General features: G+C 58.5%; 114 protein-coding genes, 2 rRNA genes and 1 riboswitch (2 of these 117 running past the window's edge). Of the genes, 46 read left to right on the top strand and 70 right to left on the bottom strand.

Annotation, left to right across the window (positions count from 1 at the left end):
• Positions 1 to 46, bottom strand: the beginning of a protein-coding gene (locus GTQ55_RS15255; protein WP_161859501.1) for a TonB-dependent receptor. It extends 3251 nt beyond the left edge of the window; 46 of the gene's 3297 nt are visible here — the first part of the coding sequence; its start codon is at positions 44 to 46; its stop codon lies beyond the left edge, outside the window.
• A 435-nt stretch (positions 47 to 481) separates the two neighbouring features.
• Here GTQ55_RS15255 and GTQ55_RS15260 point away from each other — a divergent pair, with 435 nt between their 5' ends.
• Complete coding sequence (locus GTQ55_RS15260) at positions 482 to 3106, top strand: endo-1,4-beta-xylanase (RefSeq protein WP_161859502.1); 2625 nt, start codon at positions 482 to 484, stop codon at positions 3104 to 3106.
• A 207-nt stretch (positions 3107 to 3313) separates the two neighbouring features.
• On the opposite strand, the gene GTQ55_RS15265 is transcribed toward GTQ55_RS15260, so the two are convergent.
• Positions 3314 to 6004 carry a glycoside hydrolase family 3 C-terminal domain-containing protein gene (locus GTQ55_RS15265; RefSeq protein WP_161859503.1) on the bottom strand — a complete coding sequence of 897 codons (2691 nt, stop codon included), beginning with the start codon at positions 6002 to 6004 and terminating at the stop codon, positions 3314 to 3316.
• Between the two features lie 188 nt (positions 6005 to 6192).
• Between GTQ55_RS15265 and GTQ55_RS15270 the strand changes: the two genes are divergently transcribed.
• From GTQ55_RS15270 to malT, 5 genes are all read left to right on the top strand, one after another.
• A complete protein-coding gene (locus GTQ55_RS15270; protein WP_161859504.1) occupies positions 6193 to 8223 on the top strand; it encodes a sialate O-acetylesterase in 2031 nt (676 codons plus the stop codon).
• Positions 8224 to 8243: 20 nt separating this feature from the next.
• The gene (locus GTQ55_RS15275) at positions 8244 to 9221 is read left to right on the top strand and encodes an aldo/keto reductase (RefSeq protein WP_161859505.1); all 978 of its coding nucleotides are present in this window, start codon (positions 8244 to 8246) and stop codon (positions 9219 to 9221) included.
• A gap of 53 nt (positions 9222 to 9274) precedes the next feature.
• Positions 9275 to 11074, top strand: coding sequence for a glycoside hydrolase family 9 protein (locus tag GTQ55_RS15280; RefSeq protein ID WP_161859506.1), 1800 nt, complete (start codon positions 9275 to 9277; stop codon positions 11072 to 11074).
• A 97-nt stretch (positions 11075 to 11171) separates the two neighbouring features.
• A complete protein-coding gene (locus GTQ55_RS15285) occupies positions 11172 to 12890 on the top strand; it encodes a glycoside hydrolase family 43 protein (RefSeq protein ID WP_161859507.1) in 1719 nt (572 codons plus the stop codon).
• A gap of 183 nt (positions 12891 to 13073) precedes the next feature.
• Positions 13074 to 15800 (top strand): HTH-type transcriptional regulator MalT, encoded by a 2727-nt coding sequence (malT, locus tag GTQ55_RS15290; RefSeq protein WP_161859508.1) that lies wholly within the window; start codon positions 13074 to 13076, stop codon positions 15798 to 15800.
• A gap of 35 nt (positions 15801 to 15835) precedes the next feature.
• On the opposite strand, the gene GTQ55_RS15295 is transcribed toward malT, so the two are convergent.
• The 3 genes from GTQ55_RS15295 to GTQ55_RS18010 form a co-directional block, all read right to left on the bottom strand.
• Entirely contained in the window at positions 15836 to 16504 is a 669-nt protein-coding gene (locus GTQ55_RS15295) for a hypothetical protein (RefSeq protein WP_237567709.1), read from the bottom strand.
• Positions 16505 to 17009: 505 nt separating this feature from the next.
• A complete protein-coding gene (locus tag GTQ55_RS15300; protein WP_183946669.1) occupies positions 17010 to 17678 on the bottom strand; it encodes a hypothetical protein in 669 nt (222 codons plus the stop codon).
• 258 nt (positions 17679 to 17936) lie between these two features.
• A complete protein-coding gene (locus GTQ55_RS18010; protein ID WP_237567710.1) occupies positions 17937 to 18194 on the bottom strand; it encodes a hypothetical protein in 258 nt (85 codons plus the stop codon).
• A gap of 108 nt (positions 18195 to 18302) precedes the next feature.
• On the opposite strand from GTQ55_RS18010, the gene GTQ55_RS18015 reads away from it, so the two are divergent.
• Positions 18303 to 18425: a LuxR C-terminal-related transcriptional regulator gene (locus GTQ55_RS18015; RefSeq protein ID WP_237567711.1), complete on the top strand. Its 123-nt coding sequence runs from the start codon at positions 18303 to 18305 to the stop codon at positions 18423 to 18425.
• Between the two features lie 16 nt (positions 18426 to 18441).
• Here the strand turns inward: GTQ55_RS18015 and GTQ55_RS15310 are convergent, their stop codons facing one another.
• The 3 genes from GTQ55_RS15310 to GTQ55_RS15320 form a co-directional block, all read right to left on the bottom strand.
• A complete protein-coding gene (locus GTQ55_RS15310; protein ID WP_161859511.1) occupies positions 18442 to 19344 on the bottom strand; it encodes a hypothetical protein in 903 nt (300 codons plus the stop codon).
• 65 nt (positions 19345 to 19409) lie between these two features.
• Positions 19410 to 20315, bottom strand: a complete 906-nt coding sequence (locus tag GTQ55_RS15315; RefSeq protein WP_161859512.1) for a hypothetical protein — start codon at positions 20313 to 20315, stop codon at positions 19410 to 19412.
• 9 nt (positions 20316 to 20324) lie between these two features.
• Complete coding sequence (locus GTQ55_RS15320) at positions 20325 to 21506, bottom strand: hypothetical protein (protein WP_161859513.1); 1182 nt, start codon at positions 21504 to 21506, stop codon at positions 20325 to 20327.
• A 300-nt stretch (positions 21507 to 21806) separates the two neighbouring features.
• On the opposite strand from GTQ55_RS15320, the gene GTQ55_RS15325 reads away from it, so the two are divergent.
• Together GTQ55_RS15325 and GTQ55_RS15330 are read left to right on the top strand one after the other, a co-directional pair.
• Positions 21807 to 23459 (top strand): alpha-amylase family glycosyl hydrolase, encoded by a 1653-nt coding sequence (locus GTQ55_RS15325; RefSeq protein ID WP_161859514.1) that lies wholly within the window; start codon positions 21807 to 21809, stop codon positions 23457 to 23459.
• A gap of 575 nt (positions 23460 to 24034) precedes the next feature.
• Positions 24035 to 24640, top strand: coding sequence for a L,D-transpeptidase family protein (locus GTQ55_RS15330; RefSeq protein WP_237567712.1), 606 nt, complete (start codon positions 24035 to 24037; stop codon positions 24638 to 24640).
• Positions 24641 to 24777: 137 nt separating this feature from the next.
• Here the strand turns inward: GTQ55_RS15330 and GTQ55_RS15335 are convergent, their stop codons facing one another.
• The gene (locus GTQ55_RS15335; RefSeq protein ID WP_161859515.1) at positions 24778 to 26169 is read right to left on the bottom strand and encodes an alanine/glycine:cation symporter family protein; all 1392 of its coding nucleotides are present in this window, start codon (positions 26167 to 26169) and stop codon (positions 24778 to 24780) included.
• A 392-nt stretch (positions 26170 to 26561) separates the two neighbouring features.
• Here GTQ55_RS15335 and GTQ55_RS15340 point away from each other — a divergent pair, with 392 nt between their 5' ends.
• Entirely contained in the window at positions 26562 to 27326 is a 765-nt protein-coding gene (locus tag GTQ55_RS15340; RefSeq protein WP_161859516.1) for an SDR family NAD(P)-dependent oxidoreductase, read from the top strand.
• Positions 27327 to 27462: 136 nt separating this feature from the next.
• Here the strand turns inward: GTQ55_RS15340 and GTQ55_RS15345 are convergent, their stop codons facing one another.
• A complete protein-coding gene (locus GTQ55_RS15345) occupies positions 27463 to 28926 on the bottom strand; it encodes a sugar porter family MFS transporter (protein ID WP_161859517.1) in 1464 nt (487 codons plus the stop codon).
• A 290-nt stretch (positions 28927 to 29216) separates the two neighbouring features.
• Here GTQ55_RS15345 and GTQ55_RS15350 point away from each other — a divergent pair, with 290 nt between their 5' ends.
• Positions 29217 to 30263: an NADP-dependent oxidoreductase gene (locus GTQ55_RS15350; RefSeq protein ID WP_272927885.1), complete on the top strand. Its 1047-nt coding sequence runs from the start codon at positions 29217 to 29219 to the stop codon at positions 30261 to 30263.
• Between the two features lie 134 nt (positions 30264 to 30397).
• Here GTQ55_RS15350 and GTQ55_RS15355 read toward each other — a convergent pair whose 3' ends face one another.
• The 6 genes from GTQ55_RS15355 to GTQ55_RS15380 form a co-directional block, all read right to left on the bottom strand.
• A complete protein-coding gene (locus GTQ55_RS15355) occupies positions 30398 to 30928 on the bottom strand; it encodes a hypothetical protein (protein ID WP_161859518.1) in 531 nt (176 codons plus the stop codon).
• Entirely contained in the window at positions 30928 to 31989 is a 1062-nt protein-coding gene (locus GTQ55_RS15360; protein WP_161859519.1) for a hypothetical protein, read from the bottom strand. The genes GTQ55_RS15355 and GTQ55_RS15360 overlap by 1 nt, the downstream gene beginning before the upstream one ends.
• A 378-nt stretch (positions 31990 to 32367) precedes the next feature.
• Positions 32368 to 32646 carry a hypothetical protein gene (locus tag GTQ55_RS15365; protein ID WP_161859520.1) on the bottom strand — a complete coding sequence of 93 codons (279 nt, stop codon included), beginning with the start codon at positions 32644 to 32646 and terminating at the stop codon, positions 32368 to 32370.
• A gap of 370 nt (positions 32647 to 33016) precedes the next feature.
• Positions 33017 to 33820: a hypothetical protein gene (locus tag GTQ55_RS15370; RefSeq protein WP_161859521.1), complete on the bottom strand. Its 804-nt coding sequence runs from the start codon at positions 33818 to 33820 to the stop codon at positions 33017 to 33019.
• Positions 33821 to 35041: 1221 nt separating this feature from the next.
• Positions 35042 to 35590, bottom strand: coding sequence for a hypothetical protein (locus GTQ55_RS15375; protein ID WP_161859522.1), 549 nt, complete (start codon positions 35588 to 35590; stop codon positions 35042 to 35044).
• A gap of 183 nt (positions 35591 to 35773) precedes the next feature.
• Positions 35774 to 36082 (bottom strand): hypothetical protein, encoded by a 309-nt coding sequence (locus tag GTQ55_RS15380; protein ID WP_161859523.1) that lies wholly within the window; start codon positions 36080 to 36082, stop codon positions 35774 to 35776.
• Between the two features lie 499 nt (positions 36083 to 36581).
• Between GTQ55_RS15380 and GTQ55_RS15385 the strand changes: the two genes are divergently transcribed.
• The 3 genes from GTQ55_RS15385 to GTQ55_RS15395 all read left to right on the top strand — a co-directional run bounded on the left by GTQ55_RS15385 (position 36582) and on the right by GTQ55_RS15395 (position 40854).
• A complete protein-coding gene (locus tag GTQ55_RS15385; protein ID WP_202620635.1) occupies positions 36582 to 36872 on the top strand; it encodes a helix-turn-helix transcriptional regulator in 291 nt (96 codons plus the stop codon).
• Positions 36872 to 39256 carry a virulence-associated E family protein gene (locus GTQ55_RS15390; protein ID WP_161859524.1) on the top strand — a complete coding sequence of 795 codons (2385 nt, stop codon included), beginning with the start codon at positions 36872 to 36874 and terminating at the stop codon, positions 39254 to 39256. The genes GTQ55_RS15385 and GTQ55_RS15390 overlap by 1 nt, the downstream gene beginning before the upstream one ends.
• 680 nt (positions 39257 to 39936) lie before the next feature.
• Positions 39937 to 40854 (top strand): hypothetical protein, encoded by a 918-nt coding sequence (locus GTQ55_RS15395; RefSeq protein WP_161859525.1) that lies wholly within the window; start codon positions 39937 to 39939, stop codon positions 40852 to 40854.
• Here the strand turns inward: GTQ55_RS15395 and GTQ55_RS15400 are convergent.
• The 3 genes from GTQ55_RS15400 to GTQ55_RS15410 all read right to left on the bottom strand — a co-directional run bounded on the left by GTQ55_RS15400 (position 40820) and on the right by GTQ55_RS15410 (position 45161).
• On the bottom strand, positions 40820 to 41893 hold the full coding sequence (locus tag GTQ55_RS15400) for a DNA methyltransferase (protein ID WP_161859526.1): 1074 nt from the start codon (positions 41891 to 41893) through the stop codon (positions 40820 to 40822). The genes GTQ55_RS15395 and GTQ55_RS15400 overlap by 35 nt on opposite strands.
• Before the next feature lie 180 nt (positions 41894 to 42073).
• The gene (locus GTQ55_RS15405; protein ID WP_161859527.1) at positions 42074 to 43321 is read right to left on the bottom strand and encodes a tyrosine-type recombinase/integrase; all 1248 of its coding nucleotides are present in this window, start codon (positions 43319 to 43321) and stop codon (positions 42074 to 42076) included.
• 358 nt (positions 43322 to 43679) lie between these two features.
• On the bottom strand, positions 43680 to 45161 hold the full coding sequence (locus GTQ55_RS15410) for an MFS transporter (protein ID WP_161859528.1): 1482 nt from the start codon (positions 45159 to 45161) through the stop codon (positions 43680 to 43682).
• 340 nt (positions 45162 to 45501) lie between these two features.
• Between GTQ55_RS15410 and GTQ55_RS15415 the strand changes: the two genes are divergently transcribed.
• The 6 genes from GTQ55_RS15415 (at position 45502) to GTQ55_RS15440 (ending at position 50035) form a co-directional block, all read left to right on the top strand.
• A complete protein-coding gene (locus GTQ55_RS15415) occupies positions 45502 to 45855 on the top strand; it encodes a helix-turn-helix transcriptional regulator (protein WP_161859529.1) in 354 nt (117 codons plus the stop codon).
• The gene (locus GTQ55_RS15420) at positions 45849 to 47165 is read left to right on the top strand and encodes a type II toxin-antitoxin system HipA family toxin (protein WP_161859530.1); all 1317 of its coding nucleotides are present in this window, start codon (positions 45849 to 45851) and stop codon (positions 47163 to 47165) included. Before GTQ55_RS15415 ends, GTQ55_RS15420 begins: the two co-directional genes overlap by 7 nt.
• Positions 47166 to 47350: 185 nt before the next feature.
• On the top strand, positions 47351 to 47830 hold the full coding sequence (locus GTQ55_RS15425; RefSeq protein WP_161859531.1) for a hypothetical protein: 480 nt from the start codon (positions 47351 to 47353) through the stop codon (positions 47828 to 47830).
• Positions 47831 to 47857: 27 nt separating this feature from the next.
• Positions 47858 to 48595: a CPBP family intramembrane glutamic endopeptidase gene (locus GTQ55_RS15430; RefSeq protein ID WP_161859532.1), complete on the top strand. Its 738-nt coding sequence runs from the start codon at positions 47858 to 47860 to the stop codon at positions 48593 to 48595.
• A 265-nt stretch (positions 48596 to 48860) separates the two neighbouring features.
• Positions 48861 to 49394, top strand: a complete 534-nt coding sequence (locus GTQ55_RS15435; protein ID WP_237567713.1) for a hypothetical protein — start codon at positions 48861 to 48863, stop codon at positions 49392 to 49394.
• A gap of 176 nt (positions 49395 to 49570) precedes the next feature.
• Positions 49571 to 50035, top strand: a complete 465-nt coding sequence (locus tag GTQ55_RS15440) for an FAD-binding oxidoreductase (RefSeq protein ID WP_161859534.1) — start codon at positions 49571 to 49573, stop codon at positions 50033 to 50035.
• A gap of 69 nt (positions 50036 to 50104) precedes the next feature.
• Here GTQ55_RS15440 and GTQ55_RS15445 read toward each other — a convergent pair whose 3' ends face one another.
• Positions 50105 to 50788 (bottom strand): spermidine synthase, encoded by a 684-nt coding sequence (locus GTQ55_RS15445; RefSeq protein ID WP_161859535.1) that lies wholly within the window; start codon positions 50786 to 50788, stop codon positions 50105 to 50107.
• A 172-nt stretch (positions 50789 to 50960) separates the two neighbouring features.
• Between GTQ55_RS15445 and GTQ55_RS15450 the strand changes: the two genes are divergently transcribed.
• The 3 genes from GTQ55_RS15450 (at position 50961) to GTQ55_RS15460 (ending at position 51993) form a co-directional block, all read left to right on the top strand.
• Positions 50961 to 51134: a DUF2986 domain-containing protein gene (locus GTQ55_RS15450; protein WP_161859536.1), complete on the top strand. Its 174-nt coding sequence runs from the start codon at positions 50961 to 50963 to the stop codon at positions 51132 to 51134.
• Positions 51131 to 51511 (top strand): VOC family protein, encoded by a 381-nt coding sequence (locus tag GTQ55_RS15455; RefSeq protein ID WP_161859537.1) that lies wholly within the window; start codon positions 51131 to 51133, stop codon positions 51509 to 51511. The genes GTQ55_RS15450 and GTQ55_RS15455 overlap by 4 nt, the downstream gene beginning before the upstream one ends.
• 101 nt (positions 51512 to 51612) lie before the next feature.
• Positions 51613 to 51993 carry a VOC family protein gene (locus GTQ55_RS15460; protein ID WP_161859538.1) on the top strand — a complete coding sequence of 127 codons (381 nt, stop codon included), beginning with the start codon at positions 51613 to 51615 and terminating at the stop codon, positions 51991 to 51993.
• Positions 51994 to 52099: 106 nt separating this feature from the next.
• Here GTQ55_RS15460 and GTQ55_RS15465 read toward each other — a convergent pair whose 3' ends face one another.
• Positions 52100 to 54637 carry an alpha-amylase family glycosyl hydrolase gene (locus GTQ55_RS15465; protein WP_161859539.1) on the bottom strand — a complete coding sequence of 846 codons (2538 nt, stop codon included), beginning with the start codon at positions 54635 to 54637 and terminating at the stop codon, positions 52100 to 52102.
• A 240-nt stretch (positions 54638 to 54877) separates the two neighbouring features.
• Here GTQ55_RS15465 and GTQ55_RS15470 point away from each other — a divergent pair, with 240 nt between their 5' ends.
• The 3 genes from GTQ55_RS15470 to GTQ55_RS15480 all read left to right on the top strand — a co-directional run bounded on the left by GTQ55_RS15470 (position 54878) and on the right by GTQ55_RS15480 (position 61289).
• A complete protein-coding gene (locus GTQ55_RS15470) occupies positions 54878 to 56803 on the top strand; it encodes a glycoside hydrolase family 13 protein (RefSeq protein ID WP_237567714.1) in 1926 nt (641 codons plus the stop codon).
• Between the two features lie 12 nt (positions 56804 to 56815).
• Positions 56816 to 59275, top strand: a complete 2460-nt coding sequence (locus GTQ55_RS15475; protein WP_237567715.1) for a glycoside hydrolase family 31 protein — start codon at positions 56816 to 56818, stop codon at positions 59273 to 59275.
• Between the two features lie 115 nt (positions 59276 to 59390).
• Entirely contained in the window at positions 59391 to 61289 is a 1899-nt protein-coding gene (locus tag GTQ55_RS15480) for an alpha-amylase family glycosyl hydrolase (protein WP_237567716.1), read from the top strand.
• A gap of 40 nt (positions 61290 to 61329) precedes the next feature.
• Here the strand turns inward: GTQ55_RS15480 and GTQ55_RS15485 are convergent, their stop codons facing one another.
• The 10 genes from GTQ55_RS15485 to GTQ55_RS15530 are packed head-to-tail and all read right to left on the bottom strand — an operon-like array spanning position 61330 to position 69688.
• Positions 61330 to 62061, bottom strand: coding sequence for a hypothetical protein (locus GTQ55_RS15485; RefSeq protein WP_202620636.1), 732 nt, complete (start codon positions 62059 to 62061; stop codon positions 61330 to 61332).
• The gene (locus GTQ55_RS15490) at positions 62039 to 62845 is read right to left on the bottom strand and encodes an FTR1 family protein (RefSeq protein WP_161859541.1); all 807 of its coding nucleotides are present in this window, start codon (positions 62843 to 62845) and stop codon (positions 62039 to 62041) included. Before GTQ55_RS15490 ends, GTQ55_RS15485 begins: the two co-directional genes overlap by 23 nt.
• Positions 62846 to 62872: 27 nt before the next feature.
• On the bottom strand, positions 62873 to 63214 hold the full coding sequence (locus tag GTQ55_RS15495) for a cupredoxin domain-containing protein (RefSeq protein ID WP_161859542.1): 342 nt from the start codon (positions 63212 to 63214) through the stop codon (positions 62873 to 62875).
• Positions 63207 to 64607: an ATP-binding protein gene (locus tag GTQ55_RS15500; RefSeq protein WP_161859543.1), complete on the bottom strand. Its 1401-nt coding sequence runs from the start codon at positions 64605 to 64607 to the stop codon at positions 63207 to 63209. The genes GTQ55_RS15495 and GTQ55_RS15500 overlap by 8 nt, the downstream gene beginning before the upstream one ends.
• The gene (locus GTQ55_RS15505; RefSeq protein ID WP_161859544.1) at positions 64607 to 65266 is read right to left on the bottom strand and encodes a response regulator; all 660 of its coding nucleotides are present in this window, start codon (positions 65264 to 65266) and stop codon (positions 64607 to 64609) included. The genes GTQ55_RS15500 and GTQ55_RS15505 overlap by 1 nt, the downstream gene beginning before the upstream one ends.
• Before the next feature lie 14 nt (positions 65267 to 65280).
• A complete protein-coding gene (locus tag GTQ55_RS15510) occupies positions 65281 to 65964 on the bottom strand; it encodes a tetratricopeptide repeat protein (protein WP_237567717.1) in 684 nt (227 codons plus the stop codon).
• Positions 65961 to 66794: an SDR family oxidoreductase gene (locus GTQ55_RS15515; protein ID WP_161859545.1), complete on the bottom strand. Its 834-nt coding sequence runs from the start codon at positions 66792 to 66794 to the stop codon at positions 65961 to 65963. The genes GTQ55_RS15510 and GTQ55_RS15515 overlap by 4 nt, the downstream gene beginning before the upstream one ends.
• Complete coding sequence (locus GTQ55_RS15520) at positions 66794 to 67465, bottom strand: iron-containing redox enzyme family protein (RefSeq protein ID WP_161859546.1); 672 nt, start codon at positions 67463 to 67465, stop codon at positions 66794 to 66796. The genes GTQ55_RS15515 and GTQ55_RS15520 overlap by 1 nt, the downstream gene beginning before the upstream one ends.
• Complete coding sequence (locus GTQ55_RS15525) at positions 67452 to 68984, bottom strand: AMP-binding protein (protein WP_161859547.1); 1533 nt, start codon at positions 68982 to 68984, stop codon at positions 67452 to 67454. The genes GTQ55_RS15520 and GTQ55_RS15525 overlap by 14 nt, the downstream gene beginning before the upstream one ends.
• Complete coding sequence (locus GTQ55_RS15530) at positions 68975 to 69688, bottom strand: thermostable hemolysin (protein ID WP_237567718.1); 714 nt, start codon at positions 69686 to 69688, stop codon at positions 68975 to 68977. The genes GTQ55_RS15525 and GTQ55_RS15530 overlap by 10 nt, the downstream gene beginning before the upstream one ends.
• A 247-nt stretch (positions 69689 to 69935) precedes the next feature.
• Between GTQ55_RS15530 and GTQ55_RS15535 the strand changes: the two genes are divergently transcribed.
• Positions 69936 to 70772, top strand: coding sequence for a DUF3014 domain-containing protein (locus GTQ55_RS15535; protein ID WP_161859549.1), 837 nt, complete (start codon positions 69936 to 69938; stop codon positions 70770 to 70772).
• A gap of 60 nt (positions 70773 to 70832) precedes the next feature.
• Here the strand turns inward: GTQ55_RS15535 and GTQ55_RS15540 are convergent, their stop codons facing one another.
• The 4 genes from GTQ55_RS15540 to GTQ55_RS15555 form a co-directional block, all read right to left on the bottom strand.
• Positions 70833 to 71555 carry a hypothetical protein gene (locus GTQ55_RS15540; RefSeq protein ID WP_161859550.1) on the bottom strand — a complete coding sequence of 241 codons (723 nt, stop codon included), beginning with the start codon at positions 71553 to 71555 and terminating at the stop codon, positions 70833 to 70835.
• A 164-nt stretch (positions 71556 to 71719) separates the two neighbouring features.
• Positions 71720 to 73153, bottom strand: coding sequence for a DUF1552 domain-containing protein (locus GTQ55_RS15545; RefSeq protein WP_161859551.1), 1434 nt, complete (start codon positions 73151 to 73153; stop codon positions 71720 to 71722).
• Positions 73154 to 73165: 12 nt separating this feature from the next.
• Positions 73166 to 78814: a PQQ-dependent sugar dehydrogenase gene (locus tag GTQ55_RS15550; protein ID WP_161859552.1), complete on the bottom strand. Its 5649-nt coding sequence runs from the start codon at positions 78812 to 78814 to the stop codon at positions 73166 to 73168.
• Between the two features lie 328 nt (positions 78815 to 79142).
• A complete protein-coding gene (locus GTQ55_RS15555) occupies positions 79143 to 80903 on the bottom strand; it encodes an alpha-amylase family glycosyl hydrolase (RefSeq protein ID WP_161859553.1) in 1761 nt (586 codons plus the stop codon).
• 258 nt (positions 80904 to 81161) lie between these two features.
• On the opposite strand from GTQ55_RS15555, the gene GTQ55_RS15560 reads away from it, so the two are divergent.
• Together GTQ55_RS15560 and GTQ55_RS15565 are read left to right on the top strand one after the other, a co-directional pair.
• Positions 81162 to 82007 (top strand): universal stress protein, encoded by an 846-nt coding sequence (locus GTQ55_RS15560; RefSeq protein ID WP_161859554.1) that lies wholly within the window; start codon positions 81162 to 81164, stop codon positions 82005 to 82007.
• A 126-nt stretch (positions 82008 to 82133) separates the two neighbouring features.
• Positions 82134 to 82997 (top strand): alpha/beta hydrolase, encoded by an 864-nt coding sequence (locus GTQ55_RS15565; protein WP_161859555.1) that lies wholly within the window; start codon positions 82134 to 82136, stop codon positions 82995 to 82997.
• A 41-nt stretch (positions 82998 to 83038) separates the two neighbouring features.
• Here the strand turns inward: GTQ55_RS15565 and GTQ55_RS15570 are convergent, their stop codons facing one another.
• From GTQ55_RS15570 to glk, 3 genes are all read right to left on the bottom strand, one after another.
• Complete coding sequence (locus GTQ55_RS15570) at positions 83039 to 84535, bottom strand: tryptophan halogenase family protein (protein ID WP_161859556.1); 1497 nt, start codon at positions 84533 to 84535, stop codon at positions 83039 to 83041.
• 133 nt (positions 84536 to 84668) lie between these two features.
• Entirely contained in the window at positions 84669 to 87449 is a 2781-nt protein-coding gene (locus tag GTQ55_RS15575; protein ID WP_161860213.1) for a TonB-dependent receptor, read from the bottom strand.
• A 240-nt stretch (positions 87450 to 87689) separates the two neighbouring features.
• Positions 87690 to 88652 (bottom strand): glucokinase, encoded by a 963-nt coding sequence (glk, locus tag GTQ55_RS15580; protein ID WP_161859557.1) that lies wholly within the window; start codon positions 88650 to 88652, stop codon positions 87690 to 87692.
• A gap of 664 nt (positions 88653 to 89316) precedes the next feature.
• Between glk and GTQ55_RS15585 the strand changes: the two genes are divergently transcribed.
• The gene (locus tag GTQ55_RS15585; protein ID WP_161859558.1) at positions 89317 to 90471 is read left to right on the top strand and encodes a helix-turn-helix domain-containing protein; all 1155 of its coding nucleotides are present in this window, start codon (positions 89317 to 89319) and stop codon (positions 90469 to 90471) included.
• 40 nt (positions 90472 to 90511) lie between these two features.
• Here the strand turns inward: GTQ55_RS15585 and GTQ55_RS15590 are convergent, their stop codons facing one another.
• Positions 90512 to 91216 (bottom strand): lipase secretion chaperone, encoded by a 705-nt coding sequence (locus tag GTQ55_RS15590; protein ID WP_161859559.1) that lies wholly within the window; start codon positions 91214 to 91216, stop codon positions 90512 to 90514.
• A 535-nt stretch (positions 91217 to 91751) separates the two neighbouring features.
• Between GTQ55_RS15590 and GTQ55_RS15595 the strand changes: the two genes are divergently transcribed.
• Positions 91752 to 92648: a dienelactone hydrolase family protein gene (locus GTQ55_RS15595; RefSeq protein ID WP_161859560.1), complete on the top strand. Its 897-nt coding sequence runs from the start codon at positions 91752 to 91754 to the stop codon at positions 92646 to 92648.
• Between the two features lie 99 nt (positions 92649 to 92747).
• Here GTQ55_RS15595 and GTQ55_RS15600 read toward each other — a convergent pair whose 3' ends face one another.
• The 14 genes from GTQ55_RS15600 to GTQ55_RS15665 all read right to left on the bottom strand — a co-directional run bounded on the left by GTQ55_RS15600 (position 92748) and on the right by GTQ55_RS15665 (position 118938).
• Positions 92748 to 96941, bottom strand: a complete 4194-nt coding sequence (locus tag GTQ55_RS15600; RefSeq protein ID WP_161859561.1) for a glycosyl hydrolase — start codon at positions 96939 to 96941, stop codon at positions 92748 to 92750.
• A gap of 110 nt (positions 96942 to 97051) precedes the next feature.
• Complete coding sequence (locus GTQ55_RS15605) at positions 97052 to 99112, bottom strand: glycoside hydrolase family 16 protein (protein ID WP_237567719.1); 2061 nt, start codon at positions 99110 to 99112, stop codon at positions 97052 to 97054.
• Entirely contained in the window at positions 99072 to 99254 is a 183-nt protein-coding gene (locus GTQ55_RS15610) for a hypothetical protein (RefSeq protein ID WP_161859562.1), read from the bottom strand. The genes GTQ55_RS15605 and GTQ55_RS15610 overlap by 41 nt, the downstream gene beginning before the upstream one ends.
• 185 nt (positions 99255 to 99439) lie before the next feature.
• Positions 99440 to 101983, bottom strand: coding sequence for a glycoside hydrolase family 3 protein (locus tag GTQ55_RS15615; protein WP_161859563.1), 2544 nt, complete (start codon positions 101981 to 101983; stop codon positions 99440 to 99442).
• Between the two features lie 238 nt (positions 101984 to 102221).
• On the bottom strand, positions 102222 to 103763 hold the full coding sequence (locus GTQ55_RS15620) for a glycoside hydrolase family 16 protein (protein ID WP_161859564.1): 1542 nt from the start codon (positions 103761 to 103763) through the stop codon (positions 102222 to 102224).
• Positions 103764 to 103959: 196 nt separating this feature from the next.
• Positions 103960 to 106758: a di-heme oxidoredictase family protein gene (locus tag GTQ55_RS15625; protein WP_237567720.1), complete on the bottom strand. Its 2799-nt coding sequence runs from the start codon at positions 106756 to 106758 to the stop codon at positions 103960 to 103962.
• A 168-nt stretch (positions 106759 to 106926) separates the two neighbouring features.
• Complete coding sequence (locus GTQ55_RS15630) at positions 106927 to 108426, bottom strand: tryptophan halogenase family protein (RefSeq protein ID WP_311736366.1); 1500 nt, start codon at positions 108424 to 108426, stop codon at positions 106927 to 106929.
• 29 nt (positions 108427 to 108455) lie between these two features.
• On the bottom strand, positions 108456 to 109490 hold the full coding sequence (locus GTQ55_RS15635) for a cupin-like domain-containing protein (protein WP_161859565.1): 1035 nt from the start codon (positions 109488 to 109490) through the stop codon (positions 108456 to 108458).
• Between the two features lie 25 nt (positions 109491 to 109515).
• Complete coding sequence (locus GTQ55_RS15640; RefSeq protein ID WP_161859566.1) at positions 109516 to 110247, bottom strand: SapC family protein; 732 nt, start codon at positions 110245 to 110247, stop codon at positions 109516 to 109518.
• A 115-nt stretch (positions 110248 to 110362) separates the two neighbouring features.
• Positions 110363 to 113356 carry a TonB-dependent receptor gene (locus GTQ55_RS15645; RefSeq protein ID WP_161859567.1) on the bottom strand — a complete coding sequence of 998 codons (2994 nt, stop codon included), beginning with the start codon at positions 113354 to 113356 and terminating at the stop codon, positions 110363 to 110365.
• A 355-nt stretch (positions 113357 to 113711) separates the two neighbouring features.
• Complete coding sequence (locus GTQ55_RS15650) at positions 113712 to 114476, bottom strand: sugar phosphate isomerase/epimerase family protein (RefSeq protein ID WP_161859568.1); 765 nt, start codon at positions 114474 to 114476, stop codon at positions 113712 to 113714.
• A 132-nt stretch (positions 114477 to 114608) separates the two neighbouring features.
• On the bottom strand, positions 114609 to 115538 hold the full coding sequence (locus GTQ55_RS15655; RefSeq protein ID WP_237567721.1) for a sugar ABC transporter permease: 930 nt from the start codon (positions 115536 to 115538) through the stop codon (positions 114609 to 114611).
• Positions 115539 to 115597: 59 nt separating this feature from the next.
• Positions 115598 to 117844, bottom strand: a complete 2247-nt coding sequence (locus GTQ55_RS15660; RefSeq protein ID WP_161859569.1) for an extracellular solute-binding protein — start codon at positions 117842 to 117844, stop codon at positions 115598 to 115600.
• Positions 117838 to 118938, bottom strand: coding sequence for an ABC transporter ATP-binding protein (locus tag GTQ55_RS15665; protein ID WP_161859570.1), 1101 nt, complete (start codon positions 118936 to 118938; stop codon positions 117838 to 117840). The genes GTQ55_RS15660 and GTQ55_RS15665 overlap by 7 nt, the downstream gene beginning before the upstream one ends.
• Positions 118939 to 119323: 385 nt before the next feature.
• On the opposite strand from GTQ55_RS15665, the gene GTQ55_RS15670 reads away from it, so the two are divergent.
• The 8 genes from GTQ55_RS15670 (at position 119324) to GTQ55_RS15705 (ending at position 141307) form a co-directional block, all read left to right on the top strand.
• Entirely contained in the window at positions 119324 to 120907 is a 1584-nt protein-coding gene (locus GTQ55_RS15670) for a TolC family protein (protein ID WP_161859571.1), read from the top strand.
• Between the two features lie 90 nt (positions 120908 to 120997).
• Positions 120998 to 121852, top strand: coding sequence for an efflux RND transporter periplasmic adaptor subunit (locus GTQ55_RS15675; protein ID WP_161859572.1), 855 nt, complete (start codon positions 120998 to 121000; stop codon positions 121850 to 121852).
• Between the two features lies 1 nt (position 121853).
• Positions 121854 to 123170, top strand: a complete 1317-nt coding sequence (locus GTQ55_RS15680) for an efflux RND transporter periplasmic adaptor subunit (protein ID WP_161859573.1) — start codon at positions 121854 to 121856, stop codon at positions 123168 to 123170.
• Positions 123171 to 123197: 27 nt separating this feature from the next.
• The gene (locus tag GTQ55_RS15685; protein ID WP_161859574.1) at positions 123198 to 125456 is read left to right on the top strand and encodes a biotin/lipoyl-binding protein; all 2259 of its coding nucleotides are present in this window, start codon (positions 123198 to 123200) and stop codon (positions 125454 to 125456) included.
• A 78-nt stretch (positions 125457 to 125534) separates the two neighbouring features.
• Positions 125535 to 136040, top strand: a complete 10506-nt coding sequence (locus GTQ55_RS15690; RefSeq protein ID WP_161859575.1) for an isopeptide-forming domain-containing fimbrial protein — start codon at positions 125535 to 125537, stop codon at positions 136038 to 136040.
• A gap of 100 nt (positions 136041 to 136140) precedes the next feature.
• Positions 136141 to 137136, top strand: a complete 996-nt coding sequence (locus GTQ55_RS15695; RefSeq protein WP_237567934.1) for an AraC family transcriptional regulator — start codon at positions 136141 to 136143, stop codon at positions 137134 to 137136.
• A 130-nt stretch (positions 137137 to 137266) separates the two neighbouring features.
• A complete protein-coding gene (locus GTQ55_RS15700; protein WP_161859577.1) occupies positions 137267 to 138712 on the top strand; it encodes a coniferyl aldehyde dehydrogenase in 1446 nt (481 codons plus the stop codon).
• A gap of 339 nt (positions 138713 to 139051) precedes the next feature.
• Positions 139052 to 141307 (top strand): TonB-dependent receptor, encoded by a 2256-nt coding sequence (locus GTQ55_RS15705; RefSeq protein ID WP_161859578.1) that lies wholly within the window; start codon positions 139052 to 139054, stop codon positions 141305 to 141307.
• Between the two features lie 121 nt (positions 141308 to 141428).
• Here GTQ55_RS15705 and GTQ55_RS15710 read toward each other — a convergent pair whose 3' ends face one another.
• From GTQ55_RS15710 to GTQ55_RS15735, 6 genes are all read right to left on the bottom strand, one after another.
• Entirely contained in the window at positions 141429 to 142193 is a 765-nt protein-coding gene (locus tag GTQ55_RS15710; RefSeq protein ID WP_161859579.1) for a hypothetical protein, read from the bottom strand.
• Positions 142187 to 142810, bottom strand: a complete 624-nt coding sequence (gene cobO, locus GTQ55_RS15715; protein WP_161859580.1) for a cob(I)yrinic acid a,c-diamide adenosyltransferase — start codon at positions 142808 to 142810, stop codon at positions 142187 to 142189. The genes GTQ55_RS15710 and cobO overlap by 7 nt, the downstream gene beginning before the upstream one ends.
• Positions 142811 to 142981: 171 nt before the next feature.
• The gene (locus tag GTQ55_RS15720) at positions 142982 to 144838 is read right to left on the bottom strand and encodes a TonB-dependent receptor plug domain-containing protein (protein WP_161859581.1); all 1857 of its coding nucleotides are present in this window, start codon (positions 144836 to 144838) and stop codon (positions 142982 to 142984) included.
• A 131-nt stretch (positions 144839 to 144969) separates the two neighbouring features.
• Positions 144970 to 145166, bottom strand: a riboswitch (cobalamin riboswitch).
• A gap of 62 nt (positions 145167 to 145228) precedes the next feature.
• Complete coding sequence (locus tag GTQ55_RS15725) at positions 145229 to 146011, bottom strand: ABC transporter ATP-binding protein (protein ID WP_161859582.1); 783 nt, start codon at positions 146009 to 146011, stop codon at positions 145229 to 145231.
• Positions 146008 to 147012, bottom strand: a complete 1005-nt coding sequence (locus tag GTQ55_RS15730) for a FecCD family ABC transporter permease (RefSeq protein WP_237567722.1) — start codon at positions 147010 to 147012, stop codon at positions 146008 to 146010. Before GTQ55_RS15730 ends, GTQ55_RS15725 begins: the two co-directional genes overlap by 4 nt.
• A complete protein-coding gene (locus tag GTQ55_RS15735) occupies positions 146996 to 147838 on the bottom strand; it encodes an ABC transporter substrate-binding protein (protein ID WP_161859583.1) in 843 nt (280 codons plus the stop codon). The genes GTQ55_RS15730 and GTQ55_RS15735 overlap by 17 nt, the downstream gene beginning before the upstream one ends.
• A gap of 138 nt (positions 147839 to 147976) precedes the next feature.
• Between GTQ55_RS15735 and GTQ55_RS15740 the strand changes: the two genes are divergently transcribed.
• The gene (locus GTQ55_RS15740; RefSeq protein ID WP_161859584.1) at positions 147977 to 148357 is read left to right on the top strand and encodes a DUF6249 domain-containing protein; all 381 of its coding nucleotides are present in this window, start codon (positions 147977 to 147979) and stop codon (positions 148355 to 148357) included.
• 53 nt (positions 148358 to 148410) lie between these two features.
• On the opposite strand, the gene radA is transcribed toward GTQ55_RS15740, so the two are convergent.
• Positions 148411 to 149805, bottom strand: a complete 1395-nt coding sequence (gene radA, locus GTQ55_RS15745; RefSeq protein ID WP_161859585.1) for a DNA repair protein RadA — start codon at positions 149803 to 149805, stop codon at positions 148411 to 148413.
• A 158-nt stretch (positions 149806 to 149963) separates the two neighbouring features.
• Here radA and GTQ55_RS15750 point away from each other — a divergent pair, with 158 nt between their 5' ends.
• On the top strand, positions 149964 to 150683 hold the full coding sequence (locus GTQ55_RS15750) for a 4'-phosphopantetheinyl transferase family protein (RefSeq protein WP_161859586.1): 720 nt from the start codon (positions 149964 to 149966) through the stop codon (positions 150681 to 150683).
• A gap of 50 nt (positions 150684 to 150733) precedes the next feature.
• Here GTQ55_RS15750 and GTQ55_RS15755 read toward each other — a convergent pair whose 3' ends face one another.
• The 3 genes from GTQ55_RS15755 to GTQ55_RS15765 form a co-directional block, all read right to left on the bottom strand.
• Positions 150734 to 151102, bottom strand: coding sequence for a cupredoxin domain-containing protein (locus GTQ55_RS15755; RefSeq protein ID WP_161859587.1), 369 nt, complete (start codon positions 151100 to 151102; stop codon positions 150734 to 150736).
• The gene (locus GTQ55_RS15760; RefSeq protein WP_161859588.1) at positions 151102 to 153369 is read right to left on the bottom strand and encodes a heavy metal translocating P-type ATPase; all 2268 of its coding nucleotides are present in this window, start codon (positions 153367 to 153369) and stop codon (positions 151102 to 151104) included. The genes GTQ55_RS15755 and GTQ55_RS15760 overlap by 1 nt, the downstream gene beginning before the upstream one ends.
• A gap of 63 nt (positions 153370 to 153432) precedes the next feature.
• Complete coding sequence (locus GTQ55_RS15765; protein ID WP_161859589.1) at positions 153433 to 154632, bottom strand: permease; 1200 nt, start codon at positions 154630 to 154632, stop codon at positions 153433 to 153435.
• A 178-nt stretch (positions 154633 to 154810) separates the two neighbouring features.
• Here GTQ55_RS15765 and GTQ55_RS18060 point away from each other — a divergent pair, with 178 nt between their 5' ends.
• From GTQ55_RS18060 to GTQ55_RS15785, 4 genes are all read left to right on the top strand, one after another.
• Positions 154811 to 154933 carry a hypothetical protein gene (locus tag GTQ55_RS18060; protein WP_272927886.1) on the top strand — a complete coding sequence of 41 codons (123 nt, stop codon included), beginning with the start codon at positions 154811 to 154813 and terminating at the stop codon, positions 154931 to 154933.
• A gap of 187 nt (positions 154934 to 155120) precedes the next feature.
• Entirely contained in the window at positions 155121 to 156464 is a 1344-nt protein-coding gene (locus GTQ55_RS15775; RefSeq protein ID WP_161859591.1) for a DnaT-like ssDNA-binding domain-containing protein, read from the top strand.
• Positions 156376 to 157029 (top strand): replication protein P, encoded by a 654-nt coding sequence (locus GTQ55_RS15780; RefSeq protein ID WP_237567723.1) that lies wholly within the window; start codon positions 156376 to 156378, stop codon positions 157027 to 157029. The genes GTQ55_RS15775 and GTQ55_RS15780 overlap by 89 nt, the downstream gene beginning before the upstream one ends.
• Positions 157030 to 157136: 107 nt before the next feature.
• Positions 157137 to 157853 carry an outer membrane protein gene (locus tag GTQ55_RS15785; protein WP_161859592.1) on the top strand — a complete coding sequence of 239 codons (717 nt, stop codon included), beginning with the start codon at positions 157137 to 157139 and terminating at the stop codon, positions 157851 to 157853.
• Positions 157854 to 158088: 235 nt separating this feature from the next.
• On the opposite strand, the gene GTQ55_RS15790 is transcribed toward GTQ55_RS15785, so the two are convergent.
• The 5 genes from GTQ55_RS15790 to GTQ55_RS15810 all read right to left on the bottom strand — a co-directional run bounded on the left by GTQ55_RS15790 (position 158089) and on the right by GTQ55_RS15810 (position 169334).
• Complete coding sequence (locus GTQ55_RS15790) at positions 158089 to 160518, bottom strand: prealbumin-like fold domain-containing protein (RefSeq protein ID WP_237567724.1); 2430 nt, start codon at positions 160516 to 160518, stop codon at positions 158089 to 158091.
• A gap of 17 nt (positions 160519 to 160535) precedes the next feature.
• Positions 160536 to 166574, bottom strand: a complete 6039-nt coding sequence (locus tag GTQ55_RS15795) for an OmpA family protein (protein ID WP_237567725.1) — start codon at positions 166572 to 166574, stop codon at positions 160536 to 160538.
• 160 nt (positions 166575 to 166734) lie between these two features.
• Entirely contained in the window at positions 166735 to 167787 is a 1053-nt protein-coding gene (locus tag GTQ55_RS15800; RefSeq protein ID WP_237567935.1) for a hypothetical protein, read from the bottom strand.
• Positions 167788 to 167847: 60 nt separating this feature from the next.
• Entirely contained in the window at positions 167848 to 168327 is a 480-nt protein-coding gene (locus tag GTQ55_RS15805) for a DUF11 domain-containing protein (protein WP_161859596.1), read from the bottom strand.
• 17 nt (positions 168328 to 168344) lie between these two features.
• Positions 168345 to 169334 (bottom strand): hypothetical protein, encoded by a 990-nt coding sequence (locus GTQ55_RS15810; protein WP_161859597.1) that lies wholly within the window; start codon positions 169332 to 169334, stop codon positions 168345 to 168347.
• 172 nt (positions 169335 to 169506) lie between these two features.
• Between GTQ55_RS15810 and GTQ55_RS15815 the strand changes: the two genes are divergently transcribed.
• Positions 169507 to 169944: a hypothetical protein gene (locus GTQ55_RS15815; RefSeq protein WP_237567726.1), complete on the top strand. Its 438-nt coding sequence runs from the start codon at positions 169507 to 169509 to the stop codon at positions 169942 to 169944.
• On the opposite strand, the gene rrf is transcribed toward GTQ55_RS15815, so the two are convergent.
• Both rrf and GTQ55_RS15825 read right to left on the bottom strand, forming a co-directional pair.
• A 5S ribosomal RNA gene (rrf, locus tag GTQ55_RS15820) occupies positions 169939 to 170054 on the bottom strand. The genes GTQ55_RS15815 and rrf overlap by 6 nt on opposite strands.
• Positions 170055 to 170280: 226 nt before the next feature.
• A 23S ribosomal RNA gene (locus tag GTQ55_RS15825) occupies positions 170281 to 172377 on the bottom strand; it runs 786 nt beyond the window's last position.

Genomic DNA, 172377 nt, shown 5'->3' on the forward strand with positions numbered 1-172377 from the left:
GGTTTTTCTGGAACTGTTTTTTATTGATCTTTTTGGTACTAAACATGGGCGTGCCCCCATCTCGCTGTGTGCCGCCGCACGGGAGTTCATCACGCTCCGGAGCGGCTGCGGCGGCTTGTTATTGTGAGTGTGAATTCTGCTTTGTTACCGCTAACAATTTCTAGAATTATTCACTCACGCCCCCACTGTCAAGGACTTTCACCCCCCCAGTCTAGGCGCTATGGCCGCCCAGTGGAGGACTTTGGCGCCACTTGTTGTAAACGTTTACATCGAATGGTAGCGTTATCGGAAGTTGGGCCGCAGAGCTCAGCGTATGAGATGTGCGCCAATAAAAATAGCGATGACTCCAGCGATGGCACGCCCGAATTCTGTGGGGCCTCCCTGCGTCAGTAGCCTGGGGCGGCGCCCCAACGCCGCCCTGACAAACCGTATTTACAACAAAAAAGCCCGGAAAACCGGGTCAACGGGAAGGGTATCGACCATGAAAAACACTCTGTTTCCAATTGCCGTACTGGCTGTGGCCATAGCCTCCGCCGGCTGTACCAATAAAGAAATCGAACAGCCCGATCAGGCGCAGGTGACCGATAACAATCTCGCCCCGACCGCCGATGCTGGCCCGGACCGCACGGTAAGCGAAGGCGCCAGCGTGACCCTCTCCGGCTCCGGCTCAGACATGGACGGCAGCATTGCCAGTTACAACTGGAGCCAGGTTTCCGGCCCTTCCGTAACGCTGACCGCCGGTGACGCTGGCACCACCACCTTTACCGCGCCGGCAGTGGAGTCCTCTTCCCAGCTGGTTTTTGAGCTGCGCGTCAACGACGACGGCGGTGCCGCCAGCCCCGCAGACGCGGTGACGGTCACGGTGCTCCCGACCTACGACAAGTTCTTTGGTACCGCCATCGAGCACCCGGACGACTACAACCAGCTCACCACCTATTTCAACCAGATCACCCCCGGCAATGCGGCCAAGTGGGGCAGCGTGGAATCCGAACGGGATATGCCGGTGTGGACGGACCTCGATACCGCCCATACCTTTGCCGAGAGCAACAATCTTCACTTCAAATTCCACACCCTGTTCTGGGGCCAGCAGCAACCGGGCTGGATTGAGGGCCTGACTGCTGAAGAACAGCGCGCAGAGATCGATGAGTGGCTGACCGATGTGGCCGCGCGCTACCCGAACCTGGATATGATCGATGTGGTCAACGAGCCACTGCATGCGCCCCCCGCCTATAAAGAGGCCCTGGGTGGCGACGGTGATACCGGTTGGGACTGGCTGATTACCGCTTTTGAGCTGGCCCGCGAGCACTTCCCCGAGTCCAAGCTCATTCTCAACGACTACAACATTCTCAACCTGGAAGATGCCACGGAAGATTACCTGGCACTGGTGGATCTGCTGAACAGCCGCGACCTGATTGATGGAGTGGGTGTACAGGCACACTTCCTCGAGCAGTCTCTCGGGGTGGATGTGGCAGCCAACCTGGATACCCTGGCCAGTGCCGGGTTGCCCATCTATGTTTCCGAGCTGGACATCAACTTCGCCGACGACGCGCGCCACGCCAACAAGTTGCGCGAGCTATTTACCGTATTCTGGGAACACCCGGCGGTGGCCGGGGTCACCCACTGGGGTTACCGCCAGGGTTATATGTGGCGCAGCGAAGCCTGGCTGCTGGCCAGCGACGGCACCGAGCGTGCCGGCCTGCAGTGGCTGAACTGCTACCTGGCAGAAAACCAGGACTGCGATGTACTGGTTCCGGAATACGTCCCTGGCGGCTGGAGCGGCAGCGATGAGTTGCTCACCCTGGAAGCGGAACTCTACGACGAGGGACGCGGGGTACAGGCTGCCGGCAATATCGTCGCGCAGACGGATCTAGGCGACTGGATTCGCTTCCAGTCGGTGGAATTCAACGAGGCCTGGGACAGCTTCAGCGTCAACTACGCCAAAGGCGCCGGCGAAGCCGGCAGTATTTCGATTCGCCTGGGCAGCCTCGATGCCGCCGATGCCCTGAACGTGCAGCTGCCGGCCACCAACGGCTGGAGTGACTTCCAGACCATCACCGCAGACTGGTCGCCAGTCTCCGGGACACAGGATGTCTACGTGCGTTTCAATGACGTGGCGGGCGTGGGCAATATCGACTGGCTGCGCTTTGGGGTTGCCGGTGCCGAGCCGGTCAACAACCTGGTGAGCAATGGCGACTTCGAGCAGGGCGCCGATGGCTGGGGTGCTGGCTGGGCCGGCGGTGCTTTGAGCACTTCCACTGACTACGCCAAGTCCGGCAATCGCAGTCTGCTGGCTTCCGGGTTTGGCAGCGGCGCCTATGCGACCTATGACCTGACTACGTTACTGGAACCCGGCACCAATTATCCGGTCAGTGCCTGGGCGCTGCATACCGGTGCCGGGGCCGCACAGATCACCCTGGTCACCAAGCTGGCCTGTGAGGGTCAGAGCGATCAGTACATCTGGCTGAATAACCAGGGCGAAGCACCCGCACAAACCTGGGTGCAGCTGAGCGGTCTTCTGGAAATTGCCGCAGACTGCCAGATCAATGAAGCCCTGCTCTACTTCGAGAACACTCCTGGCGGTACCGATGTCTACATCGATGCAGTGGAGGTGATTGCACCGGGCGGCGAGGAGCCGGCGAGCAATAACCTGATTACCGACGGTGGTTTTGAGGGTACGGCGCTGTCGTCCAGCTGGAGTGCCTGGTGGACTGGCGGCACTTCTCTGGCCATCAGCGACGAACAGGCGCAGGCGGGCAGTCAAAGCCTGAAAATTTCCGACCGCGTGGAAAACTCGATGCCCTCTTACGATCTGACATCGAAAGTGGAAGCGGGTGCGACGTACGATGTGAGCCTCTTTGTACAACATTCCGGCCCCGAAGCAGCACCGATATCACTTACCCAAAAGCTGGTCTGTGAAGGCGCGGACGATGCTTATGTGGGCGTGGCTTCTGCTGAGAGTATGGCGGCCAACACATGGACGGAAATGACCGGAACGCTGGAAGTCCCGGGTGATTGCACCGTGAATGAATTGCGGTTGTACTTTGAGGGCATCCCGGCTGCGGTGGAAACGCTATATATTGATGAGTTTTCGGTTACTCCGCAGTGATTTGGTGAATAACTTCGTAGCTTAGCCCGGTGGCGGCAGATCGCCGGTTCGTGGACGGCGGTCTCTGACCGCCGTCCAACAAAAACATTCACTCCCAAGACCCACAAGACCCACAAGACCCACAAGACCCACAAGACCCACAAGACCCACAAGCGCAACAGTGGGTATTGTGAGTCTTATGGGTATTGGGACAATCGATAACACTTTCTACTGAATGGCCACGGTCGCTTCCGCAATCTGCGGTGCTGCCAGGTATTCCCCCTGCCCTGACCCGACCGTGAGGTGTAACCGGCCGCGGTAAGGCTGGAAGACACCGTCGTTGTCTACGTAGGCAATATCGTCGCTCTCGATCACAAACGAGAGTTCGGCCGAATCACCGGGGGCCAGTTGCGTGTGCCTGAAAGCTTTCAGTTCACGGATCGGGACCTCGACCGGCGCATCCGGCATGCTCAGGTAAACCTGACTGATTTCGCCACCGGCTCGCTCACCACGGTTGGTCACGGTTACATCAACCGCAAGATCCTGCCCTGACGCAATGGCTTCGGGAACCTTCAGGTCACTGTAGGCAAATTCTGTGTAACTGAGGCCGTGGCCAAATGGATAGAGCACATCGCCGGTAAAGTAGCGATAGGTGCGATTGGCAAACGAATAGCCCTTGAAGTCCGGCAGGTCCTCGACACTGCGATAGAAGGTCACCGGCAGACGAGCGGACGGGTTCGCATCCCCCCATAGCACGCGTGCCAGCGCCGTACCGGTGGCTTCGCCGGGATAGAACGCCTGCACAATCGCGTTGAGGTTTTTATCCTCCCAGTTCAGGGCCATGGCACTGCCGCTGAAGTTCACCATGACGATCGGCTTGCCCAGTGTTTTCAGCTTGCGCAGCAGCGCTTGCTGTACCGCGGGCAGCTGGATATCGGTGCGGTCTCCGCGATCAAACCCTGCCAGCTCTACCGACATTTCCTCGCCCTCGAGCTCCGCGGAGATACCGCCGGTAAAGATAATGACCTCCGCCCCACGTGCCACCTCCAGCGCCTCGGCCACATAGTCCCGGGAGGTATTCACCCACTTCAGCTGCACTTCCGGTTCCAGCGGGCTACCCGATACGGTGCGCAGGAACACATCCGAAAGAGTCAGGGTATATTCCTCTCCGGCCAAAAGTGAGATCGGGCCCTCGACAGGCTGACCATTGATCGACAGCGCTGCACCGGTTTTAAACAGGTAGCTTCCAGACTCCTGTGGTACCAGTATACCGCTCCACACCACCCCGAAGTCCCCGTTTACCGTGTCATCCACCGGAGAGCGGCGCCAGTGGAAATCCACCTCAGTATCGATACGGGTAACCGCCGGCGCCTCTGCCAGTGTGGTTGCCGGTATATAGCGGAAATCTCGTGCTTTCTCTCCGCGGGCAAGGTCCACGGGGAAGTATTCCGCGCTCAGGCCCGCCTGCAGCGCCCCATTCGGGTCGCGGTGAAACAGATTCTCCGCGCTTACGACTTCATAGTGCCCGTACTGATCGGCGATCAGCGGAGAACCCGGGGCATACACCACCTGTTCGGCGCCCGCCCGCGCCCGGATTCCCGCCAGCGGCGTCACCGCTTGTATCGGTGTGCCGTGATAATTTCCTACCAGTACGGAAAAATTGGTGGCATTGGGGCCGATAACCGCAACCCTGGTGCCCTCTGCCAGGGGGAGCACGCCGTCGTTTTTCAGCAGCACCATGGATTTTTCGGCGACTTTTTCCGCCAGTGCCAGATGCGCCTCTGAGCCTACGACCGACATGGGAATCTTTGTGTAGGGCACGGAATCTGCGGGGTCGAACATGCCCAGCTTGAAACGCGTGGTAAACAGACGTTTGAGCGCGGTGTCGATATCACTTTCATCGATCATTTCACGCTGCAGAGCGAACCCCAGGTTGGCAAAGGTACTGAGGCGGCCCGTGCCACAGTTCACGTCGGTGCCGGCCTTCAGTGCCCAGGCCGCGGCCGCTGCCGGCGCCTTGACCACGTTGTGCGCATCGGGCTCGTAAAAATCGGCAATCGCACCGCAGTCGGATACCACATGCCCGTTAAAGCCCCACTGCTCCCGCAGGGTTTCTTTCAGCAGCATGTCGCTGCCACAGGCAGGTTCGCCATTGACCCGGTTGTAAGCGCACATGACCGCTTCCACGTCCGCCTCCACCACCGCGGTCTTGAACGCCGGGAAATAGGTCTCGGCCAGATCTTTGCGGCTCGCCGTATAGTCATCGGAGTGGCGGGATTTTTCCGGGCCGCTGTGCACCGCAAAATGCTTCGCCATCGCCGCGGTTTTCAGATAGCGGGGGTCGTCCCCCTGAAGCCCATTGATAAAGGACACTGCCATCTGGCCCGTCAGATAAGGGTCTTCACCGTAGGTCTCCTGTCCCCGCCCCCAGCGCGGGTCGCGAAAGATATTGATGTTGGGTGACCAGAATGTCAGCCCGGTATAACGAAACGCCATGCCGTTATCGGCAAAGTAGTGGTGTTTGGCCCGCGCCTCGTCGGAAATTGCGACCGCCACCTCGCCCAGCAATTGATCGTCAAAGGTTGCCGCCAATCCAATCGCCTGGGGAAAGACCGTGGCCTTGCCGGCACGGGCCACGCCGTGCAGGGCCTCGTTCCACCAGTCATATTTCGGCACCCCCAACCGCTCGATCGCCGGCGCATCGTTGTACAGCTGGCCAATTTTTTCCGACAGGGTCATCCGCTCCACCAGATCATCCACCCGCTGCGGTATGGGAAGCGCGGTATCGAGATAGGGCGGGCTGCCGCCAGCATCGTGCAGTGTGGCAACAGTGTCGGTGTGGTCCGCAGTATCTAAAGGCCCCCTGCTACAAGCAGCGAGCAGCAGAACACACAGCGGAAAGGACAGGGCTTTATTCATTGTTATCTTCCTTAGGCTTTCGCGACCAACGAGTGTAACCAGCGCCTCAACATATTGTAAACGTTTACATTAATTGGTAGCGTTACCCGGGAGTGCAGAACCTCCACAGACCGCGTCCGGTCATCGGCGACCGCTGACAGCCGCGCCAGAATAAAAACCACCTGCACCACAGCGATGAGGAAGCCAACATGCAAGCTCGCCTTTCCACCCGTGTGTGCCTGACGTTCGGGCTGATCACCACTCTGTCACTTACCACTCCGGCAACCGCGGAAGTCACCCTGCCCAGGCTCGTCAGCGACGGCATGGTGCTGCAGCGGGAGGCACCGGTAAAAATCTGGGGCTGGGCGGATGCCGGGGAGCGGGTACAGGTGGAGTTCCTCGGTGAACAATACCGCACCGAGGCCAGCGACGGCGGCGACTGGTCCATCACCCTGAAGCCCGCACCCGCCGGCGGCCCTCACACCCTGCGCGTGCGCGGTGACAACGAAATACAGCTGAATGACATCCTGCTGGGGGACGTGTGGCTGGCCTCCGGGCAGTCCAATATGGAGTACCCGATCAACCGCATTGCCCACGCCTTTGCCGATGAGATTGCGGCGGTGGACAACCCGCGTATCCGCCAGTTCCAGGTGCCGCAGACCTACGACTTCAATGCGCCGCAGCTGGATCTATCCGATGGGCAGTGGCTGCCGGCCACACCGCAGAATATCCAGAACTTTTCCGCGGTGGCCTATTTCTTTGCCGACAAAACCCAGCAGCGCGAACAGGTTCCCATCGGCGTGATCAACAGCAGCCTGGGCGGCTCGCCCGCGGAGGCCTGGGTAAGCGAGGAAACCCTGCAGCAGTTTCCCGCACACCTGGCAGAAAAGAAAAAGTTTGAAGACTCGCAGCGGATCGAATCTATCCGCCGCGAAGATCGCGCGCGCAGCGACCGCTGGTACGCCACAGCGGCACAAAAAGATCGTGGCCAACGCCCAGGGAAAACACCCTGGTATGCCCCCGAGCTGGAAACAAAAGACTGGGAGACTTTTTCCGTTCCCGGTTACTGGGCGGACCAGGCCGGGATCGAAGAGAAAGGAGTTTTCTGGCTGCGCAAAACCATCACGCTGCCGCAAGTCCAGGCCGGCAAGGCGGCGCTACTGGAGCTGGGGCGCATCGTGGATGCCGATGAAACCTGGATCAACGGCCACAAGGTCGGCAACACCACCTACCTCTACCCCCGCCGGCGCTACCAGGTACCGGCAGGGGTGCTGCAGGCGGGAGAGAATGTCATCGCCATTCGCGTGACCAACAACGGCGGTGCCCGCGGCGGCTTTGTTGAAGACAAGCCCTACCAGCTGACGGTGGGCGGCGAGTCACTTGACCTGAAAGGCCCATGGCAATTCAGGCAGTCCGCACAATTACCTCAGCTGGAAAGCCAGACCTTTGTGCGCTGGAAGCCGGGCGGCCTGTACAACGCCATGCTGCACCCGCTGCAGAACTACCGTATCAAGGGCGCACTCTGGTATCAGGGCGAGTCCAACGTGGGGCGTGCACAGGAATACCGCAAACTATTCCCGGCACTGATCCGCGACTGGCGCGCAGGCTGGGCGCAGAACGCCGGGCAGCAAGAATTGCCCTTCCTGTTTGTGCAGCTGGCAAATTTCCTCGAACCGAAAACCTCCCCCGGCGACAGCGCCTGGGCAGAACTGCGCGCGGCCCAGGCCAGCGCACTTTCACTGGATGACACGGCAATGGCGGTCATCATCGACGCCGGTGAATGGAACGATATTCATCCGCTCGACAAGAAAACCGTGGGCGAGCGCCTGGCACTGGCGGCAGCAAGCCGTGTCTACGGCCACAAGGACATCACGGGCTCCGGGCCTCAACTGCAATCGGCGCAAGTGAATGAGGAAAAAATCGTACTGAGCTTTTCACATACCGATGGTGGTCTGACAGCAAAACCCTGTGCGTCGAATTGCAGCAACCGCGGCCCGGCTTCAGAACTGTTTGAATTTGCCGTCGCCGGCAGCGACGGCAAATTTCACTGGGCCAACGCCCGGATCAATGGACGCAGGGTGGAGGTGTGGAGCGACCAGGTACCCGTGCCTGAGGTTGTGCGCTATGCCTGGGCCGACAACCCGACCGGGGCCAACCTGTACAACGGAGCCGGGCTACCAGCCGCGCCGTTCCAGATTACCGCTCAGGCACGCCCGCCTGAAACGTCCCACAATCACTAGTCGTTCACAGGAGTGTGTTTATGCACATGCGCCAACTTGGAAAAACCGGGTATCAAGTCAGTGAAATCGGCCTCGGCTGCTGGCAACTGGGAGGCGATTTCGGGCCGCTCGCGGAAGGTACCGCCAATGCCATCCTCGATGCCGCGAGCCAGCAAGGGGTCAATTTCTGGGATACCGCCGATGTCTACGGCGGCGGCCTGAGCGAACAGCGCATTGGCGACTTCCAAAACAGACCGAAAGACCTGCTGGTAGCAACCAAAGTGGGACGCGGTGAAGGGTTGTATCCGGATGGCTACCGTTTTGCTGCGGTGCGCGACAGCCTGCAGGCGTCCGCAAAGCGCCTGGGGGTAGAAACAATCGATCTCGCACAGCTGCACTGTGTGCCCCATGAAGTACTGAAGCACGGCGAGATTTTCAGCTGGCTGGACGACCTCAAGCAGGAAGGGCTGATTCGCCACTACGGTGCCAGCGTGGAAACACTTGATGAGGCATTTACCTGTTTGCAGGCACCGGGCCTCGCCACCCTGCAGGTTATCTTTAACGTCTTTCGCCAGGATGCCGCCGCAGACCTGTTGGGTGCGGCACAGGAGCGAGAGGTTGGCATTATTGTGCGCCTGCCGCTGGCGTCCGGCCTGCTCTCGGGCAAGTTCCATCGCCACACCGTTTTCGCCGAGAGCGATCATCGGAACTATAACCGCGACGGTGCGGCTTTCTCCGTGGGTGAGACTTTTGGCGGAATCCCTTTTGAAAAAGGTGTGACCCTGGCACAGGGGCTCCAGAAAATCCTGCCTGAAAATGGCGATATGGCAGCCCTGTGTCTGCGCTGGATTCTCGATCATCCGGCGGTTTCCACCATTATTGCCGGTGCGTCCAGTCCACAGCAGATCAGGAGCAACGTATCGGCCTCCCGAATTTCACCCCTCCCGGAATCTCTCCACCGTGAACTGGCACGCTACTACCACAGGCAAGTGCGTCCGCATATTCGCGGCTCCATCTGACAAACCGCAACTCAGAGTACACCCAACAAAATAATGATTCGCTGGAGAACACCATGGCCAACCGGTCTTCACTCAAAAAGATTGCGCGGGGCTGCGCACTGGCCGTCGCTGCCACCAGCGTATTCTGCTCACATGTGGGCGCCGTCGAGCAGACGCCGGTAGAGTTTCGCCTCAACCAGCTCGGCTTTACCCCGGCTACAGAAAAGCTCGCGGTGGTGATCGCGGATCGGAACATCGCCACCAATGAATTCTTGGTACGCAGTGTCGATTCAGGCGAGCCGGTGCTGCGCGGAAAATTACAAGCGGCGAAAGCTAAAACCTGGTCGGGACAGCACAGCTGGCTGGCAAATTTTTCCGAACTGAATGAATCCGGCAGCTATCTGCTGGAGCTTCCATCGTCGGGGCGCTCTGAACCCTTCCGCATCGAAAAGGACCTTTACCAGCAGCTCGGCGCCGCCAGTCTCAAGGCTTTCTATTTTCAACGTGCCTCCATGCCGCTGGACGAAACCTACGCTGGCCCTTGGGCACGGGCAGCGGGACATCCAGACAACAAGGTACTGATCCACCCATCCGCCGCCGGGCCACAACGCCCGTCTGGCACAGTAGTTTCCGCCCCCAGGGGCTGGTATGACGCCGGCGACTACAACAAATATGTAGTCAATAGTGGCATTACCATGGGCACGCTGATGAGTGCCTATGAGCGGTTCCCGGAATATTTTTCCGCACAGCGGCTGGACATTCCCGAGTCGGAAAATGCACTCCCGGATATTCTCGACGAGGTGCACTACAACCTTGCGTGGATGGCCGCCATGCAGGATCCTGCAGACGGCGGTGTCTATCACAAACTGACCACTGCGGGATTTGAAGGCATGGTCGCCGCACACAAGGCGACACAGCAGCGCTATATGGTGCAGAAGACTACTGCCGCTGCGCTGGACTTTGCCGCCGTCATGGCACAGGCCGCACGGGTATACGCACCCTACTCGGAACAGGAAAGCGAAAACCACCTCGAGGCCGCACTGGCCGCGTGGCAGTGGGCAGAGAAAAACCCTGCGGTGACCTACCGCCAGGACGAGCTCAATGAGAAGTTCGATCCGGATGTGACCACTGGCGCCTACGGTGACGAAGAGCTGGACGACGAGCGCCTGTGGGCGGCGGCGGAACTCTATCTGGCCACCGGTGACGACGATTTCTGGTCGGTGATTACTGCGGCACAGCGGGATTACAGCCTGCCCAACTGGGCCGACGTGCGCTGGCTGGGCTACTACAGCCTGCTCGCCCATAAAGAAAAATTACCTTCCGACAGCGGCCCCTGGCGCAGCACCATCGAAAAGAATCTCACCGTCGCCGCGCGCCAGTTGCGCAATGCCGGCGAGCAAAGTCCCTACCGCGCGCCCATGGTGAGCGATCCCGCCCTGTTTGTGTGGGGCAGTAATGCGGTGGCGGCCAACCAGGGCATCCTGTTTCTGGAGGCCTTCCGAGTTACCGGCGACAGCGCATTCCTGCGCAGTGCCGAGGCCACGCGGGATTACCTGCTGGGGCGCAACGCCACCGGTTATTCCTATGTCACCGGCTTCGGCCGCAAAACACCCCAGCACCCCCACCACCGCCTGGCCGCAGCAAATCCGGATATGCCGCCGCTGCCCGGTTTTCTGGTGGGCGGACCAAACCCCTCACAGCAGGACGGCTGCGCGTATACCAGCAAGGTGGCCGACGAGTCCTACACCGATGAGGTGTGCAGCTACGCCAGCAATGAAATTGCCATCAACTGGAACGCACCGCTGGCTTATCTGGCCAATGGGCTGAACGCCATCGAAAGCCAGCACAGCGATGGGTGCACACATCATGAATAAGCTGCTCAAGCTCTGGCGTTATTGAGCCCCATAAAAACTACTTTGCATGAGCCTGCCCACAGGCAGGCTCCCACCCCGAAACTACGGTCGCGAAATCATGAAAAAAACAAAAGCAGGTTTATTCGCTGCACTGGTGATGTCTTTTACTGCGAGCGCGAATTCCGAAAACGCTTATTCCGAGAACCCTGCCACCTTCGACTGGTTCGAATACCGCGGCAATGACGCCATCTTCGAACAGCCGCTGGCAAAGGACGAATACCGCAATCCCATCCTCGCCGGCTACTACCCGGACCCGAGCATCGTGCAGGTGGAAGACGACTACTACCTGGTCAACTCGAGCTTCGCCCACTACCCCGGCATTCCGATATTCCACAGCCGCGATCTGGTGAACTGGACCCAGCTCGGCCATGTCATCGACCGGCCCGACCAGGTGGACTTTGCCGGCCTGGGTATTTCCCGCGGAATTTTCGCCCCGGCCATCACCTATAACGAAGGCACCTTTTACCTGGTGACCACGTGCGTGGATTGCGGTGGCAACTTTGTCGTTACTGCGGAAAACCCCGCTGGCCCCTGGTCGGACCCGGTGTGGCTGCCGGAGGTCGGCGGCATTGATCCGTCGCTGTTTTTTGACGACGACGGCAAGGCCTACATCATCAATAACGACGCCCCTATCGGCGAGCCGCTGTACGATGGTCACCGCGCCCTCTGGGTACAGGAGTTCGACGCGGAAAAGCTGGCAACGGTTGGCCCACGCAAGCTGGTCGTCAACGGTGGCGTGAACCTGGCGGACAAGCCCGTGTGGATCGAAGGACCGCACCTGTTTCGCAAAGACGGTCAGCTGTACCTGATCGCCGCCGAGGGCGGCACCAGCGTGAATCACTCGCAGGTTGTACTCAAAGGTGAATCCCCATTTGGCCCGTTCACACCCTGGGATAAAAACCCCATTCTCACTCAGCGTCATCTCGACCCGGATCGCCAGAACCCGGTCACCTCCGTAGGGCACGCCGATTTCGTGCAGGATGCGGACAACAACTGGTGGGCGGTGTTTCTCGGCATCCGTCCCTACGAGGGCGATTTCTACAACACCGGCCGCGAGACCTTTCTGATGCCGGTGAACTGGGAGGACGGCTGGCCGGTGATCACCCGCGGCGACCAGCTGATCCCCACTATCGCAAAGCGTCCGGCGCTGCCGCCGCAAGCACCGGGGCCGCTGCCGCTGACCGGCAACTTTACCCAGCGCGACGAGTTTGACTCGCCAAAGTTGCCCATGCACTGGCTGCAATTGCGCAACCCGTCGCCGAAGTCCTGGCTCAGCCTGGAGCGCGCGCCCGGCAGCCTGCAGCTCACCCCCACCGCGACGTCTCTGGGCGACATCGGAAATCCTGCCTTTGTCGGCCGCCGCCAGCAGCACCTGTACGCCAGCGCCACGACACAGATGCAGTTTCAGCCACAACGGAAAAATGACCGTGCGGGCATGGCAGTATTCCAGAACCGGGAGCACTTTTATTTCTTCGGGGTCACCGGCAATGCCGACGGCAGTGCGGACCTGATCGTCAGCCGGCGGGATGGTGAGGGACAACACCAGGGCAAAACCATCGCCCGCAGGGCCCTGGCTACCAGCACCGGCAAACCCGCAGACATCGAACTCCGGGTCACGGCCCGCGACGCGGAGTACGACTTCCACTACCGCGTAGACAGCGGCGAGCCGTGGCAGCCGCTATTGCTGGCAGCAGATGGCAGGGTAGTAAGCACTCGCAACGCCGGAGGCTTTGTCGGCGCGCTGATCGGGCTGCACGCCTATCGCGCCGAGCCCTGAGCAGCGACACCCGGACAAGAGTGACCGGGCAGGCACGACCGAGCCGCTCCTCCCCCCGGGGGGAGGACGCTCACCGAGTAGGGGGGTGGCACACTAAAGTTGTACAATTGCGCCTCCCGGGGTTCCAGTGTGGTGTAAAGAGTGTGGGAACCCCGGACCAAGCCATGCTGATCGGTCATTGCCATGCTCCTAGCCTCCAAGTACAGCCTACCCGACTGCCCGGAACACACATTACAGCGGCCCCGGCTGCTGTCGTTGCTGGAGCAGAGCCAAAGTGACCAGCTGCTGCTGGTTACCGCCCCCGCCGGGTACGGCAAGACCACACTGGTCACTTCCTGGGCCACAGAGCAGGATAATCCGGTGGCCTGGGTCTCCCTCGACAGCGGTGACAACGAGCCCGGCCAGTTCTGCCGCTACCTGGTCGAAAGTGTGCACCGCGCTACCGGCAACGGTGTGCCGGAAACCAGCAGCATCGTCTCCGCGCAACCGAATTCCGACCCATCACTGGTCATCAGCCAGATGCTGGCAGAACTGCGCCAGCTCCCCAGTGAGCTGCGCATCGTCCTCGACGACTACCATCAGATCGACAACCCCGTGGTGCATGATGCAACCCGCTTCCTGCTACGCCACGCCCCGGCCGGTATCGGCGTGGTCATCACCAGCCGAAGCCAGCCGCCTCTCGGGCTCGGCGCCTTGCGCCTGCAGGGCCGCCTGCTGGAACTGACCGCAGAAGACCTGGCCCTGACCCAGGAAGAAACCGAGCAACTGCTTGCCCGGCGACTGCCATTCACCCTCGGCAGCGACCGGGTGGCACAGCTTCACCAGCTGTCCGAAGGCTGGCCTCCTGCAGTGCAGATGTTCGCCCTATCCGTGCGTAACCAGGAAGAAGTGGACCGGTACCTGGGAGAGCTGGAACAGGGCCACGGGCATATTCTCGATTACCTGGCGGAGGAAGTGCTGGAGCGGCTCGACCCGGAACTGCGCCAGCTACTTGCCCGCACGTCCATACTCACCCGGGTCAACGGCCTTCTGGCGGAGCGCCTCAGCGGCCAGAGTGGTGGCCAGCAACAACTGGAAACCGCGGCCAGCCGCGGACTGTTCCTGCAGGCACAGGATTCCAGCCGCCAGTGGTTTCGCTTCCACCCGGTATTCGCGCGCTTCCTGCAGCGCCAGCTCTCCGATGGTGACGAGCTCAACCGCCTGCACCAGACTGCCAGCGACACCTGGCAGGAGCTCAAGCAACCGCTGGAAGCGCTGCGCCATGCGCTCCTTGCAGAAGACCGCGAACGGGTTCACCAACTGCTCGCCGAGCAGGGCGAGCGATTCCTGCGCGAGGGACAGTTCCGGGTACTGAACGACAGCCTGAGCTGGCTCGGCGAAGAGCAGATCAAGCGCTACGCCCCGTTCGCCCTGCTGGCCGCGCGCCTCGCCCGGGATAACTTTGACTACGAGCAATGCAGCAAGCTGCTGGCCTCCTCGGAAAGCTGGCTACAGCGACAGGATCCCCAGCAATGGCAGGCCTATGAAGGCGCCTTTGCGGCGATGCGTGCGCAGGTTTCTGTCTCCCGCGGGCAGACCCTGAAGGCCAAGGAGTACGCGCAGGAAGCACTGGAGCTACTGCCACCTGACCAGGACAACGAGCGCATCGCAGCGCAACTGGTGATCGGCGAAACCAGCTTCTGCCTCGGCGAGCTGGATCAGGCCATGCATCATATGGAAGCGGTGGAGAAGGCCACGCTTGCACGGCAGGACATTCCCAACGCGGCCTGGGCCCTGTGCCAGCAGACGGAAATTGCCTTTGCCAATGGCCTGCTGAAAAAAGCCGCCGCGCTGCAGGCCCGCGCCCAACAGCTGGTCGAGGAACACCACCTGGTGGGCCTGCCAATCTCTGAATTTATTTATCGCCTGAAAGGGCAGCTGCAATGGGAAGCCTGTGACCTGGATGGCGCCGCGGAATCTGCGCGCCGCGGTATGCAGATCAATCGCAAGGTTGGTGAGCGCTGGCTGCTGCCGGAATACACACTGTTATTGAAAGTCGCACTGGCGCGCGGCGACAAGGACGAGACCCTGGAATGGTTGGAGCGGGTGGAACACCTGCTGGCCGGCGAAAAATACCACCGCGACTGGGTCGCCAACGCCGATGCCGCGCGCATGCGCGTGTGGCAGGCGCTGGAGAATACCGAGGCCATCGCCAGCTGGCAGGAACAGGCGGAGCCCGTCGCCGACCGCCCTGCCAATCACTTTGAGCAGTGCTATGGCCGCAACCATGTGCGCGCACTGATTTCGCTGCATCGCTGGTCTGACGCCAACCGCGTACTCGGACGCCTGCAGCAGGTGGCGGAAGAGTGCGGTTTGATCACCGACCAGCTGCGCAATTGCGTACTCGCCGCGCACCTGGCGTGGCTGCGGGAACGCCGGCAGCCGGCGCTGCAAAATATGCGTGCGGCGCTCACCATTCTGAAAGACAGTGACCTCATCGCCAGCGCCTTGCAGATCGGCAAACCGCTGATCGTGATTCTCAAGGCGGCACTGGAGGAAACCGGTGCGGACGCCCTTGATGAAGCCCTGCAGGAAAAAGCCCATCAATTGATCAAGCTCGCCCAGCAGCAGCCGGAACTCGGCGGCGGTATCCGTATCGAGCTGGATGAAACCATCGTGCGCGAAATCCTCGCCAGCGACGCCGTCCCCGACTTCCTGCGCCACTCGCCCCTGACCCCAAGGGAGTGGCAGGTCCTCAATGCCATCCACTCTGGCCTCTCCAACGAGCGCATCGCGAGACACTTCAAGGTAGCCCCCAGCACCATCAAGACGCATATCCGAAGTCTGTACCAGAAGCTGGATGTGAAAGACCGCCAGCAGGCCATTGCGCTGGCGGAGCAGCTATTGCGCTCGGTGCAGGACAAGCCCTGAAGTAAAGCCCCTGGCCCGCAAATAAAAAGCCGGTTTTAACAACCGGCTTTCAGGGTCTTTTGCATTTCCGGAGCGTCGCATGGCTCCGGTGGATAGATATTGGTGGGCCACTTCAGCGGGGCGAATTCTTTGCACAACTGCATGTTGCCGACTTCGGCCTTTATCTTATCGACTTTAGTCTGAGCTTCGGGACCAAGTTCCAGCGTGATGCTGTTGAAGACATTATCCTGAAGCTCTTGCAATGGACCGGTATCGAAGGCCACTTTGCCTTTCTCATCGCAGCTGTAATACTCCTGAACAAAGCAGACTTCTACGAAGTGTTTTTCGGTAATCGGGAACACAAACAGCTGATCAGGTAGGGCAAGATCACTAACATCTTCACCTTGCCTATAAATCTTGAAACTGGCACTGGGAACAGGAAGGTGGGTGTGGCTATGCCAGTCAACGGGGCCGTGGTACCGGGGGATATGGGCCATATCATCTTCCCAGTTTTTATGACCGTAGCGATCATTCAGATAATGCACCAATACTGTTTCAAACGCCTTGGGATTAAGAAAAGAAATATTTCCAAAAGAAAACTCATCAAAACGCCCCGCCACTGACACACTCAGGTTTAGCTCGCCTTTGCAGCCCGTCATCCACGGCCCATAAAAGGCCCACATTCTGCCCAGCAGCCCGATGCTTCCCCAGCAGTCATTTGCCATCGTCCGAAGCGGGTAATGAGCCAATTCGTTATCAGCCAGAACGTCTTGCCAAGAAGGTACACTTTCCTCTCTAGTTGCTGAGTGCCGAGGACTATGACGAGGCACTTTTAGCTGAAGACAGCTACCACCTAACTTTACATGCTCACTAGGTGCCAACTTAAAGCTAGGCCCCTCGGGAATGCAATATTCATCTCGAGATCTCAATTCAATTGGAGGATACTTCAAAAAATTTCGCATATCCCATCCTTTAAAATTTAAAGCGGCGACGCAAATCCTGCGCCACGCTCTGGCCAACTGAGTAGACCACACCGGAGCCCCCCTTTAAACCAATTGCCTGCATGATGCCCTCTGTTATGCGGGTCCTTTCTGTTTCAAATACGTATACCCGCTACAGAAAGCAGCCTGCATCAGAAACTGGATGCAAATGATCGCCAGCAGGCGATTGCGCTGGCGGAGCAGCTGCTGCGATCAGTGCAGGACAGACCCTGATAAAGAAAAGCCGATTTTAGCAACCGGCTTTCAGGGATTTCTGCATTACAGGAGCTTCGGTTGGCTCCGGCGGATAGATATTGGTGGGCCATTTCAAGGGAGCAAACTCTTCGCAGAGCTGCATGTTGCCGACTTCGGCTTTTACCTTGTCGACCTTGGCTTGAGTTTCCGGGCCGAGCTCCAGCGTAATGCTGTTGAAAATATTGTCTTGTAGTTCCTGGAGCGGGCCGGTGTCGAAAGCGACGTTTCCTTTTGCGTCGCGGCTGAAGTACTCCTGTACAAAGCAGACTTCAACGAAGTACTGATCGGTGACGGGAAAAACAAACAAATGATCAGGTAACGCAAGATCGCTGAAGTCTTCCCCCTGATTGTAAATCTTGAAACTGGCACTGGGCACAGGGAAATGATTATGACGCAGCCAGTCTACTGGACCGTGATGCCGTGGAATATGTGAATCCTCATTTTCCCAATTTTCGTGACCATACAGATCATTTAGATATTGAACCAATACCACCTCAAAAGCTTTTGGGTTTAAAAATGAAAGGCCAGAGAATTGATATGATTCTTTTCTGCCAATGATACTAATACTCAGACTCAAAACACCTTTACAGCCGCTCATCCATGGCCCGTAAAATGACCACATACGCCCAAAAAGGCTGATGTTCCCCCAGCAATTATTAGACATAACTCCCTCTGAATAACGTCCGAGACTCTTGCACAACAATACATCTTGCCACGCGGGAGTATTCACCCTCCCAATCTTCGAGTACCTTGAGCTATGATCAGGAGCCCGCAACGATATTCGATTGCCACCCGCAAGAAGAGAAAACTTCGAGGCCATACGAAAACTTGGACCACGAGGCCTACAATATTCATTATTTTTACGCCATTCGAGCGATGGATATTTTATGTAATTTCTCACACAGACACCTACAAACCCAATTTACGCCGTAAATTTTTTTGACGATCTGCCCCAGAGAAAATGCGACTCCGGCGCCCCAATTGCTGCAGCTATTCCTCCTAGTATAACGCCAGCCAGGCCTCCAAATAACGCGCCAACAGCTCCTACCGGACTCGATACAGCCACAATACTCTTGAGCCATTTCCTTGTATGAAACTCGACCAGCAACAGCCGGAACTGGACGGCGGCATCCGCCTCGAGCTGGACTAAATCATCGTACGCGAGATCGTCGCCAGCCACGTCGTTCCCGCCTTCCTACGTGACTCCCCGCTCACCCCGCGGGAGTGGTAGGTACTCAACGCCATCCACTCCGGCCTTTCCAACGAACGCATCGCCCGGCATTTCAAAGTGGCTCCAAGCACCATCAAGCTCCATATCCGCAGCCTGCACCAGAAACTGGACGTGAAAAACCGCCAGCACGCGATTGCGCTGGCGGAGCGGCTGCTGCGATCGGCCCAGGACAAACCCTGATAAAGAAAAGTCGGCTTTAGCAACCGGCTTTCAGGGATTTCTGCATTGCCGAAGCTTCGGTTGGCTCCGGCGGATAGATATTGGTGGGCCATTTCAGTGGGGCGAATTCTTTGCACATCTGCATGTTGCCAACTTCGGCTTTTACTTGGTTTACGCGCGCCTGAGTTTCGCGACCCAGCTCCAAACGAAAACTGTTGAAAATGGCGCCCTGAAGTTCCGTCATTGAAGAGACATCGAATGTTGGTCGATGATCAGAATCAAAGCTGTAAATTTCTTTTTCAAAACATACTTCTATAAAGTGTTTATCAGTAACCGGGAATACAAACAGATATTCCGGGCAAATCAATCGCTCACGACTGGCTCCTCGACCAATTTTAAAACTCGCACTGGGCACCGGGAGGTGAGTATGACTCTGCCAATCTACGGGGCCGCAAAATCGTGGGATATGGGCAAGGTCATTCTCCCAGTTGTGATGTCCATATCGTTCGTTCAGATAGCGCATCAGGACCATTTCGAAGGCCTTGGGATTAAAAAATGACAGGTTTTCGAAACTGTGTTCCTCAAATCGACCAATTACACCGACACTGAAATTCAGCTCCCCTTTACACCCACTCATCCATGGACCGAAAAAGGCCCACAGACGCTTTACCAGACAGTTTGCCCCCCAATGAGAGTTCGCCAAGACTCCGTTGCCATACCGACTCAGACGCGGTTCGATCAGCACATCCTGTCCCGGCACGGTGCGCACTTGCTCCACAGATCGACGCAGCGGCTTGTGTCTCGGCGCCTGAAAATGCAAGCGACTTCCAGCAAGAGCCAAGGTGGTTTTAGGTGAACCGGAAAAAGATGGCCCATTGGGGATGCAATACTCTTCCCGCCGGCGCCACTCGAGCGGCGGATATTTGAATAAATTACGCATAGCGCCCCTCACCGTTTGAAGTTATAGCCAAAGCTTTCCTCAGCCAGGCAATAAAAAAGTCGGTTTTAACAACCGGCTTTCAGGGACTTCTGCATTTCCGAAGCGCTGGATGGCTCCGGTGGATAGATATTGGTGGGCCATTTCAGGGGAGCGAAGGTTTTGCACAGCTGCATATCGCCGACTTCGGCTTTTACTTTATCGACGCGAGACTGGGTTTCGGGGCCAAGTGATAACGTGATGCTGCTGAAAATATTTTCCTGCAGCTCTTGGAGTGGAGCGGTGTCGAAGGCGACATCGCCTTTTTCGTCGCGGCTGTAGTATTCCTGTACAAAGCAGACCTCAACGAAGTGCTGATCGGTCACGGGAAAAACGAACAAATGATCGGGTAACGCAAGATCGCTGGAGTCTTCCCCCTGATTGTAAATCTTGAAACTGGCACTGGGCACAGGGAAATGATTATGACGCAGCCAGTCTACTGGACCGTGATGCCGTGGAATATGTGAATCCTCATTTTCCCAATTTTCGTGACCATACAGGTCATTTAAATACTGAACCAATACCATCTCAAAAGCTTTCGGGTTAAAAAAGGAAATATTGGAGAAAGCACAGTTTTCAGCACGACCAATCAATGTGGCATTCATTCTGAGCTCCCCCTTACACCCACTCATCCATGGCCCGTAGAAAGCCCAGCTCCGGGCCAGCAAGGAAATTTTCCCCCAATCTCGGTTTGCCATGACACCCTCAGCAAACCGACCAAGCTGCGGATCGTCCAGCACATCTCGGCCAGAAATTACTCGAACCTGCTCTACTGTAGAGCGCCGCGGACTATGACGCGGAGCTTTTATTTGCAGAGTACTCCCGCCAAGCTGTACTTGAGTTCTAGGAGCCCAGTTGAAACTCGGGCCCTGCGGAGAACAATTGGCATGGTTTTTACACCATTCCAATGGCGGGTACTTAATGAAATTACGCATGGAACCCCCTCATAATTTGTACCGTCGACGCAAATCCTGAGCCACACTTTGACCTAGCGCATATATCGCTCCAGCTCCTCCGATTGCAGTAGCAATACCACCTAACATGGCAGCTGTTGGGCTAGTCAGAACTGCAGCCGTTACGCCAACAGGTGTGGAGATGCCCACAACACCTTTGAACCAAGCGAGTGCGTGATGCCCTCGGTTGTAAGGATCATCTTCATTGTTTAAGCGATCACCAGCTACGGAAAACTGACTCAATATACCCCGTGGGCTAAAGCCGGTATTCGCGAAACTCTCATTCAGACTCAGATTCAGTTTATGAGCCAACTTCAGTGCGTCGCCAGGAGAAGTGCGCGGCCTATGTAGATAAGCCGTGTGCCCCTCCAGCGTTACCCCCTTATCGACCAGAATTTGCATGGCCTGGGTCAACACTGCCGACCCGCCAAAGTCTGTCACCCAAGCTACATTTTTCACCTCGCGCGCACTCTCCATACTTGCAGCCAGATGTAAGGCTGATGCGCGGCTATGGTCAATCATCAATGCGCTGTAGCTTCTGAGACCGCCTATAGGTTTAAAACCAGGCGTAAAATGCAGATCAGCACCCCCCTCCAGGATACCCGCCGTATTCTTGCCGAAAAATTCTAATGCCCCCGGGATGCTGTAAGAGGCTGCATCTGTTGCGGATTCATATCCCGAGTCCGCAATGGTTACTAAGCGCCCCTTTTGTTTGTGTACTTTGCCATCTTGAACATATTTAGTCTCCCACCGGTCCCGTCGCTTCCTGACGCGATACAGTCCGAGCTTGCTTCGCTCTTTTGCCGATCCTTTTGCTTCGAAATAGTTATCATCCATCACCAGCTCAGTAATACAAAACTGATCATTCATCCATCGCAGCACGGTAGCCTTTAGCCCCGGCAGAAACACATAGTATTTCTCACTACCGGAACCACGCTGGCGCTCACCGGGTCGCACATACACATTGCTTTTCCCCAGCACGCCGGTGGTCAGCGCGTTCAGTTCCTTTACCGCGATACGCGCCCAGTGGTGGTTGCGGTTGGCAGCCTGCTGCAGCCGGTCGTACACCGGTTGCAGCTCTGGCGTGCAGCGGATTGGTTTGCCCGCGCGTTGGCCGGCGATCAGTGGGAAGTCCTGGGGGGATGCCTGGGAGGCAGGTTGCGGGGTACTCATGCGATTCCTTGCGCTTTTCAGATCCATCTGTGAAAGTGTCAGGAATCTTAAAGAGGGCTAAAATCCCCTTCAAGGATTATTGCGTGCACGCCAGTACCACCCCTGCCGGCCGATCAGGGCCACCTGCCCTACTCATCGCTCCTCCCGCGGGCGCGCAGATACTCCCCTGAATGAACGGTCACACCCCTGGTTTAAGCCGCTTTCACTCCCCCCTCCCCCCCTTTCAGGGAGGAGGTAAGCGACCTGCCACATCGCCATACTGACCCTAACCTAATAAGTATCCACAAATGGACTCAAGGCATGAGCGGTAATCCGAACAGCACTCACAACGGGGAATGGTGGCGCAACAGCGTTATTTACCAGATCTATCCCCGCAGCTTTTGTGACGCCAACGGCGACGGCATCGGCGACCTTCAGGGTATCTGCCAGAAGCTCGATTACGTGAAATCCATTGGTGTGGACGCCATCTGGATCTCACCTTTCTTCAAGTCCCCGATGGTCGACTTCGGCTACGATGTGTCCGATTACCGCGACGTTGACCCTATTTTCGGCTCTCTTGAAGACTTCGATCGTGTGATCGAAGGCGCGCACGAGCGCGGTATCAAGGTCATCATCGACCAGATCCTGAGCCATACCTCCGATCTGCACCCCTGGTTCGAGGAGAGCCGCCAGAGCCGCGACAACCCCAAAGCCGACTGGTATGTATGGGCGGACGCAAAGGAAGACGGCAGTGCGCCGAACAACTGGATGTCCAACTTCGGTGGCAGCGCTTGGCGCTGGTGCACCCGTCGCCGCCAGTACTATCTGACCAATTTCCTGCGCGAGCAGCCGGACCTGAACCTGCACAACCCGGAAGTTCAGGAGCAGCTGCTGGCCGACCTGCGATTCTGGCTCGACCGCGGCGTCGACGGCTTCCGCCTGGATGCCATCAACCACGCATTCCACAACCGCTCCCTGCAGGACAACCCGGCGCGCCCGGTGAAGCTGGACGCGAATGGCCTGCCCCCGGTCAACAGCTACGAATACCAGTGGCACATCCACGACAAGTCGCAGCCGGAAAACCTGGTGTTCCTGCAGCGGGTGCGTGAATTGATGAACGAATACCCCGGTTCCACCACCGTGGGCGAAGTCGGCGATGACAACACCCACAAGATCATGGCCGAGTACACCACCGAGAATCGCCTGCACATGGCGTATTCGTTCGACCTGCTGTCGGAAGACTGCAGTGCGCAGTTCCTGCGTGACACCCTGGAGAAAAACCGCCGTGTGACCGAAGAGGGCTGGCCCTGCTGGTCTATCTCCAACCACGATGTACCGCGCTCGTTCAGCCGCTGGAACAAAGGTTTCGACGCTGATACTGCGATGGCTCGCGCACCGCTGTTCCTGCTGATGCAGTTGATGCTGCGCGGTAGTGTGTGCCTGTACCAGGGTGAGGAACTCGGGTTGCCGGAAGCGGAAGTCGCGTTTGAAGACCTGCAGGATCCATACGGCATCAACCTGTGGCCGGAATTCAAGGGTCGCGACGGCTGCCGTACGCCCATGCCCTGGTTCAATGGTGGCGAGATCAATGCGGGCTTCTCCAAGGTCAAACCCTGGCTGCCGGTGGCGGAAGAGCACTACCACCTGGCCGTGTCCCTGCAGGAAGACGACCAGCACTCGATGCTGAACCGTTTCCGCGCGCTGCTGAAATGGCATGCGGACCTGTCACCGGCACTGGCCACAGCCGACCAGAACATCATTGATACCGCGAATGACCTGCTGATTTTCGAACGCAGCAGTGAGACTGAGCGCTATTTCGTGGTGCTGAACCTGGGGCACGAGGCCGCCAGCTACACCCTGCCAGAAGCATTTGTGGGCGCTGAAGATATTACGCCGGCGGAATTTGCCGGCAGCGTCACCGGCGAAACCGTGGACTTACCGTTGGCTGGCGCACGCGTCTTTCTTCGGAAATAACGCCTCAGCGAACTGCGGAAATAACCCTTCAGCGAAAGGATGAAAAAATTCGACGACTATTGAGCTGGCCCGGAAAAAATTGGGCATAAATTGGCGCGCGGTTTCCCAACTGTACAGAACCCGCGGCCAGTTGAGCGCTCAAAGGATTACCTCTCAATAAGATCGTCAACATGTGTTGCTCTCTCGTCAAAGCACGCTTTCCAGTACTTCTGGATTGTTTCAAGCCGGCTACCCAGCCGGCTTTTTTTTGCCTGCCACCCGCGCGCTTGCCCACACGTTAAAGAAATAACCGCCACCGTCCTCATTCCATTTAAATGTAATAAGCGCCAAACCCCCGACCCTACCATGCCTCTCACTTACCCGGATGCCGTCTGCGGCTGAAGGGCAAGACTCATCCCGCGGCCAAATCGGGAAACACCGACGCGCCGCTTTGGGGAAATTCAAAGGTCAGGTTTGTGCACTCCGGTGCAGGGGCTCGCTCGTCCCATTATTCGCACCGGTCACTCTCGCGGCTAACGCTGCGGCCACCGTGTACGCCGACCTGCAGTTCGCTCGCAAGAGCAGATGAGGTATGCATGCAACGCTCTTCCACTCTCCTGAAAAACGCTTTCAAGAAAATGCTCGTTGGTGGCAGCCTGGTTCTGGCCGCATCCGCCATGTTTGCGCCAGTGGCTCAGGCCGGTGATTATCCCTACCCCTATCAGCAGCACAGATCCATGACGGATGGCAGCGCCTGGTGGCGCCGGGATGTGATCGGAGGATCGCCACATATCATCATCGACATCAGTGAGCAGCGTGCCTATTTCTACAAGGGCGGCCAGCTCGCCGGTGTCTCCCCGGTGGCGACGGGCATCGCAGGTTATCGCACACCGACCGGCAGCTTCCGGGTCTCGGAGAAAAATATCGATCACCGCTCCAACCTGTTTGGACACTATGTGGATCGCGCCGGTTATGTGCGCAAGTCGAGCGTCGATGTGCGTAAAGATAGACGCCCGCCGGGCACCGTGTTCCGCGGCGCATCCATGGATTTCTTTATGCGGATCAATGGAGCAGTCGGCATGCACGCGGGCAAAGTGACGGGCCGTCCGGAATCCCATGGCTGTATCCGCCTGCCATGGCATATGGCGAAGATTTTCTATGAGAACGCCCCCATGGGCACCAAGGTGACCGTTCGCCAATAACACAGCAACAACAAAAAAGGGCAGCCGAGGCTGCCCTTTTTATCGTTTACCCCAGACTCCCCAGCACACTGCACATGGTCCAGAAATCCCAACCTTCGGGCAGGTGTTCAATGTCTTCGCCGGCAATCATGCCCGGCTCAGACGCCAGGTGTTTTGGTGAAATAATCGTGGGCGGCCTGATTCACCCGGCCCGACAGCCGCAGTGTGGAAACCATAGTCGGAATCGCCATTACCGCGTACATGCCAATAATCAGATTGTTGACGATGTTCAACGATGCCACTGCACCGAACACAATCAGCAGCAGGTAAATTACCGTGTACACGACCTGATAGCGGTTGCCGAACAGGAATACGAAACATTTCATGCCGTAGTACCAGAATGTGACGATGGTACTGAACGCCAGCGGCACCACCATGATCAGCAGCAACACCGGCCCCCAGCCACCGAACACGCTACTGAAAGCATCGGCGGTAAGGGATACACCTTCCACGCCTTCCCCATGCTGCCAGGCGCCAGTCAACAGAATGACCAGCGCGGTGCAGGTACAGATAATCAGGGTATCGACGATCGGTCCCACCATCGCCACAACGCCCTCGCGCACCGGCTCGGTGGTTTTGGCGGCACCGTGAGCCAGGGACTCGGTACCGATCCCCGCTTCGTTGGAGAAAGCCCCGCGACTGATACCGGTGGCGATCACGGTGCCCAGTGCACCGCCAGCCACCGCCTTGCCGGTAAACGCATCGGAAAAAATGAGGCCAAACGCAGCCGGAATTTCCTGCCAGAAATAGCCGATCACACCCAGGGTGAGAATCAGATAGAACACCACCATCGCCGGCACAATACGCACCGCAAAGCGGCCGATACGCTGGATGCGCCCCGCAATCACCGCCAGCGCCGCCAGTGCCAGTGCGATACCAAGGCCAAATTCAAACTGCAGTGCATCGTCTGCGGATACCCAGCCCATCGGCTCTGCAAAAGAAACGCGCAGCAATTGGACCGTCTGGTTGGACTGGAAAGACGGCAGCAGGCCACACAAGCCAGCGATCGCAAACAGGTAGGCCAGCGGCTGCCAGCGTTTCCCCAGCCCTTCACGGATGACATACATGGGCCCGCCCTGGATTTCTCCCTTGCTGTCACGGCCGCGGTACATCACCGCCAGGGTGGCGGTATAGAACTTGGTGGCAACGCCCACCAGCGCAGTCACCCACATCCAGAAAATGGCACCGGGCCCACCGGTACTGATGGCAATAGCAACGCCGGCAATATTGCCCAGCCCGAGGGTACCGGATAGCGCAGTCGAGAGCGCCTGTCGGTGCGGCACCTGGCCAGGGTCACTGGGGTCGTCGTACTTGCCCCGCAACAGGTCGATACTATGTCCGAGGTGGCGATAAGGTCTGCCGCGGGAACTGAACAACAGGAACAGGCCGCCGCCAACCAGCAATACCAGCAGTGGCGTGCCCCAGGCATAGGAGACAAAGGTGGAGAGGGCGGAATCCAGAGACCCGAGAAACGATTCGAGAAATGACATGGAAATACGACTTTTCGACTGAACTAACCAGCCATAGTCGCGCAACCGATCACAAATCTCAAACCTGTGGGTCCACCGTGTTTTGCGTGCGTTACGCCGTCGTTGCGTCCACTGTGGTGTCTATCCACGGTCAGCCTCTCAATATTGCTGTTTGATAAACACGGCAAACATTGTAAACGATTACATCCGGTGATACTTTCAAATTCACACTTCGGGCAACGCCTTGGCGGACGAACAAATCGTGCCGAGCACGAGCGACGCGCAGTTTCGACCGCCTCGCAGCATGCATTGGGAGTTTCTTCAGCAGACGCTTGCCGGAATACCCTCCTCGAAAGCTGATATTAGCTGAAGAAGATAAACACTTAAGTAGTTAGCCAACCGGATTTTTCAACATGAATACTGCAAATTACCCCGACCTGCGCGACAGCGCGGTCTTTATCACCGGCGGTGGTTCGGGCATTGGTGCAGCGTTTGTACGGGCATTCTGTCGCGCCGGCGCGCGTGTCGCCTTCGTATCGCTGGACGCGTCCAAGGCGCTGTCTCTGTGTGCGGATGTCGAAGCCGAAACGGGTGTGGCGCCGCTATTCCAGCGCTGTGACATCAATGATGTGGAACATCTGCAACAGTGTATCGCCGACGCCGCGGAGAAGATCGGAGATATCAGGGTCCTGATCAATAACGCCGCTCGCGACACGCGGCATACCTTGCAGGGCATGGATGTGACCGGCTGGGATGAATCCCTGAATACCAATCTGCGACCGCACTTCTTTACCGCACAGAAGGTATCCCCCGGAATGCGCGCGCTCGGGGGCGGCAGCATTATCAATGTAGGTTCCAATTCCGCGATGCTCGGGCATGCCGGCTATCCCGCCTACGTCACCGCCAAGGCGGGTATCGTCGGGCTGACAAAGGCGCTCGCACGGGAGCTGGGCGCGGATAATATTCGCGTAAATGCGCTGGTGCCCGGGTGGGTAATGACCGAGCGGCAAAAGCAGTTGTGGGTTACGGAGGAGGCGCTACAGGAGTGCCTCGAGCAACAGTGCCTGAAGGACACCATTGCCGAGCAGGATATTGCCGACGCGGCACTGTTCCTTGCCTCCGGCGCGGCGCGCATGATTACGGCACAAGCACTGGTGGTGGACGGAGGACGCGCCTAACGCGTCGCATCGTTTGTCGCACCTAGGCCGATATTGTGCGGATACAGGTTGTGCGCGGGCTGTGCCGCGCCAGAAACCGATGGGAAAACGGTCGGAAAAGCAGCCAGTAAGACGCTCGCCGTTAAACTCCTGACAATCAGCCCTGCATCTGCTCCAGCTCGCGCCCCTTGGTCTCGCGTACAAACTTGCTGACAAAGAAGATCGAAATGAAAGCGCACAGCGCATAGATGCCGTAACTGCCGGAGAGCTGGATGCTGACCAGCAGGATCGGGAACGACAGGGTGATACCAAAGTTGGCGAGCCACTGGGCCAGGCCAGAGACCGCAAGGCCGGAACCGCGGATCTGGTTGGGGAACATTTCTCCCAGCATTACCCACATGACCGGGCCCCAGGAAGCATTGAAGAACACCACATAACCGTTGGCCGCCAGCAGTGCAACGGTACCGATGGTGTTCGACAAACTCAGGGAGCCGGTCTCATCGAGGGTGGCCTGGGAAAAGGAAACGGCCATGATCGCCAGGGTCACCGCCATACCGATGGAACCGAACCACAACAGCGGCTTGCGGCCGATCTTGTCTACCAAAATCAGCGCGGTAATCACCGCGGCAATACTTACTGCACCGGACACCACATTGATCAGCAGTGCATCGCTCTCGGTAAAGCCGACGGATTGCCACAGCACCGCGCCGTAGTAGAACACCACGTTGATCCCCACCAGCTGCTGGAATACCGCCAGGCCGATGCCGACCCATACGATGCTGCGCAGCTTGCCGGTCTTGGCATCTTTCAGGTCCGATAGGCTGGGGCGATGGTCATCGGCCAGCGAGCCGCGGATATCGCGCTCCTTTTCAGCTGCGGCGCGCGCGCCGAACAGACGGGTCAGCACCGAGCGCGCGCTATCGCCGCGTCCGCTGGCGACCAGGAAGCGCGGGCTTTCGGGAATAAAGTACAGGCCGATCAGAAAGATGGCGGCGGGGATCAGCTCGATCCAGAACATCCAGCGCCAGGCCTCAAACCCCATCCAGAATTCGGTGGTGGAGGCGCCGGCAAATTTGGCGATCGCGTAGTTACTGAGGAAGGCGGCGGTGAGACCACAGATGATCGCTACCTGCTGCACCGTGGCCAGCCTGCCCCGGTAGGCGGCGGGCGCCACCTCGCTGATATAGGCGGGCGTCATCACACTGGCGGCGCCGACGGCAAGGCCGCCGAGAATGCGGTAGAACACAAACTCCAGCGAGCCGGTGGCAACACCGGAGCCCCAGGCAGACACGATAAACATGATCGCGGAGGCCACCAGCAGCGCCTTGCGCCCGTATTTGTCGGCGAGGGTACCGGCGAAGAAAGCGCCGATGGCGCAACCCAGCAGCATGGAGGCCACATTAAAGCCGGTACCGGCGGAATCAGAATTGAACGCGGTCTGCAGGCCTTCCACAGTGCCGTTGATCACACCGCTGTCGAACCCGAACAGGAAGCCGCCGATGGTGGCCACACCGCTGATGGCAATGACCAGGCCGTGATTTGTTTCTGCGTGAAGGGATTCGGAGCCCGCGACTCCGGGCGCAGCATCGACCGCTGCACCGCTGCTGACGGTGGTATTCATCTTATTCTCTCACTCACTGCGGGCCGCTTGGCGGCTCCGATTTATTATCGCCAAACCCTGTTTTACCCCAGCGGGCGCCGGTCTGGACAGCACCTTTATACAATTAATCGGACAAATATGTAAACGATTACAGGGGGCTGGGCGGAAATGGCGCAGGGGCCAACCCGGATGTGTTTAGCGCTTCTCCCCCTGACATCCTTCTGAGCAAACCATTACCTCCGACTACCTTTCAATAGGAACGAAATACTGCACAATCCCTGAAGCACCGGACACACCATGGAGAAAGCCCGATGAGTTTGAACCAGTCCACCAAACACAACCGCCGCCTGGTACTCGCATCCCGCCCCACGGGCGCACCGAGCAACGACAACTTCCGCCTCGAGCAGACCGACATCCCCAAGCCCGCCGACGGTCAGGTGCTCCTGCGCACCGTGTTTCTCTCCCTCGACCCGTATATGCGCGGGCGCATGAGCGATGCCCCGTCCTATGCGGAGCCGGTGGCGATCGACGACGTCATGGTGGGCGGCACCGTGAACCGCGTGGTGGAATCGAAACTGGAGGGGTTCAGCGCGGGCGACTGGGTGCTCTCCTACACCTGTGGCTGGCAGGACTATGCCCTGTCCGACGGCACCATGCTGATCAACCTCGGCACGGGCCCCACCCATCCCTCGCTGGCATTGGGCCTGCTCGGCATGCCGGGCTTTACCGCCTATATGGGCCTGCTGGATATCGGCGCCCCCAAGGAGGGGGAAACCCTGGTGGTGGCCGCCGCCACCGGCCCGGTGGGCGCCACCGTGGGCCAGATCGGCAAACTGAAAGGCTGTCGTGTAGTGGGCGTTGCCGGCGGCCCGGAGAAATGCGATTTTGCGGTGAAAGAGCTGGGCTTTGATACGTGTATCGATCACTACGCCGACGATTTTGACCAGCAACTGGCCGCCGCCTGCGGGGACGGGATCGACGTGTACTTCGAGAACGTTGGCGGCAAGGTATTCGACGGCGTGCTGCCCCTGCTGAACACCAAGGCGCGCATCCCGGTGTGCGGCCTGGTCGCCCGCTACAACGCCACCGAACTACCCGAGGGCCCCGACCGCCTCAGCCTGCTGATGGGCACAATCCTCACCAAGCGCCTCAAGGTGCAGGGGTTCATCATTTTTGACGATTACGGGTACCGTTACGACGAGTTCTACCAGCAGATGTCCCGCTGGTACGCGGACGGAAAAATCAAATACCGCGAGCAGGTCGTCGATGGCCTGGAGCAGGCACCGGAGGCGTTCGCCGGGATGCTGGAGGGCAAGAACTTCGGCAAGCTGGTGGTGCGGGTGGGAGAGGACGACTGAGCCGCACCTAACAAAAACTAAGGTCACAATACCGGCTTGAGGCCGCAGACTCACCGCGCATTCTGCCAGCCGCCAGAATCCACTTGGCGTTGGCAGAAAGCGAGAGGGCGGCGCTCAGCTTTGGTCGCGGGCACTCAGGCCTCGGTGGTAGACGCACACACCTCGAGCAATTGTTCATGCAATGGCAGCAGCGCCTGCTCCAGTGCTCGCTTCAGTGCAGCCTGAAACTCGCTATCGGTGCCCGACCAGTTTAGCCCCACATAGCGACCGCGAAAGAGTACGGGTTGAGCACCCTCTTCATTGGTCACACTCACAACCACCACGGCGGACTTTGAAGTAGCCAGCGGATGTATGTAGGCGCGCTTCACCGTGATCTGCAGCCCGCCCGCTTCGCCACCGAAAACGACTGGTGGCCCACTCCCCTCGAGAATGGACTGAACCATCCCCTGTATCGCCTGATCTTCAAGCTCGTTGAGAGGGCGGGACTTCACGCTTTCGTCATCCACTTTGATTGCTGCGGGGCAACTGGAGATCAGCGGCGACGTCTCGGTCGAACTCGAGGCCGCCTGGCCACCGCCATTCAGCGAGAGTTGTGTATGGGAGTGCTGGCTGGTGCAGGCCGACATACTCAGCATGGCGGCCAGCAGCGCAAATCCCCTACGCATCAGAATACATTGCCCCACAGGGTGTAAACCGGTGCGTAGCGGTATTTGGAAAGCAAGGTGCCATCTGGCTGACGGGTAATGACCATACCCTGCTCATCCTTCTCGAGCAGCTGGGGCTCCTGCAAACCTTTGTTCTTTTCACCCTCAGGCTGAACAGGCAGCGGGTACTGACCACTCAGGTCTTTGAAAATCAGCTTGGCCAGAATCTGGGGAGCCGCGGTCAGCTCATCGCGCAGGAGTTTGGCGTCGTTGGCGAGCCACACACCACCGGCCGGATCATGTCCGGGGACTGGCAGAGTCTCGGTTTTAAGCTTGGCCAACTCTTTGTTCAGTTTTTTCTGATTGCGGGAGATCTGCGATTTGCTCAGTTCGCCTTCTACAGGATATTCCTGTTTCAGACGCGCAGCCTGCTCTTCCTGCTCTTCAGGCGTCAACCGGCGAATAGAGCCGTTGTGGGGATAGGACTGTACTTTGGCAGAGTTTTTATAGACCGGCTTGGCTTTGTTTTTGCTGCGACCATCGAATGCCGTTTCTTTATCATACAGCGCATAGTCCGCGGTAAATTCGATCACTTGCGCTCCCGGCTTGAGGCTGTAGTTTGTCGTTACCAGCAGCAGCAAATCTTCCTGAACGGCCGGCAGATAGTTCGCCACCTTTGTGCCCTCGGGGAGCTGCTCGCTGACCAGTCGAGTATCGGCTACCCAGTCGATCTGCTGCAGGTTTCCGCGAAACGCCTCTTCCACCATATTGCGTACGTTGAGATCCAGGGTTGCATTGCGGTAGGGCTCCACAGCGGATTCCGCATCTTTTGCCCGGGAGTTGTTTACCGAAGCATCCACGGCGGCGCCAACCAGCGCCCCCACCAGCCCGAATTGCGCTCCCGCAGAACCTCCGGCATTGGAAGGCACAAATTCTTTAACGATCTCTTCCTGCTGAACCTGGGAAACAAACTTGAGCGATTGCTTGCCCTGCACAGGGGTAGGGTCGAAGTTTTCATACGGCGTGGTGGAACAAGCGGAAACAAGGACAATACCCGAGGCCGCTAACAGCTTTTTAATCATGGAATCCCCATTTTTATTGGCGTTTTTTTATTTAGCCGGGAATTCTAACAACAGAATTGTCTATCTGGTCATATATAAATAGTCATATAAGTCACACGCTACCGGAGGCGGCCGCGTTATAGAGACAAAAAAGCCCTGCTATATCTCGCCGCATTGCGGAGCGCAACACCCGCTAGGCCCCGAGAGGCCAAGGGTTACGGGCTCTTAGTGTCCTCGCCCAAGGGAGGGTCACTAGGTTGGCGAACCGTTTAGCGAACCGTCTGGGCGCAGGAAGCGCCACCACCTTCTCGGGCGAGCGCATTGTGGCACAAAAAAGCCCAGCGGGCAGGCTGGGCTTAGCGCGAAATAAGGGGTTGGCGGGAGACTCCCGCCCTTGGCTTACAGAGCCGCCAGTGGGACGTTCCCGCCCCGGTCAACGGTCGGCAGCCCCAGGCTGTTACCGGGCTGGCCTACCACCCCGTTGCCCTGTAGGGCGAACTGTACTCCGGGCGCAATCTCCGTCACAGCGAAGTTATCAAAGGTGGTAGCCGAACCGCCCACCAGGGCGCGAGCAGCGGCCGGGGCGCTGGCGGCATCTGCGGCCTCCACAACGAGGGCGTTCAGGCCATCAGAGCGGCGCTTGTTGGGTTGGTCGGCGAATACGAGAAAGTGTGCCATGGGTTCCTCCTGCTGGGATTAGTGCACTAGGGTCGTGTTGGTAAGAAAGGCCGTTCGCCCACCGAGGAGGACGTAGGCCGACAAGCCGAGCTGTTCTGTTTGGTGTGCGGCAGCGATGCCAGAGGGTGGCATATGCGCACCCTCGGCAACGTCCACCCACCTATTGGGGTTGCCGCGAAGTACCCAGCCGAAAAACGGTGCTATTCGGCGCAGGTCAACTCCGCATACCTTTGCAAAGCGAGAAACGGTGGACACGTCGGGCTTAGGAATGCCCCTCGCAGAGCAGTAGGCGGCAACCGCCAAAATGGCAGTCAGTTCGCTATCCGGGAGCAGTCGCATTAGCTCCTGGAGTAGCTGTTCGTTTGTAAGCTCATTCACCTGCGTCATCACCACCTCCTTGCTCAGCCAGAGCAGAGTGCTGCGGTTTTCGAGGCGCTGTTACAGGCCCTTTATTGGCGAGCCCACGGGAAATTTTGCTTAGCGGGTCATGCTGGTTCTGCCCACGAACGAGGGCTTGGCCAATGGCCAGTGCTTCGTCCAGCTCGCGGGTCAGGCGAGAAAATTCTCGGTAGTTGTCGAAGATTGGAAAGCCCCCTTCCTCAACCGAAACATCTGGCCCCATCTCCTGCATTAGGTCGGAGGGGTTAATGGCTCGGTCGCTGGGCTTCTTGCCTTCCTCGTGGGCGAGAATGGCGGTTAGCAATACACCGTTCTGTTCGGTAAGAGCGTGTCCGGCGAGGTTACGAATGGCTTGGGAGCCGAGGCCCTTCAGGCTTTCGGCGTAAGTGGTGCGAGCCTTGGCGGTTTCCGCACTGCCCAGAGTAGCAATATCCAGCGCAGCACGGGCATTACCCAGCGCCCCGCCATGCTCCTCTAGCATTGCCTTGGTCTTCGCCAGTTCTTTTAGGTTCAGCCCAGCAGTCTCGCGGGCTGGGTGGTAAATCTTGTCAATCTGCTCTCGGATTAGTGCGGCGCGGGCTTCACGCTTTGCCGCCGAAGAGAGCTTCTTAATGTGCGGGTGTTGGGCATCAACTTGGACAGGCGCATTCTTTACAGTATCTGCGACCTTCGCGGAGAGCGCGGACACTACACCGTGTCGGCTCTTTACGTCTTTGGCCAGCTCGCGCACTTGGCCGAGTGTTAGCTGCCGTTGCAGCGGAATGGTCTTGGGCATGTTGTCGTCCTCTCTGGTGAGGTGCGCCAGCACTGTTGCCGACGCTACGAAACCATCATGCCTCCTGCTGTTCGGAATTCGTCTCAGCGATCCATTCTTTTCCTGGGAGCAGGCGATACCGCACAGAACCCTTGCGCCCCACTCGGTAGGAAAAAATTGGCTGCCTGAGAGAGCGGCGCAGACGATTAACTACCGAGCCAATTTTCTGTTCAGTCTGGCCCGGTATACAGCCAGCTAATTCAGCCGCACTTAGCCCTTCCCGATGGCGCCCAATCTCAGCCAACGCTGCAGCATCAAGCGAACCTTCCTGTGGGCATTGTGGTGCTTGTGGGGTGCAAGGGTTCTGTAGCTCGTCCACCAAACGAAACAGAAAGTTGTCCAACGGCCAAGGTGCCTTGCCCTCATTCCTGCGGAAACGCGCCCGTCGGAGTAGCGCCGCGATTTGTGTGGGCGCTGGCTTAGGTTCGGGCTTCGGTTCGGGTTTGGGCTTTGGCTTTGGCTTTGGCTTTGGCTTTGGCTTTGGCTTTGGCTTTGGCTTAGGCTTAGGCTTAGGTTCGGGCTTAGGTTCGGGCTTCGGTTTTGGCTTTTGCACTCCCCTCAGCTTAAGTTGCCCACCGGACCCGGCTGCCCACCCCTCCCGTAAAAGTATCGCGTTGTGTTTTTCGGGCGGGCCAAATATTCGCTCCGCCTTCTCTCGGAGAAGGTCATCGTCAATGCCCAGAAGCCCAGTAAACAACTGTCGCCGCTTCGCATATTCGTTAGGCATCTTCGCTGTAAGGAAGATTCGCGCCTCGGTGGAAATTTTTCTTGCTGTGTGCAGCGAAACACCACCTGTTCTTACTACCCCTCCCCGAGCATCAGACCACGCCAGCCATAGTGCTGCCGCCGCTAGCCGTCGCATCGGGCTCGCCTCAGGCTCCTCAAAGTCAGACTCCTGCGCATATGAGCCGCCGATGTTTACGCGACGAGGGTTTTCGTATGTTGCGGCAATAGACCACTTAGCATCGGCATCCGCATTTCGCTGTGTTGGCCGGGAATTTAAGCTGCCCACCATTTTATTGTCTGTGCTCTTTGTTCGTTTGCGTACCATGCTGCTCAGCCGCATTTTTCTCCCACGCAGTAATCCCGTCATCAGTCTGGGGGTAGTCGGGCTCCCATCCCCAAGGGACTCTGCGTGGCTTGTATCCGTACTGGTCAACATGGCCCAGCACAACATCAACCTCAGCTAGGAAGTCGCGGAATCGGTTCGGCATCGCCTCTGGCCTCTGCTAGTTCGTTTAACAATCCAAGCAGCGTTTCGCGCTTTTCTTCGGGCAGGAGAATTATGTCTTCGGGGCGTAGCTCAAGGAGAACAGCGCTGTGATGGTGGTAGTGTTGGTGTTCGTGGCCAACCTGGCCCTGGATGCGCATATCTCGCCGCTCAATGGCGTAGCGCTCGGGCATTAGGCCCTTCGCTCGAAGCTCAAGGAGTCGGTCGCTGTATTTGGTAATCGTGCCCACGAGTTCGCCGCGCTGGTACACAGGCTCTTCGTAGCCCTCCACGGCGCGACGGTGTATCTCGTACTCCACTTCGGCAGCGGCAAGTTCCTGGGCATCATCCCAAGCAGCTGCGAACTCATGGTCACGGGCACGTAGTTTGTAAAACGAGGCGGACGCGAAGTGGGTGCCATCGGCGTGTGGGCTGGCAGCCTTCGCTGCTCTGCGCACAATGCCGTGGCGCCGAAGCTCCGACAGGAAGATGTTTTTGCGTTCTTCAGAAATTTTTGCCATAGCGCCGATCATGCCGGAGCTGCGACAAATTTCGTCTCACGGAATGCGCCCAAAAGGTGCTACGAGGCTGGTAGACGGTTCGCCTAGCGGTTCGCTGGCGCCCAGCGGGCGAGAGGGTGTGTGCCCACTGGGTGCAGCCGGTAACTGTAAGTTACTGGAGGCGAATTACTTATCGAAACTCCCCTATCGAAATTGGGCCAAGTGGTCTTCACGAAAATCAACCCAGTCTTCCAAATGGCATATCGCACCCGAAAGACAAGCTAGTGGGTCAGTGCAACCATCGTAATAAATACGGGCGATTTCGCTACAGACATTCGAAATTATTTCACTAATGTCCCCGAACATAACTTCGATATCTTCCATTCGAAGCTGTTCGGCATCCCTTAAATACTGCGACGCCAGCGCTAATTTATTCGAAGCATCTAACTGCCAGCGGTTTCTCCCGAGTTCGCTCTTGTATTCCGCCAGCGATACCACTTTCTCGGTTTTCATACTGTCTTTCCTCTGTGCTTGCCCAAGCAGCACCGTGCCGCTCGGTGGGCGAAACATTCTCAGAAGTGCAACTGCATTTCCACCATTAACTAGGGTCTCGGATGCAGTTCATGATAAACCCGAGGGTAAGTTCTGTGGGGCCGATTTTGTTATGCGAAAAAGGTATAGACCGCGAAACAAAACGCAAGACGGACGCAGAGAATTTGTGGTATTTCGCTAGCGCGTAATTACCAGGTGGCTGCCGCAGATTCCATCAGCAATTAGCACTTTCTCTCGGTTTATCATCAATGTGGTTTAGCGGTGTTATTGCTGGTTGTTTTCGTTTTCCAACTGTGCAGACTATCGCTGTTGGCTAGGTACCTGCTCCGGTTAGCGACATTACCGCGAGCAGGGAATCCCCTACGGTGGCCAGGGGGATGGGTTAAGTCGCTAACTACAAACCCGCCGCACAACCCAGACCTACCAGAGGCCCCGGGTCGTAACACGATGGAGAAAGTCCATGTCTGCAAAGACTATGGCTCCGTCTGTTGCGTCCGCCGCAGCAGACGAGCAATCCGAAACCACCCTCAGCAATACCCTTTCCGATACTTCCGAGACAGGAGGTTTACCCAGACGCTGGCTGCGTGCCCGCGAGGCTGCCGCATATCTCGGGATCTGTTACCACCGCCTCGGCGTTCTCCGCGACCAGGGGCGTGGGCCGCAGTACCGCAAGTTCGGTCGCATGGTTGTGTACGATGTGCGAGACATCGACGCCTACATGGAAGCTCTGCCGGCACACGGGGGGCGCTAATGAGCGTAGAAAAAGAAAAGGCCCCTGTCCGAAAACAGGGGCCCCATCACCAACACCCACACCAAACCACACAGGAAAGTGCCAGCGAATTTTCCAGCGCATTTGGTGCGGAAACAATCACGGACTTGCCTGTCCCCGATACCGACGCGGCGGTTCGATTCCTTCAACAGTTCCGCCCGGGTGGGCCGTGGGTGCTTGCCGCCATTTCTCCTAGCGGCGAAAAGCCCAAAGTGCTCACAATGTCATTTGGCAAGGATCGCGTGTCGGACATGGCGCACTGGGTGCAGAGCTATCAGGGCAAACGCAATTTGTACTTCCACGTTAACCCAACAATGCGCCCGCTAAGCAAGAAGGCCGCGAAGTCCGATGTTGCCTCGCTGGACTGGCTACACGTGGACATAGACCCACGCCCGGGGGAGGACGTGCACGAGGAGCGCGAGCGGGCCCTCTCGCTGCTTACGACGGCGTTACCCAAGGGCGTGCCTGCCCCTACCGTCATCGTGGACTCTGGGGGCGGCTACCAAGCCTACTGGCGGCTGGAAACGGCGGAGCCCATAGACGGCGACGTGGCCACGGCGGAAGAGCTGGAGCGGTACACCCGGCACCTGGAGGCCGTGTTCGGGGCCGACAATTGCCACAACGTAGATCGCATCATGCGCTTGCCCGACACGGTTAATGTTCCGGATGCGAAGAAACGAAAGAAAGGACGCAAAGCTGCTCTGGCTCGGCTGGTTACGTTTACCGAGAACAGCTATTCGCTGGGCGAATTCCAACAGGCCCCAGCAACGAAGGCTGTCGTGCCCAGCAAGGGCGGCGAGCAGAGCTACACCCTGCCGGACAATCGGCCCCAGCTGGAATCGGTGGACGAATTGGACCAGTGGGGCGTACCGGACTGGTGCAAGGTGCTCATCGTGCAGGGCAACGACCCGGATAACCCCAGCAAGTATCCGTCTCGGTCGGAGGCTTACTACCACTGTGCCTGCGAGCTGGTTCGGTGCGAAGTGCCCGACGAGGTTATTGCGAGCGTTCTGCTGGACGAGTCCCACGGGATTGCCGAAGGCCCACGGGAGAAGCGTAACCCGGAGCAGTATGTTGCTCGGCAGATCGCCAAGGCCCACGAGGAAAAAGCCAAGCAGGACGCCGAACCAGCATGGAACCCTACCAACAAGCATGGCGGGCCTGTTCGGGGCCTTCACAACACCGTCGTGGCACTTCAGCGGCTGGGGCTGAAGTGTAGCCACGATCTGTTCCGTCGGTGCAACAACATTGGCCATCACGAGCTTCAAGAGTTCGCGGGCGAGTTTTCGGACCTTGCCGAAGTAATGTTGCGTAAGCTCATCCGCGAGCGATTTGGCTTCGACCCGGGCAAGGACTATGTAAAGGACGCGGTACTAGAGCTTTGTGCCGGGAATACCTACGACGCTCTCCGAGACCATCTTTCGTCCCTTCCGAAGTGGGACGGTAAGCAGCGCCTGGACTCGTGGCTGTGCGCATATCTCGGTGTGGAAGACAATTCCTACACTCGCGAGGCTGGTGCGCTGTGGATGCTTGGGGCGGTTGCCCGGGCGCTACAGCCGGGAGTCAAGTTCGACCATATGCTGGTGCTCGTGGGTGCCCAAGGGGTAGGCAAGTCAACGGCGCTCCGGATTCTCGCTGGCGACGAGTTCTTCTCCGATGCCAATTTCCTCGGAGCACGGGACTCTCGGGAGGTCCTAGAGGCTACCGAGGGAGCGTGGATTGTGGAGTGTGCCGAGCTCGCGGGTATGCACCGCAAAGACGCCGAGACGCTCAAGTACGAGATCACGAAGCAGGAAGACCGGGGGCGCCCAGCTTACGCCCGGAACCCGGTCACTGTGCCTCGCCGTTTCGTGCTGGCGGGCACGACCAACAGCCCCCGCTTCCTACAGGACGAAACCGGCAACCGTCGTTTCTGGCCGGTGGAGGCGGCGGAGACCGACCTGGAGGCACTGGCCCGCGACCGCGACCAACTGTGGGCCGAAGCACTTGCCCGCTACGAGGCAAGCGGCGGTAGGTGTCGTCTGTTCCTTACTGGCGAAGCCAAGCGGCTGGCGGAGGCTGCCCAGGAGGGGCGCCGCAAGGCCGACGACGGGCTGGTGGAGCAGTTGGAGAACATCAAGGCCGAGGGGCGCTACAAGGACGTATTAGCCGTAGCTACCGAGACGGTTTACGGCTTGCTGGGTATCCCCAACGAGAGACGCAGAGGCAAGCTGGCGACCGACGTGCAGCAAGCGATGCGGGTACTTGGTTGGGAGCCTACACCCAACGTGGTGCACTGGCTGGGCAAGAAGCGACGGCTGTACCTTTGGCGGGGCGAGGGTCCAGAGCCGGAGCTTGTTGCGCCGGACACACAGTTCGCGTCTTAACCACCAGCAGGGGCCTTCGGGCCCCTTTTTGTTGCTCGCCCGGGAGGACGGAACGCAAGTAACGTAAGAGGTAACGTGGTGGCAAGGCGCTGCGTTACCCCGCAACCCCTGTAAATACGCGGCCTGTAGCGGGGTAACGTAGGTAACGTAGGAATTGCCTACTTCTGGGTACGGTACTTCCCCTGGTCACTCGCCCACCGGGACGAACCACCTCCGTTGCCCTTTACCCCTTTTACCCTATTCCTACGTTCCCTACGTTACCTACGTTACCTAATGGGAAAAGCCTGTAATTACGGGGGCTACAGCGGTAACGTAGGAAGCAAATCCTACGTTATCCCTACGTTACTTTCGCCTCCCCCAGTGGGCATCCCATCCCCGGGCGACCACCCCGAGCCCGCGTAAGCCGCGAAACCCGCCCCAGACAGTCCGCCCACGGTTCGCTACTGGGCAAACCCGCCCACAGTCCCAGCCGCGCCAACAACCTGCGGGGATATTTAATTACCGCGAGGCCAGTCGGCGGCCATTAGCCCACTGGCTGGGCGGCACCCGCAGTCTCGGAAACTATCGCGCGAGCGCATATCTTCTCGCCATAACGCCCCACAAGCCGCTCGCCCCGGCCCGCTCGACAACGCAACGATTACCCGGTACTTTCGTACGGTTTACAGTAGTTTGGGATCGATATGCAGACGCAAGATGTAATCCGACTCGGAAGAGAGCACTTAAGGAGTATGTCCGGTCACGTCTTCGACGTACTGGAAGTAAAGGAACCCATTTCCCCGGATGCGGCGGTAAACCTTTCCAAGGTCATCTCCAAGCTGTCCCCTCTGGTGGGGAACATGATCGAGTTCAACTCGGTAGAATTCCTAAACGACCAAGAAGACTTTCATGGTCACGGAATTTGGCAGAGACAAGACCCCGGATTCCCGGACACTATTTTCCAGGGCGTTACGCCGACACCTGGCTTCGAGATTAAGGCTTGGTTCCCGCTAGCTACGGAAATTACTGCGAGATTCAAGGATAGCCAGAACCACTTTGCCCACGACCAAACGCATGTAGCGATGCTGGCATGGCTCCCCGAACAACTAATATTCGGTAAACCAAAAATCCTCGGAGTCTGCGTGGTGTCTGGCCTATCCGTCGCACAAGCTAGGGACAACCACTACCACAATCCTCCGGATTACCTTGTTTTGGAGCCGGAAGATACCGCAAGCCGAACGCAAAACCTCCAGCAGACAAATACAAACGGCTACAAATTCCAGGGCACACAAGAAGAGTTTCGCGAGGCACAGGAGCTTGTCGCCAGCTGGGGGCCAAACGCGATGCAATATTCCCCTACGCCCGAGTACCAAGAGAGGTTACGGGAACTTATTGCCCGATTTAGGTACCGCCTCGACACGAACTTTGCAAAGATGGACCGGATTGTTCACCCCGGGATCGAGGAGTTTAAAACCTCAATTTACCGCCTCAATTTCCATGGGAAGACAGTTGGGGAGTGGAATAAATTGCTGGGAAGCAAGGGGCGGGACGAAGAGATTCGCACCGCCCTTCAAGAGCATCTGGGGATTAGAGAAGAGGACGCTGAAGAACTTCTGCTTTAATTCGCTCCAGCCCATAGTAAAAATATGTCGGGTCTATCTCCGAAGAGAAGGCCCGACGGCCTAAGCGCCGCGACGCAACAGTTGCAGAAAACAAGCCGCCGAAGGGTTCCCAAACAACGTCATTCGAATCGGTGGATGCAGCAATAATTTGCGTCATCAGATCGAGTGGTTTCTGGTTAAGGTGCACGGCTTTCCCACCAGGAACAGAAAAGCGCTCTTTTCCCCGCAGCGCGGGCCGCTCCCAAACATTGGTAACACCATACGGGCAACGAAACTTCGCCCGCATACGACCCCACTGCTCGCCAGTTGCTGGCCGTTTTCCGTCGATAGAAAAATATGGTCGACCTTCCGGCTTGCCGTGTTCGTTGGCATAAGCCTGCAGTTTTTCGAACATCTCGGGAGGCGGAAAATACCAAAGGTGCCCCTTGTCGAGGTATTTACGCGCAGCCGCATCCTTTACACCGCATGCAGTGTTGGCTGCCTTTCTGGGCAAACCTGTCCGGGCCCACTCGCCGATTAGCCACTCGCGTAATGGGGTATCGCTTACTCGCGCCTCGAACACATACTGGACGCAAATCTCGGTGGTAACGGGAAAACGGCGTATCTTTGCGGTATTTACGTTGCCTGCAATATGCCCCTTACCTTTGTTCCAGGTGTTTGCGTTCACATAACGCCAGCCATACTTCTCCAAGATTGGGTGCACAGCAGCCCAACCGATTTCGCTGTTCCAGAACCAGAGAGTGGTCTCCGCTGTTGCGTACTTGGACCACTCTGCGATGTGAGGTTCATACCATTCAGGCAAGCCCAGGTGGTCCGAAGTGTCGCCCTCAAAACCAAGGACGCCATATCCGCCATCACTAACGATGCAGGTTGGGCGCTCCCAGTGCCGATACTGCTCCACGCTATCGCCGCAGGTAACTCGCACGAGCTCATCTTCCCAAATGGATTGCTCCAGGGCTTCGGTTCTTTTAACTGCACGCCCTCTGCCCACTGTACTTGTGCGCTCCATTTTCTTGGGCGCTTTCACTGTTTCATTCATACGGAGTTTCTCGTAAGCCGCACCCCCAGAACAGAGAGACCCGGGATTCCCGGGTCCTGTTCGGTCGATTGCGTGGTGCGGTAAGTATTTTTGGCAACTGGGTGGCTAGCAGCAGCGAATACCGCTCATTTCTCGACCAATTGCGTATAGCTTCCATTTTCTCATTTTCAGAGAGCAACTTCATGCGACTTTTGCGCGCAATGGGACCACCTTCCCCTCCCCATGTATCCTCCCCTGTAGGTAGGCCGTTACCCGCCCGGTACAGCGCCGCAGGTGGTCGCCCAGCTCCGTGCCGTGGATGTACCCACCAGTCACATCGCCAATCTTGTGGTTCACCAGCAGCTTCACATCGTAGTCGGCGAGCCCAGCAGCCTTGGCAGCAGTAACGAAGGAGTGCCGCATCACATGCGGGCTGGGCAGGCCCAGGTGCCGCGCATCCACCCCGGTAAGGTGCCCACTTTGGGAGCGGGCGGAAGGGAATATCCAAGGGCAATCCTCGCCGAAGACGGCCCGGTTCTCTGCGATGCGCTCCTGGAGCAAGCCAACCACATAGTCGGACAGAGGAAGGTCGAAGGCCCGCTCTTCTCCGCCCTTGGGCTTAGGGACGTGCAGAAAGCCGTTCTTGGGGTCGAAATGCTCCACCCGGGCGGAGCCAGCAGCGGCCCGGCGCATTCCGGTAAAGGCGAGGAACAGGTACCAGTCCCGGGCGATTGCGCTGGGCAGGTTCTGTACAGCTTCCCACCACGATGGCCAGTCCTGCACGAACGTCTTGCGGCCAACCTCCTTGTTAAAGTCCACCGCCTCGGTAGGGGGCGGCGGCAGGTCGCGCTGCTTGCGGCGGGCATAGCGGTACACGGCCCGGAGGAAACGCATGGTCTGGTTGGCACAGATGGGGCCGTGTTCTTTAGTAATACTGCGGTGTAGGGCGTCCACACCGAAGGTGTCGTGGCCTATCTCCTCCAGCGGGCGGTCTGCCCAGTGGGCAAGGTACAGCCGGAGGTACTTCCGATAGCCCTTAATAGTGCTGGCTTGCCGGCCCATCCGCTCGCGGCTGTCCAGATAGCCCTCCGCTGCCATGCCCAGGGTGTACACCAGTTTCTTGGGCTCCTCGGGCGGCTTGTTGGGGTCGATGCCCTGGCGCATTAGGGCGATCACCTCGCGGGCCTTGTCCCGGGCCTCGTCCACCGTGCCGAAGTCCCGGACGTCCCCCAACTTAACCCGGCGAGTGCCCACCATGGCCCGCTTCCCGTCTGGGCCCTTCTCGGCGCTGTAGAGGTCGCGCTGTACGGTGTAGACCTTGCTGTTGGCGTGCACCGTAACCATTAGGCCGCGCACCTCGGTATCCCGCACCGAATACGAGAGCACCCGGCCCTTTTCGTTGCGCTTTGCCCACGGTAGGGCCCCCACATTCTTAAGCGTTAACCGCATCGGCTTTTTCTTGGCCATTCTTGGCTCTCCTCCTGCTGTTACTGGGTGTTTCCGTTCGCGAACCGTTTGGTAGCCGGGGCAACCCACAGCGAACCGTTAGCGAACTTTCTGGGCCACGGACTTACGCAGCCTTAAGCAGGAATCATTGAGTAAAGAGGGGCAGAAGCAAGCGTTTATGCGGGCTACAGCGGGGCCTAGCCATCTTAAACAACAAGGAAGGAATTAAACTGAAGGAACAAAAAAGCCCCGACAAGCGGAGCAAGGTACTAAGTGTAAGCGGCCCCCGCTGCGGCCAGCGGGCACTCTCGGTTGAGTGCCCCGCTTACCGGCAGCAGGGAAGAACGGGAAGGGGGGAAGATCAGGCCGCGACCGGCTCTGACGGCACCGGCAGTACCTCGTCTTCCTGCACGAAGAACACCGAGATAGCACCGAACACCATAAACACACCAGCCAACATGATGATGTAGATCGCCTGGTTGTCGAACAACCCCGCCAGGATCGGTCCCGCCACCAGTGCAGACAGGATCTGCGGCGCGGCGATGGTGAAGTTGAAGATCCCCATATACACACCGGTCTTACTGGCCGGCAGCGAGTCGGAGAGAATGGAATACGGCATCGCCAGGATTGCCGCCCAGGCAATACCGATACCGATCATCGGCAGCAGCAGGCCGAGCGCACCACTGGGCACGGTCACCTGGGTAATCAGCAGGTTCACCTGGGTTGCTTCGCCGCCCTTGAACAGCACAAAGCTCATGTAACCCAGACCACCCAGCAGCAACGACAGCGCGTAAGTCGGCTTGCGTCCCAGCTTGCTGGCAACACGGGCCAGCACGATGGAGAAGAGCGCGGCAAACAGCGAGTAGGCGGCAAAGATGATACCCACCCAGTCACCCGCGGCGCCCTTGGCCGCGGCAATGTGCGCGGGAATCTCACCCACCGAGTGCAGGTAGTCGGAATCGAACCACTTGGCCTCGACACCCCACACGTGCTGGGTAATCGCCGGGGTGGTATAGACCCACATAATGAACAGGGAGAACCAGGAGAAGAACTGCACCACCGCCAGCTGGCGCATGGTTTTGGGCATATTGACCAGCAGTTTGAAGAAGCCACCCAGGCGCTGCGGCAGAGACTTGCGCTCCGCCAGCTCGCGAGCCACTTCCGCTTCATCAATACCCTTGTAAGCGTTGTATTCCTTGGGCGCGTACTCCTTGGTACGGAATACGGTCCACAGCACCGAGCCCAGCAATACCGAGGCACCGATATAGAAGGCCCAGATCACCGAAGGCGCCACCTCTCCCGCGCGGGAAGTGTTGTCCAGCCCGATCACATTGGTAAGGATAAACGGCAGCATGGAACCCATCACCGCACCGATGTTGATCAGCAGGGACTGCACCGAGTAGCCCACGGTACGCTGCTCTGAGGGCACCATATCCGACACCAGCGCGCGGAACGGCTGCATGGTGACATTGAAGGCCGCGTCCATCAGCGCCAGCATCACACCACCAAACAGGATCGGCGCCACGAACGCCACCACGATGCCGGCATTGGGCATAAACGCCATGCCGAGTGCCGCGGCAATAGCACCGAACAGGATATAGGGGTTGCGACGGCCGAAGCGGTTCCAGGTGCGGTCGGAGGCGGAGCCGACAATCGGCTGCACGATCAGGCCCATCAGGGGCGCGACGATCCAGAACAGGGACAGCGAGTGCAGGTCGGCACCCAGGTCGGACAGAATCCGGCTGGCATTGGCGTTCTGCAGGGCAAAGCCGAACTGCACACCAAGGAAACCAAGGCTGACATTCCACACCTGCCAGAAGGGGAGTTTGGGCTGCTTCTTCATCTCTCTTCTCTGATCGCTTCGTTATTTATTGTGATACTGGACTGTGATTCCAGCCGCACCGCCGCCACGAAGGCCCGGTACGGGTTTCTGGTTGTGGGGAATTCTCGCGGTTAGCGCGAGTAATCGCCTCCTCCGGGAAGGGGGCGGAGGTCAGCCGCAGGGCAACAAGCGCATAGCAGCACCGGAAACCATAAAGTCCCATAAAATGGACACAAAGCCAGTAATTAGAGATAAAGTTCTTTTTTTAGCACTTAAAAATATCTTAAATATAGCCCCTTAAAGTGCTACTTTTGACACACAAAGCCAGCCAAAACCCTTAAAGTTACCTAATTGGCACATTATGGACATTTCCAGACAGTCCCCCGCCGCCATTGCCGAAGCGCTCGGCCAGCGCCTCAAGCAGGCGCGGCTTAACCGGGACATCACCCAGGCGGAGGCGGCAGAGCTCGCCGGCGTCTCCCGCAAGGTGGTGCTCAATGCGGAAAAGGGCAAGGTACAGCTGGAGTCACTGATTGCGATCCTGGCCGCCCTCGACCTGACCGCGCAGCTGGACAACTTCCTGCCCCCACAGCCGCCCTCCCCGATCCAGCTGGCAAAGCTCCAGGGCAAACGGCGGCAGCGCGCCTCCGGGCAGCGGTCCGGGACCAAGGACAAACAGGATAACGACGACCAGGAGGAAACCCCGGAATGGTGATGCAGGCGATCGAGGTCCTCTATAAAGGCAAAACCGCCGGTGGCGTCAGCTTCGATACCGACACCGGCATCGGCGCCTTCGAATACGCCCCCGACTTTATCCACAGCGGCATTGAACTCTCGCCCCTGAAAATGCCCCTCGCCCGGCGCATCTACTCCTTCCCGGAACTGCGCTTTGAAACCTTCCGAGGCCTCCCCGGTCTGATCGCCGACTCCCTGCCGGACGACTTCGGCAACGCCGTGCTCAATACCTGGATGGCCAGCCAGGGCAAGAACCCCGCCGACATCACCCCGCTGCAACGCCTGCAGTACACCGGCAGGCGCGGCATGGGCGCACTGGAATACGCCCCCGCCACCCGCATCAAAAAGCTCAACGCCTCCCAGGACATCGCCATCGACGAGCTGGTGGCCATCGCCCAGGAAGTACTCGACCACCACAGCGGCTTCAACGTACACCTGGACAAAACCGGCGAGGACAACCGCGAGGCGATGATGGCGCTAATGTCCGTCGGCATGAGCGCCGGCGGCGCACGCCCCAAGGCCGTACTCGCCTTCAACAAGGACTTCACCCACGTGCGCTCCGGGCAGACCGAAGTACCCGAAGGCTTCACCCACCACCTGATGAAGTTCGACGGCGTCAGCGAGCACAACAAGAACCAGGAAACCTTCGGTGACCCCATGGGCTTCGGCGCCATGGAATACGTCTACCACGAGATGGCCAGCAACTGCGGCATCGACATGATGCCCTGCCACCTGCTGCGCGAAGGCGACCGCCGGCACTTTGTCACCGAGCGCTTCGACCGTCGCGGCAACGACAAAATCCACATCCAGACCTTAAACGGCATCGCCCATGTGGATTACAAATCCCCCGGCACTTTCTCCTATGCCGAGCTCTTCTCCGTGGCGCGCCAGCTCAAACTCAGCGCCAGGGAAGCCGAACAACTGTTCCGCCGCATGGCCTTCAACATCATCGCCCGAAACCACGACGACCACGCCAAGAACTTCGCCTTCCAGCTGACCGAAAAAACCTGGCAGCTGGCCCCCGCCTACGATCTCGCCTACAGCTACAAACCCGGCAGCCGCTGGGTCAACAGCCACTGGATGAGCCTGAACGGCAAGCGCGAAGACTTTACCCGCGCGGATCTCTACAGCCTGGAGAAAATCAGCCCACTGTTTTCCCGCAGAAAGATCGACGAGATTGTGGATGAGGTGGTTGAGGAAGTATCGCGCTGGAGAAGCCTGGCCGAGGAATACGAAGTGCCAGAGCCTCTTATTGAGGAAATTGAGATGAATCTTCGGTTGAATATCTAGGGCTCGACACTCCAACGAAAATATCGAAAAAAGAATAAGAGTAAGAGCGCGCAATCAACAAAATCGCATACGATAAATGCCAATATATATACATATTGCCCATGCCCATGCCCATGCCCATGCCCATGCCCATAATTAGGCATAATGGCTATACCTGAGCATTTTGAATAAAACTGTTAGCTGCTATGAAGAACATGATGCAGGGTCTCATCGCGGTACTACTCATATCTATTATGAGTGGCGCTGTTGCGTATAGTGGTCGCACGGTTGAAGAATCTGGCCTTTCTGGCTCTTGGTGGCCTAGAAGAAATCTTGATGAGGTCGTAACGGAAATCAGCAAGATGAAACCCACTGAAATCACTTTACAAGTGAGCCCGAAAAATCAAGCACGAATCACTCGGGCGTATCCTGACGGCTCCATTGAAACCACAGAATCTATTAGCTTCCAGCAAGTTGGAAGCCTCTTCTACTGGAAGTTTAGGCGAGAGGACGGACTTGAATATCAGCTAGTACTAGGCGGTTGGAAACTGAAAGGTCGTAGGAGTATTTTGTTTGGGCATCTATATCTAGCGAACTCAAAGCATGGGCTTTTTAACGGCTGGCCTGTCACCGTGCAGCTAACCAATAAAGGCACCGAACACGATAACACAGCGCCGGTGCTTTAGGCGCTAGAAGGCACTGGAGGCTATAGCATGCCTGAGACTACGCTCTCGCAGCGTCCTGTTTCTCCTTGGACATTCCGCGCCGGACTGCTGGTGCTGGTTTGTTTCGCATTGCTCTATACCTGTACTAGCGCAGCACACATGCTACTGGTTAAGCATGCCATCGGATTCGAGGCTTACCTGGGAGATGGCCCTGGCCTACCGCAACACCTGCTATTGACCCTTCAACTCACTAAAGCTGTACTACTTCTAGGCGTGTTAGCGGTCGCACTGCAACGCCGTGGTCTCGACTGGGCGACGTTAGGGCTGCGGCCAACAACGCGCAAATGGCTAATGCTGGCTGTGCTTGTCGCTGTCGCGGGGCTATTAATTCGCTTAATGCTGGCGCGCTGGATGTCGGTAGCTGTACCTGACTGGGCTACTTTTATGCGGAGTCCGTACGGCAGCGTTGATAGTGGCATGATGGTAAGCATTGCGCTTGGATTTTGCACTGTGCTGCTCACGCCATTTGCCGAAGAAGTTTTTTTCCGTGGGTTTCTGTTTACCTGGATGACTGGTCATCGCCCGGTATGGCTGGCGATGCTGGTAAGTTCATTAATTTTCGGTGCAATGCACATCATTCCACCGCAAGCAATCAGCGCTGCACTTATGGCCCTGGCGCTTTGTGCACTCTACTGGTTCAGCAATTCATTATGGCCACCGATACTGGCACACGTTATCGGCAACGGCATTGCCTATTTTTCTATGCTGGCAAACAGCGCGTCTTAGGGTACGGCTGGGTGCATTCTAACAATACATATGAGGGAGAGCGGTGAGGACCATTTTTAGCCAAGCATCCAGACTAAAAACAGCTAAACCGTAGAAAAGAGCTGGACATCAAAAAGCAAGCAGAGATTGAAAAAGCCAAGAAATAGGGATGGTTGTGATGCCATATAAACGCAAGCAGTTTTGTACGGATCGCTGCGCTTCCATTTTGGCACAAATGCTACATACTATTGGCCACTCCTGTCGCGGCCGTTAAGCCAAAATAAAAATGAAAAACGTAGAATCAAGCTGCTGGAGAGTAATGGTCTTAGTACTGTCAGTTACGGCAGTTCTTATATTTTTCCGACTCCATATTTTTTTGACGGTAACTCCATTCGAATGTTGGGGTTTTGAAGACGTGTGGGACCACCGCCCAGACACCTTGAATCCATTTTGGATGTATACGCTAGTATTTTTATTGCTTACTGCCTGGTCACTTCTGGAGTTGGCACTTGGCGTATTTTCAAAAAGTCAGCGGTTTGTTCCGTTTGTTTCGCTCGTATTGATGATTTCGGTTTTATTCGGGCATTTGCACTTTTGGCAAGCATTCCAGGTTACGCGTGGAGAAGCGGAATTTAGTCACTTTACGCTTGAGCTGGTTCACTTTAGGCGACCTGAGCCTGAAGAGAGACGTTCGGACTTTCCTCCAAGCTGGCAGGAGTATTTAATTGAAAATAGGTGTTCTAAAGGTTTGGCGATTTCAAGTATGTCAGATCAGGAACGGGAAGAGCTTCACAGGAAGTATCTGGAGCTCTGGGACTAAGATCTTAACAAAGTGCAGTAATGGGACACCTAAATTTGTACATTTCAGCTGCAGCGACACTAATCAGCGACTGTGATTAGTAGTAACCTAAAAGCCTAGACAAGTACCCGGGGCGATAACCCAGGATCTGCCCCCCAACACCTCGTAACAAACCCGAGCAATCATAAGTCAGTTTTATGCAATTTCTTCTCATCGCATTACGCGCACTTACCGTATGGTCGCTTCTCTGTTCTCAGGCTCTCGCCGTGGAGATAGAGCCATTTACCTCAGACGGCTGCAGTGCCTTCCCGGACGGGACCATGGAGCAGGAAGAACTGTGGCTGGAATGCTGCAAGGCGCACGATTACGCCTATTGGAAGGGAGGCTCCTACGAGGAGCGGGTCGCGGCCGATGAAGCGCTTAAGGCCTGCGTGGCGAAAACCGGGCAGAAGGAGGTGGCGGCGCTGATGCTGGCCGGGGTGCGGATTGGCGGTACGCCCTACCTCCCCATGGATTTTCGCTGGGGGTATGGCTGGCCAGTGGGGCGGGGGTATAAAGCGCTTTCTGCGGAGGAAGAGGAAGCGGTCAGGCGCAGCGAAGCCGCTACCAATTCAAAAAAAACGGATGAATCTCGAATAATGACTGAAACTGCGGATTTTTAGAGCGAAAATGAAGACCTGATCACGCAAATACCGCAGCCTGTCGGACGATTACCATCGATGAACCGTCTGTCAGCCCGACTTTTTCCTGGCCACAAATATGGCGTGCCGCGCGCCCTTACCCGGGCGTTCGCGCACGGTCTTTACCTCTACGCGGAATCCCGCTTTCTTGAGTCGCCCCACATAAAACGTATCGGGTGATGCCGACCACACTGCGAGAACTCCACCCGGGCGCAGGCTCCGGTAGATACTGCTGGTCCCCTCGACCGAGTACAGCCAGTTGTTGTCACTGTGGGTCAGGCCCTCGGGGCCGTTGTCCACATCCAGCAATACTGCGTCGTATTCACCGCTGCGGTTCACCAGCAGCTCTGCCACATCGCCGATGTGTACGCCCACACGATTGTCATCCAGTGGTCGACCGGCACACTCCCCCAGGGGACCCCGGTTCCATTCCACTACTTCCGGGATCAGGTCGGCGACGATGACGCTGGCGTCAGGCGACAATACATCGAGGGCCGCAGCCAGGGTGTAGCCCATGCCCATGCCGCCCACGACTACGCGGGCGCCCTTGTGGCTCTTAAGATGCGCGCAGCCCAGCACCGACAGCTGCTGCTCGCTATTGAATCGGCGGCTGTTCATCAGCTCGCCCCGGGGGCCGGACAGGGAGATGGAGAATTCCTGGTCGCGCTGACGCAGCGTGAGCACGCCACCATCATTGGGAATCTGGGCGGTACCAAGTTCGATCCAGGGCTTCATGGTGTGGCTCGCTTTCGGGTGAGATGGTGGCGCAGTAGATCGGGCGAGCAATGTAACACAAGCGCCCGCCTTGTTGGTTAGCTGCACGGGTGACGCTAATATGACCGACAATCCGTTTAAACTGGCGTCTAGCCACGCGAGTCTTTTTACCCACAATCCGAGCGAGTGCTGCATGAATCGCAGGAAAAAAGTCAACCAGATCCTGAAGAAGAAGGCCAAGAAGGCCAACGACAAGCTTAATCCCAAGAACAAGCCACGCTACGTGTCGAAGGCGGAGCGTGCACAGCAGGCGCAAGAGGCCGACTCTACCGGCGCGGACAATGTATTGAGCAGAGAACCGAGATGAATTTAAACCAGGTCACCATGCCTGTATCGGATATGGATGAAGCAACCCTTTTCTATCGGAAGATGGGATTCCTGCAGATTGTCGATACTCCACATTACGCCAGATTCGAGTGCCCGGACGGTGACGCCACCTTCTCGCTTTCATTATCTGATGATGCCGGTGTGGGCTCCGCCATTGTTTACTTCGAGCATGAAGACCTGGACTGCTGGGTCGGGCAGCTGAAAGAGAAAGGTTTTACCTTCGCAGAAGAGCCTAAAGATCATTCGTACCTGTGGCGTGAGGCGGTACTCTTCGACCCGAGCGGTAACAAATTGAAGTTATATTGGGCGGGCGAGAATCGTAAGAACCCACCATGGCGCGTGGAGCGCAGTGCATAACGAGCCGCTTCGCGCGCTTGCTCAAGTGCATATTTACTGTGATCATCCCCGCGCTTACAAAGGATAACTTGACGCCATTTCACAACAGATAAGGAAAGAATATGTTTAGCCATGTCATGCTGGGCGCAAATGATATTCAGGAGTCCAAGAAATTTTACGATGCCATATTGGACGTGATGGGGCACAAGCCCGGCGTTGTTGACGAGAAGGGCCGCTGTTTTTACTTCAGTAAAACCGGCGTATTTGCGCTGAGCGTGCCAATTAATGGAGAACCGGCCAGCAAAGGCAACGGTAGCACCATTGGCTTTGCAGCAAGCAGCACAGAAGATGTGGACAAGTGGCATGCCGCGGGCGTCGAAAATGGCGGTGCGCCCTGTGAAGATCCACCCGGCGTTCGGGAAGGTGGCGGCATGAAGCTGTACCTGGCCTACCTGCTTGACCCCTCCGGCAATAAAGTATGTGCAATGCATCGCCTTGACTGAGTCATCGCACTACAAAGAAATCGCACTACAAAAAAAAAGACCCGGGATATCCCGGGTCCTTTTTTATTAGCATCTGTATATGCCTAACGCTCTGCCCTGACAAATGTCAGTGCAGCACGATCACTTCATTGGCATCCAGGTTCAGCACCGCGGAACCACCGCTCACGCTCACAGAATCGCTGCCAACATGGCTGCTGTACTGGCCATCCGCCAGCGCGAGATTACTGACGCTGATGGACGTACTGCCACCGCGGTTCACGGCCACGGTGACCACGTCGGTGCCTTCGATCCGTTCAAACACCAGGACATCACTGTTCACCCAGCGCTCGTTGTAACTGCCAGAAGCCAGTGCCGGACTGTCTGCACGCAGGCTTGCCAGTGCGCTGATGAGCTGGAACGCCGGGGTGGACTGGCTGAACGACGGCATACCCTCGCGGTTGAATGGGTCGTGGCCTACCTGACCATCACCGTTGGCGGTAAACCAGGTGCTGTTCTGCTCACTGCCGTAGTAGATGGTGGGAATGCCCGGCAGCGTCATCACCAGAGCCATGCCCAGATTCTGGCGCGCGTCTGCCAGTGCCTTGGAAAAGCCCTTGCCGGTGCGGCCGTTATCCACAGGGCCGGTTGTCTGCAGGTAAACGCTGGTGCGTGTGGCATCGTGGTTGTCGAGGAAGATCGGCTGCCAGCTGTCGCGGCCGTTCATGGCGCCCGGGCGGGAACCGATATGATTACTCAGTTGTACCATGCTGAGATCACCGGCAATGGCGCTTTCGATATGGTTGCGCAGCTGGAAGTCCAATAGCTCGGAGCCGCGCCCTTCATTCAGAAACTGCATCGACAGGCTCTCGCCGGCACCCGCGCCATACCACTCCCCAAAGACATACACATCCGGATTCTGCGCGCGTACGGCACTGGTAAAGCGGTTGATGTAGCTCGGCTCGATATGCTTGATGGCATCAATACGGAACGCATCCACGCCGTGGCTCATCCACTTCAGTGCGGCATCGATCAGGTACTGGTCCGCCGCGCTGTTGCCACTGGTACCGTGATTGAAGTCGGTAAGGTTGAACAGGGTTTTGTTGCGGAAGGCCCAGGGGTCATTCCATTCACCGCCACAGGTGGTGGTGGGATCGCTGTCGCCGCAATCGGCGATGGCGCCATTGTGGTGGTACCAGGTGCCATTGTCCTGGTTGCCGTCGGTAATAAATGTGCCCTCTTTGTAGAGTGCGCCGAACTCGTACTGGTCGTCCTGGTTAGAGTGGTTGAGGGCGATATCCAGCACCAGCTTCATACCGCGCGCTTCCATCTCCGCATCCAGCTGGTCCACCAGCGCCCAGTCCCCCAGGTGCTCGTCCACTTCATAGAAGTCGCGTCCCCAGTAGCCGTGGTAGGCACCTTCGGAGCCGGAATTGTCGATGTTGTCGTTCAGCGGCGTTACCCAGATGGCGCTCACCCCCAGTGCCTCAAGGTAATCGAGCTTGTCGATAAGGCCCTGGATATCGCCCCCCCAGTATTTCTTCCACTCGGACAGTCCGCCGGCCGATTTTGAGGTGGAGGTGGCCGCGGCGTTGTTGCCATTGTCGTTGGAGGTGTCGCCGTTGTGGAAGCGATCCAGGAACACGAAGTAGATGCTGCGGTTGCGGAAGTCCGCTGTGGGGGGCGGCGCATCGCCACAGTTCTCACCGAGACCGGTGGTTACGCTGACCAGGCTGTTGCTGTCGCCATCGACGACGATCTCGGTCCAGCCGCTGGCGGGTTGGTCTATGGCGGGGAAGGCATCACTGCCCCAGGCACCGTCGGGATCGACCTTGAAGCGTGGGCCGCCGTTGGCGTCTCCGCTGGTGAAATTGCGGCAGGCCTCGTACTGGCCGGTGCCGGCGATCTGGCTCATCAGGTCACCCTGGGCCCAGCTGTTGTGGGTGCCGCGCAGGTGCAGTGCTTTAGCGGCCACAATGGCACAGCCATCACTGTCTACCGGGGTGCCCGCGGGTGTATTGGGGCAGAGATCGGCAGCGTCGGCCACACCGTCGCCATCGGCATCCGACGCGGGGGTACCGCAGTTCTCGGCGAGGCCTTCATCGGTACTGATGTTGCCGCTGGCGGCATCGAAGGTGATGGCCACCCAGCCGGCGGCTACCGTGTAGTCTGCGGCGGGCAGTTCGTCTCCACCCCAGCCGCCATTCGGGTCGACCTTGAAGCGCGGATTCGTATTACCGGTGAAGTCCTGGCAGGAGGTGTAGATATCGGTCTCGCCTTCACGAGCCAGCAGGGTGTCTTCCGCCCAGCTGTTGAAGGTGCCGCGCAGGTGGTAGTCGGTCCCGGAGGGGCCGCCGGCGGCAATAATCTGGTAGTCGTGGGTATCGGTGTAGAACTCAATATCCCAGGTGCCGGCGAGAACGGAAATATTACCGCCGCCCTGTACGCCATTGAGTCCGTAGTTCTCGCTCCAGTCACCCCAGCGGTCGAACTTGATATTGCCATCGGCGGTGAACACCACATCCTCTGCGAGCATGGTGTTGCTGCCGACGTCCTGCATCTGGTCCGCCTGCCAGTTGTTGTGGGTGCCGCGCAGGAACCACTCCGCCTGCGCCACAGAACTCGCGCCCAGCAGCAGTGCCGCCAGGGCCAGGTAGCTCTTTTTCATTGTCATCATCTCTGGTTGATTATTGTTATCGGTCCTTGGTTTTCGGCCCGGTGTCCGGTGACGCTTTTCACTACAAGGTCACGGTATTTCCAGGCCACAACACATACTGGCGAACTGGCCGGTCAATACCTCCTCCTCACCTGGGGCGTGGAGGAAGGGCGCGCCAGGCCAGATCGGCAGTCCCGGCGGGTAACTCCCCCCGCAGGGAGGGGGATAACAGGCACCCCCGGAGCGGGCACAATGGCGAAAAAAAGTGCGATTGACCGCCGAAAACTCCACCCACAGGTGCCTGCGATGATGAACACACGCCGCTCCAAGACTCTGCTGTTTACACTGCTGATGTTTCTGTCTGCGGGCTGCAGCGCCGCAGACCAGTCCCGCATCGAGCGCGTGGAGCCGCCGTTCTGGTGGACCGGGATGGCAGAGTCCGACCTGCAGCTGCTGGTCCATGGCAAACACCTGGCGGACGCGAGGGTGCGTGTGGATTACCCCGGGGTCACTGTCACCGGCACCGAGCGTGAGCAAAACCCCAATTACCTGTTCATCAACCTGGCCATTGCCGATGCCGCACAGCCGGGCACCGTGGAAATTCACCTGGCCTCCAGCGGCTGGGAGCAGACCGTCAACTACACGCTGAAACAGCGCCGTGCGGGCTCTGCACAGCGCCAGGGGTTCAATAGCTCGGACGCCATCTACCTGATCACCCCTGACCGTTTTGCCAACGGCGATACCGCCAACGACGCCACCCCCGATACCCTGGAGAGCCCGGACCGCAACGACCCCAATGGCCGCCACGGCGGCGATATCGCCGGTATGTTGCAGCACCTGGACTATGTGGCGGACATGGGGTTTACCCAGATCTGGCCGAACCCGCTGATTGAGAACGACCAGCCCAAATACTCCTACCACGGCTACTCGGCGACAGACCTCTACCGTATCGACTCCCGCTACGGCAGCAACGAAAGCTTCCGCGCATTTGTGGCGGCGGCCAAACACAAGGGGATCGGCGTGATCCAGGATATGGTTCCCAACCATATCGGTGACGGTCACTGGTGGCTGCAGGATCTGCCCGGTGACAGCTGGCTGAATGGCAAGGGGATCAAAAAAGGCGAGTTCGAGTACACCAACCATGCGCGCACCGTGCATATGGACCCTTATGCCAGCCACAAGGACCACCAGCTGTTTACCGACGGCTGGTTTGTGGACTCGATGCCCGACCCCAACCAGCGCAATCCGCGCGTGGCCAATTACCTGATCCAGAACGCCATCTGGTGGGTGGAGTATGCGGACCTCTCCGGCATTCGCGTGGACACCTATGCCTATTCCGATCCGGACTTCCTCACCCGCTGGTCTGCCCGCCTGATGCAGGAATACCCCAACTTCAATATTGTCGGCGAAGAGTGGACCCGCCAGCCGGCACTCGTTGCCTACTGGCAGGCGGGTAACAACAATCGCAACGGCTACGTTTCCAACATGCCCAGCATGATGGACTTCCCCCTGCTTTATGGCCTGCGCGACGGGCTGGAAAAACCGGAGAGCTGGAGCACCGGCCTGGTGACCTTGTATGAAACACTGGCCAACGACGTGCTTTATCCCGACCCCAACAACCTGGTGATTCTCGGTGGCAACCACGACATGAGCCGCCTTTACAGCCAGCTGGATGAGGACCCCGGCAAGTTCCGCATGGCAATTGCCTACATCGCCACCATGCGCGGCATCCCGCAGTTTTACTACGGTGATGAAGTACTCGCGAAAAGCCCCAAGCGCCGTGACGATGGCGTGGTGCGCAGCGATTTCCCCGGTGGCTGGCCGGGTGACGCGGTCAATGCATTTACCGGCACCGGCCTGAGTGAACAGCAGCGCGAGGCACAGCACTTTGTGCGCACGCTGTTCCGCTGGCGCAAAGACAAAGCCGTCATCCACAACGGCCAGCTCAAGCACTTCGCGCCGGTGGACGGCCTGTATATCTATTTCCGCTACGACGATACCAACACGGTAATGGTCGCCATCAACAAAAGTGATCAACCCAGAGAGCTGCCGCTGGCGCATCTGGCCGAGATTCTGGGCAATAAAACCACTGCCATGGATGTTGTCCAGCGCAACCGCCAAAACCTGAATGACCTGGTCATCGCCGCACGCGATGTTCAGATCTTTGAAGTTCAATAAAAGAAAACGACGATGAAGACGATGAAAGAGAACACCCGATACTCACCCCGGAAGCTGATTCGGAAACTTGGTCTGGGCATGCTGCTGGCCGCAGTAATACAGCCCGCCAGTGCAAATACATTGCGTGAATACAAGAGCCACCAGCTGCTGGACGACAAGCTGGTGATCCAGACCAGCGACAGCAAGGTCACCCTAACACCGCTGAACAGTGCCGCTTTGGAAGTCCACTACCAGCGTGAGGGATTAAAGCAACTGCCGTCTTTTGCCCGCGCCGGCGATCCCGCCGAAGACCTTCAGGCACAACTGAGTGTTTCCGAACAGGCGCTGCGCTACTCCCTCGGTGAGCTCACCGCAGTGATTCACAAATCCCCGTTTGCCATCGAATACCTGCGCGGCGGCGAAACACTGCTGGCGGAAGAGCACGGGTTCTTTGCCAATGCCACCATGCGTGGCTTCCGCTTTGCATTGCAGGAGCAGGAAAAACTGATCGGCGGCGGTCAGCGTGTACTGGGCATGGACCGGCGCGGCCATCGTCTGCCGCTCTATAACAAGGCCCACTACGGCTACAGCACCGAGTCCGAGCAGATGTACTTTGGCCTGCCGGCGGTGATGAGCAGCAACAAATACGTACTGCTGTTCGACAACAGCGCCACCGGCACCATGGACCTGGGCGCCAGTGAAAAAGACGTGATGCAGTTTGAGGCCGTTGCCGGTCGCAGTGCTTACATCGTGGTGGCCGGCAACGACTACCCCAAGCTTATCGAGAACTACGTGGATGTTACCGGCCGCCAGCCGATGCCGCCGCGCTGGGCACTGGGTAACTTTGCCTCGCGCTTCGGCTACCGCACCGAACAGCAGGTGCGCGATACCGTGGAAAAATTCCGCGAGGAAGATTTCCCGCTGGATGCCGTGGTACTCGACCTCTACTGGTTCGGCCCGGACATCATGGGCCACATGGGCAACCTCGCGTGGGATAAAAGTGCATTCCCGCAGCCGGTAAAAATGATGGCGGACTTTAGCGAGCAGGGCATCAACACCATCCTGGTTACCGAGCCCTTTGTACTCTCCACCTCCGAGCGCTGGGACTCTGCCGTGGCCGGCAACGCACTGGCGAAAAATATCGCCGGCCAGCCGAAAACCTTTGATTTCTACTTCGGCAACACCGGCCTGATCGACGTCTTCTCCGAAGATGGCCGCGACTGGTTCTGGAATATCTACAAGGGCCTGAAGGAACAGGGCGTGGCCGGCTGGTGGGGCGACCTCGGCGAGCCGGAAGTACACCCGTCGGATACGGTACACGCCGTGGGCATGGCGGACGAGATCCACAATGCCTTCGGCCACCGCTGGGCGCAGATGCTGTTCGACAATGAAAAGTCCGACTCCCCCGAAGAGCGCCCGTTCATCATGATGCGCGCCGGCTTCCCCGGTTCCCAGCGTTTCGGCATGATTCCCTGGACCGGCGACGTCGCCCGCAGCTGGGGCGGTCTCAAGCCTCAGGTAGAACTCTCGCTGCAGATGGGCCTGCTGGGCTTCGGCTACACCCACTCCGACCTCGGCGGCTTTGCCGATGGCGAGAAGTTTGACCGCGAACTCTACATCCGCTGGCTGCAGTACGGCGTGTTCCAGCCGGTCTATCGCCCCCACGCCCAGGAGCATATTGCCCCGGAGCCGGTGTTCCACGATCGCAAAACCCGCGACATCCTGCGCGAGTATGTGAAGCTGCGTTATCGCCTGCTGCCCTACAACTACACTCTGGCGTTCGAAAACAGCCAGACCGGCATGCCACTGATGCGCCCGCTGTTCTTCGAGAATGAATCCAACCTGGCGCTGATGGACAACAAGGACGCCTACCTGTGGGGCAACGATTTCCTGGTGGCGCCGGTGACCGATGAAGACATCGATGAAGTAGACGTTCCGCTACCCGGCGGTGTCTGGTTCGACTTCTGGAGCGATGACCGCTACAGCGGCGCATCCGCGGAAATCGATGTGGACCTGAAAACCATCCCGGTCCTGGTTCGCGCCGGTGCGTTTATCCCCACGGTCGCCGACCTGCAGAACACCCGCGATTACTCCAGTGCATACCTGCGCCTGGATTACTACGCCGACGATTCCGTCAGTAGTTCCCGCGGCTATGTATACGAAGATGACGGTGTGACCGCCGGAGCCTTTGCCAAGGGCCAGTATGAAAAGCTTGCCTTCACCAGCGAACGCAAGGGCAACACCCTGCACTTTGCCTTCAGCCGCAGTGGCGATGGCTACAGCAATGCGCCGGAAGCCCGCGCGATGGATCTGGTAATGCATAACTGGCAACAGGCACCGGCAAGCATCCAGCTCGGCGACAAGACCATTCCGCTGGTACAGAAACAGAACCAGTTGACCGACCACACTGCCTATTACGACAAGCGCAGCAAGACCCTGCAGGTGAAGTTCCCCTGGGGTAAGCAAGACCTGGCAATGGCTGTCACGCTGTAACGAATCAATCGATGCGAAGAAATTGAAAGAACGGAATGTTATGAATAAGTTTGCCCGAACCCTTTTGGCTCCCGCTGTCGCCGCTGCACTTCTGACGGCCTGTGAATCCAGGCCCGTGGATAACCAAACCACGGCGGATACCGCCGACAGTATCCACGAAACATCCCAGGTCTCGGCCGCGAAAGGCCCTGCAGCAGAGAACACAGCGCTGCACACAGCAACTGCCTCCCCGGTCGAAACCTTCGGCAAGCCGGTGATCTACCAGGTTCTGCCGCGACTGTTCGGCAATACCAATGCCACCAACAAACCCTGGGGAACCATCGAAGAAAATGGTGTCGGCAAATTCAGTGACTTTACGCCCGAGGCCCTGCAGGCGGTGCGCGAACTGGGCGCCAACTACATCTGGTATACCGGTGCACTGCATCATGCGGTGGTACGCGATTACACCGAGTTCGGCATTGCCAATGATGATCCCGATGTGGTGAAAGGCCGTGCGGGTTCTCCCTACGCGGTGAAGGATTACTATTCCGTAAACCCCGACCTGGCAGAGGACCCGGCCAAACGCCTGCAAGAGTTTCGCGAGCTGATCGCCCGCTCTCACGAAGCCGGCCTCAAGGTCATCATTGATATCGTCCCCAACCACGTCGCGCGCAATTACCAGTCCCTCGACAAGCCGGAGGGCGTGCGCGATTTCGGTGCCGACGATGACACCAGCGTGGCCTATGCACGCGATAACAATTTCTACTATGTGCCGGGCGAACCCTTCCAGGTACCGGTCGCCGACGATGGCTACCGTCCCCTGAACGGTGAGGCCCACCCGCTGGTCGACGGAGAGTTTACCGAGGTACCCGCCAAGTGGACTGGTAACGGCAGCCGGGCACCGCAGCCGGCCCAGGGCGACTGGTATGAAACGGTCAAAATCAACTTCGGGGTGCGCCCGGACGGCAGTCACGATTTTGCCGAACTGCCCGCAGACTTCGCGAATAAAGACTACAAAGCCCACGCAGCGTTCTGGGCCGACAAGGACGTGCCGGACAGCTGGAAAAAATTCCGCGAGATTACCGACTACTGGCTCGCGTTCGGCGTCGACGGCTTCCGCTACGACATGTCCGGGATGGTGCCGGTGGCGTTCTGGAGCTACCTGAACTCTTCCATCAAGATGCAAAAGCCCGACGCATTGTTGCTCGCAGAAATCTATCAGCCAGACCTGTACCGGGATTACATTCACCTCGGCAAGATGGACTACCTCTACGACAAGGTAGGCACCTACGATGCAATCCGCGCGGTAATGGAAGGCAAGGCCGGCACCGATCCGCTGGTAGATATCCAGAACAGCCTGGAAGGCATTGAAGACAACATGTTGCGGTTTATGGAAAATCACGACGAGCAGCGTATCAGCAGCCCCGAGTTCGCCGGTAACCCGCAAGCCGGCATTCCCGCCATGGTGGTATCCGCCACCATCAGCGGCGCCCCCACCCTGCTCTACTTCGGCCAGGAACTGGGTGAGCCCGGTGCTGGCGATGCCGGTTTCGGCAAAGCGAGCCGCACCACCATTTTCGACTACTGGTCAGTCCCCAGCATTCGCCGCTGGAACAACGAGGGACAGTTCAACAGCGAAAACCTCAGTGACGCCGAACAGCAACTGCGCGATACCTACCGGCGCCTCCTGGCCTTTTCCACCAGCAGTGAGGCACTGCGTGGCGACTACACGGACCTGCACAGCTACAACCGCAAACACGGACAGGGCTATAGCGATCAGCAGTTCGCGTTTGCCCGTTGGGCGCCGCAGGAGCGGCTGGTGGTGGTAGCCAACTTTGCCGACACCGCAAAAAGCCTGACGCTGAAGCTGCCTGCGGAGTTATTGCAACAGTGGCAGCTGCAAGATGGCCGCTACCCGATGAGCGAGAAGCTACAGGGAGCCGCGGGTGCGGAACTGAGCGTGGAGAACGGTGAAGGGAAGGTTGCCCTTGAGCTGGAACCTTTCGAGAGCGTGATCCTGCAGCTGGAAAACTGATTGATTCCCGCCGCCGGTGGCAAGGCCGCTGGCGGCGGGTTCAATAAAACTCAAATTCCAGCAGCAGGCGTATTGTCTGATCCGCGCTGTCACTGGTCAGCCCCTGTATGACGCCCAGCTCCCACAGCAACTGCTGGGCGCGGGGCAATTTTTTTACCCCGCGAATAACCGGGCCCACGCCGGTGTAGTCCTGCCCCGCATAGAGTTCCAGGCCCGGCTCGAACAGGGGCGTCCAGCGGTAGCGCGCCTGCAGGCGCAGCTCGGACTCCCACTCGTTGGCAAAATCGTCGCCCCACTCGTAAACCGCGGCAAAGTTGGCAGTACCCGTCCAGCGCCCCCACTCCCTGCTGGCCAGCAAGGTCGCCGCCGCCTCCCAGATATCGTCTTCACGCTCTTGCTCCAGCTCAAACAGCATGCCCCAGTCCGCAGCGTACTCCCCCTGCTCGGTGAGCTGCCACTTGGCCTCCAGCTCCACGGCGGCGAGTCTCAGATCCTGCCCGGAATTCTTCTCGCCAATCAGGTAGACCTCGCCAAACCAGCGGTCGGAAAAACTGCGGCCGAATCCCAGCCGGTGCAGCTGCTGCCCCTCATAGGGCTCATCCCCGCCGGGAATCGCCGATGTGCGCCACTCCAGTTCTTTTTCCAGCGGTTGAACATAGGGATCGTAAACACGGTCGACCACTTGCCCATCCGCGTGCGCCACCGATGGTACCCCCATCACGATGACACAAGCGGCCAGCAGAGAGGCATCAGTGCGCAATCGCGGGGACATGGGAAGACGTTCGAAAAACATAATGCGTAACCCCAAGTATCAGCGCCATCACCGCCATACTCGTTGTGTATAAGAAGACTTCAATCGGCGTCGGCGACGCCTCGTAACTCACCAGGGCAAACAGCAGTTGCCCCACCAGCGAATGCTCGGGCAGCAATCCGGAGCTATCCCAAAGAGGTGCCTGTGCCGGCAGCCAGTCCACCTGAATCAAAAGTTGTGCGGCCTGTGAACACATGCCCCCGGCAACGATGGTAAGCAATATACAGGTAACCGGCAGGATGTAGCGCTTCGGCAGGCCGAGCAAGAGGTAATACAACAAGGCACCAATACTAAAGCCGATTCCCGCGCCGATCAGTGCGCCCTTTACTACGCTGCCAAACAGTTCCGGCTGCGAATGAAAGGTATACAGGTAAATATAAATCTCTGCGCCTTCGCGCAGTACCGAGCAGGTCACCGCCAGCAACATCAACCACTTTAGCAGCGAGAGCCGGTATCCAGGGCGATAGTAGTTGATCACCATCAGAGTGGTCGCCATCACTAGCAGGAAATAGATCCAAAAATGCAGCCCGGCATTCAGCAGCTCCTGTCCGGCGCCGTCGAAGGCATTCGAGATTGCCGCCAGGTTATTTCCATACACGGCGGAGCCAATACCACCCAAAACCAGTGCAAGCAGAAACCAACGCGTCGACAGCCCGAGAAAGCGGCTCATGGCGAGCAGGATGCAGAACACCAGTCCCGCTTCGAGCACTTCCCGGAAAATAATAATCACACTGGTCAATAGCATGGAAATTGTCTGTCGCTATCCAAAATATTATTCCGCAATGACTTTGCCCTGCGCCGTTTTCGGGTTGAACTCACCAAAAAATGGATACTCGCCGGGCTTCAGTGGGCCAATAAAGATAATCGCTTTCTGCCCACCCATAATCACCTTTTCCCGGTTCAGCTCGTAGCTTTCAAATTCCTCCGGCGTTTTGTCCCGGTTGTGGACAATCAGTTTCACCTTGGTATTGGCGGGCACCACAAGCTCTGAGGGAATAAACAGATGGTCGCGTATTTCCAGCGTCACTTCTGGCCGCCCGGCGCCAAAACAGAAAACGATTGCAGGAAGCACCAGCAGCGCGTTGCGCGCCCGGGTCCAACGGCTGTCACGCATGATTGGTCTCTCCCTGTGCAATGCTCTCATCCGTCGCCTGTTCCCGGTTCGGCCCACGGCGTGGAAACCTCACCTGAACCGATAACCCATGACCGAAATGCGACGTGCCGAGCTTGATGTCTGCATGGTGCAACTGAGCGATATGCTGCACGATCGACAACCCGAGCCCGCATCCTTCCACCGTAGACGTATGTCGATCGCCGCCGATACGATAGAAGCGCTCGAACACCCTCGCGTATTCCTCTTCCGCAATACCCGGTCCGGAATCTTCCACACGCAGCTCCACTGCATCATTGAGTGGCCTCACGGAAACTTCGATGCGGCCACCCTCCGGCGAGTACTTATTCGCATTTCTGAGCAGGTTCTTGAGCAGGATCGATAACGCGAAACGGTCACCATCAAGTGTGGCGGAAGCACCACGCAGTTCCACCTGCTGCTCCCGGGCGGCAAAGCCCGCATAGTTCTCGGCAATAATTTCCCGCGCCAGGGTGTAAATATCCACGGACTCAAAGCGCGCCGGGTAGTGATCCGGGGTCGTTCGGTAGAGATCGAGCATCTGTTCAACCAGGTGTGACATGCGCTCCACGCTAGCCTGTAGCTTTGCCAGTGAATCCGGTTTGTGGGCCAGTTGACGCTCTCCGCCCGAAGATTCCGACAGCTCGCGTTCGACATTGTGCGCATGCACCTGGATCGCACTGATCGGCGTACGCAATTCGTGCGCGGCATCCGCAGAGAAGCGCCGCTCACGATCGAATGATCCCTGCAGCCGGGCGAGCAGCGCATTGGTGGAGGAGACAACCGATTGTAATTCCACCGGTGGACTATCTATTGGCAGTGGACGCAGATCTTCCGCGCGCTTTTCCTGCAACGCCGCGGCCAGTTTTCGCAGACTGCTCAGGCCGCGCCCCAGAATAAGCCAGATCAGTAACCCGGCTACCGGTATGCCAATCAGAATTGGAGAAACGGACTCGAGGATAACCCGGTCCGCCAACTGGAAGCGCAGGTCAATGCGCTCGGCCACCTGTACCCAGGCACCCAGATCCGCCGCGTGATGGGTGAACACCCGCCATCGGTAGCCGGAAAAATTGATCTCACGATACCCTTCGGCAAAGGTGCTCACCGGGGTTTGCGGGGCATTGTTTGAGCGCATCAACAGGCTTTGCTCATCTGCCCACACCTGAAAGGCCATCGACCCGGTATGGTCCACCACGACGGGAATTTTTTGAGGCACCGGCATGGCAGAAAGCAGCTGCGCGGTAGCCGCCATCTGCTGATCAAACAGTTGCTGCGCTTCCGCCATACTGGCGCGATAGCCCTGCAATGCGGACACAAAATTAACCAGCACGATGGTCGACAGCAGGGTGACCAGCATGAAGATGCGAATAGACCTCACTATGCGGGGCCCACCTTGTAGCCTACGCCGCGGATCGTCTGGATAAATTCGGGATAGATTTTCTTGCGCAGGTTGTGAATGTGCACATCCACGGTGTTGCTCGATACTTCCTCACCCCAGCTATACAGCTTGTCTTCCAGCTGCTCGCGGCTGAGGATATGCCCGGGACGCTCGGCCAGAGCGCGCAACAGGGTAAACTCCCGCCGTGACAACCGCACCGCCTCGCCCGCGCGAAAGACTTCATGGGAGGCAAGGTTGATCTGCACATCGCCGATCGCGATCTCTGCGCTGAGCCCCACGCCCGCGCGACGTTCCAGCGCGCGCAGGCGGGCGAGCAGCTCATCGACTGCAAACGGCTTGGTCAGGTAGTCGTCCGCGCCAGCGTCCAGCCCCTGCACTTTTGAGGCGAGATCATCCCGCGCGGTGAGTATCAGGACCGAGGACTTCACACCGTAGCTGCGCAACTGCCGCAACACCTCGATCCCATCGATATCCGGTAACCCGAGGTCGAGAACGATGACATCCGGCTGCGCGGCGCGAGCGAGGGAAACCCCCTCCCCTCCTCGCGCAGCCAGGTCGACGGCGTAACCCGTATGGCGTAGTGCCGTGGCAATGCCATCGGCCAGGGACTCATCATCCTCGATTAGCAATATCCGCATTGACCGTGCAGTTCCTAGTGCATTTCCTGCTGTATTTTCGCCTGCAGACTTTTGATTTCTCCCAACCGCCCCTCGCTGGCGACAGGCCGCTGGGGGTCTGTTGGTGCCTGCTCCGCACGGTGCAGGTACTCAAGCGCCTGCGCGTAGTTTTTCTTCTGGAAAAGGTAGTCGGCGTAGAAGTAGTTGGCATCCACGTCTTTGGCGCCAAATTCCAGTCCTTTACGCAGAAAGGATTCGGCTTTTTTATCATTGCCGAACCCTATTGGCCAGCTCGGCACCTGGTAATACAGGGAGCCGAGGCTGGTATAGGCGGCTCCGTCCAGCACACTGCCATCGATGGCGATGGCCTGCTCCAGGTCGGACTTCGCCGCCTTTACCGCGGACAGCGCTCCCAAACCACCCTTGGCCCCGGCATAGGAGGCGCGAATGATGCCGCTCCACACCCACACCGGTGCGCTCTGCGGGTAGGCCGCGGTGGCCGCCTGCGCCTGGCCAATGAGTTCGGAGAACTGCGCGGCCTGTTGCTTCTCCGGCGTGCGGTACTTGATCTTTGCCCAGGCAGTTTGCAGCTCGGCGACACGCTCGTCCGCCGAATCCGCCATAGCGGTCAGTGAGAAAAACATCTGGGAAAACAACGCGACCACCAAAACGGCGATGGCACGGGAACATTTTTGCGCGGCAAGTGGCAAACCTTTCATGGTGTTTCTCCTTTGAGGTCGGGGAAATTCTGTTGCGCATACTCGCGGATAACCGGCAGCTTCTTCGCCAGTGCGGAATCCACCAGTGCGGGGAAAATTGCATTTACCTTGATAAACAGCCGCTCCGGCCAGCCGATAAAGCGCCGGCGGCTACCGCTGCCTTCGAGGAGATTGAGGCAGGCCAGGGCAACCCGCTGCGGCGAGTCGGACTTGTTGCCGAGTGAGCGATTGAGTGCATTCACCGAGTCCGAGTTGAACGCGGTATCCACCGCGCGCGGTGCCAGGTAGTGCACGCGCACGCCGGAATCAGCCACCTCGCGACGCAAGGCCTCGGTGAACCCGTGGAGACCGGATTTACTGGCGCCATAGACACTGAAACCGGGATGACCGATATGGCCAAACGCGGAACCGATGTTGATCACCGCGGCGCGCCTGCTGTTCTGTAGCACCGGCATCAAGTCGCGGGTCAGCGCCATCGGTGCAAGCAGGTTGGTGTTGAGAATGCGCACCAGCTCGTCATCGCGGGTGTCCGCCAGCAAAGCAAACGTCGATACGCCGGCGTTATTGATCAATACGTCCACACCACCCGCTTGTTGGCGGCAGGCCTGTACCAGTCCCTGACGAGCGTCGGGGTCCAGCAGGTCGGCGACCAGCACCCGGTGTTCCGCCTCGCCCGGGAGGGACTCACACAGTTGCTGCAGGCGCTTTTCATCTCGCCCCTGTAGCAACAGCCGGTGTCCCCGCGCGGCGAGCAGCTCGGCAATCGCGCGCCCGATACCGCCACTGGCGCCGGTGACCAGTACCGTCAAAGACTGTGCCGCGGTATTCATCACGCCGCCTCCAGTGTTGGGGAACAGCGCTCGACTTCACGGAAGATGTCCCCGTACAGGCGGTAGAACGCCCGCGCGCTGTGCACGATGGCTGCCTTGTCGGTGTCACACTCGATCCGGTTCATCAGGCCGCGGAAGAAATCTACATGTCCTATGTCGAGATCGCCGTGCGACAGCAGGTAGCTGAAGGCCTTGTTCGGCAATCCCAGCGAAGTCTGGATTGCACGTGCGGCACTGGTTGCCAGCGCGATACTGGTGCCCTCGAGGACATTGACCATGCCAAAGAAGCTCACCGGGTTACCCCTGGCAATGGCATCGTAGGCGTAGGCCACCATCATCTCGGTGGAGAAGTTCGGTCGACCGTGACGCACCGCCTCGGCATCGGCACCACAGGCAGCGATGTCATTCAGGATCCACTCCTGATGCCCGATCTCCTCTTCGATGTACTCTGCCAGCGCCTCGCGCAGCCATTCCTGGTGACCTCCGAGGCGACTGCCGCAGGCCATCATCAGCGGCACCGTATGCTTAACGTGGTGGTAGGCCTGGGTCAGGAAAGCCACATACTGTGGCAGTGTGATTTCGCCGCGGGCGCCAGCCTGGATCAGTGGCACATTCAACAGTGACAGGCGAGCCTCTTCGGTCCTTTGTTGTAGTTCGTCATAGAACAGCATGGGATTCTCCGTACAGCGTTTCAATGGATTCGGCATAGCGGTGTGAGATGGCATCGCGACGCGGGCGACCGTTCGCCGTGAGCAGGCCATCGTCGAAAGAAAGTGGGGCAGGCAGACGCGCCCAGTTGCGGATCTGTGCGTAGTCGGGAAGGCGCTCGTTGATCGCCTGTATCCAGCGGTCGACCTGCGCATCCTCCGTACCGGGGAGCGGAAAAACCAGCGCACAGCAGTGTGGTCGCGCATCGCCGATGACCACACACTGCAGAAGCATCGGGGTGAGAAGGATTTCACTCTCCACCCACTCCGGCGAGATATTGCGACCGAAGGCGCTGATGAGCAGGTTCTTCTTGCGACCGGTGATATGCAGGAAACCATCCTTGTCGATGGCGCCCAGATCACCGGTTGCCAGCCAGTCCCCATCCATATCACTGCCGACGCCGCTGTCGCCCAGATAGCCCAGGTAGCGGGGCCCGCGTACCTGGACCTCGCCGTCGCACACGCGGATTTCACAGTGCGGCAATGGGCGACCGGCAGCGCCAGGACAGTCTGCCCCCGGCAGGTTGAGCGCCACCACCGATCCACACTCGGACAGGCCGTAGCCCTCGAACACCGGCAGCCCCAGTGTGCGCGCCTGGCGCAGCAGTTCCGGCGATACCTTGCCACCACCGACGGCGACAAAGCGCAGGGAAGGCGGTGCCTGCCACTGCCCCAGCCGGACTTGTGCCACCAGCAGCTTCAGGATCTGGGGCAGTAGAATCAGGCTGTCCGGCTGGCACTCGTCGATGCAACGACACAGCTGCGCCGGATCCAGTTGTGAGCTGCCGTGAAAACCCAGCTTCTCCAGAGAGGGCGCAATGACGGTGCCTCCAAGCAACCAGCAGGTATAGGCACCGGCGACGTTCTCCAGCAGTGTCGCCAGTGGCAACAGGCACAGGTGCCGAGCGCAACCGAGTTCCACGAGTGCCTGCGCGAGCGCAGCGGCGGTGGCGTACTGGGTTTCATTTGCCAGACACACGCCGCGGGGGGTTCCGGTGGAACCGGAGGTAAACGTGACCTTGGCGGTTTCCGCGGGCAGCGCCACCCGGGTTGCTTGCGGAATCTCAATCAGGGTCAGGCCGGCCAGTTCTCCCAGGGCTTCACCCACCGGCTCAAGCGGGGTGAAACGCTCGCAGTCATCGGTCAACAGCGCCTGCATACCACTGGCGCGAATGGTGTGCTCGAGCTGTTGCGCGGAAAAAAAGCCGGGAAGCGGCACCAGCGTCACGCCCGCTTGCTGACACGCCAGATCCACAAGCAGCCACTCGGGTCCGTTGTCCGCAAATAACCCGAGTACCTCGATGCCCTGACGTTGCAGGCCACTGGCCAGCGCGTCCAGCGCCCCAAACAACTGCGCGTAGCTCAGATCACTATTACTGTTGACCTTGGTGCTGCCGCCGGTTTCCAGCCCGCGCAAGCCCACAAGGGCATTCCGTGTGGGGTACTGCGCAGCGTATGCAGTGATCTGCTCGATCAATTGCATGGGTGTACCTCCCGCATTGAGGAAGCCATTTGCTGTGCCGGACCGGAACAGGCCTGCAGCAGCTCCCGGGCCAGTGGATGCTCGAGTAGCGCGCGACGCTCTTCCGCGACATTGATCGCGGTGACCGCCGGCTTTGTCTCGTAGTAGCTGCCCCAGTCCGCGAGCCGGTCACCCAGCCGCCGGCCGTCGGCCTGGCACAGGACAAACTGGTTGCCAGTGAGCTTCTGCAACAGGCGACGGACTTCCGGTGTGGCGGTAAAAATGGCCCAGGTCACGTCCGCTGCCGCAAACAGTTCCGCCAGCATGAGAAACAGCAGGCGACTCCCGCCGCGCGAGGTGGACACCAGGTTTCCGATCTCCACGATGTCGCAACGCGCCACCTCACTGCCGGTAGCATCCGCCAAAGCGCGCTCAACCGGCTGGTTCAGGTATTGCTCCAGGAACAGCGGCGCGGTATCCGCCCGGCGCATTCCCAGGGCGGATACCAGCCCGGTCTCGTTGCGCCGCGCCAGTAGCAGCGGCATAAAGTGGTACAGCCGGGCCCCGTAGGTCTCGGAGAAGGTTGCTGCGATATAGGATTCAATCGCCTCACGGTCTTCATCCCCGGCGGCGCTCAGGGAGAACCCCGGACAGACACCTGGCGCAAAAATCCTCGCGCCACTATTCGTTCTTGTTTCCATCGTTGGATAGGTTTCCGCTTCCATTGTGCCCACTCTCCGGACTGTCGATGTAGTGAGTCTATGGCGGCAAAATTAAGGCAAACTTAAGCTGGCGTAATTTGCGCGTAATTGTCGTGGGCAGAGACGCAACACATGCTCTCCACTACAGTGTGTTTGCGCTGAAACCAACCTAAGCTGATACTGTCAGAGCTATCACAGGCTGCGCGAGACCGTTGTATTGACGAGTGGGTGGATCGACGAACGTGCGGCGGGACAAACAGGAGGGGATTACATGGGTGGCAATGTAAAAGATTGGCTGATCGCGCTATTAGTCGTAGCGGCGGTTGCATTTGGTATTTACTGGTTCGCGGTGCGGGATACCCCGGAGCCTAAAGCTCCCGCCCCTGTCACCGAACCCGCACCGAAAACACCGAGCGTCGACCTCGATGAGCCCGATGACGAGCCGGTAATCCCGCCTGCCCCGGAACCCGCCGAGCCAGAAAATCCCCCGCGCCAGTTGCCCGCACTCAACGACAGTGACAGCGAAGCCCGCAAAGACATCATCAGCCTGTCTTCCGATGGCGCACTGGCCAAATGGATCGTTTCCGACGAAGTCGTGCGTAAATGGGTGGCCGCCGTCAACACTGCCACCAAAGGCAACCTGATGCACAAAAACCGTCCCTTCAATAATGTGGACGGCAAGCTTGTGGTCAAAGAGCTGGAAACCAGGGACGACGGCCAGAAAGTTTACGTGCTCTCTCAGGAAAACTATCAGCGCTACGACAACCCGGTGCGCCTGTTCGCGATGGTGGACACCGACACCGCCGTCGAGCTCTACCAGTTCTGGTATCCGCGCCTGAAGCAGGCCTATGGCGAACTCGGCCTGAAAAACAAGAACTTCCACGCCGCCGTTCTCGCCGCCATCGATCAGGCACTGGCCGCACCAGAAATCGAGGGCCCGATCAAACTGGTGCGCCCCACCGTCTACTACAAATACGAAGACGAGCAACTGGAAAAAATGCCCGGCCTGCACAAGCTGATGATTCGCATCGGCCCGGACAATGCCAAGCGGGTAAAAGAGAAACTGCGTGAGCTTAAAAGCGCGCTGCAGAATTTGCCCACGAACTGATACCGCAAGCAGATCCTGACCTGTACACCGGTGGCCCAGTGCCACCGGTCCTTTCACACTCTAGAAGAAAGCGTATTCGAAACGCAGACGCAGTGTTTGATCCGGACTCTCATCGGTGATGCCCATGATCAGGCCAACCTCCCAGTGAACCTTCCGTTCCGAATCGCCTTCTCCACCAAGATGCCAGCTGCCGATCGCAACCGGACCTATGCCAAGTAGGTCCTCCGCCGCATACAGCTCAATGGCCGGTTCAAACTCGGTGCTGTAGCGGTAGCGCGCCTGAGCCCGGAGCTCACCCAGAAATCCGTCCCGCTCCTCGCCCCATTCGTACACAACGCCCAGATTTGCGGTGCCGGTCCAGCGCCCCCATTCTTGCGCCACCAGCACCGTTGCCGCCGCCTCCCACTGGTTTTCGGGGAAGATACGCTCCAGCTCGAACAACATGCCCCAGTCGGCCGCGTACTCCCCCTTCTCGGTCAGCTGCCACTTTGCTTCGAGTTCCGCCGCCTCGATATCGAAGCTCTCCTCTGGCGTCTGCTCCGCGATAACATAAATTTCACCAAACCAGCGCTCGGAAAAGCCGTAGCCCACACTGAAGTGGTGCTGCCATAAGCCATCCAGCTCCTCATCATCGGAATCCGCCGTGCGCACCGCCCGCCATTCGACTTCCGTTTCTCCGTATTCGACATAGGGGTCGAATACCCGGTCGACCAGATTCGTATCCGCCAGCGTCGGCAAGCCCGGCAGCAGTGCCGCCAGCGCAAATACCCTTCGTAGATCCATCGTGTTCATCCTTGGCTTGAGGCGAGTGTGCGTTGGCCCCGGCGACACACAGCGCGCCCACACCGAAAACCATGCATCTCGACTAGCAAAGGATAGAACAGCGCGCCGCCACTAGAATCGCAAGGCCTCCCGCGGCGGATTTTGCCTCGTGACACCAGAGCAGATCAGACGACTCCACCGGACCAGTGCGCTTCCGGCAGCGCCCCCACTCCCAGATAGCGCGCGACATCCCCAAACAGTTGATGAGTACCGTAGATACGCTGCCCGTTGTTGATGCCGTCGCCGCAGTTGATGATGCGCCCCATTTGCAGGGCACCACCGGCACCGCCAGCGAGCGTTACCGCACCCGCCGCGCCGCCGTGTTTGGAGCCGTCACCGACCTCGCTGAACATCACCACCAGGGTGTCGTCCAGCAGGCCTTTGTTCTCCAGTTGCTGCAGCGTGTAGGCGAGCAGCGAGTGATACCAGCGCACCTGTGCGGTATGCGGCACGTCACCGGGGCGGTGGGAGGCGCTGTGGCTGGCGAACTCGTTGTACCAGCGGGTGATAGGGCCCACGGTACCACTGTCACTGCTGTGCTGAATGCCCTGACTGATTGCCGTCTGGGCCATCTGCCAGCACTCATCGTAGGAGTAGTTCACCAGGTTGCCGTTTTCATCCCCCTTGGAGAGCTGCAGGGTGGCGACACGGTTCAGGCCACAGGAAAACGCGCCGACGATATTGTCCACCTGTGCGCGCGCCAGGTGTGGAAACATTTGCCACTCGGAGGGAGATAAAGGAGTGGAAGACGCGTAGTGAGGATCCCTCATTACATTGGTGTTAAAACTGCACTCTCCCACCTGGTTACCGGCGAGGTCCCGCAGCCGTTTCAGCGCATTTTCATGCAGAGTCAGTTTGTCGCGCTGCGCATTTTCCAAAGTGGCGTCCGCGAGGCTGTCGAAGTCATTCAGAATCGCTTCATAGTAGGCCTGCCTGTCCGGATCACTGCCACCCGTTCCCCCACCGGCTCCTCCACCAGAAATGCCCACCGACAGTTTCTGTGCCGCATCCGCCGGGTCATTATTCGGTATCGGCCGCGCTGCGGAATCCACGTTACGCGGTTTGGAAATCATGATGTCAGAGCGATTGCCGGTGCGTACACCCAGGCTCAGAACACCTTCATTACCCAACTGCTCGGCAATAAGGTGATCGATACTGGCACTCTCATAACCGATGGCATTGTTACCGGTGAGGATGCCACGCATGTCGTTGTAGTGGGCACCAGCACCGGCACCGATATCCAGGGTCATGTTCTGCAATACGATCAAACGGTTGTGCCAGGAAGATAAGGGGCCGAGGCCGAAACTCAACTCCTGACTGCCACTGATACTACCGGGCCCCTGTTGCGGCACCCAGTTATAAGGCACCACACCATTGGGGTAGTAAAGGAACAATACCCGTTGCGCACTGCCGGTTGCGGCAAACACCTTCTGCCCCAGCAGCGGACCCGCCAGCGGCAGTAACATCCCCGCTTGCGCCAGGTTGCGCAAAAATTTTCTGCGCGAGCGGCTGGTGGATTCTCTGGCGGAGGTAAAACCAAATCTGTTTAAAAATTTCATTATTGTTATCTCCTAGCGACGCAGGGTGAATGCATCGGACAGGACCAGTGTCCGCAACATGTCGCGCATGCCACCACCATTGCGCAGGTCTTCACTGGTGGAGTGAATGATCACATCGTCACTGGCGCCCTCTTCGCGCCCCACGACATAGCGGTAGAACTGCCGTGCGAAGCAGGCCTCGCCCTGGTCACTACCGGCGATCAGGCCAGCCAGTTCCGGCACCGAATAAAAATCGTAACTGGGGCTGGTCGGATCCATCACCGTGGCCGGGGTGTAGAGGCTCTTGATACTGCCACTGTCGTCGATCTCGCGTTCTTCACCGGTACCGATGGTTTCAATGGTGCGGTAAAGGGCATCGCTGCCGAAGCGTTCGAAACCGAAACCGACACCGTCGATAAACTGGTGACAGGCGGCACAGGCGGGGTCAGAGGTGTGTCGCGCGGTCGCTTCGCGGTTGCTGTCGGTGTCTTCGAATACCACGTTGAAATCCGCCGCTGCCGGTGGCGGGAATTCCTGGCACATCAGTACTTCGCGCACATACACACCGCGCTTGATCGGCGCCGGGTTGACGGTGCTGGTACGCGAGGCGAGGAAGCTGCCGTGGCCGAGCAGGCCACTGCCGCTGCGCGGATCCCCCGCGGCAAATGTGCGTATGGCCCAGTCGCTGCCGCTGGCGTCCAGACCGTAATGCGCGGCGAGATCGCCGTTGGCCCAGGTGTAATTGGCGGAGAGCAGTTCACTAAAGGCCGCATTATTGCGGATGTTCTCCAGCACAAAACCCACGGTTTCCTCTTTGAACGCAGCCACCAGGTTGGTATCGCTAATCGCCGGGAACGGATACTGATTGTTGATCAGCCAGCCGCCAATAAAGCGGCGCAGACCACGCTCAGCACGAGGATCCGCAAGCAGGCGATCTACCTGGGCAGCGACATCAAAGTTCTGCTCGGTGGCGGCGAGTAAAAGGGAATCATCCGGCGCAGTGGCCCAGAAGGTGTAGGACAATAGAGTCGCGATCTCGTAATTGTCGAGCCGGTACAGCCCCGTCTCGGTATCCAGCACACCGAGCTCCGAGCGATACATAAAGTGCGGTGACATCAGCATCGCCTGCAGTGCCAGACGGCCGTCGTCTTCAGAATTGTAAAGTGCTGAGTAACGATTGATTTCTTCGCTGGTCAACGGACGACGGAACAGACGGAAACCAAGGGTATCCACTACGCAAGCCACATCACTACAGCCGCTGACCAGATTGAGGAAGCCAGTTTGCCCGATGGCAATATCCGCGACCTGCCCGGCCACCATTTCATAGCCCAGGGTACGATCGTTGTCGGCGGTGAGATAGGAGGCAGTATCGAAGTTGCGATAGCGGCCGTCGGCCGGTACCGGGCTCATCAAAGAACCATCGAAATCAATTGCGAAGATATCCCGCACACTGTTGAGGTATTCCTCCCGCGTGAGCAGACGCAAGTTGCGCTGATCCAGGTTGCTGCCGTCGCAGTCACTGCCGCTACAGTTACCACTGCTCCAGGCCTCATCCACGATCAGCCTTGCCACTTCATAGGCACAGGCACCCGCCTCGCTACCGGTACAACTGGCGGCAGCGTCCATGGGCATAAAGTCTTCGATGTACTGGGTGAGATCACCCAGCTGCCAGTTGCCGCCGGTACCGGCCAGCGCCTGGGCCACCGCGCCCTCGCCCTGATCGCCGTGACAGCTTGCACACTGGGCGGCGTAGAAATTCTGACCCGCTTCGTACTCGTTGGTGGCACTGGGGAAGAGTGCCACCAGGGACAGGTCGTGCTGAGGAATCAGCAGCTGTACCTGTGGCGACGATGGATCGCCGACAATATACGGCGCCGCATCTCCGCTCCAGCCGCCAAAGGCGGTTCCCAGCGGCGGTGTGTCGGCATTTACGGTGATCACACTGCCAATGGAATAATCGCGTTCACCGTCTGCGGTGGTGCCCCCAACCACGGAGACCCGGGAAGTATCCCCGCCTACCGGGGCTTCCGGTGTCCACGGCTCCCAGGCACCACCGACAAAACTGGAGGACTCGCTGATATCCCGCTGGTCTCCGGTCTGCTGGCCGTTGCCACTGTTGAAGACCAGATTGACCTGACCGTTGTGCAGATCCTCCTGCTCGACGGCGTGGGTCCACCAGCCATCGGCATCCGGCCCGGACATCAGGATGCCCGGCCACTGGGTCAACGCCTGGTCCTGACCATCCACGGTAACCCACAGGTGCACATACACCTGCGCCCAGTTGTCCGGGTTGTCGTAACGCAGGCGAATACCGTCAAAGCCCGCTACCAGCGTGAGCGTTGCGGTGAATTCACCCAGGCTTGCCTGTACCGAAACATCACCTTCCCCGGTGCGGGCCACCAGACCGTTTTCATCGATGGTGGCGGGGCCACTTGCGATGGACCAGCTGACCTGTCCGAAAATATTTTGCCGCGTGCCATCGGCCCGCACACCCACGGCAACCAGCTGGCGGCTGCTTTCCAGCGGCTGCCCTTGCGGCGCAATTTCCAGGCCGGTGATTGCGGTATCGATGGACGTCACGGCAATAGTCAGCTGCGCGCTGAACCCACCCTGCTGCACGGTAACAATGGCACTGCCGGTATCACCGGCGCGCAGTACAAAGCCCTCATCACCTACCGATTCCACCGCGAGCACATTGCTGTTGCTGGAGCTCACACTGGGCGTATTGGGCACCGGTGCGATAAAGCCGTTGTCGTACAGGGAGTACACCGGTACCGACAGTGCGTCGCCGCTATTGAGGCGGTCGCTATCTGCATCCAGCCGGATGCCCACTTGCTGCAAGCCGGCGCCGTCAATCCACTCCCGGAACAGCGCTTCCGCCACCGGGTTGGTATAGCGGGTGCCTTTCGGCATGCGGTTGTTGTCGGTGGTCTGGTAGATATATGCCAGGCTGTTGGCGTGGTCGAATGGGCGCAATCGTGCAGCGCCACCGGTGGTTTCCACATTGACCAGCCGCATATCTCCGAGCGGCGTGTCGTAGCGCAGATCCATAAAGCCGCTGGCGTGACAGTGAGAACAGTTGGTGTCGAGGTAGACGCGCGCGCGCTCATCCAGGTCGGCGCCCGTATCCGCGGCATCAACAAACTTGCCATGGGCGTCCGCACCGCCGATATCTTCCGCAAGCAATGCGATATTGTTGAATACGTCCAGCTGGTTGGCCACCGACTCACTACTCGCGCCGTACTGGAAATCCCGGTTCAGTTGTCGGGTATGTACCGCGAGGGGCTCGCGACTGCCACTTCCGATGTGGCAGGATCCGCAGTCGGCGGCTGACTGCACGGCCCGCTGGCGATTTTCCAGTCCGCCGTCCATCACCGTGAGGGTTTCGGTCACCAGATCAGCGTCGGTGCCGGCGCTGTTCCAGAAATAGTTGGCCGCCTGCCATTTGCCGGTGTCCTGTCGGAACAGTACGGAAGTGGTAAACGGTTTCTGTGGGTTGTCCTGCGTGGCAACACTCTGGTGTTTTACCAGCACGCTGCCGATGGGCAGATCCCATTTGTTCGTCGTATCAAAAGCGATCTGCTGGTCATTGGGCACGGCGATAAAATGCCGCAGGTCGGCGCCATCAAACCAGCCCTCGGTGTTGAGGCTGTATTCCAGCACACCGGTGACCGGTTCAAGGTTTTCCATGTCGGCAAACAGACCGGTCTGGGACAGTTTCGCCGGAATCACCGCAGCTTCCGCGTCGTCGTCCACCACTTTATAAATCGTGGACTGACCGCCGTACTCCACGCCGTAGGTGGAAACCAGCAGCGTATCGCCACTCATGTCGGTACCAAAGGAGGCGATATTTTCCGGGAAGGCATCGCTGATCAGCGCCTTGGCTTCGCCATCGACGATGGACCAGATACGCTTGGTGACGTAATCCCCAAACACAAAGTGGCCGCTCAGTGCCGGCAGTGCACCGCCGCGATATACCACACCACCGATAATCGAGTAGCCGGTAGGATGGGCGTAACCGTCCCGCGGCGGTTCAAAATCGGTACTGCAGTTCTTGCCGGGATCACCGCCGAGGTCGCCGCGGTTATTGGTTCCTTCACACACGGGCCAACCGTAGTTTTTGCCCTTTTCGATCAGGTTTACCTCTTCAAACCCGGCCTGCCCTACCTCGGTTTCCCACAAGGTGTAGGGGGCCTCGGTATCGAAGCTCCAGCGCCAGGGGTTGCGGTGCCCATAGGACCAGATTTCCTCGCGGAATCCGGGCACACCGACAAAGGGGTTGTCCGCGGGAATTTCGTAATACTTGCCATTGACCGCCTGCTCCAGGGGCTTGATGCGAATAAAGGTGCCCAGCAGGTTATCGGTTTCCTGCGCGCCGTTATTGGTGCGTGGATCTTCCGGGTAGCTCATGGTCGCACTGTGACCATAGGCACCATCGCCGATACCCAGGTACAGGTAATTGTCTTCCGGGTGGAACTGCATCATGCCACCCTTGTGGTCCGGGCCGCGCTGCGGGACGCGCAGGATTTCCGTGCGTGAGGAGGCAATTACCTGGGTGGGATCGTTCGGGTCGTCCACGGTCCAGCGTTCGAGAACCGCGTCACCATAACTGCCATCGGGGGCGCGCAGGTTATCGTCCGTACCGTGGATGTAATAGATATAGATATGGCCGTTGCTGGCATAGCCCGGGTCAAAGGCCATGCTCAGCAGCCCCTGCTCATGATAATTCCGCACTTCACCATTGATGTTCAACAGCTCGCGGATCTCACCCGGTGCCACATCCTCGCGATTGGGGAACACAAAAATGGTGCCGGTTTTATCCACTACATACAGCAGGTCGTTGATACCGTCGGGAATCACCATCACCGGGGACATAAACTGCCCCTGCAGATTGGGATAGGCAATTTCAAATCGGTAACTGCCGCCGGATACATTACCGGAGATGGGGAAATTCAGCGGCTGCGCCAGCTCGGGACGGGTGGTCGGCGGCTGGTCGACAACCGGTCGCTGGTCCAGACCGCAATTGGCAGCTACATGCCACTGGCTGTCGATATAGCAGGGGTCGCCGGTGTACAGCTGATCAGCCGTTTGCGGTGCACCGTTATCACTGAAAATTACATTCAGACTAGCCGGCATGGAGCCGCTCTGCAGATGTGCGGCAAAGTCATAGCAGTAGAAATCGCCATTGGCGACCATGGCATTACCCGGCCATCCGGGAAGGTTTTCTACACTACCGGCAGGCTGGGGGCCCCAGAAGTAGATATGTGGATCCACGTAATTCTGCATATTGTCGAAGCAGATACTGGTGGATGCACCTTCAGGAGGATCAACGATTTCGGTGACCGTGATCGCTTTGCTGACGTCGTCAAAGGTAATCCGGTAGCTTCCGTTTTCGACCAAATAATCATTCCCGGGATAAGCTTCATTCCAATCCTGATAATGGCTTATTTTGAAGCGGGGGTTGGTGCTGTTAAATACCTGTTCGGTAACCCAGACACCGGCACCGGGGTCATAGGTCATCGCCGTGGTAGCCCAATCGTTGGGTGTACCACGGAACCAGGCTTCGGACCAGCTTTGCGCGAGTGTCGGCACTGGCAAAAGCAGCAATACCAGTAACAGTTTACGCAGGCGTACGGGAACGCCAGAGACCTTGTCTCCGGTCGTGCAGAGGGCAGAGTTCATCGCTATGCTCCGGTCGTTATTTTTATCCGGACGACTGTCATGTCAGTTCAACATTCAGCCTTTATATTGTTATTAACTGAATACATCGCAGCTGTATTGTGCGCGCGAACTGCATAGGCGCAGATTCAAGTTACTCCTCTCCCGGGGTATTACCTCCTCCCCCAAGCGGGCTTAGTCTGGAAATACGCCACCACCGGTAAATTACAGGCAAAAAAAAGCCGGTATCAGGCCATAGCTGATACCGGCAAGTCTTTCGACGAGAAAGAGAAGTTGGGGGGTCACATATGCACGATCAAACCTACAAGAAAACCTACAAGATTACTGCCTATCAATGCGCGGCCGCACTCAGCTGGGACTGCTGCGGCTCACCGAGAAGAAGAAGATCGAAGCGGGTATCGAATACCAGCGCGCCATCTTCAACCCGCGCCTCGGTACCGGAATAATAATCACGGACTAATGTCCCTTCCGCAAACACGCCGCTGACACTCACGATTTTTTCGCCAGCGGGCTGATCCAGCGCGACCATCACGCGATCTTCCACGCCACCCTCGTTCAAGGTACGGGAGAAGATATAGGGCGTCTCGCTGATACGCTGGTGCTCACCCGCACCCACGGAGAGGTGCGACTTGCGGAACTGTCCGAGCTTCTGCCAGTGATGCAGAATTTCCTGGGTGCGCGCCTGCTCCAGGCTAGCCCAGTTCATGGGCACACGCATGGAGGCATCGCCGTATGCCTGCTCATCAATCATCGGGCGCGCCACTTCATCACCGTAGTAAATCTGTGCGGCACCAGGGGCCAGCATCAGCTTCAGAGCAGCGGTTTTGACCTGCTTGCGCTCGCGGTCAAACGAATGGTGGTCGTCGTGGGACCCCAGATAATTCAACACCCCAACGCCGTCCAATGGACCATCGTGCAGGATGCTGGAGTAGTCACTGAAAATGGTCTCCATATCGTCCGCTGCGTGGGCGGCAAAGCCCATATTGATCAGGCTGTCGAAGCCATGATCGAAGAAGTCCACTTTGCGGTCGCCGAAGTCATACAGGCGACCGTCGCTGTTGGCGAAGTCCTTTACCCCGAAATGGTAAACCTCACCGACCATAAAAAATTCGCGATCGTCGAGTTTCTTTTCAGCATTCGCCGCTTTCCACTCGGACAGAGCCAGGCTGGCCTCTTTTTTCAGCACGGCCCAGACTTCAGGCTCCACATGTTTGACGGTATCTACACGGAAACCGTCTACGCCGTACTCCCGCACCCAGTCGGTAAGCCACTTGATTACGTAGTACTTGGGCGCGCGCGGATAACCGGTGCGCTCAAAGAAGGCATCCAGCTCGGCCTGCTCCTGCTCCAGGCGTCCTTCACGCTGCCACTTTTCGGTCAGCTGCGGCGGCAGCGCTACTGGCTCTTCGCTTTCGGTCAGGATATCCGGCAGGTTGTCGGTCAGCGCACACTGAACGTTCTGTGCAAAGCTGCTCCAGTCACACTGGGGCGCCGCACGCACCCAGTCCGAGGGCCACAACGGGTCTTCGCTGGTGACCGGCCCGGTGTGATTGATAATTACGTCCATCAGGATGCGCACACCCTTGCTGTGGGCCACCTGAATCAGCTCGGCCAGGTCTGCCTCGCTGCCAAAGTTGGCATCCACGGTGGTCCAGTCTTTTGGCCAGTAACCGTGGAAGGCGTAGGTGCGCTTGTCGCCCTCGTCATAGCCGTGGACATTCTCAATCACCGGAGACATCCAGATCGCATCCACACCCAGGTCGGAGAAGTAGCCTTCCTCCAGTTTCTGGATTACACCGCGCAGGTCGCCGCCGTGAAATCCACGCAGATGCGCCGCGTCGTCTTTGCGGCCATAGGAGAGGTCGTTTTCCGGGTTGCCGTTGTGGAAACGGTCCGGGAGCATGAAATAGATGGTGGCGTTGTTCCAGAACGGGTCGGCGCCTTTCGACGCCTGGGTCGAATCGTGGGCCGCCGCTGCCGGCTGAGCTTCTGTGACCAGCTCAGCCGAACCCGTCGCGGCTCTGTCGTTACATGCGGCCAGGGAAAGGCTCGCTGCAGCAATTAGGGCACTCAGGCCTGCGGTTTTTCTCATTATCTTCTCTCCGCCGTTGTCGAACGGTCATCACTGCAGCCTACTCTACGCACGCCCGTCATATTTTCATCATCCCGCCGAGGGGCGTAGATGAAAAAAGCAGCCGCCGATGATAGGCTTGACTCCCCAGTCTTGGGGCCGCCCCAAAGCCACTGACGGCACTAAAAACAGAGGCGGAAACTGTGCCAGATCAATTGTAAGCGCAGCGAATCCAGAGAGAATTCAGGGATCAGCTTCCCAACCTATAAAGGAGTGAACATGCAGGAAAAACCCGTCGTATTCGTAGTTGTCGACCCGAACGATGACCGCCACGTAGCCCTCGAGCGGGCACTGACCACCGCCCGCGAGCGCACCCCCCAGCCCAAGCTGGCGGTATTCGTCGCGGTCGACGGCGAAGCGGTCGATACCCGCGCGGTGAACGACCACCTGTTCCGTGATGAGTTCTGGTTCCGCGACCAGATCCGCACTCCCATCGAAGAAGCGGGAGTGGAGTTCGAGATCACCGTATGCTGGTCCAGCGACTGGCAGGCGGCCATCATTCAGGAATCCAAGCGCTGCAATGCGGAAATGATTTACCTGCCGGTTCACGCCAGAACCAGCAGCCGCCGCTTCACCTTTGCCGAATCCAAGTGGCAGGTTCTGAAGCAGGCCAGATGCCCGGTGGTACTGATCCGCCCGGGTGCCAAAGATCGCCGCAAAGTGGTGCTGGCTACCGTCAACTACCAGGCCCAGACCACCCAGCAACGCCAGCTCAACCGCCAGATCACCGAGCGCGCCAACTATATCGCCAACATGTACGGTGCCGAACTGCACCTGGTAAATGCCTACCTGGACTCCATGCGGTACCCGGATCGCGGCGCACTGGCCAAACTGGCGGACAAGACCGGCGTAGCCACCGACCGCATCCATGTCAAACAGGGCTATACCAACGAAGTGGTCGCGGAGATTGCCAAAGAAATCGACGCGGACCTGGTGGTGATGGGCACCCTCAACCAGTACGGTGAAACCGGCTCACTGCTGCGCGGCAATACCGCCGAGCGGGTAATCGGCTCCGTAGATACCGATGTGATGGTGTGTAACGCGTTTACCACTACCGCGCACTGATCCCATTGCGCCTGGCCCCGCGCAAGCGGGGCCATCCTTCCCCCTCTCCTCCCCAGCCAAGGCTGAAGCACACTCCCGACGCACATTGGATACTGGACCCTGCCCTAGACTCCAGGAGACACACCTATGCGCAAGCTAATCACCCCGGCAGTTTCCTCGCTGCTGGCCGCCCTGGCCATGAGCGCCAGTGCAGTACCAGCCCAGGTCCCAGCAAAAACCTCCACTGCACAGGCCAACGTTCACGTTATGCCGGCGATCGACATGGGCACCCTGCAACGGGAGCGCGTCTACCGCGTTTACCTGCCCGCGGGTTACGAGGGTTCCGGCAAACGCTACCCGGTGCTGTATATGCACGACGGCCAGAACCTGTTTGATGACGCCACATCCTATGTGGGTGAATGGGGTGTGGACGAGGCGCTCAATCAACTGAGCAAAACCTGCGGCCTGGATATGATCGTGGTGGGCGTTGATCACGGGGACAAGCTGCGCATGACCGAGCTAAACCCCTATGACAACGAACGTTTCGGCAAGGGCGAAGGCGATGCCTATGTGGACTTTCTGGTGAACCGGCTGAAGCCACATATCGACCGGGAGTTTCGCACCCTTCCCGACCGTGAGCACACCGCAATTATGGGCAGCTCGATGGGGGGACTCATATCCAACCACGCGATCAACCGCCATCCGCAAGTCTTCGGTATCGCGGGCATATTTTCGCCGTCGTACTGGATAGCACCGCAGATATTTGCGGCCACCGAATCCAACCCCGCACTGAAAAGCACCCGTATTTACCTTGCCACAGGGGCGAAAGAAGGCGAGGCCATGACCGAGGGATTCAATCAGATGTCGCAGCTGCTGGAGCAACACGCGGGTACCGGCCAGTGGCAGGCACAACTGGAAGCGGATGGAGAGCACAACGAGGCGTCCTGGAACCGGATCTTTCCTGAGGCCGTCAGCTGGCTGTTCAGCGCTCCCTGTAACAAGCCTCTGTGAACGGATTTTCGGGCGTCACGTAATCGCCGTGGCGCCCCCTGTTAGTGCATACGGCCGGATAAAAACGCTTCGTGCGAAGGCATTTGTGCAACGGTGCCCTGGACCAGGGTTTTCAGACTCTGCAGAAGATCTTTCAGTTGGCCCTCACTCAGTCCCTCGGCAATGACGTGGTGATCTTCAGGGAGTACACCCTGGCCAATCAGCACCTGCTGCCAGGCAACTTCCGTGAACAGGTCATCGTAGTCCCGGAAGACCTTGCCGGTGCTGCGGAACAGGTCAATCTTTTCCTGCAAGCTGTCAGGGACCACCATTTCTTCGCAGTCGCGCCAGAAGTCGCTGTCTCGACGCTGGTTTGCCTTGTAGTGCAGAATGATGAAGTCGCGGATCCGCTCCATCTCCACCCGGGACTGACGGTTGAATTCCGCTACTTCCTGTTCGCGAATGCCGCGATGCGGAAAGCACTTGATCAGCCGTGTAGCGGCAGACTGCACCAGGTGAATGGAAGTACTTTCCAGAGGCTCCAGAAATCCGCTGGCAAGTCCCAGACTCACCACATTCTTTTTCCACTGCTCGGGCCGGTGGCCGGTTTTAAAGGGGATGATGCGCGGTTCCGCCAGGGGTTCACCGGGCAGGTTGCCAAACAGCACGTCTTGCGCCTGCTCATCACTCCAGTGGCTGCTGGAATACACCAGCCCGTTACCCGTGCGATGCTGCAGCGGGATCTGCCACTGCCAGCCACAGGTGTGAGCGATGGAGCGGGTATAGGGCGCAATACGTTCGGCAGATTTACTCGGCACTGCCATCGCGCGGTCGCAGGGAAGCCACTGGCCCCACTGCTCGTATTCGCTGCCCACCACCTTGTCGATCAACAGGCCGACAAAGCCTGAACAGTCGACAAAGAGATCCCCCTCAACGATATCACCACTTTCCAGTTTCAGATTTTCGACAAATCCGGAATCACTGTTGCTGGCCACATCGCAAACCTTACCCTCAATTCGCTTTACACCTTTTTCCTCGGCGTAACGACGCAGAAATTGCGCATAAAGCCCGGCATCAAAATGATAGGCGTAGGAGATTCCCGGCAAGTTGGTATTGGGAATCTGGTTGAGGGGAGCAAAGCGATTTGCCAGTGCGGCCTGGCAGTTCAGCGAATAATCCCACAGGGAAGACGTATCACCCGCTGCCCGCGCGCGCAGCCAGTAATTATAGAAATCACAGAAAGGAAAGTTCTTACCGATGCCGCCGAAGGCGTGCATGTATTGCGTCCCCTGACGCGACCAGTTTTCAAACTGGATTCCGAGCTTGATCGTGCCTTTGGTCGCCTGTAAAAACTCCCGCTCGTCGAGGCCCAATGCGCGATTGAAGTTCTGGATAGGAGGAATGGTGGCCTCACCCACGCCCACCGTGCCAATCTGATCCGACTCCACCAGCGTGATGCTCACTACCCTGCCCAGCACTTTGGCCATCAGGGCCGCAGTCATCCAGCCGGCAGTACCGCCGCCGAGAATAACCAGGTTTCTTATCGTTGTGCTTTTCAATTTCGCTACCTCTGCCCGTGTTGCCTGCGAAAACTGACACTATATTAATAGTCTGGTTTACCCGTTAAACCATAAAAAAAGCCCTTGTAACCAAAGATTACAAGGGCTTTTCCGTGAGACTAACTACGAAGGATTACAGCTTGTAGCTGAAGCCCAGCAGGTAAGTGCTACCGTAGCTCTGGTAGTCGCGTACCTGCAGCGAGTTATCGCCACTCAGAGTGGTGAACGGCTCGTCAGTCAGGTTCTGTCCCTGCAGGAACACAGACAGACCTTCCAATCCACCGATGCCGGATTCTGCGAAGTCGTAACCGATCTGCGCATCAACCAGGGTTTCGCCCACTACGTCAACCTGCTGGCTGTCGAAGCCAATGCCGTATACCTCGCCCTTGAAGTCAGAGCGCTTGCGCAGGCTGGTGCGCGCGGAGAAGCCCATTTTCTCGAAGTACAGGGTCATGGTCTGGATACTGTCAGACAGGCCCGGCAGCTCGTAATCGTTGCCGTTCGGATCTTTGATGTCAGAGCTAACACCAGTGTGGCTAGCCAGCAGACCGAAACCATCCAGATTCTCGTTGAACACATGGAACGGCAGAGACACGGACAGCTCGTAACCCTGCAGGGTACCGCCACCGCCATTGATCTTGCCGGAACCGAATGCGATCGGGTTCTGTGGAACCTGTCCGCTTACCGGGTCGGTAACGCCAGTCAGGTCAACTTCGTAGTTGCCGTCGAAAATCCAGTTGTTCAGGTCCTTCCAGAACAGGGCCACGGAGAAGTAGCCGTCGTCCACGAAGTAATTTTCGTAGGACAGGTCCACACCGGTGGCTTCCTTCGGCTCCAGCTCCGGGTTACCGCCGCTGATGGTCCAGTTGTAGCCTTCCGCGTTCGGGGTTTCGCTGTAACCCACGGACAGGGAAGAGTTCATTTCATCCATGCGCGCGCGCGAAATGGTCTGGGCCGCACCGAAACGCAGGGTCTGCTGCTCGTCGATAGACAGTGCCAGGTTCAGGCTCGGCAGCAGGTGGTTGTAATCGTGCGAAAGATCGGTCGGTGAAGTCTGGATAATGCCGTTGGCATCCGGACGTCCGGCCGCACCAGAGGACTGCTGTTCGGTGTACACATAGCGCAGACCAAAATTACCACCCAGCTCCATGCCCGCAACTTCGGTCTCGAAGTCGGCTTGCGCGAAGGCAGTAGTCACAGTCTCGTTTACAGACCAGGACTTGGTCAGGTGGCTGCTGTTGGTCAGGGATTCTGCCAGCAGGCTGTAGTAGCCATCGTTCAGCATCGCTGCAGCGTCATAGGCGATCATGTCACCCATACCGATGAAGTCCAGGGATACGCTACCCAGGCGATACTCTTCCGGCACAACCTGCATGTCCGGGAAAGAAGACAGAGTCATGAAGTAGCCTTCAGATTTCTTGGTCTTCTCGCGGTCGCGGTAGGACACGCCGTAGGAAATCTCATTGATGATACCCACCTCAACCATTTGAGAGGCAGCGAGCTTCAGAGAGGTCAGCTCATCATCGATTTCCGGAGCGTTCAGGAAGCCGTCCTGTCCGGTATTTTCCAGCGGAGTGCCGGTGATGCCGAGGCTGTCGTTCAGTGCGGAACTCCAACCCCAGGTCAGCGGGCCGCCCATCTGGATCAGGTTCCAGTCGCTGTAGTCCAGGTTGTGGTCGAACTGTGCACCGGTGTTTCCGCCGGAGAACGAGTAGGTCAGGTCGTCGGCCACACCTTCGGAATCGCCACGGCCGGTACCGGCATAGCTTTCGAAGCTCCAGATCTGACGCTCTACCGCCGAGTGGCTCGCATCAAATTCCAGCTGCAGGCTGTCAGAAACGTCGAACTTGGTGTTGAAACCGAAAGAGTTCAGCTCTGCATCACGGGTTTCCATATCGTTACGAACAACGACACGCTGGCCTTCTGTAGTAGCCTGGGTAATAAAACCGGACTCCGGATCCACTACCGCAGTCTCAGGGCTGATGGAACCCTGTCCCCATGCGAAGGGAATCTCGATGCCACGCAGGATTTTCTCGTCTGAGAAGTCCACGTACAGGGCATCGAAAGTCATGTGCAGTTTTTCGTTGGGCTGAGCCTCAACCACCAGCATCGCGCTGTCACGCTCCAGTACGGAGGAGCGCACGAACGGCTTGGCGCCGCCGAGGATAGAGTAAGTCTGGCCGTCTTCTGCGGTGAATTCCGGGTAGCCCCAAGCGTTCCAGCGCTCTTCCTGGTTCGGAGAGCTCATAGAGTTGTAGGCGAAAGCAACACCGATGGTATCGTCAGCGAACTGATCGATATAAGAAATGGTGGCACGCTGGCCAGAATCTTCACCGTCCGGGTTCAGCTTGTCGAAGCTGGTCATCTCATACTGGCCGTTGAACTGGACAACGCGCTCGCCACGCTCCAGCGGCTTGATGGTTTGCATGTCGATAACACCGGCAACACCATCCGCTTCCAGACTGGCAGTCGGGGTCTTGTAGACGGTGACGCCACTCATGATCTCGGACGGGTAGAGATCGAACTCAACGCCGCGGTTATCGGAAATAGAAACCTGCTCACGACCATTGAAGGTAGTGGCGCTTTCATTTTCACCAAAGCCCCGGATGGTCACCCGGCTAGCACGGCCGTCCAGACGCTGGGCAGCCAGACCCGGCAGGCGGGCAAGGGATTCAGCAATGGAGGAATCCGGCAGTTTGCCGATATCTTCGGCAGAGATGGCCTCAACAACGGCCTTGGCATCGCGCTTGGTACCGATAGAGTCCATAACACTCTTACGGAAACCGGTAACGGTGATTTCTTCCAGCGAATTGGTGCTCTCATCTTCCTGAGCAAACACACCCATGGAAGTCACGGACGCGGCAATAGCTGCAGACAGCAGTGCCGGTCGGAAACGTTTGTTAGTCAGACTCATCATCTTCTCCCTTGGACTTATCGTTATGGTGAGTAGTGCCATCCTAGGCATACCCGATGTCCTTATCCTCCACCCCCGGGGGGGGAGGAGGGGGGAGAAGCCGCGGCCGACAGAGGAGGAGGGGCCAACGGTTGTTCACCATGGCGGCGGATTATAACCACTGTGTGTTTTTTGAACAGTGGTTATATCCAAGGATTTGGGAGAGATTGGGAGAAAACAGACGAGGGGGTGCGGGGCGGATCAGCGCTCCAGCCAGGCAGACGCACCGATCAGGGCCGGGTAACCAGCCTTGAGGACCTCGACCCGCACACCCTTTAGCCAGTCTCCCAGGCGCCCTTTATTGGTGAAACGCTGCTCGAACTCACTCTCCGGCAACAGCGACTCGATTCGAGGCAACACACCTCCGCCGAGGAATATGCCACCACGGGCGACATAGTAGAGGGCCGCGTCACCGGCAGCACTGCCGAGGAAGTTGAGGAAGTCGATCAGGGTCTCGCGGCACAGCGGGTCCGAGCCTGCAAGGCCGCGGCCGCTGACATCCGGCGGCGTCAGGTCTTCCGCTGGCCGGCCATGCAGGGCACAGACGGCACGATAGAGGTTGACCAGGCCGCCACCACTCAGCACATACTCGTTGTATACCGGCATCTGTTCGCGGGCAAGAATCTGCAACAGCTCCAGCTCACGCTCACTGCCGGCCGACAGGTTGGCGTGACCGCCCTCCCCTGGGACCACCCGGTAACGTCCCGCCTCGAAAATAATCGCCGCCACGCCGAGGCCGGTACCCGGCCCCAGTACAGACATGCAGCCATTTTCCTCGGCCGGTACATCGCGCAACGCCCACTTGTCGTCAGCGCCGAGACGCGGCAGCGACAAAGCCAGCGCCGCGAAGTCGTTCACCACCAGAGCGCGCTCAAGGGAGAAACGGGCGCACAGCTCTTCAGCACGGATATCCCAGCCGAGGTTGGTCATGGTCACCCGTCCACCTTGCGGCGTCTTTTCCACCGGCCCGGCGACGGCAATACAAGCCTCCGTCGGCTGCGGTCCATCCAGCCCCTCCAGCCACTGGCCAAGGGCAGCGTAGAAATCGCCAAATTTGGCGCAATTCACCACATGGATGGATTCCAGCCGGTACCCTCCCAGATGCGAGTGGGCAATGGCGAAGCGGGCGTTGGTTCCGCCGATATCCGCGACGATTCTGGTCATGACGCTTTCCTTACACGTTCTGTATACAGCGAGAACCGCCACTGTGGCAGCTCCTACAGTGTATCTGCACGAGCAGACAGATACCCTGAAAAAATGGCGGTATAAGGTAATGATTTGCCGACGAAAACTCCAGCCCTCCCCTCACCTAATGGTCACAAATTCGGGGGGATGAGGCGCCCGGAGCATCATCTACAGACCGAACGGTTCTGTGGAACCCTACAAGCGGACAGGTCTTGCCCCGGGCAAGGCTCAGCCAGTAAGACGCGACAGCGGGGGTAGGAAAAAATACCGGCAGGGGAAACCTGCCGGTCCAGCTATTACGGGAGGTCGACGAGAAAGGACCAACTAGCGGGATGAAGAGAGATGATGTCGGGCAACCAGCGCCGAGGGATTCGCCGAGGTAGAACTGCTATATCCCTCCACCGCGCCGGCTTTGCTAACACCCGATGTAGTCAGTGTGCCGAAAGGGCCTGGGCAGCGTCGCCCCACTTTGGCAAAACCGGTAAACTGGGCGGTGTCACTTTCCGATTTTTAGTGACCGGGATTGGGGACGCAGGACAATACTGGCCGGCTGCGCTCCTCCCGCGGCGGGAATTCTCATATACTCCCCCTCAGAAGAGCGATAAAAAATCATAAGAACGAAATTCCATTCGGCGACGATGCAATGAAACAATATATCTTCAATATCCACGATGTGGTGCTGCTGATGACCGCGGCCGAGTGCCTGCTTCTGGCGGTATTCCAGTCGATCCTGCCCACCCGTGCCCGGCACGACGGTCGCTTGCTGACCGCGTTCCTACTGATTATCGCGGTTGCCTCGGCCTGCACACTGATATTGTGGAATGACCAGTTTTCCCTGGCTCCGTGGTTTGAGCAGACCCTTCTTCCCTACCTGCTGTTTGCCGCCCTATTGCTGAAGGGACCAGCCATTTACCTGTATGTGTGCTCACTGACCCAGCAAAAGTTGAGCCTCAATCACCGTCACATCCTGCATTTGTTACCGGCGCTGGTGGGGCTCCTGTGCATTGCATTCTTCAGTATCTCCAGCAATGACCTGCGGCATGCATCCGATGCGGGCCAGTCCCTGCCCTCCACCGCCATCGAATTCGTTTGGGATCTCGCTTCACTGGTACCTTTTGCCTATGCGGTCGCTGCGCTGCTGCGAATCCGGCGTTACCGGCATGCACTGAAAGATGAATACTCCCACTTCTCCGAAACCGAACTGCACTGGCTCTCCGCACTGACCTGGGGGGTCTGTATCGCCTGGTCCTGGACCATGGTGGTCCATGTAGTCGCCAAGTTCTCCAGCGATGTGGTGGCAGACTATATGGGCATCGCCGACAACTATCTGGCGTTTATCCTGATCAATGCGTTTTTTGCCTACAGCCTGACCTATGCGCACCAGCTGCTGATCACCAAGCCGGAGGAGGAAACCCGTGAAACCAGCAGTGAGGAAGAGCCATCAGAGCCCGCGATTGCCAAAGTACGCAATGCAATGGAAGGCGACCGCATCTTCCTGAAAAAGAACCTGAACCTGGAACAGTTTTCCGAGCGGATCGACCTGCCCGCCAAAGAAGTCTCCGCGGTTATCAACAAGCACTTCGGGACCAACTTCTTCGAATTTGTGAACAGCTACCGGGTAGAGACTGCCAAGGCGCTATTGTCTGATCCGGAAAAGGCGGACATGACCGTATTGGACGTGCTGCTGGAATCGGGCTTCAACAGCAAATCCGCATTTCACCGGTTTTTCAGCCGTCTTGTAGGCATGTCGCCCACCGAATACCGCAAGCAGGCGCTAGCTGCGGCTGACGCGTCCTGAATTCCGCCCCCAGGCGCCGGCTGCACTCACTACCCGGCGCTCACTGGTGAACGTCTTCCGCCTGATCGGCTTCCGCCAGCCGCTGCGCTTCAGCACTGCCAAGCACCTCATTGCGCACCGCAAAAATCTCGGCCTCGCTGGCGCCCTCGGCACGCAACCGCGCCACCTTCGCCTCCAGCACCTTCGCGGCAAGCGGCGAGTTCATGCGAATCGCCGTATCATTGAACTCAGCCTGCAGCGCGGCCAGTTTTTGCGCCCGCTCCTCCTGTGAAAGATTCGGGTCGCGCGTCACCGCCATGGCTTCGACCATATACGGAAGCTGTGCCTCTTCCTCCGCAAACATCCCGCTCGCGACTTCTTCGTTCAGATAACTGCGACGCAATGCTTTCACCTGATCGTAGTGGTGCAGTGGATCAACCGCGCCACTGCTAGCACTCGCCGCTTGCGTACGGCGCAGGTCGTCCACTGCCTGGGTATAGGCGGAATAGTCCTGCAACAGGTCGAGCAGTTGTTGGGCCGTTTCTTGTGGAAGGGCCTCCCTCAGTAGGGCCTGCAGGTTTTCCTCTCGCTGTTCATCCACCGGATCACCTAGTTGGTCATACATCATTTGCAGTACTGCTCTGGTATTGCGGTCGACCAACAACTGGTTGTCGGCGGAAAAATTCAGGGTCAGCAATACGTCGTAAATCTCTAGCGCATCCAGGCCGCTGACTTCAGGCCCTACTTTGCCGGGCACTTGCGGCATAGGCTTATCTTCCGGCCGCGGAATTTCTTCAGCTTCCGGCGTTTCGGGTGCGACCAATCGATCAGCAACGACCCGTTTAACCAAAGGCCCGCCCTCGGTCTGCTGAACTGAGGTTTTGCCCGTTTTCGATGCGCCGGAACCGGGCCAATAAATCGTAATAGCAACAGCCAACAGCGATGCAATAACCGCACAGGTAATGAAAATTTTCACAGCACTACCTTCCAGGTAATTTGTACAGAAATTGGAGAGTCCACCCAATCACATGTAAGCAAAAATCTACCATCGCGGCAGCGCCTGCAAGCAATATTTTTAGATCATAAAACGAAAATAACGCCACAGTAACAGCAGAGCACAGAGTAACGTCTTTTTGGTGCTTAATGTGCTTTCTGCAAATTGCCCGCCCGGCCTAACCTTTCCAACAGCTCGCGGCATTCCAGCTCACATAAAAAAACCAAGAGCAAAATTTCCAAGAGCACATGGGCCAGACCGCATTCGGCCGAGAATAAATCCAAGAAATAACGAGGCTAATCCGATTATGATGAAGAGAAAACTCATAAAAACCCTACTGCCCACCCTGGGCATGATTCTGGGTGGCTTTTTTACCAGCGCAGCAGTACAGGCACAGAGCTGCCCGTCCGACGCCATTTGTCGCTACGAAGACACACCGGGAAACTATAGTGGTAATGGTCCCTACGGTTATGACAGCTACACCATGCCGTACTTCTCAACCCCCGGTGGCGCCACCGTGTATTATCCGCGCAACGCACAACCACCCTATTCCCTGTTGGTATTCACTCCCCCATATACCGGCACCCAAATCTGGTACCGGGACTGGGGTCCCTTCTTCGCCTCCCACGGTATCGTAATGGTGACCATGGATAGCCGGACCATCTATGACACGGTGGATTCACGCGCGCGTCAGCAGCAGGATGTGCTGGATGCGATGAAAGGTGAGAATACTCGTTGGGGTAGCCCTCTGCGGGGCAAGCTGGATACCAGCCGTTTTGGTGCCACCGGCTGGTCCATGGGCGGCGGTGCGACCTGGATCAGCTCCGCGGAATACAGCGGCCTGAAAACCGCCATGTCGTTCGCGGGCCACAACCTGACCGCCGTCGATTTCGACTCCAGCGGCCGCAACACCCGCATTCCGACCATCCTGTTCAACGGTGCACTGGACAACACTACCCTCGGCGGTCTTGGGCAGAGTGACGGTGTATACCGCAATATCCCCTACGGTGTACCCAAGCTGTTCTATGAGGCGTCCAATGCCGGACATTTTGTTTGGGGCGGGCCGGAAGATGCCAACCGCTTTGTGGGCGAGCTGGCACTGGCTTTCCAGAAAACCTACCTCGATGGCGACACCCGCTGGGCGCAGTTCCTCGACCGCCCACCCTATTATGTAGCCAAGTTCGAGAAAGCGTTCATTCCCTGAGGGCAGCCGATTTTCCCAACAGATCAGACCATCTGATCATCTTGTTTGATAGGCGTTTTGGGCACCGTATGGTGCCCTTTTTTTTGACCGGCAGCCCTGTCAGTAAACTTCAAAGCTCCACAGGGAATAACCGTAGGGGGTGCCGCGCTCGATTCCCAGCATGCGGACATAACGGCCGCTGGAACCAGGGTTGAGGTTCAGCTGATCCACACCGCCTCCACCATCACTGACGCTCGCCGCCGTCGTCCAGTTGCTACCATCATCGGACACCTGGATTTCATAGGCTTTGCCGTAAGCAGCTTCCCAGTTCAGTACCGCCTGACTCAGGCTGTACACCGCACCGAGATCCACCTGGAACCACTGGCTGTCGCTGAAGTCAGACGCCCAGCGGGTCGAGGTGTCACCATCGACGGCGTATTCTGCAAACCAGTAATTGCCCTCTACAGACGAGGCGCTGGCAGGCTTGTTCAGTGCCAGATCACCGCCGGGTTGCGGTTCGCAGCAAGGGGGTTCAGTGGTACCACCGTCGCTGCCATAGACTTCCAGTTCCCACAGCGAGGCCCCCCAGCCGGTAGCGCGTTCGTTGATATAGATACGCACAAACTGGCCACTGGCATTGAGGTCCGCAAGTACGTCTTCACCGCCATCGCTGTCGGTGACACTGGCAACGGTATTCCAGCTTTGACCGTCGTCAGACACCTGCACGTCATAGGCGCGGCCGTATGCCGCTTCCCACTTCAGTACCACACTGTCGATGGAAGACACGCTGCCGAGATCCACGGAGATCCATTGCGGATCGCTCCAGGCGCTGGACCAGCGTGTTCCCAACTCCCCATCCACTGCGGCGGCACCGCTCAGGTCACCGTTTTCCATGGAGGATACCGCGGTATTTTTGCCCAATGCCAGATTGGTGACAGGCTCTGGATCAACACTGACGCCACCGATATCCAGCCAGTTGAGCTGCACCGTACCGGCGAATACCAGGCGCAGTTTTTGTGCACCGTCTTTCAGATTAAGGCTAGTAGAAAGCGTATCCCAGACACCGCCGGTAGCCGGCACGGCTACAGATCCCTGGCTGACACCGTCGATCACTACCTCGATGCTGGTTGACGCTTCCGTAGCCACGCGCAATTGCAGCTCTGCATTGCCAGCCTTGCCCACCAGGTTGTACTCCACCCAGCTGTCGGCGGCCGTTTCAGTAATATCGAGGAAACCGCTGGTATCACTGGTTTTATCCACACGTACACCGCTCATGCTGCCATAGGCTTCCGCCTGAATTTTGTTCGGCAGATTGTGCACACTGGCGGCACCGTGTACCGGCATGTTCACGTAGATGTTACCGAGTTCGGTCAATACTCCGGACTGCCGGTAGTCAAACAGACCGTTGTACGGGTGGCCATTGCGGCGACCTGTGAACCAGGCATAGCGAGCTACGTCGGGATCATTTTCCAGGTAATCGACGGTCTGTATCAGCAACTTCTGCTGGTCCGCTTCGGTGGTAGTGTCTTCCCAGGCAGAAAACTCCGTGAGCCAGATGGGCCGGTTGTACTTCTTGAACAGATCCACGTACCACTCGATGGCGCCCACATCCGGCATATAGGCGTGAATGGACATGGCATCCACACGGCAGTCAGGACACGCGGCAAAGAAATCGTCGAAGTAATCGATCGGATCGTAGTAGGTGGTACCGTTCTCGGTGACACAATTGCCACAGAAATTCATCGCTACGCTGACAATATCCAGGTCAAACTCGTCGGCTATCGCCTCAAGACGGGGCCACTCGGCAGCGGTCTGGGACGGTGTCATGTTGGCCTGGTCGATGAAGTTCGGCTCATTGAAGGCGAGAATATATTTCACTTCCGGGTGCGCGGCGATGTAATCGCGCATTGCCTGATCGTCGAAGGCGCCGTTCCAGGCCATGGGTACAAATTCGACACCATAGTTCTGGTAGATATCGGCAATCTGCACGTCCGGCGTGTGACTCCAGTTGTACCACCAGGAAATTCCCTGGGACATTACCTCAAAGTCTTCTACCGAATGATGCCCGTAACCCAGCCCACGCTTACTGCTTTTCGCTGCGCCGTAATTGTCCGCGATAAAAATATTTGTCGCGGCGGCATCCGTGGCCTGCCCATCGTTAACGGTCAATACCGCGCGGTAACTGCCGTTGTCTGCATAGGTGTGGGAAACGGTTGCGCCCTCGGCAGTGATCCCGTCACCGAAATCCCAGCTGTAGGTGAGGATATCGCCGTTCACATCGGTTGACGCTGTGCCATCAAAGGTCACAGTAGTACCGGCAGGGCCGCCCATCACCGACGGCTTTACTGCAGCCACCGGCGCACGGTTGACCACTTCACCATCGGTGCCGGGATCTTGTGCCTGCTCGCCACCGGACAGATAGATATTATCGATGGAAAGGTCCATCACCTCACCAAAACCAAGCAACTGGAAAACCTGCCGCATATCGAACAGGTCCAGATCCGGTGCAATGTCGCTCATGGGAATTACGATATCGTGCCACTGGCCGTCACGGACAAAACCGTAGGGATCCGCGCCGGGTTTGAAGCTGACCCAGGCCTGGCCGATATCGTTGACATTGCCTCCCTTCAGGCCGATACGGAACTCGGTCTGATCGCTGGTTCTCATCGAGAAATGCAGCGCGGCGTTTTCGTTGTCAAATGCGGTAAGGTTGAACCCCTCGCGCGCGGTCAGACCCAGCCCAAACCAGCCTTTGCCGGTAGAGCTGAGATTCAGCGCAGAGTTACCTTCCCGTACATCACCGGTATTCAGCGTCAGGGTTTCATCCCACACATACAGATCACCGTTGACGCCGAAGCCGAAATTACCCGCGGTCATGTTCGCGCTGGTTTCGGTAAAAATACCAAAATTTCCATACTCCGGCGCTTCCAGGGCAACGCTTTCGGTGAGGTAGATATTGTCAAAGGCGATTTCAAAATCTTCCGACGGTGCAGGACCAGAAACACTGAAGAAGGTTTTGATCGTCTCCATATCCAGGCCACCAAACTGGGATAGCGGAATCGACACCTTGTGCCACTCGCCATCGCGCTCCAGACCGTACTGCTCACCACCCTCGGCGAGCAGCACACTGGCATCGCCGCCCGAGGTGCTGGCCATATTCACCTCGATATCCACATTGGAATTTACCTTGGCATCAAAGTGCAGGTATCCATGCGCGTAGTTGCGCATGTTGTAGTCTTTGTGTAACAGGCCCATGCCCCACCAATCACCCGCCGCTACGGAATAGGACAATACCGTGCTGCCCTCCGCGGGGTTGGTAGCCACGCTGGTCATGTTGTTCCAGATGTAGAGGTTGGCTTTGTCGCCCCAGTCGAATGCATCCAGCACCGGGTGAGTGTCGGTCATGATGCCGAAGTCACCGCTGTAGTAACTGTCACTCGCCACTTCAAGCTCGGTGTACTCATTCGCATACAAACGCACGTAGTCGACATACATCTTCGCGGGGAAGTCGGCGGTGATCAGTGCCGGGTCTTCAATCTCGACAAAATTCCAGCCACCTACTGCCAGGTTGAGCAGAATGTGATTGGCGTTGTCGCGGAACTCCGACAGGTTGGGATCGGTAATATCCATGGTCAACACCGGAATATCGTCCACGGAAATGGCGATCTCTTCCGGTGTCCAGTCCAGCCGGTAGGTGTGGTATTGCTCGTAGACGGTGCTTTCCAGCAGGACATCTTCTGCATGGTCGGCCTGCAGCCAGTCGCTCCAGTCACCGGATTCGTGCCACCAGTGCAATGCACTGGATACTGCATTGTTTACCGTGCCATCATCGATAGCGGATTTATAACCCGCTTCCATGATGTCGATTTCGCCAGACTGGGGCCAGCCATCGACACCGAAATTATTGCCGAGCATCCAGAACGCCGGCCAAAGGCCGTTGTCCAGTTTGGGCAGTTTGATACGGGCTTCCAGTGTGCCGTACTTAAAGCCCACTCGACCGTTTGTGTGCAACCTTGCAGAGGTGAATTCCTTTCCTTCGTAGGATTCCCGGCGCGCCTCGATTACCAGATTGCCGTCTTCCAGGTAGGTATTTTTGTGAGACGCGGTGTAGTACTGGAGTTCACCATTGCCGTTACCATCGCCACCGGTCGTGAAGGTCCAGGTTTCGCGGTTTAGCCGCTCGCTGTCGAACTCATCTGCCCAGATTGGCGCTGTTTGCGCGTTAACAGAAGAGAAAATCGCCGGTTGTGCCAACAGGCACGCAGCCGTCAGTAGCAACCGATTTTTTAACTTCGATTTTTTTGAGGTATTCATGTTAATCCCATCATGCGTTTTTTATATTTTTTACGCACTGCGACCTCTGCACACCTGACAGACTGGCATGCAGAGTTGCGGGTCGCGACCGCTGCGCTTCTATAATCTAATTAAGGAACGGCTATAAATGGCGGCTTGCCTTTATCCCAGCCGCGTTTTTTGCCACGGATTGGCAAACATTTACGCGCCCCCTTTTTCCAACGTACCGGCTTACAGACATCTCCGTCCGGCTCGCTACTGGCTCCTCCGGAAAGATAAATATTGTCAATCGAGAGGTCGCTGATTTCGCCGAAGCCAAGCAGCTGGAACAGTTGGCGCATATCCGTCATTTCCAGATCTCCGGACAGATCAGACATCGGGATAACCACATCCTGCCATTGCCCGTCGCGCACAAAACCATAGGGGTCATTGCCCGGGGCAAAGGTTACCCAGGTCTGGCCGATATTCTGTACGTTGCCGCTCTTCAGGCCGACACGAAACTCGGTCTGATCAGTGGTACGCATCGAAAAATGCAAGGCTGCCTCATGGTTATCGAAGGCACTGAGATCAAATCCTTCGCGTGCGGCAAAGCCCATTCCGAACCAGCCCTTGCCGGTCGACGAAAAATTGAGTGCTGCTTCCCCTTCCGGGGCGCTGGTAGCAGCCGTGGCCGGAGCAAGATTCAGAGTACCCTCCCAGATAAACAGGTCGCTATCCTGCCCTTCGAGAAGCGCTCCAGCTGTGGTGTTGGCCGCAGTTTCGGTATAGATTCCAAAATTGCCATTTTGCGGCGCCGGTAGCGGCGTACTTTCCGTGAGATAAATATTGTCCACGGCAATTTCAAACGCCGATGCTGGGGCCGGGCCAGAAATCGCAAACAGGGTCTGTACGGTTTCCATATCCACACCGCCGAATTTCGACAGCGGAATCGTCACATGATGCCAGCCGCCATCGCGCACCAGACCGTACTGGTCGCCGCCGTTGGCAAGCACTACGGTGCCCTGACCACCAGCGGTGCTCATCATGTGGACCTCGATATTTACGTCACTGTCGACACGCATATCAAACTGCAAGGTACCGTGCTTGTAATTGTGCAGGTTGTAATCCGGATGCAGCAGGCCCATGCCCCACCAGTTACCCGGTTGTACGGTGAAGCCCAGTGCTTCGCTGCCCTCAAACGGCACCGGAGAACTGTCCTGCATATTGCTCCATACATAGAGATTGGTGTTGTCTTCCCAGTTCAGGGTATTTTCGACCGGGTGGGTTTCGGTAAGAACTCCGAAATCACCACTGATATAGTCTTCAGCGGCAACCTCGAGCTCGGTATGCTCATTGGCATACAGGCGCACGTAGTCCACATACATTTTTGCCGGGAAGTCCGCAGTGATCTGTGCGGGGTCGGTAATCTCTACAAAATTCCAGCCGCCCACTGCGAGGTTAAGCAGAATATGCATGGGGTTGTCGCGGAACTCCGACAGTGCCGGGTCGCTAGTGTCCATGGTGAGAACCCTGGTGTCGTCCACGGAGATGATAATTTCCTCCGGGGTCCAATCGAGTCGGTAGGTGTGGTAGTCCGTGTAGAGAGGGTCGGCGAGTACCACATGCTGGGAATGGGACGCCTGCAGCCAATCGCTCCAGGTGCCGGTTTCATGCCACCAGTGCACCGCGCCGGAAACCGCGTTGTTCACGCTGCCGTCTTCCATGGCTGATTTGAAGCCCGCCTCTAGGATGTCGATCTCACCGGACTTCGGCCAACCATCTACGCCATAGTTGTCACCCAGCATCCAGAACGCCGGCCACAGGCCATTGTCCAGTTTTGGCAGCTTGATACGGGCTTCCAGCGTGCCGAATTTGAAACCAAAACGGCCATTGGTGTGCAGGCGCGCCGAGGTGAACGGCTTGCCTTCATAATTTTCCCGGCGCGCCTCGATTACCAGGTTACCGTCTTCGATATAGGCGTTGTTCTGGGATGCGGTATAGAACTGCATTTCACCGTTGCCGAAACCACTGCCACCGGTGTTGTAGGTCCATACGCTGCGGTCTATCTGCTCGCCATCAAATTCATCCGACCAGACCGGTTCTGTCTGTGCGAACGCCGTGGCGGAAATCATCGGCTGCAGCGCCAGGCAGAGTGCACCCAGCCACCCGCGTTTACAGCAGGATAAACTGGTAGTTTTCGTGCTCTTTTCCATTGAATGTTCTCCCATCGTACTTCGGTTGCATCATTGACCGGACAGGAAGGTACAGCTCGGCTCGATCCTTGTCGGAGACTTTCTTCAGGGCGCAGAAAGCCATTGCGGAGATACTGGGGTCCTCCACAATGCCTGCAAACAACGCAGGTTTTCTTTTGCCTTTTGGGGTACTTCTATCTGCTGGGTACTGCCAGATAGCTATTTGATAGCTATTTAATAGTTACTTGACAGTTACTTTGTCGTTACCGGTTATCCGGCGTTTATTATTTTTTGACGTTCATGCTTGTCAGGATCCCGGCCTCCAAGGGCCGGGATACGTTTGGCTGATCAACCGCAGTGAATGTCGGTTTCTGCCTGGGACGCGATACGGATATCGTGAATGGTCAGGTCCAGCTTGCCGGCGGTGCGCACGTAAAAAGGAGACAGCACCATATCCATTTTTGTGCCACCTGCGGCCAGGCATTGCAGATCAACGGTGACCGTCTTCCACTCGCCCGGTGCCGCACCCTTCAGCACGTCGGTAATGGACTGCTCTGCACCGCAGTCCTGACCGCAGTACATGCCCAGGCTGACGGCGTCGCTGGGCGCTGCGTCGACCTTCACATCAAAAATCAGTGCACCCTGGTTGCCCAGATATACGGACAGGTCGGTACGACTGTTGGCAAAGAAGCCGGCCACTGCATTGCCTTCACCACTCCACTGCAGGCGACGACTGTCTTCCTGTACCTTGCGGTCAACGGATTGCACGCTGATGCCCTGCAATTTGGCAACACTGCTGGTAATTTCCGACTGATTATTCCCGGCGTCGGTCACCTGGAAGCTCCATGGATCCAGAGCGCGACCGTTGAAGACCGCCAGCGCTTCGTTGCCATCGGATGCTTTCAGGCCGCTTTCTTCGGAGAGTGCAGCGATCTGTACCGGATTCTCGTAGTCCAGACCATAGCCATAGTTGAACTGCGCCAGCTCCTCGTTCTCCCCGGGGTTGCGCAGGGTGGGCTGGGCGTCGTTCGGCCAGGAGAACGTCAGCTGGCCCTTGAAGTCATAATTCACTTCACCGTCGGCCTTGCGGAAGATCACGTCCGCCACACCGCCACCTTCGGTACCCGGCTGCCAGATCACGGCAAAGGCATCGGAGGCGTTGATTTCAGGGTTGGTCCACAGTGGGCGCCCGGTAATGAACAGGGAAACCACCGGAATACCCTGCTCCTGCAGGCGCTGCATCAGCGCCAGATCGCTTTCGCCCGGGTAATCCAGGTTGGACACATCGCCCTGCATTTCTGCGTAGGGGTCTTCACCGAACACCACAATGGCCACGTCCGGCTTCTGCTCGAAGCTACCGTCTGCAGACAGTTCCGCGGTGCCACCGGCAGATTCCACGGCTTCCGCGATACCACCGTAGACGGAGGTGCCACCGGGGAAATCGCTGTTCTGGTTGCCAGTACCCTGCCAGGTGATGCTCCAGCCACCGGACTGTTTACCGATATTGTCGGCACCGTCGCCGGCGACCAGTACGCGCTGATCGCGCGCCAGTGGCAGCAGGTTGTCGTTGTTTTTCAGCAGCACCAGGGACTCGCGCACCGCCTGACGGGCAATGGCGCGGTGCTCGGGGGCACCGATCAGGGATTCGTCACCGGCGTTGGCGCGTTCCGACGGCAAGCCCGCCTCGAACAGGCCGGAGCGCATTTTTACCCGCAGGATACGGCGCACGGCGTCGTCGAGACGCTCGGCAGAAATCTCACCGCTCTTCGCCTGAGCCACGGTATTCGCGTACAGTTGTTTCCAGCTCGGGTCCGGCGCCATAAACATATCCAGACCGGCATTGATCGCCTGCGGGCAGCTGTCGGTGCTGCAGCCATTAACGAACTGATGGCCGGCCCAGTCACCCACCACAAAACCGTCGAAGCCCAGGCGGCCTTTCAGCACATCGGTCATCAGGTATTTGTGGCCGTGCATCTTCTCGCCGTTCCAGCTGCTGAAGGAGGCCATCACCGACTGAACACCGGCTTCGATTGCAGAGAAGTAGCCCTGAGCGTGGATCGCAACCAGCTCTTCTTCGCTCATCACCGCATCGCCGCGGTCGATGCCGTTCTTGGTACCGCCGTCGGCAAGCCAGTGCTTGGCGGTGCCGATGACGTGTTTGCCGTGCAGCAGCTCTTCGCTGTCGGCGCTGCCCTGCAGGCCTTCCACCAGCTTGCCGGCGTAGTTGTACACAACCTGCGGGTCTTCGGCATAGGATTCGTAGGTGCGGCCCCAGCGGTCATCGCGCACGACCGCGAGGGTCGGCGCGAAGATCCAGTCGATACCGGTTGCGCGCACTTCCGCTGCCGTGGCGGCGCCGATCTGGCGCATCAACTCGGGATTCTGGGTAGCGCCGAGGGCAATGTTGTGGGGGAACAGGGTCGCGCCGATCACATTGTTGTGACCGTGCACGGCGTCGGTACCCCAGATCATGGGAATACCGACTCCACCGTCACTGGTGTCGACGGAGGCCTTGTAGTATTCGTCTGCCAGCGCGACCCAGTCGTCTACGGTCGCGTGCTTGTTGTCGTAGGGGAAGGCACCGCCACCATTCAGGATGGAGCCGATGTTGTATTCCTTCACCTCTTCGGGGGTGGCGGTACGGATTTCCACCTGCACCATCTGACCGACCTTTTCTTCGACGGTCATCCTGGCGAGGAGCTCGTCAATGCGCGCTTCGATCGCTGGATCTTTTTTGATCGGGCTGGCCAGCTGCGGCCAGGTATCGTTAACGCTGGCAGCGCTGGTGTCTTCCGTTTTCGGCGCGGTGGTCATTTCCTGTTTACCGCAGCCGGCGAGTCCGCCGCCAGCTATCAGACCGGAGATGACCCCCAGTAAAATTCGCTTTCTCATCACCGCAACACTCCCATCATTTTCTGACCCGATTATTCTTCTGAATCTTCTTGTGACTTTCTTTCGCCGGCTGGTCGACTTTGTCAGATGACAGTCCCGCGTAGACCCGGCTTTTCCAGTGTTCTTTTTACGGGTTGCCCTGAAAAGGGTCGTCCCACTTTGAATTCCCGAGGCAAAATGGTGCAGACCACCTTGCAAAACGGCCCGGAATACCAAAATGGGACGGTGTCGGGACCAGTTATTTGGTGAGTTTTATGTTATCCACCTGCAGAACCGCACCCATCTGATTGTCCCAACCGGGGGAGATGACGAAGGGGGTGTTTACACTGGCGGTGTTGAGCCCTCCCTGTTCCAGCTCCAGCATTGGGATCTGAAAATGGGTCCACTGATCCACCGCGGGCATGTCCAGCGGATAATCTCCGGATGAACACGGGTGAACGCAGTCGGCGCGAAACGTCAGCGATGCGGAACCAGCATCCGCCGGTTCCGCCAGAACCCGCAGGTCAAATTCGATGAAGCTGTAGCCACTCAGGTCGTAGGTGGCTTCGGACTGAAAAAAACCAATACCCTGATCGGTGTTGTAGGTGATCTGGCCCACGTCTGCGTAATCGCCACCACCATCGGCCACTTCGAAATCGACCGTACCGAATGCGGTCCAGGTGTACCACTGGTAAGGCGCCTTGGCCGCGCCATCGAACACGAGCAGCTCATCACCATCATTGTCCGGAGCCTGTGGCGGTGTGATACCGGGATTACTCACAAATTCACCGTCGGTACTGGCACACCCCTTACCGGTGTCGAAATCTTCCGTGCACTGGTAAACCCGCACATAGTCGACCTGGTATTCCTGCGGGAAGGCGCTCTCGTCGATACCGGTATCATTGACATTGGACGGCCAGTCACCACCCACCGCCAGATTGAGTATCAGGTGGAAGGTTTGGTCAAATGGCGCATTGGCATTGTCCAGTGCGGCGGTGGTGTACCAGCCATCGGCCTTCTGGGTGGCATAGTGGTCACCATCCACATACCAGCGGATTTCGCCCTCTTCCCATTCCACCGCGTAGGTGTGGAAATCGTCTGCGGGGTTGAGACCGCCGGGAATCTGGTAGGCCTCGCCGGTGTATACGTTGGACGGCCAGGAGTCGCCATAATGCAGGGTGCCGTGGATATGGTCCTCGCCACCAACCTTCAGGTTGACGGCTTCGAGAATGTCGATTTCACCGGACAGCGGCCAGCCGCCGTAGACCCACTCGGTGGGCAGCATCCAGAATGCCGGCCATGAACCCTGACCAAAAGGCAGCTTCGCGCGCATTTCGAAGCGCCCGTATTTCCAGTCGCCGAGGTTTTTGGTGCGCAGGCGTGCAGAGGTATAGGAACCACTCCCGGACGTATCTGCGGGATCGTATTCAGGGTCATCATCCACCCGATTGGGGCCGGTGGCATCTTCGCGGATCGCCTTGATATGCAAAATATCGTCGGCAACCCAGGAATTTTCCGGCGCGTCCGTATAGCACTGTGCCTCGTTGTTGCCACCACCGGTACAGTTTTTTTCGTGGGACCATTTTCCGGCGTCGATCGTGTCACCGGAAAACTCGTCTTGCCAAACCAGGCAGTAGCCGGAAGCCACGGGGTCCTCCAGACATTGCTCGGGGCGAGTATCCACCACCGGTGGGTCGACCGGTTCCTCATTGTCATCATTGCCGTTGGCGCCACCCCCGCCGCATGCGGTGGCCGCCATGGCCAGTGCAAGGGTTGTGGTGCGGAACAGAAATCTGGACATCGCTGTCTCCTTTTTGTGTGGTTATTGTTTTTTCTGCGGTCTGTTATCGAGAGCCCGCTTATATGACGATTGTTCGCAGCAAAAGTCGCCCCACATTCGGTAAAAAACCAATATGGGCCGTGCCTTTTAAAAATATGGGGGATTAAAAAAGGGCGCGGTTTTTCCGCGCCCTCTACTCGAATGAAAACAACAAGAATTACAGCGAATTCAGGAAGTTCAAAACGTCCTGCTTTTGCGTCGCAGACAATGCCTGATAGCCATTGTTTGATGACTGCGCCTCACCGCCGTGCCACCGGATCGCCTCTTCGATAGTGCGCGCACGGCCATCGTGCAGATAGCTGTGTTCCGGCGTGCAAACTTCGTTGCCCTGTCCACCGATAGGGTTTTCCACTCCGCCGGTCACGCAGGCAGAGAGCCCAAGCCCCCACAGCGGTGCGGTACGCCATTCGGCTCCGCTGGCTTCGCCTTCACCGAGATTGTCAGCCAGCCCCGGCCCCATATCGTGCAGCAACAGGTCGGTATAGGGATGGATGGTCTGACTGCGCAATTCCGCGAAGGGATGATTTGCGCTGGTTTGCTGGTTTGGCGTATGGCAGCCAGCACAACCGACAGAGGTAAATAATTGCTCACCATTCAGTACCGAAGGATCATCGTAGTTTCGCTGCGGCCGCACACCCAGTAGGGCAACATATTTGGTGAGGTCCTGGAGGTGTGCATCCGCCAGCTCGGCACCCGCAGATCCGCAGTCTGTCTGACTGCTACCGCAATCGGGCTGCGGGAATACGGATGTCATTACCCCCATATCGGTATTGAATGCTCGTGCAAGTTGCTGGCGGATACTAGCTGCGCCGGCCTTCCAGCCGAATCGACCCAGGCGGGTTTCGCCAGTCTCCGGGTCCACTACGCGATTGAGTCGCCCCGAGATACCGTCGCCATTACTATCGGAGGGATCTGCCTTCGCGACGATGTCACTCTCGGCAATCGCTTCGAGCAGGCCCATGCCCACCAGGTTCGGCGCGATACGCGCAGAAAAACGTGCAGGCGTGACCCCAGTAAACGCGTAATTGGGTGAACGCAAACCGTTCTGTTCACTCCAGAAAGCAATTGAAACGGAGCCCTCACTCGCTGCGCCGTCGCGCGCTTGGGGTTGCAGGGCGCTGCCTAGATAGGGGTCGGGGTTGCCGTTAGCATCTGCGACTTTAAACGTCCACTTTTCCAGTGGCTCGCCAACAGGCGCAGGCGCAGCGCGGCCATTGCGCTCGTGACAACTGGCACAACTATCATTGATGTAATGCGGGCCCGCGAGACCGACCATATCCTGCAGTGGAGGGTTTTCCAGTGGCTTTTCATCGTGCAAACCATCCACGGCGGAGGTGTGCAGCACGCGACGTCCGCGCATAAATGGCTGAGCATTGTCGTAGCCCATATTTGTTGCCATCTGCATAAAGTGGTTATCTGTCTCTCCGGAAGTTGAAGCATGGATACTTGTATTACCGCCCAACCAGGCTCGCTCCGGAATTTTGAAGGAATCCTTGATGCCACCGAACGGCGTGGCACCACCCACATCCCAGGACACCAGACCTTCACCAACGATGTAGAGGAAAGTGGTACCGTAATAATTTGCCCGGCCGTTGGGCACGCTGGCATCCAGGAACTGGCTGATTTCAAACTCCAGCTTGTCACCCACCTGTATCGGCCGGTTTTGCCGGCAGTTGAAGCTGCGCTCCTTGAAATAGTTGTACTGATCGACAACCTGCATCACGCCGTTATCGCAGTATTCCGCCACCGTACCCACACCGCGATAGAACCAGCGATTCTCCGCCTCCGTATCACTCAGCTTGAATTGGGTGCGCACATTCATCCGCACGGTGTTTCCGCCTTTGGCGACCTCATCAATAATTTCGATGGAAGCGGTACGGTCTTCCCAGTAAAAGCTGAGGTAATGATCGTAGGCCTGGAAGTGATCTTCCTTGGCATGGCGATCCCGCGCGCGATCTGAAAATCGGGTAACCAGCGCGTTGCCGGTTTCAAACTGGATCGCCGGTTCAAGCGGCGTACTGCTGTTATAGAGCGGGACAATATTGCCCAGGTTCCCGCCCGATGAGCCGCCAGACGAGGAACTGCCGGACGAGGAACTGCTGGAAGACGAACCGCCAGACGAGCTTCCCGAGCCGCCACCAGACGACGAAGAGGACGATGAAGAAGAAGAGGAAGAGCTGCCGCCCTGCCCGGAAAATGTAAACTGAGTGGCAGGCAGGTTTTCCCCAACACCACCGGTGATCTTGGTGTAGTAAATGGAAATCACATCACCCGCAGACAGGTTGGGAATATTGTGAGTCCACAGGTTGCCATTCTGCTGCATGCGCACATTCTGCTGACCACCGCCATTCACCGAGTAATGGGCATCAACAATATCGCCCCCGGTCACACGGGCCTGTGCCGTGCTCCCGTCCAGCTCCACCACGCAGCCGTTGTCGCAAGTTACCGGTGAGCCATAAATGCCCAGCTCCCAGATGGAGTAGCCCCAGTAATTGCCGGCGCTGCGAGTGATTCCGTGAATGCGCACATGGCGATAGGCGCCGCTGACCGGCACCGTATCGGTGCGGTGACCGAACTGACCGCCGGTCTGGGTCGACAGGGTGGTCCACTGGCTGCCATCGTTGGAGCCGCGAATTTCATAGGTCTCCGCGTTTGCCGCCTCCCAGAAAATTTCCACCTGATTCAGGTTGTAGGGCTGGCCGAGATCCACGCTCAACCAGGAGGGATCCGTCTGTGCGGCCGAGGCCCAGCGGGTGCCGTTGTCACCGTCGACGGCATTACTTGCGGCGAGATCCGCCGTACTCGCAGTGACCGAGGCACCGGTCGCAAGATTATTTTGTTGAGCCTGGCTTGGCGGAGAAAAGGTTGCGGCACCGAACATCAACAATGCCGAACTGGTGATCAGGGAAAACACGGGCGCAAGAAGGCCGTTCCGCCCTCTGTGGCGTATACGCATATCGAACCTCGCTTCTTCATTATTTTTGATTATCAGAGTGCGAGCGCTGTAGCTCTTATCTCAGTTCATCGCGAGGCTGAAGGTAGTTTTTTTGGTGCGACTGCGTCGTCCCACTTTGCGGTATTCCCAAATATGGTGCGAATAAGGCGCCAGCGAACGCCGATTCCGTCACATCTGGTCGATTTTCGTTTTGCAGTAGTGCGCGATAAATTCCATATGATGCGGCCAACTGTCTACCGTTGCGCGAACCTGGCTGCGGATGCCGGAAAGAAAACGCGCCAACTCTTCGTCACTCATCATATCCACAATGGGATGATACGACTGCGGCATCAGCCCCTGCCCCAGCAGAACCTGTAACCACGAGCTTTCACCGAACAGCTCTGTGCCATTTTGGTAAACACGACCACCCTGCTCGAACATTTCCATACGGTGGCTGAGCGAGTCAGGAATATCCATACCGCGGCAGTACCTCCAGAATTCCGTATCCTGGCGATCGGTGAGTTTGTAGTGCAGCACAACAAAGTCCCGAACATTTTCCGTCTCTTCCCGGATCAATCGGTTGAACTCATCCACATCCGCCTGCACAAAACCTTGCGCCGGGAACAATGTCATCAGGCGCACAATACTGCGCTGGATCAAGTGAATACTGGTGGATTCCAGCGGCTCGATAAAACCGGAAGAAAGGCCGATGGCCACGCAGTTTTTATTCCAGTGCTGGCGGCGGGTACCGGTGCGGAACGGAATCACCCGCGGTTCGTTGAGCGGCTCCCCCTCGACATTATCCAGCAATTGCTGCCGCGCCTGCTCTTCATCCATGTAGTGACTGCAGTACACCAGTCCGTTACCGGTACGCGTCTGCAACGGAATACGCCACTGCCAACCGGATTCCCGCGCAATGGAGCGGGTGTAGGGCACCGGGTTTTCGCCCTTGCCAGTCTGAACCGCAATGGCGCGATCGCAGGGCAACCAGTGGCCCCAGTCGTCAAAACCGGTGTGCAGTGCACCGTCGATCAGCAGGCCGCGGAAACCGGTGCAATCGATAAACAGGTCGCCCTCTAGCACCTCGCCACTGTCCAATTGCAGCGCCCGGATATACCCGCTGTCCCGGTCCAGTTGCACCTTGTCAATCTTGCCTTCGATGCGCGTAGCACCGTGTTTCTCAGCAAGCCCTCGCAGAAATTTGGCATACAGGGCGGCATCAAAATGATAGGCGTGCGTGCGCTCACTGCGCGGGGAAACCGCAAAGCGCCCAAGCCGTGCACCCAGGTGCTCTTTGGTGTAATCGCCAATGGGGAAATCAATACCCTGCTGCAAGCCCTTCACCCAGAAGTGGCTGAAATTGCACGCCCAGCAGTCTTTGCCCGCCGCGCCGAAGGAGTGAATGTATTCCTCTCCCACGTCTTTCCAGTTTTCGAAGGCGATACCCAGCTTGAAGGTGGCGTTGGTGGCCGCCATCAACTCGCGCTCGTCGATGCCCAATAGCTGGTGGAACAGGTGCAGGGTGGGAATAGTGGCCTCGCCGACACCCACGGTGCCAATGGCCTCGGACTCCACCAGTTTAATATCCAGGTTCTTGCCCAGCAGCTTGGACAGCGCTGCGGCTGTCATCCAACCGGCGGTACCACCCCCGGCAATGACGACTTTGCGAATTCTTTTATCGGCGCTCACTTCAATCTCTCTCGGTGTATTTTTTTGGCTCAACGCTTCAGGTCATTTTGCAACTTGGCGCGTAACTGCATCGCCGTCTCCAGCGAAAGTGGCTGCTCCAGCACCCCACGTACATTAGCCGGGATATGCTCTGACACGCCCTCTTCGGCATCAAAAATGTAGTAATCGAACAGCGCCTTCCAGGCTTTGCGCTGGTGCGCAGGCAGGTTGCGCAACCCGAGCACGGCATGCAACAGCGCATTGGTTGGCCGCCCCATGTAGGCCGCGGAATCCCGCCACCAGTGGGTAAACAATACATTCAGCGTATCCAGGCTTTCCACGTGGTGCCACCACATGCCGGGGATATACAAGGCATCACCGGGTTGCAACTCGGCCACCTGTGCGTGCTCCAGGGCGTTGCGGAAACGGGGAAAACGCGCAAAATCCGGCTGGTAAAAATCCACCAGACTCACTTCCTGTCCGCCGGGGGCAAACTCCAGTGGGCCGGGATACAGGTTGGCAATCTGTTCCGGCGGCAGCAACGTAAAGCGGCGCCGCCCAGCAATGTTGCAGGCCAGGTTATTGGGGAAGTCGTAATGTGCAGCAACCCGCACCTTGTTGCCGAGCCACAGGGAACCGATGGGAGAAACACTGGAAACACCGGCATCGTTGGCCGCGGCAAATTCGGGGAACCAGTAGGACACTTCGCTCGATGGCATATACAACATCGGCGCCTGTGCCGCACCTTCAGTGGCAAGAATTTCGTCCAGTAGAGCGGCCAGCGGCACGCGACGGCTGTCAAAATTGAAACCGCTCATATCCTCGTTATAGAAGATGCGTCCACCGGCTTCCGGCGCGCCGTGGCAACCGATCACCGGGTTGCCACCGTAGTGGTCCAGCAGGTAATCGGCCATTGCCCGCGGCGATGTTTTCCCCGCTTGCACAGCGGGAAAGTGCGCGCAGTAATCGCGCAGGATCAGCGGTTGTGTCACGCCAGCGACCGCATCGAGCACCGTTTCCGGCGCGACGCCGCGGATCTCTTCCACGCTGGCCAGCTCGATCGTTTCAATGTAGGGCTTGCCCATGTTCTGTCACCTCCTGCGCGGAGCTTCAGACCGCAGCTGCGCGGCGGCTTTTCTCGTCAATCAGGCGGCGCATCTGCGCCTGCGACGCCATGACCATGTAAATCGCTTCCAGGAAGCCGGCCCGGTGTAGTTCGTTCAGGTCTTCCGCATTCAGCGCGCGCAGGCGCTCTTCATCAATGGTGTAAAAGCCCTTGAGCTGATTGCTCTCGCCGTTATCCAGCGTGACATCGAGGGTGATCGATTCCAGCAAGCCGTGAATCTGCAGCGCACGTACAAACTTTTCACTTTGCTCGATGCCATGGTGAATGGCTTCCAGCAGGTCGGACATGCTGTCGAGGAACGGGGAATTGCCTCCGTACTCCAGGAAGAGCGGTTCGCCGCGCTCGCGATTGACGCGCGGGCTATCCAGGTCGATATGAATGACGCGGCGGGTTTTCTGTACGCCGTCTTCAACAAAATTCTGCCGCCCGATCAGGAAAGGTTCGCGACGAATGGTGAGCGGGATATGCGTTGCGGTCCATTTGCCGTCGCGAAGATACAGGTTTTCACCGGGCTCCAGGCCCAGCAACGCCAGCGGAAAGAAAGTGTCACTGTTGGCATCTTTCTGGAAAAAAATCGGATACTGCCCTTGCAGGGCCCGAAACTCTAGCGGAAAAGTCAGCGCATACCAGGCATCGTCACCAAGACTGGAAGACCGCTCGGTGATTACCCGCAGGTCGCGATGCTCGACATTGTTCAACAGTACCGCATTCGTCATCTTACTTCTCTCATTCTCAGTCGTTATTGTTTTTTGATTTTGATCTATGAAAAAAGCCGCTGGCCCAGGGGACCAGCGGCTTTCCGTTGCCTAACAGACCATCCTGTGAAATGGCTTAGAAGGCGTAACGGGCACCCAGCTGCCAGCGGGCACCGCCCTGGTAATAACCCAGAATTTGACGCTCATCGCGACCGTGAACACGCTGTGCTTCATCGGTAACGTTGATGCCTTCCAGGAACACCTGCAGGCCATCCAGCTGCGGCACTTCGTAGCTCACGTTCATGTCGATCTGACTGTAAGCTTCAACGTACTGCGGGTTGGCGCCAGTGTTCTGACCGCGAGAGCTCAGGAACTCGTCGCGCCAGTTATAAGCGATACGGGCCTGGAAACCATTCATATCGTAGAAACCAACCAGGTTAGCGGAGTCACTCAGACCGACCATGGCTTCCTGGTCCACCAGAATAAACGGATCGTATTCCAGCTCGGAGTCTACGATGGTGTAGTTCGCCTGCAAACCGAAGCCGGTTTCGCCGAACATGTGCTGCACCGCCAACTCGACACCATTGATGGTGTTTTCCACATCGCTGTTCACCGGTGTATCCACGCGGAAAATCATATCGCGGTCAGTGGCCGGGTTACCCTTGATGAAGATCTTGTCGACGGTAACGCCATCTTCCTGGTAAGTCACGTCAACGAAGTCGCTGTCGGCGTAGTTGGCCGCGATGTACTGACGAATAGACTCAGCATCGTTGGCGCCATTGGCACGAGCCTCATCCACCAGCGCACCATCTGCCGGGTTGGCAATGTTGAACAGCGCCTTGTCGGTTTTGGCATTGCTGATGAAATTGGAAACGTCTTTGCGGAACAGGCCCACAGAAGCGTAGCTGGTCTCACCGTAGTACCACTCTACCGACAGGTCGTAGTTGATGGACTCGTAGGGCAGCAGGCTCGGGTTACCGGTAGAGCCGCCACCAATGCCGCCGTTGGCGATGGTGCCGATGGTGGTACCACCCTTGATGGAGTTGTAATCCGGGCGAGTGATGGCCTTGCTCACCGCAGCGCGGGTCAGCAGCTCATCGCTCAAATCCATTTTGAACGCAATGCTGGGCAGCCAGTAGTCGTAGTTGCCCTGCTCGCTCAGGTATACCTGCTCACCAGAACCGAGGATGGCCTGTTCGTTGTTGGAGTTCCACTCGGCGCGATCGTAGGCTGGCACCAAGGAAGTGGAGTCGACATCGGTCTCCTCGTAGCGCAGACCCGCATTCACCTCGTACGGCATGCTGCCGAACTGGGAGTTGAAGTTGTACTGGGCGTAGGCCGAGGTGGAGGTTTCGATGGTGGTGCGGTCAGTGTCCGACGCGTAATCGGTGGAGGCACAGAATGCAGTGCCGCAGTCACCCATGCGGGTGGCTGTCGCCATGTCGGTGGGGTCGCTGCCGTACAGCTGCTCGGCTGCCGCGCGCACCGCTTCGAAGTCCCACTGGTAATAGACGTTCAGCGGATCCAGGCCACCGATCTCGGAGAAGTCACCCCAGGATTCGTCAAACTTGTCAGCAATGGTATCCGCGGTAAACAGCTCGTCCGGCAGATCGGAAGCCGGGCCCGCGCCACCCCAGTTGTTGCGCTGTACAAAGACAGACTGGGAGCGGTTGCTGACTTCCTGACGGGCGATACCGAAGTCGATATCACTGGATTCGTTCAGCTCGAAGTTACCGCCGAAGCGGAACTGGTCCACTTCCGAGTAGTCTTTGGAGTTGGTGAATACGGAGCCGGTCACGATGATATCGGACGCGTTCACACCATTTTCGGTATCGACGTAGATCGCCGGGATGTCACCGGTGAAGTCAACGCTGCTGGCATCGCGCACCATGGCGGCAACGGTCAGTACGTTGCTGGTACCCCAGGGACTGTCCGGACGGCGCTCGGCTTCGGAGTGCTGGCCGTCGAAGAACAGGCTCAGCTTGTCGCTTACCAGCCACTCGAGGTTGATACCCAACATATCGCCTTCGTGTACTTCCGCGGTGCTGCCGCCGCCCATGGCCACATCGCTGGGCGCGCCGTAGTACTCGGAGTAGATGATCGGCGTGGAGATGGGGCCGTCGCTCCATACGCCGCGCTGATCGCCCTGCCAGGCGTGATATACGGAGATATCGTTAAATTGCTTGGCGATCTTGTTCTCGTAGACGTTGTAATCCAGGGTTGCGGTCACATCGTCAGTCGGCGCCCACTGCAGCACCAGCTGGCCGTTGGTGCGCTTGCGCTGCTGCTCTTCGAACTTGAAGGCGGCATTCTGTGCGACGGAGTAGATATCCCCTTCACCCGGGCGATTGACCTGATTGTCTACCGGTACTGCGCCCCACTGGTCGTTGACGCCATCCCAGTTGTTGTCCATCTGGCCTTCGACACTGATCCAGCCACCGGGTACCAGCGCCTGCTGGCTGCCGCTCTCGCGCTCCTGGATAGAACCGGAAATGGCCACACCGAATTTGCCATCGGCAAAGGTATCGGAATAGAAGCCGCTGTATTCCGGAGTCATACTGGCGTCTTCGGAGGACTCGTCCATCACACCCTTAACCGCAAAGCGCATGGTGCGCTCAGGTGTATTCAGCGGACGAGCAGTCAGCAGGTTGATGGTCGCACCCATACCGCCAGACGGCAGGGTGGCATCGCTGGTCTTGGCAACCTCAACACCGGTCACCATATCGGAAGCGATATTCTGGAAGTCGAAAGAGCGGCCGCCGGTGGTGCGGGCCAGCTGACGACCGTTCAGGGTCACCAGGTTAAAGTCGGGGCCCAGACCGCGCACGGTAACCTTGCTACCTTCACCGTTCACACGGTCAATAGAGACACCGGTGATACGCTGCATGGATTCCGCCAGGTTGGTATCGGGGAACTTACCGATATCTTCCGCGGAAATAGCGTCCACGATACCCTTGGCATCGCGTTTCACATCCATGGATTTTTCGAGACTGCCACGAATGCCCAGCACCACTACTTCTTCCAGTGCGGCATCCAGTTCGGTCTGAGCCAGGGCGCCGCCGCTCACACCTGCGAGGGTAGCGATCGCTACCGCAATAGAGTTCTTCTTGAATCCGGTCATTCTATTCATGGAGTTGTCTCCCCCATCGTCACGTCATTTTCGTTATTGGTTTCGCCGGGATCGGGTACCTCGAGACAACGCAAGGATAACCCGATCTGGCTCGAGGCTATACTCCCGCCACGCGCCAGATTGAGTCGTCCCACCTTTACCTATTATGGAAAAATGGACTATCCCACCTTGGATCCCGAAAAGCGGGAACAGGTAAACCCTTTAAAATCAATAAGTTACAGATGTGATGTATTTTTGCACAGATCTGGCGCCAATCGCGGCCCAGGGTGGTGCAGAGGCGGGAGACCGGCGAGACAAATTCTCGCCGGCAGGAAATGACTTGCCAGACAGAGCGTGACTCCGAGGTCGAAATTGTTCAGTCTCGCGACCAGCCGGCCAAGGTTCGGCGACTGCGATGGATGCTCTCGTAGGGTAAATCCGCGTCGTCGCGCTCGACAAAGCCGAACTCCAGACCGGCCCTGTCCGCGTGTTCGAGAAGGGCAGGGAAATCGATCACGCCGTGGCCGACGTCCGCCATGGCACCCTCGCCGGTGGCATCCTTCAGGTGCCACAAAGGAAAGCGGCCGGGGTGGCGCTCGAAGTAGGCCAGCGGATCCTGCCCGGCCTTGTGCATCCAGTAGATATCCATTTCAAAGAACACCAGCTCCGGGTCGGTCTTGTCCAGCAACAGCTGGTAGGGCACGAACCCGCCGGTCTGCTCAAACTCGAAATCGTGGTTGTGGTAGGCGAGGCGCAGGCCGGCCTCCCGGCACTGGCGGCCCCAGTCATTCAGGTTCTGCACCAGCTGGCGATAATCGCCGGCACTACGCCGGCTCTGCTCCAGCCAGGCCAGGACCACGTATCGGCTGCCCAATGATTTGGCCTCGGCGATGACGGAGGGGAAGTCCGACTCCATCTGCGCCAGCGGGAAATGACTGGCCGGAGCACTCAAGCCGTTGCGCTCCAGCAGTCCACGCACGTCTTCCGCCGTGTGACCGTGGAACCCGGCAAATTCCACCGTGTGATAGCCAGCCTCAGCCACCTTTGCCAGGGTTGTTTCCACACTTTCCGTCATCTGTTGTCGCAGGGTATACAACTGCACCCCGTTCAATTGTGGCGCGGTAGCGGCAGTCGTGGACATGGCACCTCCTGTGCAGAACAAAATAGCCAGAGCGAGTCTCGCCAATAAGGAAAGCGGGATTATTGAAGTATTCATAGGAGCCAGGCTGCCAGGATTATCGTTTCTCTCTACTCTATCCACTGCGCGCGGGCTTCAGCCTTTTACCGCCCCAGCGGACAGGCCGGAGATCAGAAAACGCTGCAGGGTCAGAAACAACAGCATAACCGGCAGCGACACGAGAATGGAACCGGAGGCAAAGTAACCCCATTCGGAGGCGTAGTCACTGACAAAGAAGCGCAATCCAACGGGCACCGTATACAGGGATTCATCGTCCATGAAAATGGACGCGAGGATAAATTCGTTCCAGGCGGTCATGAAGGCGAACAGCCCGGTGACGGCGATGGCCGGGCGCGCCAGCGGCAGGATGATGCGGGTAAAGATGGTCCAGCGGGAGGCGCCCTCCAACAATGCGGACTCCTCGATCTCGTAGGGCAGCGTGTCGAAGTAGCCCTTCAGCATCCAAACGCAGAACGGCAGTGCGGTAATCGAGTAGACCAGGATCAGCCCCAGCCAGGAATTCCCCAGCCCCAGCCACTGCACCACGATCACATACAGCGGAATCAACATCAGCACCGCCGGGAACATCTGCGAGATCAGAAACAGCATCATCCCGCGCTCGCGACCGGCGAAGCGGAAGCGGGAGAACGCATAGGCGGCGCTACAGCTCAGGCACAGGCCGACCGCCGTGGTGGCCAGGGCCACCACCAGGCTGTTGCCCAGCCAGCGCAGAAACGGCTGCTCGGTGAGCACCGCTCGAAAGTTGTCCAGCGTCCACTGCTCGGGCAGCGGGACGAGGGCCAGCAGTTGCTGGCCGAGGCTGGCATCCTCCGGAAGCTGTACCAGGGTGAGAGCCTGCTGTCCGGAAAAGGCGAGACTGACCACCCACAGCAACGGATAGATGACCACCAGCGACGCGAATACCAGCAGCGCGAAGCGCCAGGAAAAGATGTCCCGCAGCCAACGTGCAAGCCGTTGCTCGCGCCAGTTCTGCAGCCACGCGGGGCGAACCGGGTTGCTTTCCATCAATGCGGTTCCTCTTCCAACTTCACCCTCCAACTTCCCCTTCCAACGTCCCCGGCCAATCATCGCACCGTCTCCATCGACCGGCTCACCTGCGTCTGCCACAGGGCGTAGCAGAACAGCAGCGCCAGGATCACCATCGAATAGGCGGCGGCATAGGCATACTGGTACTTTTCAAAGCCGATACGGAACGCCTTGGTGATCAGAATATCGTTGGCTCCGGCCGGGGCGCCGTCGCTCACCAGGTAAATGACGTTGAACATGTTGAAGGTCCACACCACCGACAGGATTACCGCCGGGATCAGTACCGGCTTCAACAGCGGCAGGGTGATGGTGCGGAACTGCAGCCAGCGCCCGGCGCCTTCCACACGCGCGGCTTCATACAGCTCGCGCGGGATCGACTGCAGGCCACCCAGGATGACCACCATCATAAACGGAATACTCAACCAGACATTGGTGACCAGCCCGGTGAAAAAGCTCGCACCGATGGAGTCAAACCAGGCCACCGGCGCCAGCCCAAGCACCTGCAGCCCCTGATTGATGACACCGAACTGCGGGTGGAACATCCCTTTCCAGACCAGCGCGGTGATGTAGTTGGGGATCGCCCACGGCAGGATCAGCACCAGCCGGAACAGTCCGCGGCCGAAGATGGGGCGGTCCAGTGCCAGCGCCAGCACCAGTGCCAGTCCCACCGCCAGCACCACATTGCTGACGGTCCACAACACGGTGATCAGCAGGGTCCAGTAGAAGTTGTCGAAATCAAGATTGCGCTCGACCCCCTCCCCCTGCCACAGGTCAAAATCCCCCAGGATGCTCAGGTAGTTGTCGATCCCGATCAGGCGCGACCACAGCGGGGTGTGTTCGTTAAATACGGTGGTATCGGTAAAGGAAAGCAACAGTCCATATAAAAGAGGGAAGAACACCAGCAGGGTCATGCCCAGAATGGCGGGAAGGATGTACAGGTAAGCGGTGCGGTTTGCATGCCAGCCAGCCGCGAGCTGAGTACGGTAGCGCTGCCACAGCCAGACCGCTGCAAGCACGAGCAGGATCGGCAACAGCCACAGCCATGCGGGCATGGTCGCGGGGGATTCACTGCGCGCTCGCGAACGCTCCAGACGGGCCAGGTCGCCACTGAGGCGGCGCTGTAACTGATGCAGCTCGGCTTCGGGCTGCGCGGCCCCTTTCACCACCTTTTTCAGGGCGTTTTCGAGCGGCACCCACACCAGGGTCATCGCCGGCAGGTTGGGAATCGGACGCGCGGCCTCGAGCTGGCGGCGGAATGCCATGGCGGTATCGTCGGTGGCAACGCTGGGGTGCTCAAAGGCGCTGATATTGGCGGGCAACTGGCCGCCGTCGATGGCCATGGTCTCCGCTGAAGACCGCGAGGTCAGGTAATCCATGATCGCCACCGCCGCAGCGGGGTTCCTGGACCAGGGCGACAGGAACAGCCCCTCCACCGCCACCCACGGGGAAAGCGGTTGCCCACTCTCGCTGTTGACCGGCAGCGGCACCACCCGGTAGTTCACCTGCGGGGAAATCTCGCCCAGCATCCAGGGACCACTGATGACCATCGCCGCACGGCCCTGGTTGAACAGGCTGGTGACCAGGGTGCTGCTGGGTTCCTCCGGCAAAATCCGGTCCTCGCGCACCCAGCGCGCGAGCATTTCCAGCGAGCGGACATTGGCCGGGCTGTCGAGATCCAGGTTGCCGCCTCGATCGAAGGGACCGTTGCCAAAGCTGTTCATCAGCGCACCGTGGAAAAACGGCTCGGTGTAGCTGTAGGCGAGACCAAAGCGACCGGCGTTGCGATCGGTGTGGCGCATCGCCTCCGCCACCATGGCATCGGTGGTTTCCGGCGCGGCCTGTACCAGATCGGTATTGAGGATCAATGCCGGGCTTTTGAAATTGAAGGGGAGACCGTAGAGATCGCCACCGTAGGTCATGGCATCGATCAGGTTGGCGGGAAAGCGCTTGCGCAAGCGCTCACTTACATAAGGGTCGATGGGCGCTACCGTGTGCCCGGCACTCGCCCAGCCGCCGAGGCGGTCGTGGGCGAATACGAACAGGTCTGGCCCCTGCCCCCGGGGCAAGGCGGCGGAGAGCTTGTCCGCATAGCCACCAAATGGAACCGCCAGTGCCTTGACCTGCACCTGGTCCTGACTGCGGTTGTACTCCTCAATCAGCTTTTCGAAGGCGGCGCGCTCGGCACCGCGGTATCCATGCCACAGCTGCAGTGTTTCTGCAGCGCCAGCCTGGCCGGCCACTAGCAGCAGGAAGCACGCAGCCAACCGCAGCCATCGTGTCAGCATCCGGTCGCCACCGTATTTTTGCCGGCGGCGCGTATGCGCTGCTGACTGTCGCCGTCGAACAGATACACCGCGGCAGGATCAAACGCCAGCTCCAGGGTGTCGCCCATGGTAAGTGCTCGCAAACCGGGCAGCCGCGCAATTACTTTGCTGTCACCGGCACTCAGGTGCACCAGCATCTCGGCCCCGAGGCTTTCCACCAGTTCTATGCTGCCGCACAGGCGCGGCCAGTTGGCCGGGGCCGCCGCGGCGTACACCAGCTTTTCCGGGCGCAGGCCCAGCACCAGCGCGCGGTTCAGTTCCTGCAGCTTTGGTCGGGGCAAAGTCAGCAGACCGCAGGTCAGCTGGGTGCCGTCGTTGCGCACCGCGGTCAGGTTCATCGGTGGCGACCCCATAAAGCCCGCCACGAAGGTATTGTCCGGGTCGTTATACAGCTCCAGCGGCGTGCCCACCTGCATCAGCCGCCCCTTGTCCAGGATTGCAATGCGGGTGCCAAGGGTCATAGCCTCCACCTGGTCGTGGGTCACGTACACGGAGGTGGTACCGAACTGCCGGTGCAGACGGTGGATATTGCCGCGCATCTGTACCCGCAGCTCGGCATCGAGATTGGAGAGGGGCTCGTCGAACAGATACACCTGTGGCTCGCGCACCATCGCGCGGCCGAGCGCCACCCGCTGGCACTGGCCGCCAGAAAGCTGGCCCGGCTTGCGGTCGAGCAGCCCGGACAGGCCCAGGGTTTCCGCCGCTTCCCGCACCCGTCGCTCAATACCCAATTTGGGGGTATGGCGCACACGCAGGCCAAACGCCATATTGTCGAACACGGTCATATGGGGATAGAGAGCGTAATTCTGGAATACGAGAGCGATGTCCCGGTCTTTCGGCGGCATGTCGTTGACCCGGTGCCCGGCGATGTACAGGTCGCCACCGGAGATGGACTCGAGCCCGGCAATCATGCGCAGAATGGTCGACTTGCCACACCCGGAGGGGCCGACCAGTACCATGAATTCGCCATCGCGAATCTCCAGGTCCAGGCCGGGTACCGTGGCGGGGCTGTCCCCGTAGCGCTTGATCACGCCCTTGAATTCAATGCTGGCCAAAGGGGCTGCTCTCTCTCATCGTCCGGTAACTCATGGTCCGGTGACTGGCTTTCTTATTATCGCTTTGGTTTTGCCGGAAAGTGTGGAGACGGAATTCCCAGCAACTACATTCTGCATCCGAATAAAACCATCCACCTCCGCCCCTGCGGCAGGAGGAGATGGCCTCGTTAGCACAATAATTGAACAGTGCAGCTTTGTAAAACCGCACAATTACCGGAGAGCGTAGATACCAACGCCCGCTCATCTACAAATAGCACCAATCCCGCGCCCTTCCGTCGTCAATTCAGTTTTTGCGCACATCATATCTGTACCTATGTACTAGATTTAGCGAGCGCAGATGTACCGCGCTCTTGAAGTCGATAAGTACTCATAAGGACCAAGAGATATGCGTCAGGCCACTCCCGCGACTTTTATCGCGGCATTCAGCGTCACGCTGGCGACTTTATCCGCCTGCTCGGTAAAACCCGTCGCCATGGATGACACCACCATTGAGCAACGTGCCAGTGGTGATTGGCAAACCGCTTTCGGCAACCAGCAACCGGTGACAGGCCCCGTCGACCTGAACGAAGCCATCGCCCGCGCCATTGCCTACAACATGGACAACCGCCTCAAACTGATGGAGGCGGTGGTCGCCAACCGCAACCTGAGCCTGTCCCGCTGGGACATGCTGCCGGAAATTGCCGCCAGTGCGGGCTACAACCACCGCAACAAGCAGCACTTCGCCAGTAGCGAAGACGTAAACGGCAACCAGTCACTGGCCCAGTCCACCTCCCTGGACAAAACCTACAGTACTGCCGGCCTCGAACTGTCGTGGAATGTGCTCGATTTCGGCATCAATTATCTTTCCGCGAAACAGGCCGCAGACGGCGTGATGATCGCCATCGAGCGCCAGCGCAAGCTGATGCACAACGTGATCATGGATGTCGAATATGCCTTCTGGATGGCGGCGGCGGCGCAGCGCGCCCAGAGCCAATTGCCAGGCCTGATCGAGCAGACCCGGCGCGCATTGGAAAAGTCCCGCCAGAGCGCCGAGCGCGGGCTGCGCCAGACCGAAGCCAGCCTTTCCTACCGCCGCGACCTGCTCGACCTGATGCAGCAGCTGCTGGCACTGGAAGGCGATATGCACAACGCCAAAATGGAACTGGCCTCACTGATGGGACTGCCTCCCGGCACCCAGTTCACTGTGAGTGCCGCACCCAGTGATGTTCTGCGCAGCCCCTTTGCAGAAATGGGTGTAATGGAGCTTGAGCAGTACAGCCTGCGCAACCGCCCGGAATTACTCGAAGAAGACTATCGCCAGCGCATCGCCGCCACCGAAATCCGCAAAGCCTGCCTGCAACTGTTGCCGGGTCTCGAATTGCGTACCGGCTACTTCTACGACGACAACAGCTACCTGCTCTACAACGACTGGGCGGAGAGCAGCCTGCGCCTGACCTGGGACCTGCTCGGTACCGTGGTGGCCGGCAGAGACCTGATCGGCTATGCCCGCGACAACGAGCGTCTCGGCGATGTGCGTCGCGCCGCCCTGACCGTTGCCGTTCTTACCCAGGTCGACCTCGCCTACAGCCACGTAAAGCGCGCCGAACTCAACCACGGCTACGCCGCGGAAATGGCGGAGCTGGACCGGGCAATGGCGAGCCAGTCCCGCGCCCGCTGGCAATCCAGCCAGGGCTCCGAGCTGGAAAGTATTCACGCTTCCACCCAGGCCCTACTCTCCAGCGTGCAACAGGATGTGAGTTATGCGGACTGGCGCAGCGCCAACGGCCGCCTGAGTAATGCCGTGGGCTTCCAGCCCGAGTTCTATATCGATTATCGCCAGCCGCTTGAAGTGATCGAGCAGCAAGTGGCGGACCTGCGCACCCAGAGTGCCAGCATGGAACTGCTCCCCCTCGGCGGCTACAACCCGGAAGGCGCGGAAAAACGCGAGGCCGAAATCCGTGAGGATGGGCAGGCTGCAGCCTACTGGTAATCAGCGATGACTGCCCGCTGGTGGCGTACCGACGTAACGACGTAAAGATGTAACGATGTAACTGTGGTAGATGTATTAGTGGTAACCGTGATGCAATTTCGTATTTTTCCCCGGGTGGCCGCGTGCCTGACATGCGTGTCCCTGGTATGTGCCAGTAGTTTTGTCCAGGCACAGAGCCAGGGGCAGAACCACAACCGCGGCCAGGGGGAAACTGCCCCCGCCAAACTCAACGCCCTCAGCCGGGTACAAATTTCCAGCGAACTGGCCGCGCGTATTATTGATGTGCGCGTGCGTGCCGGCGACCGCTTCAGCGAGGGGGACCTACTCGCCCGTTTTGACTGCACCGAATTGAAAGCAGAACTGGAAGGTGCCGCATCACAACGTGCACTCGCCCGCCGCCAGCTGGACGCCAATATTTCCCTGCGGCAGCTGGGAGGAAATATCAGCGAACTGGAAATGGTGCAGAGCGAAGCCCAGCTCGCCGAGGCAACCGCCAATGCCAAGGTCCTGACCCACCGCCACAGCCAGTGCAGCGTGTTCGCACCGTTCGATGGCTATGTGATAAGTCGCACGGTGGAGCCGCACCAGCGCGCCGAGGTGGGTGCGCCGCTTTTCGAACTGGTGGATAACCGGGGGCTGGAGGTGGAAGCCATTATTCCCTCGGGCTGGCTCGCCAAGCTGTCGCTGGGCGACCAGTTTCAGGTCACCATTAACGAAACCGGCCACGAATATTCCGCAACCCTGCAGCGGATCGTCCCCGTGGTAGACCCGGTCACGCGCACCGTGCGTGTGATCGGAAAAATTGAACACGAAGCCGACAGTGCTCCCGTTTCGATACTACTCATCTCCGGCATGAGCGGTGAAGCGCGTTTCCGTTTGCGGGATAACACCGCAGACCTGCTCGCCGATGGCTCCGACAAAAAAACCAGCCGCGGGGCCAACTGACGTGGACGCAAGGCTGCTGGAAAAACTCAACGGCTTTCTCGCCCTGGAAAAAAAGCTGCGCACCGCCACCAGCGAGGATCAGGTTGCGCGCATCGCCTGTACCGACAGCCAGATATTGTTGGCCTTTGACGCCTGCCTGTTTTTTTCCGGGCCACAGCTGAAACTGACCGCCGCGTCCAACGTCAGCAGCGTGGACGCCACCAGTAGCGAGGCACAACACTGGCGCCGCCTGGTCCTCAAGAATATTCCCAGTGCGCAGAAGCAGGCCCCGCTGCAGGTGGAAATCGCCAGCGCCGGCGAACAGGCAGATTCAGACAAAGAAATAAATACCCATTTCCTGACACTGCTGCCGCTCAACGGTGGCGGCGACGCACTCGGCTGCCTGGCGGTACTGCGCCCGCGGCGCATGTCCGAACAGGAACTGGAAATTCTGCGGGAACTCGGCGCTGCGGTGCGCCAATCCCTGCTTGCCCTTCGGGGCGCGAAGCGTTTTTCATTCAGAAGATTTTTCGCCCGCCGGCCACTGGTGACAGCCGCCGTCATTGCGGCGGTATGCCTGATTCCCGTACGCCAGAGCGTGCTGGCGCCGGCCACCCTCGCCGCCATCGAGCCCCGCATTGTGTCTGCGCGCACCGATGGCGTGATTCGGGAAATCAACATTCCGCCGAATGCCTCGGTTCAAAGCGGCCAGCTATTGTTTACCCTTGAGGACGCCGAGGTCAGCGCCGAAATAGACCGGGTGCAGCAGGAAATCGCGCTCTATACCGAGCGCCTGCGAATGACCCGCCAATACAATTTTCAGCAGGCGTCTGCCGGTCACAAACTGGCGGAGGCGGAAACCGACCTTTCCATCCGCACCCTGGACCTCGACTTCCAGCAGGCCCAATTGGACAAAACCCGGGTACGCGCACCCGCAACCGGTGTCGCGATTTACACCGAGCCGGCGGAGTGGATAGGCCGGCGTATTCGGGCGGGGGAAAAAGTGATGGAAATCGTGCAGCCTGCCGCACGCCAGATCCAGATCGACCTGCCCACCAACGACGCCATCAACCTGCCCCGAAACGCACGCACGGTTTTCTATGCAGAATCGGACCCACTCTCCCCCATTGAAGGCGAGCTGCACTATCACAGCCTGCTCACCAGTGAAGGAGAAAACCTTCCCGCAAGTTATCGCCTGCTGGCGAGAATCCATCAGGATCAGCCGCAAGTGCGCATCAACACCCGTGGGCACGCCCGCGTGTACGGTGCGCGGGTGCCATTGATCTACTATCTGCTGCGCCGACCACTGGCCTCCGCCCGTCGCTGGATCGGGGTTTAGACACCCCTGAAGAGGTAACCGAGTAACGTGCAGAGCCAGAGCTACACCAGTCAGCCCGAGGAGCAAACTCCATCTGCGTCCGCTCAGGAAGCGCGACCCTGCTGGCCGCCCCTGCGCACCGATCTGCAATTTCACCGCGCCGGGGAAGATGACGCGCAGGGTGAAACCTGGTTGCTCTACGATCCGCTGCGCGGCCAGTACCTGGAACTGGGCGAACTGGAGCTGCTGGTACTGCAACTATGGGATTGCGGTAGTGCCGAGAAAATCGCGGCGGCCATCGCACAGCAGCAAGGCTGCGCAATCGATCCACGACAGGTGGAGTCCGTGGTGCGCTTTATTACTGACAATGAATTACTGCAGACCGACAGCGCCGCCCTCTCCGCGAAGCTGGGCTCGGTCAGCCCCGGCCAGAAGCGGCTGCAGCAACTTCAAAAGAGCCTGTTCTGGCGCCGGCCATTATTTGTACCCGACCTGAGTAGCCGCCTGCTACTTCCCCTCGCCCGCTGTACCGGCCAGCCGTGGTTTTACGCTGCGCTGTTGTTGGCCGCACTGTTCAGTGCACTCTCGGTCGGACAGCACTGGCCCGAATTTATCGCCTATTTCGATGCCAGCTGGAACCCGGTGGGCGCGCTGATATTTTTTGCGTGCTACCTGCTGCTCAGCCTGGTTCACGAGCTCGGCCACGCGAGCGTGGCGCGGCACTATGGTATCCGCGCCAACAGTGTAGGGGTCGGTCTGATTGCGCTGATGCCGATCATGTTCAGTGAAATCACCGACGCCTGGCGCCTGCCGCGCAAGGCACGCCTGCATATCTCCGCCGCCGGTGTCACCTTTGAAATGACCTTCGGTGTTGTGGCCGCGCTGACCTGGTGCCTGCTGGACGACGGCCCGCTGCGCGCACTCATGTTTTACCTGTTCACCGCCTCGCTGATTACCACGCTGATGATCAACGCGAACCCGTTGATGAAGTTTGATGGCTACTACCTGTTGAGTGATTACACCCGCGAGAAAAACCTGCAGCAGACCGCAAACACCACCTTGCGCCACTGGCTGTGGTCACTGCTGCTGCGCTCACACAAGTTATCCGGCGGCCGCAGACAGAATCTACTGGTACTTTTCGGGCTCGCCAGCCTGATTTACCGGCTGATGGTGTTCACGCTGATCAGTTATGCCGCCTATCAATTGCTGTTCAAAGCGGCCGGTGCGGTTATTTTTTTGCTGTGTATCGGACTGTTGCTGGTCATCCCCAGCTATCGGGAGATCAGCAGCTTCCTGGCGCACCTCAGGGAACAAAAGCAACTGCGATTTGGCGATACCAACCCATCTGCGGAAAAGGCCAGCACCATGAATGAATCCCCAGGCCGGGGCCCGCTCCTTCACGAGCGAGCCTTTCAATGGCTTCACATGTTCCGACCGGGTGTCTTGCTCACCCTGGGCATACTGCTTGCCGTGCTGGTGATCCCCCTGCCCTGGCCGGTGCAAATACCCGCAGCCACGCACTTTGCGCAGGAACAGAAAGCCATGGCGCCGGCCGGGGCGACCTTGCAATCTCTAATGGTGCAGCGCGGCGATCCGGTAAGTGCCGGCCAGATCATCGCCCAGTTCCACAACGACGAACTGGAATACCGCATCACCCGAACCCGGGCAGAGCTGGCGCTGCTCAAGCGCCGCCAAAACAGTGATGGTTTTGCGGAAAGCCTCGATGCACTGAACGGTGTCTACCTGCAAGACCTGCTCAGCAAGCAGCAGCTGCTGCGCACGCTGGAAACCGAACAACAGCAATTACAGGTGAAAGCCAAAGTCGCCGGCACTGTCGACTGGACCTTACCCGGGTTGCATCCCAATCAATTCCTGGACCTGAACCAACCGTTTGTAACCATTGCAGCTCGTGACAGCATATGCGGGCGCGCATATGCCGAAACCCAGCAGGCTGCGCGCCTGCAATCTTCCGAAGCAAATCATGTCCACCGCGGACACCTGTTTATACGCGGGCAGTGGCAGCCGGTACCGGTTACGGTGCGTGCCATCGAGGAAATCGCCTCGCGGCGCATTCAGGACCCGGCGCTGGCTTCGGCTTTCGGCGGACCGTTGCAGACAGTACCGGAAGAGAACCGACGCTCGGCCGAGGCACTGCATCTGATCACGTTCGACTTTACCGCGGAGACGGAAAAGCCCGTTGCCGCACAACGTACCGGCCACCTGGTATTGCTCGGTGAACCGGTGAGTCTGGCGCAGCTACTGACACAGCGCATTGCCGGCGTTTTAATCCGTGAAAGCGGCGTGTAACGCCTGACGGTGGATCGTATTTTATTTTTCGGTCATCAGGACGATGACCAATATGTACCGCAAGGAAAGAGGTATCCCATGGAACTCAACGAGTTTTCCAGATCATCCCTGGCACAGGTCATCAACCAGCAGGGCCGCCGGCTCACCAGTCAGCACCGAGCCCTGGAAAAACGGGTTTTACTGGATGCCTCCTTTGCCGCCGATGTCAGCCACGCGGGCAACGACAGCGGCCCGGCAGGCGATACCGGAACGATCGATAGCGGCGACGAAAACACCGCGGTGCTGAACAAGCATAACGACGAACAGAGTGATACGAAAAAACTGTTCTCGGAAATACTGGAAAGCGACACCGCAGCCAAAACCGAGCTGGTGGTAATCGACCTGCAGCTGAATCAAGCCCAGGCTCTGGTGGATGACCTGATCCAGCAGGCCACGGAAGTTACTGAAAATGGCGATTCCCTGCAGCTTACGATAGGTGAACGCAGTATCACCCTGCTGGCACTGGATATTGACGACGGGCTCAATACGGTAACCGAGTTTCTGCAGGACAGTGGGCAGGCCTTCGATGCGATACACCTGGTATCGCACGGTGGTGCCGGTGGCATTGATGTGGGGGGCGATGCACTATCTCTCGCATCACTGGCCGGGGAAAGCGGTAGTGACCACAGTGCGCAGTTGCAGAGCTGGGCCAACAGCCTGACCGCCGATGCCGATATCCTGCTGTACGGCTGTAACACGGGTTATAGCCTGACCGGAGAAAAATTTATTGATCAGCTGGCCAGTCTCACCGGCGCCGATGTAGCGGCCTCGGACGATGCCACCGGCAGCGCGCTGCGCGGTGGCGACTGGGAGCTGGAGCAACAGCAAGGGGATGTGGAAACCGATATCGTGTTTTCGCAACTGCTGCAGGGCACCTGGGAAGGCCTGATGGTGGCCACGCCCACCGCGACGGTGGATGCCCCCAGCGAAGACTTTATCAATGAATCCACGGATATCGGTTTCTCCTTCGACAACGATGGGGATACCACCGGCTACGGCCCCTTCGTCGATATTGTGACCGGGCCGGGGCTGGAAATCGAGAGCGTCAGCGGCCTCGCCGGGGCGAACGTGGAAACCTACACCTACGAGAACGGGCAGTGGGTGGACAGTGGCGGCAATCCGGTGGAGTTCCACCCCTTCGACTTCAACCAGACCGGCGCCATTCCCCTGCCTCCCGGCGAGGAAGGCGCCACCTGGTATGCAATCCAGCTTCCGTTCGGCTCCTTCACCCCGGATCAGCCAAGTTTCGATTTCAGCATTTCCGCACTGCTGGACGAGGCGGCCGGAGCGATGGTCGGGGTACCTATTCCGATCTGGGTGCGCCCGGGTTTTGCTTTTGGCAACGATCCGCTGAACAACCCGGATGATGATCCACCCATTATTTCCAACCCTATCGAAACCTCCGTCACCCCCACGGTGATCGACGTGGTCAAGGTGGCGCAGGATGGGGATGGCGACAACAACTCTATCGGTGAGGGCGAGACGGTCACCGGCCCCAGCGAGCCGGTAACCTGGCAGGTGAGTGTGGATATCGCCAACCTGTCGACGGTGGAGAATCTGGTCATTACCGAGCAGGTGCCGAACAATTTCTATTACCTGCCGGGCAACGTGACAGTTACCGACTCCGGCGGCAACACGCTTCAGGAAGGGGTCGACTACACCCTCACCGAGCCCCCCGAGGGCGCCAACAATGACGCGGAACTGATCGTCGAACTACTCAACCCGGTAACCGGCGTCGAGGGCGGTGGTGACATTGTCATCACCTACACCGGCTATGTGCCGGACGTCGATGCCAACGGTAACCCCATCGTAGTCGGCGATGCCGCCAATGATGCGGTGCGCAATACCGCCAGCGTCACCGGCGATTACAACGGCAATGGCATCAGCGATAGTGACAATGAGGTGATCACCGCCACTGCCACCGCCCTGCAGAAAGGCGTTACGGTGATCGAGGACAACGGTGGTGAGGGCACCACCCCCGGCGACCGCCTGCAGTACACCCTGACGATGCAGGTCTCGGACTATATGGAGCTGGCAAACCTGGTCCTGGTGGACACCATGCAGGACGGCATCCAGATAGACCCGGACTCCTTTACCTTTGAACTCTTCGTCAACGGTACCACCTTCGGCCCCGACGCCCTGGGTGCCGGCAATACCTCGGTCGTGGAAAATGCCGGCGACGGCAGTACCGATATCACTATCGATCTGTCCCAGGAACTGATCGACCGAAGCATCAGCGACGGCAGCCTGATTGGCGACCTGTTTGCGGACGATATCACCCAGGGCACCACCACCATTACCATTACCTACGAAGCCACCATCCGCGAGACCTACCTCGCCACCGGCGAACCGGTAAATATTCTCGACGTCATCAGCAACCAGGCCAACGTGAGCGGCACCGCGGAATCCGTCAACGGTGAGGAGGTCGATAACGGTAGCGGCGCTAGTGTCCAGATCGAGGGCATCAGCAGCAACAAGAGTGTCTACGCCATTGATGGCACCACCAATCCCGAAGACCTGACTGTAGCCGTCGGCGACACGGTCACCTTCGCCATTGATATCGATCTCACTACTCTGGACAACAATGGTCTGGTGATTACCGACTATCTGCCGCTGCCGGTATTCGAGGCTATCGCCCCCACCTTCACCGACACTGGCGAGGGCGCAACGATACCCGGCGTTGGCGAATGGGGCTTCGGCCCCGCCACGGATTTTGACAACTGGCCCGATGGCTATCTCGAAGACTTCTCTGTTACCACCAGTGCCGATTCCGTCAATAACTCCATCACCTGGGAATTCCTGCCCATTGATCAGGTAGAGTCCATCGGCGGCACCGTGCAACTGCTGTTTACCGTGCAAGTGCAGGACCAGCCATTTACCGATGGGCTGTTCCTGACCAACGTCTCGCAGGTCACCGTCAATGGCACCGATACAACATCAACTTTGCCACCGGACGGTATCCAGATTGAAGTGGTGTCACCAGAAGTCAATATCACCAAGGGCGTGATCGGCACCGATGATGGCAGTGGTGTGTTTGACCCAACCGTTACCGGCCCGGTGACCTTCGACCCGGCCGGCACCCCCGGTGACGGCAGTGCACCCTGGACCGGGGATATCACCAGCGACAGTCTGGACACGTCACCCATCGACTCCAACCTCAGCGAGGTAGACGCCGGCGATACCGTGCGCTTCGCGATTACGCTGGAGAATACCGGCGGTTCCGACGCCTTCAACCTGGTGATCGGCGACACCCTGCCGGACGGTTTTGAAATTCCACCGGGTGGAATCAACCTGCAGGTGTTCACCGGTGACGGCACGCCCATCAGTTTTTCCGGCGACCTGTTCAGCGGCGGGATAACCCTGGACGACCCGTCCACAGAAGATGGCGCTCTCAATGAAGGGCGTGATCCCGACACTGGCCCCACCACCGACGGCAGCAACATCATTGTCATCACCTACGATCTGATCGCCACCGATGCCGTGCAGCCAGGGCAGATTATCGAAAACACAGCGACCGTCGAGGAATATGGCGGTGTCGATGAGGGCAACGATTACACCGAGGGCAATACCAATATCAACTGGCAGGACGATGCCACGGTAACCCTGCGTGAAAATGACGTAAGTAAAACGCTGGATGGAACCAGTATCAACAGCCCCAACAACGCTGATGACGAAGCGGTGATCGGTGAGGTCATCACCTACACCCTCACACTCACGATCGCCGAGGGCGTCAGCCCGTCGGCGAGTATTGTGGATACCCTGGACGATGGCCTGGTGTTCCTCGGCATCACCGACGTCACTACGTCGTCCAGTGACCTCACATCGACCGTACCTCTCACCCCCGAAGGCCTTGCACCAACGATCAATGGCCAGCAGGTGATTTTTGATCTCGGTGATCTGAACAATATCAACCGCGACAATACCGTTGCCGAGACCATCACCATTACCTATGAAGTGCTGGTGGCCAACGATGTGGTCAACCAGAGTGGGGACCAACTGAACAACAGTGCCGATTTTATCTGGGACACTACCGCCGACGGTATCGATAACCCTACCGTCAATGACACCGACTCGGCTGAAAACGTCACCGTGATCGAGCCGGATCTGCAGGTGGACAAGTCCGTGTCCAGTACTGATCCGATTATCGACGCCGGTGATCCGGTGCAATACACCATTGTGATTTCCCACTCCGGCTTTTCCGATACCGATGCCTTCGATGCAACCTTCATAGATACCCTGCCACCCGAGCTGACCAACGCATCTCTGGCCAGTGCCACCCTCACGGTGAACGGTGTTGATACAGATGTGTCCAGCCTGTTTGTGGTGAATGGCAACACCATCGAGATGGCACCCGACGCCACCTTTGATCTGCTGCTGGGCGACACCCTGACGCTGGTGATCGATGCCAACGTGATCGACGATCCCATCCTCGGCACCGACGTCATCAATACCGGCACCGTTGACTGGGAAAGCATCGACGGCGATGACCCCAACGAACGCACCGGTGAGGACGGTGCCGACGGGGAGCCGAACGATTATGAAACCGATGGCAGCGCGCAATTCACCATTGCAAGTGTGGAAGCCGGCAAAAGTATTGTGAGCAGCTCCGTTGAAGATGAATTCAACGGACGCACGGAGGCGGTGATCGGCGAGGAAGTCACCTACCAGGCGAGCTTTGAAGTACCGGAAGGTGTCGTATTCAATGCCCAGATTCTGGATACACTGCCGGCCGGGATGGAATTCGTCAGCTTTGATCAAATCATCCTCGGCGACGACCTTGTGATCACTCCCCCCGACGGATTTGGTGCACCCACAGTGACAGAGAATGGTGACGGCACCACCACCCTCGACTTTGGCAGCGCGACCATCGCCAATATCGGCACGGACGATGTACCCGATCTGATCACCCTCGTGTATACCGTGCGAGTTACCAATGAAGTGTCGAATCAGGCCGGCGTGGAGCTGACCAACAACGCCCAGTTTATTACCGATGACGGCACTTCCGAGGCCTCTACCACCGTAACCGTGATCGAGCCACAGCTTCTCATCGACAAGAGCGCGAGTATTACCCAGGGTGATAATGGCGATGCGGTCAGTTACACCATCACCCTGACAAATCCCGATGACGGCAGCAGCACCACGGCCTACGATATTTCTTTTGCCGACCAATTGCCGGAGGAACTGACCAACGTCACCTTCAGTGCGACACTGGAGCTGGGCGGAGGAACATCCGATGTCACCAGCTTTTTCACCTATGACCCTGTTACCAACCAGCTGACGATTGATCCCCAGGCGGAATTGGACATCATCCCGGGTACCACAATCACCATTACGATCAACGGCACACTGACTGACACCATTGCCGGTGGCACCATCACCAATACCGCAGAAGGCGACTGGACCAGCCTCGATGGCGATGTTGAGGGTGAGCGCACCGGCGAGGATGGCGAGGGTGGTGCGCTCGATGATTACGCCACCAGCGACAGCGTGGATATCATGGTCACCGCGCCGCAAATTGACAAAGTCCTGGTATCGACGTCGCAGAATGACAGCCTCAACGACGACACCGAAGCCACCATCGGCGAAATCGTCACCTTCTCGATTACCCTGACCGTGCCTGAGGCTTCACTGGCCGGACAGATTACCGACGTGTACGGTCCGGGTTTCGAGTTCATCGACCTGGTGGGCGTCACGGTCAGTGACCCCGATGCCATCCAGTTTGATCCGGACGACCTCACCACCATCAATGACCCCGACAACAACACCGTGGGCTTTGATTTCGGCACCCTGGTCAATACCGATACGGACAACGCCACCGACGAAACCATCACCATCACCTACCGGTTGCGGGTCACGGACATTCCCAGCAATGTGGATGGTGTCACCCTCTCCAACGACGCCACCCTGGACTACGACACCGACGGCGATGGCACCGACGATGCGAGCATCAGTGACAGCGCCTCGGTCGACGTGGTCGAGCCGCTGCTGAATATCGACAAGGAACTCCTGAGCGATACGCCGCTCGTCCTCGGCGGCATCGCCACCTTCCAGCTCACCGTGCAACTGGACCCCGCCAGTGGCGCGCACGCCTACGATGTCACCATCGAGGATTTGCTGCCGCCCTATCTGTCCGGGGTGGAAAATATCCAAATCGACGTCACCGGTGGCTCCCCCACCATTGTCGATAACTCCACCGATAACCTGCTGTCGCTGGAAGTCAGTGAAATTGACCCGTCCACGGTGATCACCATCACCGTGGACGCCCGTGTCACCACCGACCTGGCCGCGATCGGGCAGACAATCACCAATACCGCCGATATTGAATACAGCAGCCTCGACACTCCGGAAGGCGGTGACGACAGCGATATCGAGCGGGAGTATGACGACAGTGACGAGATCACCGCGGAGATCGGCGCGGTGGACCTGTTCGTGGACAAAGATGATGGCGGCATCGATGTCGACAACCCGGCGGCGCCCGGCGACACCATCACCTACACCATCAACTACGGCAACAACGGCACCGTCGACGCCACCGGGGTGGTGATCACGGAAAGCCTGCCGGATTACGTGATCTACGATCCCGCGGACAACCCCGGCTGGGTATTGAATGGCGACACCCTGACCTATGATATCGGCGACCTGGCCGCCGGTGAGACCGGCTCGGTACAGCTGATCGTGACCGTGATCGACCCGCTGCCCTCCGGCGTCGAGGAAACCAACAATACCGTCTCCATCGATGGCGACGAGGATAATGGCCCGGACCCGACACCGGAGGACAACACCGATACCGATGTCACCCCACTGGAGGCGGCACCGGATTACGTGATCGACAAGATCGAGAACTTCGAGGATCCGGCCAATCCCGGTGACACCATCGAGTGGACCATCGAAGTCACCAACGAGGGCAACCAGGACGGTACCGGTGTGGTGGTTACCGACACCCTGCCCGACACCAGCCTGTTCAATTCCTTTACCGCCAGTGACGGCGGCGTGATCGACCTCGACGCCGGTACCGTGACCTGGGATATCGGCGATCTGGCCGTGGGCGAGACTGTCACCCTGACGCTCAGCGCTATCGTCAACGAATCCGTCCCCACCGATATTCCCACCCAGACCAACTCGGTAGTGGTGGATGACGATGGAACCAATGGCCCGGACCCCACCCCGGACAACAACCGCGACGATGAGGACTTCGACATCGCCTATGTCGACCTCGCCATCGACAAGGACGATGCCGGGATTACCGCGGAGCCGGGCGATACTGTGGTCTACACGCTGGACTATGCCAATAACGGCACCGCCGATGCCACCGGTGTGGTCATTACCGAGTCCCTGCCGGATTACGCCACGTTCGATGCGGGAAGTTCCACCGCCGGCTGGGTCGACAACGGCGACGGTACCTTCAGCTTCGATGTGGGCGACCTGGCCGCCGGCGAAACCGGCAGCGTCGAGTTTGCGGTCATTATCGACGACCCCATTCCCAGCGGCGTGGAGGAAACCAGCAACACCACCAGCATTGAGGACGACGGCGACAAGGGCCCGGACCAGAACCTCGAAGACAACGACGATGACGAGGTCACCCCGATCGACGGGCGGCCCGATTATGTCATCGACAAAATTGAGGACTTTGACGATCCCGCCTTCCCCGGTGAAACCATTAGCTGGGACATAGTCGTCACCAATGAGGGTAACCAGGACGGCACCGGGGTGGTGGTCACCGACACCTTGCCCACCGGTGATTATTTTTCTGCGGGCTTTACTGCCAGTGACGGCGGCGTGGTGGACCTCGACGCCGGCACCGTCACCTGGGATATCGGCGACCTGGCAGTTGGTGAAAGTGTCACCCTCACACTGACCACCACCGTCGATGAGAATGTACCGCCGCGTGTGCCACAGCAGGTGAACTCGGTAGAAGTCACCGACGATGGCACCAATGGCCCAGATCCGACTCCGGAAAACAACACCGATACCGAGCCGTTTGACATTACCGAAGTGGACCTCTTCATCGCCAAGGACGACGGTGGCATCACCACCACCCCCGGTGGATCGGTCACCTATACCCTCAACTACGGAAATATCGGCTCGGCACTGGCGGATAATGTGGTCATCACAGAGACCCTGCCCGACAACACCACCTTCGATGCCGCCAACTCCGATCCGGGCTGGGTAGTGCAGGACGATGGCACCATCACCATCAACGTGGGCACACTCGATCCCGGTGAGAACGGCAGCGTCAGCTTTACCGTGATCGTCGACGAGCCGCTACCGGCGGGCGTGGAAGAAGTGTTTAACGAGACCGAAATATCTTATGACGAGGGGCGCGGACCGGACCAGAACCTAGAAAACAATAACGATGACGACACCACCCCGATCATCGCGCAGCCGGATTACGTGATCGACAAGATCGAGAATTTCGACGATCCGGCCAATCCCGGTGACACCATCGAGTGGACCATCGTGGTCAGCAATGAGGGCAACCAGGATGGCACCGGCGTGGTGGTCACCGACACACTGCCCGACACCAGCCTGTTCAATTCTTTCACCGCCAGTGATGGCGGTGTGATCGACCTCGATGCCGGCACCGTCACCTGGGATATCGGCGATCTCGCCGCCGGCGAATCGGTCACCCTGACCCTCAGCGCTATCGTCAACGAATCCGTCCCCACTGATATTCCCACCCAGACCAACTCGGTGGTCGTGGAAGACGACGGCAACAATGGCGAGGACCCGACCCCGGAAAACAACCGCGACGATGAAGACCTCGATATCGTCTACGTCGACCTCGCCATCGACAAGGACAATGGTGGCATCGATGCGGACAACCCGGCCGAGCCCGGCGACACCGTGGTCTACACCCTCAACTACGCCAACAACGGCACCGCCGATGCCACCGGCGTGGTGATCACCGAATCCCTGCCGGAATACGCCAGCTTCGACGCAGCCAATTCCGATGCGCGCTGGGTAGACCAGGGCGATGGCACATTCACTCTGGACCTCGGTAACCTTGCCGCTGGCGAGACCGGCAGCGTGGAGTTTGCGGTAATCATCGATGACCCCATTCCCGCCGGTGTGGAACAGACCAGCAACAGTGCCGGCATCGAGGACGACGGCACCCAGGGCCCGGATCAGGAGCTGATCGATAACGAAGACGATGAAGTCACCCCCATCGACGGACGACCGGATTATGTGATCGACAAGATCGAAAACTTCGAGGATCCCGCCAACCCCGGTGACCCCGTCGAATGGACCATCGTGGTCAGCAATGAAGGGAACCAGGACGGCACCGGCGTGGTGGTCACAGACACACTGCCCGATACCAGCCTGTTCAATTCTTTCGTTGCCAGCGACGGCGGCGTGATCGATCTCGCCGCCGGCACCGTAACCTGGAACATTGGCGACCTCGCCGCAGGTGAAACTGTCACCCTGACGCTGAGCGGCGTAGTCAATGAGTCGGTACCCACCAACATCCCGACCCAGACAAACTCCGTCGTGGTCGAGGATGACGGCAATAACGGTGGCGACCCGACACCGGAAAACAACCGCGACAGGGAAGACCTCGAGATCACCTACGTGGATCTGTTTATCGACAAGGACGATAACGGTGCAGTCCCCGAACCCACAGACACCCTCGTTTATACCTTGACCTATGGCAACCGTGGCACCGCCACGTCCAATGGCGTGGTCATCACGGAAACCCTGCCACCCAACACGAGCTTCGATGCCGCCAACTCCACACCGGGCTGGGTGCAGAACGGTGATACTTTCACGTTCGATGTGGGCACCCTGGCACCGGGTGAAGAAGGCAGCATCACCTTCGCGGTTACCATCGACTATCCGCTGGCTTCAACCGTGCAACAGATCGGCAACACGGTCACGATTACCGACGACGGCGACAACGGGCCCGATCAGAATCTCGTCGACAATACCGATTCCGATGAAACCGAAATTGAGAACAACGCTCTTGTCGACAACATTACCCTGTCACAACTGTTCCCCGAGTACATCTACCCGCCGCGGGAATGGGAGCGGATGGCACCGGAGCTGCACGGCCGCCTGATATCCAGTGAGACGAAGGATGTTTCCGCGAACCTGCAGGGCGCCCGCAACGGCGGCAACTACGACCCCGCGTTCGGTCCGGTGGATGGTCGCCACTATCCCAACGACTGGTCACGGGTATTCAGTAACGACCTCAGTATCGACACCAGCGACGATACCAACGGCGAAAAAACCAGCCCGCTGGAGCTCGATGAAGACACCGGCCGCTACCGCGCCAACTCCCTGTTCGGAGACTTTGTGCGGCCTGCGGCCAGTCCGGAACTACCGGGTGAGGCCCCGAACCTGGTACCGGTGGCGGAGCCGCTACCGGCGCCCCTGCAGTCTTCACCGGGGCCGGACGAGCCGCTCAACCTGGACGGTGGGCGCAGCCAGCTGCAGCAGCAGCTGGATGACATTACCCGCGAAATGAGTGAGTCCCGCGTATCGCCTCTGCTGGCGGCACTGGCGGAACTGAGTGCGGAGGAGGCCCGACAGCAACAGGCCAAGTAGAGAGATCGACTCGCCTGTCGCGCTCTTTATCGCAAGAGTGGGGGCAGGTTGGGTATCATGCCTCGAGATCTGATGTTCGAGAGGATGCCCCTTGCTCCCCATGGTCCGCGCCAGTGCGCTCACCGGTTACAAAACGCTGCTCGGCAGCTTCGGCGTGGATGTCGAAGCGCTGCTGCAGCGTCTCTCCCTGCCTGCGGATTATCTGGACCGTCCGGACCTGATGATCCCGATGGAGACCAAGGTGGAGCTGCTGGAGCTGGGAGCGCAACTGAGCGGCTGCCCGCAATTCGGACTCCGGCTCGCCCAGCAGCAGAACATTTCTGCACTGGGTACCGTCGGGCTGTTGCTGCAGCAGTGCCCCACCCTGCGCGACGCCATGGACACCATCACCTCCTCCATCGGGCAGACGGCCCAGGGGCTGAAGGTGTGGCTGGAGGAGCGCGATCGGATCGCCTACCTCTGTTCCCAGTACGATTTCGACGGTCCCTCCGCTCATTCCCGCCAGCACAGCGACAACCTGGTGGCCAGTGGCTTCAACATGATCCGCTTTCTGCTGGCGGAGCCGGTGTCGCTGCACGCCGTGTATCTCTGTGGCGAGGCGCCATCAACTGCCAGTGGCCTGGCGCCCTATCGTGAGCTGTTCCAGTGTCCGGTGCATTTCGGGCAGGACTTCAATGGCGTCGCCTTCCCCGCGGATCTGCTGCAACGGCCGGTGGCGGGTGCCAACCCGGCGATGCGCGGGCTGATCGACAACTTCCTGAAAAAGAAACAGCTGGACGATTTCCAGGAGCAACTGCTGTGGACCATCACCAACCTGCTGCCCCGCGGCGCGGTGACCCTGGAGAAAGTCGCCGACAGCGTGGACATGGCACCGCGCACCCTGCAGCTGCGCCTCAGCCGGCAGGGCACCAGCTTCCAGCAACTGCTTGACCGCACCCGGATCGAGCAGGTGTGTACCTATCTGCTGGAGGGTGATCTCTCTCTGACGGAGATTGCCGAGCTGGTGGGCTACAGCCAGTTGAGCGCCCTCACCCGCGCGTTCAAGCGCATCATGGGCGCAAGCCCCAGGGCCTGGTTGCGCCAGCACCCGGGCTGACCCGTTCACTGGCGCGCCGGATTGCGCGATCTGTCAATTTCGTGACGCAATCAGTCAACTCTTGTTGGGCGAAATTTCGTATTCTGGGTACAACTACCTATAGATCCCAACACCAGATTGCGGAGACACCATGAATACCCAGACACTGACCAGCGACAACGCCCAGAGCGCCGCACTTCAGAACCTGCTGGCGCGACAGCGTCAGGCCTATCTCGCCGATCCCGCGCCGGACTACCAGCAACGGGTAAAAGACCTGAAATCTCTCGCGCAGATGATTCGCGACCATCAGGACGAGCTGGTGGAGGCAGTCAGCGCCGACTACGGCAACCGCTCCCACCACGAGACCCTGTTTGCAGAAATTTTCCCCGCTTTGGACGGCGTTAAAGATACCGTCAAACGCCTGAAAAAATGGATGAAGCCGCAGCGTCGCCATGTGGATTTCACCGCATTCCCGACTTCGTCCACCAAAGTAATTCCACAGCCGCTTGGTGTGGTGGGTGTAATCGTGCCGTGGAATTTCCCGGTGAACCTGTCCTTTGGACCACTGATCAATATCTTCGCCGCCGGCAACCGGGCGATGGTGAAAATGTCGGAAAACTCGCGCAATCTGACTGCGCTGCTCAGGCGCATCAGTGGTGACTACTTTCCCGAGGACAAGCTGGTATTTCTCGAAGAGACCGGCGGAGTGGGCATCGAGTTTTCAAAACTCAAGTTCGACCATCTGATTTTTACCGGCTCCGGCACCACCGGCCGTAAAGTAATGGCTGCGGCCGCTGAAAACCTTACGCCGGTCACACTGGAACTCGGTGGCAAGTCTCCGGCCATCGTCGGCCCGGACTACGATACCGATACCGCGGTCGAACGCGTGCTGTTCTGGAAACTGTTCAATGCGGGCCAGATCTGCACCACCGTCGACTACCTGCTACTGCCGGAAGACAAGGTCGACGCGTTTATCGAAAAAGCGAAAAAAGTATTTAAAAAACGCTACCCCGACATCCAGAATTCGGACTACACATCGGTCATCGACGAGCGCTCGTTCCAGCGCATCTGGGACACCCTGGATGACGCGACACAGAAAGGCGCAACCGCTATCGACCTGACCGATGGTCAGGGTAGCCGTGAAGATCCGCTGAAAAAATTCCCCGCACACCTGCTGATCAATGTCAGCGAAGATATGGAAATCATGCAGCGGGAAATTTTCGGTCCGTTGCTGCCAATCAAGACCTACAAAAACCGCGAGGAAGTGGCGGCCTATATCAATAATGGTGATCGCCCACTGGCGATTTATCCGTTTACCAATGATAAAAACCTGCGCGATTACTATATCGACCATGTCATGTCTGGCGGCGTGAGCGTGAACAATGCGGTTCTGCATGTTGGCCAGCACGACATTCCATTCGGCGGTGTCGGTGAGAGCGGCATGGGCCACTACCATGGCTACGAGGGCTTCCTGACCTTCTCGAAACTGCGCCCGGTGTTCTACCAGGGACCGCTCGATCCCCTGAAGCTGCTAATGCCTCCGTACGGTAACCTGGCGAATAAAATGATGAAGTTGATGCTGCGCCTAACTAAATAATCAAAACGTTGTTACGAAGCACAACGCTGTATACGAAGGTCAAGTGCGGGCGTTGGCTTTCAGAAGCGTCGGCGACATGGACGTCGCCGGATTCCCAAAAACACCACTGCCCTCCCACCCAAAGAAACAAAATTGCGATCAAACCGTAAATTTTGGTAGTGTAATTCCAGAGAACTGCCATTCTGGCGCTCTTTTTTCCTGGGATCGGCTATAGATCGAACCCCAGCACAAACGCGGCGACGCAATATCACCGTGCATCCCGGGCAATGACGCCCGCTATTCAATCGTGCAATCCAGCTCGGATCTATACGGAATACGCGCGATCACAAGGAGAAAAATATGCCTGCACCAAACCGCAGCAACCATCACCATTCTGACGCAATGCAGCCAAAGACAATGTTTACCGGGCGCAATCTGCTAGCCAGTGCCATCGCCCTCACCGCTGCGTTCAGCACCGTACCCGCCCTTTCCCAGCAATCCGTCCTCGAAGAAGTCACCGTCACCGCACAGAAGCGCGAGCAATCCATGCAGGATGTCTCCGTTGCCGTGAGTGCCTTCTCCGGCGATGCCATCGACAAGATGGGATTTGAGGAAGGGCTGGATATTACCCAGCAGGTGCCGAACATGAACTTCTTCGCCATCTTCGGCGAAGCGTCCAGCCCCTCGGTCAGCCTGCGCGGTATCAGCCTGGTGAATTTCTCCGATTCCTGGGAATCGCCTGTGTCTATCTACGTGGACGACGTCTACCGCGGTAATCCCGCCGGCTCCGCCATCCAGCTGTTTGACCTGGAGCGCGTGGAAGTACTGCGCGGTCCACAGGGCACCCTTTACGGACGCAATACGACGGGCGGTCTGGTGCACTACGTATCCCGCAAGCCGACCGAAGAGTTTGAGGCCAATGTCAGCGCCAGTATCGGCTCCTATGCAGAGCGTATTCTCGAAGGCAGTATGAGCGGGCCGATCACCGACAGCGTACGCGGCCGTGTCGCGATCAAGAGCACCCAGAATGACGGCTGGCAGACCAACACCGTCACCGGCGACAAGCTCAACGATACCGACAGCTTCGGCTACCGCACGCAACTGGAATTTGACCTAACAGAAAGTGGCAGCCTGCTACTGAACGTGCACGGCAGCAGCGCCGATCAGCAATCTGTCGGTTTTGCGCATATGGGTTACCTGCAGGAAGCAGAGGCTGGCGCCGATAAATGTTCAGTGCGGGTGATTCAGCGTGGCGGCTGTACCAGTGCAACCTTTGGCTTCACTGGTGCGGAGGCGGTAAACGGCAAGTTCGACCCCGAACACGTCGCTTCCGGTGCCGCGGAGGGACTCGGCACCAAGATCGATACCTTTGGTACTTCTGCCACCCTCAACTGGGATTTCGAAAACTTCAGCCTGACGTCGATCACGGCCTATGAGGAGCTGGACAAGTTCCTGCAGGACGACGGCGACGGTACTGCAGTAGTCTGGTTTGACGAGCAGTATGCTGTAGACGCTGAGCAGTACACGCAGGAATTCCGCCTCAGCGGCAGTACAGAAAGCAGCAACTGGGTGACCGGCGTTTACTACTACAAAGACGACCGCGGCCTGCTCACCGAAGCGCCTACCACCGCAGACGGCCTCTGGCACCGCGAGATAGTCACTCTCGACAGCGCCTCCTGGGCCCTGTTCGGACAACTGGAGTACGACCTCAGCAGTACACTGACCCTGGTGAGCGGCCTACGCTACACCGAAGAAGAGCGCGACTTTACCCAGGATGCGGGCCCCAGTTTCTACGCGGATGCCGTTGATACCCGAAAGGACCTGAGCGATCAGGCCATCACCGGCCGTATCGGCCTCGACTGGCGCCCGGCACCGGACACCCTGGCCTACGCCAGTTACTCTACCGGCTTCAAGAGTGGCGGCTTTTCCGGCAGCTATAACCGCAATGACCTGGCCACCGATCCGGTAGGCGCGGAGAGCATCAACAACTTCGAGCTCGGCCTGAAAACGACCCTCGCCGAAGTCTACCGGCTCAACGCAGCCGCATTTCGCTACACAGTGCAGGACTTCCAGGCACAGGTATTTATCAGTGTGGAGGAAGGCAGCGTGATCACCAACGCCGGCGATGTAACCGGTACCGGCGCAGAGGTGGAGCTGACTGCCCCGATTACGGAAAACTTCGAAGTCATCGCCGGCGCCGGCTGGCTGGATACGGAGTTCGACTCGGAGCAGGTGATTGGGGTCGCCGGAGACTTCTACACCCTGGATGGCAATGAACTGCCCTCCGCCCCCGGCCTCACCTACAACGTGGTGGCTCGCTACTACCTGGGGCTCGAAGGCAATGGAGAGCTGGTTTTCCAGGGGGATTACTCCTGGCAGGACGATCACTACCTGCAAATCGAAAACGACCCCTATTCAAAACACGACGCGTACGGCCTGGCCAACGCCAAGGTCAGCTGGCACTCGCCAACGGATGCCTACAGCCTGGAAGTCTTCGCCAGAAATCTGGCCAACGAAGAGTACTTCACCTACCAGAACACCCTGGGCGCCGACTGGGGCTACGGCGTGTGGGGCCAGCCACGCACTGCGGGCCTGCGGTTTAACTGGAAGATGTAAGGCGCAAAAAAACATGGAGCTCCCCGGGCCGCGGAGCTCCAGCTCCTCACAAGCGGCGCAAGCCGCTTCAAAAAACGCCTCAATCGAGGCGTTTTTATTTCTGACGAAAAACCCAAAACCTTTAATGCGCACTGGTCGCAGACAAATAAAAATACTCCCTTACCAAATTCTGCAACCACGCATGGGACTCAACCCAGTAAGAAGTGATAAACGTAATAAGCAACAAAACAAACGTCCAGCGCACAGGCGGTAAACGCCACTTTTCTGCAATTCCTATTGCAGCGGCCATCCCCAGCATCAACACCGCCATCAACTCAAAAAACCAGGCCAATGGCAGCCCCAACGGATATAGAAAAATCACATAGATCAATCGCCCCAGCCCCGGGGGGATCAATACTACCGCGGTCATACACATATAACCGGCGTGCAACGGCATTTTTCGGATGTTGACCAACCCAAGCACAAAGAAACTGACAGACGCTGGCAGCAACACGAAATCTACCCAGTAGACTTGCCGGAATATAGCGCCCTGTTCAAACGCAGCAACCGCGGTAAGCCACAAAAGATACGCCGCACTCACTACCATACCGGCGAATACTGGTAGGGAAAGCCAACCCAGGTAACGATGATTGCGATAGCAGCCCCGCTTCAGAAAATGCAACTGCACTGATAAAACTACAATCCAGCCAATAGCAAAAACTGCGTGCACCAGGTGTGCGAACCCGAGCTTCGACAGGGTTGCCAGGGTGCTTGGCACAAAGCCGAGACTAGACACTATGGCCGCCAACACCAGCCACTGGTATCTATTTATCAGACTCGACAAACTTACTGAGGATTTACTGGGCAACTTTTCCTCTGCAGGAGCCCCCTCCAGTGAAGCTACCACTCCACACCTTTCCGCGCAGAAACCCCATTTTCAAATGCATGCTTGTGCGATTTCATTTCCGTCACCGTATCCGCAACATCCATCAGATACTGTTTGGCACCGCGTCCGGTGATGATCACGCTCTGCTCGCGCGGCCGGTTTTGAATCGCGGCCACTACTTCCGTTTTATCCAGCCACTTGTAGTTGAGCGCGTAAGTTAGCTCATCCATTACCACCAGATAGACGCTCTCATCTGCGAGTGCGGCTTTGAGTTTCTCCCACAGTGCCAACGCGGCGGCCTTGTCCGCCTCGAAATCCTGGGTCTCCCAGGTGAAGTCGGTGCCCATTTCATGCCACTGCAGTGGATAGATTTCCGGGTCCAGCTGCGAAAGCAGGTTTTTCTCTCCGCACTCCCACACGCCCTTGATAAACTGCCCCACCACGACCTTGTAGCCGTAGCCCAACGCACGGGTGACGGTGCCGACCGCTGCGGTGGTTTTACCCTTGCCATCGCCGGTATACACGATGGCGATGCCCCGCTCCTCCAGCGCATTGGCGATGCCGGAGTCGACAATTTCCTTGCGCGCCTGCATGCGTTTTTTGTGGCGTTGCTGCTTGCTGTTTTCGGATTCAGACATGGTTGCGCTTCACTGCATTTATGGACCGGGACAGGGATGAATAGAGACAGGATAACAAGAATCGGAAGGATTCGGTCGCGGGGGACTCGCAGGCTGACAGGTCAACCGGAGAGAAGCTGGCCAAGAAGCGGTAACCGTGCGGGCCCGGGGGCCTGCACGGTATAAAGGGGGTCAGTTCAGGTTGAACTTCACCCCGGCATAGACCGCCGCACCGGTGGTATAAAAGCCGGCCACTTCCCGGTAATCCTCATCCAGCAGGTTTTCCCCGCGCAGATTAAAACTGACGCGCTCGCTGAAGTCATAGACTGCATTCAGGTCAAAGCGGTTGTAGCTGTCCAGGCGTTCCGCCGGGCCGCCAAAAACCAGTGCCGGGCTGGCCCGGTCGGCGGCGTGGCGCCAGTTGCCGGACAGGGTCAGGGTGTTTGCCAGCAGGGTGTAACTGGCCCCGAGGTTATATACCCGCTCGGCGACGTTGAGGCGCTGCTCGCCCTCGCTGTCGGTGCTATCGAGCCAGGTACCGTTGGCATACCAGCGGCCGCTTTCGCCCAGGCTACCGGCCAGAGACAGTTCGATTCCGTCGGAGTCACTCTCGCCGTCATCCTGCACATAGGCGCCCCAGCCGGTTCCGATACCACTCACGTAGACAATGGCATCGGTGACAGACTGTTGAAAGGCCACCAGCTCCAGTTGCAGCAGGTCCGCGTAGCGGTATTCCACCCCGAGCTCGTAGCCGCGACTGGTTTCGGGCCCCACCGGGTCGACACCACCACTCAGGTTGGTGGAAATCTCGTAAGGGCTGGGCGCGCGGAAACCAGTACTGGCGCTGGCGCGGTACTTGAGCTGCTGGTTGTCGCCGATCAGTTGCGGCACCGCCGCCGAAATACGCCAGCTGTTATGGTCCCGATCTTCCAGGCGGTCGTGGCGATAGCCCACGCTGTAAAACACGTTATCGGCGATATCGCTGCGCCACTCACTGTAGATACCGAGAATATCCACGTCCTGCATCGAGCCCGCAGACGCGTACTCCTGCTGGTCCATATCGGCGCCCCAGGTAATAGAGCCGCCGGCAAGAGCGCGGGTACCGATATAGTTGAGCTCGGCAATACTGCCCTCCATGGAGAAGCTGTGCGTGCCGGCGGAATAGCTTGCCCGCTCCAGTTCCTGATTGGAGAGCGATAAACGGTGGTTCACTCCGGCGGCGGTCAGATTGGCACCGAGCTGGTAACTGGTTTGCTGGTAGCTATCCAGGCAGTCGTTGACGATATCCCAGCCCAAATAGCAGTTGTCGAACCCGGTGTCTGCCTCGGTGCGCCACACACGCCCGTCGATAGAAAAATTTTCGCTGAAGCTATAGCCGAGGCTGGCACTACCGGTCTGGTTTTCATAGCCATCGCGCTCGCCGCTGGTATCGCTTTCCCGCGCATTGAAACCGTCGCTGTCGAGCTGGTTCAGATCGAGCTTGTAATCCCAACCGCCCTGCTGTCCGCGCGCAGCTATCTGGGTGCGCTCGGTGTCATAGCGACCGCCCTCCGCGGAGAGTTCCAGCTGCAGGGGCTTGTTGCCGCGCTTGGTAATGATATTGATGACCCCGCCGGCACCGGCGCCGTACATCATGCCCTGGGGGCCGCGCAGTACTTCGATGCGCTCCACGTCACCGGCCAGGATATGCTGAAACTGAGTGGTGACCTGGGTGTTGGCGGCGTCCGCCATATTCACACCATCGAGCAGCACCAGTGTGCGCGAGCTGGCTTCACCGCGCACATACACATTGCTGACCTTGCCCAGGCCTCCGGTATTGCTGATGGAAATACCCGGCAGGGTTTTGATCACGTCGAGCAGTGTGCTGTAACCGAGCTGCTGGATATCGACGGCGGTGAGTACGGAAACAGAAACACCGCTCTCGGCGCGGGGAATCTCTACCCGACTGGCAGTAATGGTGACCTGTTCAAGTTGAGTCTCGTCAGCCAATACAGGCTGAGCGGCAAGCGCAATGGCACCGGCCAGGCTCGAGAAAAAATAACTACGCATGTGAACCCCAATCAGAAAAATGGTCGATTGAGGGAGGGGAATACAAGGGCGAGAAACAAGACCGGGGAGCGCGCTCGAAAACAGAGCTGCCCATACCGCAAACAAGCCCAGACAAAGCCCTCCGCTTTATCGTCAGTGGTTTGCCTGAGGCCGGTATCGGGCTTATCTTTTTCTGACGGAACGCGGAAAAAAGAATCACCGTTGCGGGGGCAGCGCCGGAATCAGCCTGTTGTTTTGAACAGCCATTCACCGGACTTCCCGTTTAACCCAGCCAAGTACACCGCTTGTGGCGGAAGGACTGCTGGGCACCTGAAGCGCGGGGGATTATAGCGGAATGCACGGCAACACAGTAGGGCCGCCGAAAGCAAGCAGGGAGGCCCCATGAAAGTGCTAGAGCAGGTCTCCGGTAACAAATTCAGGGCGGCCATTGCGCCAGCGCAGTTCACTGGACACACCGTAGACGTCGGCTATCTGCGAATTGGTAAGCACACCTTCCGCGGTGCCCTGGGCGCGCAGGTGGCCACCCTCCAGCAACAGGATGCGGTCACAGTAGCGGGCGGCCAGGCCCAGGTCGTGCAGGGCGAGAATCACGGTTTTGCCGTTATCCGCCTGCTGGCGGAAGGTCTCCATCAACTGCAACTGATGACGGATATCCAGGGCCGCACCGGGCTCATCGGCAATCAGCAGTCGCGCCTCGCCCACCAATAGCCGCGCCAACTGTACCCGGCGCAATTCACCGCCGGAAAGTTGCGTGACCGCCCGGCGCGCAAGCGCTTCCGCATCCACCTGCTTTAGCGCCCGCGCCACACGCTCACGCCGCTGCGTGCGGCTAAGACTCCGCCCCCAGGGCAGCAACCCGAGGGCAACCAGGTCCTGCGCAGGCATGCTCCAGGCCGGGCTCTCCTGCTGCGGCAGGTAGGCACACAGCCTTGCCCGCTCGCCAGCGGAAACCTCAGAAAGAACGCGATCATTGAGAGAAAGCTGCCCGGACGTGAGCGGCAAAACGCCGGCCAGACAACTCAACAGGCTGCTTTTTCCCGCGCCATTGGGGCCGATCACGGCAGTCAGCTCGCCGGGCCTGAAAATACAGTCAATCCCGTGCAATACCGGCCGGCGATGGCGGCTGAGCCCCAGGCTGTTACAGCACAAGGTAAGTGAGTCCACTGGAGTCACAGGCTTGTCTCCCGCCGCGCACTGACGATCAACCAGAAAAAGAAGGGAGCGCCGATAAAGGCGGTCACGGCACCGATACGCAATTCCTGGGTACCCACCGTATTCAACACCAGCACATCCGCCAGCTGCAGTAACAGCGCACCCGCGAGTGCACTGGCCCACAGCAGCCGCGCCGGGTCCTGCCCGACCAGTGGACGCACCAGGTGCGGTACTACAAGGCCAATAAATCCGATGGTGCCGGCGACCGCCACCGAACTGCCCACCGCACAGGCGATACCGAATAAAACCAGCAACGGAAATCGTCGGCCGGAAAACCCGAGGGACGCCGCACTTGCCTCACCGAGTGAGAGCGCGCGCAGGTAATTGCGCGCGAAAAACAGCAGTAACGCGCCGAGCGCCACAAATGGCAGTGCGAGCAGCACCTGATCCCAGCCGCGATTGGCCAGCGAGCCCAACAGCCAGAATACGATTTCCTGCATCGCAAACATGCTCGGCGCATAGTTGAGGGCCAGCGCCATCAGCGCCGACAAGAATGCATTGATCGCCACTCCCGCCAGTACCAGGCGGCTGGCACTCGCCCCCTGCCCCGCCAGTAACCAGACACAGGCTACGGACAGCAACGCGCCGATAATGGCAAGCAGCGGCAGCAAGAAACCATCCACTCCCAGGCCAATGCCGGCACCGTAATACAGCACCAGAATTGCCACCAGTGCGGCACCGCTGCTCACCCCCAGCAATGCCGGTTCTGCCAGCGGATTGCGCAACATGCCCTGCATGGCGGCACCGCCCATGCCCAGTGCCGCGCCCACCACAATGGCCAGTACCGAGCGCGGCAGGCGCAGTTGCCAAAGGATCACCGCATCACTGTTATCGCTGTGCCAGCCATCGGCAAAAGCCGCCGGAAGGTCGATGGATACAGGTCCACTTACCAGTGCCGCCAGCATTGCCAGCGGCAGTGCCGCGAGCAGCAGGCCAAACAGGGTTTTATTCTTTGCCGACAATATCTGACCTCTTGTTTTTCAATTGCTGCAGCGTCTCCACCGCTGCCAGCGCCGGGCAGTAGCCCAGTTGCCGGGGCAAGTGGTAAGTACGACCGCGGTCGAAATAACGCTGCACCACCGGGTGCCGCTCGGCCAGATGCGCAATGGCAAAGTCCTGGTCACCGCCATAAAACACCAGCAGATCAGGCTGCAACGCGACGACCTGTTCGAGACTCACCCGCCCCAGCTGTTGCACGCCCTGTTCCGCGGCGAGATTACGGAACCCCGCGCGTGTGAGTAACTGGTGCTCCAGCATACCGCTGCCATAGGTAATATTATTTGCCGACAGGATCAGTGCCGTTGGCTGTTCCGGGCTTTTCTCTTTTTGCTGATACTTGTCCTCGCTTTCCGCCAGCAATGCCGTCAACTGTGCGCGCTGCTCGACCAGCGCCGGCAACGCGCCGAGGGTGTCCTGCAGTGCCTGCAACTGGACCTGCAACTGTTCAAGACTGTAGGCATCCGGTATTCGCACCAGGGTAAACCCCAGCGCCTCCAGCCGCGCGGCGGCGCGCTGCGCGCCGAACTGCCCGGTAAGCACCAGGTCGGGTTTCAGTGGCAATAATTCTTCCGCCTGTGCGCGGTTCAGGTAAACGTGTTCCGGTACAGGAGCGCTACGGTACTGGTCCTGGGCGGACAACCAGGTAATCGACACGATGGACTCCGGTGGCGCCCACTGCAATAACACCTGATCCAGACACAGGTTCAGCGAAGCAACTCGGCTCTGGGAATTTGCCGCCGCCGGAGAAAGCAGCGCTAGGAACAGGATCGTTCGGGTCAAAATATCCATCGGGTATCGCTTGCGTCTGTCAGGCTCTTCACATCATTCACCGGCTCACTTTTGGTACAGGCTGCATCCAAATGTCCTGTTACGAGCATCATACCGATAGCAACGACAAAAACTGCATGCCAACGAGCGGAGAAGATTATGAATGAAGGTACTATCGCGCTGATGATCCCATACGGCGCCTTTTTGTTGGTCGGCACATGCGTGTGGCTGATCCTGGCGAACCGTGCAGCAGCACACCGCGAAACCCAGCAGACTGTGCGTTTGGCGCTGGAAAAAGGCGGAGAGCTGACTCCGGAGGCCATTCAGCGCATTTGTGCGGGCAATACCCACCCGCAGAAAGATGTAAGGCGGGGCATTGCCTGGATCGCAATTGCAGTGGGCCTGGCACTGATGGGTTTACTGGCACCGGATCCCAGCGGCAATGCTGTCCTCGGCATGATGGCGATCGCCGCGATTCCACTGGCCATTGGCATCGGCTATCTGGTCATGTACCGGATTGCGCAACCCAATGCTGCCTGATTGAAGCAACAGAATGGAGGTTTCCCGAGCGGGAAACCTCGGCCCCGGCCACCTCAACTCATGTCGATAGCGGCCAGTGCCTCGGCCAGTGTTTTCACCGGCACCACTTCCATCCCCTCAATATCGCTCTTCAACCGGTTACCCGCAGGCACAATCGCTCGACGGAAGCCGTGCTTGGCCGCCTCCCTCAGGCGCTCCTGACCCGATGGTACCGGGCGGATTTCACCGGCAAGTCCCACCTCGCCGAACACCACCATATCCCGCGCCAGCGGGCGATTGCGAAAACTGGACACCACTGCGAGTAACAGCGTGAGGTCGGCGCTGGTTTCCATCACGCGCACACCGCCCACCACGTTGATAAATACATCCTGGTCACCGACGAGCACACCGCCGTGGCGGTGCAGTACCGCCAGCAGCATGTTGAGGCGGTTCTGATCCAGCCCCACGGCGACGCGCCGCGGGTTACCCAGGCTACTGTCGTCCACCAGTGCCTGCAGCTCCACCAGAAGCGGACGCGTTCCTTCCCAGATGGTGGTCACCACCGAACCTGCGGCGATTTCGTCCGCACGCTGCAGGAAAATGGCCGAGGGGTTGGAGACCTCTTTCAGCCCCTGCTCGGTCATCGCAAATACGCCCAGTTCATTCACCGCGCCAAAGCGGTTTTTGTGCGCGCGCAGGGTGCGGAAGCGGGAGTCGTGGGTACCTTCCAGCATGATGGAGCAGTCGATGATGTGCTCGAGCACCTTCGGCCCGGCGAGGCTGCCGTCTTTGGTGACGTGGCCCACCAGAATCAGCGCGGTGCCAGTCTGCTTGGCAAAGCGGGTGAGATACGCGGCGCTCTCGCGCACCTGCGCCACCGAACCCGGGGCGGACTGCACCTCGGCCATATGCATGACCTGGATGGAATCCACCACCATCACCTTCGGCTTCACCTCACCGGCAGTGAGGCAGATCTGCTCGACATTGGTTTCCGAGAGCATCTGCAGGTGGTCCGCCGGCAGGCCGAGACGCTTGGCCCGCATCGCCACCTGCTGCAGGGATTCCTCACCGGTGACATACAGTGCGGGCAGCGACTGGGAGAGATGGCACAGGGTCTGCAACAGCACGGTCGATTTACCCGCGCCCGGGTGACCGCCGATCAGTACCACCGAGCCGGGCACCAGGCCACCGCCGAGCACACGATCCAGCTCACTGGCGTTGGTGGGGATACGCGGCAGCTCGCTGAGGTCGATCTCCGACAGCTTCTGCACCTTGCCCTGGCCTGCTGCACCGGCATAACCGGCCTGCGCGTCGGTAAAGTTCGCCGCGCGACTGTCGGAATGGGCGGCCCCCAGCCGCACCTCACTCAGGCTGTTCCAGGCCCCACAGGCACTGCACTGGCCCGCCCACTTGCTGTAGTCGGCACCACATTCATTGCAGACAAACGCTGTTTTGGATTTTTTGGCCAAGATCTTCTCTCTGTTCCTGATGCAAGCGCGCGATTCTACCCTCCCTGCGTCACCGGGGAAAATTCCCACAGGCACGCAAAGCGCTAGCCCGTTAGTTGGGTAGGGTTTAGCATGTTGCCTTGAGTTCCTGTGGGCCTATTCCAGCACAATCGAGCACAATGACATTACCGGCAGTCTGGCTTTTACATCTCGACGATATTCCCCACAGCAGCCCGGAGGCCCGGGCTCTGGAGATCCTGCTGAGCAGCGACGAGCGCGCCCGGCGCGAACGCTACAGGGGGGAAGATGCCCGCTACCAGTTTCTCCTGAGTCGCGCCCTGTTGCGGCGGGTGCTCGGCAGCATCAGTGGTGAGCGGCCGGAAGCCCTGGTATTCCAGCCCAACGAGTCCGGCAAACCCCTGCTCGCCAACGTGCCGGAACTGCGTTTCAGCCTGAGCCACAGCGGCCAGTGGATCGCGCTCGCCGTCAGTTGCGAGGCGGATATCGGTGTGGATATCGAGCAACCGCTCAGACCGCGCAACTTCCTGCGCATTGCCAACCACTATTTTCATCCGGACGAGCAGGAACTGTTGGCCTCCTCTCCGCCGGAATTACTGCCGGTGCACTTTTATCGCTTGTGGACCATGAAGGAAGCGTTTTTCAAAGGACGCGGTACCGGTATCTCCGAGGGACTGTCCCGCATCAACCTCTCCGGGTTTCACCTGGGTCAGGGCATCGCCCTCGCCGATGACCTGCCGGGGGCAGCCGACCCCTGGCAGTTTCACTACGCCATGCTGCCACTGCCGGACACCTCCCACCTGCATCTGGCGGTGGCGGGGACCGACGTCGGTATCAGCGAGATCTGTCAGGAGCATATCCGGCGCGGACTGCCGGAATAACAATGCCCGTAGGCAGCGGGGCTGGCTCCCTGCTCAGGCCCGCGTGAACGCTACTCCACCACCAGTGTGCCGCGATACATCTGCATCTGGCAGTGGAACGGATATTCTCCCGCGTCGGTCGCCGGTATCGTGACCTCGGTGATCTTATCCACTGCGAGCTGTGCGCTCACTTCTAGGTCGGGGAACAGCACCCACTCGGCACAGGGCGAGGCATCTTCACGGCGGAACCGCAATACAGCCTCCCTTCCCTCGGGAATATGAACTCGCTCGGGTTCGTAGACACCGTCCTTGACCCGTATTTCCAGGTCTTCATCCACCCGTACCGTCTGCGGCTTTCTGCCTTTCGGTGCCAGCCAGAACCACCATACGGTGAGAACAATAGCGGCCAGTCCCGCCAGGTTGATCCACAGTGCTTGCATTACTCTTCACCCCCATTGGCTGTGGCCGTATGGTGTGAAGGCTTGAAAAAGCGCAGACGATTGGCATTGCTGACCACCGTCACGGAGGAAAATGCCATGGCGGCACCGGCAATCACCGGACTCAGCAGCATGCCGGTGACCGGATATAGCACGCCGGCGGCGATGGGAATACCCAGGGTGTTGTAGACAAAGGCACCGAACAGGTTCTGCTTGATATTGCGCAGGGTCGCGCGAGACAGCTCCACCGCGTCGGCAACGCCATGCAGGGAAGAGCGCATCAGGGTGACATCGGCGGATTCGATGGCCACATCGGTACCCGCACCGATGGCAAAGCCCACATCTGCCCGCGCCAGTGCCGGCGCATCGTTGATGCCGTCGCCGGCCATTCCTACTTTGGCACCACTATTCTGCAACTCTGAGACAATCCGTTCCTTGTCTTCCGGCTGCAGGTCGGCGTGCACATGGTCTATGTCCAGCTGTCTGGCAACCGCCTGTGCGGTGGCACTGTTGTCGCCAGTCAGCATTTCGATGCGCAACCCGAGATTTTTCAGGCGGTTAACAGCGGCCTGTGCGTCCTCGCGAATGGGGTCGGCCACCGCAATAATGCCGGCCATGGCGCCATCAACGGCCGCGTACATGGCGGTGCGCCCCTGCTCAGCCAATGCCTCGGCTTTTTCGGCCCATTTCCCGGGGTCTATGCTTTCGCGCTGCATCAATTTCCGGTTGCCGAGCAGTACTTTTTTGCCATCGACCTCACCACGGACACCGTGGGCGGTGATCGCTTCGAAACCGTGCACGTCACCGAGCGATAACTTTTTCTCCTGCGCAGCGCGCACAATGGCTTCGGCCAATGGATGTTCGGAGCGGCTTTCGAGGCTCGCAAGTTGCTGCAATAAGGTGTCGGTATCACCTGCGCATTCGATATCGGTGAGCTTCGGTGCGCCTTCCGTCAGGGTGCCGGTTTTATCCACCACCAGAACATCCAGGTCCGTGGCCTGCTGCAGGGCCTTGCCGTTGCGCACCAGCACGCCATTTTCCGCCCCTTTGCCCACGCCGACCATCACCGACATGGGCGTGGCCAGACCGAGGGCGCAGGGACAGGCAATAATCAGCACGGAAGTCAGCACCACCAGCATATGCGCCACTCTCGGGTCCGGCCCGAGGTTGTACCAAACCAGCGCAGCGATCACGGCGATGATCATGACACTGGGCACAAAGATCGAAGAGATGGTATCTGCGAGACGCGCAATGGGCACCCGGGAACTCTGCGCATTTTTGACCATCTGGATGATCTGCGACAGGCGGGTATCCGCGCCGACCTTTTCCGCGGTAAACAGCAGGCTGCCATTTTTATTCAGGGTGCCGGCGGTAACGGCATCGCCATCCGCTTTTTTTACCGGTAACGGTTCCCCGGTCAGCATGGATTCATCCACCAGGCTCCGGCCCTCAAGCACGCGGCCATCCACCGGGATTTTCTCGCCCGGGCGCACCCGCAGCTTGTCGCCGACCTGTACCTGCTCGATGGGAATATCCCGCTCCTCGCCATCGCGGATCACCCGCGCGGTGGGATCCTGCAACTGCAGCAGTTTTTCCACCGCGGCACTGGTGCGACCGCGGGCGCGCACTTCCAGAGCCTGCCCCAGATTGATCAGACCGATAATCATCGCGCTGGCTTCAAAATACACGTGACGTGCGGACTCCGGCAGCACCTGCGGCAACAGCACCACCAGCATGGAAAACAGCCAAGCGGTACCGGTGCCCAGTGCCACCAGCGTATCCATGGTGGCGCTGTGGTGACGGAAGGCGCGCCAGGCACCGGTGAAAAAGTGCCCGCCACAGAAAACCAGTACCGCCAACGTCAGCAGGCCGACAGCCCCCCAGGCCATCTGCTGAAAAGGACTGTTTACACCCATTTCACCGGTGACCAGCCCCCAAGCCATCAGCGGAATACCGAGCCCGAGAGCTATGCCTGCGCGCCACAGCAACTGCCGGTAATGCGCCCGCTCTTCTTCCCGCTGTCGTTCGCGCAACTCGCGCGCGCTGGCCTGTACCAGCTCGGCGCCATAGCCCGCGGACTCCACCGCACGGACACAGTCCCCGGCGGCAACCTCTCCCTGCACCAGCAGGGTTTTATCACCGAGGTTCACCCGCGCGTCCTCGACGCCTTGCACGTCGGCCAGCGCTCTTTCAATTTTCTTCACGCAACCGGCGCAGCTCACTCCCTGCAGCCGGAAGGTTTGCGGGGAATCCAGTGTTTTGTCACTCATGATGTTCTCCACCAACGCCATTCATGACGTGATGCTAAATGGTTCCAGCAGGGGTAAGGCAAATCAACCGGGTAAAAGACTGCCCACGACTAGCCAGATGACGGCCAGAAGCGCCAGAACCAACAGGATTTTTTCGCTCAAGGTATCCGTATTCAGTGGCGGTAGCCCCTTGGTTTTTACCCGCCACACAAAAAAGAAAACACTCAGCAGGAGAAATCCGAGGTTGAGAAAAAAGGTGTAGTCCACCTTGAAGTAGGTGCGCTCGGTGACACTCTTGCCGGAGCCGGGCTGCGGCAGTATATCCAGGGCCAGGAAACCATAATGCAGCAGCAGCGCCGCTGTCACGAGAATACACAGAAACAGGGCGAGGATGTACAGTGCCATTTTCCAGCCATAGTACTGCGCCTGAATACGCAGCACCGGCAATACAACCAGGTCGCTGAATATAAATGCCATGATGCCCGCAAAGGCGACGCCGTTGTCAAAGAGTACGGCGGCAAGGGGGATGTTTCCCATGGACCCGATAAAGGTAAAAAATGCGGCTATCGGACCGACAATACACTGGACCAGAACCTGCCAGAACGCAGGATCACTCTCGCCGGAGCCAATGAACAGCGCCTGAAAAAACGACTTCGGCACGAAACTGGCGATTATCCCGGCGACAGTGAACCCGATGGTGACGTCCTTCCACACCATCTTCCACTCCATGACAAACTGGTTGGCCACTTGCCGCCAGCCCTCGACACTGCGGATCAGCTCACGCCAGTCCGGCACATCTTCCTCGTCCTTGTCACCTTCCGCTTCCCTCGCTTTTTCACGGGCGGCGCGCACCAGCTTGTCGGGACGGGTGAATCGCACGAACAGCCACATCAACAGAATCAGCAGCACGCCGCCCAGATACTCCCCCACCACAAACTGCCAGCCGAGAAACACACCAATAACAATACCCAGCTCTATCACCAGATTGGTGGAGGCGAGCAGAAACGCGAGGGATGGTATCAGCCCGGCTCCCTTTGCAAACAACGCCCGCGTCGTGGCGAGTGCAGCAAATGAACAGGAGCTGGAAATAAAACCGAAAAATGTCGCCAGGCCGACGCTTTTGGGGCCAGCCTTGCCGAGACTATTGCGCATACGCTCTCGCGTCACGAATACCTGTATTGCGCTGCTGATCAGATAGCCCAGGGAAAATGCCCAGAAGGCCATCCAGAACAATCCAAGCGTGGTGATCGCAGCCTGGTGCCAGTTTTCTACAAAGGTATTCACGGTTCACTCTCACTCTCTCGCAAGATTTCACGGGCGCGGCGTCACACTCAGGATAGTGGATCTCCCTGACCGGACAGGGGAATTGGCCGACACCATGAGCCCAATAAAAAAGCATTTACTTTTTTATCGCCAGCCGGTGCCAACTTAATTTGAAAATAAATTGCTTACCTTATTCGTCATGCCCATCGCTAACGCAAAAACGAACCTGTGTGCTGTCATGCTGTTGACCCTGATCGGCACCGCCGGCATCGCCCTGCCCTGCCCCGTACTCGCCCCCCTGTTTCTCGACGGCCCCCAGTGACCTGACCCGATTCATGGGTTTACCGCCCAAGCTGCTGCTCGGCGGACTGCTGAAGCGCTTCGAGCGAGTGGAAAAGGTCGGCCGTCCGCGTGTGAGACCGCAAAGTCATCCCTACTTGCAAAGAGACTCTCTATCCTCTGCCCATATCGACTCCCGGTAATGGCACCCCGGGTGGTATCATCGCCCTATGAAACATCCCCTTCTCTCGGAAAGACCTCTCTGCTTTTCCCCCACTCTGGCCGCGACGCTCGGCCTGGAGGAAGCCGTGCTGCTTACCGCCCTTGGGGATATCCAGCCGTTCCTGGGTGTGGAGTCACACCCAGGCCGTGACTGGTATACCGCCAGCAGTGACCAGCTCCAGCAGCTGGTGCCCTTCTGGCAACCCGCCGATATACAACGCGTCGCCACCAGCCTGCGCAATCAGGGCGCACTGCTGCTTGGCGCGGCGCCTTATGGCGAAAGCAGTATTCTCAAGTTTGCCTTTCCGGCGAATGCGGCGAGCGGCGTCCGGGGCGCCGACGCACCACCACCGCCCCCGGCCCAGCCAGCGAGCAATTCATCGGGAGGCCGCAGTGCCAATACGATCGGCCCCAATTGGACACCGGATAGCGAAACCCTTGCGCGTATCAGCCAGCTGGGCGTTCCGGAGAATTTCGTACGCGAGCAGCTGCCGGAGTTTGTGACCTACTGGCGCGATCGCGGCGAGAGCCGCCACTCGTTCGGCTCCCTGTTCCTCAAGCAGGTGAAGAACAAGTGGGAGGCGTTCCGTGCGACCCAGGGGCGCAAACAGCCACTGCCAGCGTCCTGGAGCCCCAACGAGGGCACCCTCGGCAAGCTCGCTGACGAGGGCGTGCCCAGCACCTTTGTGCGCCGCTGCATGCAGCGTTTTGCGGAATACCACCGCAACAGTGGCAAGCAGTCGGTGTCGTGGGACCTGGAATTCAATGACTGGGTGATGGAAGACTGGGAAAAGCAGGAAACCCCGTTCATCGAAAAACGCAAGCCGGTTCCCATGACCCGGGACTGGCAACCCAGCGAGCACACCTGGGAACAGATGCGCCGGCTGGCCATTAACCCCAGCTTTGCCGCAGAATTGCTCCCTGAGTTCATCTACAAATGGCTCGAACGCGGCGGTCACAGTGCGCGCTGGGGCGAGCAGTTTATTGAGTACGCGCGGATCGAATGGGCCTACTACTGCCAGGGGATCGAAAAGAACCCGATCGCCAAGCCCATTTCCCGCAACTGGCAGCCTTCGAGCGACTGTCTCGGGCATCTAGTAAATCAATGTGAAATCGACCGTGAATTTGCCCTCGGCCTGGTTCCCGAGTTCCGCCTCTACTGGCGCGAACAGGGCGGAACGCGCAAAAGCTGGGACGCAGTCTTTGTGCGCCACGCGCGCTACCAATGGGCCGAGCGCAACAAGTTCGCGATAGGACAACACCATGGCAAGCCACAAAAACCCGGGCAATCAGGTAACCAGCGCACAAGGGACACGTCAGTCTGGGACATCGTCACAGACACAAACTGGTGATCCGGAGCTGGATGCGCGCAAACGCGCACTGAATGAAGTCTTCGGTCTGCTGAAACTCAGCTATCACAACCAGTTCAATGCGGCGTTCCCCGACGTTCAAACGTTGAACCACGCCAAGCGGCTGTGGCTGGAGTCCCTTGCCGGATTTTCTCCTGAGCAGATGGTTGCCGGGGCCAAACGCGCAATCAAACAGTGTGAATACTTACCTACGGTGCACCGCATGCTGCAACTGTGTGCCGAGGGTGACGGTGGGCTTCCGGAAGCCCGCGCGGCCTATCGCGAAGCCTGTAATGCGCCCAGCCCCAAGGCCAATTACCGCTGGAGCCACCCGGCCGTTTATCACGCCGGACGTGCCGCGGACTGGTTTTTTCTCGCCAACAACCCTGAATCGTCTGCCTACCCGGTATTTGCCGCGCACTACAAAAAGATCTGTGAGCGACTGATGGCTGGGGAGAGCCTGCCAGCACCGCAGCAGGTGCAATTGGAGCATCAACCGGCAAAACCCCTGTCAAAAGCCGAAAATGCCAAGAAGTTGGCGGAATTGCGCGCACAGCTCAAAATATGATGTGATGGGTGAGCCGAAGACAACTTCGGCGCTGCGGCCACCTTTCCACGGATACCGCCGGAAGTGGTGGCCACTCAACATTCACCGACTCCAGAGCAGGTATCGCCATGGTCAGGCCCCTCCTTCTGCTTGTGGTACCCCTAACTCTGCTCGGCAGCAGCCTTGCCAGTGCAGACTTCTATTCCCACCGCTACGGCGGTCTCAGCCTACAGAGCACCGCTCTGGATCCACTTTGCAGCAGTTCCAGGGGATTTGTTGAGGGTCTGAACCGGGACGCGCAATCCACCGAACTCCAAAGCTGCTCCGACACTGGTCCGGGAGCAAAACTCTACGCCGGTTGGCGCTGGAGCCCCAATTTTGCGGTTGAGGCAGACCTGCGCCAGACCGCGACAACGACCACGCAATTCACCGCGCGTAATCCACAGTTCACTTACCTGAGTGTCAAAGACAGAGTCACCACCCGCATGGGCAACGCGTTCGTCGTGGGGCACCTTCCTGTGGGCAGATCTGGCTTCAGTGTCTTTGGAAAGCTCGGGGGCGGTTTCTGGCTCAGCCAGCTTCGCTCCAGGCAGAGAGGCGACGCGCTCGCGGTGTTCCAGCTGGAAGACGGCACCCTGCAACCGGTCATTTTCCCGGTCGACGGCACCTTTTCCGAGAGCACCAGCGGATTCCACTGGGGATACGGAGCCGGGGTAAGCTACCGCTTCATGGATCGCTGGACGCTGCGGGCAGAGTGGGAATTGTTTCCGGAGATCGGCAGTGACGAACTGCGCGGTGAATACGACGTGGAGTCCGCGTCACTGGGTTGGAGTGTGCACTTCTAGGGCATTTGATGGGCGCCGGGTCACGCGGCCGTGTGGATGACTGTCGCAACGCCGGCGCCACCCTTCGTATCTTGGCGACCTGTGCACCGCCACAGGGTTTGTTTTGAAAAGCGATTCTGCACTTGTCCATAATTGGGGTTACACACAGAAACATGGGACAGTCTTGTGCATAAGTTGCGAATAGCGGCCGGGAACCCCGTGACCATTAGCCCAGCCGCAGGCGCATAAAAAAACGTCAGCGCACCCGCACCCGGAAGGTGAATTCCACCCAGGTGTCACTACCGCCGGATTGCCCATTCATACGCCCCGCGGGCTTCAGGCGAATATGGCGCACCGAGGGGTCAAAGCCGTCCGCATCTGGCACCGGCACATAGCTCCAGTCGATCCCATCCTGGGAAAACTCCACATGGTCCGTCTCGCTATCCAGCGCGGAATAGACCCAGCTCAGCCCGCTTGCCGGTGTGCCATCCCTAAAGCCGACAGGCCCCGAACCCGCCACCCCCAGATCTCCGACATAAAGATCCACATGCTCAGGCAGCGCATCGTCCAAAACCAGGCTGCCGCTATCGGTACTGCCGTCGCCGCTGTTACTTAGACGCAGGGTGTACTGGCTCACCGCCCCGGGAATTGATTTCGGATTGACACTGCCATTGACCGGATCCCAAAGGGTTGCCACCCATTTCAGCAGACTGAGGGAAGGCAGCATCCGGCTGTTGGTGGCGGTGCACAGAATACTGGTATCGCCGGGGAGCACCGTGAGCGTGCTGCCCGACAGACTGCCGCCACTGCAGTCGATCGCCAGGCTGTAGAGTCCCGGATCGCCTACAGAGAAGGATTCGACAATGGTGCCACTCTCCCCCGCGTAAACGGTCACCGGGGTGCCGTCGACGCTGTTGTTGCCTGTGGAAACCACCGCGCCTGTGCTTGCGGTGTTATTGAACCCGCTGCTGGAGACCGTCGCAGTATCGCCACTGGCGCCGTCCTGCCAGGTTTTACGCAGAGTTAACGTGGCGGAGCGACGGGTGTTGGTGAAGGTGCAGTCCACATCCGTATTGGGCATGGTGAGGGCGCCGCTGGTGCCACTGCCACTGGTGGCCGGCGTGGTGTTGCAACTGTAGGTAGCACTGTAATTGGCCAGATCGGTACCGGAGCCGGCGCTCTCACTGAAGGTCGCACTTGCCCCCACATCCACCAGTTCACTGGCGCTTGCCCCATTGCCACCTTCGGTTCCTGCCGTGCCGTTGGCGCTCATCACAAACAGGCCGCTGTCACCATCCGGCCAGGGGCTGATCGCCGTGAGCTGCTTGGTAACGGTCAGGTTGCGCTGACGGACATTGGTGAAGGTACAGCCGATTTCGGCCCCCGGCTCAGATACAGCGGCGGTATCGAGGGTGACGGTTTGCGTTGCCAGATCCGCAGTGGCGTTACCACCGGCTCCCAGCCCGCTGCAGTTCACACTCTCCAGCCGCCAACCCTCCTGAGGTACCTCGACCAGATTCGTGGCCACCCCGAATGCTGCCAGGTACTGGGCACTACCGCTGACCGATGCGCCTGCAGATGGGGTGGTGATGATCTGGTCGCTCAACCCATTGGAGCCACTGAAGGTAAAGCTGCCGCCGTCACCGAGGCTGGTTTTGGTAACGGTCACCTGCGGCAGTTTGCGATTGGTGATGGTACAGGCGGCGGCGGAGTTGTTTTCATCCAGGTCCGCGGTGATGCTGCGATTGGCCTCATCCACGGTAACGACCGGATCGCCGCGCTGGTCGGAGCAGTTGATCAGCGCAGTACTGTCCCAGCCGGTTTCCAGCTGTTCGCTGATTACCAGGCGCTGGGCGGTGGGCAGCGCGGTGATAAATACCCGCGCGGTCTCGCCGTCGCTGAGGGTAAAGGTGGCCGTGCTGTCCGCACTAGCAATGGTGTCGGTGTAGCTACCATCGGCGCGACGCACAATCACTTTGGAACCGGCGGGGCCACTGGCGGTATAGGTAAATGCCTGCCCCTCGCCATCGGGCTCGGTCTGCTTGGTGACATCCACATGGGCGCCGGAGAAAACCTTTACGTCACCGCTGACCAGGCTGACACCACTATTACACTTGGACTTCGAGCCGGGCTGCACATCGGACGGCACCGCACAGGATGCCTGTTCATTCTGGTTGTAGGTCAGTACAAACGGTACCTGCAGCGCACCGGTGGCCGCATCCCCCTGGCATAGCACACGAATTTTATCCACGCGGACATCGTCATCCCCGCGCTGTGTATAGTCACCGCAGCTGTTGGCGGCGTTGGCCGGACTTTTATCAAACCACGGCAGCGGACTGGTGGGAAAAGTCGCTACCGAACAGGATTGGGAGGCGTCACTTACGCGGGGATCGTTTCCACTTTCACCCACAAAAAAACCGACATCGTAGCGATCGGCGTTACTGCCGGACAGGCCGATATCCACCCGGAACAGAAATTCTTCACCCGCCACACAGAATGGTGGCGTGCCTGGCTCCGCGCTGAATACCGGCTCTACGGTAAATTCCCCGGCACTACAGTTGAGGTCACTTCCATAACGCGTACCCGCGCATGACAATCCCTGCTGTGCGTTGGTTGTGGTCATAACCTGAGCGGCCACCGGCACAACCAGCAGCGCGAGCGCGCCGCCCGTAACCAGTTTGCGCATCGCCTTCCCCAACATCATTACTCTCCCGATTCGCTACCGCTGCCGAAGCGGGTGTTCTGGTCAAACTTGAAACGCAGCTGTAGATAAGGGCCCTGGGCCGTGTAGCGAGCGGCTTCGAAATCCCGGTCGTGGAAGCCCTGCAAGTTCCACCCCAGCGTTACCCAGCCATCCCGTACCGGGGAGAACCCCAGTTGCGGGCCGAACGAATACCGATGCGTGCCGGTCTCCCAGGAATTGAGTGCGCTGGCCTGCAGTCCCAGATCCATCCATTCATTGAGATCATAACGCGCCTCGAGGCCCAGCAGGTCGGTGTAGCCGTCGTATTCGGCCCCGTCGAAATTGTCCTGCGCATACTTGGCGCCGTAGTACAGCGACAACTGGCTGCGCTGGTAACGCTGGAACAGGTTGCCGGTCCGGTCTTCACCGCTCCAGGGGCGGGAAACCCGATTGAGAGCGAAATTATTGATCACGCGGCGGCTGCGGGCGTTGTCCGCGGCGAGGCTGTCGAAGCCGAACAGGCCGCCGTCGAAGGCCGCATTTTCAACACTCTCGTAACGGAATTCCAGGCGATTGAGGATCGACCAGTAGCTGTCCAGCGGCCGCCACGCCCAGGAAAGATCCAGGCTGGCGAGATCGCCGCTCGCGCCCTGTTCCGACTCGTTGTGGAATGCCTCCAGAGTGCTCGAGAACGCAATACCCGCCTGTGCCTGACGCAGGAAGCCACTGCTCAGCCCCAGGCGTTCGCCGCTGTCCGCGCGGCGGGATTCCAGCCGCCCGCGCCAGGCCCACACATCACCACGCCAGGCGGCGCCGGCGCTGAGGGCGACAAAGTCTTCACTGGTACTGGTGACGGAAGACTGGCCAAAGGCGCTGCTGCCGGTGGACGCATTCACCGCCGGGAGTGGCGCGCCCCCCTCCAGCGCGTGGCTGGCATCCAGGCCCAGATCCAGGCGCCACTGCTCGTTCAGGTTTGCTGCCTGGCTCACCCCCAGCTGGGAGTAGCGGCGCGGGCCGTAGCCACTGGCACGGCTTTCATTCAGGGTGGAAGTGACAAGCCCGCCGGCCCACGGAGTGAGCTGGACCCCCACGCGGCTGGCGCGGGTATTACTGCTGTCGCCGTCACTGAACTCCTGCCCCGCCAGCACACGGGCGTAGTCGGTGAGCGCATAGCTGGCTCCAAGCAGGTAGCGATCCGGGTAGTCGGCGCTTTCATTACTGCCGCCGCCGAGGGAAGTCTCGGTTTGCAGCGACAGGTCGGCACGACCATTCAGTAACTGGCGGCTGGCAGAAAACAGCGCCTGACTGGAAGTTGCTTCGACGGGTGCCTCACCTGCGTTACTTGCAGGAAGTTCATCGGCGGCGTGCTGTGCACCCAGGCTAATGCGTGTTGCATTGGTCTCGTAGCGCAACCGCGTCTCGGCGGCATTGCGCCGGGCGGCGTTGGCAAGATTCTGCTGACGGTACGCCTCCCCCTGTAGCGACCACTGCTCGCCCAGATGGACCTGCCCCTGCACCCCGGACTTGCGCTGGCCCGCCTGTCCCGGGGTTTGCTGATTGAGGCCAAACTCAGCATCCTGCTGGCGGCTGTAGGCGAGCACATCGTAGCGACTGCTGTGGTGCTCCACTTCCGCCAGCCAGGCCTCGCCGTCGCGCCCGGCGTCGTCGCCACGGGTCTGGGCGGCTTCCAGGCGCAATTCGCTGTCATCGCCGAAGAACCAGCGCAGGTCGGCGCCGGCGAGATCCGCACGCCCGTCGACGCCCTCGTCGCGCAGGCCACTGAGACCAACCTGCAGCTTCTCATCCTGCAGGTTGAGCCCCACACGACCGCCACCGCTGAGCGCCCGGTTACTGCCGCCACTGGTTTCATATTCGGCAACGATATACACCGGATTGAAGTCCAGGTCCCGACTGAATACCGGCTCGCGGAAAAACAGGGTGCCCGCGGCGTAGTCGATTTCGTAATCGATGTAGGGCGTCAGGGTCTCGGTTTTCAATACCTGCTCGCGGTGCACCCGGTCGCGGGTTTCGATACGCACCCGTTCACTGTTGAGCAAAATTCCCGGATAACTGAGGCGATACAGGCCGGAGGTACCGTCGCCCTGAATTTCATCGCGGGCATAGCTCTGCTCGGTGTCCGCGGCAAATACCGTGTACACCACCAGGCCAGCGCCATCTTCCGCCTTGAAACCGTTGAGGGTACGGCTATAGCGCGACAGCTGGGTTTTCACCAGGCCGGTTTCATAGTCTCCGAACAGGGCGTAGAACTGCCCGCGCTCCATCTTTACGTACAGTTTGTCGCGGCTGGCAGCACCGTAAACCTGGGTGGTACCGTCGCCGTAGAGGGTGTAGTACCGGGACGGGTCGATGGGCGACATCAATGCCTGGTCCCGCGGCTTGTCGCTGTCGTACGCCATGGTCAGCAGCCATTGGCCGAGCACCCGGCCCTTGGCGTAGAAGCTCAGCTGGCCATCGGTATAGACACCTTCGTCCTCACCCGCCGGCAGCGACTCCATGCGCTCATCAAGGGTGTTGTAGCCCAGGGTGCCCTCGGCAAAACCGACCACCACCCAGTCCCGGGCCGCCGGTGCCATCCAGCCATGTAACTGTTGCTCGCGCCGAGTATCGACGCCGGTGTGGAAACGGAAGTCCAGGGTAAACGCGCCGGAGCGGGTCGTGGGGGCCAGCTCGATCCAGGCGATCCCCTCATCTCCCTCTACGCGATACTGGGGCTGGAATTCCCCCATCCCCGCCAGTTTGCGCTGTTGTTTATCGTTCTGGCTCTGCCATGCCTCGTAGGGGGCGCTGATCGCCACACTCCCGGTAATACCATCGCGCACCGGGAAACCATCGCGGTCCAGAATACGCACCGCGATGCGCGGGCGTGACACGCCGTCGGCGCGCAGATCCGAGCGCTCAGGCAACAGTTCCGCTCGCGCCGGGGTATTGGCAAAGTGCACCAGACGACGATAACTGGCGAGCAGCTCGCCGCGGTCGTCGTAGACATTTGCCAGCAACTGGTTGTCGCCTTCTTCCAATGGCAGGGCCCGCCAAAGGCTGGTGGCGGCGTTACCGCGCGGTGCTGTTTCAATCCCTTCATAGCTGAGCGCCGGTGCCGGCTTGCCGTTGACGGTAAGCTCTACCCGCTCACCGACGCCGTGGGCAATGACCGCGCGCACCGCCGGCGCACGGGGGTTGTGTCTCTCTGGCGGGAACAGGAACCCCTGCTGGCTCGCGGCCTGCGCCAGCCAGTCCACACCCACGCCTGCGGCGGCGGCAGACGAGACCTTTTCGGCAGACTCTGCCCCCTCTTCCGGCGCCGAGTAGGTGCCAGGGTCGGTCAGGTTGACAGTGAGACGACCGCTATCACGGTGATTTTCCAGGGTATCGGCTCCGGCCTGCGGCGCGTGTCCGTCCGCCTGTTCACCGGCGCTCTCCGCACAGTGCAGGCGATTTTCCGCCACCGGCAGGCGCAGGTTGTCACCGGCCGCGGTATCCACCAGCGCATTGACCTTGATACTGTTTTCCGCCGCACAGAGGCCTGCATCGACCTGATCCCGGCGCAGCTCTTCCGTCTGAAACGTAAAATTCCGCGCGTAGGGCACACCGTTGCTTTGCGGCACGCCAGTGCCATCCGGCAGGCGCCACATCAGCACCACACCAGTCTGGCGGGGGTCGTCCACCGGCTCGCCATCGAGACGCGCGGTGCCAGGCAGGTAGTGCAGGTTCTCGGGCAGCATCGCGGTAACGCGCAGATTGGTAAAAGCGCCACCACTGGTGTCCAGTTCAACCGTGTGCATATGTTTCAGGCGCTCGCCGACCACCACTTCTGCTGGGCCGGTGCGACCGTATACCAGGACGTCGACCCGCCGGTTACGCGCCATGCCCTCCCAGGTGAAGTTGTCTGCCAGCGGCAGGCTCGGGCCCATACCACCCACGGTTATCCGCTCGGCAGAGAGGCCCAGCGCGTCGCCGAGCACATTGGCAACGGTGCTGGCCCGGGCCATGGACAACCCATGGTTATCGCGGAATTTTGCCCTGGCGCGACGTGAGAGGCGCTGGCTGTCAGTGTGGCCGACAATCTCCAGCCCGAAAACCTCACCGCCTTGCAGGGTCTCCACCAACGCCTGCAGTTCCGCCGCCGATTCCGGCAACAGCTGGTCATCCCCGGAAGCGAAGCGGCCGCGGAAGGTGTATTTGGTGGGCGCCACTTTTTCCAGCAGAGGCGATGCTTGTTCCGCGCGAGTCTGCAGGCGCAGCCCGGCTCTGGCCGGACGCAACTGGAAGTCCGCACGCCACAGGCTACCGCCCTGGGCGTCGACAAACTGTGAGTAGGCACTGCCGGCAAAACGGGTATTGTCCACACAGGATACCGGCTCCCAACCCGCCGGTAGATTGGCGGTATCCAACTGCACGACATGGGTCCCCGGGCGCAGGCCTTCCAGGTGATAGCGGCCATCTATATCGGTCACCACATAGGTGCCGTCGTCCAGCAGCAGGCGCACACCCGCCAGGCCTTTGCGCTCGCTCCACGGCGTGTCGCAGTCGCCGCCATACACACCGCCGACCAGTGTAAAGCGATCACTGATAAAGGGTTCGGTGATGGTTACCGCTACCTGCGCCAGGTTGGAATTCATTACACCGCCGCCCGGGTTGAGGGCACTGGCGGTGGCGGTATTCACCGCCTCCCCGATCGGCACGCCCGCGGTTACCTCGACGACGTAGCGCACTTCGAGCTGGGCATCTGCCGCCAGCTCTCCCAGAGGTATCTCAAGAGTCCGGCCGTCGGCGCCGATCGTCGGATCCGCTTGCTGTGCGCCATCCAGATACAGGGATCCCGCACGATAACGCATACCCACGGGCAGGCGGTCGACAATGCGGGCCTCGCTGGCGGTCGCGGAAATCAGGCTCTGCAATTGCAGGCGGTATTGCAGGTAGTCACCTGCGCCGGCGGAGCGGTCGGATACTCTTTTCTCCAGCAGCAACCCCGCGGTGGACGGATCTACCGGCACATCCATTGCCAGCGCCGGGCTCACTGAAACCGAAAAGGTCTCTCCGCGGGAACCGGTCACTACCCGGTAAGACTGACCGTCGGGCGCCGGCGGCATTTCGCTGTCGGCAGCGGTGGAGGGAGCGGTGTACCCGGAGGGGGGCGTCACCGTCAGGCGATAGTTGCCCGGCGGGACATAGGGAAAACGGAAGCTCGGAGTACCGCTGCCACCGGTAACCTGGGAACTGGGGAAAGGGGTCACGCCATCGTCGTCGTAGACAAGTGCCGGCGATCCGTCATCGGCATTCACCAGCATCACCGTGGCGCCGGCGAGGGGTGTTCCGTCGACGGAATCGAAGACCACGCCGAGCGGATCGGCGAGCGCACCTGCGCGTGCGATTTCACCGGAACACATGGGGTCCTGGTAGTTCAGCGCGAGTTGCGCGTTTTCGCCCAGCACCAGCTGCCCGTCACCGTTCTGTGGCCGCCGATCAGTGCCATGCGCCACACTGGGCAGTGCCGCGGCGAACACTCCGGTATCCGGGCCGGTTTCGTACAGGTACAGCTGTTCCCGCTCGGGCGGCGCTGTGCCAGAGCCGGATCCGGTATCCGGGTAATCAACAATGAGCTCGACAGTCACGGACTCGCGCACCGCGGGATCAATATTGCGGTTGCCATCCTCCAGCGCGATCAGTATCGGCTCGCCGCCGTGGTATACCGCCGCAAGGCGCGATGCCACCGCCCCCAGCGACAGTGCACTGCCATCCAGTGCGGTGGGTACCGGCAGGGGCAAACGTGCACCCGAGGTATCTACGTAGCTACCACCCGTGAAATCGCGGCTGACACTGTCAGGAGCCGACAAGGTTGAAGGGACATGCTGGTAAAAAGCGACCGAGGAAGGTGTGCACGCGGGGGTTTCCAGCACACCCAGGCTGACACTATTGGAGTCGAGCCAGCGCGTGGCCGAATCACCCGGGTGTGCCCAGCTGGCCCGGGCAATATTGACCACGTCCATGTCTTGCGCGCGCGGTGACGCAGAGGGAAGCAATAGCCCGAGCAGCAGAAACACTGCCAGTCCCAACCCCAAACGCCGGGCGCAACAAAGCCCGGCGGACTTTCGTCCCCCGGGCGCAAGTGATTGCTGGGCCAGGAGGGTATCAACCATTACGGCAACGCTTCACGCACCGCTGGGGCGCGGAGCGGGTGGCTTAGCCACCCGTTGCGGAAAGTTAGTTGAGGGTTACCCGGAAGCTGACCCAGACACTTCCCGACGCCGCTACGGGGTCAGTGAATGTTGCTGTAACGGTATCAGTACCGTCGAAAACGGCTTGCGTTGGGGCATGGGTAGTTGTACGAGCAGCACACTCTCCAGTGCCGGTTTCAAAGACCTGGTCAGCGCCAGTTGCAAAAGTCACTTCAGCGGGCAGGGCATCCGTGAGAACGACACTTTCTGCTTCCGCAGTACCGCTGTTGGATACATCAATACAGTATTCGATTACCGCCCCAGGAATCGCGAAGGGGCTATCGGTCCCATTTATAGGATCTGAAATTACTTCAGAGGTTTTGTTGACCGCAAGCGTGGCGCTGTTAACGATGTACACACCGTAAACTGAAATAATACCGTCTCGTAAATTGTCAGCGTCTCCCATACCGTCATCGAATACATTCTCGACGCCGTCCAGCGTGTTGGCAACGGTATCATCTAGTGGAGTACCGGCACCATCAACAGCGGTAGCCGCCACTTCAACGCCAATAATCTCGCCGTTCAAGGAAGCGCTGGCAGCGGTCAATTCAACAGTAACCGTAGCGCTGCTTCCAGCTTCCAGCTGAACAATTCCCGTGGTGGAGTCATAACTGCCAACACCGTTTATAACAACGGACCCTATTACGCTGGAGCCCTGCTGATTATCTGTGTTAGTACCATCCAAGTCTTCGCCAGTGGCTACATTTTGAGCACTCAAAGCGAAATCAATAGTGTCATTCGAAAAATTGGTGAGTGTGTAAGTGGTATTTCCGGCCTCATTCGGGCGCACCACTATAGGATCCGCATTCTCAGAAGTCAGCGTCATATTAACCACACGGTCGACCTCGAACATTACACTGTCGGTAACCTCAGCCTGTGGAACACTATTTACCGTGTAATTTACTCTAGCCTCGTTGGTTACATCAGTACCGGCCTGCGTACGGCTAGTGTAATCCTCCTGAGCAAACGCCTGCGGCACTAGCCCCACAGTAAGCAAGCCAATTACCGCCCAAAAAGACATTGATTTCCTGTTAAACATATTCACTCAACCCCAACTCTATTTCTAAAAATTTTATGCGAACCTTTTCGGTATCCGGCGCTATTTCAAAACTGCACGGTATCGCACGCTGCCGGAGTCGCCCGGTGCAACCGCGCCCTGCAGAATCCAGCGCAACGCCACCACATCAGAGGCCTTTGCTGCGCGAACAGATCCGTCGGTCTCAGTTACCTTCAGAGATTCCAATTCATCGAAAAGATTGCCGTCTACGGACATCTGAATGAGAGCACTCTCACCCTGTGCGGAATCAGCTACGTACACCATCTCATTCGGTACCCGGTTATTTACCACCAGGTTCTCCGCTGGCTCCTCACCTGTATTGCGATAAGTGATAACGAATACCACTTTCTGTCCTGGCTTGGCACGCTCCACCGGTTCCATTTTTGTTTCTTGCGCACCATTCACATCGGTGGTGGTCACTTCAGTAAACGCACGGGTTTCCAGCTCCACGGCCGCAAGAGCCGGTACTGCGGAAGCCATAAACGCCGCGGCGAGGGCCAAAGCCCCGAAGATCTTTCTCATTTGAACCTCTTTAACAATCAGTCAATTTCCACCTGGAAAGTGGCCGTGTAGGTGGCCGGTGCGGTGACCGTGCCGATATTGATTTCTATACGTGGTGGCACCGCACCATTGTCAAAAGCCGCTTCATCACTGTCGGCCGCATCGGTTTTGCCAGCCCCGTTCAGCGTGATGGAGCCGGCCACGTAACTGGTGTTATCGGGAATGTTATCGCTGAGGATCACATCCGTGATCTCGCCGCTGCCGCTGGCAGAAAAGGTGAGCGTGTAGGTAATCACCGCGCCCTGAACCGCAGCACTTCCGCCAAATGGGTCGGTAACGCTCTGGCTCTTGGTGAAAGAGGGCTGTAGCAGTGCTACCTGATAGCCATTCTGGCCTGCCGCGGCGGCACCACTGCTGCCTACCACCGCATTGCCACCGCCGTCGCCCTGCCCGGCGAATACGGTACCCGGCGCATCGCTGCCCGCACTCGCCTTTGCAGTCATCGATTCCGCGGTCAGTTCTATCAGCCCGAGGTCACTGCTGGACTGCGCATCGGGAATGTCGGCAACCACAAACACCGCGATGGATTCATCCGCAGCGAGTTGCACGGGTACGCTCGAGTCGAAAAGTGTATCTCCGGCATCGTAGAGGCCATCGCCATTGCTATCGATGTAAATCAGAGCATTCTCAGGATCGAACTGGTCACCACTAAGCGCAGAGTTCACCACAAGGTCATAGGCCTCATCCCCGTTACCGGTATTGGTGACGGTAAAAGACAGTACAGCGCCGCTCTCCGGCGTTGAGACAGAAATGTAGCCCGCGTCATTGCTAGCGACGGTTACATCGAGTAATTCGTCCACGAGCAAGCTGGTGGTATTGGAGCTTACGGACTGCGGATTTCCCGAGGTGTCGGTATAGGAGGCCGAAGCCGTGTTGCTAATGGTTGTTCCCGCCCCGGTACCTACTGCCAGCGCCTGCATGGACAGCAGCAGCGCAGCCCCCCCCACTAACCATCGTTGCAAAGACATTTTTATTTTCCCTAACACCCGGTCGGTGATACCTGGTCGCCGAAAAACCCTTAAACCCGTTAAGCGGCGCGCCAAATTTGATTTTTGTGACTGTTGGCACAGATTTTATCCACAAAAGGTCCGCAATGAAAGAACGCGACGCCTAAAAGGAGTAGATTGCGTCACCATATCCGTGCTAATAAGCACGCTGATCATTTTTCACCCAAAGCTGCTTTGCGAAATGGAGTTCGGCACGTCTGATGTGGCGTTCAGATCTGTTCAGGCGATGGAACTTGCAACTTTTTACGCCGGGGGGGTGGGTAACTTTTCGGAAGAATTTTTCCGGAAACACAGCCGAGGCAATTGTGGATTGATTTTGAAAAAGTTTTTACAGTTATTCACAGGCAGGTTACGCACAGAAACCTTGGACAGAGCTGTGGGTAAGTGTGGGATATTGGGTGTGAGCGGCGTGGTTACTGGGGTTCGGGAAGCGTTTAAAAAACCGTCATCCCGAGTTTTTCAAAATAACGGCAATGAACTGCTCAATCCATCGCCAGTTTTAGGATTTCTGGCTAAAACGAAAAAAGCCCTGACCGCGTTAGCGATCAGGGCTTTTGGGATAGAAGCCTGACGATGACCTACTCTCACATGGGGAAACCCCACACTACCATCGGCGATGTTGCGTTTCACTTCTGAGTTCGGCAAGGGATCAGGTGGTTCCACAACTCTATTGTCGTCAGGCAAACTGGCTTGGGTTGGTCTGGTCTTATGGGCTTAGTGCCCTGCGCTGCCTGTTATCGCTTGTTTGCCTCGGTCACTACGGACCAGCGATAACCCCAAATAAGTCGGCGAAACATTCTGTAGTAATACACCGCAAGTCGATCAATCGATCTCTGCGTCTCTCGGCTCACAATCCACTGACCTCTCATTCGATCGATCAGTAATCGTTAGTAACCATCTCTGTTGTATGGTCAAGCCGCACGGGCAATTAGTACTGGTTAGCTCAACGCCTCACAACGCTTCCACACCCAGCCTATCAACGTGGTAGTCTTCCACGGCCCTTTAGGACTCTCAAGGAGTCAGGGAAATCTAATCTTGAAGGAGGCTTCCCGCTTAGATGCTTTCAGCGGTTATCCCGTCCGAACATAGCTACCGGGCAATGCCACTGGCGTGACAACCCGAACACCAGAGGTTCGTTCACTCCGGTCCTCTCGTACTAGGAGCAACTCTTCTCAAATTTCCAACGCCCACGGCAGATAGGGACCGAACTGTCTCACGACGTTCTAAACCCAGCTCGCGTACCACTTTAAATGGCGAACAGCCATACCCTTGGGACCGGCTTCAGCCCCAGGATGTGATGAGCCGACATCGAGGTGCCAAACACCGCCGTCGATGTGAACTCTTGGGCGGTATCAGCCTGTTATCCCCGGAGTACCTTTTATCCGTTGAGCGATGGCCCTTCCATACAGAACCACCGGATCACTATGACCTACTTTCGTACCTGCTCGTCATGTCTGACTCGCAGTCAAGCGCACTTATACCATTATGCTCATTGCATGATTTCCGACCATGCTGAGTGCACCTTCGTACTCCTCCGTTACTCTTTGGGAGGAGACCGCCCCAGTCAAACTACCCACCATACACTGTCCTCGATCCGGATTACGGACCAGAGTTAGAACCTCAAACATACCAGGGTGGTATTTCAAGGATGGCTCCACTGCAACTGGCGTCACAGCTTCAAAGCCTCCCACCTATCCTACACAAGTAGGCTCAAAGTTCAGTGCAAAGCTGTAGTAAAGGTTCACGGGGTCTTTCCGTCTAGCCGCGGGTACACTGCATCTTAACAGCGATTTCAATTTCACTGAGTCTCTGGTGGAGACAGCGTGGCCATCGTTACGCCATTCGTGCAGGTCGGAACTTACCCGACAAGGAATTTCGCTACCTTAGGACCGTTATAGTTACGGCCGCCGTTTACCGGGGCTTCGATCAAGAGCTTCGCCGAAGCTAACCCCATCAATTAACCTTCCGGCACCGGGCAGGCGTCACACCCTATACGTCCACTTACGTGTTTGCAGAGTGCTATGTTTTTAATAAACAGTCGCAGCCACCTGGTCACTTCGACCGGCCTCAGCTTAGGGAGCAAGTCCCATCACCAAAACCGGCGTACCTTCTCCCGAAGTTACGGTACCATTTTGCCTAGTTCCTTCACCAGAGTTCTCTCAAGCGCCTTGGTATTCTCTACCTGACCACCTGTGTCGGTTTAGAGTACGATTCACAATTGCCTGAAGCTTAGAAGTTTTTCCTGGAAGCATGGCATCAACCACTTCACTTACCGAAGTAAGCTTCGTCATCAGCTCTCGGCCTTAGGGACCCGGATTTGCCTAAGTCCCCAGCCTACTACCTTAAACACGGACAACCAATCGCCGTGCTGGCCTAGCCTTCTCCGTCACTCCATCGCAGCAATTGCAAGTACAGGAATATTAACCTGTTTCCCATCGACTACGGCTTTCGCCCTCGCCTTAGGGGTCGACTAACCCTGTCCCGATTAGCGTTGGACAGGAACCCTTGGTCTTCCGGCGGGGAGGTTTTTCACCCCCCTTGTCGTTACTCATGTCAGCATTCGCACTTGTGATACCTCCAGCAAACCTCACAGTTCACCTTCAGCGGCTTACACAACGCTCCTCTACCATGCTCATAAGAGCATCCGCAGCTTCGGTTATCAGTTTGAGCCCCGGTATATCTTCCGCGCGGGCCGACTCGACTAGTGAGCTATTACGCTTTCTTTAAAAGATGGCTGCTTCTAAGCCAACTTCCTAGCTGTCTGGGCCTTCCCACATCGTTTCCCACTTAACTGATATTTGGGACCTTAGCTGGCGGTCTGGGTTGTTTCCCTTTTCACGACGGACGTTAGCACCCGCCGTGTGTCTCCCGCGATTGCACTCCTCGGTATTCGGAGTTTGCATGGGGTTGGTAAGTCGGGATGACCCCCTAGCCCAAACAGTGCTCTACCCCCGAGGGTGAGACGCGAGGCGCTACCTAAATAGCTTTCGAGGAGAACCAGCTA

Origin of the sequence: Microbulbifer hydrolyticus, from assembly GCF_009931115.1 — a bacterium.
GTDB lineage: Bacteria > Pseudomonadota > Gammaproteobacteria > Pseudomonadales > Cellvibrionaceae > Microbulbifer > Microbulbifer hydrolyticus.

Bases quoted from the DNA above. Each gene is read 5' to 3' on its own strand.
- GTQ55_RS15260 (WP_161859502.1), top strand. From the start codon at position 482: ATGAAAAACACTCTGTTTCCAATTGCCGTACTGGCTGTGGCCATAGCC.
- GTQ55_RS15265 (WP_161859503.1), bottom strand. From the start codon at position 6,004: ATGAATAAAGCCCTGTCCTTTCCGCTGTGTGTTCTGCTGCTCGCTGCT.
- GTQ55_RS15270 (WP_161859504.1), top strand. From the start codon at position 6,193: ATGCAAGCTCGCCTTTCCACCCGTGTGTGCCTGACGTTCGGGCTGATC.
- GTQ55_RS15275 (WP_161859505.1), top strand. From the start codon at position 8,244: ATGCACATGCGCCAACTTGGAAAAACCGGGTATCAAGTCAGTGAAATC.
- GTQ55_RS15280 (WP_161859506.1), top strand. From the start codon at position 9,275: ATGGCCAACCGGTCTTCACTCAAAAAGATTGCGCGGGGCTGCGCACTG.
- GTQ55_RS15285 (WP_161859507.1), top strand. From the start codon at position 11,172: ATGAAAAAAACAAAAGCAGGTTTATTCGCTGCACTGGTGATGTCTTTT.
- malT (WP_161859508.1), top strand. From the start codon at position 13,074: ATGCTCCTAGCCTCCAAGTACAGCCTACCCGACTGCCCGGAACACACA.
- GTQ55_RS15295 (WP_237567709.1), bottom strand. From the start codon at position 16,504: ATGGCAAATGACTGCTGGGGAAGCATCGGGCTGCTGGGCAGAATGTGG.
- GTQ55_RS15300 (WP_183946669.1), bottom strand. From the start codon at position 17,678: ATGTCTAATAATTGCTGGGGGAACATCAGCCTTTTTGGGCGTATGTGG.
- GTQ55_RS15310 (WP_161859511.1), bottom strand. From the start codon at position 19,344: ATGCGTAATTTATTCAAATATCCGCCGCTCGAGTGGCGCCGGCGGGAA.
- GTQ55_RS15315 (WP_161859512.1), bottom strand. From the start codon at position 20,315: ATGCGTAATTTCATTAAGTACCCGCCATTGGAATGGTGTAAAAACCAT.
- GTQ55_RS15320 (WP_161859513.1), bottom strand. From the start codon at position 21,506: ATGAGTACCCCGCAACCTGCCTCCCAGGCATCCCCCCAGGACTTCCCA.
- GTQ55_RS15325 (WP_161859514.1), top strand. From the start codon at position 21,807: ATGAGCGGTAATCCGAACAGCACTCACAACGGGGAATGGTGGCGCAAC.
- GTQ55_RS15330 (WP_237567712.1), top strand. From the start codon at position 24,035: ATGCAACGCTCTTCCACTCTCCTGAAAAACGCTTTCAAGAAAATGCTC.
- GTQ55_RS15335 (WP_161859515.1), bottom strand. From the start codon at position 26,169: ATGTCATTTCTCGAATCGTTTCTCGGGTCTCTGGATTCCGCCCTCTCC.
- GTQ55_RS15340 (WP_161859516.1), top strand. From the start codon at position 26,562: ATGAATACTGCAAATTACCCCGACCTGCGCGACAGCGCGGTCTTTATC.
- GTQ55_RS15345 (WP_161859517.1), bottom strand. From the start codon at position 28,926: ATGAATACCACCGTCAGCAGCGGTGCAGCGGTCGATGCTGCGCCCGGA.
- GTQ55_RS15350 (WP_272927885.1), top strand. From the start codon at position 29,217: ATGAGTTTGAACCAGTCCACCAAACACAACCGCCGCCTGGTACTCGCA.
- GTQ55_RS15355 (WP_161859518.1), bottom strand. From the start codon at position 30,928: ATGCGTAGGGGATTTGCGCTGCTGGCCGCCATGCTGAGTATGTCGGCC.
- GTQ55_RS15360 (WP_161859519.1), bottom strand. From the start codon at position 31,989: ATGATTAAAAAGCTGTTAGCGGCCTCGGGTATTGTCCTTGTTTCCGCT.
- GTQ55_RS15365 (WP_161859520.1), bottom strand. From the start codon at position 32,646: ATGGCACACTTTCTCGTATTCGCCGACCAACCCAACAAGCGCCGCTCT.
- GTQ55_RS15370 (WP_161859521.1), bottom strand. From the start codon at position 33,820: ATGCCCAAGACCATTCCGCTGCAACGGCAGCTAACACTCGGCCAAGTG.
- GTQ55_RS15375 (WP_161859522.1), bottom strand. From the start codon at position 35,590: ATGGCAAAAATTTCTGAAGAACGCAAAAACATCTTCCTGTCGGAGCTT.
- GTQ55_RS15380 (WP_161859523.1), bottom strand. From the start codon at position 36,082: ATGAAAACCGAGAAAGTGGTATCGCTGGCGGAATACAAGAGCGAACTC.
- GTQ55_RS15385 (WP_202620635.1), top strand. From the start codon at position 36,582: ATGTCTGCAAAGACTATGGCTCCGTCTGTTGCGTCCGCCGCAGCAGAC.
- GTQ55_RS15390 (WP_161859524.1), top strand. From the start codon at position 36,872: ATGAGCGTAGAAAAAGAAAAGGCCCCTGTCCGAAAACAGGGGCCCCAT.
- GTQ55_RS15395 (WP_161859525.1), top strand. From the start codon at position 39,937: ATGCAGACGCAAGATGTAATCCGACTCGGAAGAGAGCACTTAAGGAGT.
- GTQ55_RS15400 (WP_161859526.1), bottom strand. From the start codon at position 41,893: ATGAATGAAACAGTGAAAGCGCCCAAGAAAATGGAGCGCACAAGTACA.
- GTQ55_RS15405 (WP_161859527.1), bottom strand. From the start codon at position 43,321: ATGCGGTTAACGCTTAAGAATGTGGGGGCCCTACCGTGGGCAAAGCGC.
- GTQ55_RS15410 (WP_161859528.1), bottom strand. From the start codon at position 45,161: ATGAAGAAGCAGCCCAAACTCCCCTTCTGGCAGGTGTGGAATGTCAGC.
- GTQ55_RS15415 (WP_161859529.1), top strand. From the start codon at position 45,502: ATGGACATTTCCAGACAGTCCCCCGCCGCCATTGCCGAAGCGCTCGGC.
- GTQ55_RS15420 (WP_161859530.1), top strand. From the start codon at position 45,849: ATGGTGATGCAGGCGATCGAGGTCCTCTATAAAGGCAAAACCGCCGGT.
- GTQ55_RS15425 (WP_161859531.1), top strand. From the start codon at position 47,351: ATGAAGAACATGATGCAGGGTCTCATCGCGGTACTACTCATATCTATT.
- GTQ55_RS15430 (WP_161859532.1), top strand. From the start codon at position 47,858: ATGCCTGAGACTACGCTCTCGCAGCGTCCTGTTTCTCCTTGGACATTC.
- GTQ55_RS15435 (WP_237567713.1), top strand. From the start codon at position 48,861: ATGAAAAACGTAGAATCAAGCTGCTGGAGAGTAATGGTCTTAGTACTG.
- GTQ55_RS15440 (WP_161859534.1), top strand. From the start codon at position 49,571: ATGCAATTTCTTCTCATCGCATTACGCGCACTTACCGTATGGTCGCTT.
- GTQ55_RS15445 (WP_161859535.1), bottom strand. From the start codon at position 50,788: ATGAAGCCCTGGATCGAACTTGGTACCGCCCAGATTCCCAATGATGGT.
- GTQ55_RS15450 (WP_161859536.1), top strand. From the start codon at position 50,961: ATGAATCGCAGGAAAAAAGTCAACCAGATCCTGAAGAAGAAGGCCAAG.
- GTQ55_RS15455 (WP_161859537.1), top strand. From the start codon at position 51,131: ATGAATTTAAACCAGGTCACCATGCCTGTATCGGATATGGATGAAGCA.
- GTQ55_RS15460 (WP_161859538.1), top strand. From the start codon at position 51,613: ATGTTTAGCCATGTCATGCTGGGCGCAAATGATATTCAGGAGTCCAAG.
- GTQ55_RS15465 (WP_161859539.1), bottom strand. From the start codon at position 54,637: ATGAAAAAGAGCTACCTGGCCCTGGCGGCACTGCTGCTGGGCGCGAGT.
- GTQ55_RS15470 (WP_237567714.1), top strand. From the start codon at position 54,878: ATGGCGAAAAAAAGTGCGATTGACCGCCGAAAACTCCACCCACAGGTG.
- GTQ55_RS15475 (WP_237567715.1), top strand. From the start codon at position 56,816: ATGAAGACGATGAAAGAGAACACCCGATACTCACCCCGGAAGCTGATT.
- GTQ55_RS15485 (WP_202620636.1), bottom strand. From the start codon at position 62,061: ATGTCCCCGCGATTGCGCACTGATGCCTCTCTGCTGGCCGCTTGTGTC.
- GTQ55_RS15490 (WP_161859541.1), bottom strand. From the start codon at position 62,845: ATGCTATTGACCAGTGTGATTATTATTTTCCGGGAAGTGCTCGAAGCG.
- GTQ55_RS15495 (WP_161859542.1), bottom strand. From the start codon at position 63,214: ATGCGTGACAGCCGTTGGACCCGGGCGCGCAACGCGCTGCTGGTGCTT.
- GTQ55_RS15505 (WP_161859544.1), bottom strand. From the start codon at position 65,266: ATGCGGATATTGCTAATCGAGGATGATGAGTCCCTGGCCGATGGCATT.
- GTQ55_RS15510 (WP_237567717.1), bottom strand. From the start codon at position 65,964: ATGAAAGGTTTGCCACTTGCCGCGCAAAAATGTTCCCGTGCCATCGCC.
- GTQ55_RS15515 (WP_161859545.1), bottom strand. From the start codon at position 66,794: ATGAATACCGCGGCACAGTCTTTGACGGTACTGGTCACCGGCGCCAGT.
- GTQ55_RS15520 (WP_161859546.1), bottom strand. From the start codon at position 67,465: ATGCTGTTCTATGACGAACTACAACAAAGGACCGAAGAGGCTCGCCTG.
- GTQ55_RS15525 (WP_161859547.1), bottom strand. From the start codon at position 68,984: ATGCAATTGATCGAGCAGATCACTGCATACGCTGCGCAGTACCCCACA.
- GTQ55_RS15530 (WP_237567718.1), bottom strand. From the start codon at position 69,688: ATGGAAGCGGAAACCTATCCAACGATGGAAACAAGAACGAATAGTGGC.
- GTQ55_RS15535 (WP_161859549.1), top strand. From the start codon at position 69,936: ATGGGTGGCAATGTAAAAGATTGGCTGATCGCGCTATTAGTCGTAGCG.
- GTQ55_RS15540 (WP_161859550.1), bottom strand. From the start codon at position 71,555: ATGGATCTACGAAGGGTATTTGCGCTGGCGGCACTGCTGCCGGGCTTG.
- GTQ55_RS15545 (WP_161859551.1), bottom strand. From the start codon at position 73,153: ATGAAATTTTTAAACAGATTTGGTTTTACCTCCGCCAGAGAATCCACC.
- GTQ55_RS15550 (WP_161859552.1), bottom strand. From the start codon at position 78,814: ATGAACTCTGCCCTCTGCACGACCGGAGACAAGGTCTCTGGCGTTCCC.
- GTQ55_RS15555 (WP_161859553.1), bottom strand. From the start codon at position 80,903: ATGAGAAAAACCGCAGGCCTGAGTGCCCTAATTGCTGCAGCGAGCCTT.
- GTQ55_RS15560 (WP_161859554.1), top strand. From the start codon at position 81,162: ATGCAGGAAAAACCCGTCGTATTCGTAGTTGTCGACCCGAACGATGAC.
- GTQ55_RS15565 (WP_161859555.1), top strand. From the start codon at position 82,134: ATGCGCAAGCTAATCACCCCGGCAGTTTCCTCGCTGCTGGCCGCCCTG.
- GTQ55_RS15575 (WP_161860213.1), bottom strand. From the start codon at position 87,449: ATGAGTCTGACTAACAAACGTTTCCGACCGGCACTGCTGTCTGCAGCT.
- glk (WP_161859557.1), bottom strand. From the start codon at position 88,652: ATGACCAGAATCGTCGCGGATATCGGCGGAACCAACGCCCGCTTCGCC.
- GTQ55_RS15585 (WP_161859558.1), top strand. From the start codon at position 89,317: ATGAAACAATATATCTTCAATATCCACGATGTGGTGCTGCTGATGACC.
- GTQ55_RS15590 (WP_161859559.1), bottom strand. From the start codon at position 91,216: ATGCCGCAAGTGCCCGGCAAAGTAGGGCCTGAAGTCAGCGGCCTGGAT.
- GTQ55_RS15595 (WP_161859560.1), top strand. From the start codon at position 91,752: ATGATGAAGAGAAAACTCATAAAAACCCTACTGCCCACCCTGGGCATG.
- GTQ55_RS15600 (WP_161859561.1), bottom strand. From the start codon at position 96,941: ATGAATACCTCAAAAAAATCGAAGTTAAAAAATCGGTTGCTACTGACG.
- GTQ55_RS15605 (WP_237567719.1), bottom strand. From the start codon at position 99,112: ATGGAAAAGAGCACGAAAACTACCAGTTTATCCTGCTGTAAACGCGGG.
- GTQ55_RS15615 (WP_161859563.1), bottom strand. From the start codon at position 101,983: ATGAGAAAGCGAATTTTACTGGGGGTCATCTCCGGTCTGATAGCTGGC.
- GTQ55_RS15620 (WP_161859564.1), bottom strand. From the start codon at position 103,763: ATGTCCAGATTTCTGTTCCGCACCACAACCCTTGCACTGGCCATGGCG.
- GTQ55_RS15625 (WP_237567720.1), bottom strand. From the start codon at position 106,758: ATGCGTATACGCCACAGAGGGCGGAACGGCCTTCTTGCGCCCGTGTTT.
- GTQ55_RS15635 (WP_161859565.1), bottom strand. From the start codon at position 109,490: ATGGGCAAGCCCTACATTGAAACGATCGAGCTGGCCAGCGTGGAAGAG.
- GTQ55_RS15640 (WP_161859566.1), bottom strand. From the start codon at position 110,247: ATGACGAATGCGGTACTGTTGAACAATGTCGAGCATCGCGACCTGCGG.
- GTQ55_RS15645 (WP_161859567.1), bottom strand. From the start codon at position 113,356: ATGAATAGAATGACCGGATTCAAGAAGAACTCTATTGCGGTAGCGATC.
- GTQ55_RS15650 (WP_161859568.1), bottom strand. From the start codon at position 114,476: ATGTCCACGACTGCCGCTACCGCGCCACAATTGAACGGGGTGCAGTTG.
- GTQ55_RS15655 (WP_237567721.1), bottom strand. From the start codon at position 115,538: ATGGAAAGCAACCCGGTTCGCCCCGCGTGGCTGCAGAACTGGCGCGAG.
- GTQ55_RS15660 (WP_161859569.1), bottom strand. From the start codon at position 117,844: ATGCTGACACGATGGCTGCGGTTGGCTGCGTGCTTCCTGCTGCTAGTG.
- GTQ55_RS15670 (WP_161859571.1), top strand. From the start codon at position 119,324: ATGCGTCAGGCCACTCCCGCGACTTTTATCGCGGCATTCAGCGTCACG.
- GTQ55_RS15675 (WP_161859572.1), top strand. From the start codon at position 120,998: ATGCAATTTCGTATTTTTCCCCGGGTGGCCGCGTGCCTGACATGCGTG.
- GTQ55_RS15690 (WP_161859575.1), top strand. From the start codon at position 125,535: ATGGAACTCAACGAGTTTTCCAGATCATCCCTGGCACAGGTCATCAAC.
- GTQ55_RS15695 (WP_237567934.1), top strand. From the start codon at position 136,141: ATGGTCCGCGCCAGTGCGCTCACCGGTTACAAAACGCTGCTCGGCAGC.
- GTQ55_RS15700 (WP_161859577.1), top strand. From the start codon at position 137,267: ATGAATACCCAGACACTGACCAGCGACAACGCCCAGAGCGCCGCACTT.
- GTQ55_RS15705 (WP_161859578.1), top strand. From the start codon at position 139,052: ATGCCTGCACCAAACCGCAGCAACCATCACCATTCTGACGCAATGCAG.
- cobO (WP_161859580.1), bottom strand. From the start codon at position 142,810: ATGTCTGAATCCGAAAACAGCAAGCAGCAACGCCACAAAAAACGCATG.
- GTQ55_RS15720 (WP_161859581.1), bottom strand. From the start codon at position 144,838: ATGCGTAGTTATTTTTTCTCGAGCCTGGCCGGTGCCATTGCGCTTGCC.
- GTQ55_RS15735 (WP_161859583.1), bottom strand. From the start codon at position 147,838: ATGGATATTTTGACCCGAACGATCCTGTTCCTAGCGCTGCTTTCTCCG.
- GTQ55_RS15740 (WP_161859584.1), top strand. From the start codon at position 147,977: ATGAATGAAGGTACTATCGCGCTGATGATCCCATACGGCGCCTTTTTG.
- GTQ55_RS15750 (WP_161859586.1), top strand. From the start codon at position 149,964: ATGACATTACCGGCAGTCTGGCTTTTACATCTCGACGATATTCCCCAC.
- GTQ55_RS15755 (WP_161859587.1), bottom strand. From the start codon at position 151,102: ATGCAAGCACTGTGGATCAACCTGGCGGGACTGGCCGCTATTGTTCTC.
- GTQ55_RS15760 (WP_161859588.1), bottom strand. From the start codon at position 153,369: ATGAGTGACAAAACACTGGATTCCCCGCAAACCTTCCGGCTGCAGGGA.
- GTQ55_RS18060 (WP_272927886.1), top strand. From the start codon at position 154,811: ATGCCCATCGCTAACGCAAAAACGAACCTGTGTGCTGTCATGCTGTTG.
- GTQ55_RS15775 (WP_161859591.1), top strand. From the start codon at position 155,121: ATGAAACATCCCCTTCTCTCGGAAAGACCTCTCTGCTTTTCCCCCACT.
- GTQ55_RS15780 (WP_237567723.1), top strand. From the start codon at position 156,376: ATGGCAAGCCACAAAAACCCGGGCAATCAGGTAACCAGCGCACAAGGG.
- GTQ55_RS15785 (WP_161859592.1), top strand. From the start codon at position 157,137: ATGGTCAGGCCCCTCCTTCTGCTTGTGGTACCCCTAACTCTGCTCGGC.
- GTQ55_RS15790 (WP_237567724.1), bottom strand. From the start codon at position 160,518: ATGCGCAAACTGGTTACGGGCGGCGCGCTCGCGCTGCTGGTTGTGCCG.
- GTQ55_RS15800 (WP_237567935.1), bottom strand. From the start codon at position 167,787: ATGTTTAACAGGAAATCAATGTCTTTTTGGGCGGTAATTGGCTTGCTT.
- GTQ55_RS15805 (WP_161859596.1), bottom strand. From the start codon at position 168,327: ATGAGAAAGATCTTCGGGGCTTTGGCCCTCGCCGCGGCGTTTATGGCT.
- GTQ55_RS15810 (WP_161859597.1), bottom strand. From the start codon at position 169,334: ATGTCTTTGCAACGATGGTTAGTGGGGGGGGCTGCGCTGCTGCTGTCC.